The sequence below is a fragment of the Paraclostridium dentum genome (genome assembly GCF_012922555.1).
GTDB classification, from domain to species: Bacteria; Bacillota; Clostridia; order Peptostreptococcales; family Peptostreptococcaceae; genus Paraclostridium; species Paraclostridium dentum.
In genome coordinates, this window is the sequence record NZ_WIPK01000002.1 from 1 (window position 1) to 230,686 (window position 230,686).

Below are 230,686 nucleotides of genomic sequence, written 5' to 3' on the forward strand. Positions count from 1 at the left end.
TTTAGCGCCGATGGTACTTGGTGGGAAGCTGCCTGGGAGAGTAGGACGTAGCCGCGTAATCTTTTTTATTTTACGTGAATTGTATTGTGGTTGATATTTAGTTTGCGCTTGGGTCATAAAGCTGAGAAGATGCTTTAAATGACCACTTCGCTGCAAACTAAATATCAACCACTTTTTGTTGTGCGAAAATATAAAAGGATTGCGCTTGTAGGAAATGGGATTAAAATAAAATATAGGGAATAGGAAAAATATATTTAAAGATATCTATATTTGGATATAACTATACTTAGTTAAGATTCGAATAATAAATTTAAAGGAGATGATAGCTTTGAATAAGATTAAGGTTATGACCGTTTTTGGAACGAGGCCAGAGGCTATAAAAATGGCGCCTTTAGTAAAAGAACTCGAGAGCAGAGAAGAAATTGAAAGTATTGTATGTGTAACAGCTCAACATAGACAAATGTTAGATCAAGTTTTAGATATATTTAATATAACTCCAGATTTTGATTTGAATTTAATGAAAAACAATCAGACGCTAACATCTATAACAGTTAGTGCACTAGAAGGTATAGATGAGCTAATAAGAAAATCAAAGCCAGATATAGTTTTGGTACATGGAGATACGACAACAACATTGTCTGCTAGTTTATCAGCATTTTACAATAAATGTGATGTTGGTCATGTTGAGGCAGGACTTAGAACTTATAATAAATATTCTCCATATCCAGAAGAAATAAATAGACAAGTTACAGGCATTATAGCAGATATGCATTTTACTCCAACTAATACATCAAAAGAAAATTTAATAAAAGAAGGAAAGTGTAGTGATGATATTTATGTAACTGGAAATACGGCTATAGATGCTTTAAAAACAACTATCAAAAAAGGGTATAACAATAAAATATTAGATAAAATTAAAAGTGATAGAATGATTCTACTTACTGCTCACAGAAGAGAGAACTTGGGCAAAAATATAGAAAATATATTTAAAGCCATAAATAAGATTGTAAGCGAATTTAATGATGTTCAAGTAGTATATCCTGTACATTTAAACCCTAAAGTTAAAACTATTGCTGATGAGATTTTAGGTGATAATGAGAGAATACATTTAATAGAGCCTTTAAACGTTATAGATTTTCATAATTTTATGAGTAAGTCTTATTTAATAATGACTGATAGTGGAGGTATACAAGAAGAAGCCCCCTCTCTTGGAAGGCCAGTTTTAGTTCTTAGAGATACAACGGAAAGACCTGAAGGAGTAGAAGCGGGGACATTAAAATTAGTGGGAACAAATTCCAAAGATATATATGATACGGCAAAGGAATTGTTAATAGATAAAAAAAGCTATGAAAAAATGTCTAAAGCTTCAAATCCATATGGAGATGGTCTTGCAAGTAAGTACATCGTTGATAGCATAATAAAAAAATACTTGAATAAATAGGTAAAAGTGAATAAAAATAGTAAGTCCAATAAATAATTATAGTACAGACTAAATTGTTTAATTGGAGGAATTTTATGTATAGAGTTGTATTAAAGCGTATTAATACAGATTATCTGAACGAGAACATGATATTTGATTGTCAGTATATTGATTTTGATAGTTCAAAGTATAAGTTTGAAAATATAGTTATGAATAATTTTGTTATAAAAGACTTTGAAGTTAATAATGAAGATATAGCATTGATAAAAATAATGTAATAAGTGTGTAGTTATAACTACACACTTATTACATTATATGGACAATTTTAATAACAGGATTATAGCCGAAAGCATGTTCTTTTATATGGTATAATTACTTTATAAAGGAAGGGATAGTTTATGAATATTATAGTAAATGATATTTTAAATGATAGAAAAATTAATGATATTAAGGATAAATATATAGAGTTTGCAAATAAAGAGTCATATAAAACAAATAATGTTTTATTATTAGTACCAAACAACAAAATTAAATTTAAATATAACAAGTTAATAAATTTAAAGGTAAGTGAAGAAATAAATATTTCAACATACAACTCATTTTTAATAAAAGAAGTAGTGAAGTTTTGGCCAATTATACAGCAAAAATATAATAATATAATCAATCATAAAGTAAAACCATCTATTATAAATAGTAGTTTGAGCGATTATATTTTAAATAAAATAGTTAAAGAAAAAAGGACTGTAGAGGGATTTTTTAACGATATAACTGCATCTAACAGAAATATTGCAAGTAGTATTAGCTTTAATATAAATAAGGGATGTCAAAGTTTAATAGATTTAAATGATATAGGTAATAGAATTTATTACTCTAAACATAACCAAAGTAAGATGGATAGATTTTCATACAGTCAAATGCAAGGAATAATAAATGAGTACCTAGATTTATTATTAAAAAATTCAACTATGGATAATTCAATAGCAATTTATTTGTATAATGAATTTTTATTAAAAGATGAGGAATATGTAAATAACTTGAGAAGAAGAGTGAATTATTTAATAGTAGATAGTTTAGAAAACTGTACAGCAAGTGAAGTTGATTTTATAGATATATTGTTAGACAGTGTAAAAGAGTCATATATGTACATAAATCAGACGAAAGACTATGCTGCGTTTAATAATGTAGATATGAGATATATTAAAGACAAATTATTTAGTAAATGCAAGTTTATTAAAAATAGCGAAACAAGTGCAGTTAATATAAGTGAATTATTTAAATTAAATAAAGATATTGAATTAAATCAAAATATGCAATTATATAGTCAGATGCTAATTGAGGCTAGCAATAAAGTTGCAGAATTAATTAACAAGGGTTATAGAGCAAAGAATATAGCTATTATTTCACCAATAAACAATACTATTACAGAGTATGAAATAAAAAATACATTATTAAAAAATAACATAGGATTTTATAGCACAAAGCAAGATAAAAGAATAATTGATTATCCTTATGCACATGCACTAATGGTAGCTTCATGTATATTTTATGAATGTGAAGAACTTTTAAATAATGAAGATTATATTAGCTTTATAAGCCTTTTATTAAATACGAATAAAATTAGAGCTAAAAAAATATTAAGTAAAAAATTAGACTCAGATAAATATAATGAAATAATAAATTACATAAGAAGTAAGAAGTTAGATGATGTAAATATTTATGAATTTTTAATTAAATTTTATATTGATAAATTATTAGAACTTCCAAAAGGAAAAGAAAATGTGAAGATTTGTAAAAAGATAATTCAAGAAAGTGAGAATTTTACAGAGAATATATCTTTATTAGGAATAAATAATAATAAATCAAAGGAAAAAATATTTATAGAGGCACTAAAATCAAGCATAAAAGATTATTATACTTTACTAGAATTAGAAGATTTTAAAGATGAAGACTTAGTTGTATTGACTACTCCATATACTTACATATCTCATAATATGAAAAGTGATATACAAATTTGGTTGGATATAGGTAGTAACATGTGGAGTATGAAATCTGAAAAAGAAATAAGTAATGTACATGTTTTAAAAAAGTCTTTTATTGAAGGAAACATATATACTGATGATGTTGAAGAATTTTATAAAGAGTATTATTTAAACAATACAATATATAATCTTCTTTTAAATGCTGAAAAAGTATATGCATATAAAAGTGAATATACAGTAAATGGATACATACAAGAAGGAAGTTTGTATGGATTGATTTTAAAGTTAATAGATAAAGGTGATTTTAAAGTTAATAGATAAAGGTGATTTTAATGAAAATAAATTATAGAGAAGATCAAACACCTATAATAAATTATGAAGGTGGAACTATGGCGGTACCAGCAGTACCAGGAGCTGGAAAAACTTTTATAGTTACAAATTTAGTTGCGAAATTAATAAGTCAAGGCAAGCATAGACCAGGGAAAATACTAATACTTACTTATATGAATAGTGCAGTTAATAATTTTAAAGGTAGGATAGCAAAATTATTAGATGAAAAGGATATAGATGATAAAAATTCATATGAAGTAATGACTATTCATAGTTTGGCAGTAAAGATAATAAAAGAAAAGCCCGAAATTGTAATGTTAAGTGATGAATTTAGCATAGTTGATGACTTAAAGAAAAGCATTATATTAAATGAGAGTATAAATAACTTCAAAAATAACGGAGGAGAAAAAGCTTTTAATTTTTTTGTTAAAGAACAGAGAGATGAAGAATGGAGAAATAGATGTTTAGAGTCATGGAACCAAGGTTTTTTTGATTTAGTTACAAACTCTATAAGCGAGTTAAAATACAAGGATATTTCACCAGAAAAACTAGAAAATATAATTTTAAATGGGCATAAAGGAATATTAAAATGTATTTTACCTATATACAAAGACTATGAAAGAAAGTTGAAAAACAATGGATTATTAGATTATGATGATATTTTGATATTAGCATATAAAGCACTTAGCAGTGATGAAGATTTAAAAATTAAGTTTCAAAAGCGATATTCATATATATTTGAAGATGAATGTCAGGACTCAAATGAACTTCAAGGAAAAATAATAAAACTATTATCCGAAGATAATAATAATTTAGTTCGTGTTGGAGATGTAAACCAAAGTATAAATGGAACATTCTCATCATCAGATCCAATGTTTTTTAAGCAGTTTATGGAAGAAGCTGATAGTTGTTACAAAATGGATATGTCTAACAGAAGTTCTAAAGACATTATCGAATTATCAAACAGACTAGTAAAATTAATTACAAAAGAATTTTATTTAGAAGAGTGTAAAAGTGCGCTAGAAGATATGGAAATAAAAACAGTCCCAGATGGTAAGGGATACAAAGAAAATCCTAAACCTGATAAATATTTACTGAATGCAAAATGGTATGAAACATGGGAAAAAGAAATAGTACAAACTGTAAAGTTTGTAGAGTATATAAAAGCTAATACGCCAGATAAAAGTATAGGTATATTGGTTCCATTTAATAATCAAGTAAGGGAAGTAGCTCAAGTTTTGGAAACTCATAACTTAGAGTTTGATGAACTAGGACCAAACTCATCACATAAAAGGAAGATAATAAATAACATAGGTTATATAATTGATTTTTTATCTCAGTGTGATAGTACAGAAAAATTAATTAATGTTTTAGAAAAAGTGTATATAAATTCTGATAATAAAATAGGTAAAGATGAGTTTTTATGTAAATTAAAAAAATATGAAAGTGAAGATATAATATATGACACAGAAACAGTTATAGAAGATATTGTTATAGATAATAGAGATGAAATATATTTAACCTTTAAAAAAGGGATAGAATATTTAAAAAATATAATAGAGTATGAATCTATAAAATTAGATGAGCTAATATTGATAATTGGTGAAAATATAGAAATATCAGATGAAGAAAAGGCTATGGTAGAGTATATAGCATTTTATGTTAGATACCTAATACTTGATAATCCAAATACAAGCTTATACGATATATCAAAAATACTTTTAGATGATAGAAATAGAGTATTTAATTACATAAGTGAAATAATATATGAAATAAATGGATATGAACCTAAGCCAGGAGGAATTACTGTTTGTACATACCATAAGTCAAAGGGTATGGAATGGGATGTTGTATTTTTACTTGATTTAACAGAATTTAAATTTCCAGCAGATATAAAACAAAAATTCCAGGGAGAATTATGGTATTTAAAAGATAAATATAAAAATCCAGTAGCTATAGCAAAATCTGAGGTTGAGTCAATAGTAACTGGTGATGCCCCTAAGGATTTTATGTACAAGCATAAAATAGATATAATAAATGAAAAAATAAGATTATTATATGTGGGGATAACAAGGGCAAAAGAAATGTTGATGTTATCAGGACATAGTTATAAAGATAATACAACAAATAAAAAGCAACAACAAAAACCATCTTTTTATTTTAATAGCTTAGGTAGATTTATAAAAGTTAAGAGAGGTGATATTGTTGAATAAAAAATTAGAGAATTTCTTGTTTAGTCAAAACTCTATAAATACTTATAGAAGTTGCCCATTAAAATTCAAATTTAAATATGTAGACAAATTAAATTGGAAACAAGATGATGAAGGAAGTAGAGATTACTATGAAAATCTTAAATTAGGTTCAGATTTCCATTTAATATGTGAGAGGTATTTTAGTAATATACCAACGGGAATAGAATTTTTAAATAATGAAGAATTCAATATATGGTTAGAAAAAATTAAAAGATTGATACCTATAAAAGATGATAAGTTATATCTTCCAGAGTATGAGGTTAGATATAGTTTGAATAATTTTAAAATACAGGCTAAATTTGATTTAGTTGTAGTAGATAAGGATAGTATAAGTATCTGGGATTGGAAAACAGAAAATAGAAAGATAGAATATAAAGATGTAGAAAATAGAATTCAAACTTTAGTTTATTTATTTTTAGCAAGTGAAACTATTGGTAAAATATATAATTTAGATATAGATTATGAAAATATAAAATTAAGTTATTATCAGCCAGAGTATTATAATGAGCCTATAACAATTAAATATAGTAATGAAAAACATAACATAAATAAAAAACAATTAGAAAACTATATAGGAAATATATTAAATACAAATTACGATGAAGAAAAAAATATAAAAAATATTAAACACTGCAAGTTTTGTGAGTTTAATAAATTATGCAATAATGAAGCTGTAAACTATAGCACATTGGAGGAAGAAATATATGAGCCTTAGATTTATATTTGGAAGAGGCGGGAGTGGGAAAACAACATATTGTTTAGAAGAAATTTCTAAGCAAGTTCTTGATGATGGAACATCCCCTATAATACTGCTAGTTCCAGAACAATATACATTTGAAAGTGAAAAAAGACTAAGTAATTATTTAAAAAAAGATCCATACCTTAGAGCTAGAGTACTTAGTTTTAAAACATTAAGTAACATAGTATTTTCTCAGGTTGGAGGATTAACAGATATAAATATAAATGCTAGTGGTAGATCTATGATGATTTATAAAGCGTTAGAAGGGGTTAGTGAAGACCTTGAAATATTTTCAAAGGCAGCATCTCAACCGGGATTTATAGGTACAATAGCTGATATGATATCAGAGCTTAAGCAATATAGTATTTCTCATGAATCTTTAGAAAATATAGCTGGAGAAGTACAAAGTGAAACACTTAAACTAAAACTTCAGGATATAAGTAAGATATATGCTAATTATGAAAACATACTACATGAAAATTATATAGATTCACAAGATTTATTAGCATCGTTAGCGGATAAGATAGAAAGTTGTAATTACTTTGACAATGCAATAATTTACATTGATGAATTTACAGGTTTTACTCCAAATCAATATAGAGTAATAAAGAGTTTGCTACATAAAGCTGCAGAAGTAAATGTAACTTTGACATTAGATAACAACTTAGTTAAGACTTATAATAAGACAGATGTTTTTTCTCGTACTAAATTTACAGAAGAGAAATTAAAGAAATTATGCTTAGAATCAGGAGTTAGAATTAAGCCTGAAATAAGTTTAAATGCAAGCAAAATAAAAAGATTTGAAGGAAACAAAGAATTAGAACATCTTGAAAGAAATTACTATTCATATCCTTATAAAATATATGAAGAGGAGACAGAAAGTATAGCTATAAAAGAGTTTAGTAACTTATACTCAGAAGTAGAGCAAATAGCTAAAGAAATAGTATTTTTAGTTAGAGATAAAAAAGCAAGATATAGAGATATAACGGTAGTAACTAGAGATTTAAATAGATACGACTTTTTAGTTCAATCTATATTTAATGAATATGAAATACCTAATTTTATAGATAGTAAAAAAGAAGCTAAAAGTAATCCTATTATAGTTTTGATAATAGCAGCATTAGAAATGCAAAATAGGAGATATAACTATGAAACTATGTTTAGATATTTAAAAAGTGGTCTTTTAGGAATAAGTATAGAAGATATTAGTTTAATAGAAAATTATGTTTTAGCAAATGGAATAAAAGGTAAAAGATGGTTTGAAGAAAAGTGGAATTATAGAGTATATCATAAATTAAATGAAGATGAGAATGACTATGAAATAGATATAATAAATAGAGTTAATGAGATTAAAGATTTAATAATAAAACCTATAATTAAATTACAAGAAAAACTAAAAGGAAAAAATAAAGCAAAAGATATATGCAAATATATATATGAATTTTTATTAGATATAAATATACCTAACACTATACAAATAATGATTGATAAATTTAAAGAAAATAATGAGATAGATTTAGCTAATCAGTATGCTCAGGTTTGGGAGATTGTTGTTGATATACTAGACCAAATAGTAGAGATTATGGGTGAGGATACGATAAACTTAGATAAATTCATAAAAGTAATAAGTATTGGTTTTGATGAGTATGAATTAGCAACAGTACCTCCAAGTCTAGATCAGGTTTTAGTAAGTAGTGTAGACAGAATGAAAAACCCAAATACAAAACATTTATATTTAATGGGAACTACAGATGGAATTTTTCCACTAATATCAAAAGATGATGGAATATTAAATGACAATGATAGAAAAAATTTAGGAGATAATGGAGTGGAGGTTGATATTGACAGTAAAACTAAAACATTTGAAGAACAATTTTTAGTTTATAGAGCGTTAACCTCAACTAAATGTTCATTAACAGTTACATACCCAATTGCTGATCATGAAGGAAAAACATTAAGACCATCGATAATAGTGTCTAGACTTAAAAAGATATTTCCAAATATAAAAAATACAAGCTATTTAAGTGATGTAAAATATTGTTCAAGTGAAGAAATAGTAGAAAATATAACTACTAAAGCACCTGTATTTAATGAACTTATAAAAGCTATAAAAGAATTTGAAGAAGAAAAATATATAGATTCTGTGTGGTTAGATGCATACAAATACTTCATACAAAATGATGACTATTACATTAGAGCAAAAAATATAATAGAAGGTTTAAATTACACAAATCAAGTTAAGCAGATAGAAAGTGAAAAAATAAGAGCATTATATGACAATAAAATATTCAGTGTTTCTAGGCTAGAAAAATATGCTCAATGTCCATTTGCTTATTTTATACAATATGGGCTAAAAGCAAAAGAAAGAAAAGAATTTGAATTTACTCCTCCTGATTTTGGAACATTTGTCCATAATATATTAGATAAGTTTTCAAAACAGTTATCTAAAGATAATTTAGACTGGAGAGAGATAACAGATGAATATATAGTAGAAAAAGTAACTATAATAGTGGATGATTTAATAGCTAAGATACCGGGATATATATTACAAAGTTCAGCAAGATATAAGTACTTGGCATATAGATTAAGAAATATGCTTGTCTCAGCTATATCTATTATAAGTAATCAAATTAAAAAAGGATCATTTGATCCTGCAGACTATGAAGTAGAGTTTGGAGGAAAGGGTAAATATCCACCTATTAAAATTATTTTAGAAAATGGAGAAGAGATAAACTTAATAGGGCAAATAGATAGAGTAGATATGTTTGAAGATGGGCAAGAAAAATATATAAGAATTGTAGATTACAAATCTGGGAATAAAGATATGAGTCTTACGGATGTATATCATGGATTACAGCTACAGTTATTAGTTTATCTAGATGCAATATTAGAAAGTGCTAAATATAATGATGGAGATATAAATCCTGCTGCTATACTTTATTTTAAAATAGATGATCCTATTATTAAATCTAATGAAGATAAAGAAGATGATAGTATAAGAGAAGAAATACTGAAGAAGCTTAAAATGAAAGGTCTTGTATTAAAGGATAGCAATATAATTAGAAAGATGGACAATACATTACCTGAAGGAGAAAAAGCAACATCATTAGTTATACCAGCGTCTATAAACAAAGATGGAACTATTTCAAAAAACACATCAGGTGTAAATGAAGAAGAGTTTTCAATACTTAGAAAATATGTAAAACATACAATTAAAGAGTTAAGCAAAAATATGCTTGAAGGACATATTGGAATAGCTCCATATAAGACTAAAGAATCAACATCTTGTGATTTTTGCAGTTTTGCAACTATATGTTTATTTGATAGTACATTTAAAGACAATAGTTATAGAATTATAAACAAAAAAAGCCAAGATGAAATAATTAATAAAATGAGAGGAGAGGTTGAATAATGAGTTCTCCTAAGTGGACAGACGAACAACAAGCTGTAATAGATAGCAGAAATTGTAATCTTCTAGTAGCAGCTGCTGCAGGTTCAGGGAAAACAGCAGTACTAGTTGAACGTATTATACAGATAATAACAGATACTAAAAAGCCAGTAGATATAGATAAATTATTAGTAGTTACATTTACAAATGCAGCTGCTTCAGAAATGAGAGAGCGTATAGGAGATGCCATAGCTAAGGCATTAGATAAAAATCCTGAAAATAGCCATTTACAAAATCAATTAGTTTTATTAAATAGAGCAAGCATTACAACTATACATTCATTTTGTTTAGATGTAATAAAATCAAATTTTCATAAAATAAATATAGATCCTAACTTTAGAATAGGAGATCAAACAGAATGTTCTCTTTTAAAGCAAGAATGTATAGAAGAAATTTTTGAACAATACTATGAATCAAGAGATAAGGGATTTTTAAATTTAGTGGAAAGCTATGCAGAAAAAAGAGGAGATAAAGATTTACAAGATATAATATTATCTATATATAACTTCTCAATGGCATCACCATACCCTAAAAAATGGTTAGAAGATTCAGCTGAATTATTTAATATAAATGATGATTTTGATTTTTCAAATTCAATATGGTCAGAATCAATATTAAGTAATGTAAAAATAGAGATAGATGGAATAGCATCTAGTATGAAAAGTGCGATTGAATACGTAGATGGAATTGACGAATTAGAAACTTATAAGGAAAAATTAAATATAGAGTATTCTCAAATATTAAATATATTAAGTGCATGTAATGAAGGTTGGGATAAGACATATTACTTTATGAGCAATATGCAATTTGAAAACTTCGCAAAAGGAGTTAAAAGATTAGGAAAAGATACCCCTGACTACATAAAAAGAGCAAGAGAAAATGCTAAATCTATAAGAGATAAAAATAAAAAATCATTAGAGAGTATAATAGGATCAACTTTTTATAAAAGTAATGAACAGATTTGTCATGAAATAAAGTATTTATATCCAGTTGTAACTTCTATTTCAAACCTTATAATATCGTTTGAAGAAAAGTATCAAGAAAAGAAAAGAGAAAAAGGAATTATAGATTTTAATGATATAGAGCATTTTGCATTAGCTATATTAACAGATGAAGATGAAGATGGAAATATAATACCATCAGATGTAGCTAAGATATATGTAGAAAAATTCTCAGAGATATTTATAGATGAATATCAAGATAGTAACTTGGTTCAAGAAGTTTTATTAAGTACTATCGCTAGGATTGAAAATCCAAATCGATTTATGGTTGGAGATGTAAAACAAAGTATATACAGATTTAGACAAGCAAAACCAGAAATATTTTTAGAAAAATATGCAACTTACGATACAGAAGAAGGTACTAAAAATAGAAAGATAATGTTATATAAGAACTTTAGAAGTAGGAAAGAAGTTGTAGATTGTGCGAACTATATTTTTGAAAATATAATGAGTAAAAATATAGGTGAAATCGAATATAGCGAAAAAGAAAGATTAAATTTAGGAGCAAGCTTTAAAGAGTGTGAAGAAGAAAATGTGTTAGTGGGAGGACCTGCCCAAATACATTTAATACAAAAAAATATTAAAGCTAAAAATGAATCAGATGAATCTGAGGAGAATGAGGAAGAACAAGAAGAAATAGATAACATACAATTAGAAGCTAGAATGTTAGGAAATATAATCAAAAACTTAATGAAACCCAATGAAGATGGGAAGGTAACAAAAGTTTATGATAAAAAAATTGATGGATATAGAAATGTAGAATTTAAAGATATAGTAATACTATTGAGAGCAACATCTAGTTGGGCACCTGTATTTGTTGAAGAGCTAATGAATATGGATATACCTACATATGCAGATACAGGTATTGGATACTTTGATACTATAGAGATAAAAACAATACTAGCATTACTTCAAATAATTGATAATCCAATGCAAGATATTCCTTTAATTGCAGTATTGAAGTCACCTATGTTTGGGTTTACACCAGAAGAGCTAATTGATATAAGAATAGAAGATAGACAGAAAAGTTTTTATGAAACTTTACAAATAGCAGGTAGTAAAGATGGAGATTTAGGTAAAAAAATAAAATATTTCTTAGATAGATTAGATAATTTTAAAAATAAATCACTTTATATGAGTACCGATGAATTTTTATGGTACATATACATAGAAACTGGTTATTATGCATATGTAGGAGCACTACCAGCAGGAACACAAAGACAAGCTAATTTAAAAGTATTATTTGAAAGAGCTAAGCAATTTGAATCAACAAGCTTTAAAGGAATTTTCAATTTTATAAACTTTGTAAAGAAATTAAAGAGATCGAACTCTGATATGGGAAGTGCTAAAACATTAGGAGAAAATGCAAATGTAGTAAGAATCATGAGTATACATAAGAGTAAAGGGCTAGAGTTTCCTGTAGTTATATGTGCAGGAATGGGTAAAAATTTCAATACTCAAGATTTTAGAAAAGACATTCTATATCACCATAGATTAGGGTTTGGCCCTCAGCTAGTAGATTATGAGAGAAGAATATCATATCCTAGTATAGCGAAAGAAGCATTAAAAACAACTATAAACATGGAAAACTTATCAGAAGAAATGAGAGTTTTATATGTTGCATTTACACGACCTAAAGAGAAGTTAATCATAACAGGTTCGGTAAGAGATATAGAGAGCAGCATAAAAAAATGGTCTGAAGATCTAGATAATGAGGGACCTGTTTCAGAATATCAAATTTTAAAAGGAAAGAACTTTTTAGATTGGATAATGCCTGCAGTTATAAAGCATAAAGACTTAGATGAACTACGCAGTATAATTGAATTAGACGCTAATTACTTAAATAATCATGAATCAAATTGGGAAACTAGAATATGGGAAAGATCGGATATATTAATAGAAAAGACTTCTAATGATGAAGAGGAAAGCATAGATACAATTTTATCTAATTTAGATATGAGCGAAAATGAAAGTGAATTCTATGAAGATATTAAATATAAGCTAGATTATAAATATCCATTCATGGAATCTGTGAATAGGGCAGGAACTATATCTGTTACTGAAATAAAACGATTAGAAAATAAAGCAGAGATTGATTATAGTGCTCAAGAATTAATTGAAAATCAAACTGAAATAAAAACTCCGTTATTTATACAAGAAGATGTAAGTAAAAATAAATTAACTGGAGCTCAAAAAGGTACTATAATGCATTTATTCATGCAAATTGTTGATTTAACTAAAGTGAGCAATTTAAATGAAATTAATGAAGAAATTAATTTAGCTGTAAAAAAGAAAGTATTAACACAAACTCAGGCAGATACTATAAATCCATATAAAGTATTAAAGTTTTTTAAATCTAATTTAGGAAAGAGAATGTTAAATTCTTATTATTTAAAAAGAGAACAAGCTTTCTATTTACAAATAAACATGAGTGATATATTCAAAAATGATGATAGAGTAGAAATTATAGAAAATGAAGATAAACTTATGGTAAGAGGGATAATAGATGCTTATTTTGAAGAAAATGATGAACTTGTTATAGTAGATTATAAAACTGACTTTGTAAATGAAGAAAATAAAGATACTATTACAGAAAAATATACTAAACAGCTTGAAATATACAGTAGGGCGTTGAGTACATTAACAGGCAAGAAAGTTAAAGAAGCATATATATACTTATTTGGAACTGAGGAAGAAGTTTTATATAAGTTTGATTAATAAAAAAGGTGCGATGGTTTTATAAAACCATCGCACTTTTTTATTAGGGGAGAGATATAAAATTATATTTTTCGTATACTATAATTATTTACAAATTTAAGATTTATATACAGAAAAAAATAAAAAATTTGCTTCGCTTGAGCGACTACGTCTGCTAAACACTTCATGTCGCTCAAATTTCATGTCGTCAACGTCCACTCGATAAACTCGTGTCTCGTTACTCAAACGACTTCGTACGTTGCTCAAAAATCTTTTTTACGCTCAAAAAATATAGGATTGATATAACTAAGTTTCATAAGTTATCCATAGATTTTTAGTAATCATAATTTTAATAAGCGTAAAAAAATCACCTATACAAGGGGGGTATAGGTGATAATGGGGGGATAAAAATTATTTATTTTCCGATCATATTTTAATTATTAACAACCATTTGATTATTATTCATAGTTATTAAGTTTTTTTTATTAAGAAAGGCTATTAACTTCCTTTCTTAATTTTAATATATTCATAAAAAGAATATTTGTTACTATTTTCAACATAAATTAATAAATTTCTTATTATTTAGTTTTTATATTTAGTTAAATCAAAGTTAGCAGCAAATTCTTCAAATCCAACTCTATCTATATATGCTCCTAAACGTTCTTTGTTATTTGCATTGTCTGAATACAAGTTAACTATATCATCTACTAAATCTAAAACTTTTTCATCAGGTATACCCATGACAAGTCTATCTCCTAGTCTAGGAATTGTACCACCTTTGCCACCTACGAAAACAGTCCAGCCTTTTGGAGTACCCATTAATCCAATATCTCTAGTATGATTGTCGGCACAACTATTAGGACATCCACTCACACCTATTTTTAACTTGTTTGGTAAATTCATTCCATGATATCTATCATCTAATTTTAAACCTATACTTACTGAATCTTTAAAACCTCTTTTACAAAAAGATGTTCCAGGACATGTTTTAATACTTCGTACACATAAGCCTATAGCAGCTCCAGGTTTCATGCCTAGATCTTGCCATGCAGAATCAATGTCATTCTCTTCAAGTCCAACTAGTGCTATACGTTGAGCAGCTGTTATTTTTATAGCTTTAGCATTATACTTATCGGCAACATCGGCGAGCTTTCTAAGTTGGTCAGAAGTTATCAAACCAGCAGGAACATGAGGAGCAATTGCATAAGTTTTTTTATCCCTTTGAAGGACTGCACCTTTATCTAATAAATCTTTCATAATTACCTCCTAAATACGTATTTAAAAATATTATATGGATATATAAAAAAAATATAAGATATATGATATTTTTTAATTTAATGAACAATATATATAAGTGAAGGTTATTATTTGTATTAATAAATAAGCTTATACTTTATGCAAGTTTTTCCAGGCGAAATTTCCAAATTTTAAAATACTATGATATAATTATTGTAATAAATAAAAAGTATAAATTTAGGAGTGTGGTAAAGATTGGATTCGACCGGTGGTAATACTATTATTCAAATAGTGATGCTAGTAATTTTGCTAATAGGATCAGGTTTCTTCTCAGCATCAGAAACAGCTTTGATGTCCCTTAGTAGAATTAGAATTAGACATATGCAAGAAGAAGGAGTAAAGGGAGCAAAATTAGTTGGGAAATTAACTGAAGATTCAGGTAAACTTTTAAGCTCAATATTAGTGGGGAACAATGTTGTTAATATAGCGGCAACATCTATATCAACATCATTATTTATAAGTATACTGGGGACACAAGGTGTTGCAGTAGCAACTGCTTTAATGACTATATTAGTTTTAATTTTTGGAGAAATAACACCAAAGACAATAGCAGCTAATAACTCAGAAAAAATAGCTATATTAGTTTCAAAACCTATAAAGGTAATCATATTAATTTTAACGCCAGTAGTATGGGTATTTAACATAATTACAAATATTATATTTAAAATATTTGGAATTAAGTCTAAATCAGGGCAACCATATATAACAGAAGAAGAATTAAGAACTATGGTCAATGTGAGTCAAGAAGAAGGCGTTTTAGAAATAGAAGAAAGACAAATAATAAATAATGTATTTCAATTTGGAGATATGCAGGCTAAGGAAGCTATGGTTCAAAGACTTGACATGGTATGTATAGATGCAGACGATGGGTATAAAGAGATAATAAACTTATTTAAAGAAGAACAATTTAGTAGAATGCCTGTATATGAAGAGTCAGCAGACGATATAATTGGAATAGTTAATATAAAAGATATTATATTTTTAGAGGAAGATGAAATAGCTAATTTTGATATAAGAAATTATGTCAGAGAGGCATTTTTTACTTATGAGTTTAAAAAGATAACAGAGTTACTTGAAGAAATGAAAAAAGATAAGAGTCAAATGGCCATAGTTGTAGATGAGTATGGTGGGACTGCAGGACTTATAACAATAGAAGACTTAGTCGAAGAAATTGTTGGTGAAATAGAAGATGAATACGACGAAGATGAATCGGATATTGAAGTGATAAAAGAAGATGAATATATAATAGATGGTAGTAAAAAAATATCAGAGGTAAATGAACTTATAGGAACAAATTTAGAATCGGAAGAATTTGATTCTATTGGTGGATTTATAATTGGTCATTTAAAAAGACTTCCAGAGGAACATGAAGTTATCGAAGTCGATGGTGTTAAACTTTGTATAGAGAGTCTAGATAAAAATAGAATAAAGAAAATAAGAGTATTTACATAAGGTGTCATTTTGGCACCTTATTTTTTTATAAATAAAGAATTTATACACAAATTTAACAATTTATTACAAAGACTTTATTTGATAAATTTCAAAGAAAGTATTATAATTAAAACGTATTCATTTAATTACAATAGGGTGGATTAAAGAAACGAATTAGAATATATGGAGGGACTTTAAAGTGAAAGAAAAAGTACTTGAAAGATTTTTAAAATATGTGGCATTTGATACAACTGCAGATCCAAAAAACTCAAATTGTCCATCAAGCGAAGGGCAAAGAGTATTTGCTAAATATTTAGTTGAAGAATTAAAAGGATTAGGGCTTGAAGATGCAAATGTTGATGAAAATAGCTATGTAATGGCTACATTAAAAGGAAATGTAGAAGGAGTTCCTACTATAGGATTTATATCTCACTTAGATACAGCTCCAGACGTAACTGGAAAAGATGTAAAGCCTAGAATAATAGAAAACTATGATGGAAAAGATATAGTTTTAAATGAAGAATTAAATGTAGTTACATCAACTAAAGATTATCCAGAAATGAAAACTTTAGCTGGACAAGATATAATAGTTACAGATGGTACTACTTTACTAGGAGCAGATGATAAAGCTGGTATAGCTGAAATCGTAACTGCAATAGAATACTTAGTAAATAATCCAGAAATAAAACACGGGGATATAAAAATAGGATTTACTCCAGATGAAGAAGTAGGTAGAGGAGCAGATTTATTTGACGTTGAAAAATTTGGAGCAAAATATGCATACACTATAGATGGTGGTATACTTGGAGAGCTTCAATATGAAAACTTCAATGCAGCTGCAGCTACTATAACTATACAAGGTAGAAACGTACATCCAGGTAGTGCAAAAAATAAATTAGTTAATGCATTACATATAGCAGCAGAAATATCTGAGATGTTCCCTGCTAGCGAAAGACCAGAAACTACTGAAGGATATGAAGGTTTCTATCATTTAAATGATATAAATGGTAATGTTGAAAGTGCTACTATGATATATATAATAAGAGATCATGATAAAGCTAAGTTTGAAGAAAGAAAAGCATTCATGACATCTGCAATAGAGAAAATAAACGAGAAGTATGAAGGAAGAGTAAAATTAGATTTAAATGACCAATACTACAATATGAAAGAAAAAGTAGAACCAGTTAAATTTGTAGTAGATATAGTTGAAGAAGCTATGAAAGAAACTGAAATAGCACCTTTAATAGTACCTATAAGAGGTGGAACTGATGGAGCTAGATTATCATTCATGGGATTACCTTGTCCAAACATATTTACTGGAGGATTAAACTTCCACAGTAAAAATGAATGTATATCAGTTCAAGCTATGGAAAAAGGAGCTAACTTAATAGTTAAGATAGCTGAAAAATACACTGAAGTAAAATAATAAACAATGAATAAAAATGAACTCTATACTAGTATAGAGTTCATTTTTTATTTATTATAAATTTATAATTTCATTTGAGTTTATATCAATTAGATTTATATCTAAATCTAATTCATGAGAACTTTCTAGCATATCTATAATTGCAACTGAATGAGAACCATCTTTTGGAATAGAAGTACTTCCAGGATTTATAACTATAAGATTTTCATCAATAAAAAGCTCTTTTACATGAGTATGGCCAAGTATTAAAATATCAGCACCCATAGATTTTGCCTTTTTTATAGTTTCTTCTTTAGAATCTACATATCCATGATTTATTAATATTCTAGCTTCTCCAAATTGACTTAAAACATAAGGTCCTTGTATAGGATGTTTTATAACCATTTGGTCTACATCTGCATCACAATTCCCGCGAGCTATAAGTATATTATCTAATTCATTTATTTTAGATATAACACCTTTAGGGTTGTATCCATCAGGTAAATCATTTCTAGGACCATGGTATAAAACATCTCCAGCATGAAGTATAATATCACATTCAGATAAAGTATCTAAAGCTTTCTCAAAATAAAGTAAGCTACCATGTGTATCGCTCATTACACCTATTTTCATAAAATTAACCTCCTAAATATTATAAAAATTTTTCAGAGACTCTGCTCCAAAATTCATAGTTATCGAGTCTAACTAATTTAACAAATACGTCTGATGTAGTAATTGATATGCTTGTTATTCTTTCGAATCTATGCTCAACTCCATCAACGACTATTAATAAAGAATCTTCAAATCTATACTCTGGCAAAATGCCAATTAATGCATCATGAGGAAATATAATACTAGAAGTAAAGCACCTATATGCATTAGTATTTATAGGGTGTAGAGGAGTTAACTGCATAAGTTTTAAGCTAGGATCAACTATACTACCGCCAGCAGCATAGTTATAAGCTGTTGAACCAGTTGGTGTAGAAATTAATAGCCCATCTCCACTAAAGTTTTGAATATCTTTATTATTGACATTTAAGTTAAGATGTATAGTTCTAGATTTATCTCCTTTTATGACAACATCATTGACCGCAAACATATCTATACAGCTTCCTTTTGTACATATAGTTGCTTGTACAAGAGGTATATCTTGTAGTATAAAGTTACCTTTTTTATAATCATCAATAAATTTATCAATAAAATTAGGATATACATCGGTAAAAAAACCTAGATGACCAGTATTTATACCTAAAATAGGTATTTCAGGAAAATCGAAGTCATGAACAGTTTTTAAAAAAGAACCATCACCGCCAATTGATATTATAAGCTCAGCCGCACCATCAAAAGTATAGCTTACGTTAAAGCCAGCACAAATTAGTTTTTCAGTTAGTACATCTCTTGTTTTAATAGATAGATCTAATGAATTTGAGTTTATTATTATCGTTCTTTTCATATCCCCACCTCTTTACATTTGTATTATAACATAATTTAAAAATTAATTGATAACTTAGTAAAATATGTAATGGATAAATAAAAAGTCTTATCTATTATGCAAAAATAGTATAAAATAGATAATGTTATTATAATTGAAAGTAGGTGTAAATTTGTTCAAAAAAGAAGAACAAAGATATGATGTTATAGCTTACACAAGTGAGGAAAATGCAACTTTAAAAGAAATATTATTAGATAAGTTGAATTTCTCAGTAAGATCTTTATCAAAAATGAAAAGAAACCAAAGTGTTTTAGTAAATGGTACGTTTAAAAAGCCAAGTACTACTATAGAAAAAGGTGACCTAATAGAGGTTAAAATAGAAGAAGATATGGCAAATTTTATGCCTCAAGACTTAAATTTGGAAGTGATTTATGATGATTTTGACTTAATAATGGTAAATAAGCCTCCATTTATAGTTGTACATCCAACAAAGAGTCACAATATAAATACAATTGCAAATGGAATTACAGATTATATAATTAAACGAAATGAAAAAGTTAAAATAAGATTTGTAAACAGATTAGATATGAATACATCAGGATTAGTAATAGTAGCTAAAAATGCATATGCTCATTATACTCTATCTAAAGATATGAGTGATGATAAGGTAATAAAAAAATATATAACCATTGTAAAGGGAATTGTAAAAGATGATTTTGGGACTATAAATGAGCCTATATATAGACCTGGTGAAGATAGTATAAAAAGAGTCATTGATGATAAAGGTCAAGAATCAGTTACTCATTACAAAGTTTTAGAAAGATTAAATGATGCCACTGTACTAGAAATTAAACTAGAAACGGGTAGAACTCATCAAATAAGAGTTCATATGAGCCATATTGGTCATGGTATAATTGGAGATGAACTATATGGATATGTAGATGAAGAATTAATAAATAGACAAGCTTTACATGCTTATAGTCTAGAGTTTAATCAGCCAAGAACAAAAGAAAGTTTAAAATTCAAAGCGGAAATTCCACAAGATATGAAAGAGTTAATAGAAAAATTAAGATAGAGGTGAAATTATGATAATACATAAGTTTATAGTACATGTACTAGATAAAAATAGTGAAGTTCCTATATTAAATGATTTTGAGGGGAAAATAAGTCAAGAAGTTGATAAATTTTTCCAAAAAATAATTAAAAGGGTTAGTAAAGATGATGATTTAAGAAAAGGTATCTTTAAAGATTACGAAAATAACATAGTTAAAAATTGTTGTGAGCAAATAATCTATGATGAAAATACATTTTTAGAAAATTCAAAAGAGATAGCTGCATATTTATTTGATACAATGAAAATAAATGCAGAGTTAGAGTCATGTGATTTAGCTATATGCTTATATACTGTGAAAGATGAAAAGTATGTAGGTATATTAAAATTAGATTACAAAAGATTATATACTCATTCTATAGAGTTTGTAGATGATAAATTCAATATACAAATGGTTCCAAATGAAATAGGAATACCAGAGACACAAAGACAAAAGCAATGTGCAATAGTAGGCTTAACTGGAATGAATGATGAATATCACTTAAGACTTTTAGATAAGGATGCAGAAAAGGAAGAGTTAGAATCTAAATTTATAAGTGAATTCTTAAATGCTGAGAAAATTGTTGATGATAAACACAAAACTAAGGTATTTAAAAATAGTGCAGAAACATGGATAACTAATGCACTAGCTAATGATATAAAACAAGCAGAAGACGTAAGAAGTGTATTAAACTATACTTTAAAAGAAAAAGAAGAAATAGATTTAAATGATTTTGTAGAAAAAACAATTGATAATACAGACTTAAAAGAAAGCTTCAAAGAGCATATGGAAGATAAAGGTTTAGAAAAATCTTTTAGTATTGATAAGCAGTGGGTAGAAAAAAAATTAAAGAAAAGAAGTATAAAGACTGATACTGGATTTGATGTAAGAGGAGAACTAAGTAATTTTGAAGATCCGATGAAGTATAGTGTAAAACAAAATCCAGATGGAAGTATTGATATAACTATAAAAAATGTTAAGTTTTATGAGGAAAAATAAATAAAAAAACCGAGTTTAAAAACTCGGCTTTTTTTTATTTATGCTCTTCTATAAAAGAGCAAATATCACCTATACAAGTAAACTTTTCAGCAGCTTCATCAGGAATTTCTATTCCAAATTCATCTTCTAAAGCCATTATAACTTCAACAGCATCTAAAGAATCAGCCTCCAAATCTTCAGTTAAAGATGTATTTAAAGTGATACTATCTAGATTATCAATACCTAGTTGATCAGCGATTATTTCCCTAACTCTTTCAAACATAATAAACCTCCTAATAAATAAATTCATAATTTAATTGTAGTTTAATATAAGAAGTGAAATTTTTCAATATTAAATTATATAAATTTTAGAATAATATAGTAAAACAAGCATATATATTTTATAAAGAAAACATAGGAGGAATGATTATGAAATATATAGGTTTATTAGCATCATCTGTATGCGTTGTAGTTGTGTTACTAATAAACTCATATTACAGTATCATAAACTTAGATATCCAAAAGATAAGTTCGTATGTAGTAGAAAGTAATATGATTCTAGAAGACATTATAACTAAAGAAGAGAATGTTCCAAAAGATAATAAAGAGTACATAGATAGACTTCAAAATTTAAAAAAATGTATAGAGGACACAAAGACATCTTTTTTTACAAGTAAATATAAAGATTATAGAATTAAATCAGTAGAAAGCATGATTGAAAGTATATCTAATGATAAGAAAAATAATGAACATTTAAATATGGTGAAAAAATATAATGAGCTATCAGAAAAAGAGCTGGATAGTATATTAGAGAAAAATTTTTTCGAAGTAACATACTTATATACCCTAGCATATGAATAATTAAGAGAAACTATAGGTTTCTCAACATTGAAAAGGGGGTAACCATATGTCAAAACTAGATAATCTTTTAAGAAGTTTTGGATGTGGATGCAATTCATCCTTTGGAGGTTCAAGTTTATTAATAATAGCTGTTGTTGTATTCTTATTATTATGTACTGACCTACTTGACAACTTTTTCTGCGATGATAATTCATGGATATGGATAATACTTGTAATCCTTTTATTATTCAATTTTGATGATGGATGTTGCTAAAAAAAGCTCCGATAGGAGCTTTTTTTATTACTAAATATAAAAAAATAAATTTATATAAAAATAAAATTGTATAGTAACCGTTTTTTTCAATTCCCATAGTATAAATTAAGTGCATAATACATTTGAGATAAGACTTCTGAAATTTTAATATGGGTTAGCTAATAAGTGAATAAAATTTTAGCAATCCAAAAAACAGGGGGTATATATGGGCAGTTTAAGTAGAATATTTGGATCAGGTGGATTCTTTAGTGGAGGAGCATGGTGGATAATAGTATTATTCTTCCTATTCTTAGCTTTTCAAGAGTGCTTTGCAGAGATATGCATAACTGACTGGATTCCATTTTTAATATTACTTCTTATTGTTTGTTCATGTGGAATGGATGGATGCGGAGAGGACTTCGACTGTGGTTGTTAATTAAAAGGGGGAAGGCTACCTATATTAGGTAGCCTTTTTAGTATTTAAAGTGATTAAAAAAATACTATTAAAAAATTATAAAATTATTATCAAAAAGTAAAGGCTATGCATAGTATATGTTAAGAGCGAAAGCTCAAATAATTAATCATCAACAGGAGGTAACACAATGTTAGATAGACTATTTGGTGAAGATGGATGTTTTGGAGGAGCATGGTGGATAATCGTACTATTCTTCTTATTCTTAGCATTTGGTGACTGCTGGGAAGAACTAGATATATGTGCATGGATACCATTCTTAATAGTTTTATTAATATTATGTAGTTGTGGTGGATTCTTCTAGTTCACTATAAAAAATTAAGACAATTTCACTATAAAAAATTAAGACAATACTAGAAATAGACAACAGGAGGTAACAAAATGTTAGATAGATTATTTGGTGGAGAAGATTTTGGATGTGGATGGATAATAATAGTATTATTCTTCTTATTCTTAGCATTTGGAGATTGTTGGGCAGAACTAGATATATGCGCATGGATACCATTCTTAATAGTACTTTTAATCTTATGTAGCTGTGGAGAATGCTTCTAACAATCGATTTAAATAACTAGTATATAAAGTATATACAGAGAAAAAAATAAAAGTAACCAATATAAAGATAAATTCATATTATATAAAATAGCTAGCTAATAAAAATTAACTAGCATTATAACTAAATGAGTTCAATTAGGAGGTAAATTTATGTTAGACAGATTTTTTGGTAACGATGGATGTTTCGGCGGAGGAGCATGGTGGATAATAGTATTATTCTTCCTATTCTTAGCATTTGGAGAAACTTGGGCAGAGATAGACGTATGTGCATGGATACCATTCTTAATATTATTATTAATAGCTTGTTCATGTGGAGGATTCTTTGATGGTGACGATGGATGTGGATGCTGCTAATCACTGAATGACTAAATACAAAAATAACACGCCAGTAATTAACTGGCGTGTTATTTTTTGTCGAAATATATTTAAAATGTTTAAAAGTTATGATAAAATTAATTTTTACAAAGACTTAAGAATAGATTTCATAAAATATAGTAAAAATTAAGATAAGGAGGAATGCTAAATGAAAACTAATGTAACAATAAAAGATGTAGCTAAAAAAGCAGGCGTTTCTATATCTACAGTATCTAGAGTAATAAATGATTCAAAACCAGTTACGGATGAAGTTAAACAAAAAGTATTAGACGTAATAAAAGAGACTGGTTATGTTCCAAATCCGTTGGCTAGAAGTTTAGTGACAAAGAAAAGTCAACTAATAGGAGTTATCGTACCAGAGGTATCAGATTCTTTTGTAAGTGAACTGGTAAACGGTATAGAGGAAGTTGCTAAAATGTATGACTATGATATATTATTAGCAAATACATACTCTGATAAAGAACAAGAATTAAAGAGCTTAAATTTATTAAGAGCTAAACAGGTAGAAGGTATCGTTATGATGTCTTGGAAAGTAGATGAAGAGCATTTAGAATATATACAAAATTGTAGAATGCCTGCTGTATATGTAAGTAAAACTGCTAGAAACTACGATGTATATTCAGTAAGTATAAGTAATACGGATGCAACATATGATATGACTAAATATCTTATAGATAAGGGTCATAAAAATATATCTTTCATAATGACAAGTGAAGATGATACTGTTTTAGAAGCAGAAAGATATTTAGGATTTGAAAAAGCTATGAATGACAGTAACCTAGAAATAGATAAATCTCTAGTAAAAAATGCTGGAACGACATATAAGTACGGGTACGATAGCATGAAAGAAATACTAGATGAAGGTAAAAAGCCTGATGCTGTATTTGTTACAGGGGATGAAGCAGCTATAGGAGCTCTTAACGCAATATGTGATGCAGGATATAAAGTACCTGAAGATATATCTGTTGCAGGATTTAATGATGCAAAAATAGCAGCTATGTATAGACCTAAATTAACTACAGTACACCAACCATTATATGATATGGGTGCTGTTGCAATAAGAATGGTAATAAAAATGATTGATAAGGAACCTTTAGAAAATAAAAAGGTTGAACTTCCATACAGAATAGTTGAGAGAGAAAGTGTAATAGACAGAAACTAATAAAAAAGCATGTTATCTAAAAGATAATGTGCTTTTTTTATTTTAATGATTTATATATTATTTTTTATTTATAAATACAAAGTGATATATAAATAAAAAATAATATATAAATAAATGAAAGGACTTTCGAAAAATATGTAGAAGCTATTAAATTACAAGACTAAAACCGTATTTCATAATTTTATTATATATATAGGGGGATTTTTGTATGAATAAAATAATTATAGACGGTAGAGACCTTACTATAGAAGATGTAGTAAATGTATCTCGAAATGGATATAAAGTTGAGTTAGGGGAAGAAGCGTTAAAAAAAGTTAAAATAGCAAGAGATTTAGTTGATAAATTTGTAGATGAACAAAAGGTTGTGTATGGAATAACTACAGGATTTGGAAAATTTTCAGATGTAACCATATCGAAAGAAGAGACTCATAACTTGCAAAGAAATCTAATTATAAGTCATGCATGTGGAGTGGGAAAACCTTTTGAAGAAGATATAGTAAGAGCTATAATGCTTCTGAGAATAAATAATTTATCAAAAGGATACTCTGGCGTAAGGATTGAAACTTTGAATACATTAGTAAATATGCTTAATAATAATGTCTGTCCAGTAATTCCGGAAAAAGGATCACTAGGTGCATCTGGAGACTTAGCTCCTTTATCACATATGGTACTTACTATGATAGGAGAGGGAGAGGCATTTTATGAAGGTGAAAAAATTACATCAGCAGAAGCTATGAAACTCGCTGGAGTAGATGTTTTACCAGAGCTATCATCAAAAGAAGGTTTAGCCCTTATAAATGGAACACAAGTTATGACTGCAGTAGGAGCACTTACAACGTATGATGCAATGAATTTATTAAAGCTTTCGGATGTTGCATTGTCGTTAACTATGGAATCGTTAAATGGAATTACATGTGCTATGGATGAAAGAGTACATTTGGTAAGAGCTCATAGAGGTCAAATCAACACTGCAAGAAATATACTAGAAATACTAAATGGAAGTGAGATGACAACAAAACAAGGTGATTTAAGAGTTCAAGATGCATATTCGATTAGATGTTCACCTCAAATCCATGGAGCAAGTAAAGATGCAATTGAGTACGTAAAAAATAAAATTAATATAGAAATCAATTCAGTAACAGACAACCCAATAATATTCCCAGAACAAGAAGATGTAATATCAGGTGGAAACTTCCATGGACAACCAATGGCTTTAAGTTTTGACTTTTTGGGAATAGCTTTATCAGAGATAGCTAACATATCAGAAAGAAGACTTGAAAGGTTAGTAAACCCAGCTTTAAGCAATGGCTTACCAGCATTTTTAACTAAAAATGGTGGAGTTAATTCAGGATTTATGATAGTTCAATATAGTGCAGCATCATTAGTTTCAGAAAATAAAGTATTAGCACATCCAGCTAGTGTAGATTCAATACCATCATCAGCAAATCAAGAAGACCATGTTTCTATGGGAACAATAGCAGCTAGAAAAGCAAAAGAAATAATGGAAAATACAAGAAATGTATTAGCTATGGAGTTATTAGCAGCAGCTCAGGCTATAGATTTAAGAGGTAAGAAAAAATTAGGCGTTGGTACAGATGCCGCATATAACGTTATAAGAAATCATACTAAATTTATAGACGAAGATTTAGTTATGTATAAAGAAATAAATAAATGTGAAGATATTATCAAAGAAAACTTAGTAGTAGAAGCTGTAGAAAAAGCTTTAAACAATGAACTTTTACTAAATGAAGAGGTTGCTTTAAGTGAAATATAAAACTGTATAAGGGAGTAGATATTATGGTTACTTTAGAAAAAGTTATGAATGTTACTAATGAAGAAATTAAAGATGCAATGACTATAAAATTGGATTATGTGCCAAGTGAAATACCACAATTTATAGAAGGCATAAGAAGAGCTCCAAAAAGAGAGGCGAAATTATCTCAATCAGATATAAAATTAGCATTAAATAACGCATTAAGATATATACCAGAAGAATATCATGAAAAATTAGCTCCAGAATTTTTAAATGAATTAATGACTACTGGAAGAATTTATGGATATAGATTTAGACCAGAAGGTAATATAAAAGCAAAAACAATAGATGAATATAAAGGAAACTGTACTGAAGCTAGAGCATTCCAAGTAATGATAGACAACAACTTGGATTTTGATATAGCCTTATATCCATATGAGTTAGTTACTTATGGAGAAACAGGCCAAGTTTTCCAAAACTGGATGCAGTACAATTTGATTAAAAAATATTTAGAAGTAATGAACCAAGATCAAACACTAGTAATACAATCAGGGCATCCTGTTGGATTATTTAAATCTAAGCCAGATGCGCCTAGAGTAATAATAACTAATGGTCTGATGATAGGAATGTTTGATAATCAAGAGGACTGGAAAAGAGCAGCAGCTATAGGTGTATCTAATTATGGGCAAATGACAGCTGGAGGATGGATGTATATAGGACCACAAGGTATTGTTCATGGTACTTACTCAACATTATTAAACGCTGGAAGGTTAATACTTGGAATACCAGAAAAAGATGATTTAGCTGGGAAACTATTTGTAACTTCAGGACTTGGAGGAATGAGTGGAGCTCAAGGAAAAGCTGTAGAAATCGCTGGTGGAGTAGGTATAATAGCTGAAGTTGATTATTCAAGAATAGAAACTAGATACACTCAAGGTTGGGTAAGTAAAGTTGCTAAAACATGCGAAGAGGCATTTATGTTAGCTAAAGAATGTATAGATAAAAAAGAAGCTTGTGCAATAGCTTATAATGGTAACATAGTGGATTTATTAGAATATGCAGTAGAAAAAGATATACATATAGATTTATTATCAGATCAAACATCTTGTCATGCTGTTTATGATGGAGGATATTGTCCTCAAGGTATAACTTTTGAAGAAAGAACAAAACTTTTAGCTAATGATAAAGATAAGTTTGTACAATTAGTAGATGAAACTCTAAAGGCTCACTTTAAAGTTATTCAAAAACTAACAAATAAAGGAAGTTACTTCTTTGATTATGGAAATAGTTTTATGAAAGCTATTTATGATGCTGGATGCCAAGAAATATCTAAAAATGGAGTAGATGAAAAAGATGGATTTATATTCCCATCATATGTTGAAGATATATTAGGACCTCAACTATTTGACTACGGATATGGTCCATTTAGATGGGTATGTTTAAGTGGTAAAAAAGAAGATCTAATAAAAACTGATAAAGCAGCTATGGATTGTATAGATCCAAATAGAAGATATCAAGATAGAGATAACTGGATATGGATAAGAGATGCTGAGAAAAATGGTTTAGTTGTAGGATCTCAGGCTAGAATACTTTACCAAGATGCTATGGGAAGAACTAATATAGCTCTTAAGTTCAATGAAATGGTAAGAAAAGGAGAAATAGGACCTGTTATGCTAGGTAGAGACCATCATGATGTGTCAGGAACAGATTCTCCATTTAGAGAAACATCTAATATAAAAGATGGAAGTAATATAATGGCTGATATGGCTACTCATTGCTTTGCGGGTAATGCAGCTAGAGGAATGAGTTTAATAGCTCTACATAATGGTGGTGGAGTAGGAATAGGAAAATCTATAAATGGTGGATTTGGAATGGTTCTTGATGGATCTCATAGAGTAGATGAAATATTAAGAACAGCTATGCCTTGGGATGTTATGGGAGGAGTTGCTAGACGTGCTTGGGCTAGAAATGAAAATTCTATAACAACAGTTATGGAATACAACAAAATGTGTTATGGTCAAGACCATATAACACTACCATATATAGTAGATGAAGATTTAATAAATCAAGTTATAGAGGCAAGTAAATAATAAGGTTAAAATTTTAAGTTACTGAGCTTATTGCGCTAGCGTAGTAACTTAAAATTTATATATAACATAACTATTAAAATTAGAATATAGGGGGAGAATTAATATGGCTATAGTGCAATGTGTACCTAATTTTAGTGAAGGTAGGGATTTAGAAAAAATTGAAAAAATAGTATCACCACTTAGAGGAAAAGAGGGAGTTAAGCTTTTAAACTATGAAGCAGATAAGGATTATAATAGAGTAGTAGTTACTGTTATAGGTGAGCCTAAGGCAGTTAAAAACGCAGTGTTAGAGGCTATAGGGGTAGCTAAAGATTTAATAGATATGAATACTCATAAAGGACAACACTCTAGATTTGGAGCTACAGATGTTTGCCCATTTATACCTATAAAGGGCATGACAATGGATGAAGCTGTAGAGCTTGCAAAAGAGTTAGGTGAAGATGTTGCAAAATTATATAATATACCAGTATTTTTATATGAATGTGCAGCTTCAAAACCTGAAAGAGAAAATCTAGCTAAGGTAAGAAAAGGAGAGTATGAAGGATTAGATGCTAAATTTGAAGACCCTAATTGGGCACCTGATTTTGGACAAGCTAAAAAGCATCCTAATGCAGGTGCTATAGCTATAGGAGCTAGAAAACCTTTGATAGCTTATAATATAAACTTGGATACTCCAAATATAGATATAGCATCAAGCATAGCAAAAACTATAAGACACTCAAGTGGAGGATATAAATTTATAAAAGCTGGTCCTGTAGAGATTCCAGAAAGAGGAATAACTCAGGTTACTATGAATTTAACTGATTATTCAAAAACTGCTATGTATAGAGCTTTTGAAGCTGTGAAAATGGAAGCGAAAAGATATGGAGTTAATGTAATGGGAAGCGAAATAGTAGGGCTTTGTCCTATGGAAGCTTTAGTTGATTGTGCTTCTTATTATTTAGGACTTGAAAATTTCTCTTTAGATAAAGTTCTAGAGACTAGTTTAATGGAGTAGAATATATGGTTGCTGATCTAATTATTAAAAATATAGGAAAACTAGCTACTATGAAAGGTGATGCACCTTTTATAGGAAAAGCGATGAATGATATAGAAATAATAGAAAATGCATATGTTGCAATAAAAGATGGTAGATTTTGCGATATAGGAGTAGATTATGGTTATAAACATCTAATAAATCAAAACACAGAAATTAAAGATGCAGAAGGAAAATTGGTAACTCCAGGGCTTATAGATGCACATACACATCTAGTTCATGGAGGAAGTAGAGAGAATGAATTTGCAAAAAAACTTGCAGGAGTGCCTTACTTAGAAATATTAAAAAGTGGAGGAGGAATATTAAGTACAGTCAAAAGTACTAAAAGTTCTACGTTTAAAGAGTTATATGAAAAAGCATATAAAAGTTTAGATAGAATGTTAGAATTTGGAGTAACAACAGTAGAAGCAAAAAGTGGATATGGATTAGAAATAGATACAGAAATAAAACAATTAGAGGTAGCTAAAGCTTTAAGCGAAAAACACCCTATAGATTTAGTTAGTACTTTTTTGGGTGCTCACGCGATTCCTGTTGAATATAAAGAAAATCCGAATGAATTTGTAGATATTTTGATAAATGAGATGATGCCAAAGGTTAAGGATCTTGATTTAGCTGAATTTTGTGATGTATTTTGTGAGGATGCAGTATTTGATATAAAACAGACTAGAAAAATATTTAAAAGAGCAAAAGAACTAGGGTACAAGTTAAAAATACACGCGGATGAAATAGTTTCTTTAGGTGGAGCTGAGCTTTCAGCTGAAATGGGATGTATATCGGCTGATCACTTAATGGCAGCTAGTGATAATGGGATAATGGCGATGGCTGATAAAGGTGTTATTGCCAATATTCTTCCAGGAACATCTTTTAACCTAAATAAAAACTACGCTGATGCTAGAAAAATGATAAACTCTGGAGTTGCAGTGTCTTTATCTAGCGATTATAATCCAGGAAGTTGTCCAAGTGAAAATCTTCAGTTTGTAATGCAGTTAGGTTGTCTAGGGCTTAAAATGACTCCTTATGAAGTTTTAAGTGGTGTTACAATAAATGCTGCATGTGCAATAGATAGAGATAGTGAAATTGGATCCATTGAAATAGGAAAAAAAGCTGACTTAGTAATATTTGACGCTCCAAATGTGGAGTACTTAATGTATCATTTTGGTATAAATCACACACATTGTGTATATAAAAATGGAGAGCTTGTTGTAAATAATAAACAAATACTAAAAAAAGAAACTGAGAGTATTTTAAGTTAGTTATTATTAAAAATCTTTAAGGGAGGATTTTAATATGAAATTAGTTGAAATGACAGTAGAAGACTTTTCAAAAGAAGTAGATTCAAACTCTCCTGCACCAGGGGGAGGGTCAGTTTCAGCTCTAGCATCAAATATAGGTGTAAGCTTAGCTAGAATGATGGCCAACTTGAGTTTTGGAAAGAAAAAATATGAGAGCTTGGATGAAGATATACGAAAAGAATTTACAGAAAGATTTAATAAATTAGGAGATATAAGAGAAGAATTATTAATATTAGTAGATAAAGATACTGAATCATTTGATGCATATATGAAAGCATTAAAAATGCCTAAAGAAACAGATGAAGAAAAAATTGTTAGAAAAGAAGCTATAAAATGTGCAACTGAATTTTCTATAGAGGTGCCTTTTAAAACAGCATCTATATCTTTAGAATCTTTAAAACTATTAAGTTTTATGGCTAAGTATGGAAATCAAAATGCAATTACGGATATAGGTGTAGGAACTCTTCTTATATACACAGGTATAGAAGGGGCTATACTTAATGTTAAAGTGAATTTACTTGGATTAGATGATGAGTCTATGGTAAATGAATATACTAAAGATTGTAATACTATATTAAATAAAGCTTGTGAGATTAAAGATGAGATACTTGGAAATATACATAATGATCTAAATCCAATTAAAGCGTAAAAAAATGTAACCTATATAGGTTACATTTTTTATTTATATATTTATTCATCTTGTTTTTTTACTTTTTTTACAACCTTTTTAACTTTTTTACTTGGAGTGCTTTCTTCAGTTGTTTTTTCAGATTTACCAGACTTACCAGATTTAGTTTTTTTCTTGCTATCAGATTTGTTTGAATTAGAATTCTTAGAGTTTTTAGAATCTTTACTTGGTTGATCTGAAGACTTAGACTTTTTAGCTTTTTTACTACTTATCTTATCTTTAGCTTCAGCAGCAGAAATTTTAGTCATTATACTATCTATTTTCTTTCTTTGATTTTCATCTAAAAAAGTTTTAAACTTTTCAACAACTTCTTCTTTTCCTTGAAGTGTTTTTCCTATTTTAACAAGTTCATCCATAAGTTCATCTTCTGATTTATCTTTATAGCCATCTGCTATTTCTTCGATTTTGCCTTTATCAATATTTTTTTCCTTTGCGAATTTTTCCATTGCTTCTTTATCTATTTTTTTCATAAAAGCACCTCTTTCAATAATATATATTTGATTATGTTCATATTATTTATATATAGAAGTATCTAATAAATTATGATTAATAATATGAAAAAATAAAAAATACCTATAAATAATATATATGCGAATTTATAAAAAAAGTAACAATAATAGTAAATAAAACATAGTTTATATATTAGGAGTAGTATATAGTAAGGGGTGACAAAGGTGAACAGTTTACTATTTATATTAGGGATGATAGCTTTAAGTAATGGAAATATATCATTATTAGACAATAAAACTGGTAGTTTAGATATAAATCAAGAAATGGGAAGTATGAGGTCAAAATTAAATAAGAAAAATAATAAAATTAAGTTGAAAAACAAATTTAGACCAAAAAATATCGAAGATGAAGAAATTGATATAGAAGAAGATGAAGACGAGTTTGTTGATGAATCTGAGTATATCGACCCAGTATCTAGTTTTAACATAAATGATCTTGATAAAGGAATGAAAATGTTAGAATTAAGTGATGATGATTTAGATAGAGGTTTAGAAATAATAACCAGAACTAAAAAGTATATGGATAAAGATGAACGAAAAGTATTAATAAAAATAGAGAGCGTTTTAGATTTAGTAAGAGGCATAAAAAAACTTAGTAGTGTTGATTTGGTAGATAACGAAGATGAATCAGATTTTTTTAGAAGCATGGAAGAAGAAGATAAAAAAAATATGATGATTAAAGAGATAATAGAGGTTTTTCCGGAGAGCAAAAAAGAATCTGTTGAGAGAGCGATAGACATGAAAAAGAAAATTGAACTATTTGCAGAACTGTTCTTGCCTGATGATATAGGAGAAGAAAATAGTTCTGGATTTAGTTTAAGTTCATTGGCTAGTATAAATAATATAGGAAGTTTAAATAACTTGAAGCTTTTAGGTAATCTTTTAAGAAGTGATAATAAACAGAGCAATTATACAAAAAATAATAAATATGATCATGTAAATAAAGAAGAAAATGAGGAAGAAAATGATTTTGAAGATATGTTAGATGAAGATGAAAACTATGAAACAGATGACTATATAGACTATGATTATGTAAGGATAGATAAATAAAAGTAGAAAAAGAACGAAAAATTTATAAATTTGCTAATTAAAAATGCTTTCAAAAATTTGAAATTTATTATATAATAAAAATATGAAATCCTGGAGCATGCGACAGTGCCTATTTAAATTCAACCGACAAAGTTTGAACGGGAGTATGAGTTTAGTGGTGGATAAAATGCCCCTTCATAATTATGGGGGACTTTAAAAACTGCTAGTAGTACACCCACCTGGGAGATTCTCGGGTATGAATTTAGAGGGCCATCGGTGTTCTGGGGTAAAAAAAGTATTGTGATTTTCACAATACTTTTTTTATTACTATCAATTGTAAAAGTTGCCTAATATTCCAAAAGGATCTTTGCTTACAAAAACATTGGTAGATACATAATCCTTATCAGACAAATAATTAGATTTAAAACAAGCTCTTATAAACTTATCGTTTATGCTAAACTCATCCTCGTATGATTCACTCCAACTACAACCTAAATCATCAGAACAACAAGTATATAAAATATTTTTATGCACATAAGATATGAATATTGAAGAATTATATTTTAATATAGATGGATATAAATATAATGATCCATCTGTTATAAATTTATTTACGCTTTCATCAAATGAATTATTATTTAGATATCCATTTAAATATTTAATACTGTACTTAAAATCATTGCTTTCACAATATGTTATGTGATAAAAGTTAAGTTTATCTTTTAGAACAGATAGATATATTTTATTTTCTAAAGAATTAGTTATGCATAGAGGATCATTCCAACTTAGGTTACTTAAATTAAAATTTGTGCAATAAACTTGTGGAAACTCGTTATTTTCTTTAAAGTAAAAAATTGTTGGAACTTTTTCATTAAAATAAATTGTAAAGTTATCCAAAACAGGTAAATTTATAAAATCAACTTTATTTTCAAACCATTGTTTACCATTATTATAATGATGGAATAAGATAGTAGTGGCACAATCTTTATTAGTTAGATAATAAAATATATGTATTGTATTGTTTATAAATTTTATGTATGGAAACGTTATAGTATAGTTTTCAGAGTCATAATCTATTGTATGGAGAGTTAAAAATTTATTACTATCATTATTTAGTTTTAAAATGTTTATTTTAGAATCTAAAAATATTCCATATACATTATCATTTGAATCTATATCAAAATAATAACTAGAAAAATCAATAGGAACAAGTGTTATACTTTCAGAATGAACCATTGAATTGCTATTTTTAAAATATTTATAGCGCAGTCCATTTTCACTTTTTATAAGGATCATATCTTTATTAGATTTTCTTATAACATATGAACATTCATTAAAAAATCCCATAACTACCTCCTAAAATATATATTCTATAAATATATATTAACTCAGCAGTAAATTATTCTAATAAGAATTAATTAATAAAAGACTAATTAAGTAACAATTAGCAAAATACATGCATATTATTAATTAGGCATAAACAAGAGCCTACATTTTTATAAGACGATCAAAAGGGAGGCCAAAACTGAATGAAGGATTTAATGAGAGCCAAAAAAGTAGTTAACAAAAGAATAATACAGCCTAATCAAAATATAGAGCAAGGAAGAAGCTATATAGAAACAAATGAAATAGAAGAGGAGCTAAGAGGATGCAAGCCACAATGCCATCCATATGTACAATGTGATTGTAATAATGATTGCAATAATGATTGCAACCATCATAATCATAATTGTGGATGTAATCCAGGATGCTGTGATTGCAAAGATGAAGAAGATTGTACAGACAATTGCTTCCCAAACCCTTGTCCAGAAGAGTGTGCTCATCCTTTAGTACCACCAAAATTTCCAATATCACAAGCAGCATTGTTTCCGATAGAAACTAATAGAATATTTGATACTATAATGTTTAGAGTATTTACAGATGGTAAAATGGCGAATGGAGAAGATTTAAACTTTGATTTTGAATTAGGTAGTTTACGTGGACCATTGCCAAATGCTACTCAAACTAATGCTACTATAGAGAAAGTTTGTATAAATTATTCAAGTATAAGAATAAATCCAGGAACAACATCTTTAGAGAATTTAAGCATTGATAAGGTTAATAAACATGGTAGAAGATGTGAAACAATATTTGAATATGATGTGTGTGGTCAATTAAATAGATGCTGCAACGAGAAGTGTTTGGGACAAAATGTAGTTTATAAACAAAAAGGATTAAATGTTATAGTTAAAGATTTAGAAATAGAATTAATAGGTAGATTTGGATGTTCTGAGTTTACAGCTATAGCTACACCAGTTGAGAAGTGCCATAAAGGCGATGAATCAAATGAGGTAGTATTCTTTTTTAACACTTTATCAAGTGATATAGTAGTTCCAGCAGATGGAAGAGGTTTTACGCTAAGACAAGATTTCCAAACTCAACTAACAGTTGACTGCATAGGAAAAGCAATAATAACTCAACACATAGTAAACAATAAACCTTGCTTTGAGTTAGAAATTCCTAATGGAATAGACTTAGTGCTATGCTTACAAAATATAGTTAGTGTATTAATAGAAGAACAAATAGTAGTTTTAGGTGGACCTACAAGAATAAAACCTAGATTAGTAGACACATTTGGTAATGTTTGCGATTTCTCTCAATTCAATGGAGATTGTGAAGAAAAACATGATCACTGCCATAAAGATAATAAGTGCTAATCAAAAAAATACACTGATATTGAAAATAAAAAGAGCATTGATAAAATCAATGCTCTTTTTATTTTCAATATTTTATAGTATCACAGTACTTAAACAAAATATTACTAGTTTTTACATTTGAAAAGTATGACCAGCGTTTTTCAGTATCATTATAAACCATGGACTCTAAATCTATTTTATTTTTTGACTTAACATAGTAGGAGCATATAATATAGTTATTTGATACGTTAATAGTATAAAGAGGAAGCTTACTTTTAAAAGCATTTTTAATATCGAACTCTATAAGTTCATTATTATAAAAATTATAGTTTAAATGATATATATTGTGATAATGCTTGTTTAGAGACTTAGAAAAAAATATATTTATAGAATTATTCAATGAATACATAGAGAGTTTACAAATTTTTTTCGAACTAACATTTAACTTAAATGATGATATCAAATTCAAAGAACTATTATTATACGTGTAATAATAAAAGTAATTTTTTAAGTCTATAAAACAAATATGAATTTCATCATACTTATCGATTATTGCTGAGTATAAATAAACATTATTTGAAATGTTTTCAATTTTGTTTGTATAATTTTTTATGTATAAACAATTATTTTTATTAAAAATAGATAAAGACAAACTCGCATCTTTATTTAGAATAATCATAAAAGTAACCACCTCAGTATAATGATTTTAAAGATTTAAATAAAACATGAGAATTAAATGCAAAAGTTATGATAGGAACTATCGTAAGAATCAATATATAGCCCCATAAGCCAACATCTGGTATTGGAAGTATAAAGTATAGGCAAAGTGTTTGTATAATCATAGAGGAGATTCCTATAACGCTAGAGATAAACTCCTTTCCAATAGAATGAAGAATACCAGAAATTACATGATTTAAACTTAAGAATAAAGGAACTAAGCACATGTATTTTAAATAAAATCCTGCAACTTTATTTTTGAAAGTATATAAGCAAATTTCTTCTCCGAATAAATAAAATATTAAAGAACATAAAAATCCCATAACAACAGTTAGAACCAAAGCAAATAATATCTTCCTTTTTATAGATTTAATATTTTTTCTACTTACATCCAATGATATGCTAGGTATTATATTTACAACCAACGCAGAAACTAGCATAAATGGAAGGTAGACAAACGGAAATACCATACCTGCAATAGTTCCATAAATTCCTAAAGCAGTTGTATATGTAATTCCGGAAAGAGCTAGCCTAGATGGAATAATCATAGAACTAATAGAATTTAAAACTATATTAGACATACGATTGCAGGTAATAGGGATTGACATTTTAACTGTATTATATGAGGATTTTATAAACTCTTTTATATCTATAGTGTACTTATTGTCTATATATGGCTTTCGAGCTAATCCTAGTGTCATAAGTGATAAACTTATACATTCTCCTATTGATATACCTATTATTGCAGATAGACAGATTAAAGTTGGATCATTAAAGTTTTTTACTATCAAATAAACAAAAACAATTTTTGAAATTTGTTCTAAAACTTGAGAGACAGCAGGTATATCAACTTGCTTTATTCCATAATAGTATCCTCTTACAATATTTGAAAGTGTTATAGCTATTATTGATGGACAAAGAGCAAGTATAAATATAGAGCTATTATTGCTATGTAATAATTTAATCGATAAAGATTCAGAGCTAACTGACACAAAAAAAGCAATAAGTGATGCTATAAAAAAGGATATATATATTGCCGATATAAGAAGAGCATTTGTACTATGTTTATCATTAAATGCATTTTTTCTTGCAACTAAACAACTAAGAGCAGTTGGTATTCCTGTTGTGGTAAGAGCTATACAAATCATTAAAAAGTTAAACACCATGTGATATATTCCTAAGTGAACCTCTGATAAATTATTTGATAAAAATATCTTATATAAAAAACCTATTATTCTGACTATAAAATTAGATAAAAAAAGCACTAAAGTTGAATATACAAGATTAGGAATCTTCAAATATATCACCTCCTATCTTAAGTTATATTCAATAATTAATATAAAAATGAAAAAAATAACTCGTATCTAAAAAGATAGAGTTATTTTTTATGTTTGATAGTTAAAGTGAATTTTTTATTTGTTTAAAATATTTTTTATACTTATAAATTGAGGCTTCATTTTATCAAAAGTTGTTACATATTTAAATCCAAGTTCATCAAGTCTATTATATATATAATCAAACTTATAAGCTACTTGAGATGGTATATGAGAATCGGACCCAGTAGTTATTATCTCCCCACCAAGTTCTTTATACATTTTTAGTATATAGTTTGAAGGTGTTAAGTCTTTTAGCCCGTATCTAAAACATGACGTGTTTATTTCTATACCTTTTCCACTATGAATAACTTCTTTTAAAATTGATTCTAATATATCAGAAAAAAGTTTATCATCAAGTTCTTCATTGTAATCTCCATATCTCTTAATTAAATCAAGATGTCCTAAAACAGAATAATCTTTATAATTTTTAACTATATAATATAAAAGTTCATAATACTTTTCGTAAGCTTCGTGTTGAGATTTATCATTAAAGAAAGTTCCATTGTACAAATCAATCTTATCTATTGCATGCATTGAACAAATAACAAAATCGAATGGATAGCTTTTTATATCATTTGAGCATTTTTCTATGATATGAGGTTGAACTCCCATTTCAATTCCTTTTTTTATAGTAATTTGATTTTTAAATTTATCTTTAAGATTATCAATACTTTTTAAGTAAGATATATAGTCTGTTTCAAATGGAACATCACTTATTATGTCGTAGTCAACATGATCAGTAAAACAGATTTCTTTTAAGCCTAAATCAATAGATTTTTTGACCATATCTTCCATAGGTGTTTGACTATCTCCGGAAAAGTTTGAATGCATATGATAATCGTAGTACATAATTAGTATCCCCTTTTTTTATAAATTTTGGTATTATATATACATAATAATATCAAATATAGTTATAGGCATCAATAAACACATGTACAACAATATCATTTGAAGTGGTGATTAAATGGATAAATATAAGTTAGTAATAGAAGATAATAGTCCAAAGTATTTACAAATTTATAATCATATAAAAACAATGATTATAAATAATGAAATAGAAGTAAATAAAAAGCTTCCACCTATAAGATCTATAGCAAAGCTATTAAATGTTAATAACACTACAATAGTAAAGGCATATGAATTATTAGAAAAAGAAGGATATGTATATAAAATTATTGGTAGTGGAACATTTGTGTCAGACACTAGAGTAAAAGCAAATAGTGATGAAAACACACCTATGGAAGGAATAATTAGATTTGACAATGGGAATCCTTCAATAGATATGTTTCCAGTAGAAGAGTTTAAAAAATCCATAAATATAGCTCTTGAAAAAGAAGGAAATTCAATGTTTGAATATGATGATGGATTAGGGTTTATAAAGTTAAGGTCTAAACTCGTAGAATACTTAAAAACTCTAAATATAAATACTAATAAAGATAATATACAAATTATATCTGGAGCTCAACAAGGTATAGATATAGTTTGTAAAGGTTTAATAAACTACTCAGATTTAGTATTTGTTGAGGAACCAACTTACAGAGGAGCACTTGAAGTATTTAAAAATAGAGGGTCAAAAATTATAAGTATACCGATGTTAGAAGATGGAATAGATATAGGTATACTTAAGCTGAAACTTGAAAAAATAAGACCGAAGATACTTTATACAATGCCTAATTACCAAAATCCAACTGGAATATCTTACTCAGAATATAAAAAGAAAAAGTTAATTGAATTAGCTGAAAAATATGATTTTTATATATTAGAGGACGATTTTATGAGCGATTTGAAATTTGAATCAACAGAACATTATCCTCTTAGAAGTTATGATGATAAGGGAAGGGTAATTTATATAAAAAGTTTCTCTAAATTACTTATGCCAGGGATTAGAATAGGATTAGTTGAAATGCCTAATGAAATTTTAAATAAAATACTATGGGCAAAATATTCCTCAGATATATCAACATCAGGTATAATTCAAAGGTCTATGTATTATTATATGGAAAACTTCAACTGGAACAACTACATAAAAAATGTAGAGGATGCTTATTATGAAAAATTTAAATTAGCACTAGAACTTATACAAAGTAAATTAGCTAATAAACTTAAAATAAAAGTACCTACAGGAGGAATAAATTTCTTTCTGGAATTACCAAGAGGATACTCAGCAAAAGCATTTAGTAAATTCTTAAGAAAAAAAGGAGTAGCTATTTTATCAGGTGGGCACTTCTTTGACACATCTATAGACGATAGATTTTTTAGAATAAATATTGCACAAACAAGCTTAGATGAAATACAAAAGGGAATAGATATAATATCGGATAATATAGATGAATTTTTAAAATACTACAAAAACACAGAAGAATTTAAAGAAAATAAATTATTTTTTTAGGAGTGAATAATATGAATAACGAATTTGATAAAAAGAAATTAAATAGAATAAATGAATTGGCAAAAAAGCATAAAGGTGAAGGCTTAACTGAAGATGAACATAAAGAAAGAGAAGGATTAAGAAAAGAATATTTAGAACATTTTAGAGGTCATTTTAGATCAAGATTAGAAAACATAAAAGTAGTTTCACCAGAGGAATATGAAGAAGCAATGAAAAACAAAAAGAACTAGAAAAATTTAACATTTGACAAATGCAAGTGTGCTATAATTATCACGAGGGTATTTTAATAAAGAAAGGGAGTATTAAGTATGAATTTAAGACATGAATTTAAAAATGCATGGGAACAAATTAAAGAAAACAAAGAACTTGATGCTGTGATGAATTACTCAAATGAATACATGAAGTTCCTAGATGCTGGTAAAACAGAAAGAACTTCAGCAAGAGAGATAATAAGACAAGCTAAAGAACATGGTTTTATATCAATAAACGATGCGATATCATCAGGATGTTTAACTGCAGGTACTAAAGTATATGCAGAAAATAAAGATAAAGGCGTTGCTTTATTTGTAATTGGACAAGAAGAATTACAAAAAGGAATGAGAATTGTTGGGGGACATATAGATTCTCCAAGATTAGATTTAAAACCAAATCCATTATATGAAGATGGAAATTTAGCTCTTTTCAAAACTCACTACTATGGTGGAATAAAAAAATATCAATGGACAGCATTACCACTTGCAATACATGGTGTAGTTATACTACAAGATGGAACTAAAGTTGATATATGTATAGGTGAAGATGATAATGATCCAGTATTTTGCATAACAGATCTATTAATACATTTAGCAGGAGATCAAATGCAAAAAAAATTAGCTGATGGAGTAACTGGTGAAGGCTTAAATCTTTTAGTAGGGCATATGCCATTAGAAGGTGAAGAGAAAGATGCAGTTGAAGCTAATGTACTTAAATTATTAAATGAAAAATATAACATGACTCAAAAAGATTTCTTAACAGCTGAGATAGAAATTGTTCCAGCTGGTAAAGCTAGACATTTAGGATTTGATAAAGGAATGGTTATAGCTTATGGTCATGATGATAGAGTTTGTTCATATGCAGCTGTAAAATCTATATTTGATATTGAAAATCCAAAATATACTGCAGTAGCATTATGTGTAGATAAAGAAGAAGTTGGATCTCAAGGAAATACAGGAATGCAATCTAAATTCTTTGAAAATGCAGTAGCTGAACTTATAAACTTACAAGGAGATTATTGTGATCTTAAAGTAAGAAGAGCTATGGCAAATTCAAAAGTTTTATCAGCTGATGTTTCAGCTGGATTTGATCCAACATACCCAGATGTTTTAGATAAGAGAAATGCATGTTTTATGGGACATGGTTTAGCTTTAACTAAATACACAGGAGCAAGAGGTAAAGGTGGATGCAATGATGCTAACGCTGAATTTGCTTCAGAAGTAAGAAGAATATTTGATAAAGCTAATGTTGTTTGGCAAATATCAGAACTTGGTAAAGTTGACCAAGGTGGCGGTGGAACTATCGCTTACATATTAGCTGAATATGGTGCAGAAGTAATAGACTGTGGAGTTGGTGTATTAAATATGCATGCTCCATATGAGATAGTATCTAAAGCAGATATATATGAAATGTATAAAGGATATAAAGCTTTCTATGAAATAGAAGCTTAATATAAAAAAAGATAAGTGATTAATCACTTATCTTTTTTTATATGTTCTAAATTAAAATAGTCACATACTCCATCTAAGAATTTATACTCAAGAGGAGTAAAAGCTTTTTTCTTAGAGTATATAAAATAAAATTTTCTATCAAAACTCATATTTTTAATTCTATAGAAGTTTAACTTATTTGAGTTTATATCTTCAATAATTGAAGTGTAAGATACAAATGAAACCCCAAGTCCTAACTTAACCATTTCTTTTATTGATTCATTAGATTCAACGTAAGCAATTGTATCTAAGCTATTAAGCGGTATTTTGTTTGATTTTAACTTATTAATCACTATACTTTGAGTCCCAGAACCGTCTTTTCTCATTATAAATTTTAAATTATAAAGTTTTTCTATATCAATAAAACCATTTTCATTTTCTATAATTAAATTTTTAGGAGCAATTAAAACTAGCTCATCATCTATTAAATCTATATATTCAATTTGTTTATTGTTTACCTTAGAACCTACAAATCCAAAACTTATACGTTCATTTAAAATTTCTGATATAGCATCTTGAGAATCATAACGACTTATACTAAATTTAACATTTGGATAATTAGTATAAAAACTTTTTAAAAAGTCAGGAAGTATATATGTTTCAGGTATAGAACTACATGCAAGATCTATGACCCCTTCTATCTTTCCGCTATATTCCTTTATATCATAAACAGCTTTTTTGCAATTATTTAAAATATAAATAGCGTGTTCATATAATATTTCGCCTGCCTTTGTAAGTGTAATTACTTTATTATTTCTATTAACTAGTACTGTATCAAGGCTTTTTTCAAGATTTTGAATATGGGCACTAACTGTAGGTTGTGTAAGAAAAAGCTCTTTAGCAGCTTTAGAAAAGCTATTATATTTAGCTACAGCTACAAAAACTTCAAGTTGTTTTAAGTCCATAAAAATATCCTCCCCCTAAATATGTCCTTACATATTATAACACACAAAAAAGTATCTAGGATAAAATAAAAATTAAATGTCAATATACGGAATAAGTCTTACAAAAATATTACAATATAACTTTTTAGGTTATTTAATGTAAATAAATAATATATAATTAGATATAAGTAAATTTAGGAGGATTAGTGTATGAAAAAAAGTTTGCTAATTAGCATTATGCTAATAGTCATACTAATGTTCTCAGGATGCAGTATGAAAAGTGGAAAAAAAGTAGACAAAGCTACTCAACAAAAAAATATAACTAAAATTCAAAATGATGTTAGTGAAGTTATGGGGAAAAATTATGAATATGTTATGGATACTATGGGAGATCCATATATGACGACATATTATATAAATACAGAAAAATATGGGGAGTTTGAACATTTAGATAAAGAAGGAATTTTAAAAAATCTAAATATTAAAATGGTATATCCAAAAGAAGGGTATGAAAGTAGTGCTTTATATGTAGATATAAGCAAAGACAAAGTTGTTGACGTAGAAAGCGATGAATTTGTTGGATTATCTTCTGGATTCGAAGATTTACCTCAAAAGGCAAAATCGGCTAACGTAATAGTTGATTTTTATAATGATCAAGCATTTATTGATTCTAGTAAAGTTGATTTAAAATCAATAAAATCTTATATAGGTAAAAATATTGAAGAGTTAGTTAGAGATACTAGCTTAGATATGCCAAATGCGGTTGCATATAGTAAGAACAAAGAAAAAATTATAAATTATTATATTTTACAAAGCAAAAACAATAACACAGTTTTTGTTGTATCAGTAACTGAAGATAAGGGGAAAATTTTAGATATAACACAGGTTTCAGATGCTTCATTGATAAAAGAATTAATAAATATGTCAAATTAAAAAATACTCTCTATATTTTAAATATAGAGAGTATTTTGTTTACTTACTTATAGTATATATAACAAAATAATGTAAATAATAAATTAGTGAGTATAAAACTAAATTACATAATGTAAGTATATATAGGAGGCTTAATTTATGAGTAAACAAATAATTACTATAGATGGAAATACTGCAGCGGCACATGTTGCGTATGCATTTACAGATGTTGCAGCTATATTCCCTATAACTCCATCATCAACAATGGCTGAGGTTGTAGATGAGTGGGCTGCACAAGGAAGAAAAAATATATTTGGACAAAAAGTTAGTGTTGTAGAGATGCAGTCAGAAGCAGGAGCAGCAGGAGCATTTCATGGATCATTACAGTCTGGAGCTCTAACAACAACATTTACAGCATCTCAAGGATTACTGCTTATGATTCCTAACATGTATAAGGTATCAGGAGAATTGCTTCCTGGAGTATTTCATGTAAGTGCGAGAGCTATTGCATCTCAGGCTTTATCTATATTTGGAGACCATCAAGATGTTATGGCAGCAAGACAAACTGGATGTATATTATTGGCATCAAGTTCTGTTCAAGAAGTTGCAGACATAGCTCCAGTTGCTCATTTAGCTGCTATAAAAGGAAGACTTCCGGTTATACATTTCTTTGATGGATTTAGAACATCACATGAAATACAAAAAATAGAAGTTTTAGATTATGAAGACTATGCAAAACTTATAGATCAAAAAGCACTACAAGAATTTAGAGAAAGAGCATTATCTCCAAATCATCCAGTGACAAGAGGTACTGCTCAAAATCCAGATATATATTTCCAAACTAGAGAAGCTTCTAACAAATATTATGAAAATATCGTACCTATAGTTGAAGAGTATATGAATGAAATGAATAAACTTACTGGTAGAAACCATGGTTTATTTGATTACTTTGGGCCAGAAGATGCAAAACACATAATAGTTGCAATGGGTTCAGTGACTGAAACTATAGAAGAAACTATAACTTATTTAAATGGACAAGGTGAAAAATATGGATTAGTAAAAGTTCATTTATATAGACCGTTTTCTATAAAACACTTTATGGATGTAATACCATCAAGTGTAGAAAGAATTTGTGTTTTAGATAGAACTAAAGAACCAGGATCTATAGGAGAACCATTATACTTAGATGTGAAATCAGCATTTTATGAAAATGAAAAAACACCTATGATAATAGGCGGAATATATGGACTTGGATCTAAGGATACAACTCCAGCAGATATAAAGTCTGTATATGACAATTTAAAATCTAGTAACCCTAAAAATCAATTTACAGTAGGTATAGTAGATGATGTAACTAATAAATCTATAGATGTAGATAGAAACTTTAAAATAAGACAAGAAGGAACTATAAGATGTAAGTTCTGGGGATTAGGATCAGATGGTACAGTTGGAGCTAACAAACAAGCTATAAAGATAATAGGTAATAATACTGACATGTTTGCTCAAGCATATTTTGCATATGATTCTAAAAAATCTGGTGGTATAACAATGTCTCACTTAAGATTTGGTAAAACTCCTATAAAATCTACTTATCTTATAGATGAAGCTGATTATATTGCTTGTCATAACCAATCTTATGTAACAGAATATGATTTATTAAAAGGGCTTAAAAAAGGTGGAGTATTTGTACTTAACTGTATATGGGGTAAAGAAGAATTAGAAAATCATTTACCAGGTAGAATCAAAAATTATATAGCTGAAAATGATATAGAATTCTATACTGTTAATGCAACAAAAATAGCTGAAGAGATAGGTCTTGGAAATAGAATAAATATGATAATGCAATCGGCATTTTTCAAATTAGCAAAAATAATACCAGAACAAGATGCTATAGATTATTTAAAAGATTCTATTAAAAAAGCCTATGGTAAAAAAGGTGAAAAAGTAGTAAACATGAACTATGAAGCAGTTGAAAAAGGTATGAGTTCAATAGTGAAAATAGATATACCACAAGATTGGAAAACTGCAAAAGATAGTATTAAAGAAAAAAATGAACCAAAATTTATAACAAACATATTAAGACCAATGAATGCACAAGAAGGTGATAATTTACCAGTAAGTGCATTTAATGGAATCGAAGATGGAACGTTCCCTAATGGTACAGCAGCTTATGAAAAACGTGGAATAGCAATAAATGTACCTGAATGGATATTAGAAAATTGTATTCAATGTAATCAATGCTCATATATATGTCCACATTCTACTATAAGACCATTTTTATTAAATGAAGAAGAAGTCAATAAAGCACCAAAGAGCTTTACAACTAAGAAAGCTATAGGTAAAGGATTTGAAGGACTACAATATAAAATACAAGTTGATACTATGGACTGTACTGGATGTGGAAACTGTGCAGATGTATGCCCAGCTAAGGAAAAAGCATTAGTAATGAAACCTCTTGATACTCAAATAGGTATAGAAATACCAAATTGGGATTTTGCAGTATCACAAGTTTCAGATAAAGGAGACATAATGAGTCCAAATAGCGTTAAGGGAAGTCAATTTAGACAACCACTTATAGAATTCTCTGGAGCATGTGCAGGTTGTGGAGAAACTCCATATATCAAGTTAGTAACTCAACTATTTGGAGATAGAATGATGATAGCAAATGCAACAGGATGTTCATCTATTTGGGGAGGATCAGCTCCATCTACTCCATATACTATAAACCATGAAGGTAAAGGTCCTGCTTGGGCAAACTCTTTATTTGAAGACAATGCTGAATTTGGATATGGGATGTATTTAGGAGTTAAACAAATAAGAAATAGAATAGAGAATTTAATTACAGAACTAGTTGGAATGAATATTGATGAAGAAAGTAAAAAAGCATTTAACTATTGGTTAGAAAGTAAAAATGATGGATTAGAATCAGCTTGTGCATCAGAAGGTGTAAAAAAAGCTATAAGTAATATTAAAGGATCGGATGAAAAAGTTTCTTGTTTAATAAGTCAAATAAAAGAATTAGAAGATTACCTTGTAAAAAGATCTCAATGGATACTTGGAGGAGATGGATGGGCATATGATATCGGATATGGTGGATTAGATCATGTTCTAGCATCAGGTGAAGATGTTAATGTTTTAGTATTTGATACAGAAATTTATTCAAATACTGGAGGACAAGCTTCAAAATCAACTCCAGTTGCAGCAATGGCTAAATTTGCAGCAGCAGGTAAGAGAACAAAGAAAAAAGATTTAGGTAGAATGGCAATGACATATGGTAATGTTTATGTAGCACAAGTTTCATTAGGTGCAGATAAAAATCAATTAATAAAAGCTATAATAGAAGCTGAAAATTACAATGGACCATCACTTATAATCTGCTATGCACCATGTATATCTCATGGATTAAAAGAAGGTATGGGCAGAACTATTGCAAATGAAGAACAAGCTGTTAAATGTGGATACTGGCATTTATATAGATTTAATCCACAATTAAAGTATGAAGGTAAAAATCCATTTACATTAGATTCTAAAGAACCAACAGAAAGCTTTAAAGATTTCTTAATGGGACAAGTTAGATATTCAGCTATAGCTAAACAATTCCCAGATATAGCTCAAGAGTTATTTGATATGACAGAAGAAAATGCAAAAGAAAGATATGAAATATATAAGTTATTATCACAACAAATGTAATTAAAAAAGAGAGAATTTTATTCTCTCTTTTTTCTAATTGAGTTTTTATAGAATAATAATATATTGATTTGTAAATTATATACTAGAAGACACTTTAAGGAGGACATAAAAATGGCGAATAAACCATTAGTGAGTAATGCAAAGCAGGCTTTAAATGAAATGAAATTAGAAATAGCCAATGAATTAGGTCCCTTGAATCTTAATTTAGAACAAAGTAATATTTCATTTAATAAAAATGAAGATATACCTGGAAGTTTAGGAGCAGTTATGTCTAAAAAATTAGTTCAAATGGGAGAAGAAATTCTATTAAGAGAATACAATAATAAAAAATAATATTAAATTTAAATTCTAGAATTTATTTAAGGTTATTTTAAGTTTTAGAATTTATAATAATCTTATAACAAAATAAAAAACTATCAAAATACCTTCCCTTAAAAATCACTTACATTGTGTAAGTGATTTTTTTATTTAAAAAAATAAAAGAGCTTCAACAAAACAGTTGAAGCCCTTCTAAAACCTTATTGGTGCCGGTTGTGGGACTTGAACCCACACGGTATCACTACCAACGGATTTTGAGTCCGCCCCGTCTGCCGATTCCAGCAAACCGGCTTGTTACAATTCTATTATAACAGTAATAAAAACGTTTTGCAATATATTTAGCCTTAATATACATTCAATAATATGGTAATATTAAATATAATACGAATTGGCAATAATAGAGAGGATAAATAATTAGGAGTGATAAATTTGGAAAAAACGTTAATTATAATAGATGGAAATTCAATTGTTAATAGGGCATTTTATGCATTGCCTGATTTAACTAATAAAAAAGGGCTACATACAAGTGCAATATTTGGTTTTACAAATATGCTATTTAAGTTGATAGATACATATAAACCTACACATATTAGTGTTGCATTTGATAAAAAAGCTCCGACTTTTAGACATTTAGAGTATAAGGAATATAAAGCTGGAAGAAAAAAAATGCCAGATGAATTAAAACAACAGTTAGAGCCGTTAAAAAATTTATTAGATGCATTTAATATAAATCGTTTAGAAATTGAAGGATATGAAGCTGATGACATAATAGGTACTGTATCTTTAAAAGCAGAGCAAGATGGATATAAAGTTTATATAGTCACAGGAGACAAAGATGCAATTCAATTAGCTTCAAAGACTACAACTACGCTTATAACTAAAAAAGGAGTAGGAGAAGTTGAAGAATATGATTTCAATGAAGTTGAGGAAAAGTATGGAATGACACCTACTCAATTTATAGATTTAAAAGGGCTTATGGGAGATAAGTCAGATAATATACCTGGAGTCCCTGGAATTGGAGAGGTTACAGGTATTAAACTTATAAAAGAATTCGGAAGTATTGAAAATATAATAGAAAATATTGATTCAGTAAAAGGAAGTCCTAGGAAAAAAATCGAAGAAAATAAAGAGCTTGCTATAATGAGTAAAAGGTTAGCTACAATAATTAGAGATGTTCCAATTGATTTTGATTTAGATAAACTTGAGTTTGGAAATTATGATAAGTCAAAATTAATAGAGGTATTTAATGAACTTGATTTCAACAGCTTAATAGCTAGGTTGGATTCAAATGCAGAAGAATTAAAAGTAATAGTAAATAAACTTGAAGACGTTAAAGAATTTATAAACAAAGCAAAAAATAGTAAAAAGCTAATATTAAAAACTATTTCTAAAAGCGGAAATATTCTAGAAAAAAACATAATGCAAATTTATTTGAGTGTTGATGGAGAAGAATTATTTTGGGCTGATGAAAGTCAAATAGATGAAATAAAGGAACTATTAGTAGATGAAGATTTAAGAGTTTATGGATATAACTTAAAAGAAGATTATATAGCTCTAAGACCTTATGGAATATCTTTAAGTAATATTTACTTTGATATAGCTATAGCAGAGTATTTAATAGACTCTAGCAGCTCTAACTATACATATGATTCAATTGCGATGAACTATTTTGGACAAAAAATAAAATCATCTGAAGAATTGTTAGGGAAGGGCGTTAAAGCAAAAAAATATGAAGATCTAGAAAAAGAAGAACTAGACAATACAATTGGAAGCATAGTTCAATTAGTTGAAAAAGTAACTCCTAAAATGGAAGAAAAATTAGTTAATATGGATATGGACGGTCTGTTTTACCATGTAGAAATGCCTTTAGTAGAAGTGCTCGGATATATGGAGTATGAAGGTGTTATGGTAGATAAAGATAAATTAATAGAATTAGGAGAAGAATTTAAAATATCTATAGATAAACTAGAAAAAGAAATATACAATCTTGCAGGAGAAGAATTTAACATTAATTCTCCAAAACAGTTAGGTGTTATTTTATTTGAAAAATTAGAACTTCCAGTAATTAAAAAAACTAAAACAGGATATTCAACTAATGCTGAAGTATTAGAACACTTAAGTGATAAGCATGAAATTATAGACAAGATAACTGAATATAGACAAATTGTAAAGTTAAAATCTACTTATGTAGACGGGCTTATAAATATAATAAATCCTATAAGTCACAGAATCCATTCATCATTTAATCAAACAATAACAACAACTGGAAGGATTTCATCTACAGATCCTAACTTACAAAATATACCTGTAAGGTTAGAATTAGGTAGAAATATAAGAAAAGTATTTATAGCAGATAAAGGCTTTAAATTAGTAGATGCAGACTACTCACAAATCGAATTAAGGGTTCTAGCACATATGAGTCAAGATGAGCATATGATAGATGCATTTAACCATAACGTAGATATTCATACTAAAACTGCATCACAAGTATTTGGTATTGATATAAATAATGTAACAAGTGAGCAAAGAAGTGCCGCAAAAGCAGTAAACTTTGGTATAGTATATGGTATAAGTGATTTTGGATTAGCTAAAAATTTACATATACCAGTTAAGGAAGCAAAAAACTATATTGATAGTTACTTAAATACTTATGAAGATATAAAATCGTATATGGATAGTACAATTGAAGAAGCAAAAGAAGATGGATACGTAAAAACTATTTTAAATAGAAGAAGATATATACCGGAAATAAAATCTTCTAATACAATACTTAAAAATTTAGGGAAAAGATTGGCTATGAATGCGCCGATACAAGGAAGTGCCGCTGACATCATAAAAATAGCTATGGTTAATGTGTATAAAAAATTAGAAGAAAGAGATTTGAAATCCAAATTAGTGCTTCAAGTTCACGATGAACTTATAATTGAATGCATTGAAGATGAATTAGAAGAAGTATCTAAGATTGTAAAAGATGAAATGGAACATGCTGTATCTATGGATGTTAACTTAGATGTAGATTTAAATACCGGAGACTCTTGGTATGAAACAAAGTAGGTGATAAGATGTTGGTAATTGGACTAACAGGAAATATAGGCTGTGGAAAAAGCAGTTTGTCAAAAATTCTAGAAGAAAACTATTTTGATATAATTGATGCGGATTTAATATCTAGAGAAATTATGAATAACAGTGATTTACTAAAAGAGGTATTTGATACTTTTGGTGATAATATAAAAAGAAACGATGGAACTCTGGATAGAAAAAAACTTGGTGAAATAGTTTTTAATGATGATAAAAAGTTAATTGAATTAAACTCACTGACTCATCCGGCTATAAAGAAAGAGATAATAAAAAAAATAAATAACATAAAATCAAATAATAAAGATATTGCGATAGTTGATGCGGCTTTACTAATAGAAGGAAACTTTTTAGATTTGGTAGATAAGTTAGTTGTTATTACATGTAATGAAAATATTCAACTAGAAAGAATAATTAACAGAGACAATATTACAAAGAATGAAGCTATGAGTCGTATAAATTCACAAATGAGTCAATCTGAAAAAATTAAATTTGGAGATTATATAATCGATAATTCAGGGGATAGAGAGAAGCTAATCTATGATGCAAGTAAACTAATAACACATATAAAGGAGAAATGGTGTGAATAAAAAAAGATATATAACTATATTTATAATCTTTATGTTGTTAGTTTTAGGAGTAATATCAATAAGACAAAAATTGGTGTTAAAATTATTACATCCGAGATTATACGAGGAATATGTAGAGACATACTCTAAAGAGTTTTCAATAGATGAAAATTTAGTATATAGTATAATGAAAGTAGAAAGCAAATTTAACAAAAACGCTATATCCAATAAAAAGGCCAAAGGATTGATGCAAATAAGTGATATAACTCAAAAATGGGCACAAGATGAGTTGAAATTAGGAAAAGTTGATATATTTGATCCTGAAACTAATATAAAAATAGGTTGTTGGTATTTGAGTAAGTTATATAAGGAATTTAATGATTTAGATTTAGTTATAGCTGCTTATAATGGAGGATCAGGGAATGTAAATAAATGGTTAAATGATGAAGCTTATAGTAAAGATGGTAATAAATTACATGAAATACCATTTAATGAAACCAAAAATTACTTAGGCAAAGTTAAAGAGAACTATATTATTTACAAGTCATTGTATGGAGAGGAAGAAGCTAATGAAAAGAATTAAAGTAGTGACGGTTATTATGACTATTATGCTTGCTGTTTCTGGGTGTGGCAAAAGTGATAGTAACAAAGACAAAAATGAAAAGCAAAATGTAAGTGAAAACAATAATTTAGAATATATACATTTATCTATGGTAAATCCTGAAACAATAAATCCTATAAATAATAACAATCAATCTGTTGGATATATTTTAGATTTAGTTTATGATAGCTTATTTACAATAGATAGTAACTATAATGCCGTTCCACAATTAGTAGAGGAGTACTCTATGGCATCCGACGGTAGAAGTATAAATATAAAATTAAAAGATGTTAACTGGCATAATGGTAAGCCTGTTACATCTGATGATGTAGAGTTCACAATAGACTCAATAAAGAGGTCAGAAAATAGTTCGTATAAACCTTTAGTTGAAAATATATCATCAGTAACTTCTACAGATAATAAAAATTTAACTATACACTTTACTCAACCATATGCATTTTCTATAGATAATTTAATATTTCCTATAGTTAGTAAATCAGAATTAAGTGGATTAAATGCAGCAGAGTCAAAAGATTATAAAAATAACATGGTTGGAAGTGGAGCATATAAAATATCTAAATTTAATAAAAAATCTAATATGGTATTAACACTTAATGAAGATTACTATGATAAAGAGAAAATAAAAGATGCAAAAAAAGAGATTAATGTAATGATTGTACCAGACGAGGCAGCTCAAGTTTCTATGACTTTAGCTTTATCAAGTGATATAACTAAGGTTGGAATTAGTGATTTAAGTGAATTCCAAGAAGATGAATTTAAAATTACTAATTATGAAGGAAGAGGATATGAATATATGATATTTAATTATAGTAATCCTATAATGAATGATATCAATTTTAGAAAAGCAATTTCATATGGTATAGATAAAAAGAAAATTCTATCAGAGGCTTATTTAGGGAATGTATCAGATGTTAATTTCCCATTACATTCTAAGTCTAAATATTATGATTCAAGTATAAAACCAATAGGATATAATGTTGAAAAAGCTAAAGAAAGTTTAGGCAAAATAGACATAGATAAAGTTAATTCTAATGCTGCAGGTAAAGATGATACTTCTAAAAAAGAAGAGAACAACAAAAAAGAAGAAACTAATAAAAAAGAAAATGAAGCGAATAAAGAATCAAAAGAAGCTAAGAAAGCAAGAGAAGAAAAAGAAAAAAGTGAGAAATTAAAAGAAGCTATTAAGAATTTAAATTTAAAAATAGTTGTAAATAAAGAAAATAGTGAAAGAGTTAAAGCTGCCCACTTAATAAGAGAAAACCTAAATGAGATGGGAATAAAATCTACTGTAGAAGAACTTGAAGGTGATGCATTAGCTCAAGCATTAGATAAAAAGGAATATGATTTAGCGTTAGTTGGATGGGAATTATCATCAGTGCCAGATGCTACAGATATAATAAACTACAGTGGATACACTAATGAAAAATTAACGAATTATCTAAATTCATTAAAAAGTTCTAAGAGTGTAGATGATACGAAGAGTATATATAAATCTATTCAAAAATACGTTAATGACAATGTAGCATTTGTAAGTTTAGGTATAACTGATGATTATTTAGTAACAAATAAAAGAATAACAGGAAATTTAAAACCTAATGACTTTGATATATATGAAGGTATATACAACCTAGGTTTTAAAGAATAATATATAGGGGTATATAAGAATTAAGATTTTAAAAATACAGAGGTGATAACATATGAGAAAAAAATTATTAGTAGATGGAATGAGTTGTATGAATTGTGTGAGACATCTTAAAGAAGCTCTACAAGAAGATATAAAAGGTTTAGAAGTAATAGATGTAAGTTTAGAAAATAAATGTGCTTTAGTTGAAGTAAATGATAATGTATCTGATGACATGATAAAAGCAGTAATAGATGATTTAGGATATGAATTAAAAGGAATAGAATAAATAAAAATACCAGTAGGAAACTACTGGTATTTTTTTATGATTAAGAATAATATATCTATTTTAAGTTTTTGAAAACCGTGTCTACTATATCGATGGCTATGTCAGCGGTAATATCATTTTTATCTAATGATGGATTAAGTTCAACTAAATCCATTGACTTAACTAAACCTGATTCTAAAAGTTTAGAAAGAAGATACTTAGATTCATCAACGGTAAAACCATTCTCAACTCTAGTTCCAGTACCAGGTACATATTTAGAATCTATAAAATCTAAATCAAAGCTAATATGTATTGCTTGTATATTTTTACTATGTAAACTAGATAAAATACAACTTATTATAGAATCTAACCCTTTATTAGCTAGATCTTCAGGATAGTACATATTCATATTTGTATTTTGAATAAACTCTTTTTCTCCAGAATCTATATCTCTACCGCCTATATGATAAACGTTATCTTCTGATATCTTAATATTTTCAGTATATAAGTTTTTTAATTCACTATGACCATATCCCATTAAAGAAGCCAATGGCATACCGTGTACATTTTTAGATTCGGATGTTTCAAATGTATTTATATCTCCATGAGCATCAAACCATACCACTGCAAATTTTTTATCAAAATATTCACTAACACCAGAAATACTTCCAAGAGCTATAGAGTGGTCACCACCAACTATAAGTGGAAAATATCCAGTTTTTAAAGATGTATTTACAGCATGTGCAAGATTGGTGTTTATATCTAATAATGGTTTAAAGTACTTCATATCAGAGTGAGAAGCAAATTTTTCGCTTTCATCAACACTTTCAACATATAAATTACCAAGATCATAAACTTGGTGGTTATACTTTTTTATTGTTTGTATGATTCCTTTTTCTCTTAATTTATCAGGACCTAATTGAGGTCCTAATTTATCACAACCATAAAATGTAGGTACTCCTATAATATTTATATTCATGACTAACCCTCCTGTATATCTAATCTCTACCCGTGTTATATTTTACCATAATGAATTTGAGAAAAATCAAATTAATAAAAATTTAGTTTTATTTATGCTATGAAGTTCAATTTCATTAATCGTAAAAAAAAAGACTTCTATTGGGGGAAATAATAGAAGTCTAAATTGGGGAGATTGAGTATGTTTGATTTACATTAATATTATTTGACAAATAAGAAAAATATATACATAAATATTAAAATAAAAATTATATTAATAGATATATAATATGAGATTAATACATATATAAAACTATATAATACTTATAAAAAGAAACTTTTATTGATTGATTGAATATAATATAAGTATCAAAGGGGGGGATATCATGGAGCCTATAGAACATAATGAGGACCTAAAAAAAATTATACTTGATATGACCCAAAAAGAATTTCAAGGCTCAACCTCTAATAAAGGGGCTTTGAGGTATATTGAAGGTAAGATAAATTCGGTTATAGATGAAAGTATAAGTGAGTTTCATGATGAAGATTTAAATGTACAAACATATATAAAAACTTTAAAAAGAGGAGCATATCAACAAAATATAAGTGAGATTGCAAAAATAATTAAAGGCGAAGAAATTTTCAAATCAAAAGCAGAGTTAATAAAATTTGCTAGATATTTAGGAATGAGTGTAAATGCGAAGCAATCATATAAGATACTATTAAAAAAAGTATCGACTAATATATATGAAAATAAAGATTATTACAATAAAAAATATATATACTATACAAAGAAAAACAGCACTTATATATTAGAGCCAGAAAAAATTAAAAATTATCTAATTGAAAATTATAAGTCAAGGGCAAGAAATGATATGAAGTCTATTGCAAAAATCCTAAATATAGATACTAAAGAAGAAGAAGGTGCAGAAGATATACGAAAAAAAGTTATAAACTGCATAATAAAGGATAAACTAAGTAAAATTAAAAACTAAGGCGCTATATATTAGCGTCTTAAGTTTTTTAACAACTAGAATCAATTAGATTTAGGGGATGATTACAAAATGATAAAAAAGCTATGGGCTATAATCTTTATAATTATAATAATTATTGGAAGTTGCTTTTTAGAAGTGAAGAAATTTACACCAAAAAAGGAAGTGAAAATAGTTAGTTATAATATACATAGTGGTTTAAATAAAGATATGTTTCCCAGTTTATTTGATATAATTGATTTTTTAAGAATAGAAAATGCAGATATTATATGTTTGCAAGAAGTAAATGAATCAGCAAAAGCAGGATTTCAAGTAAGTAGTTTAAAAGAAGATTTGGATATGTATTCTCATTTTGGAGCAAATGTAGTTAAATTAGGGGCAAATTATGGACTTGCAACATACTCTAAATACAAAATAATAAGCCAAAACCATATATATTTAAGCAGCAAAACGGAGCAAAGGGGAATGCTACACACCGTGGTTAAATTAGGATTTGGAAGAAAATTAAATATCATAAATTTACACTTAGGACTAAATGATACAGAGAGAGAGAAACAACTAAAAGAAGTAGAATCTTTTGTTAAAAGTTTAGAGGATCCATACATAGTTGTGGGAGATTTTAATGATGGCAATATGAATATAAATGAAGACATTTTTAAAGATGCAGCAACAAAAGTGAATAAAGATAACACGTTAACATTTTCAACTGCATTAGATAGAATTGACTATATTTTAGTTTCACCAGATATTGAAGTTATAGATTACGATGTATTAATGAAAAACATGTCAGATCATTATCCTATAGTATCAAAGTTTAAAATTTAGGAATAAATCATTTTTTTGTTGAATATATATTAGTAAATATATTTAAACGGGGGGACAAACTAATGAATAAGAGAAGAAATATCTATAGAGGTATGAATAGAAGAAGAAACCATATATCAAAAGGTATAACTGTAGGACTAGTTGTAGTCGTATTAGCAGGAGGAGCATTTTTTATAAAAAAATCTGATTTTAGTTTTACAGAAAAGATAAGCAGTTTAAATATTTTCAATAAAAAAGAGTTAGGATTTAAAGAATTTTCATATAAAGACTTATTAGGAAAAGGCGATGATTCGAAAATAGAAGGAAAAACAGCAGGTAAAAGTAAAGATAAAGAAGTGAAAAAAGAACAAGAAGTATCAAATGTTAGTAATGAAAATGCAAAAGTAGCAACTGTTAAAGATTGGGGAATATATTCAATTCAAATAGCTGCAATAGATAATGAAGAAGAGTTAAAGCAAATACAAAATAAATTAAGTGAATTAAAAGTACCATTTTCTACTGTTGAAGTAGACAAAGTTCAAAAGGTTCAAACATATCCTTCATTTAAAGAAGAAGAAAGCAGAAAGAATTTAGAGACATTAAAAAAAGATTTTCCAGATGCTTTTGTAACTAAATTAGAAATACCTATGCTTAGCTTGCAGTATACAGAAAAGTATTCTTATGTAGAAAGTATCTGTGGGGAGTTAAATAATTTAATAACTAACTTTGAAGAAGAATCTAAATTATGGGATAAAAATGAAAGTAATATAGATAAAGAAAACTATAAAAATATAATTAATAATAGATTATCTATTTTAGATAAAGTTGAAAAAAATGCAAAAGATATTGATTATGATGGAATGAAAGGATTTAAGGAAAATCTACTAAAGTATACAGAGTCTGTAAAAGATAAATCAAAAAATAGCATGGAAATGGTAGAAAAAGACCAATTTAATATAAGCGAAAGTTTACTAATGTCATCTATGCAAGGATATTATAGCTTTATAAATTCTATTAAATCTATTTAAAAGTTGTTTAAAAAACAACTTTTTTATTTTGAAAAAATTCTAGAAAAAAGTTGTTTTTTAGATTAAAATTAAGATAATATTTTAACGATTGTTAAAATATTACTATGGATATAGTATACTTATAATAGAAAAAAGTTTAAATTAAGCCATAAGGGGGTAGAAGTATGAAGCTCTTAACTTTCAAAGGAGGGATACATCCTCCATACAGAAAAGAGTATACCAACAGCAAACCGCTAGAAAAAGCTAAAGATCCTAAAGTTGTATACATTTCAATGCAACAACACATAGGAGCACCAGCAAAACCTATAGTAAAATTAGGTGATGTGGTTTGTGTAGGTCAAAAGATTGGTGAAATGCAAGGTTTTGTATCTGCAAACATTCATTCATCAGTGTCAGGAACAGTAATAGGAATAAAAGATATTGACGTTCCTGGGGGAGTAAGCACATGTGTAATAATAGAAAACGATTTCAAAAATACTGTGCACGAAAGTGTGAAGCCTAAAGGGAGTTTAGACAGTTTAACAAAAGAAGAAATAATAGAAAGTATCAAAGAAGCAGGCATTGTTGGAATGGGAGGAGCTACATTCCCAACACATGTAAAAATTTCTCCACCTCCAGATAAAAAGATAGATTTTGTCATATTAAATGGAGCAGAATGTGAGCCATATTTAACGGCAGATCACAGATTAATGATTGAAAATCCAGAAGATGTTGTATTTGGATTACAAGTTCTTATGAAGGCATTAAATGTAGATAAAGGCTACATAGGAATAGAAGTAAATAAGCCAGATGCAATAGAGGCTATTACAAAAGTAGCAAGCAAAATAAATAATATAGAAGTTGTAGGTCTTGAAGTTAAATACCCTCAAGGTGCAGAAAAACAACTTATATATGCTTGCACAAATAGAGAAGTACCATCAGGTGGACTTCCAATGGATGCAGGAGCTGTTGTAAACAATGTAGGTACAGCTGCACAAATAGCAAAAACTATAAAAACAGGTATGCCTCTTGTAGAAAGGATAACAACTATAACTGGAAATTGTATACAAGAACCAAAAAATCTTGTAACTAAAGTAGGAACACTTTTCTCTGAAATTATAGAAGAGTGTGGAGGACTTAAAACTGATAAAAAAGTTGGAAAAATAATAATGGGTGGACCTATGATGGGGATAGCTCAATACACTACAAACATACCTACTAATAAGGGTACATCAGGAATATTATGTTTAGATGAAGCTGAAGCGACTATTCCTAAACCTAATAACTGTTTAAGATGTGGTAAGTGTCTAGATGTCTGTCCAGCATTTTTACAACCGTTATACATAAGTGCATATAGCTTAAAAGGAGATTTTGAATCATCTGAAAAATTTAGAGCGCTAGATTGTATAGAGTGTGGATCATGTTCATTTATATGTCCAGCAAGAAGACCTCTACTTCAATCAATTAGAGTAGCTAAAAAAGAAATAATTGCATTAAAAAGAAAGCAATCAAATAAGTAAAAGTTAGGGGGAAATATGATGGATAATAAACTAATAGTGTCATCTTCTCCACATGTGAGAAGTAATGAAGATACATCATATATAATGAAACAAGTTATAATAGCTCTTTTACCTGCAGCGCTAGCTGGTATATATTTCTTTAGATTAAGTGCTATTAACGTAATGTTTTGGTGCATATTAGGAGCTGTAGGCTTTGAATGGATATGCCAAAAAATAAGCAAAAAAGAATCTACTATTGGCGACTACTCAGCAGTCGTAACAGGATTATTATTGGCATTCAATGTTCCTGCATCTCTTCCATGGTGGATGTGTTTAGCAGGTTCGGCATTTGCAATAATAATTGTAAAAATGGTATTTGGTGGAATAGGAAATAACTTTATAAACCCTGCATTAGGGGCAAGAGCATTCTTACTAGCATCATTTCCAGTAGCTATGACTACGTGGACAAAAACTGGAGTAAACTGGGTTAATTCAGGCAATTTAGACGCAGTTACAACAGCAACACCTTTAGCTGCATTAAAAGCAGGAGCTGAAGGTATAAATGTATTAAACAGTGGTGGAGTAAGCCTTTTTGATATGTTTGTAGGTAATATAGGTGGATGTATAGGTGAAACATCTGCGATATTGCTTATATTAGGAGGATTATACTTAATGTACAAAGGTATAATCAATTACGTAATTCCTGTATTTTATATAGCTACAGTAGCAATATTAATGTTTATATTAGGTGGATTTAATTTTGAGTTTGTAATGTATCAAATGGTAGCTGGAGGACTTATGTTAGGAGCATTCTTTATGCTTACAGACTATACAACTTCTCCTATGACTAAAAAAGGTCAAATTATATATGCAATAGTAGCAGGGATTATAACTACAGTAATAAGACTTTATGGAGGTTATCCAGAAGGAGTATCTTACTCTATACTATTTGTAAACGTAATGACTCCTCTTATTGATAAATACACTAGACCAAGAGTATTTGGGGAGGTGGCTAAATAATGAAGGATATATTTAGATTAGGCGCTATATTATTTGTAATATGTGCTGTAGCATCGCTTATGCTAAGTTTAACAAATAATATAACTGCACCAGTTATAGAACAAAGAAATATTCAAGCTAATAATGAATCTAGACAAGAAGTTCTTCAAGTAGCTGAAGAATTTAGTGAAGTAAAAGATGTAAAGGGTGATTTAATAGAAGAAGTTTACCAAGGTACAAAAGGTGGAGAAGTAGTTGGATATACTATAAAGACAACACCTAAAGGTTATGGAGGTAAAGTTGAAGTTATGGTTGGAATTTCTAATGATGGTAAAATCTCAGGAGTAAAAGTAGGAAACCATTCAGAAACACCAGGACTTGGATCAAAGTCAGCAGATCCTTCATTTAAAGATCAATACAATGGTAAAAGCACTAAAACTCCATTAAACGTAGTAAAGGGAAATGCTAGCAATGAAAATGATATAGTAGCTATATCTGGAGCAACTATAACTTCTAAGGCTGTAACAGCTGGTGTAAATGCAGCTATGGATGTATATGAACAAAAACTTATATCAATTAATGGAACGGGGGAATAAAACATGGGTTTAGGAAAAATAATTAAAAATGGATTAATAGATGAAAACCCAACGCTTGTTCAAGTAATAGGTATGTGTCCTACATTAGCAGTTACAACTTCAGCTATAAATGGATTAGGGATGGGTCTTTCTACTACAGCAGTACTAATTTGTTCAAACGTGGCTATATCCATGATGAGAAAATTTGTGCCATCTAAGATAAGAATACCAGCTTTCGTAGTAGTAATCGCAACATTTGTTACTATGGTTGGAATGTTGCTTAAAGCATATATTCCAGCACTTGATAAAGCACTAGGGTTATTTATACCATTAATAGTTGTTAACTGTATAATATTAGCTCGTGCAGAAAGTTTTGCATCTAAAAATAAACCAGTTGAGTCAGCAGCTGACGGATTAGGTATGGGTCTTGGATTTGCGTTATCATTAACAGCATTAGGAGCAATAAGAGAAATACTTGGAAATGGTAGTTTATTTGGATTTGCACTATTTGGAGCATCTTTCCAACCAGCTTTATTATTTATATTACCGCCAGGAGCTTTCCTAACATTAGGATTTTTACTTGCAGGGTTTAATAAATTAAAAGATAAGAAAGCTAATTAGGAGGGATATATATGAATTTAATACTTTTATTTTTAAGTGTTGTATTAGTTAACAATGTTATAACATCTCAGTTTTTAGGTATTTGTCCATTCTTGGGAGTTTCTAAAAAAGTAGATACAGCAGTAGGAATGGGTGTTGCAGTTACATTTGTTTTAACTCTAGCATCTTTTATAACATATTTCGTACAAAAAATATTAGAAATAACTAATAATCAATTTTTACAAACAATAGCGTTTATATTAGTAATAGCATCTATAGTTCAGTTTGTTGAAATGGTAATACAAAAAATGAGTCCATCTTTATACCAAGCACTAGGAGTATTTTTACCCCTTATAACTACAAACTGTGCAGTTTTAGGTATAGCTTTAGTTAATGTTCAAAATGGATATAACTTAGTTGAAACTATGGTAAATGGATTTGGAGCAGGTGTAGGATTTACTTTAGCTATAGTTTTATTTGCAGGGATAAGAGAAAGATTAGAATTAGCAGATATTCCTGAAAGTTTTAAAGGATTTCCAATAACACTAATATCAGCAAGTTTAATGTCTATAGCATTTTTAGGCTTTGCAGGGCTTATAAAGCTATAAGTTAGGGGTGAGATAATTGGCTATAATTAATTCAATTTTAGTTTTAGGTGTAATGGGGTTAATATTTGGAGCAATTTTAGCGTATGCTTCTAAGAAGTTTGCGGTTGAAGTTGATGAAAGAGTAGAATCAATACTTGAAGTATTACCTGGAGCAAACTGTGGAGGATGTGGATTCCCAGGATGTGGAGGTTTAGCAAGTGCTATAGTTGAAGGAAATGCACCTGTAAATGGTTGTCCTGTTGGCGGTAGCGAATGTGCAGATAAAATAGGAGAGATAATGGGTGTATCATCAGAAGCAGGGGAAAAGAAAGTAGCTAACATTATATGTAGCGGAAATTGCTCTGTTTCAAAAGAAAAATATTTATATGAAGGTATAAATGATTGTAGAGCAGCAAGTGCTTTAAATGGAGGTTCTAAAGATTGTAAATATGGATGTTTAGGACTTGGAACATGTGTAAGTGTTTGTCAGTTTGATGCAATTAAATTGATAGATGGAGTAGCTGTTATAGATGAAGAAAAATGTGTGCTTTGTGGTAAGTGTATGGATGTTTGTCCTAAGGGATTAATAACTGAAAAACCTGTTAAAAACAAAGTATTTGTATCTTGTAACAGTAAAGATTTTGGGAAAACAGTAAAAGATAAGTGTAGTGTAGGATGTATAGGTTGTGGAATATGTGCAAAATCATGTCCATTTGATGCTATACATGTAGAAGATAAAATAGCTAAAATAGATTATAGTAAATGCGTACAATGTATGATTTGCGTTGAGAAATGTCCAACAAAAGCTATAAAGGGTAATTTAAATGATAGAAAAAAAGTTACAATTGAAGAAGATAAGTGTGTAGGTTGTACTATATGTAAAAAACAATGTAAGTTTGATGCAATTTCAGGAGAGTTAAAAGAAAAGCATAAGGTAGATACAGACAAATGTGTAGGATGTCATCTATGCGTTCAAAAATGTCCTAAAAAGGCTATTAAAATTTTATAATGTGGATATTATAGAGATATGGATATTTTCCATATCTCCTATTTTTTTAGAAAAAATAAAAATTGTAACTAGAGTGTAACAAAAACGTTCGACATTAACGTTGAATTTTTTACAATATAATGATAAACTAAATAAGTATCAAAAAAGAGGTGAATTAATGAATATAATATTGGCATCAGGATCGCCTAGAAGAAAAGAGATTTTAGAAAATACAAATCTTAAATTTTCTGTCATAACTAGCGATATAGATGAAATAATATTTGAAAATGAGGAGCCTATACAACTAGTTTTAAGACTAGCATTTGAAAAATGTATGAGTGTTGCTCAAAACAATCCAAGTGATTTAGTTATTGGAGCTGACACTATTGTTGTTTTAGACAATGAAATTTTAGGGAAACCTAAAAATGAAGAAGAAGCTTTTAAAACGTTAAGCAAATTATCGAATAGAGAACATCAAGTAATAACAGGAATGAGCATAGTAAACTTAGAAAATGAAAAAAAGTTAGTGGACTATGCTATAAGTAATGTTAAATTTAAAAAATTAACTGACCAAGATATAAAGGATTACATAAGTACTAAAGAGTGTTTAGATAAAGCTGGATCTTACGGGATACAGGGATATGGAGCTCTACTAGTTGAAGAAATAAAGGGAGATTATTTTAATATAGTTGGATTACCAATATCAAAGTTAAGTGATATCCTTAAAATAAATTTCAATATAAATCTTTTTAAATAATTCTAGGGAGGTAATTTTTTATGGGGTCATCAAGTTTATGTATTAGTGTAAAGGAGATGGCATTAGAAGAAAGACCTAGAGAAAAAATGCTTACACAAGGAGAAAAAAGCTTATCTAATGCTGAATTATTAGCAATCATTTTGAGGACAGGAACTAAAAAACAAAGTGTTTTAGAATTAGCAAATTATATAATAAATAAAGATCGACAAGGAATAAGATGGTTAAAGGACATAACTATACAAGAGTTATGTGAAATTGATGGCATAGGGCTATCTAAAGCAGCTCAAATAAAAGCATCTTTAGAATTAGGTATAAGAATAGCGAGTGCAAAACCTACAAAATATAAAATCACAAACCCATGGGATATTTATAAATATTACATGGATAGTTTACGGTATTTAAATAAAGAGGTTTTTAAAACGATTCTTTTGAATACAAAAAACGAAATAATATGTGATATTGATGTTTCTATAGGGACTCTTAACATGTCAGTGGTTCATCCGAGAGAAGTGTTTAGAGAAGCTATAAAAAGAAGTAGTAACAAAATTATTCTTATGCATAACCATCCATCAGGAAGTATAGAACCATCTCGTGAAGATAAGAATGTAACGTCTAGATTAGTAAAATGTGGCGAATTAATAGGTATTGAAGTCATAGACCATATAATAATAGGTGATGGGCTTTATTACAGTTTTAAGGAAAATATGATAATTTGATGGATATATGTGAAAGGAGCTTGAAATTATGGCAAAGAAAGAAAAGAAAGAGAAAAAAGGATTCAAATCTTTATTTGGATTTAATAAAATGTCTAAGGACATGGGAATAGATTTAGGAACAGCAAATACATTAGTTTATATAAAAGGACAAGGTATAGTAGTTAGAGAACCATCTGTTGTAGCTATAAGAGATGACAGTAAATCTGTTTTAGCAGTAGGAGAAGAAGCTAAGAAAATGATAGGTAGAACACCTGGAAATATAGTAGCTATAAGACCTATGAAAGACGGAGTTATAGCAGATTTTGATGTTACTCAAGCGATGTTAAGTTACTTTATTAAAAAAGCAGCATCTAACAAAGGTGTAGTTAGCCCAAGGATAGCAATCTGTGTACCTTTCGGTGTAACAGAAGTAGAAAAAAGAGCTATAGAAGAAGCTGCTAGACAAGCAGGAGCAAGAGATGCATATCTTATAGAAGAGCCTATGGCAGCGGCAATAGGAGCTGGACTTAGAGTTGAAGAACCAGAAGGAAACATGGTAGTAGATATAGGTGGAGGTACTACAGAAATAGCTGTAATATCTTTAGGTGGTATAGTTACTGCTAAATCTATAAGAATAGGTGGAGACGAGTTTGACGAGTCTATAGTTAGCTATGTTAAGAAAGAGTACAACCTAATGATAGGTGAAAGAACTGCAGAAGATGTAAAAATACAAATCGGATCAACATTTAAAGATGACTCAGAAGAAACTATGCAAATAAGAGGTAGAGATTTAATATCTGGACTTCCTAAGACTGAGCACATATCATCATCTCAAGTTAGAGAAGCTTTAAAAGAGCCTATAACATCAATAGTAGATGCTATTAAATCAACTTTAGAAAAAACTCCACCAGAATTATCTTCAGATATAATGGAAAACGGAATAATGCTAACTGGAGGTGGAGCTTTACTTAGAGGGCTTGACAAGTTAGTAAAAGAGCAAACTGGAATGCCTGTTCATATAGCTGAAAATCCTTTAGACTGCGTTGCCTTAGGTACTGGAAAATCTGTAGAAGATCAAGAAATATTTGAAAAAGTATTAATGATGAATAACAGTAGAAGATAATTTAAAGTTGGTGATAGGGTGAAACTAAATAATAATAAGAAAAAAAATAATAGAAAATATAATGTTAAAGTGGTAGCAACTATAGGGGTTGCTATCACTTTAATTGGAATTGTAGGAATATCAATAGGCAGATACTCTAAAGGTGGAATTAAAGGAAGTGGCGTTGTATTAAGTTCGATATCATCAATTGAGAGCAACTTAAACAAAGGGTTTACTTTTATTAAAGACGGTACAAGTAACATATTTAAATTTAAAGAAAACGCAAATAAAGTTGATAAGTTAGAAAAAGAAAATGAAAAATTAAAACAAGAAATAATTAATTTAAAAGAAGAATCATCAAGTACTCAATCTCTACAAAGTTTAAAAAAATCACTAAACTTTATAGATGAAAAATACAAAAAAAATATGATAAGTGCACAAGTAGTAGGTAAAAATGACGGGAACTGGTATAAGTCATTTATAATAGGTGCAGGAAAGAATGACGGAGTTAAAAAAGATAGTGTTGTAGTTGGAGGAAATGGATTGGTCGGTGTTGTTTACGAAGTTTCTGATAACTATAGTAAAGCTATTTCTTTATTAGATACAAAATCATCAGTAAGCTTTCAATTACTAAAAGATCCTAAAAGCAAAGGTGTAATAAGTCAGGAAGCAAATGAAAACAAAAATTATAAAGCAGAAGGTTTATTAGAAGGTTATATGTTCTCAACTTCATATGATGTACTTCCAGGAGATGTTGTTGTGACATCTGGACTAGGTCTATATCCACAATCAATACCTATTGGAACAGTGGAAAAAGTTATTGATGACAAGAACAAAGGTTTAAAAAATATAATAGTAAAACCATATGCTGACTTCAAAAACATTGATGATGTTGTAGTTATCGAACCAAGAAATATAAATTAGAAGGAGAAACTACAAATGAAAAGAATATTACTTTTTCTTATTGGTGTTTTGATAGTTATAGTAGAGGGCAGTATCACTAATTATGTTGATATACTTGGAGTTAGCGTAAACTTTCTTCTAATATATATTACTATAATATCATTGTACTTAGATGATATAGAAGCTGTTACAATAGCTGTTTTATTAGGGTTTGTAAAAGATATAGCTTTAGGCAGTATATTTGGGGTTAATGCTTTGATTTTAGCTGTAGTAGCATATGGAATAAGCAACTTAAATGATAAGATATACAAAAATAGCTATATAACTGTGTTTGCATTAGTTTTTATAACAAGTTTAATAGATTCTATTGTAAATATAGTTCTTTTAGGGACAGTATACCAAACTTATGATATTTTACATATCTTCATTAAGGGGATATGTACAGTGCCACTTGTAAATAGTATAGGAAGCTTAATTTTTTATTATATTTTCAAGGGGTCAATCCTTAAATTGAAAAAAGATTAGTGGTGATTAAATGGATGAAAATAAAAGATTTGATAGGCTTGATATAATAAAGTATATAATTATTGTAGTTCTTTGTATTATACTTGCGAAAATTATATACATGACGACATTTAAGCATGAGCATTATAATGAGTTAGCTAGTAATAAAACATATAAAGAAATTCCGATAAAAGCTCCGCGAGGAGAAATAAAAGATAGATATGGTCGTACATTAGCTTCTAACAGAAACTCTTTCACAATTCACATATCAAATGATGGAGTTAACAAAAAAGATAAAAATGGAAAAACTAAAGCTAATGAAATTTCATTGGAGCTAATCAATTTATTAGAAAAAAATAAAGAGGAATTTATAGATGAATTTCCTATATATGTAGAAAATGGAAAGTACTTCTATACATTCGATAAGAAAATAAGAGATTATAAATTGGAAAATGAGGTTCCGTTGGAATTAAATGCTAAAGAGACTTTTTACTATATAGTTGATAAAGCTATAAAGGAAAATAAAATAGAATCATCTGTAAGAAATTTAGAACCAGCTGAAATTCAAAAAAAGTTAAACTCTGTAGGAATATATCCTCCAATTTTAGTTAAAGACTGGAAGTTTACGGAGCAAAGAAACAAAGAAGACTGGTTAAAAGCATACAAGATAGACAATATAAATATTAATGCAAAAAATGCATTCAAAGAAATCAGAAAATATTATGAAATACCTGGTAGCTTATCTAATACAGATGCTAGGAAAATTATGATTGTTAGAGATGCACTTAAATCTCAAGGGTTTGTTCAATATAAACCTGTAACAATAGCAAAAGATGTAAATGAAAAAACTATATCTGAAATAGAAGAAAGAGCTATAGAATTCCCAGGTGTATCGGTAGCTATAGAGCCAGTTAGGGATTATCCTGAAAAGAACTTAGCATCTCATACTCTAGGGACTATGGGTAAAATTTCAGAGGATGAACTTGCTAAAAAGCAAGAATCTGGAGATACAAGATATAGCAAAAGCGATATAGTAGGAAAAACAGGTATTGAAAGATATTATGAAGATAAGTTAAAAGGTGAAGATGGATACAAAAAGGTTGAGGTTGACTCTGTTGGGAGAGTAAGTAAAGAGTTAGATGTAAAAGAACCAAAATCTGGAGATACTGTATATCTTAGTATAGATAAAGATTTACAAAAGGTATCTGATGATTCATTAGAAAAAATAATAAAAGCAGCAAGATCTGGTGGAACTTTTAATAGTGTATTTGGAAACTATAGTGCAGCTGGAAAAACAGCTCCATATTTAGATTCTGGAGCTATGCTAGTAATTGATGTTAAAACTGGAGACATTTTAGCTTCATCTAGTTATCCTAATTACGATCCAAATTTATTTGCAACAGGAATATCATCAGAGGAATACGAAAAATTACAACCTAAAAATCCTAATGATGTTTTATCAGCAAATCCTCTGAATAACTTGGTTACAAATGGAGCATTCCAACCGGGATCTACATTTAAGATGGTAACGGGTATGGCTGCATTAGAAGGGGGTTTAAGCCCAAATTATGCTATAAATGACCCTGGTGTAATTTATCTTGGAAATAGACCGTTTGCCGATTATGTATGGCATCACGGTAGATCAAACCATGGATATACAAATTTATATAAAGCTATACAAGAATCTTGTAATATTTATTTCTATACTGTAGGTACTGGATATAACTGGCAGTCAAAAGAAAAACTTGGGATAGATACAGGACCTGAGAAAATATTAGAATATGCAAAATTATTTGGATTAAATGATAATACTGGTCTTCAATCTGAAGTAGGAGAAAGTAAAGGACAAGTTCCAAATAAAGAAGATAAACTTAGAAACACAGAAAACTCTCTAAGAATAGAATTAGACAAAAAAATGAGAGATGCTTTTACGGATATAACAAAAGCTAAAAATCCAGATGAGTACAATGAAAGAATTAATGAAATTGTAAGCTGGACTAAAGATAATCCTTCAAGAAATGAAATTATGAAGAGACTTGAAAAGCTTCATGTTAAAGAAGATAAAATAACAGAAATCACTGACTTTGCTAAATTTAACTACTTTAACTTTGGAAATTGGTCAGATGCAGATACATTCAACTTAGCTATAGGGCAAGGGGAAAATGCATATACTCCAGCACAAATAGCTAGATACGTTGCAGCAATAGCTAATGGAGGAAACTTAGTAGAAGCTTCTGTAGTTGATAAAACTGTTTCTAGTGATTTTAAAGATGTTAAGGTAGATACAAATAAAGTTGAAAAAATACCTTTTAAAGATCCTAATAATTTAAAGGATTTAACTCAAGGGATGAAACAAGTTGCTAAAATAGGTGGAGGAAAAAGTGTATTTGCTAATTTCCCTATTGAAACAGCTGTAAAAACAGGTACAGCAGAGAGAAGTGGTAAGATACCTACAGAAAATGAATATGATTACTTAATTAGTCATATGGGATCATATGGGGTATCTAAAGATGAAGCTGTTAAAGAAGCAAACAAACTTTTAAAAGAAGCAAATGAAAAAGCTAAAGTAGAGTTTGAGAAAGAACAAAAAGCTGAAAAGCAAAAAGAAGAAAAAGAAAGCAAGTCTTTATTTGGTAAAAAAGAAGAAAAGGCAGATACAAAGACAGAAGCTGAATTTGTTCCAGACAATAGTGAGGCTACAAAAGCTAGATACTTAAGAAAAGCAATAAAAGAATTAAATCCTAAATTAACAGATGATCAAATAGATGCATATAAACAAGATTATCCATCATTTGCTTGGTCAGTAGGTTTTGCTCCAGCTAATGATCCTGAGATAGCTGTTGTAACAGTTTTACCTAAAGGTAATTCAAGTAGTCTTGCACTACCTCCTATGAGAGAAGTTATGGGACAATATTTCGGATTAATAGATGAAAAGAAAAATAAAGAAGAAAAATCAAATAAAGAAGCGGAAGCTGCAAAAGAACAAGATGGTAATGCAATGAATTTTGCATCTCAGTTAAAAAAATAGAAGGATTTGAAAAAAAATTGGAGAATATATAAAGTGAGATATAGCTTTGGAGGTATAAAATGTCTTTTAAAGCAACAAATGAGGAATTAGTGGAATTTAAAGGAAATAAAAGAGGCATAGTTATCAATGTAAAAAGGAAGGCATCGTTTGAAGAAATTAGACAATGCATAATAGATAAAATAGAAACATCTATAGGTTTTTTCAATGGAGCTAAAATTTATTCTATAAATTATAATCATTTGAGTGATGTGGAATTACTTCGATTAAAGGAAGATATAACTTCAAGATTTGATATTGAGTTTATAGAAGAGGAAATTAAAATACCATATGCTTATCATGATACTAAGTATGTAAATAATATGCGCTCTGGAGAAAATGTAGAGTTCGAAGGCGATGTGGTTGTAATGGGTGATATGAAACCAGGTTGTCAAGTTATAGCGACTGGAAGTGCTGTTGTAATGGGCAATATAAGCCCAGGAGCTAAAGTCATTGCATATGGAAATGTAGTTGTAATGGGTAAAGTTGAAGGATTTATACATGCAGGGTCAAAGGGTAATAAAAATGCTTATATAGTAGCTAATAATTTAAATCCTATGGTTTTAAAGATAGCAAACTATATAGCTGAAGCGCCTGAAGAAGAATATTCGCCACGTGATGATATAAATCCTGAAATAGCATTTACAAATAATGAAACAATAGTTATAGAAAATTATTTACCCAAAAAAATAAATAGATAGTTAATGTAGGAGGGGGTAGTATTATGAGTGAAGTTATAGTTATAACATCAGGAAAAGGTGGAGTTGGAAAAACTACAACAACTGCAAACTTAGGAACTGCTTTAAGTTTAGAAAATAAAAAGACAGTTGTAGTTGATGCTGATATAGGCCTTAGAAATTTAGATGTTGTAATGGGTCTTGAAAATAGAATAGTGTACGATATCGTTGATGTTGTTGAGGGTACTTGTAGATTAAAGCAAGCTCTTATAAAAGATAAGAGATTTGATAATTTATACTTACTTCCAGCAGCTCAAACTAGAGATAAAAATGCTCTGTCTATAGAACAAATGAAAGACTTATGCGATAAGTTAAGAGAGTCATTTGATTTTATAATTATAGATTGTCCAGCAGGAATAGAACAAGGATTTAAAAATGCTATAGCTGGAGCAGATAGAGCGATAGTTGTAACTAACCCTGAAATATCTGCAGTTAGAGATGCAGATAGAATAATAGGACTTTTAGAAGCAAATGAAGTAAAAGACATACGCTTAGTTATAAATAGAATTAGAAATGAAATGGTTAAGCGTGGAGATATGATGGACAAACAAGATATAGTTGAAATTCTTGCTATAGACTTAATTGGATTAGTTCCTGATGATGAAACTATAATAGTTTCTACTAACAAAGGTGAGCCTGCAATATTAGATTCAAGATCTAATGCAGGACAAGCATATAAAAATATTGCAAAGAGAATCTTGGGAGAAGATATACCTCTTATGCAAGTAGAAGAAGAAACTAATATACTAACTAAAATTAAGAAGATGTTTGGAATGGCTAAGTAGTGAAGGGGGATAAATTCATGTTAGATTTATTTAAGATGTTTTCTAATGAATCTAAAACTAGTAAAAATGTAGCAAAAGAAAGGCTTAAACTAGTTTTAGTGCATGATAGAATAGACTGTTCTCCACAGCTTCTAGACCTTATTAAGTCAGATATACTTAAAGTTATTGCAAATTATGCTGAGATAGAAGAAGACGGATTAGAAATAAAAATGGCTAAATCTAGAAGTGATGAAGAAGATGGTCCTATATCAGCATTAGTTGCTAACATACCATTAAAGAATATAAAAGAAAGAAGTAGATAGAAAAATGGGGGGAGCGTATTAGCAAACCCCTTTTTGCATTAACATAAATGATACTGCGTAGGTATTGTCACAAATAAGAAAGATGGTGATAACATGTTTGATTTTAGATCAATGTTTAAATTAATGAAAGAGCTTGATTGGAAGCTAATTGCGATAGTTATTTGTATATTTAGTTTTGGACTTGTTATATTAAGTAGTGCAACTCATGCAACTACAACAGGAAACTATAGACAAATAACTACTCAAGGAATAGCATTTTTACTTGGTATGGGGCTTATATTTGTAATGCTACTATTTGATTATAATTTTATAGGTAAGTATTATAAGGCGTTATACATAGTCAGTATAATATTACTATTGTTAGTATGGATACCAGGAATAGGTAAGGCTAATGCAGGAGCTAGATCATGGCTACACATGGGGCCTTTAGATTTCCAAACTTCAGAACTAGTTAAATTAACTTTTATACTAAGTTATGCAAAGATTGTTGAAGAAAAGAAAGGTAAATTAAAGACAATAAAGGATATCGTGCCTCTTGTAGTATATGCTGCGCCTATAATATTACTTTTACTTGTACAGCCAGACCTAGGAACGGCTATAGTATTTTGTTGTATAATAGGAGGTATGTTGTTTACCGCCGGACTTAATGATAAAATAATTAAAAGAGGTCTTATAGCAATAGTTATAGCTATGCCTCTTATGTATATGGTAATGGCGCCACATCAAAGAATAAGAATAGATGCTTTCTTACACCCAGAGGACGTTACTTTACCTGGTAACTACCAAGTTATGCAGTCAATGATAGCTATAGGTTCAGGTGGAACTACAGGTAAAGGGCTATATGAAGGAACTCAAAATCAAAATGATTTCTTACCAGTTCAAGATAGTGACTTTATATTTGCTGTTATAGGTGAAGAATTAGGGCTCATTGGAATGTTTGTAATAATTTTACTGTACGGATTATTCTTAATAAGGATGATTGTTATTGCAAAAGAAGCCAAGGATTTTTATGGGACCTTAATAGTTATTGGGGTAGCGAGCATGTTTGCTTATCAAGTTATACAGAATATAGGGATGACAGTTGCTGTAATACCTGTTACAGGAGTAACATTACCATTTGTTAGTTATGGAGGAAGTTCTCTTATGACGTCTTTAGCTAACTTAGGTCTTGTACTAAATGTAGGTATGAGAAGAAAGAAAATAAATTTCTAATATATTAGGGGTGACGTATGAATATAGCATTAATAGCACATGATGAAATGAAAAACACTATGGTTGGATTTTGTATAGGATATGAATCTATTTTATGCAATTATGGATTATATGCTACAGGAACTACAGGAAAAAGAATAGAAGATGAAACTAAGTTAAAGATAAAAAGGTTAGCTTCAGGGCCTCTCGGAGGAGATCAACAAATAGGGTCATTAATAGTTTCTCAAGATATTGATTTAGTAATATTTTTAAGAGATCCAATGACAGCTCAAGCTCATGAACCAGATATACAAGCTTTAATTAGACTTTGCGATGTGTACCATGTACCTATTGCTACTAATCTTGCTTCAGCTGAAATATTTATCAAAGCACTAGATAGAGGGGAACTTTCTTGGAGAGAGGTTAGAAAGACAAATACTCAACGTATATAATAAATATATAAATAAAAAAGCTATCTCAAATGAGATAGCTTTTTTATTTATATATTTATTTAATTGCTTCAGCGAACTTAACACCAAAATCAAAACATTCTTGTAAAGTTTCATCACTTGGGAAGAATTTCTTCTTAAGTGTTTCAACAGGCATCTTGAATCCCATATTTTTAACAAGTAGTTCAGCCATAGTTATACCTTCACCACTCCATCCATAAGATCCGAATACTCCAGCAAATTTACCTTGGTTAGCCATAGGATCTATTAGAGAGAAAGCATCCCACATAGGTTTAACCATAGTTCTGTTTATTGTTGGAGAACCAAATAATATTCCTTTAGACATTACCATAACATCATGAAGTTCTGCTAAATCCATATTTTCTATATCGTATAAAGTAGCGTCTTCACCTGTTGATTTTATACCTTCGTATATTTTTTCAGCCATTACTTTTGTATTAGTATAAGCTGATAAGTATAATACAGCTACTTGGTCTTGGTTAGTTGTATTAACAGTTTCAGTAGACCATTCTACATATCTTTTAACTTGAGCCATAGGGTCTTTACTTAATATAGGACCGTGAGAAGTTAATATAGTATCAAAATCTAATCCTAATTCAACAACCTTGTTTACAGCTTTTAAAACATGTTTAGAGAATGGTTTAACTATACAATCAAAGTAGTGTTTAGCTGATTTTAAGTAATCTTCACTATCTATTACATCTGGATCTACGCTTGCAAAGTGGCATCCAAAAGCATCGCAAGTAAGTAATGTTTTATCTTCTTCTATATAAGTAAACATTGTGTCTGCCCAGTGTAAGAATGGTGCAGATATGAATTTTAAAGTTCTTTTACCTATGTTTAAAGTTTCCCCATCTTTTATAACATGACATTTAAATGGTCTGTTAACTTGTTCAGCTAAGTACATTTTAGCTGCATTTGTACATATAACTTCTACATCTGGATTTATATCAAGTATATATTTTAAACTACCAGCATGATCTGGCTCAGTATGATGTATAACAACATAATCTAATTCTTCTATTTTTGTTAAAGATGATAATTTTTCGATAAACTCACCTTTAAAGTTTGGTTTTACAGTATCAAATAACACTTTTTTTTCATCGTCTATAAAATAAGCATTATAAGTTGTCCCAAATTCAGTCTCCATTATGATGTCAAAGATTTTTAAGTCTTTATCTATAACACCAGTCCAATAAATATCTTTTTTAATTTCAAAAGCTTCCTTCATAAAAAATTCCTCCTAAACCGTGATTAATAAAATACGTAATTATATTTAAAATATACCCATTAATAAAACTTTAAAACATATTGTATACAAAAAACTTGAAAAATTCTCAAAACTTTTGCACTCAATACTATATTAACAAAAAATAGTAAAGTTTTGTATATAATAAACTACAAATTGCAAATATATAAGTAATTATATTTTGATACATCTTAGTATATCGTGTATAATAATATTTATGTTTATATACTGAAATAAACTTACGGAGGATTTTTATGAATAAAAAAGTAGACTTGAAGAGGATTCTTAAAAAGGTTGAAAAACCTGCTAGATATTTAGGAAATGAAGTAAATTCGATACATAAAGATACAACAAATGAAAATCTTATAAGATATGCTCATTGTTTCCCTGATCTTTATGAAGTAGGAATGAGCCATTTAGGTAGTCATATATTATATGACGTTATAAATAGAGATGAAGATGTATTTTGTGAAAGAGTATATGCTCCAAGTGTAGATATGGAAGAAAAAATGCGCGAAAATAATATTCCTTTATTTGCACTAGAGTCAAGAGAAGCTATAACTAATTTTGACTTTTTAGCCTTTACACTTCAATATGAATTATCATATAGTAATATTTTAAATATGATGGATTTAGCAAAAGTTGAAATACTTGCTAAAGATAGAAAGTTAGATGATCCATTTATATTAGTTGGAGGACCTTGTGCTTATAATCCAGAACCTATGGCAGACTTTGTTGATATAGTTGTTTTAGGAGAAGGGGAAGAAGTTAACTTAGAAATAGTTAATAGATATAAAGAATGGAAGAAAAATAAGACTACTAGAGATGAGTTCTTATTAGATATAGCTAACATAGAGGGTGTATATATACCTAAATTCTATGATGTATCTTACAATGAAGATAATACTATAAAAGAAGTTAAAGCTAATAGAGAGGGAGTACCACAAAACCCTCACAAAAGAATAATTAAAGATATGGATTTAGTAGAGTACCCAGAAAAACTTATAGTACCATTTATAGATACTGTGCATGATAGAATAGTTTTAGAATTATTTAGAGGATGTACAAGAGGATGTAGATTCTGTCAGGCTGGTATGATATACAGACCTATAAGAGAAAAGAGCTTAGACAGATTAAAAGAAATATTAGAAAAATTAGTTAAGAATACTGGATATGATGAAATATCATTATCTTCATTAAGTACAAGTGATTACAGCAATTTATCAGAGCTTACAGATTACTTAGTAGAAGAATATGCGTCTAAAAATATAGGAATATCTTTACCTTCTCTTAGATTAGATAATTTCTCTATGGAAATAGCTGAGAAGATACAACAAGTAAGAAAATCAGGACTTACTTTTGCTCCAGAAGCTGGAACTCAAAGAATGAGAGACGTTATAAATAAAGGGGTAACAGAAGAAGACCTAGAAAATGCTACAAGAAAAGCATTTGAAATGGGATGGAATAGTGTAAAACTATACTTTATGATAGGACTTCCAACTGAAACATATGATGATTTAGATGGAATAGCAAATCTTGCTTATAAAGTTATAGATATATACAGAGACGTTAATGGTGGTAAATTAAGAAGAGCATTTGGAGTAACTGTTAGTACTTCAACATTTGTTCCTAAGCCTTTTACACCATTCCAATGGCATGGACAAGATACTACAGAGCAAGTTAGAGAAAAGCAAAGACATTTAGTTAAAAAATTAAAAAATGGAAATATAAAATACAACTATCATGATTCAAAAACTAGTTTAATGGAAGCAGTTATTGCTAGAGGAGATAGAAAACTAGGTAAGGTTATATACGATGCGTATAAAGCTGGTGCTAAGTTTGATGGATGGGCTGAGCACTTTAAGCTAGAAATATGGGAAGAAGCAATGAAAAATAATAATCTTGAAATAGCTTTCTATGCAAATAGAGAAAGAGATTATGAAGAAGTATTCCCTTGGGATCATTTAGATGTTGGAGTTAATAAAAAGTTCTTAATTAGAGAAAATGAACAATCAAAGCAAGAAAATGTAACAGTTGATTGTAGACATAAATGTAATGGATGTGGAATAAACACTCATACTATAGGAAAGGGGATGTGCTAATTATGAGTAAAATAATAAGATGTAAATTTAAAAAAGAAAATGACATGATATATATATCTCACCTTGATTTACAAAGGTTATTACAAAGAGCTTTTAGAAGAGCTGAAATACAATTATCATATTCTCAAGGATTTAACCCACACCCTAAGATGAGTTATGGACATGCACTAGCACTTGGTACAGAAAGTCAAGGGGAGTACTTAGACGTTGAAATAGAAGATGATTTAAGTGCTGATGAATTTATGAAAAAAATAAATACTGCTATGCCAGATGGTATAAAGTTTATAAATGCAAAGGAAATAACTAAAGAAGTTCCATCATTAGCATCTACTATAGAATATGGTGAATATATGTTTACGATAGAAGTGGATAAAGAACTATCTAAAGAGTTTATAAAAACTAAAGTAGCAGAATTAATGAATAAAGAAGAAATTATAATAAGTAAGAAAAATAAAAAAGGAAAAACTGTAGAAGTTAACATCAGACCTATGATAAAGAATTTTGATGTTATAGATGTTGAAGATAGAGTTATAACTTTAGAATCAACTATGGCTACAGGATCTAAGGCGAATTTAAATACTAATATATTTATACCTAAAATGTTAGAAGTATTTGAACTAGATATTGATCCATTAGATGTAGATATATTAAGAAGAGAATTATATATAGTTAAAGATGGAGAGCTAGTAACTCCAATGTAGAAAAGAGGTGGATATCCACCTCTTTTCTGATATCGAGAGTGGGTTGCTCGAGTGTGCTATATATGTCTCCTTCACACGACGTGCTTTGCACGTAAAGTGTTACGTCAACACATATAGCACACTCTTCGCATTTGGATAGTAAATGTGTTTCCTTCATACGACATGATTTGCACGTAAAGTGTTACGTCAACACATATAGCACATTCTTCGCATTTTATTAAAATGGATATAAGAAAAGATTGTTGATATTCGATGAAGGTGAATTAAGGAAAGGATAGGAAGTGAGCTTTTGAAAAATATTGTTATAGAGTCATTGGTTAATTCTCAAAAGGTAGCTGTTTTAGAAGATGGAAAATTAAGCGAACTTTTTATAGAGAGTAATTCGAGTAAGAATGTTTCTAATATTTATAGAGGTGTTGTAAAAAAGGCATTAAAAGGTATAGAAGCTTATTTTGTTGATATTGGAAGTGACAAGCTTGCATATTTAAGCATGAAGAAAAATGAAGAGGTCAAATGTGGACAAGATATTTTGGTTCAAGTAAATAAAGAAGCTATAGGTACAAAAGGTGCAAAACTTAATACTGAAATAAGTTTTGCAGGAAGATACTTAGTTTATATACCGTCAAATGATAGGCTTACTATATCAAATAAAATAAAATTAGAAAAAGAGAGATTTAGATTAAAAAAGATAGTTCAAGGCGTGGATGAAGAATTTACGGGGATTATAAGAACTGAAGCGGTTGGATGTTCAAAAGAGGAAATTGAACAAGATATATTTGATTTAAAAGAAAAATACAACACAGTTTTAAAAGAATACAAGTTAGGCATAGGACCAAAACTTTTATACAAGGATCTTGATTTTGCATCTAAGTATGTAAAAGATAATGTAAATGACAGTGTTTTAAAAATTATTGTGAATAATAATGATAAGTACGAAGAACTAAAAAACATACTAGGACATATAGATAAGAATTATAAAGAAAAATTATTATTAGAAAATAATAAGAATGTATTTGATCTACATTCAGTACAATCTCAGATAGATAAATGCTTAAATAGAAAAGTATGGCTAAAAAGTGGGGGATATTTAATAATAGATAAGACTGAAGCATTGACAGTAATAGATGTTAACACGGGAAAATTTACTGGAAATTCCAATTTAGAAGAAACAATATATCAAACTAACTTAGAAGCAGCTATAGAAATTTCTAAACTTCTAAGGATTAGAGATATAGCAGGAATAATTATTGTAGATTTTATAGATATGCAAAAAAATGAATACAAAAAAAATCTATTAGAAGTTTTAAGCAAAGAAACGGATAAAGATAGAAGAAAAACAAATGTTATGGGGATGACAAAACTTGGATTAGTTGAAATTGCGAGAAGAAGAGAAAAAGATTCTATAGATAATTACTATCTTAGTCAATGTTTTGTATGTAAAACTGGAGAAAGTATAAAGTCGATTAATAGAATTTTAGACGAAATAGAAAAGGAAGTAATGAGAATAAAAGAACATACTTCGTATAGACAAGTTAAAATAGAATTAAATCCTTATGTTTCAGACGAAATAGATAAAAATTATAAAGATAAAATAGATAATATAAGCAAGAAATACAATGTAAAAATAAATATAGATAAAAAAGCCGAAATTCAGCATGAAAATATGAATATTATTTTTAATAGTTAGTTGACAGTTTATATAAATTATAGTATTATTTATAAATGTAGTGCCGCTCAATAAAGGTTTGAAAATCTCTTATGAGTACCTTGTATTGGCGAGTTTGAGACCGAGGAGGTGTATTTATGTACGCTATAGTTAAAACTGGAGGAAAGCAATACAAAGTTGCTGAAGGTGATGTAATCTTCGTAGAGAAGTTAAACGCTAACGAAGGTGATGTAGTTACTTTAAACGAAGTATTAGCTTGTTCTAAAGATGGAAACTTAGTAGTTGGAGCTCCAACTGTTGATGGTGCATCTGTAACTGCTAAAGTTGTAGAGCAAGGTAAAGCTAAGAAAGTTATAGTTTTCAAATATAAAGCTAAAAAAGACTACAGAAGAAAGAACGGACATCGTCAAGCTTACACTAAGTTAGTAGTTGAAAAAATAAACGCTTAATTGTAATTGCCATGATAAAAGTTAAATATTATCAAAACGACGATTTCATGCTTAAAGGTTTTTGTCTTAATGGACATGCTGACTATGCAGAACTTGGTTCTGATATTGTATGTGCTGCGGTTACATCCAATGCATTATCAGTTATAAATTCTTTAAGTAAATTGCAGAAAATTGAATTTGATAAAGTTATAGGCCAAGAAGGTCACATTGAATGCATTGTTAAAGATGAATATCTAGACAAAGCTCAATTGTTACTACAACATTTTCAATTAGCTATTAGTGAAATTAAAAGGGAATACCCAAAAAATATAAAAATTCTAAAAAAGTAGGAGGTGACTCCAGAATGTTAAAAATGAACTTACAATTACTTGCATCTAAAAAAGGGGTAGGATCTTCTAAGAACGGTAGAGATTCTGTTTCTAAAAGATTAGGTGTTAAGAGATTCGATGGACAAGTTGTAACTGCTGGAAGTATAATAGTTAGACAAAGAGGAACTAAGATACATCCAGGAACTAACGTAGGTAAAGGTGGAGATGACACTTTATTCGCATTAGTTGACGGTGCTGTTAAATTCGAAAGAAAAGACAAGAAAAGAAAAAAAGTAAGTGTATACCCAGTTGCTGAGTAATACGCTAAAAAAAGGAGTGTTCATACACTCCTTTTTTAAATATAATGATTAAAATAGCTCGGAGAGAATTTATATTATAGATTGTGGCAAATATAAATAAAAAAGCTTTAAAAAAGAAGGTGAATTAATATGTTTATAGATAAGGCTAGGATATTTGTAAAAGCTGGAAACGGTGGTAACGGATCAGTATCTTTTAGAAAAGAAAAATACGTTCCAGCAGGAGGACCAGACGGAGGAGACGGAGGTCGTGGAGCTAGTATAATATTTAAAGTTGATTCAGGATTAAGAACATTAATGGATTTTAAATATCAAACTAAGTATTCTGCACAAGCTGGTGGAGATGGAACTAAAAAAAGACAAGCTGGTAAAAACGGTGAAGATTTAGTTTTATTAGTTCCTCCAGGAACAATAATAAGAGACGAAGCAACAGGTCTTATAATAGCTGACTTAAAAGAAGAAGGCGATGAAGCAGTAGTTGCAAAAGGTGGAAGAGGTGGAAGAGGAAATCAACACTTCGCCAATGCAATAAGACAGGCTCCTGCATTTGCTAAATCAGGAACTGATGGAGAAGAAAAGTGGATAATATTAGAGTTAAAAATGATAGCTGATGTTGGTTTATTAGGATTCCCAAATGTAGGTAAATCAACATTTTTATCAGTAGTAACTAAAGCTAAACCAAAAATAGCTAACTATCATTTCACAACTTTAACACCAAATTTAGGAGTTGTACAAACTAAGTTTGGCGAAAGTTTTGTACTTGCTGATATACCAGGACTTATAGAAGGTGCTGCAGAAGGTATAGGATTAGGTCATGATTTCTTAAGACACGTTGAAAGAACTAAGGTATTAATCCATATAGTTGATATATCAGGAATAGAAGGCAGAGATGCTTTAGAAGATTTTGATAAAATAAATGATGAGTTAAAGTTATATAATGAAAAGTTATCTACTAGACCTCAAGTTGTTGTTGCTAACAAAATAGACATAATGGAAGATGAAAGTAACTTTGAAAACTTTAAGAATGAATTAGAGTCAAGAGGATATAAAGTATTCAAGATGTCTGCAGCAACAAGACAAGGAATTGATGATGTTATAGCTTACGTTGCTCAATTATTAAACGAAGTTGAAGACGTTGAGTTAGTAACTGAAGAAGAAATGTATAGACCAGAATTAGTTCAAGAAACTGAAGATGGACTAGAAGTTGAAATAGAAGATGGAGTATATGTTGTTACAGGTAAAGCTTTAAGAAGAATAATGTACTCTGTTAACTTTGAAGATATGGAATCTGTTCAGTTCTTCCAAAAATCTATGGAATCTCAAGGTGTATTTGATAAACTAAGAGAAATGGGCATAGAAGATGGAGATACTGTTAAGATATACGATATAGAATTCGAATTCTATAATTAAAATTAATTAAAGACGTAAAGAGGTGGACACATGTTAAAAGGTAAGCAAAGAGCATACTTAAGATCTGTTGCTAACACTTTAAAACCTATAACTCAAATAGGTAAAGAAGGAGTTACAGAAAGCTTTTTAGATCAATTAGAAGATATGTTAAAAGCTAGAGAAATAGTTAAAGTTTCTATATTAGAAAATGCTGGATTAGATGCTAAAGAAACTGCAAATGCTATATGCGAAGCTATAAGAGCAGAATTTGTTCAAGCTATAGGATTTAAGTTTACTATATATAAAAGAAATGAAGAAGATCCAAAGATAATATTCCCAGGACACGAGCAAGCGAAAGCTAAAAAAGTTGATAATACAGTGTCTAAAAAAGGAAGACCAACTAAAAAATCTAGAAGATAATTTATGAGATGCCCAATTTAACTGGGTATCTTTTTTTGTGAAATTTTAAAATTCAAAAAAGTAGAAAAAATGATTGAAATGTGTTAATATATCATAAATAATGGGTAACTGCTATATTATAATTTAAAACTAGATATAATAAATTAAGAAATTTATTTAAAATACATTATTTTTTAAGGAGAAAAGAGATGAGAGTTGTAATTATTGGTGGAGTAGCAGCTGGAATGAGTGCTGCTGCAAAATTAAAAAGAATGAAACCTGATTATGAAGTAGTTGTATATGAAAAAACAGATGTTGTATCATTTGGAGCATGTGGACTTCCATATTTTGTTGGTGGTTTCTTCGATGATCCTCAAAATATGATAGCAAGAGCGCCTGAAAAGTTTGTTGAAAGTGGAATAGACTTAAAAATATTCCATGAAGTAACTTCAATTGATACTGATTCAAAAAAATTAAAAGTTCAAGATGTAAAAAATGGAGAAATATTTGAAGATTCATATGATAAATTAATGATAGCAACAGGGGCTAGTAGCATAATACCTCCTATAAAAAATGTTAAACTTGAAAATGTGTCAACATTAAAGAGTTTAGATGATGGTATAAAAGTTAAAGAACTAATGAATAGAGATGAAATAAAAAAAGTTGCTATAATTGGTGCAGGATTTATAGGTCTTGAAGCAGTTGAAGCAGCTAAAAAATTAGGGAAAGAAGTAACTGTATTCCAACTAGAAGATAGAATTTTACCTCAAGTATTTGACAAAGAACTTACTGATATATTAGAAGAAGAAATTAAAACTCATAATGTTGATTTAAGATTACAGGAAATAGTTAGTGAGTTAGTTGGAGAAGAAAAAGTTAAAAAGGTTATAACAAATAAAGGTGAATATGATGCAGATTTAGTTATAATAGCAACTGGAGTAAGACCGAACACAGCATTTTTAAAAGATAGTAAAGTTAATATGCTACCAAATGGAGCAATTATTGTTGATGAGTTTGGAAAAACTTCAGTAGAAGACATATATGCAGCGGGTGACTGTGCAACTATAAAAAATATAGTAACAGGACAAGATTCATATGTTCCGCTTGCAACAGGTGCTAATAAATTAGGAAGAATAGTTGGAGAAAATTTAGCTGGAGCTAATAATAGTTTCCAAGGGTCTTTAGGATCTAGTTGTATAAAAATTATGGATATGGAAGCTGCATGTACAGGATTAACAGAAGTACAAGCAGAAAAGTTAGGAATAAAGGTTAAATCTAAGTTTATATCAGACTTTAACCAAACTAATTATTATCCAGGAAGAAATAAAATGTATGTAAAGCTTGTATATGATGCTGATACAAAAGTCATATTAGGAGGACAAGTTGCAGGATATAAAGATGCTGTTCAAAGATGTAATGTAATAGCTGCATCTATATTTGGAAAATTAACAACTAGCCAATTAGGTATGCTAGATTTATGTTATGCACCACCATTTGCAAGAACATGGGATATACTTAATGTAGCAGGTAATGTATCTAAATAATTAAAATATAAAACTGATAGTAATACTTATTAAAGTATTACTATCAGTTTTTTGCGTTTAAGGAAAATATATTTAATAGAAAGTTTCAAATAATCATTGAAAATATAAATAATAACCACTTATAATATTTATTTTACTTATGATAAAAGCAATAGTAAAATAATACTTGGAATTGATAAGATAAATTAATTTATATCATAGATGGAGGTTATATATATGGAAAATACAGTAGAAGCTATTGCTACCAATAATTTATTAATAATATTTTCAGCAATAGTTGTAATAGGAGTCATATTAGGTAAATTAAGTGAAAAGCTTAAATTACCAGATGTAATACTATATTTAATAGCAGGAATCATAATAGGGCCGGCAGTTTTAAACTTAATAAGTGTAGATTCATTTCCTATAGAAAATAATCTTATATTAACTTTTGGATCGGCATTTATTCTTTATGAAGGTGGTAGAGAAGTTAACTTAAAAGTTTTAAATAAAGTAAAGGTTAGTGTAGGACTATTAGCAACATTAGGAGTTGTAATATCAACTATAGTAGTAGGATTTGCTACTAATAAAATTTTTGGACTTCCAATAATGACATCTTTGCTTGTAGGAGGAATAATAGCATCAACAGACCCTGCAGCACTTATACCAGTATTTAAGCAAGTTACTATAAAAGATAAAATAAAGCAAACAGTAGTAAGTGAGTCGGCATTTAACGATGCAGTAGGAGCTATAATTGTAAGCACACTTCTTGCGATAGTTACATCAGGAAGTTTTTCAGCAGGAGAAAGTGTAAAAGAGCTATTAGTAGCAGTTGTTGTAGGAGTTATAGTGGGGGTTATTATTGGATATGTATTCTCAGTTCTTATATGTGATAATAAATGGGGAATATTCCATTCATACGCACCTATAATATCTATACTTAAAGTTATATTAGCTTATGAAATAGCAACATATTTACATGGAAGTGGATATATGGCGGTATTTATAGTTGGACTTATAGCTGGAAATAAAAAATTATTTGGATTATGGGTTCCTGAAGAATCTTTCCAATCTGAACATCACTTTAGAGATAGTGTAGCATCTTTATGTCGTATGTCAATATTTGTGGTATTAGGTACACATGTTGATCTAGGAGCACTAGCTCAATATTGGTTACCTTCTTTGATAGTAGTATTAGTTTTAATGTTTATTGCAAGACCACTAGTAGTATTAATTTGTACAGTATTTGATATTAAAGCTAAATGGAAAATAAACGATAAATTATTTATGATGTGGGTTAGAGAAACTGGAGTTATACCAGCTGCATTATCTGGTATAGTTGTATCGATGAAAGTTCCAGGATACGAGATAATATCTTCGATAGTATTTATGACAATACTAATAACTTTAATAGTTCAAGCTAGTACTACTAAGCTAGTAGCTAAAAAGTTAGATGTATTAGAGTTTAAAGAAGAGAACTTAGAGCAAGAAAAAGCTGCATAAAAATCAAGTTAGGATGTCTTTTTAGACATCCTATTTTTTACGCTTAAGGAAATTATACTTAACTAATATTTGAGGATAACTTATGGAGTATAATAATACTAATGTTTTTGTGAAAGTAAAAAATAGGTTAAAATTATTATTGACTCTAACACTATGTAATACCTTAATATACTTTTAAGGAGGTAAATATGTATAAAGTAAATGAAGTTTCGAAACTAAGTGGAGTAAGTATTAGGATGCTTCACCATTACGATAAAATTGGAGTTTTAATTCCTAGTAAAAAAACTGAAAAGAACTATAGGCTATATAGCGATGAGGATATAAAAAGATTATATCAAATCTTAACGCTTAAAGAATTGGATTTTCCATTGAATGAAATTAAAAAAATTTTAGATGATAAAAATTTAAATAAGAAAGAAGTTTTATCATTTCAAAAAGAATTGATATTAGAAAAAAGAAATAGATTAAATAATATAATTCAGTCTATTGATGAACAAATAAATGATTTAGGAGGAAATAAGAGTATGAGTAAAAAAGATTTTAAGGTATTTGATTATGAAAAAATTAAACAGCACGAGGAAAAATATCAAGATGAAACAAAGAGAAAGTATGGGGATAGTGATGCTTATAGTGAATGTAAACAAAAAACTAGTTCATATGGAGAAAAAGATTGGAAGAAAATAAGCGATGAAGCTAATAAAATTTATGAAGAATTGGCACAATTGATGGATAAATCTCCTGCAGATGAAGAAGTGCAAATTGTGATTGAAAAATGGAGAAATCATATAAGTGAAAATTTTTATGACTGTACTATAGAAATATTTAGAGGCTTAGGCATAATGTATGTAGCAGATGAGAGATTTACAAAAAATATAGATAAGTATAAATCAGGATTAGCTCAATTCTTAAGTGATGGAATTAATGTATACTGTGATAATCACAAATAAAAACGTGAGAATTATATAGGAAAATATAAGGAAGATATGTAATTTAAGAAAATACTGCTGCATTTGCTAATAAGTTATTAATAAATAGCTTTATATAGAGATAGACAATAAATGACAATGAGAATATAATATGTTCAAATTATTAATTACTTATTTAGGAAAGGAATCTCGATATGAGCAGCAGTAAAAAGGTTAGTATAGCATCACTTTTAGTAGCTTTAGGAATTGTATATGGAGATATAGGAACATCGCCATTATATGTTATGAAAGCTATATTGGCTACTAATGGTGGGTACATCTCTAATGAATTAGTATTAGGTGGGGTATCGCTTGTTTTTTGGACTTTAACCCTTCAAACAACTATAAAGTATGTTATATTGACCCTTAAAGCAGATAATAATGGAGAGGGCGGCATATTTTCTTTATATACGCTAGTTAGAAAAAGAGCTAAATGGTTGATTATTCCAGCTGTTATAGGTGGAGCAGCACTTTTAGCAGATGGTATGATTACACCTCCTGTTACAGTTACCTCAGCTATTGAAGGGTTGAACTTAATATGGACGTTAAGTACAAAGACTGTAGTTATTACAGTCATATTTATTTTAATATTTTTATTTTCATTCCAAAAATTTGGAACAGCTAAAATTGGTAAGCTGTTTGGACCGATGATGTTTATTTGGTTTAGTATGTTAGCTATACTTGGAGTTAGTCAAATAGTACAAAATCCTTATATAGTTAAGGCATTAAACCCTTATTATGCTATAAATCTATTAATTGAAAGTCCTAAAAGCACATATATTTTAGGAGCTGTTTTTCTTTGCACAACAGGAGCAGAAGCACTTTATTCAGATTTAGGGCATTGTGGAAGAAAAAATATATATTATACATGGACCTTTGTAAAAGTATGCTTAGTTCTTAATTACTTAGGGCAAGGAGCTTGGTTAATTTCTAGAAATGGAGAACAAATAAGTCAAAACCCATTTTTCTTAATAATGCCACAAAGTTTTATTATCCCTGGGGTTATAATTGCTACATTAGCAGCAATAATAGCTAGTCAAGCATTGATTTCAGGATCATTTACTTTAATATCAGAGGCTATAAAATTAAATTTATTCCCAAGATTAAGAGTTAGATATCCAAATGAAGAAAAAGGGCAAATATATATACCTGCAATAAACTATATATTAGGTATAGGCTGTATATTATTAGTATTGTATTTTAAAAAATCGGAAAATATGGAAGCAGCATATGGGCTTGCAATTACAGTAACTATGTTAATGACAACAATACTATTATCACAGTACCAAAGATACAATAGAAGAAAACCAAAGTTAAGCATCGTAGTATTAATAGTATTTGGATGTATTGAACTGAGCTTTTTATATGCGAATTTATTTAAGTTCTTTAGAGGTGGATATATAACATTATGTATAGGATTGATAATAATATTCATAATGTATACTTGGATACATGGGGCTCATATAAAACAAAAATATAGTCAGTATAGTAAAATTTCTGATCATTTAGATAAATTTGAAGCTATAGATAAAGATGTAGAGTTACCTATTTATGCAACACATACAGTTTATTTGACTCAATCACAAAATAGAAAATATGTGGAAAATAAAATACTACATTCTATATTTAATAAGAGACCAAAACGTTCTAAGTATTATTGGTTTATCCATGTTAAAGTGACTGATGAGCCATACACAATGAACTATAAAGTATTTACAATAAAGCCAAATAAAATATTCAGTATAGAATTTCAACTGGGATTTAGAGTTAGCCAAAGAATAAATGTTTTTTTAAGAGAAGTTATACAAAATTTAATATCAACAGGAGAATTAGAATTTACACCTAAAGAATATATGTTGGATAATAGCCAAGATAAAAATGTAGGAGATTTTAAATTTGTATTAATTGAAGAAGCATTATCTAATGAAAGTAATCTTTCAAAATGGGATAATCTTATAATGAGTTTTAAAGTGATTATAAAAAGAGTAACAGTTTCACCATCAAGATGGTTTGGAATAGATACAAGTATAGTAGAAGTTGAGAAAGTCCCTATAACTATAGGTCATAGAAATAAAGTTGAATTGAAAAGAGTTCGTTAATAGAAAAAGAAGTTATCTATTTTTAGATAACTTCTTTTTGTTTGTAATGATTTCATAGTAAAATATATGTAAAAGGATAATATAAAGGAGCGTTTTATGGGATATATTTTATTATTAGAGGATGATAGGTCTTTAAATAGGGGAATAAGCTTTAAATTAAAAAGAGAAGGATATAAGGTATTTACAACATTTAGTATAAAAGAAGCTAAAGATATATTTTTAAATGAGAAAATTGATTTGATTATATCTGATATTGGACTTCCTGATGGAGATGGGTTTGAGTTTTGTGAATATATAAGAACTATAAGTGATGTTCATATAATAATGCTAACTGCATTAGATCAAGAAGTTGATATAGTTACGGGATATGATGTTGGAGCGGATGATTACATTACAAAACCATTTAGTTTAATTATTTTAATATCTAAAGTAAATGCAATTATGAAGAGAATTGGAAACTCTAGCAATGAAACATGCATAAGTTGTGATGGTATAACTTTTAACTATGTAGATAGCAAGCTTACAAAAAAAGAAAATGAAATAGTTCTTAGTAAAAATGAAAGTAAGTTACTTAAGTATTTAATGGAAAACTCATGTCAAACTGTAACTAAAGAACAATTGATGGAAGCGTTGTGGGATATTGATGGAAATTATGTAGATGAGAATACTGTAGCAGTGAATATAAGAAGACTTAGACAAAAGGTCGAAGATAACCCATCTACTCCTAAATTTATAAAAAATATAAGAGGGATTGGATACACTTTTGAAAAGAGGTGTATTAAAAAATGATAGATTTATTAAGAAGAGAGCCAATTGTGAAGTGTATATATATATATATGGGGATAGGATTAATAACGATTTTATTTATATTTAGCATGAATCAATATAACAATTTAAAAAACATATATTTAGAACAATTAAATATAAATAAAAAAATTGTGGGGTCTATAGTAAGTGAACACCCAGAGCTTGAGGCAGACATAGTAAATAGTATATATATTAATGATAAAGACTACAGTGATTTAGGCGAGAAGGTATTGAAAAAATATGGATATGATAAAAATTATAAAATGATAGAAAATATAAATTTTCAACAACATATAAAGTATTTCCTGGTAAATAATTTAATTGTTTTTGTAGGAATCATAATATTAATAATGTTAATAATGTGCAATTTGATGAAATATGTATTTAATAAATTAGATAAAGTAAGTAAAAATGTAGAATGTATAATTCATGGGAAATACAATATAAAAGATGATTTCAAAGAAGAAGGTATATTCAATATAATTCATTCAGATTTAAATAAATTATCAAAAAGTATAAATATTAAAATTAAAGATTTAGATAAAGAAAAAGAAAATATAAAAGAGCTAGTAACTGATATATCACATCAACTTAAAACTCCATTAGCGTCTTTGAAATTATATAATTCATTGTTATTAGAAGAAGATTTAGATGAGGAAGATAGAACTGAGTTTTTGAAAACAAGTAGTATGTCTATAAATAAATTGCACAGTCTTATTGAGTCTTTAGTAAACATATCAAGATTAGAAACAAGTATGATAAGTATAAAAAAAGAAAATAAAAACATAAAATCCACAATTATTAAGGCTATAGAAAGTGTAAAGCCAAAAGCTATTAATAAATGTATATCTATTAATTTAAATGATTTTGATGATAAAATAGTACCTCATGATTCTAAGTGGACAGAAGAATGTATATTTAATATTTTAGATAATGCAGTTAAATATACTAACTTAAAAGGGAAAATAGATATATATGTTCAAGATGCTATAAATTTTATGAGGATTGATATAAAAGATAATGGAATTGGAATTGATAAAAATGAATTTAATAATATTTTTAAAAGATTTTATAGAAGTGAAGAAGTTCAAGAGTTAGAAGGTTCAGGGGTTGGACTTTATTTAAGCAGAAAAATACTTGAAAGCCAAGGTGGAAATATAATTGTATCATCTCAAAAAGGTGAAGGTAGTAAATTTTCTTTGTTTCTTACGAAATTGTAAGACTTTATGAAAGTGTTACGTAAGACTTAAAGCTTAATATTAAAGTATAAAAAGTAAGAAAAAGAAAAGGAGTAAACTATATGAGTATATTAAAAACTAGGGGCTTGAAAAAATATTATGGAAATGGAGAAAACTTAGTAAAAGCAATTGATGACAATAACATAGAAATAATTGAAGGAGAATTTGTAGCTATAGTAGGAAAATCAGGTTCAGGGAAAAGTACACTATTACATATGATAGGCGGGCTAGATAGACCGACAGATGGAAAAGTATTTATAGATGGTAAGGATATATTTTCATTAAAAGATGAATCTTTAGCTATTTTTAGAAGAAGAAAAATAGGATTTATATTCCAATATTATAACTTGATACCATCGCTAAATGTTTGGGAAAATATAGTACTTCCTATAGGTCTTGATAATAAAACTGTAGATGAAGAGTTTATAAACGATATAATAAATGCTTTAGGATTAAGTGATAAAAAAGAGTCACTTCCAAATACTTTATCAGGAGGGCAACAACAAAGAGTTGCTATTGCTCGTGCATTAGCAACTAGACCGTCTATAATATTAGCTGATGAACCAACTGGAAACTTAGATTCAAAAACATCAGATGAGGTAATGAGTTTACTAAAATCTATGATAAAGAAATATAATCAGACATTAGTTATGATAACTCACGATGAAACTATAGCACAAATGGCAGATAGGGTTATATATATTGAAGATGGAAAGGTCTTAAAAGGTGGTGTTATAAATGATTAACACTACTAAAATAGCAAAAAGCAATTTAAAACAAAATAAGTCAAAATCTACACTAATTATTATTACTATAATTCTAGCAACTACACTTTTAACTGCTGTTGGATTGACTTGTGCAGATTGGGATTTTCTAAATAAAGAAAATGTTAGGAAGTACTCAGGAACTCAACATGGAGTTTACGGAAAGATAGATGAGCAAAAACTAAAGCAAATTAAAGCTCATTCGCAAATTGAAAAAGTTGGAATTATAAATGGGATAGGAAGTAAGGGTTATGAAGATGAGACTAAAATAGGTATAGGGTATATGGATAATAATGCTTCAGAATTTAATAACAAAATTTTTATAGATGGAAAACTTCCAATTAAAAAAAATGAAATTGTTTTAGATGATTTAGCTTTAGAAAAAATGGGATATGAAAAAAAATTAGGTCAAAAGATTAATTTAGAATATGAAGATTTTACAAAAAAGGGGATTACTAAGTCAGAGTTCATATTAACTGGAATTACAAAAGCAAATGAAATGTCTAAACTTAAAAAATCTTATTCAGGAATAGTATCGAAAGATTATATGGAATCAACTAGAGACATGGATAAAGAACTTTCAAGTGTACTTGTAACTATAAAAGGTGAAAATAAATTATCTGGGGAAGAACTTATATCAAAAGTAGAAAAAATAGGTAAGGATTTAGATATACCAAAAGGTAGTATAAAAGTAAATGAAGATTATATAAATACCTTAAAGCCAGATACTCAGGTTATGATGTGGGGATCTACAATAGCGATTATAGTTATATTATCTAGTATATTAGTAATTTACAATATATTTTATCTATCAATAACAAGTAAAGTTCAGGAGTTTGGAAAACTTAGAGCTATAGGAGCTACAAAAAAACAAATAAAATCAATTGTTTTAAAAGAAGGAATATTTTTATCTACAATAGCTATACCACTAGGAATTGTATTAGGGTATGTAATAAATAAATTTGTATTAGTAAATTTATTTTTTCACGGATCAGATGTACAAAAACTTCCAATAATAATAGGTGTGATGGCAGTAAGTTTCTTAACCGTGTTTATATCTTTGTTAAAGCCTATGAAGGTTGCATCAAAAGTATCTATTATTGATGCTGTAAGATATAGTGGAGATATAAAAACAAAATCTAAAACTAGAAAAGGATATAAATATATAAATATAAAAAGACTTTCGAATGCAAATTTAAAAAGAAATAAAAAACGTACTTATGTAACTATAATATCACTTTCATTAAGTGGAATAATATTTGTTGTTATGGCTAGCATTTTAAATTGTATAGATGCTGAAAAAATGGCAAAAAGACATTTCACTTATGATATAAGTATAAACTTATCAGGATATACTTTTGGAGAAGAAGATAGTCCAAACACTGAATTTAATATTTTACAAACTAAAAACCCATTAGGTAAAGATTTTAGAGGTGAACTTTTAAATATGGATGGAGTTGTGAGTTTAGAAAGTGGGAACAGTTCTAAAGTTCAAGTTAAAAGTTTTGGAAATGAATATAAATATGAACATTTATCTGGAATAGATGAGAAAGATTTAGAGGATTTAGAGTTTTATCTTGAAGATGGGAAAATAGATATCGAAAAGTTGAAAAGTGGAGATGAGATACTTTTCACCTATCCAGAATTAGCAAAAGAGTTTGGGATAAAAGCAGGAGATAACATAACTTTAACATTATATGATGGAAAAGATGAATTCGATAAAACATTTAAAATTCAAGCTATAACATCAGGACCGGGTATTTTTACAATTCACGATGATGCATTTAAAAAGTTGTTTAAAACAGACACAACTGACAATTTAGGTATACATGTTGCTGAAGGCAGTTATGACGATGTAAAAGAATTTATTAAAAACTTAGATAAGTCGAATGAATATATAGACGCTAGATATATAGATGATGAAATAGAATCCAATAATATGATTATAGGAATGACTAAATCTATAGGATATAGTTTGGTTATAATAATAGGGGTTATAGGATTTATGAATTTAATTAACTCTATGATAACTAGCATAATAACTAGAAAAAAAGAATTAGGAATGTTACAAGCTATAGGTTTAACAGATAAACAACTTATAAAAATGTTAAATATCGAAGCTATGTTTTACACAGGGACTATGCTTTTAAGTTCCTTAACATTAGGAAGTGGGTTAGGATATATTGCTGTTTATGTTTTTAGGAAAACTGGAGCTTCTTATGCATCGTACACATTCCCGCTTATTCCTATTTTAACTATGGTTTTATGTATAGTAATTGCACAGTTAGCATTAACTTATATAATAAGTAAGAATTTTAATAAAGAATCTTTAATTGATAGGGTTAGATACAACGAATAAAACAAAAAATGTTTTATGTTAATTATGTTAAATATGTTAAGTAATAGTTAAATTGCTAGACTTATATAAAAATAAATACTAATATACATACAATATAGTCGCTTGGAACTATAATTATCTAAAGTGAAAGAAGGAATAATATTTATGAGCACCAGGAAGAAGGTAAGTATAGCATCATTGTTAATAGCATTGGGGATTGTATATGGAGATATAGGAACATCTCCGCTATATGTTATGAAAGCTATACTAGGGACTAACGGAGGATATATTTCTGAGGAATTAGTATTAGGTGGAGTATCTTTAGTATTTTGGACATTAACTTTACAAACAACAATAAAGTATGTTGTTTTAACTCTTAAAGCAGATAATAATGGTGAGGGTGGTATATTTTCACTATACACATTAGTTAGAAAAAGAGCTAAGTGGCTAGTTGTTCCTGCTGTTATAGGTGGGGCAGCTCTCTTGGCTGATGGAATGATTACACCAGCTATGACGGTAACTTCAGCTATTGAAGGTTTAAATTTAATATATAAGTTAAATACTGATACAATAGTAATAATAGTTATTTGTATATTGGCATTTTTATTTTCATTCCAAAAATTTGGAACAAATAAGATTGGAAAGTTGTTTGGACCTGTGATGTTTACTTGGTTTTTGATGCTAGCACTATTAGGTGTATCTCAAATTATAAAATGTCCACAAATAGTAAAAGCAATAAATCCATACTATGGGATAAAACTATTGATTAATAGCCCTAGTATAACCTATATATTAGGAGCTGTTTTCTTATGCACAACAGGAGCAGAAGCACTTTATTCGGATTTAGGACATTGTGGAAGAAAAAACATCTATTATAGTTGGGTTTTTGCAAAAATATGTTTAGTGTTAAATTATTTAGGTCAAGGAGCATGGCTTATTTTAAATAATGGAAATGTAGTTAAAGATAATCCATTTTTCTTAATAATGCCAAGTTGGTTTATTATACCGGGAGTAATAATAGCTACACTAGCAGCTATTATAGCTAGCCAAGCTCTTATAACAGGAGCATTTACACTAATATCAGAAGCTATAAAATTGAATTTATTCCCAAGACTTAGTGTTAGATATCCAAACGAAGAAAAGGGTCAAATATATATACCTTCAGTAAATTATTTAATAGGGATAGGATGTATATTACTAGTTTTACATTTTAAAAAGTCAGAACATATGGAAGCTGCATATGGACTTGCGATAACAGTTACTATGTTGATGACAACTATATTACTGTCTCAATATGAAAAATATAATAAAAAAAGACGTGTATTAAGTTTATTTGTTTTAGTTGTATTTGGAGGAATAGAAATAAGCTTTTTATTTGCCAACTTATCGAAATTCTTCAAAGGTGGATATATAACATTAATAATAGGGTTAATTATAATACTTATTATGTATGTGTGGATTCATGGGGCAACTATAAAAAGAAAGCACAATAGATTTAGTAAAATACTTGATCATTTAGATAAATTTGATGCAATAAAGAAAGATACAGATATACCTATATATTCAACTCATACAGTATATCTAACTCAGTCTCAAAATAGAAATTATGTAGAGAATAAAATCCTACATTCGATATTTAATAAGAGGCCAAAACGTTCAAGATACTATTGGTTCTTACATGTAAAGGTAACAGATGAGCCGTACACAATGAATTATAGGGTTCATACAATACAACCAAACCAGATATTTAGTATAGAGGTTGAAGTAGGATTTAGAGTTGAGCAGAGAGTAAATGTATTTTTACGTGAAGTAATACAGGATTTAATTGCTTCGGGAGAACTATCATTTGATGTTAAAGATTACATGATAAATAATGATGAAGATAAAAATGTAGGTGATTTTAAATTTATAATTTTAGAAGAAGTAATTTCTAAGGAAAGTCAATTATCAAATTGGGATAATTTAATAATGAGTTTTAAAATATTTATAAAGAAAATCACTGTATCTCCTGAAAAATGGTTCGGTATAGATACAAGTATTGTTGAAGTAGAAAAAGTACCTATAACTATAGGTAGGATTAAAAAGATTAAACTTAAACGAGTAAATTAGAATATATAAGTATTAAAAATTTATGGAGTCTTCAAAATGTAATTGTTTTGAAGACTCCATAATTTATTTAACAATAATCTGACTCATCATAATTAAGAAGTTTATTTAAAACCCTTTTTATAATGTCATAACTAAATCCTTTATAAGCTAAGTGTTGAGAAATTTTTTGATATATTTTATTTCTATCTTCATTCTTTACACGTTCGTATCTTTTTTTAGCTAAATGCATTGCATTTTCAAACTCTACATCACTATCTATATCAGACATAACAGAATCTATCGTATTTCTATCAATACCTTTATTATATAAGTTTTGTTTTATTCTATTTTTACCACACTTATTAACTTTTAAGTTTGTATTTGTTATTCTCTGAGCAAGATCTTCATCGTTTACGAAATTATACTTTCTTAAAAAGACTAGAACTTCATCTATAATATCCTCATCAAAGTCATTTGATAATTTGCTTATTATATTCTTTTCTGATTGGGGTGCTTTAGAAAGTATAGATAAAGATTTGTTTTTAGCTTTTATATACATTTCATCATGTAGTAAACCTTTTAATACATTTTCATCAATTTCCATTCCTTTTTTTAAGTTTAACGTAAAAACTAGTTCTTTGTAAATTCCCATAAAAAACTGTTCATTTAAATATATGTTAACTCTATCTTCATTTTTTTTCTGAGCTTCTATTTTTGTTATTATAGACATAACTACCTCCTTAAAAAAACTTAACTTAATGCATTTTAATCATGTACAAAATTATACCGTAAAATATAGAATAATTGTATCAAAGAAGCTAAAATTAATGATACAATAAAAGTATAAAGGACAAAAGGAGATTTTTAATGAGAATTGATGAATTAGTATTAAAGGCGAAAAATTTTAACAACCTAAAGTCAAATTTTCATAAAATGGGAAATGAGAATGTAAATATAGGTATAATGGGAGGAACTTTTGACCCTATACATTATGCACATTTAGCAACAGCAGAATATGTAAGAGAAACTTATAATCTTGATAAAATACTTTTTATACCAACTGGTAACCCACCTCATAAATCAAAACTAAGAACGGATAAAAAAGATAGATATAATATGGTTTTATTGGCTACAATGAATAATGATGATTTTGTTGTTTCGGATATGGAGATAAATAGAAATACTAGAACTTATACAATAGATACTTTAAAAGAATTACATAAAATTTATCCAAATGCTAATATATACTTTATAACTGGAGCTGATACTATTTGCGATATGGAAAGTTGGAAAAATGTTGGGGAAAATTTTGAGTTAGCAACTTTTATAGCAGCAAATAGACCGGGAATAAATTCTAATGAAGCTAAAATGAAAATAGAAAGATTAAAATCTAGATATGATGCTAATATAAGGTCAGTAAATGTTCCTTCGCTGGATATATCGTCAACTTATATAAGGAACCATATAAAAAATGGTAAATCTATTAAATATTTAATACCTGAATGTGTGGAATCTTATATTTATGAAAAAAAAATATATACAAATGGAGTTGAATAATTTTGGATTCGCAAAATTTAATAATTAAATTAAATGAAATGCTACCTAAAAATAGAATGTTACATTCTGAAGGTGTTGCTAAGTGCGCAGTAAAGTTAAGTAAGATATATGGATATGATGAAGAAAAGGCATACCTAGCAGGTATACTTCATGATTGTGCAAAATATTTAAGCCAAGAACAAGTTGAGTATTATGTAAAAAAATATGAAATATACTTAGATGATTATGAAAAAGAAAACTTAGCATTATCTCATAGTATAATAGGATCAGTTTTAGTTAGACATGAATTTTTTATAGATGATTTAGATATAGTAACTGCTGTTAGGTATCATACTACAGGAAGATCTAATATGGACATGCTAGAAAAAATTATATACATAGCGGATATAATTGAAGAAAATAGAAATTATCCTGGAGTAGAAGAACTAAGAGAGTTAGCTTATAACGGGCAAATGGATAAGGCATTATTACAATCTTTCGATAATACTATAAAGTTAGTAATAGATAGAAAACAAATAATACATCCTAGAACAATAGAAGCTAGAAATTTTATTTTAGAAAAATAAATAATTTTTATAAAATAAATCACAATAAGTATAAATTAATAATAATATAGAATTAATAAATTGAAGAAGTGTAAATAATAGCGATAACAGGTCAACACTAAGAATATAAATTTAGTATTATGAAGTTAGTTTTTTGTGGTATAATATAAAAACGCAAAAAATAAGGAAGGTAGGAATTTAATATGACGACAGTAGAACAAATGGTTAAAGTTATATATGATGCTATTGATGATAAACTAGGTAAAGATATATCTATAATAAAAGTAGGAGAAGTATCAAGTTTATGTGATTACTTCGTAATAGCTACAGCAGGATCTCAAAGACAAGTAAAAGCTATAGCTGATAATGTAGAGGATGAACTTACTAAGTTAGGTATAGAATCAAGAGGTAAAGAAGGATACGAAACACAAGAGTGGATACTATTAGACTTTGGAGATATAATGGTTCACGTATTTAATGAAGAAAATAGAGCATACTATAACCTAGAGAAAATGTGGAAAGATGCTCCATATGTTGATGTTGACACATTAGCTTAATGATTATATAATAATAAGATATAATTAAAAATTAAAATAGACTAGAGTAGTAAAATTAAATTTAGATTTCAGAGAGCTAGTGTATGGTGTGAACTAGTATTAAATTGATTTGAACTTGCTAGATACAATCTATTTAACCGTAGTTGGTATAAAGACTAGTACGAGAGGATTATTTTTTAAAAATAATCAATTAGGGTGGTACCGCGAGTAATATCCTCGTCCCTAAACATTAATTTGTTTAGTGACGGGGATTTTTTTATACGTGAAAATGTATAGCGAAGTTGTCCGATTAATCATTGAGGAAGCATTTAAAGTCCGAAGGACTTCATGCTAAGGAAATGATTAACCTAACAACGAGCGAGCTTTCGCGAAACAAAAAAATAGGAGGTAAAAAAATGAACGTTTATAAACCAAATGAAGTTGAATCTAAATGGCAAAAAACTTGGGATCAAAATGATCAATACAAAACTGATACTAATGATACAACAAAACCAAAATACTACACATTAGAAATGTTACCATACCCATCAGGTAAAATACACATGGGGCACGTTAGAAACTACTCTATAGGTGATGTTATAGCTAGATTTAAAAAGATGCAAGGTTACAATGTTCTTCATCCAATGGGATGGGATTCATTCGGACTTCCAGCTGAAAATGCGGCTATAAAGCATGGAATACATCCTCATAAGTGGACTATGGAAAACATAGAAGACATGAAGGGTCAATTAAAATTATTAGGACTTAGCTATGATTGGGATAGAGAAATAGCAACATCTACTCCAGAGTACTACAAGTTCACTCAAGAAATATTCTTAAAGTTCTTAGAGCATGGATTAGCATACAAGAAAAAATCTTTTGTTAACTGGTGTCCATCTTGTGAAACAGTTTTAGCTAATGAGCAAGTTGTTCAAGGAGCTTGTGAAAGATGTGATTCAGTAGTAGTTAAAAAAGACTTAGAACAATGGTATTTTAAAACTACTCACTTTGCAGAAGAGTTACTTCAAGATTTAGATACTTTAGATGGATGGCCAGAAAAAGTTAAAACAATGCAAAGAAACTGGATAGGAAAAAGTACTGGAGCTGAAATAACTTTCGATATAGATGGAAGTGATAAATCAGTAACAGTATTTACAACTAGACCAGATACAGTACACGGAGTTTCTTACATGGTTTTAGCTCCAGAACATGATTTAGTGAAAGAATTAGTTGCTGGAACTGAGTATGAAGAAGCTGTAGAAAAGTTTATAACTAAAATGTACACTATGACTGAAATAGAAAGAACTTCAAGCGACTTAGAAAAAGAAGGAATGTTCATAGGTAAACATGTTATAAATCCATTAAACGGACAAAAAGTTGAGTTATGGATAGCAAACTATGTATTAGTTGACTATGGAACAGGTGCAGTTATGGCAGTTCCAGCTCATGATGAAAGAGATGCTGAATTTGCAGCTAAATATAACTTAAACGTAGTTGAGGTTATAAATGAAGATAACGTAATGGTAAACTCTGGTGAGTTTGATGGAATGAAAGCTTCAAAAGCATTTGATGCAATAATAGAAAAAATAGAAGAAATGGGAATAGGAAAGAAAACAGTTAACTATAGATTAAGAGACTGGTTACTTTCTAGACAAAGATATTGGGGATGTCCAATACCTGTAGTATACTGTGATGAGTGTGGATTAGTACCTGAGAAGAAAGAAAACTTACCTGTATTATTACCAACAGATATAGAATTTACAGGTAAAGGTGAATCACCACTTACTACATCAAAAGAGTTTATGAATGCTACTTGCCCATGTTGTGGAAAGCCAGCTAGAAGAGAAGTAGATACAATGGATACTTTTGTTGATTCTTCTTGGTATTTCTTAAGATATATAGATGCTCAAAATACTAATGAGCCATTTAGTAAGGATGCAGTTAACAATTGGATGCCAGTTGATCAATATATAGGTGGAGTAGAACATGCTATAATGCACTTGCTTTACGCAAGATTCTTTGTTAAAGCATTTAATGAAATGGGAATGTTAGACTTCAAAGAACCATTTAAAAACTTATTAACTCAAGGTATGGTTTTAAAAGATGGAACTAAGATGAGTAAGTCTAAAGGAAATGTTGTATCTCCACTTGAAATAATAGACGAGTACGGAGCTGACACTGCTAGATTATTCGTATTATTTGCAGCACCACCAGAAAGAGATTTAGAATGGTCAGAACAAGGTGTTGAAGGATGCTTTAGATTCTTAAATAGAGTTTATAGATTAGTTGATGAATTAGCTGATAAAGCTAAATGTGATGCTACTATGGGTGAATTAACTAAAGAAGATAAAGCTATGAGATTCACTATAAATGCTACATTAAAGAAAGTAACTGAAGACTTAAATGAGAAGTTTGGTTTCAATACTGCAATATCTGCATTAATGGAATTAATAAACGAAATGTACAAATATAAAGAATTAGAAACTAGAAATGATGCAGTTATAAAAGAAGCTATAGAAACTATAGTGACAATAATAGCTCCATTTGCTCCTCATATAGGTGAAGAATTATGGACTATGATAGGCAAAGAAGGAAGTATATTTGATATATCTTGGCCAAAATATGATGAATCTGCTTTAGTTAAAGATGAAGTTGAAGTTGTAGTTCAAATAAACGGTAAAGTAAGAGGAAAATTAAGTGTTGCTGCTAATATATCAAGAGAAGATATGCAAGAAGCTGCAATGAATGATGAAAAGATAAAAGCTTTAGTAGAAGGAAAAACAATAGTAAAAGTAGTAGCTGTTCCTAAAAAGCTTGTTAATATAGTTGTAAAATAATAAATAAGTTATATAGAATAAAAAAAGGTCTTTTTAAAAAAGACCTTTTTTTATTTACATAAGTAAGCAATCTAACTAAAAAAATAAGGTGATTTTAAAATTTAAAATGAAAAAATCATTAAAAATAAAATTAAATTAAAAAAAATAAAAAATTTTTTTAGGGGAAAAATAACAGGAAAACAGAGGAATCAACACGTTTGTAAATTTTTTGACAAATTGAAAAATTCCCAAAAAATGTTTTCCTGTTGATTTTTGATGGGAAAGTATATACAATAAAGATGTCAAACAATTATAAATTAAATCTAAACATTATGGGAGTGAGTAAAATGACAAGAGTTACATTACAAGATGTTAAAGATGCTAGAGAAACTATAAAAGACATAGTTAAAACAACTGATTTGTTAGAAAGCGTTAAGCTAAGTGAAAAGACTGGGGCAAACGTATATTATAAATGTGAAAACTTACAAAAGACTGGATCTTTTAAAGTAAGAGGAGCTTGCAACAAAATAGCAAGTTTAACTGATCAAGAGAAGGCAAACGGTGTTATAGCATCAAGTGCTGGAAATCATGCACAAGGTGTTGCACTTGGAGCTAAACTAAGCGGAATAAAAGCTACAATAGTAATGCCAGCTACTGCACCACTTGCAAAAGTTACTGCAACTAAAGGATATGGAGCAGAAGTAGTTCAAGAAGGTTTAGTATATGATGATGCATATGCAAAAGCTGTTGAAATACAAAAAGAAACTGGAGCAACTTTCTTACATCCATTCAATGACAAATATGTTATGGCTGGACAAGGAACAATAGCTCTTGAAATATTTGAACAATTAAATTCAAATGTTGACACTATATTATGCCCAATCGGTGGAGGGGGAATAATAGCTGGTATAGCAACTGCTGCTAAAGCTTTAAACCCAAATGTTAAAATAATAGGTGTTCAAACTGCTAACATACCATCAATGAAAGAATCTATAGAACAAGGACATGTTACAACTGCATTTAAAGCTACTACAATAGCTGACGGTATAGCAGTTAAAACTCCTGGAGATCATACTTTTGAAATAATAAAAGAGTTAGTTGATGAAGTAATAGTTGTTGAAGAAACTGAAATAGCACAAGCTATGTTATTCTTATTAGAAAACCAAAAATTAGTATCAGAAGGTTCAGGGGCAGTATCAACAGCTGCATTATTAAGCGGAAAATACAAACCAGCTAAAGGTGAAAACGTTGTATGTGTAATATCTGGAGGTAACGTAGATGTTAACACATTATACAGAGTTATAGGAACTGCATTAACTTCAGAAGGTAGAAGATATGCATTCAAAACTAAAATACAAGATAAGCCAGGCGGATTAGCTGAGTTAACTCAAATAATAAGTGGATTAAATGCAAACATATTAAATGCAAATATGACAAGACCACCAAAAGAAACTCTTGGAAGTTTATATCTTGAAATAGAATTAGAAACATTCGACCAAGCTCATATAGATAAAATAAAATCAGCAGTAGAGTCTGCAGGGTTTGCAATAGAAGATTAATTTATGATATAATGGGTATATAATAAAAAAGTGAAATTATGCTTGCATAATTTCCACTTTTTTACTATATTCTGTATACAATATATACAATTTAGTAGTATAATATTACTGAAAAAAGTATAATATAAAAACAAAACCTATATAAAAGAAGGAGAGATTGATTATGAAACAAGTAATACATACAGAAAAGGCTCCTAAAGCAATAGGACCATACTCTCAAGCTATAAAAAATGGAAACATGGTATTCGTATCAGGACAAGTTCCATTTAACCCAGAAACTATGGAAATAGTTGAAGGTGGAGCAAAAGAGCAAGCTGCTAGATCATTAGAAAGCTTAAAAGAAATATTAGCTGCATCAGGAGCAACTTTTGCAGATGTAGTTAAGACTACAGTATTCATAAGTGATATGAATGATTTTGCTGAAATAAATGAAGTATACGCTTCTTTCTTCGGTGAAAACAAACCAGCTAGATCTTGTGTAGAAGTAGCTAGATTACCAAGAGATGTTAAAGTTGAAATAGAAGCTATAGCTATAGTAAAATAATAATAGACTTTAAAATGGCCATACCTCTTTATAGGATGGTCATTTTATGAGTTAAGCGACTATTGGAAATCATTTACAAAACAAAAGAAAAAAGACAATTTGATGAAAAGAGGTATTATTAATGGCTAAAGATTATAGTGTATTTGATGTCGTAGGACCAAATATGATAGGTCCATCAAGCTCGCACACTGCAGGTGCTGCAAGATTAGGGAAAATGGCATTAAAAATAGCAGGTAAACCTGTTAAAGATGTTAAGTTCTATTTACATGGATCATTCGCAGAAACATACAAAGGACATGGAACAGATAAAGCATTAGTTGGTGGTATATTAGGATTCCAACCAGACGACGCTAGAATAAGAAATTCTTTCGATTTAGCTAAAGAATTAGGTGTAAGCTTTGAATTCATTAAAGCTAACTTAGGAGAAAACGAACATCCTAACACAGTTAAAATGGAAATGACTTTAGAAGATGGGTCTAAGGCAGAAGTTAAAGGAGCATCTATAGGTGGTGGAAACATTAAACTTACTGAAATGGACGGATTACCACTTGACTTTAACGGTTCTAGACCAGCAGTTATACTTGAAATAAAAGACATACCAGGAGCTGTATCTTTCGTAACTGGACTTCTTGCTCATAATAACAAGAATATAGCAAATATGTCTACTAATAAGCCAGCTGGAGCTGAGTATACATTCGTTACAATAGAAACAGATGAAGCTTTAGATGTTGATGTATTAGATCAATTAAGAAAATTTGAAGTTATAGCAAAAGCTGTAGTTTTAGACAAATTCTAATGAGTAAGGAAGGGTGACAGAATATGAAATACAACTTTACAAGCGGAGCAGAATTAATAGAAAAATGTAAAGAATTTAACATGACTATAGGTCAATTATGTTTAGAAAGAGAAGCTGAATTAAGCGGACTTTCTAAAGAAGAAGTAAGAGAAAAAATGGCTGTTAGTTTAGATATAATGAAAAAAGCTACTGAAAGAGCTGTAACAGAAGATATAAAATCTGTTGGAGGTTTAATAGGTGGAGAAGCTAAAAAATTAGAAAATCACAGAAATACTCAAAAAACAGTTTGTGGTGGATTAATGAATAAAGCTTTAGCTGCTGCAATGGGAACAATGGAAGTAAATGCTTCTATGGGTCTTATAGTTGCTGCACCTACAGCTGGTTCTTGTGGTATATTACCAGGAGCTATAGTTACTATAGGTAAAGAATATGGATTCAGTGATGATGAAATGTTAGATGCATTATTTACAGCATCAGCTATAGGAGCTATAATAACTAGAAATGCAACTGTTGCAGGAGCTGAAGGTGGATGCCAAGCTGAAACTGGTGCTGCAGCTGCAATGAGTGCTGCTGGTATAGTTGAGTTAATGGGTGGAAGTGTAGAAGCTGCTGTTGCTGCTGCATCTCACTGTTTACAAAATGTAATGGGATTAGTTTGTGATCCAATAGCAGGTCTTGTTGAAGTTCCTTGTCAAGGAAGAAATGCTATAGGTGTTGCTAACGCTTTAATATCTGCAGAACTTTGTTTAGCTGGAATATTAAATATAATACCATTTGATGAAACTGTTGAAGCTATGTATAAAGTTGGTAGAGGTCTTCCAATGGAGTTAAGAGAAACTGCATTAGGTGGAGTTGCTGCTACTTGTACAGGAAACTGCTTAACTAAAAAAATATTCGGATAATAAAAAAGAGGCTATTAGCCTCTTTTTTTAATGTCTTCTTCTACGATTTTTTTTATTTGAATACATATTGCTTTTTTTCTTCGCATATATATTTTTTCTTCTTTTCTTTCTTCTTACCTTTTTTCTAACTAAAACTAACACAATGAAAAGTACAACTATTAAAATTGCACCAATTATAATTGATTGGAAGCTTTTTACTATTGGATTGTTCAATATTGATGAAAATACATTTGTAACATCATTCTGAGCTATTAGAGGGATGTTTGCAACAGGATTTTTACCTTTATCCTTATAAACCTCTAATGTACCTACAGTATCCCCTTTTTTTATTGGAAGCTTTATATCATTTAAATTAGCTTTAGCTTCAAATGTAGGCGTAGTTTCACCTTTATTAATAACTGTATAATAACTATACTTAGGTGCATATTCTAATTTTCTTCCTTTTGCATACCATATAAACTTAGAGTCTACAAAATCATTTTTCTCAATCGCTTTTTGAGACTTGAAATTATCAAATCCGTAATCTAAAAGAGTTCTACTATCTGTATATAAGTTAGGTTCACCATCTGCTTTAAATACAGCAGCAACTAATCTCATATCATCTTTTTTGGCGCTAGAAAGTAAACACTTACCAGCATCATCTGTATATCCAGTTTTTATACCATCTACTATGTCATACTTAATATCTGTATTTTGTCCTTTATAAGGAATAGTAGTAGTTCCTGTTAAAAATTTGTTTGTGTTAATTAATGTTCTTTCTGGTGATAAATTTGTAGCTGGTACTTTTATTGTTTTTTTATTTACTATGTTTCTAAAATCTTCATTATTCATTGCTTCTCTTGCCATTAAAGCCATATCATAAGCTGATGTGTAATGTTCAGGGTCAGGTAATCCATTTGGATTATGGAAATGAGTATTTTTAGCACCTATCTTTTTAGCTTCTTCGTTCATTAAATTTGCAAATTCCGGAATAGATCCACTAATATGTTGAGCTAAAACAACAGCTGCATCATTTCCAGAAACTAAAAGTAAACCTTCTAATAGTTGCCTAACTGTAACTTGCTCCCCTGGAACTAAATACATACTTGTTCCACCTACAGTTCCTATATTACCAACAGTTACAACCTCATCTAGGTTTTTGGCATATTTTAACGTAAGGTAGGCAGTCCACATCTTAGTTGTAGATGCTGGGTATAAATTTGCATTAGAATTTTTTTCATATAAAACTTGTCCACTTGTATAATCCATTAAAACTGCATATTGAGCAGATATATTAGGAGGTGGTGTTTCTGCGAATGAAATATTACCAAATGCAAATAAATTAACAAAAGTTATTATGAATGATAATAATACTGATACTTTTTTTAACATTTTTTGTCCTCCGATTGTAAACTTATATTTTAGTATAACATATTTATGTCAATAATCAAATTTGAAGGAGTGATAAAATGAAGCAGAAAAAAAATTTTATTATTATAATTGTGATTATTGCCATAAGTTCAGTTTTTTTAATTAAAAATAATAAATTTATAGAAAAAAATGATTCTTATGTTGTAAGTGGTGCAGAAAGTGAAAAATCTAATTTAGAAAATAATGATATTGAAAAAAATGATATTGAAAAAAATGATAATAATCAAGGGGATTTCTCAAAAATAGAAAATATTGAAGATGTAAAAACTGTTGATAAAACTGAAAATATGACTAAAAAAATTAGTATTTATATAAGTGGAGCTGTAAATTCTCCTGGAGTTGTAGAATTAAAAAGTAATGAAAGGTTAATGGAAGGTGTAAAGCTTTGTGATGGACTTACTGATGAAGCTGACACAAATAGAATTAATTTAGCTATGAAAGTTAAGGATGAGGGTCATTATATAATACCTAAAGAAGGTGAAGAAATAGCACTTAATGATTCAAATGAAAATGTTGAAAATAACAACAATGATGGTAATGATAGCACTGAGGGTGACAATAAAAAAATAAATATAAATATAAATGGTGCATCTAAAGAAGAATTAGATTCATTACCTGGAGTTGGAGAGGTTACCGCACAAAAAATAATAGATTACAGAGAAGAAAATAAGGAGTTTAAATCAATTGACGAAATAAAAAATGTAAAAGGGATAGGTGAAAATAAATTTAATGATTTGAAGGATTATATCTGTATTCAATAAATGCTAATTATGATATTATTAGTTATGTAATGCTTTAAAGAAAGGAGACATAATTATGGAAATGATGAAAAGACTTACAGATATGACAACTTCAGGAGGGTGAGCCGCTAAAATAGGGCCAGAGGTACTGGCATCGGTATTATCTCAATTACCTAAAAATACATCGGATAAAAAAGAAAATTTATTAGTTGGACTTGAAACTTCAGATGATGCGGCTGTTTATAAATTAAATGATGAAACAGCTTTAATTCAAACTTTAGATTTTTTCACTCCAATGATAGATGATCCGTACATATTTGGACAAATAGCAGCATCTAACTCATTATCGGATGTTTATGCTATGGGAGGAAAGCCTTTAGTTGCCATGAACATAGTATGTTTCCCAGCATGTCATGATATGAATGTACTAGCAGAAATATTAAAAGGTGGAATGGATAAGGTAAAAGAAAGTGGAGCTTTATTAGTTGGAGGACACACTGTTGATGATAAAGAACCTAAATATGGGTTATCAGTATCAGGAACAGTACATCCTGATAAAGTTTTATCTAATGCAACTGCAAAAGTAGGGGATAAACTAGTTATAACTAAGCCTATAGGAGTAGGAATATTAAATACTGCTATGAAAGAAGGTTTAGTAGATGAAGAAACTTCTAAAATCGTAGTTGAAACTATGGTTCATTTAAATAAATATGCAGCTATGAGCTTTGATAATATAAAGGTAAACTCAGTTACAGATATAACAGGATTTGGACTTTTAGGACATGCATTAGAGATGGCAAAAGCATCAGACGTTAGTATGGAACTAAATGCTAATGAGATTCCTATATTAAATGGTGCTATTGACATGGCTAAAATGGGAATAATACCAGCTGGTATGTATAGAAATAAACAATATATATCAAGTGATGTTAAATTAGAAAACATAGAAGAAGCTATGGAAGATATATTATATGACCCTCAAACATCAGGAGGATTACTTATTTCTGTAGAAAGTAATCTAGCAGATATATTAGTAGAAGATATGAAGAAGAATGGGTCTATAGAAGCTAAAATAATAGGAACTGTTGTAGATAAAGAAGAAAAGTATATAACAGTAAAGTAATGACTTAAGGGGAGAGGAACTTTAATGAATAAAAGAGAATTATTTGCTCAATTACCTTCAGTAGATGAGATGTTAAACCAAGAAATGATAATAAATGCGTTAAATGAATATCCAAGAAATATTTTACTTGAAGGTATAAGAGAATCTATAGAAGAAAAAAGAAGAGAAATAGTAGAATTAAAAGAGGAAAATTTTGATAAGTTTGATATAACTATAGATGAAGTAGTGAGAAACACAATTAATAAATGTAATTTAAAATACTCATTATCATTAAAGAAAGTGATAAATGCTACAGGAACAGTACTTCATACAAATCTAGGAAGATCACTTCTTAGTGAAAGTATAAAAGATGAGCTTTGGGAAGCTGCATCTAGATATTCAAACTTGGAATATGATATAGATAAAGGACAAAGGGGTTCAAGATATACCCACTTAACAGATACTATAAAACGATTGACTGGGGCTGAAGATGTATTAGTAGTTAACAATAATGCAGCAGCTGTACTACTGGTATTAAGCACTATGGCAAAAGGTGGGGAAGCTATAGTATCTAGAGGTGAGTTAGTTGAAGTTGGTGGTTCTTTTAGAATACCGAGTATAATGGCGTTAAGTGGAGCTGACCTAGTTGAAGTTGGTTCAACTAATAAAACTCATTTAAAAGATTATGAAGAAGAAATAAATGAAAATACTAAAGTTCTTATGAAAGTTCACACAAGTAATTATAGAATACTTGGATTTACACAAAGTGTGGATGTAGATGAATTATGTGAACTAGGCAAAAAACATGATTTACCTGTAATTGAGGATTTAGGTAGTGGTGTTTTCTTAGATATATCTAAGTATGGATTAAGTTATGAGCCAACAGTATTAGATTCTATTAGAAAAGGTGCAGATGTAGTTACTTTTAGTGGAGATAAGATGCTAGGTGGACCTCAAGCAGGTATTATAGTTGGTAAAAAAGAATATATTGAAAAAATGAAAAAGAATCAACTTACAAGAGCTTTAAGAGTAGATAAACTAACTATATGTGCTTTAGAAGCTACATTAAGAATGTACTTAGACGAAGAAAAAGCAAGAAAAGAAATTCCAACATTAAAAATGTTAACTTATACAATTGATGAATTAGAAGTAAAAGCTAACAACTTATATGAAAAAATAAAACATTTAGATAAATATGCAAATATAACAATTGAAGATGGGTTATCTCAAGTTGGAGGGGGATCTATGCCTTTAGAGACTATAGATTCTAAAGTTATATCTATAACTCCTAAAAATATAAATGTTTCAACATTAGAAAAGAAACTTAGATTAAGTGATGCTCATATTATAGCTAGAGTTTATGATGATAAGTATGTATTAGATTCAAGAACTATATTTGAAGATGAATTTGAAATTGTAAAAAATGAATTAGAAAAAGCTTTAATAGGAGGTTAAACATGAAAAACGTAATAATAGGAACGGCTGGACATATAGACCACGGTAAAACCACTCTTATAAAAGCACTTACAGGAAGAGAAACAGACACATTAGCTGAAGAAAAGAAAAGAGGTATATCTATAAATTTAGGATTTACTTACTTTGACTTACCAAGTAATAAAAGAGCAGGGATTGTAGATGTTCCAGGACATGAAAAGTTTATAAAAAACATGTTAGCAGGAGCATCTGGACTTGATATGGTTTTATTAGTTGTTGCAGCTGATGAAGGGGTTATGCCTCAAACTGTAGAACATATGGATATTTTAACATTTTTAAATATAAAAAAAGGAATGATAGTCTTAACTAAAAGTGACACTGTGGAAGAAGACTTCAGAGAGTTAGTAAAAGAGGATATAAGAGAAAAAGTTAAGGGGACATTTTTAGAAGATGCAGAAATTATAGAAGTAGACTCTATATCTAAAAAAGGTTTAGATAATCTTATCAATAAAATTGATAAAATGACTGATGAAATAGAAGATAAAAACCTAGACACTCCAGCTAGACTTAATATAGATAGAGTATTTTCTATAAAAGGATTTGGTACAGTTGTAACAGGGACTTTAATAGAAGGTAAGATAAGTATAGACGATGACCTAGTAATATACCCAAAAGAGCTTAAAACAAAGATAAGAAGCATACAAGTTCATGGAGAGGGTGTTGAAACAGCTTATGCTGGGCAAAGAACAGCTATAAACATATCTAATGTAAAGGTTGAAGAGATTAACAGGGGAGATGTGTTAGCATCACCTCATTCACTAGAAGAAGCAATGATGTTAGATGTTAGATTAAGCGTTGTTAAACATACAGATGCAGGACTTAAACACTGGGATAGATTAAGACTTTACCATGGTACTAGAGAAATACTTTGTAGAGCAGTACCGTTAGAGGTAGAAGAAATAATGCCAGGAGAAAGTGGCTTAGTTCAACTTAGACTTGAAGAAAGTATAGTTGCAAAAAAAGGAGATAAGTTTGTCGTTAGAAGATATTCTCCTATGGAAACAATAGGTGGAGGTATAGTTATAGATACTAACCCAAGAAAACATAAGAGATTTGATACTAACATAATAGAAGCTCTTAAAATAAAGGAAAAAGGAGAGCTTTCAGATATATTAGAAGCTTATTTAAAAAATAACTCTAGAAACTATCCTAATATAAAAGAAATTATGAGTTATAGTGGAGAGAGTGAAGATAATATAAATAAATCATTAGAAAAGCTTATAGGACAAGATAAAGTTATATGTATAAACAATATGTACATGCACATAAACCAATACAATACATTAAAAGAAAAAGCAGAAAGTGAACTTCAAGCATACCATAAGAAATTTAGATTAAGAGAGGGTATGTTAAAAGAAGAAGTTAGATCTAAAGTTGAAAGTAAATTTAAAACAAGAGATTTTGATGTTTTACTAGATTTATTTATAAATGATGATCTTATAAAAGTTAATGGAAATTTTGTTTCGATAAAGAAATTTAATGTTGTATTTAACGAAAAGCAAACAAAAATAAAAAATGAGATAGAGAAAATATTAAACAATGCAGGCTTAAATAATATTTATGCAATTGAAGATATAACTAATAATAAAAAAGAATATGAAGAAGTATTAGAATCTTTAATAGGAAATACTGTTGTAAGAATTGAGGATAGTTATTTAATGTCTTCAAAAGTATACAATGATGCGAAAGAAAAGCTTATAAAGTATTTAGAAGAAAATAAAGAAATAACTTTAGGTGATTATAGAGATTTAGTTAATTCAAGTAGAAAAAACTGTATGATAATATTAGAAGATTTTGATAGAAATAAGATTACAAAAAGAGTTGAAAATAAAAGAGTATTATTTTAAAAAAAGTAAGTATTGATTAGTTTGTTAAATATATGGATGTTTCCTTCACACAAAGACCTAAAAAGAGCGGTCTTTAAGTGTTTCGGAAACATCCATATATCTAACTTTTAGTTAATACTTACTTTTTTTAATTTTGGATGGTGAAGGTTGAGTCTTTAAGATTAAATGAATCTTTAAGACCTGGAGTTAGGTATATTTTTTTATCTTTTGTTATAAATATTGCTTCTGTGTTTGGTAAAGATTCTATTAATTTAATACCTTCTTTAGTTCCAAGTGAAAAAGCTGTAGTAGATAGTGCGTCGCAATTCATTGAATTGTTTGAGACTATAGTTACACTGCTAAGTTCATTTTCAACAGGGTACCCAGTTTTGGGGCTTAATATATGGTGATAAATTTTCCCATCTTTTTCTATATATCTTTCATAAATTCCTGATGTAACTACTGAGTTATCTGTTGTTGATATACTTCCTATAGCATTTCCTCTAGGCTTAGTTGGATCTTGAACTCCTATATTAAATTTATTTTTACCATCCTTAGACCCAATTGTAAAAATATTTCCTCCTAAGTTTACTATAGATCCTTCAATTTTTTGTTTTTTAAGATATTCAACTACTTTGTCAGCAGCATAACCTTTAGCAATTCCCCCTAAGTCTAACTTTGTACCTTTATGTTTTAGCATTACGCTATTATTTTTTTCATCTAAAATTATGTTTTTATAATTTATCGTAGGTAAAACTGAATTTATTTCATCTTGACTAGGAACTCTAGCTTTTTCATTTCCTATATTCCATAGTTGAACTAATGAACCAACTGAAACATCAAAATGCCCATCTGATAAATCTGAAAAGTGAAGAGCTGTTTTTATAACTTTAAAAGTATCTGGGGATACTTTAGTATAAGACTTACCAGCATTTTCATTAATTTTGTAAATATCACTAGATAATGTAGATGGATTCATTTTATTATCTATGTCTTTTATTATATTTTCACAATTATTTAAAATATCATTAGCTTCTTTTTCATTAGATTTAGTGTATAGTGTAACTTCATTAACAGTACCTAGGTAGTACATAGTTTTTGAATATGTATTAATTTTTTGCCTAAAGATTAAAAATGAAAATATAGCTAAAATTGATAAAATTGCTATATAAAGTATAAGTTTTTTATTTTTCATGCTGTTTCCCCTTTATATTTATGATATATTTAATTATATTATAAATGCTTGGAGGATAAAAATGAAGAAAAACGATTTTTTTCTTATTTTATCAGTTTTAATCATAATAGGGATTTGGATAAGTTTTAGTTTTTTCAAAAACCAAGATAAAAGTGAAAAAATAGTTATATATTTAGATAATAAAGTATATAAAGAAATTCCTATTGATGCAACTGAAGACATAACTATAAAAACAGATTCTGGATTTAACAAGATTAAAATTCATGATAAAGGTGTTGAAGTCGTAGATGCATCATGTCCAGACAAAGTATGTGTGAAAACTGGATTTATAGATAAGTCTAATAAAAATATAGTGTGCATACCTAATAAGGTAAGTATAAAAATAATCAGTAATGAAAAAAATGATATAGACACAATAGCAAATTAAAAGTAGGTGAAGAAATGGTTAACATAGGAAACGATTGGGATGAAATATTAAAAGGTGAATTTGAAAAACCATATTATTTGAAATTAAGAGAGTTTTTAAAAGAGGAATATAAAAATAATATTATATATCCTGATATGCATGACATATTTAATGCATTGAAATATACATCATACAAAGATACTAAAGTACTAATCTTAGGTCAAGATCCTTATCATGGAGAAAATCAAGCTCATGGGCTTGCATTTTCGGTAAAGCCTGGAGTAAAAACACCTCCATCTTTATTAAATATGTATAAAGAATTAAACTCAGAATTTGAATGTTTTATACCTAATAATGGATTTTTAGTTCCTTGGACAAAACAAGGTATATTACTATTAAATACAGCGCTTACAGTTAGAGCTCATGAAGCAAACTCTCATAAAGGAAAAGGATGGGAGACTTTCACAGATCATATAATAGAGACATTAAACTTAAGACAAGATCCTGTAATATTTGTTCTATGGGGAAATAATGCAAGAAGTAAGAAAAAGTTAATAGATACAAATAGACATTACATAATAGAATCTGCACATCCAAGTCCACTATCAGCTAGTAGAGGATTTTTTGGATCTAAACCATTTTCTCAGGTTAATGATATCTTAATTAAATTAGGAAAAGAGCCTATAGACTGGCAAATTCCAAATATATAAAATATATAATAAAAATAAAATCCTTTTAATATGTGAAAGGATTTTATTTTTTAAGGTTAAAAAAATTAAAATTTACAAAAATTAAAGTTAAATTATATAGAAAATTGTAAAAACATGAAAATGTTTGCTAAAAACAGTTGCATCAAAAAAAAATATATGGTAATATAAGTTTGTAAGTGAGAGGACATCCCATATGGGGGTGGATGGGTGCTGGTGTGCCCTCTAGTCTTCAAAACTAGTATGAGGGGTTAAGAGCTTCTTGGGTGGGTTCGATTCCCACGCACTCCCGCCAATTAAATGAAAAGAACTTCTGTATAGAAGTTCTTTTTTGCTTTTAATAACTTAATTATCTGCAAGGTTTTCTTTTTGGCTCATTGTAAATTGTTTAAGGTCATTATCCCATATATATAATTCTTTTGAAATGTCCTTAGAAAAGGAATTATCATTTGATGAGATTGTTGAGACATATAGTATTTGGGGAGGGTAGTCGTCTAGAAAGTCCATACTTCCAGATACTTTAATTTTATCATTACTTTTTAAATCTATTTTTTCGAAATATAGATCTTTTTTTAGTTTAGATGAATATTTAAGGCCTTCTTGATAAAATATCTCTATAAATTTTTTATCATTTGAGTATGTAGTTTCATCTTCACAGTTTTGCTCAACTACTAAAAAATCTTTATAAAAATAAAATTCATTTATATCGTCTAAATTATCTACAATTGAATCAAATGAGTAAGTATTATCTTTATTTTTTACATAAAATGATATAAAAGATTTATTTTGAGGCAATCTTATAGAGAATGCTATATAGTTATTTGGACCATTTTCTAAATTTTTATGAATATCGAGTTGCATATAATCTATATATCTTATAAAATCTTCTTTATTAGTATCTTTTAAAATCTGAACAATCAAATTATAATTATCGTTATTAGATAGGGATTCTATAATATCTGAATGGATATTATTTTTAGAAGAACTTACGTCGAGTATTAAAAGCAGTGAAACTAATACATTTATTATAAGTATATAAAATAGAAAGTTAATTAATTTTTTCAAAGCATCACCCCTATTTGTATAATCGATATTAAATTATATTCTTGCACATGAAAAAAATTACACAAGGAGATATTTAAAGCATGAACAAAAATTTTAAAACTAGAACAGGTCTTATAATCGGAAATGAAGGAATTGAAAAATTACAAAATTCAAATGTAATTGTATTTGGAGTTGGAGGAGTAGGAAGTTTTGCTGCAGAGGCTATAGCTAGAGCCGGTGTAGGCAAGATGACTATTGTAGACTTTGATGATGTAGACATAACTAATATAAATAGACAAATACCAGCACTTCACTCAACTGTAGGAAAATACAAAGTTGATGTAATGAAAGATAGAATTTTAGATATAAACCCAAATATAGATATAAAAGCAATAAGAGCAAAATATACAGCTGAAAATAGTGAAGAAATATTATGTGAAGAATATGATTATGTTATAGATGCTATAGACATGGTTACTTCTAAAATTCATTTGATAGAAACTTGTGTTAAAAAGAATTTAAATATAATAAGTTCTATGGGTATGGGAAATAAGCTGGATCCTACAAAAATAGTAGTTACAGATATATATAAAACTCAAATGTGCCCATTAGCTAAAGTTATGAGAAAAGAATTGAGAGATAGAAAGATAAAAAAATTAAAGGTTGTATACTCAACAGAGCAACCTGTAGAGTTAAAAGAAAAAATTATGAATGGAAAGAAAATAACTCCAGGAAGTATATCGTTTGTACCTTCAGTAGGGGGGCTTACAATAGCATCTGTAGTAGTAAATGATTTAATAAAGTAAACTAAGTAAAAAAGTGATTGTAGCTAAGTGCAAAGTGTCAAAAATTAATTCACCTTCATACAGGCTTTAAAATCTCGCCTGTAAATGGCGGTTGAATTAATCATTGACACTTTGGTAAGGCTCAATCACTTTTTTTATTTACTTTACTATTTAGGTGGTGATGAGGTGGTTATGGTATTGCCGTCACTGTAAAAGGACAAGTGACCTTGTTTATCAGTTCTGTAGACTTTTGTGTTTGTTTTTGATAAATTAAGTAAAGTTTCTTTATGTGGATGTCCGTATTCGTTATCATACCCACAAGATATAACTGCGACATCAGGAGTTATAGTGTTTATAAAATCTTCACCTGAAGAGCTTTTGCTGCCGTGATGAGCAACTTTTAAAAAATTTATATTACTTAAGTTAAAACTATTTAATATTTCTTGTTCATTTTCTAATGTGCAGTCACCTGTAAATAAAAATGATTTTTTACCATAGTCTAATTTGAAGACGATAGAGTTTGAGTTATTATCTAAATGGGTATAAGAAGGATTTAAGACGGTTAATTTTATGTTATTGTCTAAATTTATGACATTTCCTTTTTCAAGGAATTGAGGATGAATATTTTTCATGCTACAAGATTGAACTAGATTGTAATATGAATCACTATTTACTTCTTTATTTGGAAGATAAACTTTGGAAATTTCAAATTTATCAATAACAGCATCTAAACTTCCTATATGGTCAGTATCTGGATGAGTAGCTATAACGAAATCTATAGTTTTTACTTTTTTAGATTTTAAAAACTTTTTTATAATAAGAGAGCTATCTTCATCTCCTCCATCAACTAATATGTTAGTTTTATTTGGAGTTTGAATTAAGATACTGTCACCTTGACCTACATCTATTATATGTACTGATAGGAGCGTTTTTTTGCCACAACCAACCAAAAGTGTTATTATAATAAATGTTAAACATATGATTTTTTTCATTAAATACTCCAATCATTACCTGTTTATATTGAATAAATAAAGATAATATTAATAAATAAAAACATTATTTATTAGTTTTGACTTTAAACTTAAAATTAATTCAAATTAACGGTAAAGTTGGGTATATAAATTAATATATAAGCATCAAAAGGAGAGTTATTTATGATTTTTAAAGAAATTGATATAAATGCATATGAAGAGTTAAAACCTTTTTTCCATCATGTTGATTATGAAGCATGTGAATATTGTTTCACTACTTTATATATGTGGAGACATGTTTATAAAACTAGTTATTATGCAAATGATGATTTTGCTTTAATTGTTGGAGAATATGAAGGAGATAGATTTTCTGTACTTCCATTAGCAAAAAAAGATAAAATACATGAAGCTTTAGAATTTATGGTTAATTACTTCAAGCATGAAGATCATCAAATTTACTTAAGAGCTGTTACGAAAGAGGTTGTTGAGTTGCTTCAAAAAGATTATCCAGGTAAGTTTAAATATATAGAAGAAAGAGACTATTTTGACTATGTATATGATGCTGAGGCTCTAAGAACATTAAAGGGAAGAAAAAATCAAAAGAAAAGAAATCATCTAAATTATTTCTTAAAAGAGTATGAAGGAAGATTTGAATATAAGAAATTAGGTAAAAAAGAGTTTGATGATTGTATAGAACTTTTAAAAGCTTGGGCTAGCAATAAAGCTGAACAAGGCGATGTAGATGATGGAATAGATGATGAATTTATAGGAATTAAAAAAATATTTGATAATTATGATGTATTAGAAGACGAAGTTAAAGTAGCTGGAGTATATATAGACAATAAGTTAGAAGCATTTACTATAGGTGAATATATAAATGACGATATGGCACTTATTCATATTGAAAAAGCTAATCCAGAAATCAGAGGATTATATCAATATATAAATCAACAATTTTTAGTACATGAATTTGAAAATGTAGAGTTTGTAAATAGAGAAGAAGACCTAGGAATTGAAGGACTTAGAAAAGCTAAGCTTTCATATCATCCATGTAAATTTGTAGAAAAGTATACGGTTATGGAGGCATAAAATGGATATAAGATATGCTAAGGGTGAAGATTTAGAGGATTTAAAAGATATTTGGAATTATTGCTTTGGAGATGAAGAATCATTTGTTGAGTACTACTTTAACAACAAGTATAAGCCTGAAAATACTGTCATTGTTAAAGAAGATAATGAACTTAAGTCTTCTCTTCAATTAAATCAATATAAAATAAAGTTAAATGAAAAAGTTTACGAGACGTCATATGTAGTAGGTGTTTCTACGTTTCCAAATGCAAGAGGTAAAGGATACATGAAAGATATGATGGACTTTTCATTAAATGAACTTTATAAAAAAGGACAAGTAGTTTCGTTACTTATGCCTATAGACTATAGACTATATAAAAAGTATGGATATGAGCATTGTTATGATCAATTAGAATATAAAATTGATATAGCTGGTTTAAAACAATTTAAAATAAATGGAGATTTTGAAAAAATAAATGAAAGTCATATAGATTATATGATTGATATTTATAACGAGTTTGTATCTAAATGCAATGGATATGTTGTTAGAGATAAATTTTATTATGAAAATTTATTTAAAGAAATAAAATGTGAAAATGGTCATATTTACATACATAAAGATAATGACTATGATGGATATATAATATATTTCATTATGGGAGATACTATGTTTGTAAGAGAAATGTGTTATAAGAATATAAATTCTTTGAAGTCTATGTTAAAGTTTATTTTCAACCACAACACTCAATGCAAAAATATAAAATTAATGGCTCCTATTACAGATAATATAAGATTTATATTATCAAACTTAAAGGATAATGAGATAAGTTTAAAACCGTTTATGATGGGAAGAGTTATAAATGTTGAAGACTTTTTAAATGACATTTATATAAAAAATAAGGATTTAGATAGTGTATATATAAAAATTGATGATAATCAAATAAAAGAAAATGATAATGTTTTTGAAGTTAAGATTTTAAATAATAAAATAGTAGCTAAAAAAAGCAATAGTGAAGCTGACTTTAAATTGAGTATAAATAATTTAAGTCAAATGGCTTTTGAGTACACTGATATAAATCAAATTTTATTTGTGGAAAATATTGAGGTAACAGATAAAAATAAAAAGGCAATAGATTTACTAAATTCTATATTTAATAAAAAAGAAAATTATATAAATGAATATGTATAAGGAAAAAGTATTTACTTTTTCCTTTTTTTGATTTAAAAAATCTTATATGTACATAATTTAGAAAAGTATGTCTAGGAGATTTTTTATGAGAAGGCCAATATTTATAGTGTTTTGTATAATGATAAGTGTAAGCTTTATTGTTACAAGTTTTTATACAAATGAAGATTATAAAAATGATAAAAATTGTACTATAGAAATGGAAGGACTAGTTAAAAATAAAGTAAATAAAAATAATTACGTCCAATACCAGATTGAAGATTATTTAATAAATGATTATTCTAATAAAATAGATATAAAGCCAGGTCAAATTCTAAGCTTTAAAGGTACGTTAAAAAAACATGAAAACTTTAAGGATGAAAAATTTGATTATAGCAGGTATCTAAAGAGCAAAGGGTATAAAGGGATTATAGAAATAAATGATTATAAAATTATTGGAGATAATTTTATTTATATCAAATTATTTAACATAAAAGATAAAATAAGTAAAACAATAAAGTATTTATATAAAGACAAATCTAAATTTATAAATTCGATAATTTTAGGTGAAAAAGAAGGAATAGATTCAGAAGCAAATGAAATTTTTTCTAAAACGGGGGTAAGTCACATTTTAGCTTTATCAGGACTTCATGTAAGTATACTTATAACTATAATTGGATTTAGCTTTGGGAAAATAAACAATTTGCTTAAATTTGCTTTTTTAGCTTTTATACTGTGGAGCTACAGTATTATGGTTGGACAATCTCCGTCCATAATAAGAGCTATAGTTTGTAGCTTGATATCTTATTTGGCAATTTTTGTAGAAAAAAGGTCAGATAGTATAAATAACCTGTCTATTGTAGGTATTTCCTTAATAATAAATAATCCTTATGTGATTTATAATATAAGTTTCCAATTGTCTTTTCTTGCAACATTGTCTATAATATACTTCTATGGTTATATAAATGAAAAAATAAAAGTTAAGACATTATCTCTTACTTTAGCGGCTAATATATTAACATCCCCAATAGTATATTTATATTTTAAAAATATATCTATTGTATGTATAGTTAGTAATATAGTAGTTGTACCACTTTTAAGTATAATTATATACATTAGCATTTTAAGTGCTATAGTATTGCCGTTTAGTTTGATTTTAACTAAAATAATGGTTGGGATTAACACAAGTATAATTGATTTTATATATATGACATTAGAATTTTTATATAATATAAATGGAAGCTTTATTGAATTTGAAAATTCTAATAAAATTTTAGTTATTGTATATTACATTTTAGTAGGAATTTTTATGATATATAAAGAAATAAAAACGATAAAGGAGCAAAGAAATGAATTACAAGGATATCATCAAGAGCATGAACAACAACGAATTTAAAAATGTATATCTTTTTTATGGAAGAGAGTTTTATTTAATAGAAAATGTAATTAAAACTTGTAAAAAAAGTTTAAATGAAAGTATGATAGATTTTAACCTAGATATCCTTGATGGAAAAGAACTGACATTAGATCAAATTTTAAGCAATGCAGAAACACTTCCATTTATGGATGAGAGGAAAATTTTAATAATAAAAGATTTTGAATTACTAAAGGGAAAGAAAAAAAACTTTTCAGATAGTGATGAAAGTGAGCTTATAGAATATATTGAAAAAGTACCTAGCACAACGGTTATAGTTTTCTTAGTTTATGGAGATATAGATAAAAGAAAAAGTTTAGTTAAAAAAATCAATAAAGTTGGAATAGTTAATCATTGCGATAAGTTAAGTGATATGGATTTATTCAAATGGGTAAAGAATAGATTCAAGCAAAATGAAGTATATATAAATGATTCTGAAATCATGTATTTTATAGAGCAAGAAGGATATAGAGATAAAAACAGTGAAAAGACATTATCTGATTTAGAAAACGAAATAAATAAAATAGCTTCATTTGTAGGCAAAGGAAATAATGTAACAAAAGCTATTATTGATAAATTATCTCAAAAGAAAGTTGAAAATGATATATTTAAACTAATTGATGAGATTGGAAATAAAAATTCATCACATGCAATGAAAATAGTAACGGATATGATTTTAGAAGGTGAATCTGTTCTTGGTATATTTGCTATGGTTTCAAAGCAATTTAAATTAGTAATGCAGGCAAGGCAATTACAAAACCAAGGGTATTCATCTAAAGTTATAGCTGAAAAATTATCGGCGCATCCATTTGTAGTTACTAAGGCTTTAAAACAGGGCAGACTATTTGCTGATGAAGCTGTAGTTGATATGTTAAATTTTATATTAGAAAGTGATTTTAAAATAAAGAATGGACTAATGAAAGATAATTTAGCGGTAGAGATACTTGTAAGCAAGTATTGTCAATAAGGAATTGTTCAAATTAATTTAATATGTAGTTAGTTTTAGTATTGTTTAAAAATTTATCCATATGAAACTTTGAAGATAATTAAAGTATAGGGTAAATTCTTAAATAATACTTAACTAGTTTACTATTAATCTAGAATTTGGATAATTCCTTATTTTTTACGCTTAAGGAAATTATACTTAATTAAATTTTGTGGGTAACTTATGTAACATAGTGATACAAATGTTTTGGTGAAAGTAAAAAATGACATTTTGAGCAACGGACGGAGTCGTTGGCGACATGAGCGAAGCGAATTTTTTATGCAAAGTTTTAAATTAAACAGAAAAAGACCCTTGATTAAAATCAAGGGTCAATATCTATTTTAAACGGGAATTATGCGTTCATTCCGTTTAACTTTTGAGCTAACTTAGCTACTTTTCTAGCTGCAGCGTTCTTGTGTATAGTTCCTTTAGAAGCTACTTGAGATATTCTCTTTTGAGCGTATTGGAATCTAGCAGCAGCCTCTTCTCTGTTTCCTGCAGTAACAGCTTCTTCGAACTTTCTTATTGCAGTTTTTATTTGAGATTTTCTAGCTCTGTTTAAAGCAGTTTTCTTCTCGATAACTTTTATTCTTTTCTTTGCTGATTTTATGTTTGCCATCTGGTTCACCCCCTCGTGAGTAGTTTATATTATTCATCGTCAACATATTAGATTTTAACAGAAATAAATCTAAAAATCAAGGATAATTATTATTAACTTTTTTAATATCTTTCCATTTGACTTTTTAGATTATAACCCAAATCAAAATATTTTACAACCTACAAATTAATTATTCTAAAAAAAATTAAATTAAATTTATTTGGTTATAAAATTATAAAATTTGTTAACAATGTTTAGTATGATTAAATTTAAACTTTTAAAATGGAGGAAGTTTTATGATAAGTTTAAGAACTGATTTAGCTCTAGAAGCTAGAGAAATATATGAACAAGGTAATGATGGAAGTAATATACCTGGAGTTAAAATAGATACAAAAGAATTAGATGATTGTATTGTAACTAAAGTTGAAGTATTAGATGAACAAGGATCTCAAATTATGAACAAGGGGATAGGGATTTACACGACTATAGAAAGTAAGTTAATGAAATATGATGATGATGAATCTAGAGAGCAGGTAACTGAATATTTAAAAGATGAACTAATAGATATACTTGGAACTGATAAAACTAAAAAGACATTAGTTATAGGGCTTGGTAACTGGAATATAACATCAGATGCATTAGGACCGAAAGCTGTTTCTAAAACTCTAGTAACTAGACATATATTTAAAAACTACAACAAAGAATATGATGATGATTTTACAGAAGTTGCAGGTCTTAGTCCTGGGGTAATGGGAATTACAGGTATAGAGACAAGTGAGATTGTAAAATCAATAGTTGATATGATAAAGCCTGATAGAGTTATAGCAATAGATGCCTTAGCTTCAAGAAAAATGGAGAGAGTAAACTCTACGATACAAATTTCAACAGCTGGAATTTCACCTGGAGGAGGGGTTGGTAATAAACGAAAAGCATTAAATAAAGACTATTTAGGTGTAGATGTAATAGCGATAGGAGTTCCAACAGTAGTTGATGCTGCAACATTAACTAGTGATGTACTTGATCTTGCAATTGATAATCTTATGGAACAATCCAAAGAAAGCAAAGATTTTTACAACATGCTAAAACAGTTAAAAGAAGAAGAAAAATATCATTTTATAAGAGAATCACTAGAACCATATGATAAGAATTTAATAGTTACACCAAAAGATATAGATGATACGATTGAAAATCTAGCAGTAATAATAAGCGAAGGCTTAAATAGATCGCTTCATCCTGGGAGAATTGTAAATTAAGGAGGATATAATATGAGAAGAAAAGTTGCTAGTTTGAGCATTTTAACCTGTGTTATATGTGGGTTATGTTTTAAAACATCGTATGCATTAAATGAAGATGAGTTTTTAAAATTTCTTATAAATACAAGTTATCCAGAGACTAAGGTAGATACACCTAAATCTGAAAATGAAAAGGAAGCAAGTAAAGCGGAAAATAAATCAGAAAAAAAATCTACAAATAAAGAAGATGAATTTGTAAAGATGTATGTAGGAGAAGAAAATGTTCCTAAAGTTGAAGATTCATCGAAAAAAGAAAAAACTACAGAGACAGCATCTACAAGTAGCAAATATGTAGATAATGTATTAGCGACAAAAGATCAGCCTCAAATTCTTATATATCATACTCATGGAGGAGAAACTTATGTAAATTCTCCAACTGGAAATTATCACTCTTATGATAAAGAAAATGCTACTCTTGAAATTGGAGCACTTTTAACTCAAGAATTAGATAAAAGAGGAAGATCTGTAGTTCACAATACTACTTACCATGATATGCCGGAGTTTACAGGGGCATATAGTAGAAGTTTAAAAACTATAGAAACAATGCAGGCAAAATATAAAAGCATTGATGTAATAATAGATTTACATAGAGATGGTAGAGATATAGCAAGTGAAAAAGCTAAGAAAGATTTTCATGATGCATGTACAACTAAAATAAATGGAGAAAATGTTGCTAAATTTTTATTTGTTGTAGGTGAAAAGAGTGAGAACTATTCTAACAATTTACAATTAGCAAAAGAAATTACAGCATTTGCTGAAAGTAAATACCCAGGAATAACAAGACCAGTAGTTAAAAAGCCAAAAGCAAAATTCAATCAATATAAGTCAGATAAGCCATTGTTACTAGAAGTAGGAGGAAATGCAAACACTATAGAAGAAGCTCAAGCATCAGTTAAATATATTGCAGAAGTAATAGATGAATTTTTAAAAGAAAAAGGTATGTAGGATAAAACTATGAGCCGAATAGAACGTAAAAAAGAGGAAAAGATTAAAAAGCTATCTAGAAGGCCTATATATAGAGGAATGTTTATATTAACTATGGTTTGTGTAATAAGTGTATGCATATTTTTAGTGGATAAAGAGGCTACACTTATGATAGGAAAGGTAGATAAGTACAACATAGAAGTTTTTATAGAAAACTTAAATGGTTCATTTATGAAAACTGTAAAAGATGTAGAAGAAAAAATAAGCAAACTTAATAATTTAAGATAAATTAGGGTTATCGATACGATAGCCCTAATATTATTTTAAGAACCTTTGTTTAAATTGTTGTATCAATATTTACATAATTGCGGATATATTATAAAATAAAAGTTATGATAATAATAAAAAGGAGGAATAAAAGGTGGACAGCAAACAAAGTAGAACGAGAAATTTTAGTATAATAGCGCATATAGACCATGGAAAGTCTACCTTAGCAGATAGATTAATTCAACATACAGGACTTGTTAGTGAAAGAGAGATGAAAGATCAGTTACTAGATAACATGGATCTTGAAAGAGAAAGAGGAATCACTATAAAGCTTCAAAATATTAGATTAGTTTATAAGGCTAAGGACGGACAAGAGTATTTCTTAAACTTAATAGATACTCCAGGACATGTAGACTTCAACTATGAGGTTTCAAGAAGTTTAGCAGCTTGTGAAGGGGCATTACTTGTAGTAGATGCAGCTCAAGGTGTTGAAGCTCAGACATTAGCAAATGTTTATCTAGCAATAGATCAAGATTTAGAAATATTACCAGTTATAAATAAAATAGATTTACCAAGTGCAAGACCAGATGAAATAAAAACAGAAATAGAAGATATAATAGGGCTTGATGCAAGTGAAGCTCCACTTATATCAGCTAAAAGTGGATTAAACATAGAAGATGTACTAGAAGCTATAGTTAAAAATGTTCCAGCACCACAAGGTGATAAAGAAGCTCCTTTAAAAGCGTTAATATTTGACTCATATTATGATGCATATAAAGGGGTTGTAGCATACGTTAGAGTATATGAGGGAACAGTTAAAAAAGGTATGACTATAAAAATGATGAACACTAATAAAAAGTTTGAAGTAACTGAAGTTGGTGTTATGGCTCCAGGGCAAAGAGAGTTAGATGAGTTAAGTGCTGGAGATGTTGGATACATTGCAGCTAGTATAAAAGATATAAGAAGTTGTTGTGTCGGAGATACAATAACTGATGCTAACAACCCAACTGAAAATCCAATGCCAGGATATAAAAAGGCTACTCCAATGGTTTATTGTGGTATATACCCAGGTGAAGGAGAAAAGTACGAAAACGTAAGAGATGCTTTAGAGAAGCTACAAGTTAATGATGCAGCTCTTGAATTTGAAGCTGAAAGTTCAGCAGCATTAGGATTTGGATTTAGATGTGGATTCTTAGGACTATTACATATGGAGATAATCCAGGAGAGATTAGAAAGAGAATTCGATTTAGACATAATAACTACAGCACCATCTGTTATATATAAAGTAACAAAAACTGATGGGGAATTAGTTATGGTACAAAATCCAGCTAACTTACCAGAACGTGATGAGATACAAATGATAGAAGAGCCTATGGTAAAAGGTGACATAATAGTTCCTAAAGACTATGTAGGTACAGTTATGGAACTTTGCCAAGAGAGACGTGGAGATATGATAAATATGGAATACATAGATGAAAAAAGAGTAATGCTTCACTATGATCTTCCACTTAATGAAGTTGTTTATGATTTCTTCGATGCTCTAAAGTCTAGAACAAGAGGATATGGATCATTAGATTACGAGTTAAAGGATTATGTTCCTTCTAAGCTTGTAAAATTAGATATATTAATAAACAAAGAACAAGTTGACGCACTTAGCTTTATAGTTCATGAAAGTAAAGCTTACTCAAGAGGGAAGTCAATGTGTGAAAAATTAAAAGGTGAAATACCTAGACATCAATTCCCAATACCTATACAAGCTGCAGTTGGTAATAAGGTAATGGCGAGAGAAACTATAAGTGCACTTAGAAAAGACGTTCTTGCTAAGTGTTACGGTGGAGATATATCACGTAAAAAGAAACTTCTTGAAAAACAAAAAGAAGGTAAGAAACGTATGAGACAAATTGGATCTGTAGAAGTTCCACAAAAAGCGTTCATGTCTGTACTAAAATTAGATAGCTAATTATTATAAAATGAAGGGAATTTTCCCTTCATTTTTTTTGTAGAAATAATCAAAAAATGTAGAAAATTTAGTATAGAAACTAACTAAAATTTAATAAAATAATGAGGTAATGGTTATCCTAAATTATAAAATAAATAAATTTATTTAAACTACTATAAAAAAAAAAATAAAAGTGTCGAAATGTATTGTTATTTATAAAAAAATGTAGTAATATTCATATTGGACATTTTAATAAAGCAAAAATATAAGGAGGAAAACGATGAGCAACAAGGGACTTCAAAAAACTTTAGGTTTTTCGGCAGCGCTTTCTACAGTTGTTGGTATGGTTATAGGTGGAGGGGTATTCTTTAAACCTCAAGCTATATATTCAGCAACAGGTGGAGCACCAGGATTAGGTATGCTAGCATGGGTTATAGCTGGGGTTATAACAATAGCAGCTGGACTTACAGCAGCGGAGGTATCTGCAGCAATACCAAAAACTGGTGGGATGATGATATATATCAAAGAGATATATGGAGACAGATTAGGATTTTTAACAGGGTGGATGCAAGCGGTATTATTCTTCCCGGCGACAGCAGCAGCATTAGGTGTAATATTTGCTCAACAAGCAGCTACTTTAATAGGTCAAAGTGAGACTAATATGGCAGTTGTATTACCAATAGCATTAGGAATTATATTATTTTTAGCAGTATTAAACACAGTAGGATCTAAATTAGGTGGAACAATACAAACTGTAGCAACTATATGTAAATTAATACCATTAGCTGTTATAATAGTATTTGGATTTATAAATGGATCAGGAGATAACTCAATAACAACTCCATTCATAGGTGAAAACTTATCTATGGGAGCTGTTTTAGGTCAAGTTTTAATAGCAGCATTATTCGCATATGATGGATGGATAAATGTTGGATCTATAGCAGGAGAAATGAAAAACCCAGGTAAAGACTTACCAAAAGCTATAGTTGGTGGTTTATCAATAGTTATGGCTGTTTATGTAGTTATAAACTTAGCTTACTTATGGGTTGTACCAGCTAGTGAAATGGCAACAGTAAGTGCTCCAGCATCATTAGTTGCAGAAAGAATATTTGGACCAATGGGTGGTAAAATAGTAACAGTTGGTATATTAATATCTGTATTCGGTGGATTAAATGGATACTTATTAACTGGGCCTAGAGTATCTTACGCATTAGCTTGTGAAGGTACATTACCAGGAAGCAAAGCATTATGTAAGTTAAATAAAGGTGGAGTTCCAGCAAATGCAATATTCTTAATGGCAATACTTGCTTGTTTATATGCATTATCAGGACAATTCAACTTATTAACAGATCTAACAATATTCATAATATGGGTATTCTATGTATTAACTTTCATAGGAGTAATGAAGTTAAGAAAAGATCAACCAAACTTAGAAAGACCATACAGAGTGCCTTTATACCCAATAATACCATTAATAGCAATAGCTGGTGGATTATTCGTTATAGTTAACCAATTAATGAATAATACTTTAGTAGCTGCTGGTGGATTAATAGTTACGGCTATAGGGTTACCAGTTTACTCAGTAATGTCAAAAAAACAAAAAAATAATTAATTAATTATTTAAAAATAGATAAAAAAGAGATAGTAATTTTACTATCTCTTTTTTGTGTTTAAGGAAATTATTACTTGGTTTATATAGAAGTTCAATAAAGAAATATTTTATGTGAATTTTAGGTGAATAAGATTAGAATAGTTATGTTTTGAGGTATAATATATATAATTATATTTAAATATTAAGGAGTAATTATGTTAGGACTATATATACATGTGCCGTTTTGCGCGCAAAAATGTTATTACTGTGATTTTAACTCGTATAAAATTAATAGTAATCAAAAGAAAGAATATCTAATAAATATAGAAAGAGAAATAAAATTTTATAAAGGTGAATTCAAGGACAAGTGTTTTGATACAGTATTCTTTGGAGGAGGAACTCCAAGTATTTTAACTGTAGATGAACTGAAAGAACTTGTTAATAATATAAATGAGAATTTTAATATAAAAAAAGACGCAGAAATAACTATTGAATGTAATCCAGGAACAATAAATAGAGAAAAGCTTGAAGCTATGAAAAAAATGGGTATAAATAGATTGAGTATAGGACTTCAAGCTACTCAAAATTATCACTTAAAATCTATAGGAAGAATACATACATATGAAGAATTTGAGAAAAACTATTATGATGCATTGGATATAGGATTTAAAAATATAAATATAGATTTAATGTATGCGCTTCCAAACCAAAAAACTCAAGAATGGAAAGATACATTGGATAAAATTATAAATTTAAATCCGTCACACATATCTGCGTATTCACTTATATTAGAAGAGGGAACGAAGTTATATGATATGTATCAAAATAAAGAATTTGAATTATTAGATGAAGATACAGATATAAATATGTATAACTATACAATAGATACTTTAAAAAGACATGGATATAACCAGTATGAAATATCTAATTATTCAAAAGAAGATTTAGAATGTAAACATAATATTATATATTGGAAGTGTGATAACTATTTAGGGTTAGGACCAGGAGCGTCAGGATTTATAGGGGATACTAGATATTCAAATATAGAAGACATATGTGAATACAATAAGTGTATTATGCAAAATATAAGGCCTGTTAGTGAAGAAATAGAATTAACGAAAAAAGATAAGATAGAGGAATTTATATTTATGGGACTTAGAATGAATGAAGGCATAAATATAGATGTATTTAAAGAAAGATTTGATACAGATTTTTATGATATATATCAAGAAGTCATGGATAAGCTTATAAAAAGAGAGCTTGTTAGATTTGACGGAAAAAACATTTCTCTAACTCAAAAAGGAAGAGAAATTTCTAATAGTGTGTTCATAGAATTTTTAAATTAATCAAAAAGTGTTGACAAAGCAAATTTAAAGTGATATAAAATATATATAATCTTTTAGCACTCCAATTAAATGAGTGCTAACAAAAGAGGAGGCTTTGGATTATATGGAATTAAATGAAAGAAAACTAAATATCCTTAAAGCTATTGTTAAAGATTATATAGAAACTGCAGAAGCTGTAGGGTCTAGAACTCTTTCTAAAAAGTATGAGCTAGGAGTTAGTGCAGCTACTATAAGAAATGAAATGGCTGACCTAGAAGAATTAGGATATTTGATTCAACCTCATACCTCCTCAGGGAGAATTCCTTCAGAAAAAGGATATAAGTTGTATGTTGATTCTTTAATGAGTACATGCGAATTAAATGATATTGAAAAGCATTTAATAGAAGAGTCAATAAACCAAAACATGAATTATATGAAAGATTTGATACATGAAACATCTAAGTTGATATCTAGGTTAACTAATTACACGACTATAGCTGTTACTAAAAATACATCAAATATTCAAGTTATAAAACATGTTCAATTGGTTGGATTAGATGAAAAGAGTATGGTTTTAGTAATAGTTACAGAAAAAGGTGAAATAAAAAATACTATTATATCAACCAATATACAGATTGATCAATCTAAACTTAATTTAATTTCTGATAATCTTACTAAGAAGCTTTCAGGAAAAAATATAACTGAAATTGATGAAGATTTTCTAAACTATATAAAATATGAAATAACAGAAAACTCTTTATTTATTGATAAGCTTATTGATGCACTAAACTTTGATTTTGAAGAAAGCAACACAGCGATATCTTTAAGCGGAGCAACTAATATATTCAATTTCCCAGAATTTAGTGATGTTGTTAGAGCTAAAACATTTCTAAATATGCTGGAAGAGAAAGAAAATATATCGAGTATGCTTAAATCTAAAGGAATACAAAAAGAAAACCTAAATATAATTATCGGAAGCGATAATGAATGTGAGGTAGCTCAAGATTGTAGTATTATAACTGCAACTTACAATATAGATAAAAATGTAGTAGGTAAAATAAGCTTGATAGGTCCAACAAGGATGGATTATTCAAAAGTATACTCTATATTAAATTACATGGGACTACTACTAAACAAAAAATAGTTAGGGGTGTAAGTTTTGGAAAACAATATACAAGAAGAATTACAAGAAGATATAAAAGATAATGCATCAGAGGAAGTAGAAGAAGTTATCGAAGAAGCTATAGAAGAGGCTACTGAAGCTAAAGAAGTAGATGAAGCTGATGAGAAAGATAGCAAGATAGAAGAACTTACAGATACTCTTCAAAGACTTCAAGCAGAGTACGCAAACTATAGAAGAAGAACTCAACAAGAGAAAGAAACTATGGGTGTATTTGCTAATGAGAAAATATTAAATGAATTAATACCTGTTATGGATAACATGGAAAGAGCTATGGATGCTTGTACAGATAAAGAAGATAACATGTATAAAGGCATAGATATGGTGCAAAAACAATTAAAAGCTACATTTGAAAAATTCGGACTAGAAGAAATAGAAGCTGAAGGTCAAGAATTTGATCCAAACCTACACTTAGCAGTTATGCAAGAATCAGTAGATGGAACACCAGCAAACCAAGTGGTTATGGTTTTACAAAAAGGGTATAAATTAAGTACAAAGGTTCTAAGACCATCAATGGTTAAAGTATCTTGCTAACATAGAATAAAAAAATAAAATTGAATTAATATCAATTAACATATAAATTTTTAAGGAGGATATTAAAATGGGAAAAATAATAGGAATTGACTTAGGAACAACAAACTCTTGTGTTGCAGTATTAGAAGGTGGAGAACCTCAAATAATAGCAAATAGCGAAGGAATGAGAACTACACCATCAGTAGTTGCATTTACAAAAGATGGAGAAAGAATAGTAGGAGAGCCTGCTAAAAGACAAGCAGTTACTAATGCAGATAGAACAATAATATCTATAAAAACTCACATGGGAACTGATTACAAAGTTAATATAGATGGAAAAGATTATAGTCCACAAGAAATATCAGCTATAACATTACAAAAATTAAAATCAGATGCTGAAAGCTACTTAGGGCAACCTGTAACTGAAGCTGTTATAACAGTTCCAGCATACTTTACAGATGCTCAAAGACAAGCAACTAAAGATGCAGGTAGAATAGCAGGACTTGATGTTAAGAGAATAATAAATGAGCCAACTGCAGCTGCACTTGCTTACGGTATGGATAAATTAGATCAAGAAAAGAAAATATTAGTATTTGACTTAGGTGGAGGAACATTTGACGTATCTGTACTAGAAATAGGAGATGGAACTTTTGAAGTTTTAGCTACTGCTGGTAACAACAGATTAGGTGGAGATGACTTTGACCAAGTTATAATAGATTACTTAGCTGAAGAATTCAAAAAATCTGAAGGTGTAGATTTAAGAAATGATAAAATGGCTCTTCAAAGATTAAAAGAAGCTGCTGAGAAAGCTAAAAAAGAATTATCTTCAACAATGAGTACAAACATAAACTTACCTTTCATAACAGCTACAGCTGAAGGACCAAAACATCTTAACATAGATTTATCAAGAGCTAAGTTTGATGAGTTAACAGCAAGCTTAGTAGAAAAAACTATGGAACCAACTAGAAGAGCATTACAAGATGCTGGACTTTCAACTTCTGATATAGATGATGTATTATTAGTAGGAGGATCTACAAGAATACCAGCTGTTCAAGAAGCTGTTAAGAAATTTATAGGAAAAGAACCTCACAAAGGTATAAACCCAGATGAATGTGTTGCTGCAGGTGCTGCTATACAAGGTGGAGTTTTAGCTGGAGATGTTAAAGACTTATTACTTCTAGACGTTACTCCATTATCTTTAGGAATAGAAACTATGGGTAATGTAATGACTAAGATAATAGAAAGAAATACAACAATACCAACTAAAAAATCTCAAGTATTCTCAACTGCTGCAGACAACCAAACTGCTGTTGATATACATGTTTTACAAGGTGAAAGAAGTATGTCTTTTGACAACACTACTTTAGGTAGATTCCAATTAACTGATATACCACCAGCTCCAAGAGGAATACCTCAAATAGAAGTTACTTTTGATATAGATGCTAACGGTATAGTACACGTTACAGCTAAAGATTTAGGAACAGGAAAAGAGCAAAAGGTAACTATAACTTCAGGAACTAACTTAAGTGAAGAAGAAATACAAGCAAAAGTTAAAGAAGCTGAGATGAATGCTGAAGTAGATAAACAAAAGAAAGAAAAAATAGAAGCATTAAATCAAACTGAAGCTACTATATACCAAATGGAAAAAACTTTAGCTGATGCTGGAGATAAAGTTGATGCTAATGCTAAATCTGAAGTTGAAGCAGAAATAGCTAAATTAAAAGAATTAAAAGCTAAAGAAGACGTTACAGCTGAAGAATTAAATAAAGCTTTAGAAGAATTAAACAAAAAGTTCCACAAAATAGCTGAGCAAATGTACCAACAAACTGCTCAAGATCAACAAGCACAAGGTGGAGCTGAAGAAGAAGCTAAACAAGATGACAATGTAGTAGATGCTGATTTCAGAGAAGTAGATGATCAAAAATAGTATTTGAAAATCAACGTTACTTGTATATAATAAATATATAAAATTAATAATAGCTTGTAGACGTCTACAAGCTATTGTTATGTAATACGAAGGTGGTGGCAAGCGTGGCTAAAAGAGACTATTATGAAGTATTAGGTGTCGACAAAGGTGCTGATGCACAAACGTTAAAAAAAGCATACAGAAAACTTGCAATGAAATATCATCCAGATAGAAATCCAGATGATAAAGAAGCAGAAGCAAAGTTTAAAGAAGTAAACGAAGCATATGAAGTATTATCAGATGATACAAAGAGATCTAATTATGATCAATTTGGTCATGATGGTGTAAATGGAGGCTTCGGAGGACAAGGCGGATTTGGAGGCTTTAGCGGTGGAGCTGGAGGCTTTGAAGATATATTCGGAGATATATTTGGTGATATGTTCGGAGGCGGTTTTGGCGGAGGAAGACCTAGAAGAAGAGGTCCTGAACGTGGAGCTGACATAAAACAAACTGTAACTATCACATTTGAAGAAGCTGCATTTGGAGTTAAAAAATCTATAAAGATAAATAGAACTGAAGAGTGTAGTGAATGTCACGGAAGCGGCGCAAAAGATGGAACATCTAAAAAAACTTGTCCAACATGTAACGGTTCTGGAGAGGTTAGAACAGCTCAAAGAACACCATTTGGAAATATAATGAGTACTAGAACTTGTTCTACATGTAACGGAGAAGGAGAAGTTTTAGAATCACCATGTCCTAAATGTAGTGGAAATGGAAAGATTAGAAAAACTAAAACTATAGAAGTTGATATACCAGCAGGTATAGATAATGATCAAATAATTAAGTTAAGTGGTCAAGGTGACTTAGGATCAAAAGGTGGACCTAGGGGAGACTTATATATAATAGTAAATGTTAAGCCTCATACATTATTTACAAGAGATGGATATGATGTATACTTTGAATTACCTATAACATTTGTTCAAGCTGCACTTGGAGACGAAATAGAAGTTCCTACTTTAGATGGTAAAGTAATGTATAATGTTCCAGCAGGAACTCAAACAGGAACAGTATTTAGATTAAGAGAAAAAGGTATATCAAAAATGAGAGGGAATGCAAGAGGTGATCAATATGTTAAGGTTACAGTTGAAATTCCTAAAAAATTAAATGATAATCAAAAAGAACTTCTAAAAGCATTTGCGGAGTCTTGTGGAGATGAAGTTCATGAAAAAAAGAAGACTTTCGGACAAAAGATAGAAGACTTTTTTAAAGGAAAATAAAAGTATAAGATAAAATGAACTCTAATTAGAGTTCATTTTTTGATGTATAAAAAAACTCTATACAGATAAACAGATTTTATTGAAAATATCTATAAAGTGAAGAGTTAGTTGACTATACTATTTTGTTTATATAACATTTAAAGAGGGGGGATTTTTATGAAAAAATTATTTGATAGCTTAATATTCAAACTCATATTAGCTGTCTTTTTAGGTCTGTTAATTGGACTTTATTCACCAAAATCTTTTATGAATGTTATAGTAACATTAAAGTATATTTTAGGTCAGGTAATTTTCTTTGCAGTTCCTTTAATAATAATAGGATTTATAGCTCCATCTATTGCAAAACTTAAAAGCAATGCTTCTAAACTCTTAGGGTATGCTATAACCTTTGCGTACATATCTTCTATCGGAGCAGCTACATTTTCTGCTATTTTCGGATATATGTTAATTCCAAAATTATCAATACAATCAACTACAGACACTTTAAGAGAATTGCCAGCTCTTATATTTCAATTAGACATTCCTCAAATTATGCCTGTTATGAGTGCTTTATTTTTATCAATAATATTAGGTCTTGCAACTGCTTGGACAAAGGCAGATTTATTTGAAAAACTACTAGATCAATTTCAAGATATAGTTCTTAGTTTAGTAAAAAAAATAGTAATTCCATTGCTTCCAATTTTTATTGCAACTACATTTGCAACATTAGCTTATGAAGGATCTATAACAAATCAATTACCAGTATTTATAAAAGTAATCATTATAGTTCTTATAGGGCATTTTATATGGCTTGCATTTTTATATGCTTTAAGTGGGTTTATGTCGGGTAAAAATCCTATGGAAGTATTAAAACACTATGGACCTGCATACTTAACTGCTGTAGGAAGTATGTCTTCAGCGGCAACTTTGCCTGTTTCAATTGAATGTGCGAAAAAATCCAAAGTTTTAAGAAAAGATATTTTAAATTTCTCAATACCATTATTTTCAAATATACATTTATGTGGATCAGTTTTAACAGAAGTATTTTTCGTTATGGTAGTTTCACAAATTCTTTATGGTAAGTTACCAGATGTATCATCGATGATATTATTCATAGTTTTACTTGGTATATTTGCTATAGGTGCTCCAGGAGTTCCAGGAGGAACAGTTATGGCATCACTTGGATTAATAACTAGTGTGCTAGGATTTAATGAGACAGGAACGGCTCTTATTTTAACTATATTTGCGCTTCAAGATAGTTTTGGAACAGCGTGTAATGTAACTGCTGATGGAGCGTTAACGCTTATGCTTACCGGAGTAGCAAATAAGAAAAATATAAAAGAAGAAAGTGAAGAAAAATCAATATAAGATTAATATATAAGGCTATGGATATTAAGTTCATAGCCTTATTTTTACATTGTTTTCCTATATATAGTTAAAAACTATATAATATATGTAAAATATTGTAAAAAACTATACTCATTGACTTTGAAAATTATTTTGAATACAATGTTCTTCGGGAGCGACAAATATACTCATATCAGGAAAGGGGTTTACACATGAAAGACTTTTTAAAAACGTATAAGTCTTCATTTGTGTTACTAGGTTGTACAATAATTGGAGCCATAGTAGGACTTATACTAGGGCCAAAAGCTACAGTTCTTAAACCATTTGGAGATTTATTCATCAATTTAATCATGATGATAGTAGTCCCACTTGTGTTCTTCAGCGTTGCATCGGGGGTTGCAAACGTCAATAGCATGCAAAGATTCGGGAAAATAATGAAAAATGTAATTATTGTTTTCACATTAACTACATTAGTAATGGCAGTCGTAGGTATTATAGGTACTATAATTTTCAATCCATCAAAAGGAATCGATATTCACTCAGTAAAAGAAATGATGGTTGCTCCAGATCAAGAAAAATTAGCATCAAAAGGAAATTTACTAACTCAAATAGTAAATTCAGTTACAGTTTCTGATTTTAGTGAATTGTTCTCAAGCGGTAACTTATTACAATTAGTAGTATTTGCAGTACTAATAGGAAGTTCAATTGCCGTTTTAGGAGAAAAAGCAAAGACTATAAAGAACATACTTAATGAAGGAACAAATGTAATATTAAATGTAGTAGGAATTATAATGAAGTTGGGGCCTATAGGTTTAGGATGTTATACAGCATCGATTATAGGTGAACTAGGTCAAGAAATAATAGCAGGTTACATAAGAGTATTTTTAACTTATTGTGTATTAGCTGCAATATACTTTGCAGTATGTTATACATTATATGCATACTTATCAGGTGGTAAAAAAGGAGTTAAGAAATTCTATGAAAACTCTATAAGTCCAATAGCTACAGCTCTTGCGACATCTTCAAGCTCTGCTTGTATACCATCTAACTTAGAAGCAAGTAAAAAAATAGGGGTACCAGATGATATAGCTGAAACAGTTATACCTTTAGGGATTAATATACATAAAGATGGTTCCGTATTATCCGTTATAGTAAAAGTTGCATTTTTAACTGGCATACTAGGTGGAAATATGGCAGATCCATCGAACATATTAAACTTATTAGTTACAGTACTTGTTGTTGGAGTATTTATGGCTCCTGTAGCAGGTGGCTGACTTATAGGTGAGATGCTCGTGGTAAGCATCTTCGGATTCCCTGTTGAAGCAATTCCTTTATTAACAGTAATAACTACAATAACAGATATACCTAACACTGTACTTAACACAACTGGAAATACAGTAAGTTCTATGCTAGTTGCAAGACTAGTTGAAGGTAAAAATTGGTTAAAAGAAGAAGTTGAAACTTTTAAAAAGGCAAGTTAACAGGGAAAAGTAGTAATCTTAGGTTAAGATTACTGCTTTTTTTATTATACAAAAATTAATACTCTATTTTAGTATGAACAACTTTCAAGACTTAAACATAATATATAGTATTCTTTAAAATTATTATGAGGTGGGAGGGTTTATGAGTAAATTTAATTTTATGATAGATGGAAAACATATAACGAATGAAGAAGAACTTCATCAGTTTATACTAGATAAAATAAATTTTGATAAGGAAGAACTTGTATTAGATGATAGCTATAGGGGTAGAAAGAAAAAGAAACCAGAATGCAAGCCTCATGGACCAAGACCTGTTTGTCTTAAATTAATGTTCCCGTATAAGGTTGAGGTTATGTGCGGTTGTAAGCAAATGATATTTGGAATATTAGTAGATGAGCACGGCCACCCTGTAAAGAATCCTCTTATTGAATTTGAACTATCTGATTACAGCATAGGAAATCTTAGCTTTAGTCCAGCTCTTAGTTTTGGAGATGGGTGTTTTTGCACAACATTTGTAGGGGAAAGGGTAGGTTGCGGATTTTTAAAAATGTGTTGTAAGGGAACTGATTTAGATAGAGTTATACCTGTAGAAGTTACCCCTAATTGTGGATGTTAGAGAAGAGTACTTTTAAGCTCTTCTCTATTTTTAATTTAAATAGGACAAGCTAATTTAGATTCAAAATTTAATTAAATCCATATTATTTTTAATTAAAATAGAGTATTATATAAAAAGAGGTGAAGACATGAAACAATATAAACATTTAATATTTGACTTAGATGATACTTTATTAGACTTTCAAGATAACGAAAGAAACTCTTTAAAGGTTATTTTTAAAAAGTATAATATTCCTTTTGATGAAAAATCATTTAATCAGTATAAGTCTATAAATAGAGGATTTTGGAGTCAGATAGAACAAGGAACTATAGAAAAAGAAGAGGCACTAACTAAAAGATTCGAAGAATTTTTTGCTTTGTATGGATATGATGTTAAAGGTGAAATAGTAGAAAAAGAATATCAAAATTGCTTAACTAAAGGGCATAAAACAATTCCTAAAGCTATGGAAACTTTAATGGAATTAAAAAATAGAGGATACAAGATATTTGCAGGAACTAATGGTATAGGAAAGACTCAAAAACAAAGACTTAAAGATTCGAAAATGATGTATTTATTTGATGATATATTTATTTCAGAAGAAATGGGAGTTGAAAAGCCAAATTCTAAGTTTTTCGAAATAATTTTTAATAAGTACGATTTTATGAAAAAAGAAGATACTCTTATGATAGGAGATAGTTTAGCTTCTGATATAAAGGGTTCTAATAATTTTGGTATTGACTGTGTATGGTTTGATCCTTTAGATAAAAAATCTAACGACATAAAACCTACATACGAAATTTCTGATATATCTGAACTATTATCAATGTTAAATAAAGAAGCTAGTTTAGCTGTTTAATATTATAAGTAAAAATTTTAATGTTAAAATTTAAAATACAATAAAAAACGGTATAGGAGAAATCCTGTGCCGTTTTTTATTCACTAATCAAAGTTTTTATGCATAGTATACAGCAAAATGTTTTTTAGGAGGAGTATATGATAAACGATCAAAAGTATGTTATTTTATCGCTTGAGGTACATTTATTTTTTGCAAGAATAATGAAAGAACATTCACTTTTTTTAGAGGCTGGATTTACACCCAAAAACTCGGATTTAGCAAATAGTGCAGAACATTACAAAAAAGAGTTTGAAAAATTATTATCATATGCAATAAGCGCTAGCAATGGGATAATTAGACCTGAGGTTTTAAAATCTGGAGAAATCATTACCGATTACACATTGGGGACAGAACAAAAAACACAAAACTTAACAGGAATAGAAATAAATCAAAATATAACCATGTTAGAGTCTAGATTGCGTAGTGGAAATAATCCACAGGTAAGTACTAAATTAATAAATTATGTAAGTGAACTTAATGCAAATGCAAAAAAAATTATTAAGGGGCTTATTAATTTTAAACAAACAGTATTAGACGGAGTATTATCTTGTAACTTATTTACAACTAATTATCCATTACTTATTGAACATATAATTCGTGAAGCAAAATTATATCTGTCGTTAATAGAGGATCTTGATAATAGGGTTGATATTGATTCTAAAGATGCTAAAGAAACGGAGTTATTCTGGGATCAAATAATGATGGAACATGCACTATTTATTAGAGGATTACTTGATCCTTCTGAAAATAAATTGATTGAAACAGCAGATGAATTTGCAGATGATTTTAATAAACTTATAAAAGAGGCAAAAGCAATGACCGATGTTACAATAAAAAGCACTATAGATGAAACTTTAAATCAAACTATTGACCTTAAGAATTTTAAACAAGCAGGAACAGAAGGAATTGCTAGCTGTAAAATAAAATCTATAATACTACCACTTCTTGGAGACCACGTATTAAGAGAAGCTAATCATTATATAAGGTTATTAGAAAGTTATAAGTCAATGTAATTACAGATAATACATTTTTATTTTTTACACAATATAAATTTCAATCTAAAAATGGACTCTATTTAATAGAGTTCATTTTTAGATTGAAATTTATTTACAAAGTTTACTAAATATATTATTATTTAGAAATAATATAAAAATATTGTATAATATATCAGATAGATAAAATAAAAATAGGTATAAAATATATATTGAAATGATTTAGAAATGAGGTGATATTATGACTTATGAAATACAAGAGAAAAGACCATACAGACATTTTAAAGGAAACTTATATTATGTACATAGTATAGTGAAACATTCAGAAACGGGAGAGGAATTAGTATCATATCAAATGCTTTATCCTCCTTATGATATGTATGTTAGACCACTTAAAATGTTTCAAGAGAAGGTAGAAGAAGGAAGAGAAGATAATATAACTAATCAAATTTATAGATTTGAACTATATACAGGAAAATAATTAAGAGGTGATGATATGGCAGGTATAAAATTTGATATACAAGAAAACTTTGGTGTTATTTCGGAATCTTCAAATGGATGGACAAAAGAATTAAATTTAGTAAGTTGGAATGATAGACCACCTAAATTTGATATAAGAGATTGGGATTCAAATCATGATAAAATGGGAAAAGGGTTAACTTTAAGTACAGATGAATTAAGAGAACTTAAAAGAATTCTTAATGATATAGACTTATAAAATTTAATAATTATATTTTATGTACCCTATATATCAAACATTGATAAAAATGTTTGTTTATATAGGGTATTTTTATGCAAAAAAAACTATGAAATTTTCAAAACTAAAATTAGCTAAAGATAAGTAAAATTAATGGATGCATAGATAATCATTAAAAAAATAAATAATAAGTATGAAAAACTTGAATTAGTAAAATTGATTAAAACTGTGTAAAATCAATACTTGAGAGGTATATATATGTATGTAATTAAAAATTAAATCAGACTTAAAAAAATAATTTATAAATACAAAATATCATAATAGAGGGTGGTTAAATGAATAAATATATAAATAAACTTGAGAACATGCACATAGGTATAAGTGGAACGTGCTTAGCATTTATAACACTTAGTAATAGTTGGCAAATTAAAGATATCGGATATTTAAAACCAATTGCTATATCTATAGCATTAGGAATGCTTACTCTTATGATTATAAGATTAATAAAATTTCCAAAAGTAATGTATAAAGAATTAAAAGACCCAGTTGTAGGAACATTTTACCCAACTCTTGGGATGGTAACTTGGTTAGTTTCAGGATACTTCTATCCTAAGTTTCCAACCGTATGTAGTACATTATGGATAGGGGCAGCTATATATCATTATGCAATAATTATTTTTTATACAGTAATAAGAATTAAAGAAAAGAAATTTAGCAATATAATGCCAACTTGTTTTATCGTATATACAGGTATGATAACAGGTAGTGTTGCTAGTAAAGGTATGGGAGGTATAATACCTGAAATAGCTCAGTTCATGTTAATGTTTGGATTTGTATTCTACACAATACTTTTACCAGTAGTTCTTTATATAGTATTTAAAAGCGAGATACTAGATGATAAAAAATTACCTACTGTTGGTATAGTTTGTTCACCTGCGCCACTTGGAGTAGTAGGTATATTAACAATAGATCCAAATCCTAATATATATATGTTAACTTGGTTAATAGTAACAGGATTAATTCTTTTAGTAGTTGTATATGGATATATACTAAAATTATTTAAAGAAGGATTTAAACCGACATATGCATCATTTACATTCCCATTAGCAATAGCTACTTTAGCGGCTTATAAGTTAGCTGTATACTTTACATCTATAGGACATGCAAAATTAGGAGAAATATTTAATTTATTAGGTAATATAGAAATATTTATAGCAACATATGTAGTATTCTTTATATTATTAAACTTCTTAAATATGTTCTTTAAAGCAATAAACCCAAGAGTTGGAGAGTACTTAGAAAAAGAAGAAGAGTTAATAGGTGGGACTCTTTACTCTCATGAAAAATAAGTATATAAAAATTTAAAAGCATATCCAACAAGGGAGTAATATTTTATTACTCCCTTGTTTTATTTATTCAAAAATAAATTGTATAATAAACATGAAGTTATAAATGTTTAACTTATATTACATTAGACCAAAATTAAAAACATATAGCTTTTTAATTAAACACTGAATAAACGTAGTTAAAAGAATAGGAGACAACAATGAAAGTTTTATTAATAGAAGATGATGAAAAGTTAAAAGAATATATTAGTGAATACTTAGAAGTTTATGGCTATAGGGTTACTAAGATAGATAATTTTGATAACGTTATGGAAACAGTTAAAGAGGCTAAACCAGATCTTATAATACTAGATATTAATTTACCAAAATTTGACGGATTTTATTTTTTAAAGTGTATTAGAAATAAATATAAAACACCAGTTCTAATACTTTCTGCCAGAAGTGATGAAGGTGAACAAATAAGAGGAATGGAACTAGGGGCTGATGATTATGTAACAAAACCATTTGCGATAGGTATACTTATTGCTAAAATAAATGCTTTATTAAGAAGAACTAATGAATACATCAGCACAGAAAATGAAACCAAAGGATTAAGTGAAAGTAATAAAAGTGAATTAGATTTAGTTCATGAAGGAATGAAGTTAAAATACAAAGGTCAAATTATTGAACTAACAAAAAATGAGTATGGAATTTTAAATTTACTTTTTAGCAATGTTGGAAAAGTGGTTACAAGAGAAGAAATACTAGAAGAATTATGGGATGATATGACTTTTGTTGATGATAATACATTAACTGTTAATATGACAAGAGTTAAAAAGAAACTAAGTGAATTAGGAATAAACAATGTCATTATAACAAAAAGGGGAGTAGGATATGTCTTTAATGGAATTGATAATTAAAGTTGCGAAAGTTAAATTTAGAGATTTAACTGCATTTACAATAAACACTCTAATAATACTATTATTTTATTTTTTATTTTTCAAAGATAGTGAAATAGTATATCCATTAATGTTAAGTGGTTTTATAATGGCAGTTTATTTTATTATCGAGGTTGTAAAATATAGGGAATTTTCAGAAAGATTAAATGATAGCAAAAAAAGTCCTAACTATAAAGTATCAGATTTAAGTGCTAATGAGGAGGAAGTACTAAATACAATTAGTGAAATTCATAGTGATTACATTAAACAAATATATGGTCTAAATCAACAAATAAGTGATAGAAATATCTTGTTTTCGCAGTGGATTCATAATATGAAAACATCGGTGACTGTAATAGGTTTAGCGTGCGAAAAAAGTAGTTTAAGTATAGATTTTAAAAGTTGTATTAATGATATTGAAGATGAAAATAATATTCTTAAAAAAAATTTAGAAGAATGTTTAAATATTTTAAGAGTAGATGATTTTTCAAGAGATTATATAATAAATTCTTGCAATCTTAATGAATTAGTTAATATCGTAGTTAATTCTAAAAAAAGAGATTTTATATACAAAGGGGTATATCCTAAGGTAAATATAGATAAAGATATTTATGTTTATACTGACAGGAAATGGTTTGAATATATGTTGGGACAAATAATATCTAATTCTATAAAGTATTCTAATGATAAAGTAGAGATATCAGCTAAAAATAATATTAATAATACAATAGAATTATTAATTAAAGATAACGGAATTGGAATATCTAAAGAGGATTTACCAAGAGTATTTGACCCATTTTTTACAGGGTCAAATGGAAGAAGAGAAAGATCAGCAACTGGGATTGGGCTTTATATGGTAAAGATAATATCTAAAAAACTTGGACATAGTATTGAAATAGAATCAGAGTTTGAATATGGTACAAGTGTCAAAATTACATTTAAAAGTGAAGAAATTATTTAAATTAATTTTACACTTTTAAAGATGTAAGGTTTTGTAAGGTAAATCGATTAGAGAAATTTGAACTTAGCTCTATACTAATATTATAAAGTTTTAGAAAAATATAATATTTAGAAAAGAGAGGTATACAAAATATGGAAATTTTAAATGTAAATAACTTAACTAAAATATACAACTCCTATAAAGGAGCAAAGGAAGTTATAGCTTTAGATGGAATAAAGCTAACTGTTAATAAAGGTGACTTTGTTGGGATAATGGGTCCAAGTGGAAGTGGAAAGACTACATTATTAAATATTCTTTCAGGAATTGATAAAAGCACTTCAGGAGAGATTTTAATAAAAAATAAAGATATAGTAAAAATGAAAAAAGACGATTTAACTTTATTTAGAAGAAAAAACGTTGGCTATATATTTCAAGATTTTAACCTTTTAGATAGTTTAACATTAGAAGAAAATATTGGATTACCACTTATTTTGGACAAGAAAAATCCAAAGATGATTAAAAATAAAGTTAGTGAATTGATGAAATTTTTTGGTATTGAAAAACTAAAGAAAAAATATCCATATAACATTTCAGGTGGTCAAAAACAAAGGGTAGCGGCTGCAAGAGCACTTATAAATGATCCTGCTATAATATTTGCCGATGAACCTACTGGAAATCTAGATTCAAAATCAGCAAATAGTATAATGGAGACTATATCTAAGATGAATAAAGATGCAGAAAGTACGGTTTTAATGGTAACTCATGATCCATTTGCAGCATCTTTTTGTAAAAAAATTATATTTATAAAAGATGGGAAAATAAAAATGGAGATTGTATCAGACGGAGATAGAAAGAAGTTCTTTGATAAAATATTAGAAGCTCAAAGTGTTATAGGAGGGGAAAACTAATGAATTTTTCTTCTGTAATACGAAAGAATTTTACCCATAATTTTAAAAAGTATATGTCATTTTATTTTGTTAACTCATTAATTATTGCAATGCTTTTTATGTATGGAAGCTTAATATTTAATCCAGAAGTAATAGAAAGTTCAAAACAAACAACTTTGCAGACAACGGTAATATTTGCTTTAATAGCGATTACACTTTTTTCAATAGCATTTATAACTTATGCTAACATTGCCTTTTTAAAAAATAGAGGTAAAGAATTTGGAATGTATTTAACTCTAGGTATGACTACAAAAAATTTAAATAAATTAATATTTATAGAAAATCTAGGGGTAATGCTAGCTTCGTTAATAACTGGATTATTAAGTGGAGCTTTATTTGGAAAATTATTTTACATGGGACTGAATAAAATACTAATTTCTAAACCACTTGTATATGATTTAAATCGTAGTAGTTTTTTATTAAGTATAGGTATATTTGTTTTAATATTTTTAGGAAATGCTATATTTAATGTATCTTATATAAAAAAGGTATCTATAATAGATGTTATAAAATCATCTAAGAAAAAAGAAGCAGGAAAGTCTAATAAATTTATAGGTATTGTGTCTTTAATTTTATTAGTAGGATCTTTTTATTGTCTGCCTAAAACTTTACATGGTGAAATGTTTAAGAATAATTCTTCTATGACATATGTGTTTATGTTATTAATGTTAGTTTGTCCATATATGGTAATAGGATCATTTATTGATATTATTAAATGGATTTTAAGTAAGTTTCCAAAATCATATAATAATAATATATTAATTTTAGGAAACTTATCTCATAGATTTACAGCTTATAGGACTATTTTATATATACTTTCACTATTAGTAGCTGTAGCTATGCTGTGTATGGGGTTTGGTTACTCTATGTATGCATCAAGTAGAGCACTTATGACTGCGGATAATCCTTATGACATTATGTTTATTGAAAGTGACAATTACAATAAAGTAAAACAAGAGGATATTAAAACTTTACTAAATCAAAATAATTCTAAATTAACAACTTATAAAGCTTTAGAATACATGTCAGTACCTGTATTTCAAGAAGACGGAAAAGGAAATTATACTTTAGAAAAACCAGGACAAACAGAAAATATTATAAGTGAAACAAATTACAATAAACATATGGGAACCAATTTAAGAGTAAAATCTGGGCAAAGTGTTTATGTAACAGAATATAAATCAACTGGATATAAGTATCCAAGTAGTATTTTTGCACCTATAAATGAAAAACAAAAAGCAAAAGTTAAAGAGATATTAACAAAGAATGATTATGTTATAAGCACGAATGATTTAAATAAAATTTTAGGAAGTATGCCTTATATAAAAATAAATAAAAATGATATAAATGAAAAAGATAATTCTAAATTTACCAATGAAAGAGATACTGCTGTATATAATACCGGTGCAGGTATGATTTTAAATGATAAAGATTATGAAACTTTAAAAAACAATATATCTCCTTCTTCTATTAAAAGAATGCATTTAATTAATGCAGAAAATGCTGATAAAGCTTTTGATGTATTAACTAACAACTTAAGGGGTGTTAATAAGCTTGATAAATCATACTGGAACGAAGGATCTTTATGGGGAGATTCTACATCAGATGATGCAGATAGAAATATTAAAGAAGCTTATAGACCTGTTTATACAGAAGAACTTGTAAACTTACGACTAAATGAAAGTGGAATATTACTTTTCACTATGATGTTTATAGGAATACTATTTACAATAGCTAATGGAGTAATTTTATATTACAAGGTACTTTCTGATATAGATGAAGAAGAAGAGCGATTAACGTCACTAAATCGAATAGGAGTACTTAAAAAAGAAGTTAGATTAATGATTAGTAAAGAACTAGCATTAGTATTCTTTATTCCTATTATCGGTGGAGGATTAACTGGACTATACTTTGCAAATATGCTTGTTCTTAACCCTTCTACTACAGATTTATTTATGAAAAAATCAATAACTATATTTATTGTTGGATTTATTATTCAAGCGATATTCTATTTAGTAAGTAGAAGAAAGTATATTAAACAAGCAAATATTTAAGTTTATAAAATATTAATTTTAGTTAATTGATTATAATATTTTTATGAAAATTAAATTTATTAATATATAAAATAAGAAACTATATTAAAATCTATAGTTTCTTATTTTTATGTTCGAAAAAATACCGCTTATACAACTAAAAATACCTTTTATATATAATTTATAGAATTAAAAAATTGATGATGTATAATTAAACTCAGATAGGGGGTCAAATACATGAAAATAGATATAGATATAGACAAAAGGTATGAAGAAATTCAAGTTATATTAAGGTCAAATGAAATGAATGATGAGACTATAGAAATTTTAGAAAAACTAAAAACTACAAAAAATAAATACATTTTAGGCAAATCAGATAAAAAGGTATATATAGTAGATGTGAAAGATATATATTTTTTCTACAGTGAAAATCAAAAAGTATTTGTTGAAACTGAAGATTTTAGATACGAAGTAGATGAAAGGCTATATGAAATAGAAGAGAATTTTAAAAATACATCATTTATCAGAGTTTCGAAATTTTCTATTGTAAATTTAAAGAAAGTTAAAAATATAGATATGAGTTTTAGTGGAAATTTAACTATTAATTTTATAAATGGTAAAAAGGAAAGCATATCTAGGAGATACATATCAAAAATAAAAGATTATTTAAAAAATGGAGGTTTTTAAAAAATGATTAAATATATAAAAACATTTATACATAGAGGCGTGTGTTATGGAATACCAGGAGGGGTATTTATAGGCCAATTAGTGTTTTTTATAATTTTATTAACTAGCGATATAAGTAGTTTTGAAACAACAAGAGAACAGTTTTTTATTCAATTTTTAGCTTCAGCGTTTACGGGGTTTTATTGTACAGGACTAAGTGTTGTATACTCCATAGAAGAATGGAGTTTATTAAAACAGACGTTTATAAATTTAATACTTATTACAATTGTATATTTTCCAATTTCATATTTAACAGGATGGATGCCTAAGAACTTTTTTGGAATAACTTCATTTATATTGACATTTATAGTTTTTTATATTGTGGTATGGAATATATTCAGTCATAGAGTAAGAAGTATTAATGAAAAGCTAGGAAAATTGAATAAGTAGATATTTAAACTTATATCTTGATAAATTTAATTTATATAGGGTATATATCTTACTAAAAAAGATTTATAAGTAGGAGTAATCTTATGAAAATACAAGATATAGTTATAAGAATTTTACTATCTATTTTTATAGGTGGTATAATTGGTTTTAATAGAGAAAGAGAAAATGTATCGGCAGGATTTAGAACTCATGCATTAGTTTGTTTAGGTGCAACAATAGCTGCATTAATACAAGTACAGTTAGCAAGTTTAGCACTAAGCCAAATAACAAGTGAGCCAGCCCTTTCAGGAATAGTAAAGGTGAATGATGGGAGATTTATTGGTCAAGTAGTTTCTGGAATAGGATTTTTAGGAGCTGGAACTATAATAAAAACTAAAGGTTCTGTTAAAGGACTAACTACAGCAGCTTCTATTTGGACAGTTGCATGTATTGGAATAGCTACAGGAATGGGATTTTATGAAGTAAGTATTTTAGGTGGTATTAGTACAATAATAGTCCTTGTAGTTTTAAAGAAAATAGAAGGTAAGTATATAAATAAATCTACAAAGATAAAACTTATTATAAAATACAAATCTAAAACCGAAGCTATAAAAGAATTAAAAAATTCAATTGAAGATTTACAATTACAAATTGAATCTATAGAGTTTGTAGATGAATTTAATGTTATATATACATTAAAAGACTTAAGGCTTATATGTATAAATGATTTGATTAGCTTACTATCAGAAAATGAAAGTATATTAAAGGTAAGTAAAATTGATAATTTTTAAATTAGGAGTGTACCAAAAGGTACCTCCTATATTTAGTTGAACTTATATCCATATAAAAAAATATTTAAACTAGATGGAATTGTATCAAAATAAATTTCTTTTTCATTTAGACGATTAAAGTTTTGACTATCGTAAAATCCATAATTACATCTAGTATCCGTATATAAATAGATATTGTTAACTTTCATATCAATCATATAGTTAGATAGATATTTAATTAATGTTTTTCCAACTCCAAGACCTCTAGACTCTTCGGACACAATAAATAATTGAATACAACCTTGGAAGTCGTCTTCCTTACCTTGGATAATTTCTTTATAAGTTTGTGATACTTTAGAAAATTCCTTTATAGCGTTTTTATTTTCTTTACTAGAAAAAGCTAATTTTGTACCACTAGAAACCCAACTTAAAATATTAGAAAGTTTTCTTAAATGTTTTTTATCATTTTTTGCATTTCCTAATATTATTCCAATAACAACATTATCTTTTACAGCAACTTTGCTAAATGAGCTATCTAAAAGACATCCTTGTAAGTAAATATTTAATATCGATTCTAATAAATTACTATCTTTTATAAATTCACTAAATCCAAACGCATTATTAATTAATTCTTTAATACGATTATAATCTTTTTTCTCTAAATTTCTATAAACTACATTTTTCATATAGACACACTATCCTTTCTAACTAATAAATTAAAAGTAAAATTTCTGTTGAAAATACCTTATAATGATAGTAATGTATACCCTAAAGGGAGAGTCAATGCGAAAAATTTAAAATTAGGGGATGAAAATTTATGAAAAATTTATACTCTATAGGAGAGGTTTCAAAAATAAAAAAAGTAACTGTAAAAGCATTAAGGTATTATCATAAAGTTGGAATCTTAATTCCTAAATATATAGATGATAATACTGGGTATAGATATTACTCGATAGACCAATTCATACATATTGATGTAATAAAGGGATGTAGAGCACTAGGAACTAGTATAGCTGAGCTTCAGGAAATTTTTAAGGATTGTGAAACAGAAAAACTTTTAAAGTTTTTGCATATAAAAAAATTACAAGCTGAAGAAAATATAATAAAAATGAAAGAAATAATAACGAATATTGATAGTTTAAACAATAGTGTTGAATATTCAAAAGCATTAATAAAAGATGGAGAAATAAGGATTAAACATTTTGATGATAGATACATAGTAATAGCACCGTGTAAAGAAGTAGGAAGTTTAAAAGAGCTTATTCCGTATTCAGAATTAGAAAAAATTATTAAAAATAAAAATTTAAATATCTCTATAGAAAGAGGAATTGGATATGATTTTAATTCTGAGGGAGAAGTAGAACCATTTTATGTATTTAATGAAATAATCAAAGATGAAAATATCAAAATAGATAAACATATAGATTTATTGCCTAAAGGTGATTATTTAACATTAGCATACACAAAAGAAAATGAGGAAGAATGTATAAATAAAATTGTAAAATACATAAAAGAAAATAACTTAGAAGTAAAAAAATTTATTGAAATTGAGTTATTTAATGATTTTTTTAATACTAAAACATATAGTTGCCAGATTCAGATATTTATATAAAAAGGTTGTAAAAGTTTTACAACCTTTTTGTTTTATAAAGATACAAGAGCTACTGACTGAATTTGAGCAAGTACTAATTGAGATAAAGCATCTATTAAGTTTTTATTTATAGACATATCTTTTAAAGCTAAAAAGTTCATAAAGCTATTTATTGATATTTTTTCATATATATATAAATAAGTATGCTTATCTTTTAAGAAATCTTTATTCTTTATAGAGTTATTAATTAAAGAAAGCTCATCCACAGTTGACCCTATTACTGCATGCACACATGTATGTTCTCTATATAAATCGTAATTTTTTATATAATCACATTTAGAGCTAACTAAGTTGTTCAAACTAATTATAGTATTATAAACATTTTTAGAAGAGTAGTAATTAGATTGATCTTTAACTTGTTTTGATATAAAATCGTATCTATTTTTTATTTGAGGTAGTTGTGATTTATAACTAATTAAAAGATTTTGTAATTGAGTGTTATATTCAATTTCTGTGTCTTTGTTTTTAAACTCTAAATCTCTATATTTTAAAGAAGCTTCTTCTAAATCTCTAAATAGCTTAATATCTTCAAGTTTTTTCATGTTAAACCTCCATAATAACTAATTAATTTAAGTTAATTATATTATATAAAATAGAATAATTTAAGAAAATGTTTTCGAAGTAGTGCTGTATATTAATTTTATATAAGAATAATGAATATAAACTTAAGTTTGTACACTTTTTACAATTGATAAAAATAAAGAACTAATTAATAAAAAATAAGCTAAAACTACACTTATATTATAAAAGCTATACTAAGTAAATATAGATGTTTATATCAAATTGACAGTGAAAACGTTTCTAAATATAATGAGACTATATTAGCGAAGGGGGAGAAAAAAGCATGAAAGATATGTTTTATACAATAGATAAACTTAGAAATAGAATACATGAACTAGATGATTATAGATATAGAGATAAAGTAGAACTTGAATATTTTAACACGAAGTTAAATGGGGACAGAGATATAGCGCCTAATATTCCAACTGAGTATGATGGAGTTATAAAAACTGGGGAGACATGGAAAGGAAGAGATTTATACCTTTGGATGCAAAAGGAAGTTGATATACCATCAAACTGGGAGAATAAAACTGTTGTTGGGATATTTGATTTCGGAGAAACTGGAGCTGGGAACAACTCTGGATTTGAATCGTTATTTTATCTAAATAATAAGCCTTACCAAGGGGTTGATAGTAATCACAAAGAAGTATTTTTACCTAAATATATTAATGGAACTAGGGTAGAATTAATATTTAGACTATGGACTGGGCTTGAAGGAGGAGGAATTCCAAGAGAACAAGAGCATCGTATAAATAGAACTCAATTAGCGTGGTTAGATGAAAAAGTAGATGATTTATTCTACAATGCAAGTGTAATTTTAGAAACAATAGGAGAGCTAGACGAGTATTCTCCAGATAAAGTTCACTTAACAAAAATACTAAATAATGCATTTAAATTAATTGATTGGGCATATCCAGGTAATGAAGATTTTTATAATTCACTACATGAAGCATCAGATTACTTAAATAAAGAAATAGATAAAATTGATAAACATTCAGTAGTTAATGTAACTTGTATTGGACACACTCATATAGATGTTGCTTGGCTTTGGAGATTAAAACACACTAGAGAGAAATGTGCAAGATCGTTTTCAACAGTATTAAGATTAATGGAAAGATATCCTGAGTACATATTTTTACAAACACAACCTCAGCTATATGAATATGTAAAAAATGATTATCCAGAATTATATGAAGCTATAAAACAAAAGGTTAAAGATGGTAACTGGGAAGTTGATGGTGGAATGTGGTTAGAGGCAGATTGTAACATACCATCAGGAGAATCTTTAGTAAGACAAATTTTAGTAGGGTCAAGGTTTATAAAAGAAGAATTTAATAAGGATGTTGAATATTTATGGTTACCAGATGTTTTTGGATACTCATGGGCGTTACCTCAAATATTAAAAAAATCTGGTATAGATATGTTTATGACAACTAAGATAAGTTGGAATCAATATAATAGGATGCCACATGATACATTTAAGTGGAGAGGAATAGACGGTTCAGAAATACTAACTCACTTTATAACAACTCCAGAACCATGGAGCCAACCTGGATCTTGGTTCTATACATACAATGGAAGACTTACACCTAAAACAGTAAAAGGGGTATGGGATGCATATACGGACAAAGGAATAACTAATGATTTATTAGTATCTTATGGTTTTGGAGACGGTGGCGGTGGAGTAAACCGTGAAATGTTAGAGTATAGAAAAAGATTAGATAAAATGCCAGGATTACCTAATGTAAAGACTGGAAAAGCTAGTGAATACTTTAGATGTTTAAAGGAAAAGGTAGAAAAAACTGACGAATATGTTCATACATGGGATGGAGAATTATACTTAGAATATCATAGAGGTACATATACAAGTCAGGCATACACTAAAATGATGAATAGAAAACTAGAACTTTTATATAGAGAAACAGAGTGGTTATCAACTGTAGCTTGCTTAACTAACAATGATTGGTCACTATATGCTAATAATGAAATAACTAAAGGATGGAAGACTATACTTAGAAACCAATTTCATGACATAATACCTGGTTCATCTATAACGGAAGTTTATGAAGATGCAAAACAAGAGTATAAAGAAGCAGAAGACATCGCATTAGATATACAAAATAAACTTGAAGAAATATATATAAATAAAGATGAACATACTTGGACAATAGTAAATAACTCTAACTGGGACAGGACTGAATCTATAAATATAAAATGCGATGAAGATGGAAGTTTTTATGATGAAGATGGAAATAAACTAAAATATCAAAGAAATAAAGATGAATATACAGTAGAAATTAAAAATATTCCAGCACTTGGATATAAAAGAATAATATTAAAAATAGATGATGTACAATATGATAACAACTCAGTATTTGAATACTGTGATGGTAAAATTTCAACTCCTAAATATAATATAGAGTGGAATGAATATGGACAATTAACATCTATATATGATAAAGAAAACAAAAGAGAAGTATTGGCTAAGGGCGAAAGAGGAAATGTTCTTCAAATGTTTGAAGACAAGCCAATGGCACATGAAGCGTGGGATATTGATATATTCTACCAAGAGAAGATGAGAGAAGTAAAAGATTTACAAAGCGTTGAATTAATAGAAGACGGAAATATAAAAGCTGTTATAAGATTTAAATATAAATATATGAACACAACAATAAGCCAAGACATGATAGTATACGCTAATAGCAATAGAATAGATTTTAAAACAAATGTTGATTGGAGAGAGAAAAAGCAATTACTTAAGGTGGCATTTGTAGTAGATATAAGAAGTACTATGGCTACGTACGATGTTCAGTTTGGAAATGTAAAAAGACCAACTCACTGGAATACTAGTTGGGATAGAGCTAGATTTGAAAGTGTTGCACAACAATGGGTTGATTTATCTGAAAGAAATTATGGTGTAAGTTTATTAAATAATTGTAAATATGGCCATGACATAAAAGACAATGTAATGAGATTAACATTATTAAAATCAGCTACACACCCTGATCCAGTACAAGATCAAGGAGAACAAAACTTTACTTATTCACTATTACCTCATAGTGGAGATTTTATAGATGGAAACACAGTAAAACATGCATATGAACTTAATCAACCGTTAAAATCTATAAAAGGAATGTTAAAGAGTGAGGTCAAAAAACAATTATTTAAATTTAATGATACAAATATATTGGTTGATGCTATAAAAAAAGCTGAAGATGAAGATATGATAATAATCCGTTTCCATGATTATTCAGGAAGTAGACAAAATGTAAGTATAGATAGTGATTATGAAATTACTGGATGGATGGAGACAAACTTAATGGAAAAACCAATAGAGAATTTAAGAAATGAAAACTCTATAAATGTTGTTGTAAATCCATATGAAATTAAAACACTTATGATAAAAATGAAGTAATCTAGCTTTAGCAGAGGCTTGTGATGTAGATATTTGTTTCCTTCACACAAAGCACTAAGAGCATGTGCTTTAAGTGTTTCGTCAACAATTATCTACATCACTTTGCTTTCTGACTTCAAGTAATTCACTACATTAAGGTGTGGTGGAGAGAATTAGTATTGGGGGATTTTTTATGAAAAAGACTGCGCATATAATATCTCATACTCATTGGGATAGAGAGTGGTATTTACCATATGAAACACATCATATGATGCTTATAAAAACTATGGATACTTTACTTGATACATTTGAGAAAGATTCAGAATTTAAATATTATCATTTAGATGGACAAACAGTTTTACTAGAAGATTATTTGGAAGTTAGACCTGATAGAAAAGAACTTTTAGAAAAGGTTATTAAAGAAGGAAGACTTAAAATTGGACCTTGGTATGTTCTTCAAGATGAGTTTTTAACAAGCAGCGAATCAAATGTTAGAAATTTACAATATGGTCATAAAGATGCAAATAATTATGGAGTTGAAGCATGTAAAATAGGGTATTTCCCAGATTCTTTCGGGAACATGGGGCAAGCCCCTCAAATATTAAAGCAAGCAGGAATAGATGCTGCAGCTTTTGGAAGAGGAGTAAAACCAACTGGGTTTAACAATGAAGTAAGTGCTGATGATAAATTTGAATCTCCATATTCTGAAATGTATTGGGAAAGTCCAGATGGATCTAAGGTATTGGGAATACTATTTGCTAACTGGTATTGTAATGGAATGGAAATACCTACTGATGAAAAAGAAGCTAAAAATTATTGGAGTAAGAGAATAGATGATGCTGGAAAATTTGCATCAACAAATCATTTGTTATTTTTAAATGGATGTGATCATCAACCTATTCAAACTGATTTATCAGAAGCTATCAAAATGGCTAAGAACATATATAGTGATATAGACTTTATACACTCTAACTTTGAAGATTATGTAAAGGATTTAAAAAGTAATATAGATAAAGATTTACAAATTATAAAGGGAGAATTAAGAAGTCAGCAAACTGATGGATGGTACACACTTGCTAATACAGCTTCATCGAGAGTTTACTTAAAGCAATGGAACCAACTTTGCCAGACTTTATTTGAAAAAGTAGCTGAACCAATAGCAACTATGGCTAGCCAATATGGTTTTGAATACCCTCATCATTTATTTGAGTATGGATGGAAATCTTTAATGAAGAATCATCCTCACGACAGTATTTGTGGGTGTAGTGTAGATGAAGTTCATAGAGAAATGGTAGCTAGATTTGATAAAGCTAAGGATGTTGCTAAGTATATTGTAAATGAAAGTTTAACTTATATATCTAGTAAAATTAATACTCTGAAATTTAAAGATTTAGGAGAAAATGTATATCCATTTTTAGTTTTAAATACATCCGGGTATGATAGAAAAGGCTTAGTTAAAGTTGAGGTTGATATAGTAAGAAAGTATTTTAAAGAAGGACATCCAAATGAAATAGCAAAAGAAATGAGAAATATAAAGCTTCCTAAGTTTAAAGTAGTTGATATAAATGGAAATAAAATAGATTCAAATATAAATGATTTAGGAATAAAATTTGGATATGATTTGCCAGATGATAAATTTAGACAACCTTATTATTCAAGGCTAGTAAGTGTTGAGATTGAAACGAATAATATTAAGTCTTTTGGATGGGATACATATGCTTTAGTAGAGGATGACTCAAATAGCATTGAAAATAGTATTAATAGCTTAATAAATGAAAATATATTAGAAAATGAAAATATAAGAGTTAAAATAAATGAAAATGGAAGTATTGATATATTAGATAAAAATACTAATAAAGTTTTCAAAGATTTATGTGTATATGAAAATACAGGTGACATAGGTAATGAATATATTTATAAAATGCCAGAGGGTGAAACACCATTAACTACTAAGGAAATAAAAGCTAATATAAATATAAAAGAAGATTTACCATATAAAGCTGTTGTGGAAGTTATTCATAAGTGGGATATTCCAAAAAGTGCAGATTACTTGTTAGATAAAGAAATTGAAGAAGTATTAGAATTTAAGCATAGAAAGGCACAAAGAGTTAAAGAAACGTTACAGATGGAAATAAAAACTACCTTAACTTTAGAAAAAAGTGCTAAGGGATTAAAGGTTGAATCTGAATTTAACAATATCTGTAAAGACAATAGAATGAGGATGTTATTTAATACAGATATAGAAAGTAATGTTCATTATGCAGAATCAATATTTGAGGTAGCAAAGAGAAATAATATTCCACATACATCTTGGGAAAATCCATGCAACTGCCAACATCAGCACACATTTGTAAATATACATGACGATAACTATGGACTTACAATTGCAAATAAAGGGTTAAATGAATATGAAATTTTGAATAATGATAGAAATACAATTGCAGTTACATTATTAAGAAGTGTTAGAGAATTAGGCGATTGGGGCGTTTTTGAAACTCCAGAAGCTCAGTGTTTAGGAAATCATAAAGTAGAGCTTGAAATAATACCTCATGGTAAAGAAGTATTTGATTCTTATAAGGAAGCTCATTTATTCCAAATACCTATAATTTCTAAACAAATGTCTATACAAAGTGGAGAAATACCTTATGCAAACGGTTTACTAAATGTAGAGGGGTATGGTATAATGTGGTCAACATTAAAAAGGGAATGTAAAAATGGAAATAATATATTAAGAGTATACAATTTAAACAAAGAAGAAACTATTTTGAATTTAAGTAGTTGTAGTTTATTAGGGGATAAGTATAGAGCGAATATATTAGAAGATAAAATCCAAAAAATTACAGAAAATAAAATCCACTTAAGACAATCAGAAATAGTAACTGTAAGCATAGGGAAGTAAATTAACGTAAAAAGGTTATCTGATTGGATGACCTTTTTATTTTTTTAAATATTAATATTGAGGTGATATGTTATGAAAATGGAATCTGTTATATTTAATTTTTGCAGTTGGATATGGAAGTTTGCAGTACTAAATCTTTTTTGGTCTGTAGGAACTTTACTTGGAGGGGTTGTATTAGGGATAATGCCATCAACTGTTGCAACTTTTTATGTTTTAAGAAAATGGGTTCAAGGGGATTTAGAAATTAATATTTTTGAGTCATTTAAAGGAGCTTATAAAAAGGAGTTTTTAAACTCAAATAAGTGTGGAGCGGTATTTTTAGGCATATTTTTATTTTTAGCATTTGATCTGTGGATTTTATACCAAATAGATGCTATATATGCAACTGTAATTTATATATTAGTAAATGCAACTTTGTTTTTTTCTGTTATTGCATTTATATACTTTTTCCCAACTTATGTACACTTTGAATTATCGACTAAGGATTATATAAAAAATTCCTTTATGTTATCAATGGGAAGTCCAAAAGAGACTATTTTAATATTAATTGGAATAGCACTACTTGCATATTTTGTAAAAAGTAGTCCTGGATTATTAATATACTTTGCTGTAGTTGTACCAGGGTATTGGGTGATGAATATTTTATATAAAAAGTTTTTAAAGCTTCAAAGGGCATAAAATTTACATGGGGAGAGGGGTAACTTGAAAAAACTATATAATTTATACACATCTAAAAACCTATTTAGCAAGATGCTACTTATATATTCGGCAATAACCATTGTATCTATTTGTTTACTATCTAATATATTTTTAAAGTATTATTTAGAGAGTGAACTACAAAACGAGTTAAACATACATTCAGAGATGATATTTAATATAGAAAAAAGATTTGAAGAACAAGATATAGTAAGTACCTCTCTTATAAATGGAATAAATACACAAAAAAAGATTACTGATGAAATTCAGATGCTGATAAACTCAACATATGAAGATTATATAAGCTACAAATTAGATAAATTTTCAAGTACAAATGTAAAAGAAGCAGACTTAGACTATGTAGTAAAAACTATATTATCAGGTAGAAGTGATGCGTTAGCTATTATAATAAATGATAAAAATAAAGAATATGTAAGCGAGCTTGTTTTTAAACACAGTGATTGGTACAAGTTGAAAAATAAGTTAAAAAGTAAATATATTAGGAAAATAACTAAGCCTATAAAAAATATAGATTCTACTTATGTAATAGGGTATGTTGATATATATTTTGATTTGACAAATATAAATAACTTAATTGATGGATCAAATTTAAAAGGTAGGCTTTTAATAGCAGATAATTCTAATGACATAATACTAGATTCTTATAGGGAAAAAAGCATATGGAATATAGAAAAAGTTGAAGAAAAATATTTAGATAAGAATAGCAAATTAGCAACCATAAAACAAGATGTACAAACCAAGTATAAATATATTAGTGTAATAAAAAATGAAGATCTAGGAATTGGAAGCATGATTTTTAAAATATCTTTAATTTCATTGTTATGTATTGCACTAATACTTTTTATTACTTACCTTGTAATAAAAAATTTCTCTGATAAATTAAGTAATATGATGCAAGGGATAGAAAATATAAAAAGAGGAGATTTAAGTGTACGATTTAATGTTGAAAAAGAAGAAGATGAACTAGATATGATTGCAATTGAAATTGATAGAATGTGTGAGAGTTTGCAAGAAAATATAGAGAAAACATATAAGTCTGAAGTAAAACAAAAAGAAGCGGAATTAAATGCACTTCAAGCTCAAATAAAACCACACTTTTTATACAATACATTAGAGGTTATTAGGATGTGTGCTTTAGCAAGTAAAAATAAAGAAGTTGCGAACATGATATATAATTTAGCTAGTATGTTCAAGTACTCTACATATAATAATGCTTCAGATGTTAAATTGTCAGAAATGATTAATTACTGTGAAATGTATTTAAATTTATGTTGTACAAGATATAAAGGGATAATTGATTATAAAGTAGATATTGATGAAGAACTATTAGATTTTAAAGTTCCGAAATTTATATTGCAACCAGTAATAGAAAATAGTATAAATCATGGTATGGCAAAAGATAGAAATGATAATTTCATATCTATAAAGGCAAATATAATTGAAGAAGATATAGAACTTATAGTTGAGGATAACGGAATTGGAATAAGTAGTGAAAGAATGAATGTGATTGAAGAAAACTTAAATCAAAATTTACAGAAGAAAAGTTCGATAGGATTAATGAATATAAACAGCAGGCTTAAAATTAGGTTTGGTGATAAATATGGAATACATATAAACAGCGAAGAAAATAGAGGCACTATAGTTAAACTTAAAATACCTATTTTAAAGGATGGAGTTAAAAATGTATAAGTTATATTTATTAGACGATGAACCATTTATTTTAGAAGGTCTTAAATATATTATAGATTGGGAAGAATATGGATTTGATGTAGTAGGAACTTCAAGTAACGGAGAAGATGGATTTAACTTTATAAAAAATGAGGATGTAGATTTAATAATAACTGACATAATGATGCCTAAAATGACTGGGCTAGAACTAATTAGCAATTTAAAAAAAATTAACCATAATGCTAAGTTTATAGTACTAAGTGCATTTCAAGAATTTCAATATGCAAAAGAGGCTATTAGTATGGGGGCTGAAAACTACTTAACTAAACCTATAGATGAAGATGAATTGATACAGACGATAGAAGGGGTTAAGAAAAAAATTGAAAAAATAAAGTTAGAAAAAGTAGATACAAAGATATTTAAAAATGATCTTATATTAAAATTAATATGTAATAAAAATAATGATGGAGTATTGGATAGATTAAGATTAGAAGGTGTAAATTTAAATTATAAAAATTTATGTGTAGTAATATTAGAGTTTGCAGAAGGTGGCAATATAAATAATCATATATTAAATTATATTGATAATTTAAATTATGAATATTGTGTAAATCTTCAAAATCAAATTTTAATTATAATGGATAAAGAATCTATAAATAAAGATACTTTAAGAAATTTAAAAGATGATCTTAGTAGTATAACAAATGAACAAATATATATAAGTAGAGGCAAATACGTTGACTCAATAGATAATTTAAATTGTAGTTATCAAAGTGCTAAGGATATTCATGAATATAAGTTGGTTTACCCAAATATATCTTGGATTAGAGAGTACAAAGAAAAGTCATATAACCTTGAGAATATAGACTATATAGATTTCGATAATTTAAAAAAGCTTCTGTTAAATAAAGATAATAAAGAATCTTTAAATTATATTGAATCTATATTTAGCAAATTAAAAAAGGATGAGAATCTTACAGTAAAGCAAATTAAAACAAAGTCTATTGAAGTGTTTTTAAATGTATATAATTATTTTAATGACTCTAAGATTATAAAAGGATTAGATTTATATCTTGAAAAAGTTATAAACTCGGTTAACTTAGATCAAATACAGCTTGAGTTAAATAATATGATTAAGCATAGACAGTCAAAATTAGAAGAAACTGATGATAGTATAAGCCCTATAATATTAAAACTCTTAAGAAACATAGAAGAAAATTATAGCAAAGATTTAAACTTAAAGGAAATAAGTGAAACTTATAATATAAATTCTATATATTTAGGACAATTATTTCAAAAAGAAACAGGTATATTATTTTCAGATTATCTGAATAATTTTAGGGTTAATAAAGCAAAAAACTTACTGGTAGAAACCAGTTTAAAAGCTGCAGAGATTGGAGAACTAGTAGGTTATGCAAATAAAAATTATTTTTATAGAAAATTTAAAGATATAGTTGGAATTACACCTAGTGAATGGAGAAAAATAAACTTATAAAGATATGCCTCTAATTAAGAGGCATTTTTTTACGCAACGGGAAGTGTATTTTGAAAAAAATAGGAAAACGTATCCATAAACTAAGGAAAGTGTAGCGAATCTAAAGATAGTAAACTTTAGAAAGGCTTTTCCTAATGATAAAATATAATTAGGAAAAGGGGTGACGCTGATGAAGAAATTCATGAAAGATTTATGGAAAAATAGAGCTTGGTTGTTGATGGTATTGCCAGGAACTATATGGTTACTAGTATTCTCATACTTGCCTATGTTTGGGACAGTATTAGCGTTTAAAAATTATAAAATGCACCCAGGCGGATTTGTACAAAGTTTAATAAATAGTGAATGGGTTGGATTTGATAACTTTAAATTTTTATTTACAAGTGGAGATGCATTTCGTATAACACGAAATACTATTTTGTATAACTTGGTGTTTATAGTGTTAGGACTTATATTTGCTGTATTTGTTGCTATAACATTAAGTGAAATAGCTAATAAAAAATTAGCTAAAGTATATCAAACAGGGATGCTATTCCCACATTTCTTATCTTGGGTAATTGTAAGTTACTTTGTATTTAGTTTCTTAAGTACAGATAAAGGTATGGTTAACTCTATTCTATCTACATTTGGGGCAGAACCAGTAGCTTGGTATAGTGAACCGAAACATTGGCCTTTCATACTAATATTTATGAATATATGGAAGGGTGTAGGATATGGAAGTATAGTTTACTTAGCTGCAATAGTAGGAATAGATAGAACATACTATGAAGCTGCTACTATAGATGGAGCTAGTAAATGGCAACAAATAAGGAATATAACAATACCTCTAATAGTACCGCTTATGATTATACTTACGATAATGGCTATAGGTAGAATATTTAACTCAGATTTCGGATTATTCTACAATATACCGAGAAACTCAGCTGTATTATATCCAGTAACAGATGTTATAGACACATATATATACAAAGGTCTTATGAATATGGGGAACATTGGTATGAGTACAGCAGCTGGTTTATATCAAGCAGCAGTTGGATTTATATTAATAATGACAACTAATAAGCTAGTTAAGAAGGTAGATCCAGAATATGGTTTATTCTAAAAAAGAAAGGAGATAGGCAATCGTGGAAAGTGTAGTATCTAAAGAACAAGAAAAAAAGCCTAATCTTTTAGGGAAGAAAAAGAAGAAAGCATATAATGAAGGGTTTACAGGAATTACTAATATAATTTCAAATATTATACTAGCTATAATGGCTATAGCATGTGTATTCCCATTTGTATTTGTAATAATAATATCTTTAACATCAGAACAATCATTATTACAAAATGGATATTCAATATTCCCAGAAGAGTGGAGCTTAGATGCTTATAAATATTTACTTACATCAGGTAAACAGTTAATGCATTCTTACTTAGTTACTATAGTAGTAACTGTTGTAGGAACAATAATAAATGTAAGTATGGTATCAACTTATGCTTATGCAATATCTAGACAAAACTTTAAATATAGAAAACAATTCACATTTTTAGTGTTTTTCACAATGTTATTTGGTGGAGGGATGGTTCCTTCATACATAGTAATGACTCAGGTATTAGGTCTTAAAAATACTATATGGGCATTAATATTACCATTAGCATTTAATGCATTTAACATAATAGTTATGAAGACATTTTTCCAAAGGTCTGTTCCAGAATCTATAATAGAATCTGCAAGAATAGATGGAGCAAGTGAATTTAAAATATTTATAAAAATGGTTATACCTTTGGCATTACCAGGTATCGCAACGATTGCGTTATTTAGTACATTAGCATATTGGAACGATTGGTTTAACGCGATGTTATATATAGATCATCAAAATTTAATACCACTTCAACATATGCTTATGAAAATAGAAAAGAACTTAGAGTTTATAAGACAAAATGCAATGTTAAGTGGAGAAGTAATGCAAAACTTACCACAAGAATCAGTTAGAATGGCTATGGTAGTTATATCTACATTGCCAATAGCATGTAGCTATCCGTTCTTCCAAAAATACTTTATAAGTGGATTAACAGTTGGAGGAGTAAAAGAATAATAACTTACTAATAAAATTGGGGAGGAAGTAATATGAAATTTAAAAAGGTATCGAGCCTATTTTTAGCGGCGACTTTAGGGGCAACAATTCTTACGGGATGTAGTAGTTCAAATGATGATAAGGGTGCAGCAAAAGACTCAAATGGAAACACAGAATTAGTATGGTATATGATAGGAACTCCACAACCAGATCAAGCTAAGGTTATGGAAGAAGTTAATAAATATACAAAGGAAAAGATAGGTGTAACTATAGATTTAAGAATGGTAGATTGGGGAGATTATGGTCAAAAAATGCAAGTTATAACTTCATCAGGGGAGCCATATGATTTAGCATTTGCAAGTGATTATGCAATAAATGCACAAAAGGGAGCGTATTTAGAAATAACAGATGAAATGTTAGATAAAAATGCTAAAGAATTAAAAGAAGCTATAAACCCATTATTCTTAGAAGGGGCATCTATAAACGGAAAATTATATGGAATACCTGCAAATAAAGAAGTTGGACAACAAATGGGATGGGCATATAATGTTGAAATGGCTAAGAAAGCTGGAGTAGATATGTCAAATGTTAAAACTCTAGAAGATTTAGGTCCAGTACTAGAAAAGGTTAAGGCTAAGAACCCAGACTTAAAAATGCCAATGGCGGCAGGAGCAAACTTCATGCCATACATGCCGTATGACTTATTATTAGGTGATAACTTACCATTTGCAATATCTTTAGAAGGAGATACGAAAAAAATTGTAAATCTATATGAACAAGAAGATGTAAAGAAAACTTTAAATACACTAAGAGATTTCTATAAAAAAGGATACATACATTCTCAAGCAGCAACAGATACTGATCCACATGAGATGAGTGTTCAAAACTGGTTCGTAAGAAAAGAACAATATGCACCAGGAGCTAAGGAAATGTGGTCATCTAATGCAGGGTACGAAATTGGATATACACCAATGCATGATCCTTTAACTATAAATAACTCAGTTACTGGATCTGTAATGTCAATATCTGCAACATCTCAACATCCAGATGAAGCTCTTAAGTTCTTAAACTTATTAAATACAGATGAGTATTTAAGAAACTTAATAGATAGAGGTATAGAAGGTGTACATTATAAAACAAATGAAGATAAGACTATAACTAAGACTGAAGAAGCTAAGGGATATAATATGCCATCTTGGGCTTTAGGAAATGTACTTATAACTAAATCATTTGATACTGATCCAAAAGATAGAATCGAACAATATGAAGAGTTTAATAAGTCAGCGGTTGCTTCTCCAACATTAGGATTCTATGTAGATACTACAGAGATAAGCAATGAAGTAGCTAATATATCAAACATAGTTCAAGAATTTAAATCGCCATTATTTACAGGATCTGTAGACACAGATAAGTATTTAAATGAGTTAAATAAAAAGTTAGATGCAGCGGGAATAGATAAAGTTATGGAAAACATACAAGCTCAATATGATAAATGGATGGCAGATAAAAAATAATAAAATTATATTTAAATTATATTAAGAGGCTATCAATATGGTAGCCTCTTATGTAAATTATGGGAGGAAATTATGTACAGTTCAATAGATAAGCTAATAATAACAGTGAAGGAAAAATTTAAAGATGATAAAAAAATAGCAGAGATGTTTGAAAAGTGTATCTTAAACACTATAAACACTACTGTTAAGAGAATGGAAGATGATACTACATATGTACTAACTGGGGATATACCAGCTATGTGGCTTAGAGATTCTGTTTGTCAAATTAGGCCATATTTAGTTTTAGCTAATGAAGATAAAGAAATAGCAGACATGATAGAGGGGTTAGTAGAAAGACAATTTAGATATATATTAATAGACCCATATGCAAATGCATTTAATGAAAGTGCAAATAAGGCGGGGCATCAAACTGATTTAACAGATATGAAACCAGAAGTTTGGGAAAGAAAGTATGAAATAGATTCTTTATGTTTTCCTATACAGTTGAGTTACTTATTATATAAAAATACAGGTAGAAGTTCTCAGTTTAATGAAACATTTGTAAAGGCTGCAAACTCAATAATAGAATTATGGAAAGTTGAGCAAAACCACGAAGAAAAATCACCATATTTATTTGAGAGATTAGATTGTAGACAACTAGATACCCTAGCAAGAAGTGGAAAAGGACCAGTTCACAAACAAACTGGAATGACTTGGTGCGGATTTAGACCAAGTGATGATGCGTGTACATATAGTTATTTAGTTCCATCTAATATGTTTGCAGTAGTGGTATTAGGCTATATAAACGAAATAGCGACGAATATAATAAATGATGATGTATTAGCTAAAAACGCTGAGATGTTAAGAAATGAAATAAATGAAGGAATAGAAAAATATGCAGTTTATAATCACCCAAGATGTGGAGAAATATACGCTTATGAAGTTGATGGATTAGGAAATTATAATTTAATGGATGATGCAAATTTACCAAGTTTATTAGCAATACCTTATTTAGGATATGCTGACTTAAATGATGAAAGGTACATAAATACAAGAAAATTTACACTTAGCACTGAAAATTCAGAGTTTCATATAGGAAAATATGCTAGTGGAGTTGGAAGTCCACATACTCCAGAAGGATATATATGGCATATATCTCTTGCAATGCAAGGATTAACTACAGATGATGAAAATAAAAAAAGAGAACTAATAGAAATAATGAAAAATACTGATGCAGGGACTTACTTAATGCACGAAGGGTTTAATCCAAATGACCCAAATATGTTTACTAGAGATTGGTTCTCTTGGGCTAATATGATGTTTTGCGAGTTAGTATTAGACTACTGTGGGATAAAAGTAAAAAAATAATTTATATGGAGGTCTACTATGGATTATATATTTCCAAAGGATTTTTGGTGGGGAAGTGCTTCTTCTGCAACTCAGATGGAAGGTGCATTTGATGTTGAAGGAAAAGAAAAAAATATATGGGACTATTGGTTTGAGATAGCACCAGAAAAATTTCATAATGAAATAGGGCCAAGCAATACTAGCCAATTTTATTATAAATATAAAGAAGATATAAAATTAATGAAAGAGTTAGGACATAATTCATTTAGATTTTCAATAAGCTGGTCTAGACTTATAAAATCAGATGGGAGTACAAATGAAATAGCTGTAGATTTTTACAATGATGTAATTAATACTCTTTTAGAAAATGAGATAGAACCTTTTATAAATTTATTTCATTTTGATATGCCGATGTATTTACAAGAACTAGGAGGATGGGAAAATCGTGATGTTGTAAATAGATATCAAAACTTTGCAAAGCTATGTTTTGAATTATTTGGAGATAGGGTTAAAAATTGGTTTACTCATAATGAGCCGATAGTACCTGTAGAATGTGGATACCTAGGTGAATACCACTATCCAGCTGTAGTGGATTTTAAGAGGGCTGTGCAAGTTGGATACCATATAATGCTATCGAGTGCTTTAGCTATTATGGAGTATAAAAAATTAAACCTAGAAGGGCAAATAGGGATAATAATAAATTTAACGCCTTCATACCCTAGAAGCAATTCAAAAGAAGATTTAAACGCATCTAATATTGCAGATCTAATATTAAATAGATCGTTTTTAGATCCATCTGTACATGGAGAGTTTCCTAATGAGTTAGTAGAATTTTTAAAAAGTCATGATTTAATTCCTGTTTATAAAAATGAGGATTTAGAAATTATTAAAAATAACACTGTGGATTTATTAGGTGTTAATTATTATCAGCCTAGAAGAGTGAAGGCAAAGGAAAGTGCAAAAGGAGATATCTTAACACCAGAGAGCTTTTTCGATTTCTATGATATGCCAGGTAAAAAAATTAATCCTCATAGAGGATGGGAAATCTATGAAAAAGGTATTTATGATTTAGCTATTAACATAAGAGACAATTACAATAATATACCTTTTTATATATCTGAAAATGGCATGGGGGTAGAAGGTGAAGAAAAGTTTAAAATAAATGGACAAATAAATGATGACTATCGTATTGAGTTTATAAAAGAGCACTTAAAATATGTTCATAAGGCTATTGAAGAAGGATGTAATGTTAGAGGGTATCATTTATGGACATTTATGGACAACTGGTCTTGGTTAAACTCATATAAAAATAGATATGGATTTGTGGAAGTTAATATAAATGATGAATATAAAAGAACTCCTAAGAAGAGTGCTTATTGGTTTAAAAAATTAATTGAGAATAATGGATTTTAAATTATATCCATAATAGTTTGAAATGAGTCTAATTAGCTATTTCCTTCACACAAAGTGCACAAGACGCACTTTAAGTGTTTCGTCGATAGCTAATAAGACTCATTTCAAGGACCAAAATGGAAAAATTTAAAATTACATTATTTCTTGTGGAGGGGGATTTGAGGATGAAGTATGTTGTTTTTGATATAGGTGGAACTAATATTAAATATAGTTTGATGAATAAAGATGGTGAAATGTTAGATTCTAATTTAGTTCCTACACCTCATCAAGGAGAAGGAAAAACTTTGGAACTTTTAGTTGATATTATAAAAAATTATCAATTAGAAAATGAAATTGATGGAGTTGCTATGAGTGTACCTGGGGGAATAGATGATGATGGATATATACATTTCATGGGATCTGTATTTGATTTACAAGATATGTATTTAAATAAATATATAAAGAAGCATACAGGACTTGAATGTGTATACGACAATGATGTTAATTGTGTTGCTATGGCTGAAAAGTATAAAGGTAATGCTATGGATAATAAAAACTTTGTATGCATAACGATAGGAACTGGAATTGGTGGAGGTGTGTTTATAAACAATCAACTATATAGAGGACATAGAGGTATGGCTGGAGAGTTTGGAATAAATATATTAGAACACAGAAAGTCGGAACTTCAAAGTTTAAACTATAAAACATTTAGTAGACTCGGATCTACCTATAATTTGATTGATAGAGTTAATAAACTAAAAAATTTAAATTTAGATGGGAAAAAAGTATTTGAGCTAGCTGAAAGTGGAGATTTAGAAGTTCAAAAGGAAATAGAAGAGTTTTACTTTAGTTTAGCTGTAGGAATTTACAACATTGCTTACAGTTTTGCTCCAGAGAAGATTTTAATTGGAGGAGGAGTAAGTGTTAGGTCAGATTTAATAGAAAATGTTAAAAAAAACTTAGAATTATTAAATCCAGAAGTGATTGATATGGTAGATATTGATGTTTGTAAATTTCAAAATGACTCAGGTAAAATAGGAGCACTTTATAAATATTTAAATAGCTAGTAAATATTTTATAAATGGAAGGGGATCTACATGAAATATAAAAAGACTATTACATCAACTATTGTAGCGTTAAGTTTATTTGGGGCAACGCCTATAATAGGACATGCGCTTCTTGAATCAGACCAAAAAATTCAAGAAGAGACAGGGCAGCCATTTTCATCATATTGGTATCCAAAAGAACTTTTAGCATGGAGTCCAAATAATGACAAAGATGCTAAGTTTAATATTGGAACAGTTCCACTACAAGCAAGGACAAAAGGAGATGTTGTTAAAAATTCACAAGATGATGAAGCCAAGATTATATCATTAGCTATAGCAAATAAAACAACCAGCTCTACTCCATCTCAAGGTAAAACTGAATTTGAAGGATACAATTTTAGCTATTGGCAATATATTGATACATTAGTGGCCTGGGGAGGGTCAGCAGGTGAAGGACTAATAGTTCCACCGAGTGCAGATATAATAGATTCAGCACATACAAATGGGGTTCCGGTTTTAGGTACTGTATTTTTTCCTCCAGAAGATTATGGAGGAAAATTCGAATGGATGCATGAATTTTTAGTTAAAGATAAAGATGGAAATTTTCCAATGGCACATAAATTAGTAGAAGTGGCACAATATTATAATTTTGATGGATGGTTTATAAATCAAGAAACTGGAAATAGAGGATCAGATTATATAAATCCAGAACTTGCAGATTTAATGAAAGAGTTTTTAGAATACTTACAAAAGATAAAGCCAAAAAATATGGAAATCGTGTGGTATGACTCTATGATTGATGATGGTAGAGTATTTTGGCAAAATAGATTAAATCAATATAATAAAAACTTTTTAGGTGAAAAGGGAAAAGAGTTATCTGATAGTATGTTTTTAAATTTTTGGTGGACTGAGGATAGATATTCAGTAGTAGATCCAAATAATGATGATAATAGACTTATATATAATGTAACAGGGAATGAGCTTAAAGAGTCTGGAGATTTAGCAAAAAAAATGGGAAGAGATAAATACGATTTGTATGCAGGGGTTGATGTTCAAGCTAATGGATATAATACGCCTATAAAATGGAATTACTTATTCCCTAAAAATCAAGAAGCTAACACCTCTTTAGGATTATACTGTCCATCTTGGACTTATGATTCATCAAAAACAGTAGATGAATTTTTACAAAAAGAAAGTAGGTTTTGGATTAATGAAAAAGGAGATCCAAGAAGTCAGAGTAGTGAAGACTGGAAAGGTATTTCTAATAACATAGTTGAGAAAAGCCCAATAACGCAGTTACCATTTGTAACTAACTTCTCTATGGGGAATGGTGAATTTTTCAATGTAGATGGAGTACAAGTATCAGAAAAGGATTGGAATCATAGAGGAATGATGGATATACTTCCTACATACAGGTGGATAATTGATAATAATAAAAATAATTTAACTGCTAATATTGATTATAAAAATGCTTATTATGGAGGTAATTCTATAGGTATAAATGGAAGTTTAGCAAATGGAGGAACAACTAAGGTTAAATTATTTGCAACTGATTTAGAGCTAACTAATAACAGTGAGGTTAGTATAAAGTACAAAGAAAGTGGAGGAAAGTCTAATATTAAATTAGAATTTCAACTAGATAATGGTGAGAATAAAATAATTAACTTAGAATCTAAACAAAGTGGGGAATGGATAGATGCAAAAGCATCTCTAAGCCAATTTAAAAAGTCAAAAATAAAAGAAATTTCTTTAATTATAGAAGGAAAAGAATCGTCTAGTTCATACAATTTAAATTTAGGGCAGATATCTGTAAATAACAAAAATACTAAAGACAAAGTGTCCAAGATAAAAAATTTAAAAGTTGAAGATTTTAAAGTAATAGATAATTATTATGGTAATGCAAGGCTAACTTGGGATAAATCAGAAAAGAATATTAGCCATTATGAAATATATTTAGAGAATAGTGATGGGCATAGAGAACTGGTAGGGGCTACACCAACCAATGCTTTTTATGTAAAAGATATTGAGAGAGACCTTCAATTAGACTCTAAAACTAATTTTATAGTTAAGCCTATAAGTAATTTGTTTAAAAGTGAAGAAAAAAATGAAGCTAAAATTACTGTGAAATGGCCAGATCTAGAAGCCCCAAAAGCTGACTTTGAAGTTAGCTCACCGATAGTTTTACCTGGGCAGTCTGTGAATTTTAAAGATAAATCTTTAGCAGGAGAAACTGTTAACTGGAAAATAGAAGGGCTGAATAAAAATGAAGAAGTAACAGGAAATGAAGTTAGTATAAAGTTTGATAAACCAGGAGTGTACTCTGTGACACAGATAGTATCAAATCCAGCGGGAGATACTGTAAATAAAAAAGATGATTATATAGTTGTAAGCAGCCAAGCTAAAGATGGATTAAAGAATTTAGCTTTAAACAAAGAAGCAATTGCAAATGCAAAAACTAATGAAAATGAAGATGCTAAGTTTGCTTTTGATGGTAAATTAAATAGTAAATGGTGTGCACTTGGAGAAAGTGGAAACTATATACAAGTAGATTTAGGGAAAGAAAATATTATAAAACAATTAAGAATTAGTCATGCTGAAGCAGGTGGAGAGGCTAAAAGTATGAATACATCTCAGTATAATATAGAAGTTAGTAATGATGGTCAAAGTTGGAGAAAAGTAAAAGATGTTTCAAATAACTCAAGTTCAATATCTAATGATGACTTAAATTATGAATTAGTTAGGTACATAAAAGTTAATATAAATAAATCAGAACAAGGGTCTGGTGGAGCAACTAGGATTTATGAAATAGAAGCTTTGGGGTTAGATACTAAGAAAATAACTGTTATAGATAATAAAGAAGCTTTAGTTAACTTTATTAATAAAGTCAATGAATTAGAATCTTTATATAAAGATTTAGGAACAACTGATGAAAATTTTGAAAAAATACTATACAGGGCAAAACAAATTATAGAAATAGTTGAAATTGATAAAGAAGAAATATTAAATGTACAAAATGATTTAGAAGACGCTTTTAATGAAATAAAAAATACATAAAATGAAACTACAAGCTGATGTAAAATACATCAGCTTGTAGAATATAAAGGAGAAAAAATGTTTGGAAAAATATTAGATTACAATATAAGAAACAATATTATAAATATACAATATGAAAAAATAGAAACAAAGGTAAGTATAGTAAACTCTAATATAATAAATTTTTTCGCACCGATATTTAGAAGAAAGCAAACTTCATATGCTGTAGAAAATTTAAAGTTAGAAGATTGTGACTTTGAAGTGGTTGAGATAAATGACTACATACAAATCAAGACAAGTGAACTGACTGTAAACATATATGATGAATTTAAGATAGATATATATAATAACCTTGGAGAGTTACTATGTGAGGATTATAGAGGTAAAAGAGAGCCATTTATAAAAAACTGTGCAGGAAGATTAGATATAGCAATTCAAGAAGGACATAAGCCTAATGAGCATATGGACTTTAAAGTGTTTATACCAAAGAAGCTAGAAGATGATATGTATTTTTATGGATTTGGAGAAAAAACAGGGCACTTAAATAAAAGGAATTGCCATTATTTAAATTGGAATACAGATGATCCAAGCCCACATGGAGAAACTTACGAAAAACTATATAAATCTATACCATTTTTTATAAATCTTAAAAAAGAAAATGCTTTTGGTATTTTCTTTGATAATACATTTGAAACTCATTTTGATCTAGGCAAGGAAAATTCAAAATATTACTATTTCGCAGCTATAGATGGAAATATAGATTACTACTTTATATATGGACCATCGGTAAAAAATGTATTAAAAGGATATACTTCCTTAACTGGAACTACACCGCTTCCTCAAATGTGGACGTTAGGATATCAGCAATGTAGATGGGCTTATTGTCCTGAAGAAAATGTTATGGAAATTTCAAAAAAATTTAGAGAAAAAGAAATTCCATGTGATTGCATATATTTAGATATAGAGTATATGAATGGATTTAGGGTATTTACATGGGATGATAAAAAATTCCCAGATCCTAAGAGAATGATAAAAAAACTAAATGAAGATGGATTTAAGCTAGTTACAATTATAGATCCAGGAGTAAAAGTTGATAAAGATTATAAAATTTTTAATGAAGGACTTAAAAAAGGGTATTTTGCAACAAATAAAGATGGAATTGTACATACGGGATGGGTTTGGCCAGGACACTCTGTTTTCCCAGATTTTATAAATAAAGAAGTTAGAAATTGGTGGGCAGAAAATCAAAAAATTCTAACAGATATAGGGGTTGCAGGAATTTGGAATGATATGAATGAGCCTGCAAATTTAGGGGTTGAATTACCTTTAGATTTAAAGTTTAACAATGATGGAGAAATTGTAGAACATAAAGAAGTTCATAATGTGTATGGGCATATGATGGATAAAGCTACTTATGAAGGAATCAGAAAAAGTACGAATAAAAGACCATTTGTAGTTACTAGAGCATGTTATGCAGGTACACAAAAGTACTCAACTGCATGGACTGGAGATAATCAAAGTACATGGGAACATTTAAGGATGAGCGTACCTATGCTTATGAATTTAGGGATTAGTGGTATGTCGTTTTGTGGAACAGATGTAGGTGGATTTGGATATGACACTACTCCAGAGCTTTTAAGTAGATGGGTACAAGTTGGAACATTTACACCATTATTTAGAAATCACACAACTATATACTCTAGAGATCAAGAGCCTTGGGCATTTGATAAGACTACAGAAGAGATAAATAAAAAATATATAAAATTAAGATATAAATTAATTCCATATATCTATGATTTATTTAAAGAGTGTGAAGACAAGGGACTTCCTATTATAAGACCATTGTTACTTCATTATCAAAATGATATTGATACATATGAAATAAACGACCAATTCATGTTTGGTGAAAAAATTATGGTAGCTCCAATTTTAGAACAAGGTAAAAAAGCTAGAATGGTATACTTACCTAAAGGAAGCAATTGGGTTGATTATTGGAATAAAAAGAAATTTAAAGGAGGGCAATATGTAATAAAAGAAACTCCTTTAGATGTGTGTCCTATATATATCAAGGAAGGCTCTATAATACCAAATTATCCAAGGATAAACTATATAGGAGAGAAGGAAATTGATGAACTCACTTTAGATATATATCCATACGAAAGTAATTTCAAGTATACTCACTATCAAGATAATGGGGAAGATTTCAAATATAAAGATGGAGAATATAACTTATATGAGTTTTGTATAAATTCAGGTGAGAATATAGAATTTAAAAGTTCAGTTTTAAATAATGGGTACGAAAATACTTATAAAAGTTTAAAACTTATATTTAATGGAGTAAAAGCTGAAAATGTATATCAAGGAGATAAAAGTATAGACTTTAAAATTTTAAATGAAAATACTATTATAAAGGTTAAAAGTTTAGACTTTAGCATAAAAATAATATAACAAATAAAGAGGTAATGAAAAATTACCTCTTTATTTATTACATGATTAAATAAAGTATATTACAATTAATATTATAATAGTAAGGAGGTGAGAAAGATTGGAATTAACGATAAGACCAGTTGAAGTTGAAGATTCAAAGGATATAAATGAAATAAGACGAATGAAGGGCGTTATGGAAAATATGCTAGCAATAAGTAGCGAAAGGTTAGATAGAACAAAGAGGCACACTGAGAACCTAGATTTAAATACACATATTCTCGTAGCTGAATTGAAAGAAAGTGAAAATAAAAAAGTAGTTGGAATTGTATCTTTGAACGTGAACTCATCGCCGAGATTAAGACATAGTGGTAGTTTAGGAATAAGTGTACACGCAGAGTATCAAAGTATGGGAATAGGAAAAAAATTAATGGAAGAGATACTAGATTTAGCAGATAATTGGCTTATGTTAGCAAGAATTGAATTGGGTGTATACCCAGATAATAATAAAGCTATAAGAATGTATGAGAATTTTGGTTTTAAAAAAGAAGGTATAAAAAAATACGCAGCTATAAAAAATGGAATTTATGTAGATGAAATTATAATGGGTAGATATAATGAGAAAATAATTAAAAATTAAATTAAAAAGTGTAGAGGTGATTTATGGAAAAAAGGTTAGACCTTTTGATAGACAACTATGAGTCATTGAAAAAAGTGAATGCATCATCTTGGATGGGATTAATAATACATGGATGTGCACTTGAGTATACACTAAAAGATAAAAAAATAAATACAAATCTAGTAAACGAGAGTATGGAAATTATAAGAGAAAACACCTCTATATTCTCTGACTTTAGAGGTAAAAGTTCAATAAACACAGCAATAATACTATCATTTCAAGCAAATCCCAAGTCTAGCTTCGATGAAATTTTAAATATCCATAAAAAGTTGAAATTAAATAAATTTTGCTCAGGAGATTGTTTAGCATTAGTATCAAATGTAATATTTGAAAATAAGAATAAAATAAATATAGATGAGTGTATAGAAAAAATGAGATATGTATACAAATCTATGATACAAAATCATCCATTTTCAATAGGTGTAGAAGAATACATGATAACATGTATAATTGCAATAAGCGCAAGGGACATTGAAGAGGAACTAAATAATATGGAAATAGCATATGAGTATTTAATGAAAAATGGATTTCATAATCGTAGAACTCTTCAAAGTTTATCGCATGTTCTTTCTTTTAACAAAAACAAGGAAACACTTAATAGATGTATAGAAATAAAAAAGGAATTAGAAAAAAATAAATGTAAGATGCATGAGTTTGGATATCCCCTAATAGGAGTGATGGCTCTTATAGATATAAAAGATGTAAAACACTTAATAGAAAAAATTAAACATATATCAGATACTTTAAAAGAGCATCAAGGGTATGGAAACTTTATTTTAGGAGAAAGATACAGAAACATGATTAGTGCAGTTATTGCATTATCTAAATATATTGATGATATAGAAATTAATAGTATAATAATGGATAAAATTATATCAAATATTAACCAAGCAATGAATATAGCGACAAATGCGGCAACAACAAGTTCCATAGTTATATACAATTCATCTACATAGCCATAAAAATAAGAAAATAAACTTAAGAGCTATAAGACTTAGGTTTATTTTCTTATTTTTATGAATTTATTTTAAAACTTATAAAAGTATAAATGTGTTTTAAAGTATAAAAGATTATTTTAAAAGACAATAATAAATATGATATAATAAAGTTTACGAAAAACAGGAATTTTAAAAGGAGCGTGTACATAAATGAAATGGGCAGAAATAACTATTAAAACAACAACTGAAGCAGTTGAAGCTATAACAAATATATTATATGAACAAAACGTAGGTGGAGTATCTATAGAAGATCCTAAAGATTTTAAATTCCAAAAGAAACATGAATATGATTGGGATTTTGTTGAAGAAGAAATATTTAACAGCGGATATGATGGAGTTATAATAAAAACTTATATAACAGAAGAAAGAGATGTATCTGATGATATAAAATTAATAAAAGAAAAAATAGATGGACTTAAAGAATTCGGAATAGATGTAGGAGAAGCTATAGTTGAACTTTCTCAAGTAGATGAAGAAGATTGGGCAAATGAATGGAAAAACTACTACAAGCCAACTAAAATAGGTGAGAAGATAGTAGTAAAGCCAACTTGGGAAGAGTATGAAGCTAAAGATACTGATTTAATAATAGAGTTAGATCCAGGGATGGCATTTGGAACGGGTACACATGAAACTACAAGTATGTGTATAAGAGAATTAGAAAAGTATGTTAAACCAGAATCTAAAGTTTTTGATATAGGTTGTGGAAGTGGGATACTTGCAATAGCAGCGGCAAAATTAGGAGCTAAAGACGTATTAGCTGTTGATTTAGATGAGGTTGCTGTAAAAGTTTCAAAAGAAAATATAGAGTTAAACAAAGTAGAAGGTAGTGTTAATGCACTTCACGGAAACTTAATGGAAGTTGTAAAGGATAAAGCAGATATAGTTGTAGCAAATATAATAGCGGATATAATAAAAATACTAGCAAAAGATATAAAACAATTTATGAAAGATGATGCTGTATTTATATCTTCAGGAATAATACATGCTAAAGTAGATGAAGTTAAAGAAGCTTTAACTCAAAACGGACTTGAAATAGTACATGTAGAGTCTTTAGGCGAGTGGAACGCTATAGTATCTAAAATAGCAAAGTAGGTGAATTGCATGGATAGATTTTTTGTAGGAAAGAATAATATAAACCTTGAAAATAAGACATGTATTATAGAAGGTGAAGATGTAAAACATATTTCTAAAGTTTTAAGATGTAGAATTGGAGAAGAACTAGAAATATGTGATAATGACAACAATGAATACATATGTGAAATAACTAATATAGATAAGTCTCAAGTTGAACTAAATATAGTAGAAGTTGTAGACATAAAAAGAGAGTCTGATTTGAAAATCAAAGTATATCAAGGCCTTCCAAAAGGACCTAAGATGGAAATGATACTTCAAAAGTTAACTGAAGTTGGAGTAGATGAGATAATTCTAGTTCAGACGAAGAGAACTGTTGTTAAAGTTGATGATAAAAAAGAAGACAAGAAAATCGAAAGATGGGAAAGAATAATATATGAAGCTGCAAAGCAAAGCAAGCGTGGAAAAATTCCAAAATTAAGAGGAGTTTTAAGCTTTAAGGAAGCACTAGCTGATATGAAAGAAAATGACTTTAATATAGCTCCATATGAAAATGAAAGAACAAAATCGATTAAACAAGCTATAAAAGGTGTAGATATAAAAAATATAGGTATTTTCGTAGGACCAGAAGGCGGATTTGAAGATACTGAAATTAAAGCTATAGAAGAAATAGGTGGACAATCAGTGTCTCTTGGGCCTAGAATTCTAAGAACTGAAACAGCATCGCTTGTTGCATCATCTATAGTGTTATACGAATTAAGTGACTTAGGAGGAAATGATTAGAGTGAAAAAAGTAGCTTTTTATACTTTAGGATGTAAAGTAAATCAATATGAAACAGAAGCTATGCTTGAGATGTTTAAAAAAGATGGATACACTCAAGTTGATAGTGAAGAATTTGCAGATGTTTATGTTATAAATACATGTACAGTAACACACATGAGTGATAGAAAATCACGTCAATATATAAGAAGAATGAAAAAGAAAAATCCAGACGCTATAATAGCTGTTGTTGGATGCTACTCTCAAGTTTCTCCAGAAGAAATTTTAGAAATAGAAGAAGTAAATTTAGTTATGGGAACTAATGAGAGAAGACAAATAGTTGAAGAGATAAAAAAATTAGATGCATCTAAAAAAGCTAGTACAGTTGACGACATAATGAAAGTAAGAGCTTTTGAAGAAATTGAAATAAATCAAGCTAATGGAAGAACTAGAGCATTTATGAAAATTCAAGATGGATGTGATAGATTCTGTTCTTACTGTATAATACCTTACGCAAGAGGTGGAAAGGTAAGAAGTAGAGATTTAGAGAGTGTAGTAAATGAAGCTAAGAAGTTAGCAGATAATGGATACACAGAAATAGTTTTAACGGGGATACATGTTGCATCTTACGGAAAAGATGTTAGTGAAGCTGAAGTTAATTTATTAAGTGTTATAAAGGCTATAAATGAAATTGATGGAGTTAAGAGAATAAGATTAAGTTCAGTAGAGCCTATATTAATGACTGATGAATTTATAGACACAGTTTCTAAAATGCCAAAAGTATGTCCTCATTTCCATTTATCATTACAAAGTGGATGTGATGAAACGTTAAAAAGAATGAACAGAAGATACACTACAGAAGAATACAAGGAAATAGTTGATAAATTAAGAGAAAAGATGCCTGAAGTGGCAATAACTACAGATGTAATAGTTGGATTCCCAGGAGAAACTAATGATGAATTTAATCAAACATATAAGTTTTTAAGTGATATAAAACTTTCACAAATGCATGTGTTTAAGTACTCTCCAAGAAAAGGAACACCAGCAGCAACTATGGAAAATCAAATAGATCCTCAAATGAAACAACTAAGAAGTGATAAATTAATAGCATTAAATAAAAAGAATTTTAATGAGTTTGCAGAAAACTTTACAGGAGAAGAGTTTGAAGTGTTGTTTGAACAGAACATAGAAGGCAAAAAATATGAAGGTTTAACACCTAACTATATAAGAGTAGTAGTTGAAAGTGATGAAGATATACATGGTAAGATATTAAATACTAAAATATTACATGTAAAAGATGAATACGTAGAAGGAATTTTAGTATAATATGTAGAAATAATAACTCTTAATAGATAGGAGGTGTAAATATGAGCTGTATATTTTGTAAAATTATAAATGGAGAAATACCATCAAATAAAGTTTATGAAGATGATAAAGTCTTAGCTTTTAATGATATAAATCCTGTTGCACCATTACATGTTTTAGTTATACCTAAAGAGCATTATGAATCAATAATAGACATAGGTGAAGAAAATATGGAAATAATTGCACATATTCATAAGGTTATTAATAAAATAGTTAAAGAAAAAGGATATGACAAAACTGGATTTAGAATAATAAATAACTGTGGAGATGATGGATGCCAAGAGGTTAAGCATATCCATTATCATGTATTAGCAGGAAAGAAATTAGATTGGTATGATGCTGAGAAGTAATATATAAATTAAACTTTTAGACGTATTATTCATAAAAATACTTGAAAAAAAAATAAGATTAGTTTATAATAAACAAAGTGTGAGGTTGTAATGCATATTATGCAGATATAATCGAGTTACAGTCCCAGCATAATTTGCGCTATCGGAGGGAGGGAAAAAGAATGTCAGAAGTAAGAGTAAGAGAAAACGAAACATTAGACAGCGCTTTAAGAAGATTTAAGCGTTCATGTGCTATGTCTGGCATAATGTCTGAAGTAAGAAAAAGAGAACACTATGATAAGCCAAGCGTAAGACGTAAGAAAAAAGCTGAAGCTGCAAGAAGAAAAAACGCTAAGAAATAATTTTTGTAGATAAGAGGTGAAGGGATATGTCCCTTAAAGCAAAGTTACAAGAAGACTTAAAACTTGCTATGAAAAACAAAGATACAGTAAAAAAATCTGTTGTTACATTAATAAGAGCTGAAATCAAGCAGCGTGAAGTTGACACTAGAACAGAACTTGGTGATGACGAAATTATAGACGTAATAACAAAACAGTTAAAGCAACGTAGAGATGCAAAAACTGAATTTGCAAAAGCATCAAGAGACGATTTAGTTCAAGAGGCCGAAGCTGAGATTGAAGTATTAATGGAATACCTACCTCGACAGCTGAGCAAAGAAGAATTAAATGAGATAGTCAAAGATACTATATCTGAAGTAGGAGCTACTTCTATGAAAGATATGGGAAAAATCATGGCAGCTATAAAGCCGAAAACAAAAGGTGTAGCTGACGGAAAAATGATAAATGAGTTAGTTAAATCTAACTTACAATAGATAGAAAAACCTAGAGCGAATGCTCTAGGTTTTTTGCTTTTTATTTATTTAACAATCTTTGTCCAAATAATTGTAATAATATTGATTACTCTCTCATATTTATAAATTAAATAGAGGATAAAGAGAGGGTGAATTCATTGATCATATCTACAAAAGAAATAAAGAAGTTTATAATAAGTGTTTTTATACCTATTATAGTTGGGTTTTCGAGTAGCTTTATATCTGAATTCTTAAGTCAAACAAATACAAGTACATATTATTCAAATTTAATAAAACCAGGTTTTTTCCCTCCTGGGTATATATTTCCTATAGTATGGACTATTTTCTACGTACTTATGGGGATATCAGCTTATTTAATTTCTAAAAAAGGATTGAATACTCTTAAAGTAAGAGATGCTATGTTTTATTATTACTTACAATTAGGATTGAACTTTATATGGCCTATTTTATTCTTTGGATTAGGGCTTAGATTCACAGCTTTGATAGTTATAGGACTTATGATAATAATTGTATTAATTATGATAATTAAATTTGCTAAAATTGACAAAAGAGCAGCTTATATAAATTTACCATATTTAGCTTGGTTATTTTATGCATTCTTTTTAAATTACGTTATATGGTCAATAAATAGATAAAAATAAAAGCCGGCTTGGCTTTATTTTTTTTTGAAATAAAAGTCTCAAAATGTATTAAAGGAACATACTATTATATTAAGGCTTCCAAACCAATACAAGTAATTAAAATAAAAAAAGGACATAGAATATATTAAGGGGGGTTATGAGTATGATAGAAGTTCCTACTGATTTACAGGTAAATCAACCTACAGTCACTGTTTTGGGGAATACATTTGTAAGTATAGAAAATTACAAATCCATATTAGAATACGATGTAAATTTAATTAAAATAAAAACAAAATTAAATACTATAAAAATATGTGGTGAAAAGTTATATTTAAAGCATATTACTGATACGGAGATAGGAATAAAAGGAATTATATATAGTGTAGAATACACTACATAGGGGGGAGTTACGTTTGATAAGTTATATTAGAGGTTACTATGTAGTAACTATAGAGGGGATAAATACAGAAAAATTTTTAAACACATTAATAAGAAATAAAGTTAATGTTTATGATGTAAAACGAATTTCAAACACTAAAATTGAGCTTAAGGTTGATAGAAAAAGTATTAGAGCGCTCAAAAGTATTTATAGAGGAAGTAAGTTTGAGGTTAAAATAAAACAAAAAACAGGATTGCCTTTTTTGGCTAGGCGTATATATAGATATAAAGGAATGTGGATATGCGCTATGCTTTCCTTGGTTTTATTAATGAGTACATCGTTATTTGTAACAGATGTATATATAAAAGCTCCAGAGGGAATTGATAAAGTGCTTGTAAGGAAGGAGCTTGAAAAAGCGGGTGTAAGGCCTGGTGTGTATAAAAAGGGCATAGATAGAAAAGAAGTAAGAGACCAAATTATGGGAGAGTTTGGTGATATTGCTTATGTATCTATAAATGTAAAAGGAACTAATATATTTGTTACAATAACAAAGAAAGATGAATCATTACAAGAGAAAAAAGAAACTAATTATTGTAATATAATTGCTAAGAAAAATGGTATAATAGAAAAGGTAATACCAAGAAGTGGTAAACAAGTAGCTAATGTAGGTGATATAGTAAGAAGAGGGGACGTCTTAGTATCGGGATCGAATACTAAATCTCTACCAGAAGTATGGGCAACTACATTTTATGAGTCAAAACAAAGTACAAATTACATAGACAAGGTTAAAACTAGAACTGGTAATAAAAAAACAGTATATACATTTAGCTTCTACGATAAAAAATATACATTAAGAAGAAATATAGACTTTAAAAATTACGAAATCGAAAATAAAGAACATGTTTTAACTATTGGGGACTATACTTTTCCTTTAAAAATAAAGTCTAGTATTTTCCATGAAGTAAATGTAAAAGAAGTTGAGAAAAATAAAGAAGAAGTAAAAGAAGATTTAAAACAAAAGGCTCTTAAAGAACTTGAATACACTATTCCTGTTGATTCAAGATATAAAGATGTTAAGCATCAATATAAAGTTAAAAAAGACAAATTAGAGTACATAGTAACTGTTACAACTTTAGAAAATATAGCTAAGGTACACTCTTTAAGCAAATCGGAAGCTGAAGAATTAATTAGACAAGAAAGTAAGCCTAAAGAAGGTGAAGAAGAAGTACCTTCAAATCCAGATAAAAGACCTATTAATGATATAAGAAATGAATTTAAGGATATAAATAAAGATAAAGATGCAAAAGATAAAGAGGAAGTTCAAACAAGGGATAACTAAGGAGGATAAACGTTGATAGTACAAAAGAGTTTTGAAATAACAGATGATAAATTTGAAAGAGAACTATTTGGAAACTTTGACGAAAATATAAAAATAATAGAGAAGAGTTTAAATGTAGATGTACTGTTAAGAGAAGGCAATATAGTTTTAATAGGTCAAAATAAAAATGTAGAAAAAGCTATAGAATTTATAAATGAATTATATAAAAATTTTAAAATAGGTAAAACTTTAGATAAACAGAGTATTACTTATGCTATAGAATTATTAAATGAAGGAAATAAAGAGCAAATAGAAGAATTAGAAGATACTATAGCTGTAACTAAAAAAGGTAGAGAAGTTAAACCAAAAACAATAGGACAAAAACATTATATAAATCTTATTAGAAACAATGATATAACACTTGGAGTTGGGCCAGCAGGGACAGGTAAAACATATCTTGCAGTAGCTATGGCAGTTAGAGCTTTTAAAAAAGAGGAAATAAGCAGAATTATATTAACTAGACCAGCTGTTGAGGCAGGCGAGAGCTTAGGTTTTTTACCAGGAGATATGAAAGATAAAGTAGACCCTTATTTACGACCTCTTTACGATGCATTATTTGATATGTTAGGCGATGAAAAATGTGCTAAATATATTGAAAGAGGTATAATAGAAGTGGCTCCGTTAGCTTTTATGAGAGGAAGAACTCTAGATAATGCATTTATAATTTTAGATGAAGCCCAAAATACAACTCCAGAGCAAATGAAGATGTTTTTAACTAGATTAGGTTTTGGATCAAAAGCTGTAGTTACGGGAGACTTAACACAAATAGATTTACCAAATAAATATAAAAGTGGATTAATTCAAGCTATGGATGTTTTAAAAGATGTAGATGGAGTTGGTATAAATAAATTTACAGAAAAAGATGTCGTTAGACATGAATTAGTACAAAGAATAATTAAAGCTTATGAAAAATTTGATGAAGAACAAGAGTTAAATAAATTTAATGATGATAGAAACAAAAGAAATAGGAGATAAATTATGGAAATTATATTAGACAATAGACAAGATAAGATAAAAGTAAGTGAAGACCTTTTAGGAAAAATCAATGATATAATCGTTGAGACATTATACTATGAAGGTTATGATGACAATTATGAAGTAAGTTTGTCTTTTGTTGACAATGAAGAAATACATGAATTAAATAGAGAATATAGAGGGGTAGATAGAGCTACAGATGTTTTATCTTTTCCACTTTTAACAGATGAGTTTGATGTTGAAATAGAAGAAGAATCTTTAGGAGATATTGTTATATCTCTAGAAAGAGCTTTAGAACAAAGTGAAGAATATGATCATAGTTTTGAAAGAGAAGTATGTTTTTTAGTATGTCATAGTATGTTCCACTTATTAGGTTATGATCATGATACTGAAGAGAATACAACGGATATGAGAAAACGAGAAGAGGATGTACTAAACAAGCTTAATATAACAAGGGAGTAAACTTATGGGTAAAAAGAAAGGTAAACAAGGGATAATAAATGCCTTTAATGCAGCTATTGCTGGGATTTTATATACTTTCAAGCATGAAAGAAATATGAAAATACACTACTTTGTTGCAGCATTAGTTCTTACAATTAGTTTGTTTTGTGAATTTAATAAATTCGAAATGATGCTATTATTATTTACAATAAGCTTAGTTGTAATATCAGAAATGTTTAATACAGCTATAGAAAAAACTGTAGACATGATAACGGATACATATCACCCATTAGCTAAAATAGCAAAAGATGTTGCTGCTGGAGGAGTACTAATAGCAAGTTTAAATGCTTGTATAATTGGTTATTTACTATTTTATGATAAACTAGAAACTGTAGGAGCATCTGTATTTTTTACAATAAGAAAATCACCAATTCATGTTACTCTTATATGTATAGTTTTAGTTTTAATAGCAGTAGTAGTAGTGAAATCATTAACATCTACAGGAACTCCGCTACAAGGAGGAATGCCAAGTGGTCACTCGGCGCTTGCTTTCGCACTTGCTACACTTGTAACATTTATGACAGAAAGAGTGGTAGCATCAACACTTGCTTATTTAATGGCAGTTTTAGTTGCGCAAAGTAGAATAGAAGGTAAAATACATACTTTTTGGGAAACTGTAGCGGGGGCATTACTTGGAGTTTTGGTAGCTATGTTAGTTTTACAAATAGCTCAATATTAAAAGGTGGGAAAAATATTCCCGCTTTTTTTGCTTAAGAAAATATAAATATACTTTTTTCTTTTTTTCTATTTTGGTATAATGTAATGTACTACTTAAAATAAAAAGTATAGGTGGTCTTTGATGGAGGTTAATATAATGGATAATAGAGAATTATTAGAAATAGCAGAAAAAGCAAGAGAGCACTCTTATTCACCATATTCAAATTTTAAAGTTGGTGCAGCACTTTTAACTAAGAGTGGTAAAGTTTTTACGGGTTGTAATGTAGAATGTGCATCTTTTGGAGGGACAAATTGCGCGGAAAGAACTGCGCTATTTAAAGCTATCTCTGAAGGGTATAAAGATATAGAGGCAATAGCTGTAGCTAGTACTAATTCAGAAAAAAATGAACCTACATATCCGTGTGCTATATGTAGACAGGTAATAATTGAGTTTGGGCCACATATAAGAATAATAACTGGATACTCAAAAGGAGATATACAGGAACAAACTATCGCAGAATTAGTTCCACATTATTTCTCAGGTAGTGACTTCAAATAAATTAAAACAACAAAAGACAAATTGAAAAGAGGAATTAATATGTTTAAATCAGGATTTGTTAGTATAGTAGGAAGACCAAATGTTGGGAAATCTACTCTTATGAATAGCGTAGTTGGAGAAAAAATAGCTATAATGAGTGATAAACCACAAACAACAAGAAACACTATACAAGCAGTTTACACAGACAAAGAATGTCAAATGGTATTTTTAGATACACCAGGTATTCATAAGCCTAAAAATAAATTAGGAGAATTTATGGTGAAATCAGCTACAGATGCATTCAAAAATGTCGATGTAGTATTATATGTAGTTGATGAGTCAAAAAAGATTGGACCAGGAGACAGAATGATAATCGAAAATTTAAGAGGAATAAAAACTCCTAAAATTTTGGTTCTAAACAAAATTGACATGTTAAGTGAAGAAGAATTATTCGACTTAATGAAAATGTACGATGCGGAAAATATGTTTGATGAGATTGTTCCAATATCAGCATTAAAAGGTAAGAATACTGATAGATTACTAAAAGTAATAGAAAGATACTTAGAGGAAGGACCTCAATATTTCCCAGAGTATATGATAACAGATCAACCTGAAAGAGTTTTAGTATCTGAACTTATAAGAGAAAAAGTTTTACACTATGTACATGATGAGATACCTCATGGGGTTGCTGTAGAAATAGAAAGAATGAAAAAAAGACCAGATAAAGATATAATAGATATATCTGCTGTTATATACTGTGAAAGAGATTCACATAAAGGTATAATAATAGGTAAAAATGGTAGAAAGTTAAAAGGAATAGGAAAATCAGCAAGAGAAGAGATTGAATTATTACTAGGATCTCAAATTAACCTTCAAGTTTGGGTTAAAGTTAAAGAAAATTGGAGAAACCTACAAAGTTTTATAAATAACTTTGGGTATACTGATAAATAATAAAGGTGGGTTTTATGGATAGGAAAGATGAACATTCCAAGCTGTTGTTAAATCAAGTTGAGGATTTAATAGACAACAATAAAATTTTAGAATTAAGAGAATTAATGGAAGAATATCATAACAGGGATATTTTTGACATACTAGAAAACTTAGACGAAGACAAACAAATAAAGCTTTTTGAAATATTACCTATAGATATGGCAGCTTCCATACTTGATGAAACTGATTCAGAATTTTTTAGGCATATACTTTCTAAGTTAAACATAGAGCATAAAGCTAATATTTTAGAAATGATGTCTTTAGATGATATGGCAGATATCTTAGGCGAGTTAGAAGAAAATGAGAGAGAAGAAATTATAAACCTTCTAAATCAAGAGGATGCCGAAGATGTAAAAGAACTTCTTATATATGAAGAAGAATCTGCTGGAGGTATAATGACAACTGGCTACATATCTATAAATAAAGATATGACAGCAAAAGAGGCCATAGATTATATGAGAGAGAATGCTATAGATGCAGAAACTATCTATTATATGTATGTGGTTGATAATTTTGATAAGCTAGTTGGAGTATTATCATTAAGAGAGCTTATAATATCGAGAGATGATAGCATAATAGAAGATTTGATGAGTGAAAATATAATTTCTGTATATGTAGATGAAGATCGAGAAGAAGCTGTTAAACTTGTATCTAAATACGATTTAATAGCTATCCCTGTAATAGATAGAAATCGCATTTTAAAAGGAATTATAACAGTAGATGATGTAATAGATGTAATTGAAGAAGAAGCTAGTGAAGATATGTATAAATTCGCTGGTACATCAGAACAAGAAAGAGATACTATCGAACAAACTAATGTAGATCCAAAAGATAAGGTATTGTCGTCTTTTAAAGCTAGAATACCTTGGCTTATAGTAACTTTAGTTGGTGGTTTTATAGCTACATTGATATTATCGAGTTTTGATTATGTAATAGATTCAAAGTATTTTCCTTTGATATACTTTGTTCCGGTTGTTACAGGTATGGCTGGGAATATAGGGACTCAAGCATCAGCACTTACTGTAATGGCACTGTCTAATAAAAAGTTAGATTTTAAAAATGTATTATTAGAAGGAATGGTAGGTGTATTTACAGGAATTATATGTAGTTTAATTATAGGAATAGCTACGTATATTTTTGTAAATGACATAAATATAGTTTTAATAGTATCTGTATCATTGCTTATAAATATGATAATAGGAGCGATGATTGGGTCATTTATACCTATGATGTTTAAAAAAATGGATGTAGATCCGTCAATTGTTTCTGCTCCATTAATAGCTACATCCCTTGATATAATTGGGATGGTTATCTATTTTTTAATAACAACAATTACATTGTCAAAAATTGTCTAACAACTTAATGCATTTTTTTCCCCTTTCTTACTAAAAATATAGTATAAGCGTAAGAAGGGGGTTTTTAAAAATGAACAATCTGTGTTGGGAAGTTTTTAAAAAAACAGGAAGTATAGAAGCCTATCTATACTTAAAAAATAGCATAAATACAAACAATGGCGAAGTTAATATGAATAGGGAGATAGAAAACGACCATGATAATTGTGAACACCCAGGGGATAGTACTAAGATCAGCAAGATATAAAGAAAATGATTTGATTTTAACAATATTTACACGAAAACTTGGGAAGATATCAGCTATAGCAAAAGGCGCAAAACGAAATAAAAGTTCGTTACTATCTTCTTCCCAGGTTTTCTCCTACTCTAACTTTACTTTAAAAAAACAAGGTAACATGTATAGAGTGAGTCAAAGTGAGACCATTAAAAACTTTTATGATATTGCATATGATATAGAAGCCTTTTCCTATGCTACATATATAACAAGTTTAGTAGATGGATCTATATATGAAAATCAAACTAATAACAGGCTTTTTGTTTTACTAGCACAAACTCTTTATCTATATACTCAAAATGAGGTTGATAAAGAATACATAACTAGAGCATTTGAACTAAAGTTTTTAGACTATACAGGCTTTAAACCAATAGTAAATAGATGTGTCAACTGTAATACTACAAATCTTAAAAGTAGTGTATTTAATGTTGATGAAGGTGGAATACTATGTGAAAAGTGTAAAGAAAACCATGTGTATAATTTTAAAATTGATAGTACTACTATAAAATTAATGGATTATATTTTTAGAAATGATATATTAACTTGTAGTAAAGCTAAGGTATCAAAATACTTAGTAAATGAACTAACAAAAATTTTAAAAGTATACGTTCAGGTTTACGTTGACAATGCAAACACAAAATCATTACACTTATTACAAGGAATAGAAAATAATAAAGGAGCTGATATTGATGATTGATATAACATTAGAAAAGATAGATCAAGTATTAGAGAGAGTTCCAAGTGCAAGTTATGCAGAAGCTAAAGAAGCATTAGTGATTAGCGATGGAAATGTATTAGATGCAATAATATATTTAGAGCAAAACAAAAAAACTACAAAAGTAAAAAATAAGGCAAAAGAAAAAATGGAAACTGCTTTAGGAAAAGATGCAGAAGAAATAAAAAATCAATTAAAAGAAATGCTAAAAAGAAGTAACGTTATAAGAGTAATAGTTGAAAAAGACAATAAAATTATAATGAATATTCCTTTAACAGTTGGAGTTGTTGGGTTAGCACTAGGACCTTTAGTTACATTAGTGGGACTTTCAGCAGCTGTAATAGGCAAATTTAATATAAAAGTTCAAAATGAAGAAGACAAAACAGTTGTTGATTTAGGAGAACTAAATGAAGAGACATTAAATATGCTAAAAAATATGTTAACAAGCACTGCAAAAGAAGTTACTGATGTAGTTAAACACAATAAAAAAGATGACAAAGATATAACTGAAGAATTAATAAAAGAGGATGACGATATAACTAAATACTAAAAAAGTGTTGACAAAACTAATATTTAAGCATATTGACAAATACTCTATACTTTGATATTCTAAAAGTTAGAAAATAACCATTTAATGGCCTTTCGTGTAGACGAAAGGCTTTGTTTTTAATACAGGAGGTATTCGTATGAATTTTCAAAATATGATACTAACATTACAAGATTATTGGGCTAAGCAAGGATGTATAATGATGCAACCTTATGACGTAGAAAAAGGTGCAGGAACAATGAACCCAAATACATTCTTAAGATCTTTAGGACCAGAACCTTGGAAAGTATGTTATGTAGAACCATCTAGAAGACCGGCAGATGGAAGATACGGTGAGAACCCAAATAGATTATATCAACATCACCAATTCCAAGTTATCTTAAAACCATCTCCAGATAATATACAAGAGTTATACTTAGGAAGTTTAGAAGCTATAGGAATAGATACAAAAGCACACGATATAAGATTTGTTGAAGATAACTGGGAAGCAACTGCTGTTGGAGCATGGGGTCTTGGTTGGGAAGTTTGGTTAGACGGTATGGAAATAACACAGTTTACTTACTTCCAACAAGTTGGTGGAATCGAGTGTGAGCTTGAAACAGGAGAAATTACATATGGTTTAGAAAGACTAGCTATGTACCTTCAAGAAGTTGAAAGTGTATACGATTTAAAATGGAATGATGAAATAACATATGGAGAAGTATTCAATAGAGCTGAATATGAAAACTCTGTATACGCATTTGAAGAGTGTGATGCAGATATGTTATTTAACTTATTTGATGTATATGAAAAAGAAGCATTAAGACTTATGGAAAAAGGATTAATAACTCCAGCATATGATTATGTGTTAAAATGTTCGCACACATTCAATACTCTAGATGCAAGAGGAGCTATAGGTGTAAGTCAAAGAGCTTCATTTATAAGTAGAGTTAGAAATATGGCTAGAACAGTAGCTAAGGCTTATGTAGAGTTAAGAAAAGAAATGGGATATCCACTTTTAAAGGAAGGTGACAAATAATGAAAAATTACCTTTTATTTGAAATAGGTGTTGAGGAATTACCTGCAAGATATGTAAATTCAGCAATGGACCAATTAAAAACTAACATAGTTAAATCTTTTAATGAAAATAGAATAACTTTTGATGAAGTTAATGTATATTCTACACCAAGAAGATTAACTGTTATAGTTAATAATATATGTGAAAAACAATCAGATTTAGAAGAAGAAGTAAAAGGACCAGCTAAGAGAATAGCGGTTGATGCTGAAGGCAACTATACTAAACCTCTTTTAGGATTTATGAAGAGCAAAGGTATAAAAGAAGAAGACTTATACTTTAAACAAGTTGGAAAAGAAGAATATGCTTTCGGTAAAATAAAGCAAGATGGACAATTAACTAGTAAAGTTTTAAAAAGCATACTTCCTGAAGCTATAAAATCTATGACGTTCCCTAAGGCTATGCGTTGGGGTGGAAAGAACATGAGATTTATAAGACCGATAAGATGGATGGTTTGTATATTAAATGATTCTGTACTTGATATAGAGTTAGAAGGAATAGTATCATCTAATACTACTAAAGGACATAGATTCTTAGGAGAAAGTGAATTTGAAGTAAATACTTTAAATGAATACTTAACTAAATTAGAAGAGAACTTTGTAATATTAAATCAAGACGAAAGAAAAGAATTAATAAAGAAACAATGTGACGATGTTGCTAAATCTTTAGGTGGAGAAATAGAGTTTGATGAAGAATTACTTGAAGAAGTAACTCATTTAGTAGAGTATCCAACTGCATTCTATGGAGAATTTGATGAAGATTATGCTAAACTTCCAAAGGAAGTTGTAATAACACCAATGAAACAACATCAAAGATATTTCCCTGTTTTAAAGGATGGAAAATTACTTCCAAACTTTATAGCTGTTAGAAATGGAGATAGCCATAGAATTGATAACGTTAAAAAAGGTAATGAAAAAGTATTAGAAGCTAGACTTGCAGATGCATTATTCTTCTATAAAGAAGATACTAAGAAGTCTTTAGAAAGCTACATAGAAAAATTAAAAACTGTTGTATTCCAAGCTAAACTTGGTACAGTTTATGATAAATCTTTAAGAATAGAAAAATTAGCTAATGATATATTAGAAAAATTAAATGAAACAGATATAAAAGAAGATACACTTCGTGCAGCTAAATTATGCAAGGCAGACTTAGTTACAGGTATGGTATTTGAATTTACTGAACTTCAAGGTGTAATGGGAAGAGAATATGCAAAAGTAAGTGGTGAAAATGAAAATGTAGCAGAAGCTATATTTGAGCATTATTTACCTAGATTTGCAGGAGATATACTTCCGGCTACTAAATCTGGAATAGTTTTATCTATAGCAGATAAATTAGATTCTATAGCAGGATTCTTTGCTATAGGAATACAACCAACAGGATCACAAGATCCATATGCTTTAAGAAGACAAGCATTAGGTATAATAAATATATTAATGGATAACAACTTAGATATAAGTTTAAGAGAACTTGTATTATTAACTCTTGATAATTATTCATTTATAGAGTTTGATAAAGATGAAGTTCTAAATCAAATAATGGAATTCTTCAAAGATAGAATAAAGAATTTATTTAGAGATTTAGGCATAAGATATGATGTTATAGACGCTATATTAAGTTCTAATATAGATGATATAGCTGATATGTATGCTAGAGCTAAGGCTTTAAACTCTTGGATAGATAAAGGTGAGTTAGTTGAAATGTTAACAGCATTCAACAGAGTTGCTACTTTAGCAGAGAAAGCTGAAACTAATGAAGTTAATATAAACTTAATGAGAGAAGAAGCAGAATTTAATTTATATCAACAATTCCAAGAAATAAGTTCAAATGTTGAGCACTTATTAGCTAATAAAGAATATACAAAAGCTCTTGATGCATTCGCATCGTTAAGACCAGCAATAGATAATATGTTTGACTCAGTAATGATAATGGACAAGGACGAGGCTATAAAGAACAACAGATTAGCCATATTAAAACAAATATATGACATAATGTTAAATATTTGTGACCTATCAAAGATAGTGTACAAATAGTCTGTTAAAATAACCGAGGGAATTTTTCCTCGGTTATTTAAATCTTTAATAAAAGTAGATTATAGGGTAAATTTTACCTAAAGTGGGATAAAAAAGGACCCTATGGTTAAAACTGTAATTAAATAAATAAGAAATTAAATATATAAATTTAATTTCTGTATTTACAACACAATATAAAATATATATAATATACTATATAAGATAAAAACGGATAAACAGTGTATCACAATAAAGAGGAGTGTGATTATTATTCAACTTAATAATAGACAACTAAAGATAATCGATATCGTTAAAGAAAGTGAACCTATAACAAGTGAATGCATAGCAGCCAAACTTAATGTGACTAGAGCTACATTAAGGTCTGATTTAGCTATACTTACTATGACTGGAGTATTAGATGCTAGACCTAAGGTTGGGTATTTTTATTCAGGAATAGATAAAGTTAACTTACTAGGAGATAAAATAAAAAACAAAACTGTAGCGGACATAATGAGTATGCCTATAATGGTAACACAAGACACAAGTGTATATGATACTATAGTAAACATATTTTTATCAGATGTTGGAAGTGTATTCATAATAGATGATGAAAAAGAACTATGTGGAATAGTATCAAGAAAAGATTTATTAAAAGCAACTATAGGTGGGGGAGACATAAACAAGATACCTGTAGGTATGATAATGACAAGAACACCTAATGTTGTAACTGTTACAAGTGAAGATACTGTTGTACTAGCAGCAAAGAGAATAATAGAACACGAAGTAGATTCAATACCTGTTGTAGAAGAAATAAAAAGGGATAATACAATAATAAATAAGGTTGTTGGTAGAATTTCTAAAACTAACATAACAAAACTATTTTTAGAGATAGCGGATAATTAAAGGAGGAGTATATGGATAATTTAGTCATATATGTAATATCAGACTCAGTAGGGGAAACAGCTCAGCAAGTTACTAAAGCTGCAATATCTCAATTTCAATTAAAGGATGACTATGAAATAAGAAGATTTCCATATGTTGTAGAAGTTAATTTTTTAGAAGAAATATTAAAAAGTGCTAAAGAAGAAAATGCAATAGTTATATATACATTAGTTGAAAATGAACTTTTAACATTTACTGAAGATTACTGTAGCAAGGAAAATTTAAGTTGTGTAGACTTAATGACTCCAATATTAAAGCAAATTGCTAGTAAAATAGGAGTTAAGCCAAGAAGAGAACCAGGAATTATAAGAAAGTTAGATGAAAGTTACTTCAAAAGAGTAGAAGCTATAGAATTTGCGGTTAAATATGATGATGGAAAAGATCCTAGAGGCATATTACAAGCTGATATAATATTACTTGGAATATCAAGAACATCTAAGACACCACTAAGTATGTACTTAGCAAATAAGAATATAAAGGTAGCTAATGTTCCTTTAGTTCCAGAAATACCAATACCTAAGGAAGTATTTGAAATAAATCAAAAGAAAATAATAGGTCTTACTAATACGCCTGAAAAGTTAAATCAAATAAGACAAGAAAGATTAAAAGCTTTAGGATTATCAAGTAATGCTAATTACGCTAAATTTGATAGAATACTTCAAGAGTTAGATTACTCAGATAAAATAATGAAAAAAGTTGGATGCCCAGTTATAGATGTATCTAGTAAAGCAATAGAAGAAACAGCTGGAATCATAATGGATGTAATGAAAGAAAATGGATTGAAAGTATTTAGAGATAACGATAAATAGGATTTTAGTGCACATCGGAATCACTTTCGGTGTGTAGTATAAATCTTATTTATTAAGATTTTTAAGGAATGGGTTAGGTGACAAAAAAACGTTTAACCGAGTACTTTGAAAATAATAACTAAGAAATTTAGTTATTACTTTAATAATAAATTTTAGGATAACAAATTAATCATGCTTGAATACAATGTACAGTATATCTGTATAAAAAACATACTAGGAGGAGTTTTAAATGAGTAAGTTTGTTTATAGTTTTGCTGAGGGGTCAAAGGAAATGAAGAGTCTTTTAGGTGGTAAGGGTGCTAACTTAGCCGAGATGACTAAGATAGGCTTACCAGTGCCTCCAGGTTTTACAATATCAACAGAGGCTTGTAATGACTATTACGTAAATAATGAAAGTATAAGAGAAGATATAGTTTTACAGATAGAAGAAAAATTAGTAGAGCTAGAGAAATCTTTAAATAAAAAATTAGGATGTAATGAAAATCCATTATTATTATCTGTTCGTTCTGGTGCAGTTTTCTCAATGCCAGGGATGATGGATACTATATTAAACTTAGGTCTTAATGATACTTCAGTTAAGGCAATAGCTAAGAATACTAACAATGAAAGATTTGCATATGACAGTTATAGAAGATTTATACAAATGTTCTCAGATGTTGCAATGGGAGTTCCAAAGTATAAATTTGAAAATGCTTTAGATAAAATAAAAGAAGAAAAAGGATACAAATTTGATACAGATCTTACAAGTGAAGATTTAAAAGTATTAGTTGAAGAATACAAGAAGATATACAAAAAAGAATTAAGACAAATATTCCCAGAAGATCCAAAAGAGCAATTAATGTTAGCTATAAAAGCAGTATTTAAATCATGGAACAATCCAAGAGCAAATATTTACCGTAAGTTAAATGATATTCCTCATAACTTAGGAACTGCAGTTAATATACAATCAATGGTATTTGGAAACATGGGAGAGACTAGTGGAACAGGAGTTGCATTTACAAGAAACCCATCTACTGGAGAAAATAAATTATTTGGAGAATACTTAATAAATGCACAAGGTGAAGATGTTGTTGCAGGAATTAGAACTCCAAAAGACATAGATACATTAAAAGAAGCTATGCCAGCTATATATGATGAATTTGTAAAAATAACTAATATACTTGAAAATCATTATAAAGATATGCAAGATATAGAGTTTACTATAGAAAATGAAAAATTATATATACTTCAAACTAGAAATGGAAAAAGAACTGCAAAAGCAGCTATAAACATTGCAGTTGAATTAGTTGAAGAAAAAATAATAGATGAAAAAGAAGCTATAATGAGAATTGAACCTAATCAATTAGATCAATTACTACATCCAAACTTTGAAGAGAAATCTTTAAAAAATGCTAAGCTTATCGCTAAAGGATTACCAGCTTCTCCAGGAGCTAGTTGCGGTAAAGTATACTTTAATGCAAATGATGTTGTAAAGGCAGCTGAAAAAGGAGAAGAAGTTATACTTGTAAGATTAGAGACATCACCAGAAGATATAGAAGGTATGGTTGTAGCACAAGGAATACTTACAGCTAGAGGTGGTATGACATCTCATGCGGCAGTTGTAGCTAGAGGCATGGGTAAATGTTGTGTTGCAGGATGTGGAGAAATAAAAGTAGATGAGTACTATAAAGAAATAACTGTAGATGGATTAGTTATAAAAGAAGGAGATTATATATCTCTAGATGGATCAACAGGATGTGTTTATTTAGGAGAAATAGAAAAGACAGATGTTGCTCTTACAGGAAACTTTGAAGTACTTATGAACTGGGTTGATAAGTATAAAACATTACAAGTAAGAACTAATGCAGATACTCCAAGAGATGCAAGTGTTGCTATAAACTTTGGAGCAGAAGGAATAGGATTATGTAGAACTGAGCATATGTTCTTTGATGAAGATAGAATACCAGCTGTTAGAGAAATGATTTTATCAAGAACATTAGAGCAAAGATTAGTTGCTCTTGAAAAATTATTACCTATGCAAAGAGAAGACTTTACTGAAATATTCAAAGTTATGGATGGAAGACATGTTAATATAAGATTACTAGATCCACCACTACATGAGTTCTTACCTCATGATGATGAAGCTATAGAAGCTTTAGCAAAAACTATGGGACTTGAAGTTAAAGAAATAAGAAAGAGAATAGTAGATTTACAAGAACTAAATCCAATGCTTGGACACAGAGGTTGTAGATTAGCAATAACTTATCCTGAAATAGCTATGATGCAAGCAAAAGCTATAATACAAGGAGCTATAGAGGCTAAAAATAGTGGAGTAGAAGTTAATCCAGAAATAATGATACCTTTAGTAGGAGAAGTTAAGGAATTAAAAACTATAAAAGAAAATGTAGTTTCTGTAATAAATGAAGAACTTGATAAGTCAGGAGTTAAAGTAGACTATACAGTTGGAACTATGATAGAGGTTCCAAGAGCATGTTTAACTGCAGATGAAATAGCAACTGAAGCTGATTTCTTTAGCTTTGGAACAAATGACTTAACTCAAATGACATTTGGATACTCAAGAGATGATGCAAATAAGTTCTTAGGTGACTATATAAATAGTGAAATACTTGAAAAAGATCCATTCCAAGTATTAGACCAAAATGGAGTTGGTAAACTAGTTCAAATGGCAGCTAAATTAGGTAGAGGGGTTAAGCCAAACCTTAAATTAGGTATATGTGGAGAGCATGGAGGAGAACCATCTTCTATAGAGTTCTGCTACAAAACAGGATTAAATTATGTATCTTGTTCACCATATAGAGTACCTATTGCTAGACTTGCAGCAGCGCAAGCAGCTATAAAAAATAATAAATAGTAAATTAAAGGAATTGGGATATCCCAATTCCTTTGTTATTTTACATAAATTATGTTAACCTAAATATTTTTTATTTAAGTAATATTCATTTTTACATTCTCTTAATGTTGTTTACCAATAGTTAACATATCTCTAATTTGGATTTAACATAGTTACTTTATTATAAAAATGTAAAGAAAATTCAAATAAAGGAATAAACGACAATAAAGTCGGAAAAATAATAAAGTAATTATAAAAATTATAACTTTGTGGAGGTTACCTATGTTTAAAAAGAAAATTGGAGTTTTACTAATGAGTACTATAATGGTAGGAACGTTAGCTGTAGGATGTGGATCGAAGGATTCTGGTGGTGGAAGTAAAGTATCTGTATCAGGATCAACTTCAGTAGGACCACTTATGGAAAAAGAAGCAGAAGCTTACAAATCAGTAGACTCTAAAGTATCTATAGAAATAAATCAATTAGGATCATCAGCAGGGATAAAAGATGCAATAAATGGCGTAGCAGAAATAGGGATGTCATCTAGAGATTTAAAAGGTGAAGAAAAACAAGCAGGACTTAAAGAAGACAAGATAGCAGTAGACGGAATCGGGATAATAACTCACAAAAACAATGAAGTTAAGTCTCTTACAATGGATCAATTAAAAGGAATATATACTGGAAAAATAACTAACTGGAAAGAACTTGGAGGAAAAGATGCTCCTATAGTTGTTGTTTCAAGAGAAGATGGATCAGGAACTAGAGATGCATTCCAAGAAATAGTTGGATTTGAATCTACTCATTTAACAAAAGAAGCTCAAATAAGTGATGGAAACGGAAATATAAAATCAACAGTAGCTGGAAATGAAAATGCGATAGGATATACTTCATTTAGTTATTTAGATGACAGCATACATACACTTCAATTAGATGGAGTAGATGCTACAGCAGAAAATGCTAAGAGTGGAAAATATAAATTATCAAGACCATTCTTACTAGTATACAAAGAAGATAAATTAAGTGAAAATGGTAAGAAGTTTATGGAATATATAACTAGTGAAGATGGACAAAAAGTAGTAGAAGAAGAAGGTTTAATAACACTTAAATAATATAAAAAAACTCTTTCTAAAAAATTTAGAAAGAGTTTTTTATTTGAATCTATAACATAAACAAGCTTATTACCATACTATATATTATTAACTTTTTATTTTTATAGGAGGGATAATAATGATCAAGTGTCCAAGATGTGGTAAGGAAGTATCAAATAGACCAGGTACAGTTTGCCCAAGATGTGGTCTTGATGTAGGTAAAGTAACTGAGAAAGTAAGATGTCCTGAGGCTAGTTGTAGAGCTTTAGTTTCTAAAAAATTAGAATATTGTCCAAAGTGTGGATGTAAGTTAAAAGGGTATAATTTAAATGAAATATTAAAAATAGCAAAAATGAGATTTAGTAATAATTTTCCAGATGAGGAATAAGAGCTTTTTAAAAGCTCTTTTTTTGTTTAAAATAGTATATATAAATAATATTTACGGAGGTAATATATTGCAAATAAACCAACTAAGATATTTTATAGAAGTAGCTAGAACGGGATCTATGAACCAAGCTGCAAGCAACTTATTCATATCTCAACCTAATTTAAGTAAAGCAATAGTAAATTTAGAAGAAGAATTTAAAATAAAAGTATTTGATAGAACTAATAGAGGTGTAAAACTAACAAAAGAAGGTAAAGATTTTTTGACTTATGCAACTTATATAATAAATCAAATTGATAATTTAGAAAAAATATACTCTGACTTGTCTCAAGAAAATGGGTTTAAGTTAGAAGTTTCGAGTATGAAGTTGTATACTTTAGGAATTGTATTGAGCGAGGTTTATAAAAAAGTTAATAATAAAAAAGTTAAAATTTCACTGAAAGAAACTCATAAAGAGAAGATAATAGAAGATGTATCTACAATGAAGTCTGAAATAGGGATAATAGCACTTTCTAATATGCAGGAGAGGGTATTTAAAGGCGTTTTAGAAAATAGAGATTTGGAGTTTAACCCAATATGTAAAGACAAAATATATATTTACATAGGTAAGAACAATCCTTTATATAATAATGATGTTATAAAGCCAGAGGAGTTAAATGAATTTATATGTGTACACTTAGTAGAAGAGCCTATAAACGCGCTTACATATAGTGTAGAGTTAGATTTATTAGGTTTTTCGCATAAGGATAGAGCAATATATTTAAATGATAAAGAAACTATAACACAGTTTGTTTTAGAAACGGATGCCTATGTAATAGCATCTGGGTTTAATAAAATAGAAAATGTTAGTGGAATAAGGGCTATCCCACTTGAAGATGATAGTGTTCACTTTACAGTTGGGTGGATTAAGAGAAGAAAAGAAGAACTCTCAGATGAAGCAAAGTTATTTTTAGAAATACTTTTAGAAAATATGAGAAATATGTAGTTGTTATAAGTTTTAGTTATAACGAGTAATAGTATATATGTATTAACGATAAATCTCTAGATTTGATAGTATATTAATATAGCTTTATCAAAGGAGGAGATTTATAAAATGGATACAGTTATAGATAAATCGAAGATAATGGAAGATGATAATATAGGTAGACTCATATGGAAATTTGCTATACCAGGAATTATAGCCAGCTTAATAAGTGCAATATATAATATAGTAGATACAGCATTTATAGGTATGTTAAATGACACGTTAGCAATGGCTGCGGTATCAGTAATATTTCCTTTGTTTATATTAATTAATGCAGTGGGTCAATTAATAGGAGTAGGAGCTTCATCTTATATAGCAAGACTTCTAGGGGCTAAGAATAAAGACGGTGCAGACGAGGTAGCATCAACTGCTATAATATCATCAGTAATAGTAGGAATTATATTTACTATTTTAATATTAATATTTCTAGAGCCAATTTTAAGATTATTAGGGGCAACAGACAGTGTAATGCCATATGCAATAGATTATGCAAAACCTATTGCAATAGGAGCTTGTTTACCGATAATGATGCCAACACTTGCAAATATTATAAGGTCAGAAGGAAATACAAAACTTAGTGCAGTAGCGGTGGCATTAGGGGCTATAATAAATATAGTTTTAGATCCAATACTAATGTTTACATTTAATATGGGAGTAGTGGGAGCGTCTTTAGCTACAGTAATAGGGCAACTTGCATCAGTAGTTTTGTTATTATCATATTATATAACAAATAAAAGTTATCTAAAGTTAAGTATAAAAAACTTTAAATTTTCAAAGCGTATATATGGAGAAATTATCTCTGTTGGAACTGCGACTTTTTTAATTCAAGCTTTAATAAGTATATCGATGGGACTTTTAAATATAGCATCAAAACCATATGGAAATGAGTTAATAGCATCATTTGGAATAGCTTTAAAACTATCTTCATTAGTTATGTTTGTTGTTATAGGATATAATCAAGGATTCCAACCTATTGCAAGTTATAATTATGGAGCAGGAAATTATGAAAAATTAAGAAAAGCAATAAATATATCTATTAAGAGAACAACTATATTTTCAACATTAGCAACTATAGTTTTAATGATATTTGCACCAACTGCTATTAATTTATTTAGTAATGACCCAGCAGTTATCGAGGTAGGTGCTAAAACATTAAGATATACACTTTTACTATACCCACTATTAGGATTTACACAATTATATGCAGTGTTATATCAATCATTAGGTATGCCAAAAGAAGCTTTAATTGTAGGAACAGCTAGACAAGGTATATTTTTCTTACCCGCAATTATAATATTACCAAAATTAATTGGTGTTGATGGGGTATTACTTACTCAGGCAGTAGCAGATTTGTTTACGGTAATATTAACTGCATTTTATGCTCACAAGACAAATAAAGACTTAAAAAACATGGTAGCAGGGAAAACAAGTGAAAATACATGTTTATCTAATTAAACTTTAAATAATAAGAAACAAATGACGTAATTTTATATTACCTCATTTGTTTTTTTGTGCTTTAAATTATATTGAATATAAGTTATGTAAAAATATGGTAATATATATATGAGTTAATTGAAAAGATATATAAGATAGGGGAGATTTTATTGTATAGAATAGTTATTTGTGAAGATGATGAGTCACAAAGAAGTAATTTATATAATTCGATATTTAATATATTCGATGAAATTTCGAATAAGGTTGAGATATTTGAATTTAAATCAGGAGAAGAACTTTTAAGCTCTGGAATTGAAGATATAGATATATTTTTTCTAGATATACAAATGGATGAAATAACAGGTATGGATGTTGCAAAAAAAATTAGAGAAAAAAATAGTGTTTCAGAAATAATTTTTATAACTTCACTAATTGAGTACGTACAAGAGGGGTATAAGGTAAGAGCATACAGATACTTATTAAAGCCAATAGAACATGAAGATTTAAAAGAAAATATTTTAAGCTGCATATCAGATATTATAAACAAAAGAGATAACTTTATGATTGTAGAGGAAAATGGAAGCAAGCATAAAGTATCTATTAAAAATATTACATATATAGAAATTATAAAAAAAGATATAACAATTCACACCTTAGAGAGAGATTACAATATTAAAAATAGGATTAAGAATTTAGAAAAAGAGCTATTAGTACATAATTTTTTTAGATGTCATAAGAGTTATTTAATAAATATGGAACATGTTGATTTTATAGGAAAAGATAATGTTATGATAAAAAATGAAGAGATACCTGTTAGCAAACACAGAATGAGCAATTTAAAAACTAAATTAACAAATATGTTGGGGTCAATAATATGTTAGAGAATAATTTTATTTACATATTAATTATATTTATATCTTCTGCTATAGAATTAACAACTTTAAGTGTATTATTAAATGAATTTGTAGAGTTAAAAAGTAATAAAAAAAATATAATAAACAGCTTAATTATTTGTAGTATATTAACTTCTATATGTGAAGTTATTGCAATGATTATAATATTGAAATCTAATTGGACAATTGAAGAGGCAAGTTTTTGGATGGTAGTAGTTAAATTTGCTAAATCAATAGTATCTACAACGTTAATAAGTATATTTATAAAAATTAACTATAAAATAGAGATTAAAAAAATAATTCTTATAAGTATAAGTTATATATTATTTTTAGGTTTACTCAATGAAATCATATATGCCTTTTTATCTTTACTATGTAATAGGTTAATAGATATGGAATATGGATGGTATTACACATTAAGATATGAAAAATTAATTTTCTTAGAAGTAAATATACTAACGAAATTATTGCTTATATATATTGTAACAATAATTAAAACTGTAAAGTTAAAAGTTAACTTAAATAATAAACAATACAAATATATATTTTTCTCAATAATATTAAATCTACTTAGTGCTATATTAATATTTGCCACTATATATAAAACAACACAATCAGTAACAGATTTTGCTTTAGATTTTGTTATTGCATTAATTTCAAGTAGTATACTTATTTTAAACATATTTTTCATGTGGTTAATAATAAGAGTTTCAAAAGATAGTAACTTAAGGGCAGAAAATAAATGTATAAAAGAAAATATACAATTACAGCATCAGTATTATTTGAATATGCAAGAATCTCAAATGAAAGTTAAAAAATTATATCATGATATGAAAAATCATATGATATGTATAGAAAATCTATATGGTAAAAATGAATATGTAGAAAGTATAAATAACCAACTTAAAGAGTGTAATTCTATATTTAATACAAATAATATGATTTTAGATATTATATTAAATGATAAAAAACGTATTTGTGAAAGCAAAGGAATAGATCTGATAGCTAATATAAACTTTAAAGAATGTAATTTTATAGACTCAGCAGATGTATGTAGTATATTTTCAAATATGATAGATAATGCCATAGAAGCTTGCGAAAATATAGAAGATAACAGTATTTCAAAGAAAATTAACATAAAAGGAACTATAGTTAAAAGCTTATATATTATAAAATGTGAAAATCCAAAAAATAATATAATTAAATTAAAAAGTGGTAAGATTTTAACTAATAAAAAAGATAAGTTTTTACATGGTATAGGGATAAGCAGTATGAAAAATTCTATAGAAAAATACAATGGAAATTTAGAAGTGAATGATTTAAATACTAGATTTTTAATAAATATTTGTATACCCTTAAAACCTAATGAAAATAATTTATACATAAAAAATGCATAGTGATAAAAGTAAGGAAAAAGAACATCTAAACAATTAGATGTTCTTTTTTTGCCCAGTTATATCTAAAAAATACCCAGTTATGTCTTTTATATTGTTAAAAGATTAAATAAAATATATATTTTTTATGAAAATACTTATGGGGATTTTAGGAGGTAAATATGTCAATTTTAAAAATAAAAAATTTGAGTAAGGTGTATGGAGAAAATGAAACTGAGGTAAAGGCATTAAGCCATATAAATTTAGAAATAAACAAAGGTGAGTTTGTTGTAATAGTAGGTAAAAGTGGGAGTGGGAAAAGTACGCTTCTTCATATAATGGCAGGACTTGAAACCCCTACATATGGAGATGTAATTATAGAAAATATAAATCTTTCTTCTTTAAATGAAAAAGAAAGATCATTGCTTCGTAAAGAAAAAATAGGATTAATATTTCAATCATATAACTTGATACCAGTTTTAACAGTGGAAGAAAATATAAAATTACCAACTATAAATACAAGTAATAAAGATGATGGATACGTAAATGAATTGATGGAGTTACTTAATATAAAAGAAAGAAAAAATCATTTGCCAAATCAATTGTCAGGGGGGCAACAACAAAGGGTTGCAATAGGAAGGGCACTTGTAAATAAGCCTGCTATTATATTTGCAGATGAACCTACGGGAAATTTAGATACAAAAACAGAAAGTGAAGTATTAAATCTTTTAAAAGAATCGCAGAAAAAATATAATCAGACGATAATAATGATAACTCATAATATGGATATTGCTAAATATGCAGATAAAATTATAAAAATAGAAGATGGATTTATTAGGGAGTAGGTGAGATTATGAAACTTATAGATGTAGTTAAAAGTTATATTATGAAAAATAAGAAAAATTCATTATTAATAATTGTAAGTATTATAATTTCAACCGCACTTTTTTTAGTAATGAATATAATAAGTGAAGATGCAAGAAATATAATGATAAATCAGGCAAAACAAGAACTAGGGTTAAAAAATGTTTCGTATTGGAATCCAACTAACAAGCAGGTAAAAGATATAGAAAATAACTCTAGAGTAGATAAAGTAGGTAAATCTATGCTTTTAGGACTTCATGATATTGGGCATGCTCAGACATTACAAATATTATGGGATGATAAGGTAGCACAAGAAATAAATAAATGTTATGAATTAAAAGAAGGAAAGTTACCAACTAAGGAAAATGAAATTGCAGTAGATTCATGGTATATAGATCAAAAGAAAATGAAAAACCCAATAGGACAAACAATAAAATTAAATTATATGAAACCTAAAGCAAATGGAAGTACTTTATATACAGGTAAAAAAGATTTCAAAATAGTAGGTATTTTAAAATCAGACTCTCTTTTAAAAGAACAAGGGATGTCTATAGGAGCTATAAGTGAAGAGTGTGCTATTAAAAATATACCAGTTAAAGATAAATACGACCAAGTTATGTTAACTTTTAAAAAAGAAAAAAATATACCTAAGCAAGTGGAAAAACTTGTAAAAGAAGAAAACTTAAATAAAGATTATATGAACTTAAATAATAAGTTAATAATAGCAATGTCAGATAGCATGAGCTTAAAAATACCATATATAATAATTAATATGGTTCTAGCATTTACTACAATATTGCTTATATACAACATATTTTATATATTGGTATCAAATAGAACAAAGGATTTTGGTATATTAAGGGCATTAGGGTTTATACCAATAGATGTATCAAAAATTATGATATTAGAAATATTTATATATTCTATTATAAGTATCCCAATAGGGTTGTTATTAGGAGAAGTTATATCAAATTTATTTAGAGATTATGTAATAGGAGTAATATATAACATTGATTATGCAAATTCAATAAAAAGTCCAAATTATATGAGTACATATATAATATCAGCATTACTTAGCATATTTACTGTAATAATATCTGTATATAAACCACTTAGACTATGCTCTAAAATAGACCCTATGATTTGTATAAGAAGAAATGATGAAAAAATTAAAATAAATCAAAAATCAATAATAAGTAAATTTATGAACAAATTTTACAAAGATTATGGAAACATAGCATCTAAAAATATACAAAGAAACAAAAAGCGTACGAATGTAGCTATAACATCAATGGTAATAATATTCTTTTTAATGTTCACAGTATATACTAAATCAACTAGTAACTTTTTAAATGCTGGAGGATTGAGATGGTGGATACCAGGTGAGTATTTACTTCACAATATAGATATAAATACAGTGACTAAAAATGAAAAAAGTTATGACAAAACTACATTAAAATATATAAAAAATATAGAGGGTATAAAAGAAGTAAATGCATATAGAGATAAGCATTTTATAATACAAACAGATGATAAGCATATGAACAAAACATCTGAATATTGGAAAACAAATAAGCATATAGAGCAAAATTCTGAAGTTAAAAATGGAGAAAAAATTTATAATAATCCTACTGAATTTTTAGGAATTGAAGATATAAAAATATTAGATGATGTATTAATAGACGGAAAAGAAAATTTAAAAAAATTAAACAAAGAACCATATATATATATAGATAAAATAGCTAGTGAAGGTCTTAATTTGAAAAAAGGAGATAAAGTTAATATAAATTTCAATATAACTGATTCAAAAACCGGTGACTATAAAGAGACTAAATCTAAAGAATTTATTATTGGAGGAATTATTAAAAATCTACCATTAACAGCACAGGCAGGAACTTCTATTAGTGGAGTTATGTCCGTTAATCAAATGAATAAATTTACAGGTATTTCTACATATGAAAGGTTTGATATATGGACAAATAAGCTTTCAAGCCAAAAAAATATTGAAAGTGAATTAAGTAAAATAATCGAAAATAGTGGTAAAGGGATTTTAATTCCATATAAAAGTGAAGCTGCTGGAATTGAAAAAAGTGATAATCAAAAAGCTATGATTATGACTTTAGTTGTTGGAGTTATAGTTTTACTATCATTATTTAACTGTTGTAATACTATAGTTACTAGCATAAATAGTAGAAGTAGAGAATTTGCATTATTTAGAGGTATAGGAATATCTAAAGATGAAGTGAAAAAGATTGTTGTACTAGAAAGTTGTATATACATTGTAGTAGGTTTTATTATTTCTATAATACCTACCTTGATAGTAAGGTACATAATAATAAAATCTTTTGAAACTATTCAATTAATCAACTTGAAGTTTATAATAGCTGTAATTTTAATATTACTAGTTATAAGTGCGATAATTATAATAACTACATTGAAAACATTAAAAAATGTTCAAGGTGAAGATTTTATAGAACAGATAAAAACTTTAGAATAAATTATAATATATAAGTAAGGGTAGCATTATGCTACCCTTACTTATATATTGCTACATTCTTCAAGTTGAACACCATCATTAAGCAATTCAAACTTTAAAGTAACTTTAAACAAATCACCATCAATATCTAGGTCAAGAGATCCATCTTGCATTTCAACTAAATTTCTAGCAATTGAAAGCCCAAGTCCACTTCCGTTTGTATTTCTTGAAACATCTCCACGAACAAATCTTTCAAGTAGCTCATTAGGTGATATGTTTAATTTATGATTAGATATATTTTTCATAGATATAAAAACATATCCGTAATTTGTATAAACATCAATATATACTCTTGTATTTGGCAAAGAGTATTTTGTTATATTAGTAATCAAGTTATCAAATACCCTGAACATTCTTTTTCCATCAATATTACTAAATACAGGGAAGTCAGGGGTATTAATTATAAAATCAAGATTAGAAGCTTCAATCTTATCGTCAAGCTCAACAATACTTTGTATTAAAAGTTCTTTTATATCTGTTTTTTCAAAATGAAGTTCTATATCACCACTACTTATTTTAGACGCTTCGAATATATCTTCGACAAGGGTTTTAAGTTTAGCAGCTTTTTTATCTAGTATATTTATATAAGTTTTAGTTGTTTGCTCATCTAGTTCATTATTTTTTAAAATATCTATATAGCTAATAATTGAAGTTAATGGAGTTTTTAAATCATGACTAACATTTGTTATAAGTTCTGTTTTGGTTCTTTCGCCTTTTAATTGACTTTCAAGAGCCTTATCTAACCCATCGCTTATATTATTTACACTTTGTGCAATAGAGGCTAACTCATCATTACCTATAATATCAAGTTCATGCTCTAAATCACCTTTTTCTATATCTTTAATATTTCGCTCTATATATTCTATATAATCAATCTTTTCTTCTATTTTTTTATAAATATATGAGTAGCAAATCATGCTCGCAATGCTTAAGTACAAAGCTCGTGTTAATGCATAAATTGGCCAATATTGAGAAACTACCATTGTTAGAAAAACAAATATAAATTGAATGGAGGTAGTAATTACAAATAAAGCAGAAATTTTTTTACTTAATGTGTTTTTTTTATTTTTAGAAATAAATCCACGTATAAGGTACATGCAAATAAATCTAGATTTTATAGTATTTTTATTAGAAAAAATACTGATGCACGAAAGATATAACATCCATAAAATTATGATATTGGCTATAACTAAATCTGTATCATAAAATTCCATAGTACGCTTCCAAACAAAGTACCTACTCATAAAAACAAATATTACACAAATTATAATGATTTCTATATAAGCCATGTTTATTAATTTAACTGACGAAGTTATTAACTTAACTGATGCTTTTATATTAAAAATATAAACAAAGAAACTGACTAAAGATATAATAGACGTGATAAAAGCAATATCTTTTTGAATACCTAAAAGCTCAATTTTAGAGTGTTCATAAACTGGTCCAAATAAATAATATTTAGGAAAAAATTCTGTAGTAGAGTTACCTAAAAAATTAAACATTATATTAAAACAAACTTCAAATAATATCGATAAAGATATAAAAAGTATAAATAACGATAAAAACTTTAAAAGTGGATTATTAATAAGCAATTTTTTCGATTTTGTAACCAATTCCCCACACCACCTTTAAATATTTAGGATCTTTTGAGTTAATTTCTATCTTTTCTCTAATCCTTCTAATATGCACAGCTACAGTTTTTTCACAATTATAAGCTATTTCCTCCCACACATGTTCATAAATATCCTTAGAAGAAAAAACAATTCCTTTATTCTCAAGCAAAAACTCTAAAATTTTAAATTCAATAGGAGTAACCTTAATATTTTCCCCATCTAAAGTAACTACTTTTGTATCTTTATTAAGGCAAAGCCCACCACTATTTAATATTGAATTAGTACAACTAGAAATATGGGTATTTTCACCCATTGTATTTAAGTTTATAAATCTTCTAAGTTGAGATTTAACACGAGCTATAAGTTCTAATGGATTAAATGGTTTAGTTATATAATCATCAGCACCCATGTTTAATCCTAAGATTTTATCCATATCTTGATCTTTTGCAGATAAAAGTATTATAGGAATATTGTTATTTTCTCTAATTTTAAGAGTAGCCTTAAGTCCGTCCATGTTTGGCATCATAACATCCATAATAACTAAATCTATATTACTATTTATTAAATTTTCAATAGCTTCCAATCCATCATATGCTTTTAAAATATTAAACCCCTCTGGTTTTAGATAAAATTCAATAGCATCAACTATTTCTCTATCATCATCAACTATTAATATATTTTCACCCATAAAATCACTCCTTCAGAAGTTATTATAACATAGAGTTTTATGCATTAAATCTATAAACACAAGATTAAATTATTAAGAATTTATTACGAAAAGTTGTAATTATTACAATTGAATAAAGAAGTTTATACAATGAACCTAAATTACGTTTTTGATAAAAAATTTAATGTAGAATTCTACTGTAGCGATAAAGTAGTTTAAAAGAGAGGGGAAGAATAATGAAAAAAAATTTAAACTTAGGAGTTCGATATATGAAAGCCTATAAGGCTAGGTCATTTGCAATTATACTAAGTATCATTTTATCGGTAGGTATGATAGTTGGAGTATTAACTTTAACAAAAACAGAAAAAATGAATGAATTACAAACAATGAAATACAATACGGGAATATATCATACAACATTTAAAGACTTAGATTACAATCAGTTAGAAAAAATTGAAAAGTCTAGTGATGTAGAAAATGTAGGTGCTTTTAATTTTCATGGAATTACGACGGATAAAGAAAAACAATCTGTTATAATGTTAAATTGTAATGATGATTATATAATATCAAATTCAAAGCTTGAAAAGGGAAGACTTCCAAAAGAAAAAAATGAAATAGTAGCTGAAGAATGGGTTTTAAAAAACTTAGGAATACAGCCTACATTAAACCAAAATATAAAGCTTAATGTTGAAGATATAAACAAGAATGTAAAAGATGAAGAATTTAAATTAGTAGGAATTATAAAAGATAGACCTACTGAAAAGCAAGTAGCCAAAATGCAAATGTACTTACCTCTTCAAAAGGGAAGTGAACATTTAGAAGTTGGAGTAGCTTTTAATGAGAAAATAGATATACAGGATTATTCTTTAGAACTTGCAAAAAAAGCTAATATAAATAAAGACAATATAGGGATTCAAGAAGACTTTATATCAATTTCAAATGATGCAAACAATATTAGCTTAGATAATATATTGAGTGTATTAGTTATAAGTTTAATATGCGGAATAGTTATATACAGTATTTTTAATATATCTATGTATAAAAGATTTAGAGAATATGGAGTATTAAGGGCAATAGGAGCTAGAAATTCAAAGGTATTTAAATTGATATTAAATGAATTAATGACTTTGGGTATTATAGGTATGCCTATAGGGCTTTTAGGAGGATTAGGAGCATCTTTAATAGCTTATAAAAAATCAAGTGAATTAAAAACAAGTATAGCTTTAGATGGAAAAATTATAAGTTCACATATGGTGTATCCCTTATTTGAAATAACACTATCTATATTATTTATGGTTTTAATATTACTTTTAATATCATTTTTTACATATAGAAAGATAAATAAGTTATCTATTATAGACTCTATAAAAGGTAACAGAAAAGAAAATAGCATAAAAAGAAATAGGGTAAGTGTTAAAGATTTAAGTAAATATATGAAAACATATAAAGCTATATCTTTTAAAAACATATTAAGAAATAAAAAACGATTTATAATGATAGTTTTATCAATGAGTATTTGCGGGATTTTATTTATAAACTCAAACTATCGTTCACATTTGTCTCAATCAGATGACTTTATTACAGATAGGGGACTGTTTAATAACTCTGATATGAGAATAGATATTTATGGGGCTGATAATCAAAGAAATGGCTTAAGTAAAGAAGATATAAAACAAATTGAAAATATAGATGGGGTAAAAGAAGTAGTAAAATCTCAAATAATGAATGGAAGAATGGTTATAAATAAAGGGAATATAGCTAATAAGGGCTATTTTGATTCTATAAATAAATCTATCAGGGGAAGTAACCTTTTTAAAGGATATCTTGTAAAAGATAAAATAAATGATGAGTTGATATTAAAACAAAATCTTAGAGGATATGATGAAAAAGCTTTAAAAGAATTAAATAAATTTTTAGTACAAGGAAACATAGATAATGAAAAAATGAAAAAAGAAGATTTAGCAGTAGTTTATGTTCCTATGGTTACCGAAGAAAAGTTTGATGGAGGTGTAACTTACTATAATGTTGATAATGGTAAGCCAGTTGCAAATATAAAGGTAGGAGATACTGTTAAAGTTAAATTTAGAGAAGATGGGAAAAGACCTATAGAGTTTATAAGGTTAGAAGACACTGATGGTAAGTATATAGAAAAAGAATTTAAGGTAGGGGCAGTAGTTAGCTATCCATTTATGGCAGAAGATACGTATACAAGCGATCATTGCGTAGATGTAATAGTGAGCGAAGATACATTTTCTAAAGCAACAAATAGTACAGCTTATCAAGCTATAAATATAAACTTAAAAGAAGGTGCAAATGACAAAAAGGTTTACGATGAAATCCTAAAGACGACTATAAAAGTTAAAGGTGCCATGGCTAGAAATATAATTGAAGAAAAGAGAAATTCTGATGCAATGTATGAAAAATCTAGAGTTTTCAATGCTGCTATAGTAATAGTGCTATTTGTAATTGCAGTTGTGAATGTAGTAAATAATATAAGCCAAAGCATAGTAGATAGAACTAATGAATTTGGAATGTTAAGAGCAGTAGGTCTTAATAATAAAGATTTTAGAAAAATGATAATATTTGAAGGGATTATATATACAGCAATATCTAGTTTAATAATTATATTTGTATCTTTAATTCTAAACAAAACAACATATGACTCGTTTGGAGTATCTAAGTTTGGGATTGAATTTAGTATAAGATATATAGATTATATATCGATAATAGTAATAAATGCATTAATTGGAGTACTTGCAACTTACTTACCTGCTAAAAAATTAGAAAAAGTAAGTGTAGTTGAAATGATAAATATAAATGAATAAGGATATTGGGAGGATTTAATATGTCAATTTTAGAAACTATAAATTTATCAAAAACTTATGGTAATAAAGAAAGTAAAGTAAACGCATTAAATAATGTTAATATAAATATAGAAAAGGGAGAATTTGTTGCAATAATAGGGCCTAGTGGAAGTGGTAAAAGTACACTTCTTCACTTATTAGGAGGGCTTGAGAAGATAAGTAGTGGAAGCATAAAAGTAAATGGAAAAGATATTAGTAAGCTAAAAGATATTGAACTAGCAGAATATAGAAGAAAAGAAGTGGGGTTTGTATTTCAACAATACAATTTAATTCCTGTACTAAATGTAGAGGAAAATATAGAACTTCCACTAATGTTAGGTAACGATGATATAGATGAAATATACATAAGTGAACTAATAGAGGTTTTAGGTCTTAAAGATAGAAAAAATCATCTTCCTAGTCAATTATCAGGAGGACAACAACAAAGGGTTGCAATAGGAAGAGCATTATCAACAAAGCCAAGTATAATTCTTGCAGATGAGCCTACAGGAAACTTAGACAGTAAAACAACAGATGAAGTAATGGAGTTATTAAAAAAATCTATAAGAAAGTTTAAGCAAACATTAATAGTTATAACTCATGATATAAATATAGCTAAGAAAGCAGATAGAATAATTAATATAGTAGATGGAACTATAAAAATGTAAATAAAAAGCTGTCTCAAAATTAATAGCAATGAAAGTATAAATTTATCATAAGCTATATATTTGAGACAGCTTTTATAATATGTAATTAATTATAAATATTTATGTTCTTATGTAATATTTAAAAATGTACACATTTCCCACCACAATTGGTTTAAATTATAACAAGAAATTTACTCATTTTTAAATTTAATTAATCTTCGTACATATAAGCTCTAGTCATTTTAATGTCGTTGTTAACACCTTTGCTTATTAAAATTTGATGTAAGTCTATTACTCCATTATTGAAGCAAGCAGCACAAGAAGTAAGGTATAAATCCCACATTCTCACAAACTCTTCTCCAAACATTCCTTTTACAGTATCTCTTTCTTTATCAAAGTTTTTATACCACTCAATTAGAGTTCTTGTATAATGTCTTCTTAAACTTTCTACATCTAAAGTATAGAAATCGTATTTAGGGAATATATCTATAATTTCGCGTAAAGAAGGAATAACTCCACCAGGGAATATATATTTTTTTATCCAAGCATCACCAGGAGATTCTGTAAGACCGCTTATGTAATGTAATAAGAAAAGACCTTTTGGTTTTAAAACACTATTAACATTTTTTAAGTATAAATCATAATGTTCACGCCCTACATGTTCAAGCATTCCAACACTAACTATTTTATCAAAAGACATTCCAGAGTGTTCAAGATCTCTATAGTCCATTAATTTAACTTCTAAATAATCCTCAAGACCTTCTTCTTTTATTCTTTCTTGGAATTTTTTTTGTTGTTCTTCACTTAAAGTAATACCAGTACCTTTTATTTTATATTTTTTTGCGGCTTCTATAAGAAGATAACCCCATCCACATCCTATATCAAGTAGAGTTTCGCCTTCAGATAACTGTAGTTTCTTTAATATATGATGTATTTTATTCATTTGAGCTTCATAAAGTGTATCAGTTTCGTTTTTGAAATAAGCGCAAGAGTAGCTAAGTGTTTTGTCTAGCCAAAGACTGTAAAAGTTATTACCTAGATTGTAATGATAGCAAACTTCAGATTTTTGTTTCTTTTCATTACCAGCTTTTGAAAATATTTTACCAAGCTTAGCAAAGTTAGTGTGGAAATGATCTTTTTGACAACCAAATAAAGTATCGAGAGTAAGTAATAGGTCTCCATCAATGGTAATGTCACCACGCATGTAAGCTTCACCTAGAGTTAATGATGTGCTAGTAAGTAAATCTTTTTTACTTAGTGGATTATTGAAACAAACTTTAAAAGAAGGGTTTCCTTCTCCGACTAAAAATTCTTCTCCATCCCAAAGCTTAACCTCAAATGGATTAGTATCAAGCTTTGAAAGAAATTCTTTAATAAATATTTTATCTAGATTATTCATATTAATGTCACCTCTTTAATTTCAATACCCCTAAAATTTGAGAATAAACAAAAAATTTTAAATAAAATTTTAAAATACGACTTGACTGTGGAGTAACTACATACTTTATATTATTATGAGAGAAAGTTTTTAGGAGGTTAATATGGAAAATTCATTAGCAAAAAGTTTTAAATTTTCATCACTTATAAAGTTCACTATACCATCTATTGTTATGTTGGTGTTTATATCTTTATATACAATTGTTGATGGAGTATTTGTATCTAGGTTTGTAAATACAGATGCATTGTCAGCAGTTAACATAGTATATCCGTTTTTAAATATCGTAATAGCTGTTGCGGTAATGTTAGCTACAGGTGGAAGTGCAGTTATAGCTAAAAAATTAGGAGAAAATAAAAGTAGAGAAGCTAAAGAAAACTTTACTTTAATTGTATTGATAGGAGTTATTTTAGGAATATTAATATCTTTAATAGGATTTATATTTTCTAATAAAATTTTGAATTTATTAGGATCTACAGATGAGTTGTATAAGTATTGTATAGACTATTTTTCTGCGCTTCTTATATTTGCTCCAGCATTTATAGTCAACTTATTATTTCAATATCTAACAATAACAGCAGGAAAGCCAAAAGTGGGTCTTACTTTGACTATAATTGGTGGTCTTACTAATATGATTTTAGATTATATATTTATAGTTCCAATGAATATGGGAATATCTGGAGCAGCTATTGCAACTGGTATGGGAAATTTAATACCAGCAGTACTTGGAACTATATATTTTATGAAAAAGAAATCTATTATTCATTTTGTAAAACCAAGATTTGATTTAAAAGTAATATTAAAAGCATGTTCTAATGGTTCTTCAGAGATGGTTACAAATCTTTCAACTGGAGTAACTACTATGTTATTTAATTTAGCGATGATGAAATTATTAGGAGCAGATGGAGTAGCAGCTATAACGATAGTTTTATATGGAGAATTTTTAATAAATTCTGCATATATAGGATTTTCTTCTGGAGTTGCGCCAATTATAAGTTATAATTATGGTAATGATAATAAATCAGAACTTAAAAAAATAATTAAGTATAGTATAAGATTTATATTAATGAGTTCAGTTACTTTATTTATAATTTCAATATTGTTTGCTCCAAATATAGTAGGAATATTCTCGCCTAAAGGAACTACTGTGTTTGATATAGGATACAAAGGTTTTTCACTTTTCTCACTAAGTTTTTTATTTACAGGAATAAATATTTTCTCATCAGCTATGTTTACAGCATTTTCAAATGGGAAAATATCAGCAGCTGTATCATTCTTAAGAACATTTGTATTTATAATATCAGGAATATTAATTTTACCTAGGTTTTTAGGTGTAAATGGAGTATGGCTTGCAGTACCAATAGCAGAAGTTTTATCTATGATAATTTCTGTGACTTTTATATATAGATATAGAAATGTTTATGGATATGGAAAAGAAACTGAAACTCATAAAGAAGATAAAGAAAAGTCATATAAAGATATAAAGGAGTTTTAGATATGAAAAATAAAATACAAGAGCCAAAGATAAGCAATAATTTGGGGATACCAACGAATGTAATTGATGAAATTTTTGAAGAGGAATACTTAGAAAATAAAATAATTGAAAATACTACAATATCAGGTATTTATGAAGTTAGGCTTAGTTTGAATTCTTGTATATTTAAAAATGTAGAATTTGAAAGTTGCGATTTTAGAAAAATTGATATAACTGATGTGATATTTGAAAATTGTAATTTATCGAATATTAATTTTGATGATAGTGGTATTTATCGAACTAAATTTGTAAATTGCAAGTTGACCGGAGCGTTGTTTGAAGATGCGATTTTAAAAGATGTTGAATTTAAAGATTGTTTAGGTAGATATTCTAATTTTTCATTTTCAAAATTTAAGGGAGTTTTAATTACAGATTCAGATTTTCAAAATGCAGTTTTCCAAGAAGTACAAAATAATAAACTAATATTAAATTCTTCAGATTTAAATAGTTCTATATTTAGTGGAACTCCATTGAATGGGGTTGACTTTACTACTTCTAGTATAGACGGTTGTGAAGTTAAACTAAATGATCTAAGGGGAGCTACATTTTCGGTTGCACAAACTTTAGAGTTAGCTAAACTAATGGGGATAATAATAAAATAGACAAAATAGGCTGGTTATAAATATTTAGTAAACTTAATCAGTCTATTTTTTGTTAATTTGGTAAAGATAGGATTATAAGTAAAAATGAAAGGATATTAAAATGAAGCACGAAATTATATTGATAAATTGGGCATGTATATTCCTTATGTTAGTAGGAATGCTTATGATAATATTTATGAGAAAAAAGATAGATTATGTTCCTAAGAAATTTTATAATTTAAGTTTTTATGCGTTACTAATCTCAGTATCTTTATATATCATTAAAGCTATTTTTATGAACATACATCCAAGTAGGAGTTTTTACATGATAATTATATATTTAGATTGGTTGATTATAACTCCTATGCTAATTAATATATTAGGATCAATTGGAATGTATTATGATCATAAAAACAAGAAGCTTGTATTAGGTATAATCTTTGTATATTTGATTATGACAATTAGCTTTATAACTTCAAACAATACAACTGGCTTTACAAATGGTATTACACTTTTGATTAGTTGTGTATTTTTTATTATAAACTTCTGGCTAATTTGGGGACCTTTAGAAAATATAGCTAGTCTTCAAGGGTGTTACGAATATAAATTATATAAACTATTAGCTTTGTTTACTACAATAATTTGGATAGGATATCCTGCATTATGGGGAATAGGGCCTAGGGTTTTAGATATAATAGATCATAAATTATATATATATTTTAGAATAATAATTCCTACTATATATAAGTTAGGATTTATATTTATAGCATTACATGGAGTGAAAAAGGTAAATAAAATTAAACAGCATTAAAAAATTATAATTTAAGTTTAACGTTTCATTTTAATTTGTCATAAAATAAAATTTTTATAAAAAATATTTTTTTTAATATGGAATTTGGTAAAAATCTGTAGTACTATGTATACATAGACAACAAGATTAGACAAAAAACAACTAGAAAACAATAGGAATTGACATAAATATTAAAGCGGGTGTTCATTCTCCCAATGGCACCCTTATAACCTTTAGATGAAATACTATCCCCCCATAAATAGTATTTTAAACCTAATACCCACCCATTTAAAAGACTGTATCGGAAACAGTCTTTTTTTTTTCGATTATTTTAGTTTATAATTAAGTGAAGTCAAATGATTAGGAGAATGATATGAAAATTTTAATAGATGCAGATGGATGCCCTGTTGTTGATATAACTATAGAAGTTGCGAAAAAACTGGGAATAGAAGTAATACTAATGTGTGATACTTCTCATATATTTAATAAGAAAGGTATAGAAACTATAATTTTATCTAAAGGGGCAGACTCTGTAGATTTTGCATTAGTAAACAAGGTTAATAAAAATGATATAGTAGTAACTCAAGATTATGGGCTTGCGGCTATGGTTTTAGCTAAATCAGGTAATCCAATAAATCAAAATGGGAAGCTTTATACAAGTGAAAATATTGATCAATTATTATTTACAAGACACATATCTAAAAAAGCTAGAAATGCAGGTTCTAGAATGAAAGGACCTAAAAAAAGACAAAAAGAAGATGATATAAGCTTTAAAAATAACTTAATCAAATTAATCAATAGTATCAACAAATGATGTATATAAACATAAAAGAGAAGTAAATTATTTCTGAAAAGGTGAATCGTATAATATATGTATTGACGAAACACTCACGTACGAAGTACGTCGTGTAAAGGAAAGACATATATTATATGATTCACTACCTAATCAGATTTAACTTACTTCTCTTTTTCTTTTTCTTTCTCTTTCTCTTTCTCAAATTCCATATCCCAAGAGAAATACCCATTATCTTTTTTAGTGTATTTTAAAATAGCATCAAATTTATTTCCACTTTTGCTAGTCAAACCTTTAACTTTAGCAGAGCCACTTTTTAAAATGCTTTTTACCATAGTTTTATTAGGTTTTTTCTTTAAAGCTAATAAGAATTTATCACTATTCCAAATTCCAAATTTACATTCTTTATAATTGGTGCAAATATAACCTTTAGAACATTCAACCACGTCATTTTGACAGACTGGACATTTTCCAAAGCTTTCTTGCTTTGCTCCATCATTAGAGAAAGTTCCCTTAGAATATCTTTTGGTTTTAGGATTATAGCTATAAACTTCAGTACTAATATTTTTATTACTATCATTTTTTATAGCCTCAACTCCATTTACTATGAAGTTCATTATATTTGTAAGGTACTCACTTCTAGTAAACTCTCCTCTTTGAATATCACTTAAGCTTTTTTCAAGTTTACCAGTGTAATCAACATCTAGTAAATCCTTCAAAGGGAATATATCAACTAAGTTTTTACCTAAATCAGTAATATAATAAGATTTACCTTTTTTATTTACATAGCCCACTTCTGAAATTTTCTTTAAAACTTCAGCACGAGTAGCAGAAGTACCTATTGAGTAGCCTGATAAAACTGCTGTATCCTCATCAGATACATTTTTACCGCAGTTTTTCATAGCTTTAAGAAGTGTATCTTCTGTATAAGATTTAGGAGGTGTAGTTTGTTTTGTTAATATATCCATTTTAACAACATCTACAACTTCATCTTTGTTAACAAACGGCAATAAATCATCTTTTTCTTCCTTATTATATACTTCTAAGTATCCTTTAACTTTAAGAACTTTACCTTTTGTTAAAAATTTATGGTCATCCACGAAAGTATGAATTTCAGTGTTTTCATATTCAGCGGGAGGCATGAAGTTAGCTACAAATCTATCTTTTATAGCATTATATACAATTTCTTCATCAGGAGTTAGCTTATTAGGAATTATGTAAGTTGGCATAATGGCACTATGGCTATCAACTTTTGAAGAATCAAAAACTCTTTTACTTTTAGTAAATTTAATTTTATCTGCATAAGTAAGTCCAACTTTAAGTTTCTCTAAAGTTTGAGATGCCTTACCAGCTAAGCTTTCCTCTAAGTATATAGAATCAGTTCTTGGATATGTTATATATCCACCTTTTCCCTTACCTTCATATAAAGACTGACACACTTTCAAGACTTTATCAGAAGTAAAGCTAGAGTATTTTGAAGTTATGTAACCTTGAAGAGATGTTAAACTAAATAACTTAGGAGCATACTCTTTAGATGTTGTAACTTTCTTATCTTTAACAATACCAGTAGGGGATGTTATACTATCGATTACTTTGTTAGCATCATCTATACTATCAAATTTTGATTCTTTTCCTTTTATATACTTACCTTTATATTTACCATTAGTACAACTGAAGTTTCCTTCTATTTCATAATATGTTTTAGGAATAAAATTAGCTATTTCCATATCTCTATCGTAAACTAACTTTACAGTTGGAAGTATAACTCTACCAATATTTAATAGCTTTCCATTTCCGTATTTTAAAGTAGTCATTGATGTAAAATTAATTCCAATTAGCCAATCAGTTACTAGTCTTGTATAGCCTGCAGCTTGCAGATTTCTCATCTGTTCATCTGTTTTTAAAGTGGAAAGGCCTCTTTTAATATCTTCAGGAGTCCATTCATTTACTAGTATTCTTTTTATAGGCTTTTTATTTTTAGCTGTTAGAAAAATCAAAAAAGCTATCAGTTCACCTTCACGGTCATTATCTGTAGCATTTATAATTTCTTCAACATCGTCCCTATGAATTAACGATTTTACTATATTAAATTGCTTAGATTTAGACCCGTCAACTTTGAATCTAAATTTATCAGGTATAAAAGGAAAGTTTTCACTTTTCCAAGATCCTGCATAAGACTTATCGTAATCTTTAACATCATATAAAGATACTAAATGACCTACAGCATAAGTAACTATATAGCCATTTCCTTCAAAATATCCATCACGTTTAGTTTTAGCACCTAAAAATGAGGCTATTGTTTTAGCAACAGAGGGTTTTTCTGCTAATATCAGTTTCATATTTAAAACCTCCTTAATAAAACCTATTAAATATATTAGCACATAAAAAGAAGTAACTTCAAGAAAACTATAAAAATTATATGTATAAAGAAAAAAGTAAAAAATCCGTATATAATGAATTGACATATAACTAGGTAATAATTGGGAAGTCGTTACAAATGTAGACAAAATGTTACAATTTTGTAATAATAACTATAGTATAAAAATATATTATTGAAATTATCGAATATTTATAGGGAGAGGAGCAAAGTAAATATATGAATTTGAAGAAAAAAAGCATGATAGCTGGATTAATTTCAGCGGCGATAATAATTCCAGCTTCTACGGGGGTATCGTTTGCTAATACGAATGAACAAACTAAAAGTGTTGATTATAGAACTATAAAAGGGAATTCTGTAAACTTTAGACAAGGGCCAGGGACTAATTACTCATCTATTGGAAAGTTAAACACAGGAGATAAAGTTGAATATATAGAAACTGTAGGTTCTTGGACAAAAATTAAGTACAATGGAACAGAAGGATTTGTACATAGTGATTATGTATCAGGATCTACAGCAAATGAAGAGGATAATACTGTAAAAGGGAATAAGCAAGTTACAGGAAACAGCGTAAACTTTAGACAAGGTCCGGGAACAAGTTATTCAGTTATAAAAAGTTTAAATAAAGGAACACAAGTAGGCTTAATATCAGAAAGCAATGGATGGGCTAAAATAAGCTGTAATGGAACAGTTGGATATATATCATCTCAATACCTAGGAGATATAAATTCAGGTGGCGGACAAGAAGATAATACAGTAAAAGAAAATAAACAAGTAACAGGAAGTAGTGTTAACTTTAGAAAAGGACCAGGAACTAATTACTCAGTAATAACAGCTTTAAGCAAAGGAACTAAAGTAGGAGTAATATCAGAAAGTAATGGATGGGCAAAAATAAGCTATAATGGAACAATAGGATATATATCATCTCAATATTTAGGGGATATAAATTCAGGTGGCGGACAAGAAGATAATACAGTAAAAGAAAATAAACAAGTTACTGCTAGCAGTGTAAACTTTAGACAAGGTCCAGGAACTAATTACTCAGTTATAAGATCATTAAGCAGAGGAACGCAAGTAGGAGTAATATCAGAAAGTAATGGATGGGCAAAAATAAATTATAATGGAACAGTAGGATATGTATCATCTCAATATTTAGGAGATATAAACTCAGGTGGTGGAGAAAATCCAGGACAATCATCTAGTGCAGATAAAGTTATAAATATTGCTAAACAACAATTAGGAAAGACATATGTATGGGGAGCTGAAGGTCCAAATACTTTTGATTGTTCAGGATTTACTATGTACTCATTTAAAAATGGAGCAGGAGTAAACCTTCCTAGAGTTTCTAAAGAGCAAAGTAAATATGGAACATCTGTTAGCAAAAGTAATCTTCAAAAAGGAGATTTAGTTTTCTTTGATACAGATGGAGACGGTGTAGTAAACCATGTTGGTATATATATTGGAAATAATGAATTTATACATGCTTCATCAGGAGCTGGAAAAGTTGTAATATCACAGTTCAATAGTTACTATAATTCTAAATTTACTAATGCAAGAAGAGTTTTATAAAAATAAAAAGCGTAAGCTTTTTATTTTTTTTTACTTTATGTGTATAAATATGATTGCAAATTGAAAATACTAATAAAGTCATCATAATTATAGTATTAAGTGAAGGAGTGTAGTCATGTGCTTAATAACTGATTTTTACCAATTTAAATACAGTAAGAATAATTGCTATATAGAATTTTATATGGATAGAGATGCTGTTTTAAACATAGAGAACGCTCTAGATGAAAGATTAAGTGACTGTGTAACTAATAGAGATTCAGAATGTGCATATATGAGGTTAAAAGAGCTATTTGAAAATGCAAGGTTGTCAAGTAACTCACAATATGTAGAAATCAGAATGAATAAGTGTTATATGATTTATATATCTAATTTGCAGTTATATTTTAGAAACCAAGGGCAATATGCAGTTTTAGATGTGTTATATAAGTATTTACAGGCATCTATGGTTGAAGAATATGAAAGTTTAAAAGTATTTAATATATTAGATGAAGAGACGAAGATAAGAGTTTTATCTAATGTTTAATAAAAATAAAGCAGGTTCTATTATTTAATAGAACCTGCTTTATTTTTATTAAAATGTTTTTTTACTTTCTTGGTAATCATATATATCCATTAAAGCTTCTCCGAATCTTTGATAATGAATAATTTCTCTTTCACCTAAGAAACGAAGAACATTTTTAATATCTACATCGTCAGTTAAATTAGTAAGTTGATAATAAGTTGCTAAAGCTTTTTGCTCTGCAGCCATATCTTCATGCAAATCTGTAACTGGATTTCCCATAACAGCTATTGTAGATGCTGAAAAAGGAACTCCATGAGCATCTGAAGGGAATATTCCAAATCCATTTTGTGCGTAGTTTTCACCAAGACCAGCTTTTCTAAGTTCTTCTGGAGTTGCATCTTGAGTAAGTTGATAAACCATACTAGCAATCATTTCAACGTGAGCTAGTTCTTCTGTACCAATATCGGTTAAAAGTCCCTTAGATTTACTTGTTGGCATAGTAAATCGTTGAGATAAATATCTTAAAGCAGCACCTAATTCACCATTAGGTCCTCCAAATTGAGTTATTAAATACTTAGCCATTTGTAAATCTTTAGATTTAAGATTTACAGGATGTTGTAAAGTTTTTTGATATATCCACATAAAAATTATCCCCCTATTTACATTTCATAAAATTTATTTTCCCAAGGCCATGGCCCTTCTACCCATTGAAAGGGACTTTGACTTGGAGAGTATCCAAAGTTATTTAATGGGCCATATCTTTTTTCATAGTTCATTCTAGCTTTAGCAAATTCTGCACATAATTTATTATAAGTTGCTAACGCTCTTTCATCATCTTTATTATTGTCTAGGTATAAGTTCATATCTAAACATGCAAAACAAAGTTCTTCTATATCTGTTAACATATCAGCACGTGTAGCCATTATCTTTTACCTCCATTAATTTTTTTTATATATCTATATAAATCTTTATTATACATAGTAGATTCCCATAAATTTAATTCAGGAAATATAGTTCCATATTGAAGTGCTTTTGACAAATTATACATTTTGCAAAACACTTGATCATTAACATATGGTCTAGCTAATTCGCAACCACAATTCTTTTTTACAATTCTATCGTTTCTATCGTTCACCAAAATTCCTCCAGTTCAAATGATGTATTTTGAAAATTATATCTAAATAACAGTTAAATTAACTGTATCTAATAGCATAATATTCATATGTAGCTAAAAAGTTACACAAAATTTATAAATTAAAAAACATATATAATAAGTAGAAATTTGAAGATAATAATAAAAGTAAATGATTTTCTGGGAAATAATTAGATATAAGGTAGGAATATCTTGAACTAATATTGGCCTTTATGATAAAATAAGTTGCATGTTCACAAAAAGATGAGGTGATTGAATGAGCGAATTAGCAGGAAAAGGCTGTGAAATTATAGTTCCTTTTGATGAAAGACAGCCACTTAAAGATATCGAAAGAAGTATTGTAAAAAGATATAGAAAAAACTTATGGTCTAAGTTTATAAAGGCTATAAGAGCATATAATTTAGTTGAAGAAGGCGACAAAATTGCAGTAGCTATATCTGGAGGAAAAGATAGTTTGCTTATGGCAAAGATGTTCCAAGAGTTAAAAAGACATAGTCAAGTAAACTTTGACGTTGAATTTATAGCTATGGACCCTGGATATCATAAAGATATAAGACAATTATTAGTAGATAACTGTGAATACTTAGATATACCTATACATTTGTTTGATTCGAAAATATTTGAAATTGCAGATGAAATAGCAAAAGATTATCCTTGTTATATGTGTGCAAGAATGAGAAGAGGAGCATTATATTCTAAAGCAGAAGAGTTAGGATGTAATAAATTAGCTTTAGGACATCACTATGATGATGTAATAGAAACGACAATGCTTAATTTATTATGTGCAGGTAACTTTAAAACAATGCTTCCAAAGTTAAAATCTACAAATTTTGATGGAATTGAAATAATAAGACCTTTATACTATATAAGAGAAGAGCATATAGTTAGATTTATACAAAATAGTGGTATATGGCCTTTAAACTGTGCTTGTATGGTAGCGGCTAAAAAGACAGGTAATAAGAGATATGAAATAAAAGATCTTATTAAAAACTTAGGCGATAACTTCAAAGATGTAGAAAAATCTATTTTTAAAGCTGCAGAAAATGTAAATATTGATTCAGTTTTAGGATGGCAACAGGATGGAGAAAAACATTCTTTCCTAGAGAGATTTGAGTAGGGTGTACTTAGTACATCCTTTTTCTTTTAGATTGATATTAATAAAAATGTATTATAAAATTATATTATGATAAATTTAATTAAGTGGTAAAATGTATAGGTTTTATGCTTTAGAGAGGATGAAGGGGATGAAAAAAATATATATAGATTTTGAGATGAATATGTCAAATTCTAAATATGGAAGAGATATAAATAATGCTGATATTATTGCTATTGGAGCTGTAAAATACGATATGGCTACAAGGGACATTTCAAATTTTAAATCGTTAATAAAACCAGTAAGCGAGATTGATATATATCCTCACATAGAAGAACTTACTAAAATAACCAATGAAGAAATTGCTGATGCGCCTACCTATGAAGAGGTAATGAGAGATTTCAAAAGATGGTTAGGTGAGTTTTCGGAAATAGAAGGTATTTATACTTTTGGAAATCTAGATTTAACATGTTTTGCAAATACAGATCGAAGAAGTTCTAAAAAAAATAACCATCCAAGGTTTGTTAATAATATAAAAGATTTATTTATTGACATAAAAAAAGAATACTTAAATAAAGGTATTAGATGTATAAATTATATATCTTTAAAGAATTTACTTGAATATTCAAATGTCGAGTTTGACGGAGAAGCACACGATCCTTTAGCAGATGCATACAATTTGCTTATATTAGACATGACATTAACTAATAAAAAATGTATAAGAGAATTATTGATTATAAAAGATTTAATAAAAAACCCTTTTGTCGAAATTAATACAAATTTAGAATTTGTTTTTGAAGAATATAAACATAGAGTGCATGTTGATGAAGAAAATGTAAATTTAGATGATATTTCTATAGAGATTTTAAAAACTTTAAGATTATATCTAAAGTCTATAATTGATTTAGATATATACAATATAGAATATATAAAAGATGTTAGTAAAAAATTACTTACATTTAAGAACCTTATTGATATAAGCAAGGGATACTTTTATCTATTAGAAAATGTATACCTAGATATGATGGAATTAATGGAAGATTTATCGTATTATAAGTTAGGTCAAGACCAATATAAACAAGAATTGACTCAAATATTAGAACTATTTGAACAAGATTTAGAAGAAGAAAAATTGAATTTAGAAGAAGTTTTACAAGCCAGCTACTAAGCGCATTTTAGCAGTAGTTGGTTTGTTTTTGTGTGTATAAAAAATATTATATATAATTTAAATATTTTGAAAATTATTGCAAGATGATTAGGTTTTAGATTATAATATAGGAAAAGGTTAACATTTTTTGGACAAAAGAGGGGGCTTTAAAAATGGAAGTTATAAAAGGAACAGTATTATTATTAGCAGTACTGACCGCGTTCTCAGTGTTTAGTTACAAGGCGCCGCATGGTATGAAGGCTATGGGTGCACTAGCTAGTGCAGCGTGTGCTACATTTTTAGTGGAAGCTATACAGTTTTCATTACTAGGAAATACTCTTGGAATTCCATTTCTTAGTGAACTAGGATCAATAAATGGAGGACTTGGAGGTTTAGTTGCAGCATCATTAGTTATGTTAGCATTAGGAGTTTCTCCGGTATATTCAATGTTACTAGGAATAACTTGTTCAGGATTAGGAATACTACCAGGATTTATAGCTGGATATTTAATGTCATTTGCAGTTAAGTATTTAGAAGAAAAAGTTCCTCCAGGACTTGATTTATTAGTCATGGTAATTGTAATGGCACCAATAACTAGATTAATAGGTGTGTCATTAGAACCTGTAGTAAATAGTACATTATTAACAATAGGAGAAGTAATAGCAGGATCTACAAATTCAAGTCCAATAGTAATGGGATTAATAATAGGAGGATTCTTCACATTAATATCAACATCTCCATTAAGTTCTATGGCACTTACAGCTATGCTAGGTTTAACAGGAGTACCTATGGCGATAGCATCACTACCTATATCAGCAACATCTTTTGCAAACTTTATATTATTTAAAAAATTAAAATTTGGAGATACAAGAGACACTATATCTGTTGTAATTGAACCATTGACACAAGCAGATATAATATCAGCAAATCCAATACCTATATATGTAACAAACTTTATAAGTGGGGCACTTGGAGGAGTAGTAGTTTCAGCAATGGGGCTTGTAAATAATGCACCAGGTACAGCTGCACCATCTGCAGGACTTCCAGTTATGTTTGCATTTAACCCAGCTAAAGAAGTTTTAATATGTATGGCTATATGTGCTGTAATAAGTTCTATTGTAGGATTTGCAGGAAGTTATGTATTTAGAAATCATAAGATAGTTACAGCTGCAGAAATAAGAGGATAATATTTTTTACATAAACTAAATAAGAATATACAGGCTGTCTTACAGTAAATTTGTATAAGTTTAATACTTAGCTACAGATTTTACTTTGGGACAGTCTTTTTTACGATTCATAAAATTATATTAGACAAGACCTCATGGATTAATATATATACATTAAATTGTATGCCACTTAGAGTAAAAAAGCTTTTTAAGCAACGGACGTAGTCGTTAGCGATATGAACGAAGTGAATTTTTGTTAAAAAATTCATTATCTTCTGTCGTATAAATAAAATCATTTTTTTGGACTTGTATATATAAACTTATATTATAAGAATATAAGGAGGACTATGTATGGAAGGTATAAAAAGTTATTTTGAAATGGTATTTGTTATATTTATTACTTTATCAATGGCATTTATGGGAATTAAGTTATTATTGTTTATTTTAGAAATTAGAAAGAATAGACAAAGAAAAAGTATCAACGGATATAGTGAAAAAACAAATAATTTGAGAGGTGGATATAGAGGTATTAAAAGAAATCAAACTGACGAGAGTAATAACTCAATTAAAAGTACCAAAATAAGTAATAAAGATGATAAATACGAAATTTTAAAATATGATAATGGAGATACATATAAAGGGGAATTAGTGGACGGAAAAAGAAGTGGATTTGGAATTTGCATTTTTGCAAATAAGGATAGATATGAAGGTTTATGGAAAGAAGATTTGATGCATAGTATAGGAAAGTATATTTATAGTGATGGTTCTGTTTATAGTGGGGATTTTAAATTTGGAACTATAGAGGGCATAGGAATGTATACTTTTGTAAATAAGGATATTTACAAAGGTGAGTTTAGAAATGGAAAAAGAGAAGGAAAAGGACTTGTTATATATAATAATGGAGATAAGTTTTCGGGCACTTTTAGCGATGGATTAAGAGAAGGAAAAGGCAAGTATGTATGTAATAACGGAGGAGTATTTGAAGGTGAATATAAAGAAGACAAATTAAATGGAAAAGGAAGTTACTCATATGCTAATGGAAGTAAATATATAGGTGAATTTAAAAATAATGTATATCATGGAAAAGGTGTACATACTAATGAATCTGGAGACATATATGAAGGTGAATTTAAATATGGATATAAAAAAGGTTATGGAATATTAAAGTATAGAAATGGAGAAAGTTATAAAGGTTATTTTAAAGATGATAAATTTGATGAAAAAGGGTTATATGTATATAAAGATAATTCAGTTTACGAAGGCGAATATAAAGATGGGGAAAAATCCGGAGTAGGAACTTACACATGTGAAAGTTATAGATATATAGGGGAATGGAAAGAGGATAAGAAAAGTGGAATAGGAACATATTATTTATTAAATGGAACAAAGATTGAAGTTTGTATAAAAGATGAAATAATAACTAAAGGGGAGGTTATCAGAGAAGGAAAAGAAAACAGAGAGATAAAAAATATAGATATAAGCAAAAATGAAAAAGAGGTAATAAAAAATATTTAAGTAGTTACAATAAGGCTACAAAGCATATACTATAATTACAAAGGTATTTAAAATAGGGTATAGTATACTTAAGGAGGGAGATTTAATGTTTTTAATATGGATTATAATAGGGATAGTATTACTTATAATTGAAGCTGTTACAGTAAACTTTCTATCTATATTTTTCGCCATAGGCTGCCTTATAGCAGGGTTAGCATCATTTATAATACCTTCTTGGGGTGCACAAATCGTAATAATGTGTATTGTTTCAGGTATAGGAATTATATTTGGTAGAAGTGTACTTCAGAGATACTTTGAGGTAAATAAAGAAATAAAACCATCTACCATAGATGCTTTAATAGGAAAAACTGGTGTAGTAGTAAAAGATATTAGCTCAGACGAACCTGGATTAGTAAAATTAAATGGAGAAGTTTGGACTGCAATATCAGTTAATTCAATAGAAATACCTAAAGATGCCAATGTAGTTGTTGAAAAAATAGATGGGGTAAAATTAATTGTAAAAATTGCATAAAGGAGGGTTTTAAATGTTTGCATCAATATTCTTTACAGTTTTAATAGTATTAGTTATAGTTTTAGCTTTTTCTACTATTAAAATAGTAAAACAATCAGAAGTTATTATAGTAGAAAGATTAGGGAAGTATTGGAAAACAGGTGAATCAGGATTAAATATAGTTATTCCTATATTAGATAGAGTTGTTAAGAGAATAGATCTTAGAACTCAAGTTATAGATTCTCCACCACAACCTGTTATAACTAAAGACAACGTTACAATGTCAATTGATACGGTTGTGTATTATCAAATTACAGATTCTTTTAAGGCAACTTATGAAATAGCTAATTTAGTTCAAGCTATAAGATATTTAACAACTACTACATTAAGGGATGTAATAGGAACTATGGAACTAGACAGAACGCTATCTTCAAGAGATGATGTAAATAATAAACTTAGAATAATACTTGATGAAGCTACTGATAAATGGGGAGTAAGAGTAGAAAGAGTTGAAATTAAAAACATAGATCTTCCAGCGGATATAAAAGAAGCAATGGAAAAACAAATGAGAGCAGAGAGAGAGAAACGTGCAGTTATACTTCAAGCAGAAGGTACAAAACAAGCTGCTATAACTGGGGCACAAGGACATAAAGAATCTCAAATATTAAAGGCAGAAGGAGAAAAGCAAACTGCTATACTTCATGCAGAAGCTAAGAGAGAATCTCAAATTAGAATTGCAGAAGGGGAAGCAGAAGCAATCAATAAAATTGCAGAAGCAGAAGCAAATAGAGTTAGAATGGTATATGAAGCTCTTAAAAATGCTAATGTTGATGAAGCAATGTTATCTGTTAAATATGTAGAAGCATTAAGCGAAATGGCTAAAGGTGAAAATAAAGTATTCATTCCATATGAATCACAAGGATTACTTGGAAGCATAGGAGCTATAAAAGAACTAATAGCTGATAAAAAATAAATTTAAAGAATAAAAATGTCTTAAGGATTAAACCTTAGGACATTTTTTACGCTTAAGGCTTATCACAATATAACTTTAAATTGTATATAATTCAGTATGAATGTTATCAAAGGAGTTGTATTAGATGAGCAAAATGAGATTGCTTCCATATAAAGTAAATGAAGTTAGTAGAGAGACTAAAATAGTTTCTTATGGGGTCAAAATGATTAGAGCTGATAAATTTTGGGCTAAATCAAACCGCGGAAAAGGAATTACGGTAGCTATCATAGATACGGGTTGTGATGTTGATCATAAAGCACTAAAAAATAATATAGTACACACAAGAAACTTTACAAAAGATGATAACTCAAATAAAGATATAGCTAATGATTATGTAGGCCATGGAACTCATGTTGCTGGAATTGTTCTTAGTGTTGCGCCTGAATGTAGTCTTATGATTTTAAAGGCTTTAAATGGAGATGGAGAAGGAGAGTATAAGTGGATAATAAATGCTATTAATTATGCTACAAGTAAGAAGGTAGATGTTATAAGTATGTCATTAGGTGGATATATTGATGATGAAAATCTTCATAAAGCTATAAGAAAAGCTGCAAGCAATAATATATTAGTGGTCTGTGCAGCAGGAAATGATGGAGATAATAACTCATCTACAAATGAATATTCTTATCCAGCTGCATACAGTGAAGTTATTTCAGTTGGAGCTGTGGATGAGAATGCTAAACCTGCATATTTTTCAAATAGTAATAATTATCTAGATGTAATGGCACCAGGGGTAGGTATTTTGTCTACTTATAAAAATAACTCGTATGCAATTTTAGATGGAACAAGTATGGCGGCCCCTCATGTTAGTGGAGCACTAGCTCTTATAAAGAACTACTCAGATGGAGCGTTTGAAAGAGAACTAAGCGAGTCAGAAATATATGCACAACTTATTAAGTTTACTTTAGACTTAAGTTATGATAAAAAGGTTCAAGGAAATGGATTAGTATTTTTAGAAAGTCCTAAAATTCCTAAAAAAGGGTTTAAATAAATGATAAAACTAATTTTTGATATTAAAAATATAAAAAAGGACAAGAATTAATTTATAAATATGAAAAGAAAAAGCATTAACATAATTTGTTATTGCTTTTTCTTTTTTAATATATGCTAAAATTTGATATAATTATACATATAATTATATGAAGGTGAGAGGTTTTATATGAAAAAAGAATTTATTGTAGTAGATTTAGAAACTACTGGTTTAGATCCATACAAAGGTTGCGAGATTATAGAGATTGGTGTAACTGAAATTATAGATAATAAAATAGGTAGAAATTATTCAAGATTAATAAAACCTAATGGAATAATTCCTACATTTATAAGTGATATAACTAATATAAGTAATGAAATGGTAGAAAATGAAAAAAGTTTAGAAGAAGTTTTACCTAAGTTTAGAGAATATGTAGGCGAAAAAACAATAATTGCGCATAACGCTAAATTTGATTTAAAGTTCTTGAATTTTTATTTAGATAAAATGGGTCTAGAGCCTATTAATAATCATATATGTACTTTAGAACTTTTAAAGCAGAACAAAGAATATAAAGGAAAAAATAAAAAATTAGAAACTGCGTGTGAGTACTATAATATAGAAAATAAAAATGCACATAGAGCAGATAGTGATACACTAGCTACTGCAAAATTATTTCTTGAACTAAATAAGTAACAAAAAACCCTTATACTTACTAAAATAAGTATAAGGGTTTTTTAAGTATACAAAATTGAATTTGCTTTTTTAGTGTTTATTTATACTTAAAAATCATAGTATATATAAGTCATAAAAATGCAGAGTTAGGAGTGACAGTAATGGGGGTTATGATAGGAGTGTTTTTAGGTGGTGATACTATATTATGGATATAATTACTAATATAGACTTAAAAATAATAAAACCTTTAAAATCTGAAGGGGTTAATTCAAAGTTATATTTAGTTGAAGATAGTCAAATGGGGAGACAATTCATATTAAAGAAAATAAAAAAATCATCTTTTAAAAATCCAGAAAAATGTTTTGAAGAACCGAAAAAAATATGTAAAGCAAACCATCCGAATATAATAAAAATAAATCATGTATCATATGATGATGAAAATATATATATAACAATGCCTTATTATAAAAATGGATCACTATATCATTTATTAGAAACAAGAA

Annotated in this window: 207 protein-coding genes, 2 tRNA genes, 1 other RNA gene, 1 pseudogene and 1 other annotated feature (1 of these 212 cut by a window edge); of the genes and pseudogenes, 183 read left to right on the top strand and 28 right to left on the bottom strand. The window is 28.5% G+C overall.

Translation table 11 applies throughout. The annotated features are described in order from the left end of the window. The first annotated feature begins 328 nt into the window (after positions 1-328). From wecB to addA, 7 genes are all read left to right on the top strand, one after another. Complete coding sequence (gene wecB, locus GFJ41_RS05980) at positions 329-1,441, top strand: non-hydrolyzing UDP-N-acetylglucosamine 2-epimerase (RefSeq protein WP_306343044.1); 1,113 nt, start codon at positions 329-331, stop codon at positions 1,439-1,441. Positions 1,442-1,515: 74 nt separating this feature from the next. Continuing rightward, positions 1,516-1,698 carry a hypothetical protein gene (locus GFJ41_RS05985; protein ID WP_035114690.1) on the top strand — a complete coding sequence of 61 codons (183 nt, stop codon included), beginning with the start codon at positions 1,516-1,518 and terminating at the stop codon, positions 1,696-1,698. A gap of 120 nt (positions 1,699-1,818) precedes the next feature. After that, positions 1,819-3,720, top strand: coding sequence for a hypothetical protein (locus GFJ41_RS05990; protein ID WP_170074901.1), 1,902 nt, complete (start codon positions 1,819-1,821; stop codon positions 3,718-3,720). Positions 3,721-3,731: 11 nt separating this feature from the next. Beyond that, complete coding sequence (locus GFJ41_RS05995; protein ID WP_170074902.1) at positions 3,732-5,942, top strand: ATP-dependent helicase; 2,211 nt, start codon at positions 3,732-3,734, stop codon at positions 5,940-5,942. Continuing rightward, the gene (locus tag GFJ41_RS06000) at positions 5,935-6,696 is read left to right on the top strand and encodes a PD-(D/E)XK nuclease family protein (protein ID WP_024619984.1); all 762 of its coding nucleotides are present in this window, start codon (positions 5,935-5,937) and stop codon (positions 6,694-6,696) included. Before GFJ41_RS05995 ends, GFJ41_RS06000 begins: the two co-directional genes overlap by 8 nt. After that, entirely contained in the window at positions 6,686-10,132 is a 3,447-nt protein-coding gene (gene addB / locus GFJ41_RS06005; protein ID WP_035114682.1) for a helicase-exonuclease AddAB subunit AddB, read from the top strand. The genes GFJ41_RS06000 and addB overlap by 11 nt, the downstream gene beginning before the upstream one ends. After that, positions 10,132-13,887 (top strand): helicase-exonuclease AddAB subunit AddA, encoded by a 3,756-nt coding sequence (gene addA, locus GFJ41_RS06010; RefSeq protein WP_170074903.1) that lies wholly within the window; start codon positions 10,132-10,134, stop codon positions 13,885-13,887. The genes addB and addA overlap by 1 nt, the downstream gene beginning before the upstream one ends. 561 nt (positions 13,888-14,448) lie before the next feature. Here the strand turns inward: addA and GFJ41_RS06015 are convergent. Continuing rightward, the gene (locus tag GFJ41_RS06015) at positions 14,449-15,123 is read right to left on the bottom strand and encodes a ferredoxin-like domain-containing protein (RefSeq protein ID WP_206001520.1); all 675 of its coding nucleotides are present in this window, start codon (positions 15,121-15,123) and stop codon (positions 14,449-14,451) included. Positions 15,124-15,396: 273 nt separating this feature from the next. On the opposite strand from GFJ41_RS06015, the gene GFJ41_RS06020 reads away from it, so the two are divergent. Together GFJ41_RS06020 and pepT are read left to right on the top strand one after the other, a co-directional pair. Next, positions 15,397-16,614, top strand: a complete 1,218-nt coding sequence (locus tag GFJ41_RS06020) for an HlyC/CorC family transporter (protein WP_035114814.1) — start codon at positions 15,397-15,399, stop codon at positions 16,612-16,614. Positions 16,615-16,792: 178 nt separating this feature from the next. Continuing rightward, complete coding sequence (pepT, locus tag GFJ41_RS06025; protein WP_021428641.1) at positions 16,793-18,019, top strand: peptidase T; 1,227 nt, start codon at positions 16,793-16,795, stop codon at positions 18,017-18,019. 54 nt (positions 18,020-18,073) lie between these two features. Here the strand turns inward: pepT and yfcE are convergent, their stop codons facing one another. Both yfcE and GFJ41_RS06035 read right to left on the bottom strand, forming a co-directional pair. Further along, positions 18,074-18,631, bottom strand: coding sequence for a phosphodiesterase (gene yfcE / locus GFJ41_RS06030; RefSeq protein WP_021428624.1), 558 nt, complete (start codon positions 18,629-18,631; stop codon positions 18,074-18,076). Positions 18,632-18,650: 19 nt separating this feature from the next. Further along, entirely contained in the window at positions 18,651-19,451 is an 801-nt protein-coding gene (locus tag GFJ41_RS06035) for an NAD(+)/NADH kinase (RefSeq protein WP_021428657.1), read from the bottom strand. Positions 19,452-19,602: 151 nt separating this feature from the next. On the opposite strand from GFJ41_RS06035, the gene GFJ41_RS06040 reads away from it, so the two are divergent. Continuing rightward, the gene (locus tag GFJ41_RS06040; protein WP_170074904.1) at positions 19,603-20,505 is read left to right on the top strand and encodes an RluA family pseudouridine synthase; all 903 of its coding nucleotides are present in this window, start codon (positions 19,603-19,605) and stop codon (positions 20,503-20,505) included. Positions 20,506-20,515: 10 nt separating this feature from the next. Beyond that, positions 20,516-21,520 (top strand): nucleoid-associated protein, encoded by a 1,005-nt coding sequence (locus GFJ41_RS06045; protein WP_021428623.1) that lies wholly within the window; start codon positions 20,516-20,518, stop codon positions 21,518-21,520. Positions 21,521-21,554: 34 nt separating this feature from the next. Here the strand turns inward: GFJ41_RS06045 and acpP are convergent, their stop codons facing one another. After that, the gene (gene acpP, locus GFJ41_RS06050; protein WP_021432008.1) at positions 21,555-21,782 is read right to left on the bottom strand and encodes an acyl carrier protein; all 228 of its coding nucleotides are present in this window, start codon (positions 21,780-21,782) and stop codon (positions 21,555-21,557) included. Positions 21,783-21,928: 146 nt separating this feature from the next. On the opposite strand from acpP, the gene GFJ41_RS06055 reads away from it, so the two are divergent. The 12 genes from GFJ41_RS06055 to GFJ41_RS06110 all read left to right on the top strand — a co-directional run bounded on the left by GFJ41_RS06055 (position 21,929) and on the right by GFJ41_RS06110 (position 31,973). Beyond that, positions 21,929-22,360 (top strand): hypothetical protein, encoded by a 432-nt coding sequence (locus GFJ41_RS06055; protein ID WP_035114673.1) that lies wholly within the window; start codon positions 21,929-21,931, stop codon positions 22,358-22,360. 46 nt (positions 22,361-22,406) lie between these two features. After that, complete coding sequence (locus GFJ41_RS06060; protein WP_021428628.1) at positions 22,407-22,613, top strand: hypothetical protein; 207 nt, start codon at positions 22,407-22,409, stop codon at positions 22,611-22,613. 205 nt (positions 22,614-22,818) lie between these two features. Next, the gene (locus GFJ41_RS06065) at positions 22,819-23,028 is read left to right on the top strand and encodes a hypothetical protein (protein ID WP_021428588.1); all 210 of its coding nucleotides are present in this window, start codon (positions 22,819-22,821) and stop codon (positions 23,026-23,028) included. 166 nt (positions 23,029-23,194) lie between these two features. Next, positions 23,195-23,368, top strand: a complete 174-nt coding sequence (locus GFJ41_RS06070) for a hypothetical protein (RefSeq protein ID WP_114543482.1) — start codon at positions 23,195-23,197, stop codon at positions 23,366-23,368. Positions 23,369-23,445: 77 nt separating this feature from the next. Beyond that, positions 23,446-23,616, top strand: coding sequence for a hypothetical protein (locus GFJ41_RS06075; protein WP_021428601.1), 171 nt, complete (start codon positions 23,446-23,448; stop codon positions 23,614-23,616). Positions 23,617-23,766: 150 nt separating this feature from the next. Continuing rightward, positions 23,767-23,970: a hypothetical protein gene (locus GFJ41_RS06080; RefSeq protein WP_021428594.1), complete on the top strand. Its 204-nt coding sequence runs from the start codon at positions 23,767-23,769 to the stop codon at positions 23,968-23,970. 169 nt (positions 23,971-24,139) lie between these two features. Continuing rightward, entirely contained in the window at positions 24,140-25,153 is a 1,014-nt protein-coding gene (locus GFJ41_RS06085; protein ID WP_035114670.1) for a LacI family DNA-binding transcriptional regulator, read from the top strand. A 208-nt stretch (positions 25,154-25,361) separates the two neighbouring features. Beyond that, positions 25,362-26,927: a histidine ammonia-lyase gene (gene hutH, locus GFJ41_RS06090; RefSeq protein ID WP_035114668.1), complete on the top strand. Its 1,566-nt coding sequence runs from the start codon at positions 25,362-25,364 to the stop codon at positions 26,925-26,927. A 23-nt stretch (positions 26,928-26,950) separates the two neighbouring features. Beyond that, entirely contained in the window at positions 26,951-28,996 is a 2,046-nt protein-coding gene (hutU, locus tag GFJ41_RS06095; RefSeq protein WP_226888378.1) for a urocanate hydratase, read from the top strand. 103 nt (positions 28,997-29,099) lie between these two features. Next, positions 29,100-29,993, top strand: a complete 894-nt coding sequence (gene ftcD / locus GFJ41_RS06100) for a glutamate formimidoyltransferase (RefSeq protein ID WP_021428609.1) — start codon at positions 29,100-29,102, stop codon at positions 29,991-29,993. A gap of 5 nt (positions 29,994-29,998) precedes the next feature. Then, entirely contained in the window at positions 29,999-31,285 is a 1,287-nt protein-coding gene (gene hutI / locus GFJ41_RS06105) for an imidazolonepropionase (RefSeq protein ID WP_035114664.1), read from the top strand. Positions 31,286-31,319: 34 nt separating this feature from the next. Next, entirely contained in the window at positions 31,320-31,973 is a 654-nt protein-coding gene (locus tag GFJ41_RS06110) for a cyclodeaminase/cyclohydrolase family protein (RefSeq protein WP_035114662.1), read from the top strand. A 41-nt stretch (positions 31,974-32,014) separates the two neighbouring features. On the opposite strand, the gene GFJ41_RS18690 is transcribed toward GFJ41_RS06110, so the two are convergent. Beyond that, on the bottom strand, positions 32,015-32,482 hold the full coding sequence (locus tag GFJ41_RS18690; protein WP_021428654.1) for a hypothetical protein: 468 nt from the start codon (positions 32,480-32,482) through the stop codon (positions 32,015-32,017). 204 nt (positions 32,483-32,686) lie between these two features. Here GFJ41_RS18690 and GFJ41_RS06120 point away from each other — a divergent pair, with 204 nt between their 5' ends. Both GFJ41_RS06120 and ssrS read left to right on the top strand, forming a co-directional pair. Next, positions 32,687-33,571, top strand: coding sequence for a hypothetical protein (locus GFJ41_RS06120; RefSeq protein WP_332841121.1), 885 nt, complete (start codon positions 32,687-32,689; stop codon positions 33,569-33,571). An 84-nt stretch (positions 33,572-33,655) separates the two neighbouring features. Next, positions 33,656-33,842: non-coding RNA, 6S RNA (gene ssrS / locus GFJ41_RS06125), on the top strand. 38 nt (positions 33,843-33,880) lie between these two features. On the opposite strand, the gene GFJ41_RS06130 is transcribed toward ssrS, so the two are convergent. Continuing rightward, the gene (locus tag GFJ41_RS06130; RefSeq protein ID WP_035114660.1) at positions 33,881-34,897 is read right to left on the bottom strand and encodes a hypothetical protein; all 1,017 of its coding nucleotides are present in this window, start codon (positions 34,895-34,897) and stop codon (positions 33,881-33,883) included. A 182-nt stretch (positions 34,898-35,079) separates the two neighbouring features. Between GFJ41_RS06130 and GFJ41_RS06135 the strand changes: the two genes are divergently transcribed. Next, positions 35,080-36,246: an exosporium morphogenetic protein CdeC gene (locus GFJ41_RS06135; RefSeq protein WP_052169067.1), complete on the top strand. Its 1,167-nt coding sequence runs from the start codon at positions 35,080-35,082 to the stop codon at positions 36,244-36,246. Between the two features lie 64 nt (positions 36,247-36,310). Here the strand turns inward: GFJ41_RS06135 and GFJ41_RS06140 are convergent, their stop codons facing one another. The 3 genes from GFJ41_RS06140 to GFJ41_RS06150 all read right to left on the bottom strand — a co-directional run bounded on the left by GFJ41_RS06140 (position 36,311) and on the right by GFJ41_RS06150 (position 39,167). Then, positions 36,311-36,904, bottom strand: a complete 594-nt coding sequence (locus tag GFJ41_RS06140; protein WP_170074905.1) for a hypothetical protein — start codon at positions 36,902-36,904, stop codon at positions 36,311-36,313. A 13-nt stretch (positions 36,905-36,917) separates the two neighbouring features. After that, a complete protein-coding gene (locus tag GFJ41_RS06145) occupies positions 36,918-38,249 on the bottom strand; it encodes an oligosaccharide flippase family protein (RefSeq protein ID WP_152333239.1) in 1,332 nt (443 codons plus the stop codon). 105 nt (positions 38,250-38,354) lie between these two features. Further along, positions 38,355-39,167 carry a histidinol-phosphatase HisJ family protein gene (locus GFJ41_RS06150; protein WP_035114653.1) on the bottom strand — a complete coding sequence of 271 codons (813 nt, stop codon included), beginning with the start codon at positions 39,165-39,167 and terminating at the stop codon, positions 38,355-38,357. Positions 39,168-39,282: 115 nt separating this feature from the next. Between GFJ41_RS06150 and pdxR the strand changes: the two genes are divergently transcribed. The 3 genes from pdxR (at position 39,283) to GFJ41_RS06165 (ending at position 42,410) form a co-directional block, all read left to right on the top strand. Then, on the top strand, positions 39,283-40,707 hold the full coding sequence (gene pdxR / locus GFJ41_RS06155; RefSeq protein WP_035114651.1) for a MocR-like pyridoxine biosynthesis transcription factor PdxR: 1,425 nt from the start codon (positions 39,283-39,285) through the stop codon (positions 40,705-40,707). Positions 40,708-40,718: 11 nt separating this feature from the next. Beyond that, a complete protein-coding gene (locus GFJ41_RS06160) occupies positions 40,719-40,937 on the top strand; it encodes a DUF896 domain-containing protein (protein ID WP_021428585.1) in 219 nt (72 codons plus the stop codon). Positions 40,938-41,015: 78 nt separating this feature from the next. Further along, positions 41,016-42,410 carry an aminopeptidase gene (locus tag GFJ41_RS06165; RefSeq protein ID WP_035114649.1) on the top strand — a complete coding sequence of 465 codons (1,395 nt, stop codon included), beginning with the start codon at positions 41,016-41,018 and terminating at the stop codon, positions 42,408-42,410. Positions 42,411-42,433: 23 nt separating this feature from the next. Here GFJ41_RS06165 and GFJ41_RS06170 read toward each other — a convergent pair whose 3' ends face one another. Beyond that, positions 42,434-43,354, bottom strand: coding sequence for a selenium metabolism-associated LysR family transcriptional regulator (locus GFJ41_RS06170; RefSeq protein ID WP_170074906.1), 921 nt, complete (start codon positions 43,352-43,354; stop codon positions 42,434-42,436). Positions 43,355-43,543: 189 nt separating this feature from the next. Between GFJ41_RS06170 and GFJ41_RS06175 the strand changes: the two genes are divergently transcribed. From GFJ41_RS06175 to GFJ41_RS06185, 3 genes are all read left to right on the top strand, one after another. Beyond that, positions 43,544-44,266: a hypothetical protein gene (locus GFJ41_RS06175; protein ID WP_170074907.1), complete on the top strand. Its 723-nt coding sequence runs from the start codon at positions 43,544-43,546 to the stop codon at positions 44,264-44,266. Positions 44,267-44,404: 138 nt separating this feature from the next. After that, complete coding sequence (gene nifJ, locus GFJ41_RS06180) at positions 44,405-47,935, top strand: pyruvate:ferredoxin (flavodoxin) oxidoreductase (RefSeq protein WP_035114645.1); 3,531 nt, start codon at positions 44,405-44,407, stop codon at positions 47,933-47,935. A gap of 111 nt (positions 47,936-48,046) precedes the next feature. Continuing rightward, positions 48,047-48,268, top strand: a complete 222-nt coding sequence (locus GFJ41_RS06185) for an alpha/beta-type small acid-soluble spore protein (RefSeq protein WP_021432026.1) — start codon at positions 48,047-48,049, stop codon at positions 48,266-48,268. Positions 48,269-48,457: 189 nt separating this feature from the next. On the opposite strand, the gene GFJ41_RS06190 is transcribed toward GFJ41_RS06185, so the two are convergent. After that, positions 48,458-48,544 (bottom strand) — tRNA-Leu (locus GFJ41_RS06190). A 138-nt stretch (positions 48,545-48,682) separates the two neighbouring features. Between GFJ41_RS06190 and polA the strand changes: the two genes are divergently transcribed. From polA to GFJ41_RS06215, 5 genes are read left to right on the top strand one after another with little or no spacing between them, the layout of a single operon-like run. Continuing rightward, on the top strand, positions 48,683-51,307 hold the full coding sequence (polA, locus tag GFJ41_RS06195) for a DNA polymerase I (RefSeq protein WP_170074908.1): 2,625 nt from the start codon (positions 48,683-48,685) through the stop codon (positions 51,305-51,307). 8 nt (positions 51,308-51,315) lie between these two features. Then, on the top strand, positions 51,316-51,918 hold the full coding sequence (gene coaE / locus GFJ41_RS06200; protein ID WP_021428603.1) for a dephospho-CoA kinase: 603 nt from the start codon (positions 51,316-51,318) through the stop codon (positions 51,916-51,918). After that, complete coding sequence (locus GFJ41_RS06205; RefSeq protein ID WP_021428621.1) at positions 51,911-52,480, top strand: lytic transglycosylase domain-containing protein; 570 nt, start codon at positions 51,911-51,913, stop codon at positions 52,478-52,480. The genes coaE and GFJ41_RS06205 overlap by 8 nt, the downstream gene beginning before the upstream one ends. Then, positions 52,467-54,164, top strand: a complete 1,698-nt coding sequence (locus tag GFJ41_RS06210) for an ABC transporter substrate-binding protein (RefSeq protein WP_035114639.1) — start codon at positions 52,467-52,469, stop codon at positions 54,162-54,164. The genes GFJ41_RS06205 and GFJ41_RS06210 overlap by 14 nt, the downstream gene beginning before the upstream one ends. A 52-nt stretch (positions 54,165-54,216) precedes the next feature. Next, a complete protein-coding gene (locus GFJ41_RS06215; protein WP_035114636.1) occupies positions 54,217-54,429 on the top strand; it encodes a heavy-metal-associated domain-containing protein in 213 nt (70 codons plus the stop codon). Positions 54,430-54,484: 55 nt separating this feature from the next. Here the strand turns inward: GFJ41_RS06215 and rocF are convergent, their stop codons facing one another. Then, positions 54,485-55,387, bottom strand: coding sequence for an arginase (gene rocF / locus GFJ41_RS06220; RefSeq protein WP_035114634.1), 903 nt, complete (start codon positions 55,385-55,387; stop codon positions 54,485-54,487). A 364-nt stretch (positions 55,388-55,751) separates the two neighbouring features. Here rocF and GFJ41_RS06225 point away from each other — a divergent pair, with 364 nt between their 5' ends. The 20 genes from GFJ41_RS06225 (at position 55,752) to mgsA (ending at position 73,908) form a co-directional block, all read left to right on the top strand. Further along, a complete protein-coding gene (locus GFJ41_RS06225; protein ID WP_035114630.1) occupies positions 55,752-56,360 on the top strand; it encodes a hypothetical protein in 609 nt (202 codons plus the stop codon). A gap of 69 nt (positions 56,361-56,429) precedes the next feature. Next, the gene (locus GFJ41_RS06230; RefSeq protein WP_081949191.1) at positions 56,430-57,182 is read left to right on the top strand and encodes an endonuclease/exonuclease/phosphatase family protein; all 753 of its coding nucleotides are present in this window, start codon (positions 56,430-56,432) and stop codon (positions 57,180-57,182) included. A 62-nt stretch (positions 57,183-57,244) separates the two neighbouring features. Continuing rightward, positions 57,245-58,189 carry an SPOR domain-containing protein gene (locus tag GFJ41_RS06235; protein ID WP_170074909.1) on the top strand — a complete coding sequence of 315 codons (945 nt, stop codon included), beginning with the start codon at positions 57,245-57,247 and terminating at the stop codon, positions 58,187-58,189. Positions 58,190-58,353: 164 nt separating this feature from the next. Beyond that, positions 58,354-59,688 carry an electron transport complex subunit RsxC gene (rsxC, locus tag GFJ41_RS06240; protein WP_035114626.1) on the top strand — a complete coding sequence of 445 codons (1,335 nt, stop codon included), beginning with the start codon at positions 58,354-58,356 and terminating at the stop codon, positions 59,686-59,688. Positions 59,689-59,706: 18 nt separating this feature from the next. Then, a complete protein-coding gene (locus GFJ41_RS06245) occupies positions 59,707-60,687 on the top strand; it encodes an RnfABCDGE type electron transport complex subunit D (RefSeq protein WP_035114624.1) in 981 nt (326 codons plus the stop codon). Then, positions 60,687-61,262 (top strand): RnfABCDGE type electron transport complex subunit G, encoded by a 576-nt coding sequence (locus GFJ41_RS06250; protein WP_035114622.1) that lies wholly within the window; start codon positions 60,687-60,689, stop codon positions 61,260-61,262. The genes GFJ41_RS06245 and GFJ41_RS06250 overlap by 1 nt, the downstream gene beginning before the upstream one ends. A gap of 3 nt (positions 61,263-61,265) precedes the next feature. After that, positions 61,266-61,862 (top strand): electron transport complex subunit RsxE, encoded by a 597-nt coding sequence (rsxE, locus tag GFJ41_RS06255; protein ID WP_035114619.1) that lies wholly within the window; start codon positions 61,266-61,268, stop codon positions 61,860-61,862. Positions 61,863-61,873: 11 nt separating this feature from the next. Continuing rightward, positions 61,874-62,449 carry an electron transport complex subunit RsxA gene (rsxA, locus tag GFJ41_RS06260; RefSeq protein ID WP_021428592.1) on the top strand — a complete coding sequence of 192 codons (576 nt, stop codon included), beginning with the start codon at positions 61,874-61,876 and terminating at the stop codon, positions 62,447-62,449. 16 nt (positions 62,450-62,465) lie between these two features. Continuing rightward, a complete protein-coding gene (locus tag GFJ41_RS06265) occupies positions 62,466-63,437 on the top strand; it encodes an RnfABCDGE type electron transport complex subunit B (protein WP_035114616.1) in 972 nt (323 codons plus the stop codon). 157 nt (positions 63,438-63,594) lie between these two features. Further along, on the top strand, positions 63,595-64,173 hold the full coding sequence (locus GFJ41_RS06270) for a Maf family protein (RefSeq protein ID WP_170074910.1): 579 nt from the start codon (positions 63,595-63,597) through the stop codon (positions 64,171-64,173). 56 nt (positions 64,174-64,229) lie between these two features. After that, positions 64,230-64,889 (top strand): RadC family protein, encoded by a 660-nt coding sequence (gene radC, locus GFJ41_RS06275; RefSeq protein WP_025161248.1) that lies wholly within the window; start codon positions 64,230-64,232, stop codon positions 64,887-64,889. 28 nt (positions 64,890-64,917) lie between these two features. Beyond that, positions 64,918-65,991, top strand: a complete 1,074-nt coding sequence (locus GFJ41_RS06280; RefSeq protein ID WP_035114612.1) for a rod shape-determining protein — start codon at positions 64,918-64,920, stop codon at positions 65,989-65,991. 18 nt (positions 65,992-66,009) lie between these two features. Then, positions 66,010-66,894: a rod shape-determining protein MreC gene (gene mreC / locus GFJ41_RS06285; RefSeq protein ID WP_035114610.1), complete on the top strand. Its 885-nt coding sequence runs from the start codon at positions 66,010-66,012 to the stop codon at positions 66,892-66,894. Positions 66,895-66,909: 15 nt separating this feature from the next. After that, positions 66,910-67,398, top strand: a complete 489-nt coding sequence (mreD, locus tag GFJ41_RS06290) for a rod shape-determining protein MreD (RefSeq protein ID WP_035114608.1) — start codon at positions 66,910-66,912, stop codon at positions 67,396-67,398. A 10-nt stretch (positions 67,399-67,408) separates the two neighbouring features. Beyond that, positions 67,409-70,405: a penicillin-binding transpeptidase domain-containing protein gene (locus tag GFJ41_RS06295; RefSeq protein ID WP_035114606.1), complete on the top strand. Its 2,997-nt coding sequence runs from the start codon at positions 67,409-67,411 to the stop codon at positions 70,403-70,405. A gap of 59 nt (positions 70,406-70,464) precedes the next feature. Beyond that, positions 70,465-71,142, top strand: a complete 678-nt coding sequence (locus GFJ41_RS06300) for a septum site-determining protein MinC (RefSeq protein ID WP_021428605.1) — start codon at positions 70,465-70,467, stop codon at positions 71,140-71,142. A gap of 23 nt (positions 71,143-71,165) precedes the next feature. Continuing rightward, positions 71,166-71,963 carry a septum site-determining protein MinD gene (gene minD, locus GFJ41_RS06305; protein ID WP_021428589.1) on the top strand — a complete coding sequence of 266 codons (798 nt, stop codon included), beginning with the start codon at positions 71,166-71,168 and terminating at the stop codon, positions 71,961-71,963. Between the two features lie 17 nt (positions 71,964-71,980). Next, positions 71,981-72,265, top strand: coding sequence for a cell division topological specificity factor MinE (gene minE, locus GFJ41_RS06310; RefSeq protein ID WP_021428631.1), 285 nt, complete (start codon positions 71,981-71,983; stop codon positions 72,263-72,265). A 93-nt stretch (positions 72,266-72,358) separates the two neighbouring features. Next, on the top strand, positions 72,359-73,477 hold the full coding sequence (rodA, locus tag GFJ41_RS06315) for a rod shape-determining protein RodA (RefSeq protein WP_170074911.1): 1,119 nt from the start codon (positions 72,359-72,361) through the stop codon (positions 73,475-73,477). Between the two features lie 17 nt (positions 73,478-73,494). After that, a complete protein-coding gene (mgsA, locus tag GFJ41_RS06320; RefSeq protein ID WP_035114603.1) occupies positions 73,495-73,908 on the top strand; it encodes a methylglyoxal synthase in 414 nt (137 codons plus the stop codon). 55 nt (positions 73,909-73,963) lie between these two features. Here mgsA and GFJ41_RS06325 read toward each other — a convergent pair whose 3' ends face one another. Further along, positions 73,964-75,157: an FprA family A-type flavoprotein gene (locus tag GFJ41_RS06325; RefSeq protein WP_025162087.1), complete on the bottom strand. Its 1,194-nt coding sequence runs from the start codon at positions 75,155-75,157 to the stop codon at positions 73,964-73,966. A gap of 272 nt (positions 75,158-75,429) precedes the next feature. On the opposite strand from GFJ41_RS06325, the gene GFJ41_RS06330 reads away from it, so the two are divergent. The 17 genes from GFJ41_RS06330 (at position 75,430) to GFJ41_RS06410 (ending at position 95,852) form a co-directional block, all read left to right on the top strand. Next, positions 75,430-77,277 carry a TIGR03960 family B12-binding radical SAM protein gene (locus tag GFJ41_RS06330; protein ID WP_170074912.1) on the top strand — a complete coding sequence of 616 codons (1,848 nt, stop codon included), beginning with the start codon at positions 75,430-75,432 and terminating at the stop codon, positions 77,275-77,277. Between the two features lie 2 nt (positions 77,278-77,279). Next, the gene (locus GFJ41_RS06335; protein WP_021428612.1) at positions 77,280-77,978 is read left to right on the top strand and encodes a TIGR03936 family radical SAM-associated protein; all 699 of its coding nucleotides are present in this window, start codon (positions 77,280-77,282) and stop codon (positions 77,976-77,978) included. A gap of 289 nt (positions 77,979-78,267) precedes the next feature. Continuing rightward, positions 78,268-79,665, top strand: coding sequence for an Rne/Rng family ribonuclease (locus tag GFJ41_RS06340; protein WP_035114599.1), 1,398 nt, complete (start codon positions 78,268-78,270; stop codon positions 79,663-79,665). Positions 79,666-79,781: 116 nt separating this feature from the next. Continuing rightward, positions 79,782-80,093 (top strand): 50S ribosomal protein L21, encoded by a 312-nt coding sequence (rplU, locus tag GFJ41_RS06345; protein ID WP_021428602.1) that lies wholly within the window; start codon positions 79,782-79,784, stop codon positions 80,091-80,093. An 11-nt stretch (positions 80,094-80,104) separates the two neighbouring features. Then, positions 80,105-80,422 carry a ribosomal-processing cysteine protease Prp gene (locus GFJ41_RS06350; RefSeq protein WP_025162085.1) on the top strand — a complete coding sequence of 106 codons (318 nt, stop codon included), beginning with the start codon at positions 80,105-80,107 and terminating at the stop codon, positions 80,420-80,422. A gap of 14 nt (positions 80,423-80,436) precedes the next feature. Next, a complete protein-coding gene (rpmA, locus tag GFJ41_RS06355) occupies positions 80,437-80,721 on the top strand; it encodes a 50S ribosomal protein L27 (RefSeq protein WP_021428632.1) in 285 nt (94 codons plus the stop codon). Between the two features lie 129 nt (positions 80,722-80,850). After that, positions 80,851-82,128, top strand: coding sequence for a GTPase ObgE (obgE, locus tag GFJ41_RS06360; protein ID WP_021428640.1), 1,278 nt, complete (start codon positions 80,851-80,853; stop codon positions 82,126-82,128). 30 nt (positions 82,129-82,158) lie between these two features. After that, complete coding sequence (locus tag GFJ41_RS06365) at positions 82,159-82,527, top strand: YhbY family RNA-binding protein (protein WP_021428595.1); 369 nt, start codon at positions 82,159-82,161, stop codon at positions 82,525-82,527. Positions 82,528-82,715: 188 nt separating this feature from the next. Continuing rightward, positions 82,716-84,050 (top strand): CoA-disulfide reductase, encoded by a 1,335-nt coding sequence (locus GFJ41_RS06370; RefSeq protein ID WP_170074913.1) that lies wholly within the window; start codon positions 82,716-82,718, stop codon positions 84,048-84,050. Between the two features lie 216 nt (positions 84,051-84,266). Next, positions 84,267-85,532, top strand: a complete 1,266-nt coding sequence (locus GFJ41_RS06375) for a cation:proton antiporter (RefSeq protein ID WP_170074914.1) — start codon at positions 84,267-84,269, stop codon at positions 85,530-85,532. 188 nt (positions 85,533-85,720) lie between these two features. Continuing rightward, positions 85,721-86,479, top strand: coding sequence for a MerR family transcriptional regulator (locus GFJ41_RS06380; RefSeq protein WP_170074915.1), 759 nt, complete (start codon positions 85,721-85,723; stop codon positions 86,477-86,479). A gap of 173 nt (positions 86,480-86,652) precedes the next feature. Then, on the top strand, positions 86,653-88,596 hold the full coding sequence (locus tag GFJ41_RS06385) for a KUP/HAK/KT family potassium transporter (RefSeq protein ID WP_035114589.1): 1,944 nt from the start codon (positions 86,653-86,655) through the stop codon (positions 88,594-88,596). A gap of 96 nt (positions 88,597-88,692) precedes the next feature. Further along, entirely contained in the window at positions 88,693-89,385 is a 693-nt protein-coding gene (locus GFJ41_RS06390) for a response regulator transcription factor (RefSeq protein ID WP_035114586.1), read from the top strand. Beyond that, positions 89,382-90,623 carry a sensor histidine kinase gene (locus GFJ41_RS06395; protein ID WP_170074916.1) on the top strand — a complete coding sequence of 414 codons (1,242 nt, stop codon included), beginning with the start codon at positions 89,382-89,384 and terminating at the stop codon, positions 90,621-90,623. The genes GFJ41_RS06390 and GFJ41_RS06395 overlap by 4 nt, the downstream gene beginning before the upstream one ends. A gap of 80 nt (positions 90,624-90,703) precedes the next feature. Then, positions 90,704-91,387 carry an ABC transporter ATP-binding protein gene (locus GFJ41_RS06400; RefSeq protein WP_170074917.1) on the top strand — a complete coding sequence of 228 codons (684 nt, stop codon included), beginning with the start codon at positions 90,704-90,706 and terminating at the stop codon, positions 91,385-91,387. Next, complete coding sequence (locus GFJ41_RS06405; protein ID WP_170074918.1) at positions 91,380-93,764, top strand: ABC transporter permease; 2,385 nt, start codon at positions 91,380-91,382, stop codon at positions 93,762-93,764. The genes GFJ41_RS06400 and GFJ41_RS06405 overlap by 8 nt, the downstream gene beginning before the upstream one ends. Before the next feature lie 144 nt (positions 93,765-93,908). After that, positions 93,909-95,852 carry a KUP/HAK/KT family potassium transporter gene (locus tag GFJ41_RS06410; RefSeq protein ID WP_170074919.1) on the top strand — a complete coding sequence of 648 codons (1,944 nt, stop codon included), beginning with the start codon at positions 93,909-93,911 and terminating at the stop codon, positions 95,850-95,852. A 67-nt stretch (positions 95,853-95,919) separates the two neighbouring features. Here GFJ41_RS06410 and recX read toward each other — a convergent pair whose 3' ends face one another. Beyond that, positions 95,920-96,561: a recombination regulator RecX gene (recX, locus tag GFJ41_RS06415; RefSeq protein WP_035114577.1), complete on the bottom strand. Its 642-nt coding sequence runs from the start codon at positions 96,559-96,561 to the stop codon at positions 95,920-95,922. A 137-nt stretch (positions 96,562-96,698) separates the two neighbouring features. Here recX and nadD point away from each other — a divergent pair, with 137 nt between their 5' ends. From nadD to sdaAA, 8 genes are all read left to right on the top strand, one after another. Then, complete coding sequence (nadD, locus tag GFJ41_RS06420; protein WP_021429846.1) at positions 96,699-97,388, top strand: nicotinate-nucleotide adenylyltransferase; 690 nt, start codon at positions 96,699-96,701, stop codon at positions 97,386-97,388. Positions 97,389-97,390: 2 nt separating this feature from the next. Further along, complete coding sequence (gene yqeK / locus GFJ41_RS06425; RefSeq protein WP_021429946.1) at positions 97,391-97,954, top strand: bis(5'-nucleosyl)-tetraphosphatase (symmetrical) YqeK; 564 nt, start codon at positions 97,391-97,393, stop codon at positions 97,952-97,954. Between the two features lie 182 nt (positions 97,955-98,136). Further along, a complete protein-coding gene (gene rsfS / locus GFJ41_RS06430) occupies positions 98,137-98,490 on the top strand; it encodes a ribosome silencing factor (RefSeq protein ID WP_025162073.1) in 354 nt (117 codons plus the stop codon). Between the two features lie 33 nt (positions 98,491-98,523). Then, positions 98,524-98,717, top strand: a binding site (T-box leader). Positions 98,718-98,885: 168 nt separating this feature from the next. Next, a complete protein-coding gene (gene leuS / locus GFJ41_RS06435) occupies positions 98,886-101,306 on the top strand; it encodes a leucine--tRNA ligase (RefSeq protein WP_170074920.1) in 2,421 nt (806 codons plus the stop codon). 326 nt (positions 101,307-101,632) lie between these two features. Beyond that, on the top strand, positions 101,633-102,844 hold the full coding sequence (gene ilvA, locus GFJ41_RS06440; RefSeq protein WP_021429923.1) for a threonine ammonia-lyase: 1,212 nt from the start codon (positions 101,633-101,635) through the stop codon (positions 102,842-102,844). A 160-nt stretch (positions 102,845-103,004) separates the two neighbouring features. Beyond that, positions 103,005-103,388, top strand: a complete 384-nt coding sequence (locus GFJ41_RS06445; protein ID WP_025162072.1) for a RidA family protein — start codon at positions 103,005-103,007, stop codon at positions 103,386-103,388. A gap of 121 nt (positions 103,389-103,509) precedes the next feature. Further along, complete coding sequence (gene sdaAB / locus GFJ41_RS06450) at positions 103,510-104,184, top strand: L-serine ammonia-lyase, iron-sulfur-dependent subunit beta (protein ID WP_021429814.1); 675 nt, start codon at positions 103,510-103,512, stop codon at positions 104,182-104,184. A 23-nt stretch (positions 104,185-104,207) separates the two neighbouring features. Then, positions 104,208-105,086, top strand: a complete 879-nt coding sequence (sdaAA, locus tag GFJ41_RS06455) for an L-serine ammonia-lyase, iron-sulfur-dependent, subunit alpha (protein ID WP_021432068.1) — start codon at positions 104,208-104,210, stop codon at positions 105,084-105,086. 27 nt (positions 105,087-105,113) lie between these two features. On the opposite strand, the gene GFJ41_RS06460 is transcribed toward sdaAA, so the two are convergent. Next, complete coding sequence (locus tag GFJ41_RS06460) at positions 105,114-106,457, bottom strand: D-alanyl-D-alanine carboxypeptidase family protein (protein WP_035114575.1); 1,344 nt, start codon at positions 106,455-106,457, stop codon at positions 105,114-105,116. 77 nt (positions 106,458-106,534) lie between these two features. Between GFJ41_RS06460 and GFJ41_RS06465 the strand changes: the two genes are divergently transcribed. From GFJ41_RS06465 to selB, 4 genes are read left to right on the top strand one after another with little or no spacing between them, the layout of a single operon-like run. Continuing rightward, the gene (locus tag GFJ41_RS06465) at positions 106,535-107,257 is read left to right on the top strand and encodes a ComEA family DNA-binding protein (protein ID WP_170074921.1); all 723 of its coding nucleotides are present in this window, start codon (positions 106,535-106,537) and stop codon (positions 107,255-107,257) included. 55 nt (positions 107,258-107,312) lie between these two features. Then, positions 107,313-108,359, top strand: coding sequence for a selenide, water dikinase SelD (gene selD, locus GFJ41_RS06470; protein WP_081712357.1), 1,047 nt, complete (start codon positions 107,313-107,315; stop codon positions 108,357-108,359). Positions 108,360-108,383: 24 nt separating this feature from the next. Continuing rightward, complete coding sequence (gene selA, locus GFJ41_RS06475; protein WP_170074922.1) at positions 108,384-109,793, top strand: L-seryl-tRNA(Sec) selenium transferase; 1,410 nt, start codon at positions 108,384-108,386, stop codon at positions 109,791-109,793. Positions 109,794-109,795: 2 nt separating this feature from the next. After that, positions 109,796-111,679, top strand: coding sequence for a selenocysteine-specific translation elongation factor (gene selB, locus GFJ41_RS06480; protein WP_170074923.1), 1,884 nt, complete (start codon positions 109,796-109,798; stop codon positions 111,677-111,679). Positions 111,680-111,806: 127 nt separating this feature from the next. On the opposite strand, the gene GFJ41_RS06485 is transcribed toward selB, so the two are convergent. Next, complete coding sequence (locus GFJ41_RS06485) at positions 111,807-112,853, bottom strand: FAD:protein FMN transferase (protein ID WP_035114568.1); 1,047 nt, start codon at positions 112,851-112,853, stop codon at positions 111,807-111,809. A 61-nt stretch (positions 112,854-112,914) separates the two neighbouring features. Here GFJ41_RS06485 and GFJ41_RS06490 point away from each other — a divergent pair, with 61 nt between their 5' ends. The 3 genes from GFJ41_RS06490 (at position 112,915) to GFJ41_RS06500 (ending at position 114,261) form a co-directional block, all read left to right on the top strand. Next, positions 112,915-113,280 (top strand): NusG domain II-containing protein, encoded by a 366-nt coding sequence (locus tag GFJ41_RS06490; RefSeq protein WP_021432075.1) that lies wholly within the window; start codon positions 112,915-112,917, stop codon positions 113,278-113,280. A gap of 14 nt (positions 113,281-113,294) precedes the next feature. Continuing rightward, the gene (locus GFJ41_RS06495; RefSeq protein ID WP_021429882.1) at positions 113,295-113,969 is read left to right on the top strand and encodes a uracil-DNA glycosylase; all 675 of its coding nucleotides are present in this window, start codon (positions 113,295-113,297) and stop codon (positions 113,967-113,969) included. 195 nt (positions 113,970-114,164) lie between these two features. Further along, positions 114,165-114,261: transfer RNA gene (locus GFJ41_RS06500), tRNA-Sec, on the top strand. Positions 114,262-114,311: 50 nt separating this feature from the next. Here GFJ41_RS06500 and GFJ41_RS06505 read toward each other — a convergent pair. Beyond that, positions 114,312-115,031 carry a hypothetical protein gene (locus tag GFJ41_RS06505; protein ID WP_035114565.1) on the bottom strand — a complete coding sequence of 240 codons (720 nt, stop codon included), beginning with the start codon at positions 115,029-115,031 and terminating at the stop codon, positions 114,312-114,314. An 80-nt stretch (positions 115,032-115,111) separates the two neighbouring features. Between GFJ41_RS06505 and GFJ41_RS06510 the strand changes: the two genes are divergently transcribed. Continuing rightward, positions 115,112-115,816, top strand: a complete 705-nt coding sequence (locus GFJ41_RS06510) for a tRNA threonylcarbamoyladenosine dehydratase (RefSeq protein WP_035114563.1) — start codon at positions 115,112-115,114, stop codon at positions 115,814-115,816. Between the two features lie 146 nt (positions 115,817-115,962). Here the strand turns inward: GFJ41_RS06510 and GFJ41_RS06515 are convergent, their stop codons facing one another. Beyond that, a complete protein-coding gene (locus tag GFJ41_RS06515; RefSeq protein ID WP_021429800.1) occupies positions 115,963-116,787 on the bottom strand; it encodes a ComEC/Rec2 family competence protein in 825 nt (274 codons plus the stop codon). 162 nt (positions 116,788-116,949) lie between these two features. On the opposite strand from GFJ41_RS06515, the gene GFJ41_RS06520 reads away from it, so the two are divergent. The 4 genes from GFJ41_RS06520 to holA all read left to right on the top strand — a co-directional run bounded on the left by GFJ41_RS06520 (position 116,950) and on the right by holA (position 121,380). Then, positions 116,950-117,855, top strand: a complete 906-nt coding sequence (locus GFJ41_RS06520; protein ID WP_025162065.1) for a DUF2156 domain-containing protein — start codon at positions 116,950-116,952, stop codon at positions 117,853-117,855. A 1-nt stretch (position 117,856) separates the two neighbouring features. After that, on the top strand, positions 117,857-119,023 hold the full coding sequence (locus GFJ41_RS06525; protein ID WP_170074924.1) for a GNAT family N-acetyltransferase: 1,167 nt from the start codon (positions 117,857-117,859) through the stop codon (positions 119,021-119,023). Between the two features lie 85 nt (positions 119,024-119,108). Next, a complete protein-coding gene (locus tag GFJ41_RS06530; RefSeq protein WP_170074925.1) occupies positions 119,109-120,395 on the top strand; it encodes a ComEC/Rec2 family competence protein in 1,287 nt (428 codons plus the stop codon). After that, positions 120,349-121,380: a DNA polymerase III subunit delta gene (holA, locus tag GFJ41_RS06535; RefSeq protein ID WP_035114558.1), complete on the top strand. Its 1,032-nt coding sequence runs from the start codon at positions 120,349-120,351 to the stop codon at positions 121,378-121,380. Before GFJ41_RS06530 ends, holA begins: the two co-directional genes overlap by 47 nt. Positions 121,381-121,750: 370 nt before the next feature. Here holA and rpsT read toward each other — a convergent pair whose 3' ends face one another. Beyond that, complete coding sequence (gene rpsT / locus GFJ41_RS06540) at positions 121,751-122,017, bottom strand: 30S ribosomal protein S20 (RefSeq protein WP_021432084.1); 267 nt, start codon at positions 122,015-122,017, stop codon at positions 121,751-121,753. Positions 122,018-122,292: 275 nt separating this feature from the next. Between rpsT and gpr the strand changes: the two genes are divergently transcribed. The 25 genes and pseudogenes from gpr (at position 122,293) to GFJ41_RS06670 (ending at position 148,265) form a co-directional block, all read left to right on the top strand. Continuing rightward, entirely contained in the window at positions 122,293-123,249 is a 957-nt protein-coding gene (gpr, locus tag GFJ41_RS06545; RefSeq protein ID WP_021429798.1) for a GPR endopeptidase, read from the top strand. A gap of 12 nt (positions 123,250-123,261) precedes the next feature. Beyond that, positions 123,262-124,233 carry a stage II sporulation protein P gene (gene spoIIP / locus GFJ41_RS06550; RefSeq protein WP_170074926.1) on the top strand — a complete coding sequence of 324 codons (972 nt, stop codon included), beginning with the start codon at positions 123,262-123,264 and terminating at the stop codon, positions 124,231-124,233. Positions 124,234-124,242: 9 nt separating this feature from the next. Beyond that, a complete protein-coding gene (locus GFJ41_RS06555) occupies positions 124,243-124,500 on the top strand; it encodes a hypothetical protein (protein WP_035114555.1) in 258 nt (85 codons plus the stop codon). A 133-nt stretch (positions 124,501-124,633) separates the two neighbouring features. Further along, positions 124,634-126,439 carry a translation elongation factor 4 gene (gene lepA, locus GFJ41_RS06560; protein WP_035114553.1) on the top strand — a complete coding sequence of 602 codons (1,806 nt, stop codon included), beginning with the start codon at positions 124,634-124,636 and terminating at the stop codon, positions 126,437-126,439. A gap of 259 nt (positions 126,440-126,698) precedes the next feature. Beyond that, complete coding sequence (locus GFJ41_RS06565; RefSeq protein ID WP_021432087.1) at positions 126,699-128,030, top strand: APC family permease; 1,332 nt, start codon at positions 126,699-126,701, stop codon at positions 128,028-128,030. A gap of 194 nt (positions 128,031-128,224) precedes the next feature. Next, positions 128,225-129,355 carry a radical SAM family heme chaperone HemW gene (gene hemW, locus GFJ41_RS06570; RefSeq protein WP_035114552.1) on the top strand — a complete coding sequence of 377 codons (1,131 nt, stop codon included), beginning with the start codon at positions 128,225-128,227 and terminating at the stop codon, positions 129,353-129,355. Between the two features lie 103 nt (positions 129,356-129,458). Further along, the gene (gene hrcA / locus GFJ41_RS06575) at positions 129,459-130,478 is read left to right on the top strand and encodes a heat-inducible transcriptional repressor HrcA (RefSeq protein ID WP_035114551.1); all 1,020 of its coding nucleotides are present in this window, start codon (positions 129,459-129,461) and stop codon (positions 130,476-130,478) included. Positions 130,479-130,493: 15 nt separating this feature from the next. Beyond that, complete coding sequence (grpE, locus tag GFJ41_RS06580) at positions 130,494-131,048, top strand: nucleotide exchange factor GrpE (protein ID WP_021432089.1); 555 nt, start codon at positions 130,494-130,496, stop codon at positions 131,046-131,048. 67 nt (positions 131,049-131,115) lie between these two features. Further along, positions 131,116-132,954: a molecular chaperone DnaK gene (gene dnaK, locus GFJ41_RS06585; protein ID WP_035114550.1), complete on the top strand. Its 1,839-nt coding sequence runs from the start codon at positions 131,116-131,118 to the stop codon at positions 132,952-132,954. Positions 132,955-133,058: 104 nt separating this feature from the next. Then, positions 133,059-134,210 carry a molecular chaperone DnaJ gene (gene dnaJ / locus GFJ41_RS06590; RefSeq protein ID WP_021429915.1) on the top strand — a complete coding sequence of 384 codons (1,152 nt, stop codon included), beginning with the start codon at positions 133,059-133,061 and terminating at the stop codon, positions 134,208-134,210. 156 nt (positions 134,211-134,366) lie between these two features. Next, positions 134,367-135,557 (top strand): dicarboxylate/amino acid:cation symporter, encoded by a 1,191-nt coding sequence (locus GFJ41_RS06595; protein ID WP_035114549.1) that lies wholly within the window; start codon positions 134,367-134,369, stop codon positions 135,555-135,557. Positions 135,558-135,748: 191 nt separating this feature from the next. Continuing rightward, positions 135,749-137,017: pseudogene (locus tag GFJ41_RS06600) on the top strand (dicarboxylate/amino acid:cation symporter). 142 nt (positions 137,018-137,159) lie between these two features. Then, positions 137,160-137,633, top strand: coding sequence for a hypothetical protein (locus GFJ41_RS06610; RefSeq protein WP_021429840.1), 474 nt, complete (start codon positions 137,160-137,162; stop codon positions 137,631-137,633). Positions 137,634-137,760: 127 nt separating this feature from the next. After that, positions 137,761-138,468, top strand: a complete 708-nt coding sequence (locus GFJ41_RS06615; protein WP_170074927.1) for a YjjG family noncanonical pyrimidine nucleotidase — start codon at positions 137,761-137,763, stop codon at positions 138,466-138,468. 137 nt (positions 138,469-138,605) lie between these two features. After that, positions 138,606-139,520 carry a DUF2935 domain-containing protein gene (locus tag GFJ41_RS06620; RefSeq protein WP_035114546.1) on the top strand — a complete coding sequence of 305 codons (915 nt, stop codon included), beginning with the start codon at positions 138,606-138,608 and terminating at the stop codon, positions 139,518-139,520. Between the two features lie 220 nt (positions 139,521-139,740). After that, positions 139,741-139,980: a DUF1653 domain-containing protein gene (locus GFJ41_RS06625; protein WP_035114545.1), complete on the top strand. Its 240-nt coding sequence runs from the start codon at positions 139,741-139,743 to the stop codon at positions 139,978-139,980. Between the two features lie 15 nt (positions 139,981-139,995). Next, on the top strand, positions 139,996-140,217 hold the full coding sequence (locus GFJ41_RS06630) for a YdbC family protein (RefSeq protein WP_035114543.1): 222 nt from the start codon (positions 139,996-139,998) through the stop codon (positions 140,215-140,217). Between the two features lie 314 nt (positions 140,218-140,531). Then, positions 140,532-141,545, top strand: a complete 1,014-nt coding sequence (locus GFJ41_RS06635; protein WP_170074928.1) for a TDT family transporter — start codon at positions 140,532-140,534, stop codon at positions 141,543-141,545. 197 nt (positions 141,546-141,742) lie between these two features. Further along, positions 141,743-142,441: a response regulator transcription factor gene (locus tag GFJ41_RS06640; RefSeq protein ID WP_170074929.1), complete on the top strand. Its 699-nt coding sequence runs from the start codon at positions 141,743-141,745 to the stop codon at positions 142,439-142,441. Continuing rightward, the gene (locus GFJ41_RS06645; RefSeq protein ID WP_035114540.1) at positions 142,416-143,420 is read left to right on the top strand and encodes a sensor histidine kinase; all 1,005 of its coding nucleotides are present in this window, start codon (positions 142,416-142,418) and stop codon (positions 143,418-143,420) included. Before GFJ41_RS06640 ends, GFJ41_RS06645 begins: the two co-directional genes overlap by 26 nt. A 131-nt stretch (positions 143,421-143,551) precedes the next feature. Continuing rightward, the gene (locus GFJ41_RS06650; protein WP_035114539.1) at positions 143,552-144,307 is read left to right on the top strand and encodes an ABC transporter ATP-binding protein; all 756 of its coding nucleotides are present in this window, start codon (positions 143,552-143,554) and stop codon (positions 144,305-144,307) included. Then, complete coding sequence (locus GFJ41_RS06655) at positions 144,307-146,400, top strand: ABC transporter permease (RefSeq protein WP_170074930.1); 2,094 nt, start codon at positions 144,307-144,309, stop codon at positions 146,398-146,400. The genes GFJ41_RS06650 and GFJ41_RS06655 overlap by 1 nt, the downstream gene beginning before the upstream one ends. Positions 146,401-146,616: 216 nt before the next feature. Further along, positions 146,617-147,066, top strand: a complete 450-nt coding sequence (locus tag GFJ41_RS06660) for a LytTR family DNA-binding domain-containing protein (RefSeq protein ID WP_025162058.1) — start codon at positions 146,617-146,619, stop codon at positions 147,064-147,066. Positions 147,067-147,069: 3 nt separating this feature from the next. Further along, entirely contained in the window at positions 147,070-147,495 is a 426-nt protein-coding gene (locus GFJ41_RS06665; protein ID WP_170074931.1) for a DUF3021 domain-containing protein, read from the top strand. A gap of 83 nt (positions 147,496-147,578) precedes the next feature. Further along, on the top strand, positions 147,579-148,265 hold the full coding sequence (locus tag GFJ41_RS06670; RefSeq protein ID WP_170074932.1) for an MgtC/SapB family protein: 687 nt from the start codon (positions 147,579-147,581) through the stop codon (positions 148,263-148,265). Between the two features lie 32 nt (positions 148,266-148,297). Here GFJ41_RS06670 and GFJ41_RS06675 read toward each other — a convergent pair whose 3' ends face one another. Next, on the bottom strand, positions 148,298-148,930 hold the full coding sequence (locus tag GFJ41_RS06675) for a GNAT family N-acetyltransferase (RefSeq protein WP_035114530.1): 633 nt from the start codon (positions 148,928-148,930) through the stop codon (positions 148,298-148,300). A gap of 131 nt (positions 148,931-149,061) precedes the next feature. On the opposite strand from GFJ41_RS06675, the gene GFJ41_RS06680 reads away from it, so the two are divergent. Further along, positions 149,062-149,856 carry a MerR family transcriptional regulator gene (locus tag GFJ41_RS06680; protein ID WP_170074933.1) on the top strand — a complete coding sequence of 265 codons (795 nt, stop codon included), beginning with the start codon at positions 149,062-149,064 and terminating at the stop codon, positions 149,854-149,856. 32 nt (positions 149,857-149,888) lie between these two features. On the opposite strand, the gene GFJ41_RS06685 is transcribed toward GFJ41_RS06680, so the two are convergent. Beyond that, positions 149,889-150,437 (bottom strand): hypothetical protein, encoded by a 549-nt coding sequence (locus GFJ41_RS06685; RefSeq protein WP_170074934.1) that lies wholly within the window; start codon positions 150,435-150,437, stop codon positions 149,889-149,891. Positions 150,438-150,739: 302 nt separating this feature from the next. Between GFJ41_RS06685 and GFJ41_RS06690 the strand changes: the two genes are divergently transcribed. From GFJ41_RS06690 to GFJ41_RS06915, 46 genes are all read left to right on the top strand, one after another. Continuing rightward, positions 150,740-153,871 (top strand): alpha-mannosidase, encoded by a 3,132-nt coding sequence (locus GFJ41_RS06690; RefSeq protein WP_306343045.1) that lies wholly within the window; start codon positions 150,740-150,742, stop codon positions 153,869-153,871. A 172-nt stretch (positions 153,872-154,043) separates the two neighbouring features. Continuing rightward, positions 154,044-156,749 carry an alpha-mannosidase gene (locus tag GFJ41_RS06695; RefSeq protein WP_170074935.1) on the top strand — a complete coding sequence of 902 codons (2,706 nt, stop codon included), beginning with the start codon at positions 154,044-154,046 and terminating at the stop codon, positions 156,747-156,749. Between the two features lie 72 nt (positions 156,750-156,821). Further along, positions 156,822-157,427 carry a YesL family protein gene (locus GFJ41_RS06700; RefSeq protein WP_021429792.1) on the top strand — a complete coding sequence of 202 codons (606 nt, stop codon included), beginning with the start codon at positions 156,822-156,824 and terminating at the stop codon, positions 157,425-157,427. A 24-nt stretch (positions 157,428-157,451) separates the two neighbouring features. Beyond that, entirely contained in the window at positions 157,452-159,155 is a 1,704-nt protein-coding gene (locus tag GFJ41_RS06705) for a sensor histidine kinase (protein WP_170074936.1), read from the top strand. Then, positions 159,148-160,629, top strand: coding sequence for a response regulator transcription factor (locus GFJ41_RS06710; RefSeq protein ID WP_170074937.1), 1,482 nt, complete (start codon positions 159,148-159,150; stop codon positions 160,627-160,629). The genes GFJ41_RS06705 and GFJ41_RS06710 overlap by 8 nt, the downstream gene beginning before the upstream one ends. 169 nt (positions 160,630-160,798) lie before the next feature. Further along, positions 160,799-161,728, top strand: coding sequence for an ABC transporter permease (locus GFJ41_RS06715; RefSeq protein WP_170074938.1), 930 nt, complete (start codon positions 160,799-160,801; stop codon positions 161,726-161,728). Positions 161,729-161,750: 22 nt separating this feature from the next. Further along, entirely contained in the window at positions 161,751-162,701 is a 951-nt protein-coding gene (locus GFJ41_RS19040) for a carbohydrate ABC transporter permease (protein WP_021429863.1), read from the top strand. A gap of 32 nt (positions 162,702-162,733) precedes the next feature. Beyond that, positions 162,734-164,194 carry an ABC transporter substrate-binding protein gene (locus GFJ41_RS06725; protein WP_170074939.1) on the top strand — a complete coding sequence of 487 codons (1,461 nt, stop codon included), beginning with the start codon at positions 162,734-162,736 and terminating at the stop codon, positions 164,192-164,194. 72 nt (positions 164,195-164,266) lie between these two features. Then, a complete protein-coding gene (locus tag GFJ41_RS06730; protein WP_170074940.1) occupies positions 164,267-165,541 on the top strand; it encodes a glycoside hydrolase family 125 protein in 1,275 nt (424 codons plus the stop codon). Between the two features lie 18 nt (positions 165,542-165,559). After that, entirely contained in the window at positions 165,560-166,933 is a 1,374-nt protein-coding gene (locus GFJ41_RS06735; protein WP_170074941.1) for a glycoside hydrolase family 1 protein, read from the top strand. 164 nt (positions 166,934-167,097) lie between these two features. Further along, positions 167,098-167,979, top strand: a complete 882-nt coding sequence (locus GFJ41_RS06740; RefSeq protein WP_170074942.1) for an ROK family protein — start codon at positions 167,098-167,100, stop codon at positions 167,977-167,979. Between the two features lie 30 nt (positions 167,980-168,009). After that, positions 168,010-171,012: an endo-beta-N-acetylglucosaminidase gene (locus GFJ41_RS06745; protein ID WP_170074943.1), complete on the top strand. Its 3,003-nt coding sequence runs from the start codon at positions 168,010-168,012 to the stop codon at positions 171,010-171,012. Positions 171,013-171,069: 57 nt separating this feature from the next. After that, on the top strand, positions 171,070-173,439 hold the full coding sequence (locus GFJ41_RS06750; protein ID WP_170074944.1) for a glycoside hydrolase family 31 protein: 2,370 nt from the start codon (positions 171,070-171,072) through the stop codon (positions 173,437-173,439). Positions 173,440-173,536: 97 nt separating this feature from the next. Further along, complete coding sequence (locus GFJ41_RS06755; protein ID WP_170074945.1) at positions 173,537-174,055, top strand: GNAT family N-acetyltransferase; 519 nt, start codon at positions 173,537-173,539, stop codon at positions 174,053-174,055. 23 nt (positions 174,056-174,078) lie between these two features. Continuing rightward, a complete protein-coding gene (locus GFJ41_RS06760; protein ID WP_051391406.1) occupies positions 174,079-175,050 on the top strand; it encodes a DUF4003 family protein in 972 nt (323 codons plus the stop codon). 192 nt (positions 175,051-175,242) lie between these two features. Continuing rightward, a complete protein-coding gene (gene prmA / locus GFJ41_RS06765) occupies positions 175,243-176,184 on the top strand; it encodes a 50S ribosomal protein L11 methyltransferase (protein WP_035114500.1) in 942 nt (313 codons plus the stop codon). A gap of 9 nt (positions 176,185-176,193) precedes the next feature. After that, complete coding sequence (locus GFJ41_RS06770; RefSeq protein ID WP_025161641.1) at positions 176,194-176,946, top strand: 16S rRNA (uracil(1498)-N(3))-methyltransferase; 753 nt, start codon at positions 176,194-176,196, stop codon at positions 176,944-176,946. A 1-nt stretch (position 176,947) separates the two neighbouring features. Then, on the top strand, positions 176,948-178,249 hold the full coding sequence (mtaB, locus tag GFJ41_RS06775) for a tRNA (N(6)-L-threonylcarbamoyladenosine(37)-C(2))-methylthiotransferase MtaB (RefSeq protein WP_035114497.1): 1,302 nt from the start codon (positions 176,948-176,950) through the stop codon (positions 178,247-178,249). Positions 178,250-178,290: 41 nt separating this feature from the next. Beyond that, entirely contained in the window at positions 178,291-178,638 is a 348-nt protein-coding gene (locus tag GFJ41_RS06780) for a histidine triad nucleotide-binding protein (protein ID WP_021429942.1), read from the top strand. A gap of 161 nt (positions 178,639-178,799) precedes the next feature. Further along, positions 178,800-178,979, top strand: coding sequence for a 30S ribosomal protein S21 (rpsU, locus tag GFJ41_RS06785; protein ID WP_021125460.1), 180 nt, complete (start codon positions 178,800-178,802; stop codon positions 178,977-178,979). Between the two features lie 26 nt (positions 178,980-179,005). Continuing rightward, on the top strand, positions 179,006-179,449 hold the full coding sequence (locus tag GFJ41_RS06790; RefSeq protein WP_021429856.1) for a GatB/YqeY domain-containing protein: 444 nt from the start codon (positions 179,006-179,008) through the stop codon (positions 179,447-179,449). Positions 179,450-179,577: 128 nt separating this feature from the next. Continuing rightward, the gene (locus GFJ41_RS06795; RefSeq protein ID WP_334296657.1) at positions 179,578-180,084 is read left to right on the top strand and encodes a TspO/MBR family protein; all 507 of its coding nucleotides are present in this window, start codon (positions 179,578-179,580) and stop codon (positions 180,082-180,084) included. A gap of 148 nt (positions 180,085-180,232) precedes the next feature. After that, positions 180,233-180,469 carry a YabP/YqfC family sporulation protein gene (locus GFJ41_RS06800; protein ID WP_021429932.1) on the top strand — a complete coding sequence of 79 codons (237 nt, stop codon included), beginning with the start codon at positions 180,233-180,235 and terminating at the stop codon, positions 180,467-180,469. A gap of 13 nt (positions 180,470-180,482) precedes the next feature. Further along, positions 180,483-181,787 carry a sporulation protein YqfD gene (yqfD, locus tag GFJ41_RS06805; protein ID WP_035114492.1) on the top strand — a complete coding sequence of 435 codons (1,305 nt, stop codon included), beginning with the start codon at positions 180,483-180,485 and terminating at the stop codon, positions 181,785-181,787. A gap of 12 nt (positions 181,788-181,799) precedes the next feature. Continuing rightward, positions 181,800-182,801, top strand: a complete 1,002-nt coding sequence (locus GFJ41_RS06810; RefSeq protein WP_021429958.1) for a PhoH family protein — start codon at positions 181,800-181,802, stop codon at positions 182,799-182,801. 3 nt (positions 182,802-182,804) lie between these two features. Then, on the top strand, positions 182,805-183,263 hold the full coding sequence (gene ybeY, locus GFJ41_RS06815; protein WP_035114490.1) for an rRNA maturation RNase YbeY: 459 nt from the start codon (positions 182,805-182,807) through the stop codon (positions 183,261-183,263). A gap of 4 nt (positions 183,264-183,267) precedes the next feature. Next, positions 183,268-183,981, top strand: a complete 714-nt coding sequence (locus GFJ41_RS06820) for a diacylglycerol kinase (protein ID WP_021429952.1) — start codon at positions 183,268-183,270, stop codon at positions 183,979-183,981. Between the two features lie 135 nt (positions 183,982-184,116). Beyond that, positions 184,117-184,518, top strand: a complete 402-nt coding sequence (gene cdd / locus GFJ41_RS06825; RefSeq protein ID WP_021429957.1) for a cytidine deaminase — start codon at positions 184,117-184,119, stop codon at positions 184,516-184,518. A 39-nt stretch (positions 184,519-184,557) separates the two neighbouring features. Beyond that, on the top strand, positions 184,558-185,448 hold the full coding sequence (era, locus tag GFJ41_RS06830; protein ID WP_021429909.1) for a GTPase Era: 891 nt from the start codon (positions 184,558-184,560) through the stop codon (positions 185,446-185,448). Between the two features lie 14 nt (positions 185,449-185,462). After that, the gene (gene mgtE / locus GFJ41_RS06835) at positions 185,463-186,842 is read left to right on the top strand and encodes a magnesium transporter (RefSeq protein ID WP_170074947.1); all 1,380 of its coding nucleotides are present in this window, start codon (positions 185,463-185,465) and stop codon (positions 186,840-186,842) included. 70 nt (positions 186,843-186,912) lie between these two features. Beyond that, positions 186,913-187,086, top strand: a complete 174-nt coding sequence (locus GFJ41_RS06840) for a YqzL family protein (protein ID WP_021429941.1) — start codon at positions 186,913-186,915, stop codon at positions 187,084-187,086. After that, positions 187,037-187,810, top strand: coding sequence for a DNA repair protein RecO (recO, locus tag GFJ41_RS06845; protein WP_025161638.1), 774 nt, complete (start codon positions 187,037-187,039; stop codon positions 187,808-187,810). The genes GFJ41_RS06840 and recO overlap by 50 nt, the downstream gene beginning before the upstream one ends. Further along, entirely contained in the window at positions 187,803-188,378 is a 576-nt protein-coding gene (locus GFJ41_RS06850; RefSeq protein WP_035114488.1) for a DUF4342 domain-containing protein, read from the top strand. The genes recO and GFJ41_RS06850 overlap by 8 nt, the downstream gene beginning before the upstream one ends. Before the next feature lie 136 nt (positions 188,379-188,514). Further along, positions 188,515-189,393: a glycine--tRNA ligase subunit alpha gene (gene glyQ / locus GFJ41_RS06855; RefSeq protein ID WP_021429889.1), complete on the top strand. Its 879-nt coding sequence runs from the start codon at positions 188,515-188,517 to the stop codon at positions 189,391-189,393. Then, positions 189,393-191,459, top strand: coding sequence for a glycine--tRNA ligase subunit beta (gene glyS / locus GFJ41_RS06860; RefSeq protein WP_035114486.1), 2,067 nt, complete (start codon positions 189,393-189,395; stop codon positions 191,457-191,459). The genes glyQ and glyS overlap by 1 nt, the downstream gene beginning before the upstream one ends. Positions 191,460-191,699: 240 nt before the next feature. Continuing rightward, positions 191,700-192,341 carry a transcriptional regulator CcpN gene (gene ccpN / locus GFJ41_RS06865; protein ID WP_025161637.1) on the top strand — a complete coding sequence of 214 codons (642 nt, stop codon included), beginning with the start codon at positions 191,700-191,702 and terminating at the stop codon, positions 192,339-192,341. An 11-nt stretch (positions 192,342-192,352) separates the two neighbouring features. Then, a complete protein-coding gene (locus tag GFJ41_RS06870) occupies positions 192,353-193,189 on the top strand; it encodes a pyruvate, water dikinase regulatory protein (RefSeq protein WP_021429804.1) in 837 nt (278 codons plus the stop codon). 229 nt (positions 193,190-193,418) lie between these two features. Then, on the top strand, positions 193,419-196,040 hold the full coding sequence (ppdK, locus tag GFJ41_RS06875; protein ID WP_035114483.1) for a pyruvate, phosphate dikinase: 2,622 nt from the start codon (positions 193,419-193,421) through the stop codon (positions 196,038-196,040). Positions 196,041-196,301: 261 nt separating this feature from the next. Continuing rightward, a complete protein-coding gene (locus GFJ41_RS06880) occupies positions 196,302-197,126 on the top strand; it encodes a phosphate ABC transporter substrate-binding protein (RefSeq protein WP_021429835.1) in 825 nt (274 codons plus the stop codon). Between the two features lie 118 nt (positions 197,127-197,244). Next, a complete protein-coding gene (locus GFJ41_RS06885) occupies positions 197,245-197,493 on the top strand; it encodes a zinc ribbon domain-containing protein (RefSeq protein ID WP_021429910.1) in 249 nt (82 codons plus the stop codon). A gap of 67 nt (positions 197,494-197,560) precedes the next feature. Then, positions 197,561-198,475 (top strand): LysR family transcriptional regulator, encoded by a 915-nt coding sequence (locus GFJ41_RS06890; RefSeq protein WP_035114480.1) that lies wholly within the window; start codon positions 197,561-197,563, stop codon positions 198,473-198,475. Between the two features lie 108 nt (positions 198,476-198,583). Beyond that, a complete protein-coding gene (locus GFJ41_RS06895; protein WP_170074948.1) occupies positions 198,584-199,969 on the top strand; it encodes an MATE family efflux transporter in 1,386 nt (461 codons plus the stop codon). Between the two features lie 149 nt (positions 199,970-200,118). Next, positions 200,119-200,829 carry a LytR/AlgR family response regulator transcription factor gene (locus GFJ41_RS06900; RefSeq protein ID WP_170074949.1) on the top strand — a complete coding sequence of 237 codons (711 nt, stop codon included), beginning with the start codon at positions 200,119-200,121 and terminating at the stop codon, positions 200,827-200,829. Beyond that, entirely contained in the window at positions 200,823-202,238 is a 1,416-nt protein-coding gene (locus GFJ41_RS06905; protein ID WP_170074950.1) for an ATP-binding protein, read from the top strand. Before GFJ41_RS06900 ends, GFJ41_RS06905 begins: the two co-directional genes overlap by 7 nt. Before the next feature lie 158 nt (positions 202,239-202,396). Further along, a complete protein-coding gene (locus GFJ41_RS06910; protein WP_170074951.1) occupies positions 202,397-203,059 on the top strand; it encodes an ABC transporter ATP-binding protein in 663 nt (220 codons plus the stop codon). An 8-nt stretch (positions 203,060-203,067) separates the two neighbouring features. Continuing rightward, positions 203,068-205,575, top strand: coding sequence for an ABC transporter permease (locus GFJ41_RS06915; protein ID WP_170074952.1), 2,508 nt, complete (start codon positions 203,068-203,070; stop codon positions 205,573-205,575). Between the two features lie 41 nt (positions 205,576-205,616). On the opposite strand, the gene GFJ41_RS06920 is transcribed toward GFJ41_RS06915, so the two are convergent. Beyond that, positions 205,617-207,227, bottom strand: coding sequence for a HAMP domain-containing sensor histidine kinase (locus GFJ41_RS06920; RefSeq protein WP_170074953.1), 1,611 nt, complete (start codon positions 207,225-207,227; stop codon positions 205,617-205,619). Further along, the gene (locus GFJ41_RS06925; RefSeq protein ID WP_170074954.1) at positions 207,196-207,915 is read right to left on the bottom strand and encodes a response regulator transcription factor; all 720 of its coding nucleotides are present in this window, start codon (positions 207,913-207,915) and stop codon (positions 207,196-207,198) included. Before GFJ41_RS06925 ends, GFJ41_RS06920 begins: the two co-directional genes overlap by 32 nt. 215 nt (positions 207,916-208,130) lie before the next feature. Between GFJ41_RS06925 and GFJ41_RS06930 the strand changes: the two genes are divergently transcribed. Together GFJ41_RS06930 and GFJ41_RS06935 are read left to right on the top strand one after the other, a co-directional pair. Continuing rightward, the gene (locus tag GFJ41_RS06930) at positions 208,131-210,719 is read left to right on the top strand and encodes an ABC transporter permease (RefSeq protein ID WP_170074955.1); all 2,589 of its coding nucleotides are present in this window, start codon (positions 208,131-208,133) and stop codon (positions 210,717-210,719) included. A 20-nt stretch (positions 210,720-210,739) separates the two neighbouring features. Beyond that, the gene (locus GFJ41_RS06935) at positions 210,740-211,405 is read left to right on the top strand and encodes an ABC transporter ATP-binding protein (RefSeq protein WP_170074956.1); all 666 of its coding nucleotides are present in this window, start codon (positions 210,740-210,742) and stop codon (positions 211,403-211,405) included. A gap of 190 nt (positions 211,406-211,595) precedes the next feature. Here GFJ41_RS06935 and GFJ41_RS06940 read toward each other — a convergent pair whose 3' ends face one another. Beyond that, on the bottom strand, positions 211,596-212,783 hold the full coding sequence (locus tag GFJ41_RS06940) for an SAM-dependent methyltransferase (RefSeq protein WP_021429880.1): 1,188 nt from the start codon (positions 212,781-212,783) through the stop codon (positions 211,596-211,598). Between the two features lie 142 nt (positions 212,784-212,925). On the opposite strand from GFJ41_RS06940, the gene GFJ41_RS06945 reads away from it, so the two are divergent. The 4 genes from GFJ41_RS06945 to GFJ41_RS06960 all read left to right on the top strand — a co-directional run bounded on the left by GFJ41_RS06945 (position 212,926) and on the right by GFJ41_RS06960 (position 216,538). After that, positions 212,926-214,314 carry an MATE family efflux transporter gene (locus tag GFJ41_RS06945; protein ID WP_170074957.1) on the top strand — a complete coding sequence of 463 codons (1,389 nt, stop codon included), beginning with the start codon at positions 212,926-212,928 and terminating at the stop codon, positions 214,312-214,314. Positions 214,315-214,316: 2 nt separating this feature from the next. Beyond that, the gene (locus GFJ41_RS06950) at positions 214,317-214,955 is read left to right on the top strand and encodes a pentapeptide repeat-containing protein (protein ID WP_170074958.1); all 639 of its coding nucleotides are present in this window, start codon (positions 214,317-214,319) and stop codon (positions 214,953-214,955) included. 100 nt (positions 214,956-215,055) lie between these two features. Beyond that, positions 215,056-215,745 (top strand): bacteriorhodopsin, encoded by a 690-nt coding sequence (locus GFJ41_RS06955; RefSeq protein ID WP_170074959.1) that lies wholly within the window; start codon positions 215,056-215,058, stop codon positions 215,743-215,745. A 352-nt stretch (positions 215,746-216,097) separates the two neighbouring features. After that, positions 216,098-216,538 carry a YaiI/YqxD family protein gene (locus tag GFJ41_RS06960; protein WP_170074960.1) on the top strand — a complete coding sequence of 147 codons (441 nt, stop codon included), beginning with the start codon at positions 216,098-216,100 and terminating at the stop codon, positions 216,536-216,538. Between the two features lie 143 nt (positions 216,539-216,681). Here the strand turns inward: GFJ41_RS06960 and GFJ41_RS06965 are convergent, their stop codons facing one another. Next, on the bottom strand, positions 216,682-218,856 hold the full coding sequence (locus tag GFJ41_RS06965; protein WP_170074961.1) for a type IA DNA topoisomerase: 2,175 nt from the start codon (positions 218,854-218,856) through the stop codon (positions 216,682-216,684). A 257-nt stretch (positions 218,857-219,113) separates the two neighbouring features. Between GFJ41_RS06965 and GFJ41_RS06970 the strand changes: the two genes are divergently transcribed. Next, positions 219,114-220,463 (top strand): C40 family peptidase, encoded by a 1,350-nt coding sequence (locus GFJ41_RS06970; RefSeq protein ID WP_170074962.1) that lies wholly within the window; start codon positions 219,114-219,116, stop codon positions 220,461-220,463. 115 nt (positions 220,464-220,578) lie between these two features. Further along, positions 220,579-220,986 carry a hypothetical protein gene (locus GFJ41_RS06975; RefSeq protein ID WP_170074963.1) on the top strand — a complete coding sequence of 136 codons (408 nt, stop codon included), beginning with the start codon at positions 220,579-220,581 and terminating at the stop codon, positions 220,984-220,986. Positions 220,987-221,034: 48 nt separating this feature from the next. Here GFJ41_RS06975 and GFJ41_RS06980 read toward each other — a convergent pair whose 3' ends face one another. The 3 genes from GFJ41_RS06980 to GFJ41_RS06990 are packed head-to-tail and all read right to left on the bottom strand — an operon-like array spanning position 221,035 to position 222,100. Beyond that, positions 221,035-221,607, bottom strand: a complete 573-nt coding sequence (locus GFJ41_RS06980; protein WP_053831263.1) for a manganese catalase family protein — start codon at positions 221,605-221,607, stop codon at positions 221,035-221,037. Positions 221,608-221,624: 17 nt separating this feature from the next. Then, positions 221,625-221,888 (bottom strand): spore coat protein CotJB, encoded by a 264-nt coding sequence (locus tag GFJ41_RS06985; protein ID WP_114543286.1) that lies wholly within the window; start codon positions 221,886-221,888, stop codon positions 221,625-221,627. Beyond that, a complete protein-coding gene (locus tag GFJ41_RS06990) occupies positions 221,888-222,100 on the bottom strand; it encodes a spore coat associated protein CotJA (protein ID WP_052169059.1) in 213 nt (70 codons plus the stop codon). Before GFJ41_RS06990 ends, GFJ41_RS06985 begins: the two co-directional genes overlap by 1 nt. A gap of 274 nt (positions 222,101-222,374) precedes the next feature. Here GFJ41_RS06990 and GFJ41_RS06995 point away from each other — a divergent pair, with 274 nt between their 5' ends. The 9 genes from GFJ41_RS06995 to GFJ41_RS07035 all read left to right on the top strand — a co-directional run. Then, positions 222,375-223,235 (top strand): tRNA 2-thiocytidine biosynthesis TtcA family protein, encoded by an 861-nt coding sequence (locus tag GFJ41_RS06995; RefSeq protein WP_021429844.1) that lies wholly within the window; start codon positions 222,375-222,377, stop codon positions 223,233-223,235. A gap of 127 nt (positions 223,236-223,362) precedes the next feature. Beyond that, a complete protein-coding gene (locus GFJ41_RS07000) occupies positions 223,363-224,379 on the top strand; it encodes a 3'-5' exonuclease (protein ID WP_170074964.1) in 1,017 nt (338 codons plus the stop codon). 152 nt (positions 224,380-224,531) lie between these two features. Further along, a complete protein-coding gene (locus GFJ41_RS07005) occupies positions 224,532-225,545 on the top strand; it encodes a PTS sugar transporter subunit IIC (protein ID WP_021429898.1) in 1,014 nt (337 codons plus the stop codon). A 330-nt stretch (positions 225,546-225,875) separates the two neighbouring features. Beyond that, the gene (locus GFJ41_RS07010; protein WP_052169058.1) at positions 225,876-227,039 is read left to right on the top strand and encodes a hypothetical protein; all 1,164 of its coding nucleotides are present in this window, start codon (positions 225,876-225,878) and stop codon (positions 227,037-227,039) included. A gap of 85 nt (positions 227,040-227,124) precedes the next feature. Then, a complete protein-coding gene (locus GFJ41_RS07015; protein ID WP_035114432.1) occupies positions 227,125-227,550 on the top strand; it encodes an NfeD family protein in 426 nt (141 codons plus the stop codon). A 13-nt stretch (positions 227,551-227,563) separates the two neighbouring features. Then, a complete protein-coding gene (locus tag GFJ41_RS07020; RefSeq protein ID WP_021429891.1) occupies positions 227,564-228,502 on the top strand; it encodes an SPFH domain-containing protein in 939 nt (312 codons plus the stop codon). Between the two features lie 124 nt (positions 228,503-228,626). Continuing rightward, positions 228,627-229,532 (top strand): S8 family peptidase, encoded by a 906-nt coding sequence (locus tag GFJ41_RS07025; protein ID WP_035114426.1) that lies wholly within the window; start codon positions 228,627-228,629, stop codon positions 229,530-229,532. A 168-nt stretch (positions 229,533-229,700) separates the two neighbouring features. After that, complete coding sequence (locus tag GFJ41_RS07030) at positions 229,701-230,204, top strand: 3'-5' exonuclease (protein WP_021429918.1); 504 nt, start codon at positions 229,701-229,703, stop codon at positions 230,202-230,204. Between the two features lie 184 nt (positions 230,205-230,388). Beyond that, on the top strand, positions 230,389-230,686 hold the beginning of the coding sequence (locus tag GFJ41_RS07035; RefSeq protein ID WP_021429935.1) for a serine/threonine-protein kinase. It continues 764 nt past the right edge of the window; 298 of the gene's 1,062 nt are visible here — the first part of the coding sequence; it begins with the start codon at positions 230,389-230,391; the stop codon falls past the right edge of the window.

Bases quoted from the DNA above. Each gene is read 5' to 3' on its own strand.
- GFJ41_RS05985 (WP_035114690.1), top strand. From the start codon at position 1,516: ATGTATAGAGTTGTATTAAAGCGTATTAATACAGATTATCTGAACGAG.
- GFJ41_RS05990 (WP_170074901.1), top strand. From the start codon at position 1,819: ATGAATATTATAGTAAATGATATTTTAAATGATAGAAAAATTAATGAT.
- GFJ41_RS05995 (WP_170074902.1), top strand. From the start codon at position 3,732: ATGAAAATAAATTATAGAGAAGATCAAACACCTATAATAAATTATGAA.
- addB (WP_035114682.1), top strand. From the start codon at position 6,686: ATGAGCCTTAGATTTATATTTGGAAGAGGCGGGAGTGGGAAAACAACA.
- addA (WP_170074903.1), top strand. From the start codon at position 10,132: ATGAGTTCTCCTAAGTGGACAGACGAACAACAAGCTGTAATAGATAGC.
- GFJ41_RS06015 (WP_206001520.1), bottom strand. From the start codon at position 15,123: ATGAAAGATTTATTAGATAAAGGTGCAGTCCTTCAAAGGGATAAAAAA.
- GFJ41_RS06020 (WP_035114814.1), top strand. From the start codon at position 15,397: ATGCTAGTAATTTTGCTAATAGGATCAGGTTTCTTCTCAGCATCAGAA.
- yfcE (WP_021428624.1), bottom strand. From the start codon at position 18,631: ATGAAAATAGGTGTAATGAGCGATACACATGGTAGCTTACTTTATTTT.
- GFJ41_RS06035 (WP_021428657.1), bottom strand. From the start codon at position 19,451: ATGAAAAGAACGATAATAATAAACTCAAATTCATTAGATCTATCTATT.
- GFJ41_RS06045 (WP_021428623.1), top strand. From the start codon at position 20,516: ATGATAATACATAAGTTTATAGTACATGTACTAGATAAAAATAGTGAA.
- acpP (WP_021432008.1), bottom strand. From the start codon at position 21,782: ATGTTTGAAAGAGTTAGGGAAATAATCGCTGATCAACTAGGTATTGAT.
- GFJ41_RS06055 (WP_035114673.1), top strand. From the start codon at position 21,929: ATGAAATATATAGGTTTATTAGCATCATCTGTATGCGTTGTAGTTGTG.
- GFJ41_RS06060 (WP_021428628.1), top strand. From the start codon at position 22,407: ATGTCAAAACTAGATAATCTTTTAAGAAGTTTTGGATGTGGATGCAAT.
- GFJ41_RS06065 (WP_021428588.1), top strand. From the start codon at position 22,819: ATGGGCAGTTTAAGTAGAATATTTGGATCAGGTGGATTCTTTAGTGGA.
- GFJ41_RS06070 (WP_114543482.1), top strand. From the start codon at position 23,195: ATGTTAGATAGACTATTTGGTGAAGATGGATGTTTTGGAGGAGCATGG.
- GFJ41_RS06075 (WP_021428601.1), top strand. From the start codon at position 23,446: ATGTTAGATAGATTATTTGGTGGAGAAGATTTTGGATGTGGATGGATA.
- GFJ41_RS06080 (WP_021428594.1), top strand. From the start codon at position 23,767: ATGTTAGACAGATTTTTTGGTAACGATGGATGTTTCGGCGGAGGAGCA.
- GFJ41_RS06085 (WP_035114670.1), top strand. From the start codon at position 24,140: ATGAAAACTAATGTAACAATAAAAGATGTAGCTAAAAAAGCAGGCGTT.
- hutH (WP_035114668.1), top strand. From the start codon at position 25,362: ATGAATAAAATAATTATAGACGGTAGAGACCTTACTATAGAAGATGTA.
- hutU (WP_226888378.1), top strand. From the start codon at position 26,951: ATGGTTACTTTAGAAAAAGTTATGAATGTTACTAATGAAGAAATTAAA.
- ftcD (WP_021428609.1), top strand. From the start codon at position 29,100: ATGGCTATAGTGCAATGTGTACCTAATTTTAGTGAAGGTAGGGATTTA.
- hutI (WP_035114664.1), top strand. From the start codon at position 29,999: ATGGTTGCTGATCTAATTATTAAAAATATAGGAAAACTAGCTACTATG.
- GFJ41_RS06110 (WP_035114662.1), top strand. From the start codon at position 31,320: ATGAAATTAGTTGAAATGACAGTAGAAGACTTTTCAAAAGAAGTAGAT.
- GFJ41_RS18690 (WP_021428654.1), bottom strand. From the start codon at position 32,482: ATGAAAAAAATAGATAAAGAAGCAATGGAAAAATTCGCAAAGGAAAAA.
- GFJ41_RS06130 (WP_035114660.1), bottom strand. From the start codon at position 34,897: ATGGGATTTTTTAATGAATGTTCATATGTTATAAGAAAATCTAATAAA.
- GFJ41_RS06135 (WP_052169067.1), top strand. From the start codon at position 35,080: ATGAAGGATTTAATGAGAGCCAAAAAAGTAGTTAACAAAAGAATAATA.
- GFJ41_RS06140 (WP_170074905.1), bottom strand. From the start codon at position 36,904: ATGATTATTCTAAATAAAGATGCGAGTTTGTCTTTATCTATTTTTAAT.
- GFJ41_RS06150 (WP_035114653.1), bottom strand. From the start codon at position 39,167: ATGTACTACGATTATCATATGCATTCAAACTTTTCCGGAGATAGTCAA.
- pdxR (WP_035114651.1), top strand. From the start codon at position 39,283: ATGGATAAATATAAGTTAGTAATAGAAGATAATAGTCCAAAGTATTTA.
- GFJ41_RS06160 (WP_021428585.1), top strand. From the start codon at position 40,719: ATGAATAACGAATTTGATAAAAAGAAATTAAATAGAATAAATGAATTG.
- GFJ41_RS06165 (WP_035114649.1), top strand. From the start codon at position 41,016: ATGAATTTAAGACATGAATTTAAAAATGCATGGGAACAAATTAAAGAA.
- GFJ41_RS06170 (WP_170074906.1), bottom strand. From the start codon at position 43,354: ATGGACTTAAAACAACTTGAAGTTTTTGTAGCTGTAGCTAAATATAAT.
- GFJ41_RS06175 (WP_170074907.1), top strand. From the start codon at position 43,544: ATGAAAAAAAGTTTGCTAATTAGCATTATGCTAATAGTCATACTAATG.
- nifJ (WP_035114645.1), top strand. From the start codon at position 44,405: ATGAGTAAACAAATAATTACTATAGATGGAAATACTGCAGCGGCACAT.
- GFJ41_RS06185 (WP_021432026.1), top strand. From the start codon at position 48,047: ATGGCGAATAAACCATTAGTGAGTAATGCAAAGCAGGCTTTAAATGAA.
- coaE (WP_021428603.1), top strand. From the start codon at position 51,316: ATGTTGGTAATTGGACTAACAGGAAATATAGGCTGTGGAAAAAGCAGT.
- GFJ41_RS06210 (WP_035114639.1), top strand. From the start codon at position 52,467: ATGAAAAGAATTAAAGTAGTGACGGTTATTATGACTATTATGCTTGCT.
- GFJ41_RS06215 (WP_035114636.1), top strand. From the start codon at position 54,217: ATGAGAAAAAAATTATTAGTAGATGGAATGAGTTGTATGAATTGTGTG.
- rocF (WP_035114634.1), bottom strand. From the start codon at position 55,387: ATGAATATAAATATTATAGGAGTACCTACATTTTATGGTTGTGATAAA.
- GFJ41_RS06225 (WP_035114630.1), top strand. From the start codon at position 55,752: ATGGAGCCTATAGAACATAATGAGGACCTAAAAAAAATTATACTTGAT.
- GFJ41_RS06230 (WP_081949191.1), top strand. From the start codon at position 56,430: ATGATAAAAAAGCTATGGGCTATAATCTTTATAATTATAATAATTATT.
- GFJ41_RS06235 (WP_170074909.1), top strand. From the start codon at position 57,245: ATGAATAAGAGAAGAAATATCTATAGAGGTATGAATAGAAGAAGAAAC.
- rsxC (WP_035114626.1), top strand. From the start codon at position 58,354: ATGAAGCTCTTAACTTTCAAAGGAGGGATACATCCTCCATACAGAAAA.
- GFJ41_RS06245 (WP_035114624.1), top strand. From the start codon at position 59,707: ATGGATAATAAACTAATAGTGTCATCTTCTCCACATGTGAGAAGTAAT.
- GFJ41_RS06250 (WP_035114622.1), top strand. From the start codon at position 60,687: ATGAAGGATATATTTAGATTAGGCGCTATATTATTTGTAATATGTGCT.
- rsxE (WP_035114619.1), top strand. From the start codon at position 61,266: ATGGGTTTAGGAAAAATAATTAAAAATGGATTAATAGATGAAAACCCA.
- rsxA (WP_021428592.1), top strand. From the start codon at position 61,874: ATGAATTTAATACTTTTATTTTTAAGTGTTGTATTAGTTAACAATGTT.
- GFJ41_RS06270 (WP_170074910.1), top strand. From the start codon at position 63,595: ATGAATATAATATTGGCATCAGGATCGCCTAGAAGAAAAGAGATTTTA.
- radC (WP_025161248.1), top strand. From the start codon at position 64,230: ATGGCATTAGAAGAAAGACCTAGAGAAAAAATGCTTACACAAGGAGAA.
- GFJ41_RS06280 (WP_035114612.1), top strand. From the start codon at position 64,918: ATGGCAAAGAAAGAAAAGAAAGAGAAAAAAGGATTCAAATCTTTATTT.
- mreD (WP_035114608.1), top strand. From the start codon at position 66,910: ATGAAAAGAATATTACTTTTTCTTATTGGTGTTTTGATAGTTATAGTA.
- GFJ41_RS06295 (WP_035114606.1), top strand. From the start codon at position 67,409: ATGGATGAAAATAAAAGATTTGATAGGCTTGATATAATAAAGTATATA.
- GFJ41_RS06300 (WP_021428605.1), top strand. From the start codon at position 70,465: ATGTCTTTTAAAGCAACAAATGAGGAATTAGTGGAATTTAAAGGAAAT.
- minD (WP_021428589.1), top strand. From the start codon at position 71,166: ATGAGTGAAGTTATAGTTATAACATCAGGAAAAGGTGGAGTTGGAAAA.
- minE (WP_021428631.1), top strand. From the start codon at position 71,981: ATGTTAGATTTATTTAAGATGTTTTCTAATGAATCTAAAACTAGTAAA.
- rodA (WP_170074911.1), top strand. From the start codon at position 72,359: ATGTTTGATTTTAGATCAATGTTTAAATTAATGAAAGAGCTTGATTGG.
- mgsA (WP_035114603.1), top strand. From the start codon at position 73,495: ATGAATATAGCATTAATAGCACATGATGAAATGAAAAACACTATGGTT.
- GFJ41_RS06325 (WP_025162087.1), bottom strand. From the start codon at position 75,157: ATGAAGGAAGCTTTTGAAATTAAAAAAGATATTTATTGGACTGGTGTT.
- GFJ41_RS06330 (WP_170074912.1), top strand. From the start codon at position 75,430: ATGAATAAAAAAGTAGACTTGAAGAGGATTCTTAAAAAGGTTGAAAAA.
- GFJ41_RS06335 (WP_021428612.1), top strand. From the start codon at position 77,280: ATGAGTAAAATAATAAGATGTAAATTTAAAAAAGAAAATGACATGATA.
- rplU (WP_021428602.1), top strand. From the start codon at position 79,782: ATGTACGCTATAGTTAAAACTGGAGGAAAGCAATACAAAGTTGCTGAA.
- GFJ41_RS06350 (WP_025162085.1), top strand. From the start codon at position 80,105: ATGATAAAAGTTAAATATTATCAAAACGACGATTTCATGCTTAAAGGT.
- rpmA (WP_021428632.1), top strand. From the start codon at position 80,437: ATGTTAAAAATGAACTTACAATTACTTGCATCTAAAAAAGGGGTAGGA.
- obgE (WP_021428640.1), top strand. From the start codon at position 80,851: ATGTTTATAGATAAGGCTAGGATATTTGTAAAAGCTGGAAACGGTGGT.
- GFJ41_RS06365 (WP_021428595.1), top strand. From the start codon at position 82,159: ATGTTAAAAGGTAAGCAAAGAGCATACTTAAGATCTGTTGCTAACACT.
- GFJ41_RS06370 (WP_170074913.1), top strand. From the start codon at position 82,716: ATGAGAGTTGTAATTATTGGTGGAGTAGCAGCTGGAATGAGTGCTGCT.
- GFJ41_RS06375 (WP_170074914.1), top strand. From the start codon at position 84,267: ATGGAAAATACAGTAGAAGCTATTGCTACCAATAATTTATTAATAATA.
- GFJ41_RS06380 (WP_170074915.1), top strand. From the start codon at position 85,721: ATGTATAAAGTAAATGAAGTTTCGAAACTAAGTGGAGTAAGTATTAGG.
- GFJ41_RS06385 (WP_035114589.1), top strand. From the start codon at position 86,653: ATGAGCAGCAGTAAAAAGGTTAGTATAGCATCACTTTTAGTAGCTTTA.
- GFJ41_RS06390 (WP_035114586.1), top strand. From the start codon at position 88,693: ATGGGATATATTTTATTATTAGAGGATGATAGGTCTTTAAATAGGGGA.
- GFJ41_RS06395 (WP_170074916.1), top strand. From the start codon at position 89,382: ATGATAGATTTATTAAGAAGAGAGCCAATTGTGAAGTGTATATATATA.
- GFJ41_RS06400 (WP_170074917.1), top strand. From the start codon at position 90,704: ATGAGTATATTAAAAACTAGGGGCTTGAAAAAATATTATGGAAATGGA.
- GFJ41_RS06405 (WP_170074918.1), top strand. From the start codon at position 91,380: ATGATTAACACTACTAAAATAGCAAAAAGCAATTTAAAACAAAATAAG.
- GFJ41_RS06410 (WP_170074919.1), top strand. From the start codon at position 93,909: ATGAGCACCAGGAAGAAGGTAAGTATAGCATCATTGTTAATAGCATTG.
- recX (WP_035114577.1), bottom strand. From the start codon at position 96,561: ATGTCTATAATAACAAAAATAGAAGCTCAGAAAAAAAATGAAGATAGA.
- nadD (WP_021429846.1), top strand. From the start codon at position 96,699: ATGAGAATTGATGAATTAGTATTAAAGGCGAAAAATTTTAACAACCTA.
- rsfS (WP_025162073.1), top strand. From the start codon at position 98,137: ATGACGACAGTAGAACAAATGGTTAAAGTTATATATGATGCTATTGAT.
- leuS (WP_170074920.1), top strand. From the start codon at position 98,886: ATGAACGTTTATAAACCAAATGAAGTTGAATCTAAATGGCAAAAAACT.
- ilvA (WP_021429923.1), top strand. From the start codon at position 101,633: ATGACAAGAGTTACATTACAAGATGTTAAAGATGCTAGAGAAACTATA.
- sdaAB (WP_021429814.1), top strand. From the start codon at position 103,510: ATGGCTAAAGATTATAGTGTATTTGATGTCGTAGGACCAAATATGATA.
- sdaAA (WP_021432068.1), top strand. From the start codon at position 104,208: ATGAAATACAACTTTACAAGCGGAGCAGAATTAATAGAAAAATGTAAA.
- GFJ41_RS06460 (WP_035114575.1), bottom strand. From the start codon at position 106,457: ATGTTAAAAAAAGTATCAGTATTATTATCATTCATAATAACTTTTGTT.
- GFJ41_RS06465 (WP_170074921.1), top strand. From the start codon at position 106,535: ATGAAGCAGAAAAAAAATTTTATTATTATAATTGTGATTATTGCCATA.
- selA (WP_170074922.1), top strand. From the start codon at position 108,384: ATGAATAAAAGAGAATTATTTGCTCAATTACCTTCAGTAGATGAGATG.
- selB (WP_170074923.1), top strand. From the start codon at position 109,796: ATGAAAAACGTAATAATAGGAACGGCTGGACATATAGACCACGGTAAA.
- GFJ41_RS06485 (WP_035114568.1), bottom strand. From the start codon at position 112,853: ATGAAAAATAAAAAACTTATACTTTATATAGCAATTTTATCAATTTTA.
- GFJ41_RS06490 (WP_021432075.1), top strand. From the start codon at position 112,915: ATGAAGAAAAACGATTTTTTTCTTATTTTATCAGTTTTAATCATAATA.
- GFJ41_RS06495 (WP_021429882.1), top strand. From the start codon at position 113,295: ATGGTTAACATAGGAAACGATTGGGATGAAATATTAAAAGGTGAATTT.
- GFJ41_RS06510 (WP_035114563.1), top strand. From the start codon at position 115,112: ATGAACAAAAATTTTAAAACTAGAACAGGTCTTATAATCGGAAATGAA.
- GFJ41_RS06515 (WP_021429800.1), bottom strand. From the start codon at position 116,787: ATGAAAAAAATCATATGTTTAACATTTATTATAATAACACTTTTGGTT.
- GFJ41_RS06520 (WP_025162065.1), top strand. From the start codon at position 116,950: ATGATTTTTAAAGAAATTGATATAAATGCATATGAAGAGTTAAAACCT.
- GFJ41_RS06525 (WP_170074924.1), top strand. From the start codon at position 117,857: ATGGATATAAGATATGCTAAGGGTGAAGATTTAGAGGATTTAAAAGAT.
- GFJ41_RS06530 (WP_170074925.1), top strand. From the start codon at position 119,109: ATGAGAAGGCCAATATTTATAGTGTTTTGTATAATGATAAGTGTAAGC.
- holA (WP_035114558.1), top strand. From the start codon at position 120,349: ATGAATTACAAGGATATCATCAAGAGCATGAACAACAACGAATTTAAA.
- rpsT (WP_021432084.1), bottom strand. From the start codon at position 122,017: ATGGCAAACATAAAATCAGCAAAGAAAAGAATAAAAGTTATCGAGAAG.
- gpr (WP_021429798.1), top strand. From the start codon at position 122,293: ATGATAAGTTTAAGAACTGATTTAGCTCTAGAAGCTAGAGAAATATAT.
- spoIIP (WP_170074926.1), top strand. From the start codon at position 123,262: ATGAGAAGAAAAGTTGCTAGTTTGAGCATTTTAACCTGTGTTATATGT.
- GFJ41_RS06555 (WP_035114555.1), top strand. From the start codon at position 124,243: ATGAGCCGAATAGAACGTAAAAAAGAGGAAAAGATTAAAAAGCTATCT.
- GFJ41_RS06565 (WP_021432087.1), top strand. From the start codon at position 126,699: ATGAGCAACAAGGGACTTCAAAAAACTTTAGGTTTTTCGGCAGCGCTT.
- hemW (WP_035114552.1), top strand. From the start codon at position 128,225: ATGTTAGGACTATATATACATGTGCCGTTTTGCGCGCAAAAATGTTAT.
- hrcA (WP_035114551.1), top strand. From the start codon at position 129,459: ATGGAATTAAATGAAAGAAAACTAAATATCCTTAAAGCTATTGTTAAA.
- dnaK (WP_035114550.1), top strand. From the start codon at position 131,116: ATGGGAAAAATAATAGGAATTGACTTAGGAACAACAAACTCTTGTGTT.
- GFJ41_RS06595 (WP_035114549.1), top strand. From the start codon at position 134,367: ATGAAAAAATTATTTGATAGCTTAATATTCAAACTCATATTAGCTGTC.
- GFJ41_RS06610 (WP_021429840.1), top strand. From the start codon at position 137,160: ATGAGTAAATTTAATTTTATGATAGATGGAAAACATATAACGAATGAA.
- GFJ41_RS06615 (WP_170074927.1), top strand. From the start codon at position 137,761: ATGAAACAATATAAACATTTAATATTTGACTTAGATGATACTTTATTA.
- GFJ41_RS06620 (WP_035114546.1), top strand. From the start codon at position 138,606: ATGATAAACGATCAAAAGTATGTTATTTTATCGCTTGAGGTACATTTA.
- GFJ41_RS06625 (WP_035114545.1), top strand. From the start codon at position 139,741: ATGACTTATGAAATACAAGAGAAAAGACCATACAGACATTTTAAAGGA.
- GFJ41_RS06630 (WP_035114543.1), top strand. From the start codon at position 139,996: ATGGCAGGTATAAAATTTGATATACAAGAAAACTTTGGTGTTATTTCG.
- GFJ41_RS06635 (WP_170074928.1), top strand. From the start codon at position 140,532: ATGAATAAATATATAAATAAACTTGAGAACATGCACATAGGTATAAGT.
- GFJ41_RS06640 (WP_170074929.1), top strand. From the start codon at position 141,743: ATGAAAGTTTTATTAATAGAAGATGATGAAAAGTTAAAAGAATATATT.
- GFJ41_RS06645 (WP_035114540.1), top strand. From the start codon at position 142,416: ATGTCTTTAATGGAATTGATAATTAAAGTTGCGAAAGTTAAATTTAGA.
- GFJ41_RS06650 (WP_035114539.1), top strand. From the start codon at position 143,552: ATGGAAATTTTAAATGTAAATAACTTAACTAAAATATACAACTCCTAT.
- GFJ41_RS06655 (WP_170074930.1), top strand. From the start codon at position 144,307: ATGAATTTTTCTTCTGTAATACGAAAGAATTTTACCCATAATTTTAAA.
- GFJ41_RS06660 (WP_025162058.1), top strand. From the start codon at position 146,617: ATGAAAATAGATATAGATATAGACAAAAGGTATGAAGAAATTCAAGTT.
- GFJ41_RS06665 (WP_170074931.1), top strand. From the start codon at position 147,070: ATGATTAAATATATAAAAACATTTATACATAGAGGCGTGTGTTATGGA.
- GFJ41_RS06670 (WP_170074932.1), top strand. From the start codon at position 147,579: ATGAAAATACAAGATATAGTTATAAGAATTTTACTATCTATTTTTATA.
- GFJ41_RS06675 (WP_035114530.1), bottom strand. From the start codon at position 148,930: ATGAAAAATGTAGTTTATAGAAATTTAGAGAAAAAAGATTATAATCGT.
- GFJ41_RS06680 (WP_170074933.1), top strand. From the start codon at position 149,062: ATGAAAAATTTATACTCTATAGGAGAGGTTTCAAAAATAAAAAAAGTA.
- GFJ41_RS06685 (WP_170074934.1), bottom strand. From the start codon at position 150,437: ATGAAAAAACTTGAAGATATTAAGCTATTTAGAGATTTAGAAGAAGCT.
- GFJ41_RS06690 (WP_306343045.1), top strand. From the start codon at position 150,740: ATGAAAGATATGTTTTATACAATAGATAAACTTAGAAATAGAATACAT.
- GFJ41_RS06695 (WP_170074935.1), top strand. From the start codon at position 154,044: ATGAAAAAGACTGCGCATATAATATCTCATACTCATTGGGATAGAGAG.
- GFJ41_RS06700 (WP_021429792.1), top strand. From the start codon at position 156,822: ATGAAAATGGAATCTGTTATATTTAATTTTTGCAGTTGGATATGGAAG.
- GFJ41_RS06710 (WP_170074937.1), top strand. From the start codon at position 159,148: ATGTATAAGTTATATTTATTAGACGATGAACCATTTATTTTAGAAGGT.
- GFJ41_RS06715 (WP_170074938.1), top strand. From the start codon at position 160,799: ATGAAGAAATTCATGAAAGATTTATGGAAAAATAGAGCTTGGTTGTTG.
- GFJ41_RS06725 (WP_170074939.1), top strand. From the start codon at position 162,734: ATGAAATTTAAAAAGGTATCGAGCCTATTTTTAGCGGCGACTTTAGGG.
- GFJ41_RS06730 (WP_170074940.1), top strand. From the start codon at position 164,267: ATGTACAGTTCAATAGATAAGCTAATAATAACAGTGAAGGAAAAATTT.
- GFJ41_RS06735 (WP_170074941.1), top strand. From the start codon at position 165,560: ATGGATTATATATTTCCAAAGGATTTTTGGTGGGGAAGTGCTTCTTCT.
- GFJ41_RS06740 (WP_170074942.1), top strand. From the start codon at position 167,098: ATGAAGTATGTTGTTTTTGATATAGGTGGAACTAATATTAAATATAGT.
- GFJ41_RS06745 (WP_170074943.1), top strand. From the start codon at position 168,010: ATGAAATATAAAAAGACTATTACATCAACTATTGTAGCGTTAAGTTTA.
- GFJ41_RS06750 (WP_170074944.1), top strand. From the start codon at position 171,070: ATGTTTGGAAAAATATTAGATTACAATATAAGAAACAATATTATAAAT.
- GFJ41_RS06760 (WP_051391406.1), top strand. From the start codon at position 174,079: ATGGAAAAAAGGTTAGACCTTTTGATAGACAACTATGAGTCATTGAAA.
- prmA (WP_035114500.1), top strand. From the start codon at position 175,243: ATGAAATGGGCAGAAATAACTATTAAAACAACAACTGAAGCAGTTGAA.
- GFJ41_RS06770 (WP_025161641.1), top strand. From the start codon at position 176,194: ATGGATAGATTTTTTGTAGGAAAGAATAATATAAACCTTGAAAATAAG.
- GFJ41_RS06780 (WP_021429942.1), top strand. From the start codon at position 178,291: ATGAGCTGTATATTTTGTAAAATTATAAATGGAGAAATACCATCAAAT.
- rpsU (WP_021125460.1), top strand. From the start codon at position 178,800: ATGTCAGAAGTAAGAGTAAGAGAAAACGAAACATTAGACAGCGCTTTA.
- GFJ41_RS06790 (WP_021429856.1), top strand. From the start codon at position 179,006: ATGTCCCTTAAAGCAAAGTTACAAGAAGACTTAAAACTTGCTATGAAA.
- GFJ41_RS06800 (WP_021429932.1), top strand. From the start codon at position 180,233: ATGATAGAAGTTCCTACTGATTTACAGGTAAATCAACCTACAGTCACT.
- ybeY (WP_035114490.1), top strand. From the start codon at position 182,805: ATGGAAATTATATTAGACAATAGACAAGATAAGATAAAAGTAAGTGAA.
- GFJ41_RS06820 (WP_021429952.1), top strand. From the start codon at position 183,268: ATGGGTAAAAAGAAAGGTAAACAAGGGATAATAAATGCCTTTAATGCA.
- cdd (WP_021429957.1), top strand. From the start codon at position 184,117: ATGGATAATAGAGAATTATTAGAAATAGCAGAAAAAGCAAGAGAGCAC.
- era (WP_021429909.1), top strand. From the start codon at position 184,558: ATGTTTAAATCAGGATTTGTTAGTATAGTAGGAAGACCAAATGTTGGG.
- mgtE (WP_170074947.1), top strand. From the start codon at position 185,463: ATGGATAGGAAAGATGAACATTCCAAGCTGTTGTTAAATCAAGTTGAG.
- GFJ41_RS06840 (WP_021429941.1), top strand. From the start codon at position 186,913: ATGAACAATCTGTGTTGGGAAGTTTTTAAAAAAACAGGAAGTATAGAA.
- recO (WP_025161638.1), top strand. From the start codon at position 187,037: ATGATAATTGTGAACACCCAGGGGATAGTACTAAGATCAGCAAGATAT.
- GFJ41_RS06850 (WP_035114488.1), top strand. From the start codon at position 187,803: ATGATTGATATAACATTAGAAAAGATAGATCAAGTATTAGAGAGAGTT.
- glyQ (WP_021429889.1), top strand. From the start codon at position 188,515: ATGAATTTTCAAAATATGATACTAACATTACAAGATTATTGGGCTAAG.
- glyS (WP_035114486.1), top strand. From the start codon at position 189,393: ATGAAAAATTACCTTTTATTTGAAATAGGTGTTGAGGAATTACCTGCA.
- GFJ41_RS06870 (WP_021429804.1), top strand. From the start codon at position 192,353: ATGGATAATTTAGTCATATATGTAATATCAGACTCAGTAGGGGAAACA.
- ppdK (WP_035114483.1), top strand. From the start codon at position 193,419: ATGAGTAAGTTTGTTTATAGTTTTGCTGAGGGGTCAAAGGAAATGAAG.
- GFJ41_RS06880 (WP_021429835.1), top strand. From the start codon at position 196,302: ATGTTTAAAAAGAAAATTGGAGTTTTACTAATGAGTACTATAATGGTA.
- GFJ41_RS06885 (WP_021429910.1), top strand. From the start codon at position 197,245: ATGATCAAGTGTCCAAGATGTGGTAAGGAAGTATCAAATAGACCAGGT.
- GFJ41_RS06895 (WP_170074948.1), top strand. From the start codon at position 198,584: ATGGATACAGTTATAGATAAATCGAAGATAATGGAAGATGATAATATA.
- GFJ41_RS06905 (WP_170074950.1), top strand. From the start codon at position 200,823: ATGTTAGAGAATAATTTTATTTACATATTAATTATATTTATATCTTCT.
- GFJ41_RS06910 (WP_170074951.1), top strand. From the start codon at position 202,397: ATGTCAATTTTAAAAATAAAAAATTTGAGTAAGGTGTATGGAGAAAAT.
- GFJ41_RS06915 (WP_170074952.1), top strand. From the start codon at position 203,068: ATGAAACTTATAGATGTAGTTAAAAGTTATATTATGAAAAATAAGAAA.
- GFJ41_RS06925 (WP_170074954.1), bottom strand. From the start codon at position 207,915: ATGGGTGAAAATATATTAATAGTTGATGATGATAGAGAAATAGTTGAT.
- GFJ41_RS06930 (WP_170074955.1), top strand. From the start codon at position 208,131: ATGAAAAAAAATTTAAACTTAGGAGTTCGATATATGAAAGCCTATAAG.
- GFJ41_RS06935 (WP_170074956.1), top strand. From the start codon at position 210,740: ATGTCAATTTTAGAAACTATAAATTTATCAAAAACTTATGGTAATAAA.
- GFJ41_RS06940 (WP_021429880.1), bottom strand. From the start codon at position 212,783: ATGAATAATCTAGATAAAATATTTATTAAAGAATTTCTTTCAAAGCTT.
- GFJ41_RS06945 (WP_170074957.1), top strand. From the start codon at position 212,926: ATGGAAAATTCATTAGCAAAAAGTTTTAAATTTTCATCACTTATAAAG.
- GFJ41_RS06950 (WP_170074958.1), top strand. From the start codon at position 214,317: ATGAAAAATAAAATACAAGAGCCAAAGATAAGCAATAATTTGGGGATA.
- GFJ41_RS06955 (WP_170074959.1), top strand. From the start codon at position 215,056: ATGAAGCACGAAATTATATTGATAAATTGGGCATGTATATTCCTTATG.
- GFJ41_RS06960 (WP_170074960.1), top strand. From the start codon at position 216,098: ATGAAAATTTTAATAGATGCAGATGGATGCCCTGTTGTTGATATAACT.
- GFJ41_RS06965 (WP_170074961.1), bottom strand. From the start codon at position 218,856: ATGAAACTGATATTAGCAGAAAAACCCTCTGTTGCTAAAACAATAGCC.
- GFJ41_RS06970 (WP_170074962.1), top strand. From the start codon at position 219,114: ATGAATTTGAAGAAAAAAAGCATGATAGCTGGATTAATTTCAGCGGCG.
- GFJ41_RS06975 (WP_170074963.1), top strand. From the start codon at position 220,579: ATGTGCTTAATAACTGATTTTTACCAATTTAAATACAGTAAGAATAAT.
- GFJ41_RS06980 (WP_053831263.1), bottom strand. From the start codon at position 221,607: ATGTGGATATATCAAAAAACTTTACAACATCCTGTAAATCTTAAATCT.
- GFJ41_RS06985 (WP_114543286.1), bottom strand. From the start codon at position 221,888: ATGGCTACACGTGCTGATATGTTAACAGATATAGAAGAACTTTGTTTT.
- GFJ41_RS06995 (WP_021429844.1), top strand. From the start codon at position 222,375: ATGAGCGAATTAGCAGGAAAAGGCTGTGAAATTATAGTTCCTTTTGAT.
- GFJ41_RS07000 (WP_170074964.1), top strand. From the start codon at position 223,363: ATGAAAAAAATATATATAGATTTTGAGATGAATATGTCAAATTCTAAA.
- GFJ41_RS07005 (WP_021429898.1), top strand. From the start codon at position 224,532: ATGGAAGTTATAAAAGGAACAGTATTATTATTAGCAGTACTGACCGCG.
- GFJ41_RS07010 (WP_052169058.1), top strand. From the start codon at position 225,876: ATGGAAGGTATAAAAAGTTATTTTGAAATGGTATTTGTTATATTTATT.
- GFJ41_RS07015 (WP_035114432.1), top strand. From the start codon at position 227,125: ATGTTTTTAATATGGATTATAATAGGGATAGTATTACTTATAATTGAA.
- GFJ41_RS07020 (WP_021429891.1), top strand. From the start codon at position 227,564: ATGTTTGCATCAATATTCTTTACAGTTTTAATAGTATTAGTTATAGTT.
- GFJ41_RS07025 (WP_035114426.1), top strand. From the start codon at position 228,627: ATGAGCAAAATGAGATTGCTTCCATATAAAGTAAATGAAGTTAGTAGA.
- GFJ41_RS07030 (WP_021429918.1), top strand. From the start codon at position 229,701: ATGAAAAAAGAATTTATTGTAGTAGATTTAGAAACTACTGGTTTAGAT.